At 65.6% G+C, this 230,686-nt stretch carries 203 protein-coding genes, 1 tRNA gene and 1 pseudogene (1 of these 205 cut by a window edge); 87 read left to right on the forward strand and 118 right to left on the reverse strand.

Annotated elements, in window-relative coordinates; translation table 11 throughout:
* Nucleotides 1–299 precede the first annotated feature (299 nt).
* From QX039_RS25030 to QX039_RS25055, 6 genes are all read right to left on the reverse strand, one after another.
* Complete coding sequence (locus QX039_RS25030; protein ID WP_315771075.1) at nucleotides 300–872, reverse strand: 2OG-Fe(II) oxygenase; 573 nt, start codon at nucleotides 870–872, stop codon at nucleotides 300–302.
* A 150-nt stretch (nucleotides 873–1,022) separates the two neighbouring features.
* Nucleotides 1,023–2,363 carry an RtcB family protein gene (locus QX039_RS25035; RefSeq protein ID WP_315737445.1) on the reverse strand — a complete coding sequence of 447 codons (1,341 nt, stop codon included), beginning with the start codon at nucleotides 2,361–2,363 and terminating at the stop codon, nucleotides 1,023–1,025.
* Between the two features lie 667 nt (nucleotides 2,364–3,030).
* Nucleotides 3,031–3,567: an HNH endonuclease gene (locus tag QX039_RS25040; protein WP_315737444.1), complete on the reverse strand. Its 537-nt coding sequence runs from the start codon at nucleotides 3,565–3,567 to the stop codon at nucleotides 3,031–3,033.
* Between the two features lie 39 nt (nucleotides 3,568–3,606).
* A tRNA-Asp gene (locus QX039_RS25045) sits at nucleotides 3,607–3,681 on the reverse strand.
* Nucleotides 3,682–3,724: 43 nt separating this feature from the next.
* Nucleotides 3,725–3,913: a hypothetical protein gene (locus QX039_RS25050; RefSeq protein WP_315737443.1), complete on the reverse strand. Its 189-nt coding sequence runs from the start codon at nucleotides 3,911–3,913 to the stop codon at nucleotides 3,725–3,727.
* Between the two features lie 1,198 nt (nucleotides 3,914–5,111).
* Nucleotides 5,112–6,287, reverse strand: coding sequence for a DUF2778 domain-containing protein (locus QX039_RS25055; RefSeq protein WP_315737442.1), 1,176 nt, complete (start codon nucleotides 6,285–6,287; stop codon nucleotides 5,112–5,114).
* Nucleotides 6,288–6,940: 653 nt separating this feature from the next.
* Between QX039_RS25055 and QX039_RS25060 the strand changes: the two genes are divergently transcribed.
* Nucleotides 6,941–7,741 (forward strand): FkbM family methyltransferase, encoded by an 801-nt coding sequence (locus tag QX039_RS25060; RefSeq protein WP_315737440.1) that lies wholly within the window; start codon nucleotides 6,941–6,943, stop codon nucleotides 7,739–7,741.
* An 8-nt stretch (nucleotides 7,742–7,749) separates the two neighbouring features.
* On the opposite strand, the gene QX039_RS25065 is transcribed toward QX039_RS25060, so the two are convergent.
* From QX039_RS25065 to QX039_RS25075, 3 genes are all read right to left on the reverse strand, one after another.
* A complete protein-coding gene (locus QX039_RS25065; RefSeq protein WP_315737439.1) occupies nucleotides 7,750–9,267 on the reverse strand; it encodes a glycosyltransferase family 39 protein in 1,518 nt (505 codons plus the stop codon).
* Nucleotides 9,264–10,397: a glycosyltransferase family 2 protein gene (locus tag QX039_RS25070; protein WP_315737438.1), complete on the reverse strand. Its 1,134-nt coding sequence runs from the start codon at nucleotides 10,395–10,397 to the stop codon at nucleotides 9,264–9,266. Before QX039_RS25070 ends, QX039_RS25065 begins: the two co-directional genes overlap by 4 nt.
* 264 nt (nucleotides 10,398–10,661) lie before the next feature.
* Complete coding sequence (locus QX039_RS25075) at nucleotides 10,662–10,862, reverse strand: hypothetical protein (protein ID WP_315737437.1); 201 nt, start codon at nucleotides 10,860–10,862, stop codon at nucleotides 10,662–10,664.
* Nucleotides 10,863–11,019: 157 nt separating this feature from the next.
* Between QX039_RS25075 and QX039_RS25080 the strand changes: the two genes are divergently transcribed.
* The gene (locus QX039_RS25080; RefSeq protein ID WP_315737436.1) at nucleotides 11,020–11,844 is read left to right on the forward strand and encodes a DUF72 domain-containing protein; all 825 of its coding nucleotides are present in this window, start codon (nucleotides 11,020–11,022) and stop codon (nucleotides 11,842–11,844) included.
* A 15-nt stretch (nucleotides 11,845–11,859) separates the two neighbouring features.
* A complete protein-coding gene (locus tag QX039_RS25085) occupies nucleotides 11,860–12,321 on the forward strand; it encodes a DUF488 domain-containing protein (RefSeq protein ID WP_315737435.1) in 462 nt (153 codons plus the stop codon).
* Between the two features lie 4 nt (nucleotides 12,322–12,325).
* On the opposite strand, the gene QX039_RS25090 is transcribed toward QX039_RS25085, so the two are convergent.
* From QX039_RS25090 to QX039_RS25175, 18 genes are all read right to left on the reverse strand, one after another.
* A complete protein-coding gene (locus tag QX039_RS25090; protein WP_315737434.1) occupies nucleotides 12,326–14,011 on the reverse strand; it encodes a tannase/feruloyl esterase family alpha/beta hydrolase in 1,686 nt (561 codons plus the stop codon).
* Between the two features lie 92 nt (nucleotides 14,012–14,103).
* Nucleotides 14,104–15,405 carry an adenylate/guanylate cyclase domain-containing protein gene (locus QX039_RS25095; protein WP_315737433.1) on the reverse strand — a complete coding sequence of 434 codons (1,302 nt, stop codon included), beginning with the start codon at nucleotides 15,403–15,405 and terminating at the stop codon, nucleotides 14,104–14,106.
* A gap of 39 nt (nucleotides 15,406–15,444) precedes the next feature.
* Entirely contained in the window at nucleotides 15,445–16,602 is a 1,158-nt protein-coding gene (locus tag QX039_RS25100; RefSeq protein WP_315737432.1) for an ABC transporter permease, read from the reverse strand.
* Complete coding sequence (locus QX039_RS25105) at nucleotides 16,599–17,537, reverse strand: ABC transporter ATP-binding protein (protein WP_315737431.1); 939 nt, start codon at nucleotides 17,535–17,537, stop codon at nucleotides 16,599–16,601. The genes QX039_RS25100 and QX039_RS25105 overlap by 4 nt, the downstream gene beginning before the upstream one ends.
* Nucleotides 17,534–18,325 carry an efflux RND transporter periplasmic adaptor subunit gene (locus QX039_RS25110; protein ID WP_315737430.1) on the reverse strand — a complete coding sequence of 264 codons (792 nt, stop codon included), beginning with the start codon at nucleotides 18,323–18,325 and terminating at the stop codon, nucleotides 17,534–17,536. The genes QX039_RS25105 and QX039_RS25110 overlap by 4 nt, the downstream gene beginning before the upstream one ends.
* Nucleotides 18,322–18,996, reverse strand: a complete 675-nt coding sequence (locus QX039_RS25115; RefSeq protein WP_315737429.1) for a TetR/AcrR family transcriptional regulator — start codon at nucleotides 18,994–18,996, stop codon at nucleotides 18,322–18,324. The genes QX039_RS25110 and QX039_RS25115 overlap by 4 nt, the downstream gene beginning before the upstream one ends.
* 120 nt (nucleotides 18,997–19,116) lie before the next feature.
* Entirely contained in the window at nucleotides 19,117–20,397 is a 1,281-nt protein-coding gene (locus QX039_RS25120) for an alpha-glucosidase/alpha-galactosidase (RefSeq protein ID WP_315737428.1), read from the reverse strand.
* Between the two features lie 97 nt (nucleotides 20,398–20,494).
* Complete coding sequence (gene adhP, locus QX039_RS25125) at nucleotides 20,495–21,520, reverse strand: alcohol dehydrogenase AdhP (RefSeq protein WP_315737427.1); 1,026 nt, start codon at nucleotides 21,518–21,520, stop codon at nucleotides 20,495–20,497.
* Nucleotides 21,521–21,642: 122 nt separating this feature from the next.
* Nucleotides 21,643–22,056, reverse strand: coding sequence for a DUF2000 family protein (locus QX039_RS25130; RefSeq protein WP_315737426.1), 414 nt, complete (start codon nucleotides 22,054–22,056; stop codon nucleotides 21,643–21,645).
* 102 nt (nucleotides 22,057–22,158) lie between these two features.
* Nucleotides 22,159–22,563, reverse strand: coding sequence for a DUF4189 domain-containing protein (locus QX039_RS25135; protein ID WP_315737425.1), 405 nt, complete (start codon nucleotides 22,561–22,563; stop codon nucleotides 22,159–22,161).
* Between the two features lie 183 nt (nucleotides 22,564–22,746).
* The gene (locus tag QX039_RS25140; protein WP_315737424.1) at nucleotides 22,747–24,351 is read right to left on the reverse strand and encodes a molybdopterin-binding/glycosyltransferase family 2 protein; all 1,605 of its coding nucleotides are present in this window, start codon (nucleotides 24,349–24,351) and stop codon (nucleotides 22,747–22,749) included.
* Nucleotides 24,348–25,049: an XdhC family protein gene (locus QX039_RS25145; RefSeq protein WP_315737423.1), complete on the reverse strand. Its 702-nt coding sequence runs from the start codon at nucleotides 25,047–25,049 to the stop codon at nucleotides 24,348–24,350. The genes QX039_RS25140 and QX039_RS25145 overlap by 4 nt, the downstream gene beginning before the upstream one ends.
* Nucleotides 25,050–25,051: 2 nt before the next feature.
* Complete coding sequence (locus QX039_RS25150) at nucleotides 25,052–25,375, reverse strand: XdhC family protein (protein ID WP_315737422.1); 324 nt, start codon at nucleotides 25,373–25,375, stop codon at nucleotides 25,052–25,054.
* Between the two features lie 13 nt (nucleotides 25,376–25,388).
* A complete protein-coding gene (locus QX039_RS25155) occupies nucleotides 25,389–26,594 on the reverse strand; it encodes a VWA domain-containing protein (protein ID WP_315737421.1) in 1,206 nt (401 codons plus the stop codon).
* Between the two features lie 171 nt (nucleotides 26,595–26,765).
* Complete coding sequence (locus QX039_RS25160; protein WP_315737420.1) at nucleotides 26,766–27,674, reverse strand: MoxR family ATPase; 909 nt, start codon at nucleotides 27,672–27,674, stop codon at nucleotides 26,766–26,768.
* Nucleotides 27,675–27,705: 31 nt separating this feature from the next.
* Nucleotides 27,706–28,563: a xanthine dehydrogenase family protein subunit M gene (locus tag QX039_RS25165; RefSeq protein WP_315737419.1), complete on the reverse strand. Its 858-nt coding sequence runs from the start codon at nucleotides 28,561–28,563 to the stop codon at nucleotides 27,706–27,708.
* Nucleotides 28,564–28,611: 48 nt separating this feature from the next.
* Nucleotides 28,612–29,097, reverse strand: a complete 486-nt coding sequence (locus QX039_RS25170; protein ID WP_315737418.1) for a (2Fe-2S)-binding protein — start codon at nucleotides 29,095–29,097, stop codon at nucleotides 28,612–28,614.
* A gap of 131 nt (nucleotides 29,098–29,228) precedes the next feature.
* Nucleotides 29,229–29,675, reverse strand: a complete 447-nt coding sequence (locus tag QX039_RS25175; RefSeq protein ID WP_315737417.1) for a carbon monoxide dehydrogenase subunit G — start codon at nucleotides 29,673–29,675, stop codon at nucleotides 29,229–29,231.
* Between the two features lie 231 nt (nucleotides 29,676–29,906).
* Between QX039_RS25175 and pcaD the strand changes: the two genes are divergently transcribed.
* Nucleotides 29,907–30,689 carry a 3-oxoadipate enol-lactonase gene (gene pcaD / locus QX039_RS25180; RefSeq protein ID WP_315737416.1) on the forward strand — a complete coding sequence of 261 codons (783 nt, stop codon included), beginning with the start codon at nucleotides 29,907–29,909 and terminating at the stop codon, nucleotides 30,687–30,689.
* Nucleotides 30,690–30,711: 22 nt separating this feature from the next.
* On the opposite strand, the gene QX039_RS25185 is transcribed toward pcaD, so the two are convergent.
* Entirely contained in the window at nucleotides 30,712–31,257 is a 546-nt protein-coding gene (locus tag QX039_RS25185) for a hypothetical protein (protein WP_315737415.1), read from the reverse strand.
* Nucleotides 31,258–31,777: 520 nt separating this feature from the next.
* Between QX039_RS25185 and QX039_RS25190 the strand changes: the two genes are divergently transcribed.
* The 8 genes from QX039_RS25190 to QX039_RS25225 all read left to right on the forward strand — a co-directional run bounded on the left by QX039_RS25190 (nucleotide 31,778) and on the right by QX039_RS25225 (nucleotide 41,773).
* Complete coding sequence (locus tag QX039_RS25190) at nucleotides 31,778–32,983, forward strand: HlyD family secretion protein (protein WP_315737414.1); 1,206 nt, start codon at nucleotides 31,778–31,780, stop codon at nucleotides 32,981–32,983.
* Nucleotides 32,983–34,953, forward strand: coding sequence for a glycosyltransferase (locus QX039_RS25195; RefSeq protein WP_315737413.1), 1,971 nt, complete (start codon nucleotides 32,983–32,985; stop codon nucleotides 34,951–34,953). Before QX039_RS25190 ends, QX039_RS25195 begins: the two co-directional genes overlap by 1 nt.
* A gap of 43 nt (nucleotides 34,954–34,996) precedes the next feature.
* Nucleotides 34,997–36,076 carry a hypothetical protein gene (locus QX039_RS25200; protein ID WP_315737412.1) on the forward strand — a complete coding sequence of 360 codons (1,080 nt, stop codon included), beginning with the start codon at nucleotides 34,997–34,999 and terminating at the stop codon, nucleotides 36,074–36,076.
* Between the two features lie 602 nt (nucleotides 36,077–36,678).
* The gene (locus QX039_RS25205) at nucleotides 36,679–37,596 is read left to right on the forward strand and encodes an ABC transporter permease subunit (RefSeq protein ID WP_315737411.1); all 918 of its coding nucleotides are present in this window, start codon (nucleotides 36,679–36,681) and stop codon (nucleotides 37,594–37,596) included.
* Nucleotides 37,597–37,609: 13 nt separating this feature from the next.
* A complete protein-coding gene (gene livM / locus QX039_RS25210) occupies nucleotides 37,610–38,938 on the forward strand; it encodes a high-affinity branched-chain amino acid ABC transporter permease LivM (protein WP_315737410.1) in 1,329 nt (442 codons plus the stop codon).
* Nucleotides 38,935–39,768 (forward strand): ABC transporter ATP-binding protein, encoded by an 834-nt coding sequence (locus QX039_RS25215; protein WP_315737409.1) that lies wholly within the window; start codon nucleotides 38,935–38,937, stop codon nucleotides 39,766–39,768. Before livM ends, QX039_RS25215 begins: the two co-directional genes overlap by 4 nt.
* Entirely contained in the window at nucleotides 39,765–40,496 is a 732-nt protein-coding gene (locus QX039_RS25220) for an ABC transporter ATP-binding protein (RefSeq protein ID WP_315737408.1), read from the forward strand. The genes QX039_RS25215 and QX039_RS25220 overlap by 4 nt, the downstream gene beginning before the upstream one ends.
* A gap of 158 nt (nucleotides 40,497–40,654) precedes the next feature.
* Entirely contained in the window at nucleotides 40,655–41,773 is a 1,119-nt protein-coding gene (locus QX039_RS25225) for a branched-chain amino acid ABC transporter substrate-binding protein (protein WP_315737407.1), read from the forward strand.
* Between the two features lie 138 nt (nucleotides 41,774–41,911).
* Here QX039_RS25225 and QX039_RS25230 read toward each other — a convergent pair whose 3' ends face one another.
* Nucleotides 41,912–42,313: a response regulator gene (locus QX039_RS25230; RefSeq protein ID WP_315737406.1), complete on the reverse strand. Its 402-nt coding sequence runs from the start codon at nucleotides 42,311–42,313 to the stop codon at nucleotides 41,912–41,914.
* 236 nt (nucleotides 42,314–42,549) lie between these two features.
* On the opposite strand from QX039_RS25230, the gene QX039_RS25235 reads away from it, so the two are divergent.
* On the forward strand, nucleotides 42,550–45,324 hold the full coding sequence (locus tag QX039_RS25235; protein ID WP_315737405.1) for a PAS domain S-box protein: 2,775 nt from the start codon (nucleotides 42,550–42,552) through the stop codon (nucleotides 45,322–45,324).
* 167 nt (nucleotides 45,325–45,491) lie between these two features.
* Nucleotides 45,492–46,490, forward strand: a complete 999-nt coding sequence (locus tag QX039_RS25240) for a P1 family peptidase (protein WP_315737404.1) — start codon at nucleotides 45,492–45,494, stop codon at nucleotides 46,488–46,490.
* Nucleotides 46,491–46,492: 2 nt separating this feature from the next.
* Here the strand turns inward: QX039_RS25240 and QX039_RS25245 are convergent, their stop codons facing one another.
* Nucleotides 46,493–47,260 (reverse strand): EF-hand domain-containing protein, encoded by a 768-nt coding sequence (locus QX039_RS25245; RefSeq protein WP_315737403.1) that lies wholly within the window; start codon nucleotides 47,258–47,260, stop codon nucleotides 46,493–46,495.
* A gap of 226 nt (nucleotides 47,261–47,486) precedes the next feature.
* Between QX039_RS25245 and rpe the strand changes: the two genes are divergently transcribed.
* The 3 genes from rpe to QX039_RS25260 are packed head-to-tail and all read left to right on the forward strand — an operon-like array spanning nucleotide 47,487 to nucleotide 49,563.
* The gene (gene rpe / locus QX039_RS25250) at nucleotides 47,487–48,188 is read left to right on the forward strand and encodes a ribulose-phosphate 3-epimerase (RefSeq protein ID WP_315737402.1); all 702 of its coding nucleotides are present in this window, start codon (nucleotides 47,487–47,489) and stop codon (nucleotides 48,186–48,188) included.
* A gap of 15 nt (nucleotides 48,189–48,203) precedes the next feature.
* A complete protein-coding gene (locus QX039_RS25255) occupies nucleotides 48,204–48,689 on the forward strand; it encodes an ureidoglycolate lyase (protein ID WP_315737401.1) in 486 nt (161 codons plus the stop codon).
* 43 nt (nucleotides 48,690–48,732) lie between these two features.
* Nucleotides 48,733–49,563, forward strand: a complete 831-nt coding sequence (locus QX039_RS25260; RefSeq protein ID WP_315737400.1) for a bifunctional allantoicase/(S)-ureidoglycine aminohydrolase — start codon at nucleotides 48,733–48,735, stop codon at nucleotides 49,561–49,563.
* 50 nt (nucleotides 49,564–49,613) lie between these two features.
* On the opposite strand, the gene QX039_RS25265 is transcribed toward QX039_RS25260, so the two are convergent.
* The 6 genes from QX039_RS25265 to QX039_RS25290 form a co-directional block, all read right to left on the reverse strand.
* Nucleotides 49,614–51,071: a bifunctional serine/threonine-protein kinase/universal stress protein gene (locus QX039_RS25265; protein WP_315771073.1), complete on the reverse strand. Its 1,458-nt coding sequence runs from the start codon at nucleotides 51,069–51,071 to the stop codon at nucleotides 49,614–49,616.
* A 3-nt stretch (nucleotides 51,072–51,074) separates the two neighbouring features.
* Entirely contained in the window at nucleotides 51,075–51,815 is a 741-nt protein-coding gene (locus tag QX039_RS25270) for a metallophosphoesterase family protein (RefSeq protein ID WP_315737398.1), read from the reverse strand.
* An 86-nt stretch (nucleotides 51,816–51,901) separates the two neighbouring features.
* Nucleotides 51,902–52,063 carry a hypothetical protein gene (locus tag QX039_RS25275; RefSeq protein WP_315771070.1) on the reverse strand — a complete coding sequence of 54 codons (162 nt, stop codon included), beginning with the start codon at nucleotides 52,061–52,063 and terminating at the stop codon, nucleotides 51,902–51,904.
* A 40-nt stretch (nucleotides 52,064–52,103) separates the two neighbouring features.
* Nucleotides 52,104–52,712 carry a hypothetical protein gene (locus tag QX039_RS25280; RefSeq protein WP_315771068.1) on the reverse strand — a complete coding sequence of 203 codons (609 nt, stop codon included), beginning with the start codon at nucleotides 52,710–52,712 and terminating at the stop codon, nucleotides 52,104–52,106.
* Nucleotides 52,709–53,380, reverse strand: a complete 672-nt coding sequence (locus tag QX039_RS25285; protein WP_315771066.1) for a hypothetical protein — start codon at nucleotides 53,378–53,380, stop codon at nucleotides 52,709–52,711. The genes QX039_RS25280 and QX039_RS25285 overlap by 4 nt, the downstream gene beginning before the upstream one ends.
* Nucleotides 53,377–54,156: a MotA/TolQ/ExbB proton channel family protein gene (locus QX039_RS25290; RefSeq protein WP_315737395.1), complete on the reverse strand. Its 780-nt coding sequence runs from the start codon at nucleotides 54,154–54,156 to the stop codon at nucleotides 53,377–53,379. The genes QX039_RS25285 and QX039_RS25290 overlap by 4 nt, the downstream gene beginning before the upstream one ends.
* A 194-nt stretch (nucleotides 54,157–54,350) precedes the next feature.
* On the opposite strand from QX039_RS25290, the gene QX039_RS25295 reads away from it, so the two are divergent.
* Together QX039_RS25295 and QX039_RS25300 are read left to right on the forward strand one after the other, a co-directional pair.
* Complete coding sequence (locus QX039_RS25295) at nucleotides 54,351–55,709, forward strand: histidine kinase (protein ID WP_315771065.1); 1,359 nt, start codon at nucleotides 54,351–54,353, stop codon at nucleotides 55,707–55,709.
* A 10-nt stretch (nucleotides 55,710–55,719) separates the two neighbouring features.
* A complete protein-coding gene (locus QX039_RS25300) occupies nucleotides 55,720–56,367 on the forward strand; it encodes a response regulator transcription factor (protein ID WP_315771064.1) in 648 nt (215 codons plus the stop codon).
* A gap of 212 nt (nucleotides 56,368–56,579) precedes the next feature.
* On the opposite strand, the gene QX039_RS25305 is transcribed toward QX039_RS25300, so the two are convergent.
* Both QX039_RS25305 and QX039_RS25310 read right to left on the reverse strand, forming a co-directional pair.
* Nucleotides 56,580–57,167: a TetR family transcriptional regulator gene (locus tag QX039_RS25305; protein ID WP_315737392.1), complete on the reverse strand. Its 588-nt coding sequence runs from the start codon at nucleotides 57,165–57,167 to the stop codon at nucleotides 56,580–56,582.
* Nucleotides 57,164–57,337, reverse strand: coding sequence for a hypothetical protein (locus tag QX039_RS25310; protein ID WP_315737391.1), 174 nt, complete (start codon nucleotides 57,335–57,337; stop codon nucleotides 57,164–57,166). The genes QX039_RS25305 and QX039_RS25310 overlap by 4 nt, the downstream gene beginning before the upstream one ends.
* A gap of 280 nt (nucleotides 57,338–57,617) precedes the next feature.
* Between QX039_RS25310 and purB the strand changes: the two genes are divergently transcribed.
* Entirely contained in the window at nucleotides 57,618–58,928 is a 1,311-nt protein-coding gene (gene purB / locus QX039_RS25315; protein ID WP_315771063.1) for an adenylosuccinate lyase, read from the forward strand.
* A 12-nt stretch (nucleotides 58,929–58,940) separates the two neighbouring features.
* Here purB and QX039_RS25320 read toward each other — a convergent pair whose 3' ends face one another.
* Complete coding sequence (locus QX039_RS25320; protein ID WP_315771061.1) at nucleotides 58,941–61,376, reverse strand: DUF2235 domain-containing protein; 2,436 nt, start codon at nucleotides 61,374–61,376, stop codon at nucleotides 58,941–58,943.
* 375 nt (nucleotides 61,377–61,751) lie between these two features.
* On the opposite strand from QX039_RS25320, the gene QX039_RS25325 reads away from it, so the two are divergent.
* Nucleotides 61,752–62,285 (forward strand): cytochrome b, encoded by a 534-nt coding sequence (locus QX039_RS25325; protein WP_315737388.1) that lies wholly within the window; start codon nucleotides 61,752–61,754, stop codon nucleotides 62,283–62,285.
* A gap of 258 nt (nucleotides 62,286–62,543) precedes the next feature.
* Here the strand turns inward: QX039_RS25325 and ftsH are convergent, their stop codons facing one another.
* Together ftsH and QX039_RS25335 are read right to left on the reverse strand one after the other, a co-directional pair.
* Nucleotides 62,544–64,391, reverse strand: a complete 1,848-nt coding sequence (ftsH, locus tag QX039_RS25330; protein WP_315771060.1) for an ATP-dependent zinc metalloprotease FtsH — start codon at nucleotides 64,389–64,391, stop codon at nucleotides 62,544–62,546.
* Between the two features lie 66 nt (nucleotides 64,392–64,457).
* A complete protein-coding gene (locus tag QX039_RS25335) occupies nucleotides 64,458–65,411 on the reverse strand; it encodes a lipid kinase (protein WP_315771059.1) in 954 nt (317 codons plus the stop codon).
* Between the two features lie 594 nt (nucleotides 65,412–66,005).
* Here QX039_RS25335 and QX039_RS25340 point away from each other — a divergent pair.
* The 6 genes from QX039_RS25340 (at nucleotide 66,006) to QX039_RS25365 (ending at nucleotide 72,832) form a co-directional block, all read left to right on the forward strand.
* Nucleotides 66,006–66,983, forward strand: coding sequence for a TerC family protein (locus QX039_RS25340; protein ID WP_315771058.1), 978 nt, complete (start codon nucleotides 66,006–66,008; stop codon nucleotides 66,981–66,983).
* A 28-nt stretch (nucleotides 66,984–67,011) separates the two neighbouring features.
* Nucleotides 67,012–67,965 carry an exopolysaccharide biosynthesis protein gene (locus tag QX039_RS25345; protein WP_315771056.1) on the forward strand — a complete coding sequence of 318 codons (954 nt, stop codon included), beginning with the start codon at nucleotides 67,012–67,014 and terminating at the stop codon, nucleotides 67,963–67,965.
* Between the two features lie 242 nt (nucleotides 67,966–68,207).
* Nucleotides 68,208–69,953: a CHAD domain-containing protein gene (locus tag QX039_RS25350; RefSeq protein ID WP_315771054.1), complete on the forward strand. Its 1,746-nt coding sequence runs from the start codon at nucleotides 68,208–68,210 to the stop codon at nucleotides 69,951–69,953.
* Between the two features lie 83 nt (nucleotides 69,954–70,036).
* Complete coding sequence (locus tag QX039_RS25355; RefSeq protein ID WP_315737382.1) at nucleotides 70,037–70,249, forward strand: MJ0042-type zinc finger domain-containing protein; 213 nt, start codon at nucleotides 70,037–70,039, stop codon at nucleotides 70,247–70,249.
* A gap of 193 nt (nucleotides 70,250–70,442) precedes the next feature.
* Nucleotides 70,443–71,615, forward strand: coding sequence for a M20 aminoacylase family protein (locus tag QX039_RS25360; RefSeq protein WP_315771051.1), 1,173 nt, complete (start codon nucleotides 70,443–70,445; stop codon nucleotides 71,613–71,615).
* A 299-nt stretch (nucleotides 71,616–71,914) separates the two neighbouring features.
* On the forward strand, nucleotides 71,915–72,832 hold the full coding sequence (locus tag QX039_RS25365; protein WP_315771049.1) for a DMT family transporter: 918 nt from the start codon (nucleotides 71,915–71,917) through the stop codon (nucleotides 72,830–72,832).
* Between the two features lie 147 nt (nucleotides 72,833–72,979).
* Here QX039_RS25365 and QX039_RS25370 read toward each other — a convergent pair.
* A pseudogene (locus QX039_RS25370) lies at nucleotides 72,980–73,994 on the reverse strand (NAD(P)-dependent alcohol dehydrogenase).
* A 182-nt stretch (nucleotides 73,995–74,176) separates the two neighbouring features.
* Complete coding sequence (locus QX039_RS25375) at nucleotides 74,177–75,031, reverse strand: HWE histidine kinase domain-containing protein (RefSeq protein WP_315737378.1); 855 nt, start codon at nucleotides 75,029–75,031, stop codon at nucleotides 74,177–74,179.
* A 449-nt stretch (nucleotides 75,032–75,480) separates the two neighbouring features.
* On the opposite strand from QX039_RS25375, the gene QX039_RS25380 reads away from it, so the two are divergent.
* From QX039_RS25380 to QX039_RS25395, 4 genes are all read left to right on the forward strand, one after another.
* Nucleotides 75,481–75,894 carry a hypothetical protein gene (locus QX039_RS25380; protein ID WP_315771047.1) on the forward strand — a complete coding sequence of 138 codons (414 nt, stop codon included), beginning with the start codon at nucleotides 75,481–75,483 and terminating at the stop codon, nucleotides 75,892–75,894.
* Between the two features lie 166 nt (nucleotides 75,895–76,060).
* The gene (locus QX039_RS25385) at nucleotides 76,061–76,246 is read left to right on the forward strand and encodes a hypothetical protein (RefSeq protein ID WP_315737722.1); all 186 of its coding nucleotides are present in this window, start codon (nucleotides 76,061–76,063) and stop codon (nucleotides 76,244–76,246) included.
* A gap of 159 nt (nucleotides 76,247–76,405) precedes the next feature.
* On the forward strand, nucleotides 76,406–76,930 hold the full coding sequence (locus tag QX039_RS25390; RefSeq protein ID WP_409998837.1) for a thermonuclease family protein: 525 nt from the start codon (nucleotides 76,406–76,408) through the stop codon (nucleotides 76,928–76,930).
* Between the two features lie 117 nt (nucleotides 76,931–77,047).
* Nucleotides 77,048–78,145: a D-alanine--D-alanine ligase family protein gene (locus QX039_RS25395; protein ID WP_315771045.1), complete on the forward strand. Its 1,098-nt coding sequence runs from the start codon at nucleotides 77,048–77,050 to the stop codon at nucleotides 78,143–78,145.
* A 42-nt stretch (nucleotides 78,146–78,187) separates the two neighbouring features.
* Here the strand turns inward: QX039_RS25395 and QX039_RS25400 are convergent, their stop codons facing one another.
* From QX039_RS25400 to QX039_RS25445, 10 genes are all read right to left on the reverse strand, one after another.
* Nucleotides 78,188–79,387, reverse strand: coding sequence for an efflux RND transporter periplasmic adaptor subunit (locus QX039_RS25400; RefSeq protein WP_409998845.1), 1,200 nt, complete (start codon nucleotides 79,385–79,387; stop codon nucleotides 78,188–78,190).
* 2 nt (nucleotides 79,388–79,389) lie between these two features.
* Nucleotides 79,390–81,756, reverse strand: a complete 2,367-nt coding sequence (locus QX039_RS25405) for an ABC transporter permease (RefSeq protein ID WP_315771193.1) — start codon at nucleotides 81,754–81,756, stop codon at nucleotides 79,390–79,392.
* On the reverse strand, nucleotides 81,750–82,511 hold the full coding sequence (locus QX039_RS25410; RefSeq protein WP_315737374.1) for an ABC transporter ATP-binding protein: 762 nt from the start codon (nucleotides 82,509–82,511) through the stop codon (nucleotides 81,750–81,752). The genes QX039_RS25405 and QX039_RS25410 overlap by 7 nt, the downstream gene beginning before the upstream one ends.
* A gap of 167 nt (nucleotides 82,512–82,678) precedes the next feature.
* Nucleotides 82,679–82,951 (reverse strand): hypothetical protein, encoded by a 273-nt coding sequence (locus QX039_RS25415; protein ID WP_315771041.1) that lies wholly within the window; start codon nucleotides 82,949–82,951, stop codon nucleotides 82,679–82,681.
* Between the two features lie 302 nt (nucleotides 82,952–83,253).
* Nucleotides 83,254–83,667, reverse strand: coding sequence for a GFA family protein (locus tag QX039_RS25420; RefSeq protein ID WP_315771040.1), 414 nt, complete (start codon nucleotides 83,665–83,667; stop codon nucleotides 83,254–83,256).
* 14 nt (nucleotides 83,668–83,681) lie between these two features.
* The gene (locus tag QX039_RS25425; RefSeq protein WP_315771038.1) at nucleotides 83,682–84,161 is read right to left on the reverse strand and encodes an SRPBCC domain-containing protein; all 480 of its coding nucleotides are present in this window, start codon (nucleotides 84,159–84,161) and stop codon (nucleotides 83,682–83,684) included.
* Entirely contained in the window at nucleotides 84,158–84,487 is a 330-nt protein-coding gene (locus QX039_RS25430) for a metalloregulator ArsR/SmtB family transcription factor (protein ID WP_315771036.1), read from the reverse strand. Before QX039_RS25430 ends, QX039_RS25425 begins: the two co-directional genes overlap by 4 nt.
* A gap of 141 nt (nucleotides 84,488–84,628) precedes the next feature.
* A complete protein-coding gene (locus QX039_RS25435) occupies nucleotides 84,629–84,811 on the reverse strand; it encodes a hypothetical protein (protein WP_315737369.1) in 183 nt (60 codons plus the stop codon).
* Between the two features lie 686 nt (nucleotides 84,812–85,497).
* Nucleotides 85,498–86,169 carry a transposase gene (locus tag QX039_RS25440; protein ID WP_316219531.1) on the reverse strand — a complete coding sequence of 224 codons (672 nt, stop codon included), beginning with the start codon at nucleotides 86,167–86,169 and terminating at the stop codon, nucleotides 85,498–85,500.
* Nucleotides 86,170–86,238: 69 nt separating this feature from the next.
* A complete protein-coding gene (locus QX039_RS25445) occupies nucleotides 86,239–86,652 on the reverse strand; it encodes a hypothetical protein (RefSeq protein ID WP_315737367.1) in 414 nt (137 codons plus the stop codon).
* 140 nt (nucleotides 86,653–86,792) lie between these two features.
* Between QX039_RS25445 and QX039_RS25450 the strand changes: the two genes are divergently transcribed.
* The 7 genes from QX039_RS25450 (at nucleotide 86,793) to QX039_RS25480 (ending at nucleotide 93,398) form a co-directional block, all read left to right on the forward strand.
* Nucleotides 86,793–86,969 carry a helix-turn-helix domain-containing protein gene (locus tag QX039_RS25450; RefSeq protein WP_315737366.1) on the forward strand — a complete coding sequence of 59 codons (177 nt, stop codon included), beginning with the start codon at nucleotides 86,793–86,795 and terminating at the stop codon, nucleotides 86,967–86,969.
* Nucleotides 86,970–87,964: 995 nt separating this feature from the next.
* Nucleotides 87,965–88,762 carry a glutamate racemase gene (gene murI, locus QX039_RS25455; protein WP_315737365.1) on the forward strand — a complete coding sequence of 266 codons (798 nt, stop codon included), beginning with the start codon at nucleotides 87,965–87,967 and terminating at the stop codon, nucleotides 88,760–88,762.
* A gap of 13 nt (nucleotides 88,763–88,775) precedes the next feature.
* Entirely contained in the window at nucleotides 88,776–89,549 is a 774-nt protein-coding gene (locus QX039_RS25460; protein ID WP_315737364.1) for an HpcH/HpaI aldolase family protein, read from the forward strand.
* Nucleotides 89,550–89,842: 293 nt separating this feature from the next.
* Entirely contained in the window at nucleotides 89,843–90,667 is an 825-nt protein-coding gene (locus tag QX039_RS25465) for an acyltransferase (RefSeq protein WP_315737363.1), read from the forward strand.
* A gap of 213 nt (nucleotides 90,668–90,880) precedes the next feature.
* Nucleotides 90,881–91,498 (forward strand): 30S ribosomal protein S4, encoded by a 618-nt coding sequence (rpsD, locus tag QX039_RS25470; protein ID WP_011925811.1) that lies wholly within the window; start codon nucleotides 90,881–90,883, stop codon nucleotides 91,496–91,498.
* Between the two features lie 204 nt (nucleotides 91,499–91,702).
* The gene (locus QX039_RS25475; protein WP_315774287.1) at nucleotides 91,703–92,257 is read left to right on the forward strand and encodes a hypothetical protein; all 555 of its coding nucleotides are present in this window, start codon (nucleotides 91,703–91,705) and stop codon (nucleotides 92,255–92,257) included.
* A gap of 73 nt (nucleotides 92,258–92,330) precedes the next feature.
* Nucleotides 92,331–93,398, forward strand: coding sequence for a threonine aldolase family protein (locus QX039_RS25480; RefSeq protein ID WP_315774285.1), 1,068 nt, complete (start codon nucleotides 92,331–92,333; stop codon nucleotides 93,396–93,398).
* Nucleotides 93,399–93,401: 3 nt separating this feature from the next.
* Here the strand turns inward: QX039_RS25480 and QX039_RS25485 are convergent, their stop codons facing one another.
* Both QX039_RS25485 and grxD read right to left on the reverse strand, forming a co-directional pair.
* Nucleotides 93,402–94,622: a serine hydrolase domain-containing protein gene (locus QX039_RS25485; RefSeq protein ID WP_315737719.1), complete on the reverse strand. Its 1,221-nt coding sequence runs from the start codon at nucleotides 94,620–94,622 to the stop codon at nucleotides 93,402–93,404.
* A 114-nt stretch (nucleotides 94,623–94,736) separates the two neighbouring features.
* Nucleotides 94,737–95,075: a Grx4 family monothiol glutaredoxin gene (gene grxD, locus QX039_RS25490; protein ID WP_006609190.1), complete on the reverse strand. Its 339-nt coding sequence runs from the start codon at nucleotides 95,073–95,075 to the stop codon at nucleotides 94,737–94,739.
* 306 nt (nucleotides 95,076–95,381) lie between these two features.
* On the opposite strand from grxD, the gene egtB reads away from it, so the two are divergent.
* Both egtB and egtD read left to right on the forward strand, forming a co-directional pair.
* Complete coding sequence (gene egtB / locus QX039_RS25495) at nucleotides 95,382–96,632, forward strand: ergothioneine biosynthesis protein EgtB (RefSeq protein ID WP_315774283.1); 1,251 nt, start codon at nucleotides 95,382–95,384, stop codon at nucleotides 96,630–96,632.
* A 54-nt stretch (nucleotides 96,633–96,686) separates the two neighbouring features.
* Nucleotides 96,687–97,658 carry an L-histidine N(alpha)-methyltransferase gene (egtD, locus tag QX039_RS25500; RefSeq protein WP_315737359.1) on the forward strand — a complete coding sequence of 324 codons (972 nt, stop codon included), beginning with the start codon at nucleotides 96,687–96,689 and terminating at the stop codon, nucleotides 97,656–97,658.
* Here egtD and QX039_RS25505 read toward each other — a convergent pair.
* Entirely contained in the window at nucleotides 97,634–98,836 is a 1,203-nt protein-coding gene (locus tag QX039_RS25505) for a low temperature requirement protein A (protein ID WP_315774281.1), read from the reverse strand. The two genes, egtD and QX039_RS25505, sit on opposite strands and share 25 nt — an antisense overlap.
* Before the next feature lie 38 nt (nucleotides 98,837–98,874).
* Entirely contained in the window at nucleotides 98,875–99,114 is a 240-nt protein-coding gene (locus tag QX039_RS25510; protein ID WP_315737357.1) for a BolA family transcriptional regulator, read from the reverse strand.
* A 251-nt stretch (nucleotides 99,115–99,365) separates the two neighbouring features.
* On the opposite strand from QX039_RS25510, the gene QX039_RS25515 reads away from it, so the two are divergent.
* The gene (locus tag QX039_RS25515) at nucleotides 99,366–99,731 is read left to right on the forward strand and encodes a DUF427 domain-containing protein (protein ID WP_315737356.1); all 366 of its coding nucleotides are present in this window, start codon (nucleotides 99,366–99,368) and stop codon (nucleotides 99,729–99,731) included.
* Between the two features lie 81 nt (nucleotides 99,732–99,812).
* Here the strand turns inward: QX039_RS25515 and QX039_RS25520 are convergent, their stop codons facing one another.
* Complete coding sequence (locus QX039_RS25520) at nucleotides 99,813–99,986, reverse strand: DUF1328 domain-containing protein (RefSeq protein ID WP_009031962.1); 174 nt, start codon at nucleotides 99,984–99,986, stop codon at nucleotides 99,813–99,815.
* A gap of 432 nt (nucleotides 99,987–100,418) precedes the next feature.
* On the opposite strand from QX039_RS25520, the gene QX039_RS25525 reads away from it, so the two are divergent.
* On the forward strand, nucleotides 100,419–101,615 hold the full coding sequence (locus tag QX039_RS25525) for an acyltransferase (protein ID WP_315774279.1): 1,197 nt from the start codon (nucleotides 100,419–100,421) through the stop codon (nucleotides 101,613–101,615).
* A gap of 298 nt (nucleotides 101,616–101,913) precedes the next feature.
* Here QX039_RS25525 and purL read toward each other — a convergent pair whose 3' ends face one another.
* Nucleotides 101,914–104,121, reverse strand: a complete 2,208-nt coding sequence (gene purL / locus QX039_RS25530) for a phosphoribosylformylglycinamidine synthase subunit PurL (protein ID WP_315774277.1) — start codon at nucleotides 104,119–104,121, stop codon at nucleotides 101,914–101,916.
* 196 nt (nucleotides 104,122–104,317) lie between these two features.
* On the opposite strand from purL, the gene QX039_RS25535 reads away from it, so the two are divergent.
* Nucleotides 104,318–104,800 (forward strand): PaaI family thioesterase, encoded by a 483-nt coding sequence (locus QX039_RS25535; RefSeq protein ID WP_315759029.1) that lies wholly within the window; start codon nucleotides 104,318–104,320, stop codon nucleotides 104,798–104,800.
* Nucleotides 104,801–104,898: 98 nt separating this feature from the next.
* On the opposite strand, the gene QX039_RS25540 is transcribed toward QX039_RS25535, so the two are convergent.
* The 5 genes from QX039_RS25540 to purC all read right to left on the reverse strand — a co-directional run bounded on the left by QX039_RS25540 (nucleotide 104,899) and on the right by purC (nucleotide 109,235).
* Complete coding sequence (locus QX039_RS25540) at nucleotides 104,899–105,636, reverse strand: tetratricopeptide repeat protein (protein WP_315737718.1); 738 nt, start codon at nucleotides 105,634–105,636, stop codon at nucleotides 104,899–104,901.
* A 230-nt stretch (nucleotides 105,637–105,866) separates the two neighbouring features.
* Nucleotides 105,867–107,123 carry a DUF1236 domain-containing protein gene (locus QX039_RS25545; RefSeq protein ID WP_315774323.1) on the reverse strand — a complete coding sequence of 419 codons (1,257 nt, stop codon included), beginning with the start codon at nucleotides 107,121–107,123 and terminating at the stop codon, nucleotides 105,867–105,869.
* 198 nt (nucleotides 107,124–107,321) lie between these two features.
* Nucleotides 107,322–108,023, reverse strand: coding sequence for a phosphoribosylformylglycinamidine synthase subunit PurQ (gene purQ, locus QX039_RS25550; protein WP_315737352.1), 702 nt, complete (start codon nucleotides 108,021–108,023; stop codon nucleotides 107,322–107,324).
* Nucleotides 108,024–108,211: 188 nt separating this feature from the next.
* Nucleotides 108,212–108,454, reverse strand: coding sequence for a phosphoribosylformylglycinamidine synthase subunit PurS (purS, locus tag QX039_RS25555; protein ID WP_315737351.1), 243 nt, complete (start codon nucleotides 108,452–108,454; stop codon nucleotides 108,212–108,214).
* A 13-nt stretch (nucleotides 108,455–108,467) separates the two neighbouring features.
* On the reverse strand, nucleotides 108,468–109,235 hold the full coding sequence (gene purC, locus QX039_RS25560) for a phosphoribosylaminoimidazolesuccinocarboxamide synthase (RefSeq protein WP_208866972.1): 768 nt from the start codon (nucleotides 109,233–109,235) through the stop codon (nucleotides 108,468–108,470).
* Between the two features lie 311 nt (nucleotides 109,236–109,546).
* On the opposite strand from purC, the gene QX039_RS25565 reads away from it, so the two are divergent.
* The gene (locus QX039_RS25565) at nucleotides 109,547–109,870 is read left to right on the forward strand and encodes a DUF1476 domain-containing protein (protein ID WP_315737350.1); all 324 of its coding nucleotides are present in this window, start codon (nucleotides 109,547–109,549) and stop codon (nucleotides 109,868–109,870) included.
* Nucleotides 109,871–109,944: 74 nt separating this feature from the next.
* Here the strand turns inward: QX039_RS25565 and cynS are convergent, their stop codons facing one another.
* The 7 genes from cynS to QX039_RS25600 all read right to left on the reverse strand — a co-directional run bounded on the left by cynS (nucleotide 109,945) and on the right by QX039_RS25600 (nucleotide 116,712).
* Complete coding sequence (gene cynS, locus QX039_RS25570; protein WP_315737349.1) at nucleotides 109,945–110,433, reverse strand: cyanase; 489 nt, start codon at nucleotides 110,431–110,433, stop codon at nucleotides 109,945–109,947.
* A gap of 50 nt (nucleotides 110,434–110,483) precedes the next feature.
* Nucleotides 110,484–111,386: an ABC transporter ATP-binding protein gene (locus QX039_RS25575; RefSeq protein WP_315737348.1), complete on the reverse strand. Its 903-nt coding sequence runs from the start codon at nucleotides 111,384–111,386 to the stop codon at nucleotides 110,484–110,486.
* 158 nt (nucleotides 111,387–111,544) lie between these two features.
* On the reverse strand, nucleotides 111,545–112,384 hold the full coding sequence (gene ntrB, locus QX039_RS25580; protein ID WP_315737347.1) for a nitrate ABC transporter permease: 840 nt from the start codon (nucleotides 112,382–112,384) through the stop codon (nucleotides 111,545–111,547).
* A gap of 211 nt (nucleotides 112,385–112,595) precedes the next feature.
* A complete protein-coding gene (locus QX039_RS25585) occupies nucleotides 112,596–113,981 on the reverse strand; it encodes a CmpA/NrtA family ABC transporter substrate-binding protein (protein ID WP_315737346.1) in 1,386 nt (461 codons plus the stop codon).
* Nucleotides 113,982–114,087: 106 nt separating this feature from the next.
* A complete protein-coding gene (locus QX039_RS25590; protein WP_315737345.1) occupies nucleotides 114,088–114,963 on the reverse strand; it encodes a sulfurtransferase in 876 nt (291 codons plus the stop codon).
* Between the two features lie 50 nt (nucleotides 114,964–115,013).
* On the reverse strand, nucleotides 115,014–116,135 hold the full coding sequence (locus QX039_RS25595) for an acyl-CoA dehydrogenase family protein (protein ID WP_315774269.1): 1,122 nt from the start codon (nucleotides 116,133–116,135) through the stop codon (nucleotides 115,014–115,016).
* A 34-nt stretch (nucleotides 116,136–116,169) separates the two neighbouring features.
* The gene (locus QX039_RS25600) at nucleotides 116,170–116,712 is read right to left on the reverse strand and encodes an OsmC family protein (protein WP_315737343.1); all 543 of its coding nucleotides are present in this window, start codon (nucleotides 116,710–116,712) and stop codon (nucleotides 116,170–116,172) included.
* A gap of 257 nt (nucleotides 116,713–116,969) precedes the next feature.
* Here QX039_RS25600 and QX039_RS25605 point away from each other — a divergent pair, with 257 nt between their 5' ends.
* Entirely contained in the window at nucleotides 116,970–117,650 is a 681-nt protein-coding gene (locus QX039_RS25605) for a TetR/AcrR family transcriptional regulator (RefSeq protein WP_315774267.1), read from the forward strand.
* Nucleotides 117,651–117,888: 238 nt separating this feature from the next.
* Here the strand turns inward: QX039_RS25605 and QX039_RS25610 are convergent, their stop codons facing one another.
* The 4 genes from QX039_RS25610 to QX039_RS25625 all read right to left on the reverse strand — a co-directional run bounded on the left by QX039_RS25610 (nucleotide 117,889) and on the right by QX039_RS25625 (nucleotide 121,759).
* Nucleotides 117,889–118,104, reverse strand: a complete 216-nt coding sequence (locus QX039_RS25610) for a hypothetical protein (RefSeq protein ID WP_315774266.1) — start codon at nucleotides 118,102–118,104, stop codon at nucleotides 117,889–117,891.
* Between the two features lie 39 nt (nucleotides 118,105–118,143).
* Nucleotides 118,144–119,262: a DUF2336 domain-containing protein gene (locus QX039_RS25615; protein ID WP_315737340.1), complete on the reverse strand. Its 1,119-nt coding sequence runs from the start codon at nucleotides 119,260–119,262 to the stop codon at nucleotides 118,144–118,146.
* 207 nt (nucleotides 119,263–119,469) lie between these two features.
* A complete protein-coding gene (locus QX039_RS25620) occupies nucleotides 119,470–120,252 on the reverse strand; it encodes a hypothetical protein (protein WP_316219532.1) in 783 nt (260 codons plus the stop codon).
* A gap of 307 nt (nucleotides 120,253–120,559) precedes the next feature.
* Nucleotides 120,560–121,759: a TrmJ/YjtD family RNA methyltransferase gene (locus tag QX039_RS25625; protein WP_315774264.1), complete on the reverse strand. Its 1,200-nt coding sequence runs from the start codon at nucleotides 121,757–121,759 to the stop codon at nucleotides 120,560–120,562.
* A 300-nt stretch (nucleotides 121,760–122,059) separates the two neighbouring features.
* On the opposite strand from QX039_RS25625, the gene QX039_RS25630 reads away from it, so the two are divergent.
* Together QX039_RS25630 and QX039_RS25635 are read left to right on the forward strand one after the other, a co-directional pair.
* Entirely contained in the window at nucleotides 122,060–123,274 is a 1,215-nt protein-coding gene (locus QX039_RS25630; protein WP_315774263.1) for an NADP-dependent isocitrate dehydrogenase, read from the forward strand.
* Between the two features lie 98 nt (nucleotides 123,275–123,372).
* A complete protein-coding gene (locus tag QX039_RS25635) occupies nucleotides 123,373–123,879 on the forward strand; it encodes a DUF3455 domain-containing protein (protein ID WP_315774261.1) in 507 nt (168 codons plus the stop codon).
* 6 nt (nucleotides 123,880–123,885) lie between these two features.
* Here the strand turns inward: QX039_RS25635 and QX039_RS25640 are convergent, their stop codons facing one another.
* Together QX039_RS25640 and QX039_RS25645 are read right to left on the reverse strand one after the other, a co-directional pair.
* Nucleotides 123,886–125,544 (reverse strand): copper resistance D family protein, encoded by a 1,659-nt coding sequence (locus tag QX039_RS25640; protein ID WP_315774259.1) that lies wholly within the window; start codon nucleotides 125,542–125,544, stop codon nucleotides 123,886–123,888.
* Nucleotides 125,545–125,546: 2 nt separating this feature from the next.
* Nucleotides 125,547–125,912 (reverse strand): copper resistance protein CopC, encoded by a 366-nt coding sequence (locus tag QX039_RS25645; protein ID WP_315737334.1) that lies wholly within the window; start codon nucleotides 125,910–125,912, stop codon nucleotides 125,547–125,549.
* 322 nt (nucleotides 125,913–126,234) lie between these two features.
* Between QX039_RS25645 and ilvD the strand changes: the two genes are divergently transcribed.
* From ilvD to QX039_RS25660, 3 genes are all read left to right on the forward strand, one after another.
* Nucleotides 126,235–128,076, forward strand: coding sequence for a dihydroxy-acid dehydratase (ilvD, locus tag QX039_RS25650; protein WP_315737333.1), 1,842 nt, complete (start codon nucleotides 126,235–126,237; stop codon nucleotides 128,074–128,076).
* A gap of 216 nt (nucleotides 128,077–128,292) precedes the next feature.
* The gene (locus tag QX039_RS25655) at nucleotides 128,293–129,258 is read left to right on the forward strand and encodes an amidohydrolase family protein (protein ID WP_315774258.1); all 966 of its coding nucleotides are present in this window, start codon (nucleotides 128,293–128,295) and stop codon (nucleotides 129,256–129,258) included.
* Nucleotides 129,259–129,419: 161 nt separating this feature from the next.
* On the forward strand, nucleotides 129,420–129,716 hold the full coding sequence (locus QX039_RS25660; RefSeq protein ID WP_315774273.1) for a hypothetical protein: 297 nt from the start codon (nucleotides 129,420–129,422) through the stop codon (nucleotides 129,714–129,716).
* A 192-nt stretch (nucleotides 129,717–129,908) separates the two neighbouring features.
* Here QX039_RS25660 and QX039_RS25665 read toward each other — a convergent pair whose 3' ends face one another.
* Together QX039_RS25665 and QX039_RS25670 are read right to left on the reverse strand one after the other, a co-directional pair.
* Nucleotides 129,909–131,033 (reverse strand): fatty acid desaturase, encoded by a 1,125-nt coding sequence (locus tag QX039_RS25665; protein ID WP_315737331.1) that lies wholly within the window; start codon nucleotides 131,031–131,033, stop codon nucleotides 129,909–129,911.
* Nucleotides 131,034–131,333: 300 nt separating this feature from the next.
* Nucleotides 131,334–132,413, reverse strand: coding sequence for an AI-2E family transporter (locus QX039_RS25670; protein ID WP_315772557.1), 1,080 nt, complete (start codon nucleotides 132,411–132,413; stop codon nucleotides 131,334–131,336).
* A gap of 784 nt (nucleotides 132,414–133,197) precedes the next feature.
* Here QX039_RS25670 and QX039_RS25675 point away from each other — a divergent pair.
* The 7 genes from QX039_RS25675 to QX039_RS25705 all read left to right on the forward strand — a co-directional run bounded on the left by QX039_RS25675 (nucleotide 133,198) and on the right by QX039_RS25705 (nucleotide 140,741).
* Nucleotides 133,198–134,373 carry a transporter substrate-binding domain-containing protein gene (locus QX039_RS25675; RefSeq protein ID WP_315772555.1) on the forward strand — a complete coding sequence of 392 codons (1,176 nt, stop codon included), beginning with the start codon at nucleotides 133,198–133,200 and terminating at the stop codon, nucleotides 134,371–134,373.
* Between the two features lie 14 nt (nucleotides 134,374–134,387).
* Entirely contained in the window at nucleotides 134,388–135,011 is a 624-nt protein-coding gene (locus QX039_RS25680; RefSeq protein ID WP_315737327.1) for an ANTAR domain-containing response regulator, read from the forward strand.
* A gap of 240 nt (nucleotides 135,012–135,251) precedes the next feature.
* Nucleotides 135,252–136,127: a nitrilase family protein gene (locus QX039_RS25685; RefSeq protein WP_315772553.1), complete on the forward strand. Its 876-nt coding sequence runs from the start codon at nucleotides 135,252–135,254 to the stop codon at nucleotides 136,125–136,127.
* Between the two features lie 46 nt (nucleotides 136,128–136,173).
* Complete coding sequence (locus tag QX039_RS25690; RefSeq protein ID WP_315772551.1) at nucleotides 136,174–137,334, forward strand: substrate-binding protein; 1,161 nt, start codon at nucleotides 136,174–136,176, stop codon at nucleotides 137,332–137,334.
* A gap of 62 nt (nucleotides 137,335–137,396) precedes the next feature.
* Nucleotides 137,397–138,233 (forward strand): branched-chain amino acid ABC transporter permease, encoded by an 837-nt coding sequence (locus QX039_RS25695; protein WP_315772549.1) that lies wholly within the window; start codon nucleotides 137,397–137,399, stop codon nucleotides 138,231–138,233.
* A 34-nt stretch (nucleotides 138,234–138,267) separates the two neighbouring features.
* Nucleotides 138,268–140,043, forward strand: coding sequence for a branched-chain amino acid ABC transporter ATP-binding protein/permease (locus QX039_RS25700; RefSeq protein WP_315772547.1), 1,776 nt, complete (start codon nucleotides 138,268–138,270; stop codon nucleotides 140,041–140,043).
* Nucleotides 140,040–140,741 carry an ABC transporter ATP-binding protein gene (locus QX039_RS25705; RefSeq protein WP_315772545.1) on the forward strand — a complete coding sequence of 234 codons (702 nt, stop codon included), beginning with the start codon at nucleotides 140,040–140,042 and terminating at the stop codon, nucleotides 140,739–140,741. The genes QX039_RS25700 and QX039_RS25705 overlap by 4 nt, the downstream gene beginning before the upstream one ends.
* Here the strand turns inward: QX039_RS25705 and QX039_RS25710 are convergent.
* The 7 genes from QX039_RS25710 to QX039_RS25740 form a co-directional block, all read right to left on the reverse strand.
* Nucleotides 140,738–143,860 (reverse strand): CusA/CzcA family heavy metal efflux RND transporter, encoded by a 3,123-nt coding sequence (locus QX039_RS25710; RefSeq protein WP_315737321.1) that lies wholly within the window; start codon nucleotides 143,858–143,860, stop codon nucleotides 140,738–140,740. The two genes, QX039_RS25705 and QX039_RS25710, sit on opposite strands and share 4 nt — an antisense overlap.
* A 42-nt stretch (nucleotides 143,861–143,902) precedes the next feature.
* Complete coding sequence (locus tag QX039_RS25715; RefSeq protein WP_409998885.1) at nucleotides 143,903–145,141, reverse strand: efflux RND transporter periplasmic adaptor subunit; 1,239 nt, start codon at nucleotides 145,139–145,141, stop codon at nucleotides 143,903–143,905.
* A 1,000-nt stretch (nucleotides 145,142–146,141) separates the two neighbouring features.
* Nucleotides 146,142–147,017 carry a hypothetical protein gene (locus QX039_RS25720; RefSeq protein WP_315772543.1) on the reverse strand — a complete coding sequence of 292 codons (876 nt, stop codon included), beginning with the start codon at nucleotides 147,015–147,017 and terminating at the stop codon, nucleotides 146,142–146,144.
* Between the two features lie 15 nt (nucleotides 147,018–147,032).
* The gene (locus QX039_RS25725) at nucleotides 147,033–147,527 is read right to left on the reverse strand and encodes a hypothetical protein (RefSeq protein WP_315772542.1); all 495 of its coding nucleotides are present in this window, start codon (nucleotides 147,525–147,527) and stop codon (nucleotides 147,033–147,035) included.
* A gap of 289 nt (nucleotides 147,528–147,816) precedes the next feature.
* Entirely contained in the window at nucleotides 147,817–151,395 is a 3,579-nt protein-coding gene (locus tag QX039_RS25730; RefSeq protein WP_315772541.1) for an error-prone DNA polymerase, read from the reverse strand.
* Between the two features lie 340 nt (nucleotides 151,396–151,735).
* The gene (locus QX039_RS25735) at nucleotides 151,736–153,319 is read right to left on the reverse strand and encodes a DNA polymerase Y family protein (RefSeq protein ID WP_315737316.1); all 1,584 of its coding nucleotides are present in this window, start codon (nucleotides 153,317–153,319) and stop codon (nucleotides 151,736–151,738) included.
* A complete protein-coding gene (locus tag QX039_RS25740) occupies nucleotides 153,219–154,007 on the reverse strand; it encodes a DNA repair protein (RefSeq protein WP_315737315.1) in 789 nt (262 codons plus the stop codon). The genes QX039_RS25735 and QX039_RS25740 overlap by 101 nt, the downstream gene beginning before the upstream one ends.
* Nucleotides 154,008–154,180: 173 nt before the next feature.
* Between QX039_RS25740 and QX039_RS25745 the strand changes: the two genes are divergently transcribed.
* Complete coding sequence (locus QX039_RS25745) at nucleotides 154,181–155,419, forward strand: putative DNA modification/repair radical SAM protein (protein ID WP_315772538.1); 1,239 nt, start codon at nucleotides 154,181–154,183, stop codon at nucleotides 155,417–155,419.
* A gap of 93 nt (nucleotides 155,420–155,512) precedes the next feature.
* The gene (locus QX039_RS25750) at nucleotides 155,513–156,997 is read left to right on the forward strand and encodes a UdgX family uracil-DNA binding protein (RefSeq protein ID WP_315772536.1); all 1,485 of its coding nucleotides are present in this window, start codon (nucleotides 155,513–155,515) and stop codon (nucleotides 156,995–156,997) included.
* Nucleotides 156,998–157,016: 19 nt separating this feature from the next.
* On the opposite strand, the gene QX039_RS25755 is transcribed toward QX039_RS25750, so the two are convergent.
* From QX039_RS25755 to QX039_RS25765, 3 genes are all read right to left on the reverse strand, one after another.
* The gene (locus QX039_RS25755) at nucleotides 157,017–157,757 is read right to left on the reverse strand and encodes a methyltransferase domain-containing protein (RefSeq protein WP_315737312.1); all 741 of its coding nucleotides are present in this window, start codon (nucleotides 157,755–157,757) and stop codon (nucleotides 157,017–157,019) included.
* A 41-nt stretch (nucleotides 157,758–157,798) separates the two neighbouring features.
* A complete protein-coding gene (locus tag QX039_RS25760) occupies nucleotides 157,799–159,151 on the reverse strand; it encodes a coproporphyrinogen-III oxidase family protein (RefSeq protein WP_315772535.1) in 1,353 nt (450 codons plus the stop codon).
* A 170-nt stretch (nucleotides 159,152–159,321) separates the two neighbouring features.
* Nucleotides 159,322–160,524 (reverse strand): class I SAM-dependent methyltransferase, encoded by a 1,203-nt coding sequence (locus tag QX039_RS25765; protein ID WP_315772534.1) that lies wholly within the window; start codon nucleotides 160,522–160,524, stop codon nucleotides 159,322–159,324.
* On the opposite strand from QX039_RS25765, the gene QX039_RS25770 reads away from it, so the two are divergent.
* Nucleotides 160,492–161,040, forward strand: a complete 549-nt coding sequence (locus tag QX039_RS25770) for a hypothetical protein (protein ID WP_315737309.1) — start codon at nucleotides 160,492–160,494, stop codon at nucleotides 161,038–161,040. The genes QX039_RS25765 and QX039_RS25770 overlap by 33 nt on opposite strands.
* Before the next feature lie 53 nt (nucleotides 161,041–161,093).
* On the opposite strand, the gene QX039_RS25775 is transcribed toward QX039_RS25770, so the two are convergent.
* The 3 genes from QX039_RS25775 to QX039_RS25785 all read right to left on the reverse strand — a co-directional run bounded on the left by QX039_RS25775 (nucleotide 161,094) and on the right by QX039_RS25785 (nucleotide 164,873).
* The gene (locus QX039_RS25775; RefSeq protein ID WP_315772532.1) at nucleotides 161,094–162,026 is read right to left on the reverse strand and encodes a hypothetical protein; all 933 of its coding nucleotides are present in this window, start codon (nucleotides 162,024–162,026) and stop codon (nucleotides 161,094–161,096) included.
* Entirely contained in the window at nucleotides 162,026–162,946 is a 921-nt protein-coding gene (locus tag QX039_RS25780) for a DUF692 family multinuclear iron-containing protein (protein ID WP_315772530.1), read from the reverse strand. The genes QX039_RS25775 and QX039_RS25780 overlap by 1 nt, the downstream gene beginning before the upstream one ends.
* Nucleotides 162,947–163,703: 757 nt before the next feature.
* The gene (locus QX039_RS25785; protein WP_315772529.1) at nucleotides 163,704–164,873 is read right to left on the reverse strand and encodes a M20 aminoacylase family protein; all 1,170 of its coding nucleotides are present in this window, start codon (nucleotides 164,871–164,873) and stop codon (nucleotides 163,704–163,706) included.
* Between the two features lie 174 nt (nucleotides 164,874–165,047).
* Here QX039_RS25785 and QX039_RS25790 point away from each other — a divergent pair, with 174 nt between their 5' ends.
* Nucleotides 165,048–166,667, forward strand: coding sequence for a GMC family oxidoreductase (locus tag QX039_RS25790; protein ID WP_315772528.1), 1,620 nt, complete (start codon nucleotides 165,048–165,050; stop codon nucleotides 166,665–166,667).
* A gap of 276 nt (nucleotides 166,668–166,943) precedes the next feature.
* Here the strand turns inward: QX039_RS25790 and QX039_RS25795 are convergent, their stop codons facing one another.
* Complete coding sequence (locus tag QX039_RS25795; RefSeq protein ID WP_315772527.1) at nucleotides 166,944–168,116, reverse strand: acyltransferase; 1,173 nt, start codon at nucleotides 168,114–168,116, stop codon at nucleotides 166,944–166,946.
* A 202-nt stretch (nucleotides 168,117–168,318) separates the two neighbouring features.
* On the opposite strand from QX039_RS25795, the gene QX039_RS25800 reads away from it, so the two are divergent.
* From QX039_RS25800 to QX039_RS25815, 4 genes are all read left to right on the forward strand, one after another.
* Nucleotides 168,319–169,263 carry a metallophosphoesterase family protein gene (locus tag QX039_RS25800; RefSeq protein WP_315772526.1) on the forward strand — a complete coding sequence of 315 codons (945 nt, stop codon included), beginning with the start codon at nucleotides 168,319–168,321 and terminating at the stop codon, nucleotides 169,261–169,263.
* A 14-nt stretch (nucleotides 169,264–169,277) separates the two neighbouring features.
* The gene (locus tag QX039_RS25805; protein WP_315737302.1) at nucleotides 169,278–169,595 is read left to right on the forward strand and encodes a cupredoxin family copper-binding protein; all 318 of its coding nucleotides are present in this window, start codon (nucleotides 169,278–169,280) and stop codon (nucleotides 169,593–169,595) included.
* 97 nt (nucleotides 169,596–169,692) lie between these two features.
* Nucleotides 169,693–170,247, forward strand: coding sequence for a sigma-70 family RNA polymerase sigma factor (locus QX039_RS25810; protein WP_315737716.1), 555 nt, complete (start codon nucleotides 169,693–169,695; stop codon nucleotides 170,245–170,247).
* Complete coding sequence (locus tag QX039_RS25815) at nucleotides 170,244–171,032, forward strand: anti-sigma factor (protein ID WP_315737301.1); 789 nt, start codon at nucleotides 170,244–170,246, stop codon at nucleotides 171,030–171,032. The genes QX039_RS25810 and QX039_RS25815 overlap by 4 nt, the downstream gene beginning before the upstream one ends.
* 124 nt (nucleotides 171,033–171,156) lie before the next feature.
* Here the strand turns inward: QX039_RS25815 and hpnO are convergent, their stop codons facing one another.
* Nucleotides 171,157–172,548, reverse strand: coding sequence for an aminobacteriohopanetriol synthase HpnO (hpnO, locus tag QX039_RS25820; protein ID WP_315737300.1), 1,392 nt, complete (start codon nucleotides 172,546–172,548; stop codon nucleotides 171,157–171,159).
* A 101-nt stretch (nucleotides 172,549–172,649) separates the two neighbouring features.
* On the opposite strand from hpnO, the gene QX039_RS25825 reads away from it, so the two are divergent.
* Complete coding sequence (locus tag QX039_RS25825; protein ID WP_409997722.1) at nucleotides 172,650–173,276, forward strand: DUF2147 domain-containing protein; 627 nt, start codon at nucleotides 172,650–172,652, stop codon at nucleotides 173,274–173,276.
* 62 nt (nucleotides 173,277–173,338) lie between these two features.
* Here QX039_RS25825 and QX039_RS25830 read toward each other — a convergent pair whose 3' ends face one another.
* Complete coding sequence (locus QX039_RS25830; RefSeq protein ID WP_315737298.1) at nucleotides 173,339–175,939, reverse strand: MMPL family transporter; 2,601 nt, start codon at nucleotides 175,937–175,939, stop codon at nucleotides 173,339–173,341.
* Between the two features lie 488 nt (nucleotides 175,940–176,427).
* Here QX039_RS25830 and ispH point away from each other — a divergent pair, with 488 nt between their 5' ends.
* Both ispH and hpnH read left to right on the forward strand, forming a co-directional pair.
* Nucleotides 176,428–177,354, forward strand: coding sequence for a 4-hydroxy-3-methylbut-2-enyl diphosphate reductase (ispH, locus tag QX039_RS25835; protein WP_315714888.1), 927 nt, complete (start codon nucleotides 176,428–176,430; stop codon nucleotides 177,352–177,354).
* 34 nt (nucleotides 177,355–177,388) lie between these two features.
* Nucleotides 177,389–178,537: an adenosyl-hopene transferase HpnH gene (hpnH, locus tag QX039_RS25840; RefSeq protein WP_315714889.1), complete on the forward strand. Its 1,149-nt coding sequence runs from the start codon at nucleotides 177,389–177,391 to the stop codon at nucleotides 178,535–178,537.
* Nucleotides 178,538–178,645: 108 nt separating this feature from the next.
* Here the strand turns inward: hpnH and QX039_RS25845 are convergent, their stop codons facing one another.
* The 5 genes from QX039_RS25845 to QX039_RS25865 all read right to left on the reverse strand — a co-directional run bounded on the left by QX039_RS25845 (nucleotide 178,646) and on the right by QX039_RS25865 (nucleotide 183,180).
* Nucleotides 178,646–179,410, reverse strand: coding sequence for a phosphorylase (locus tag QX039_RS25845; RefSeq protein ID WP_409998094.1), 765 nt, complete (start codon nucleotides 179,408–179,410; stop codon nucleotides 178,646–178,648).
* A 344-nt stretch (nucleotides 179,411–179,754) separates the two neighbouring features.
* Nucleotides 179,755–181,005 (reverse strand): hydroxysqualene dehydroxylase HpnE, encoded by a 1,251-nt coding sequence (hpnE, locus tag QX039_RS25850; protein ID WP_315737296.1) that lies wholly within the window; start codon nucleotides 181,003–181,005, stop codon nucleotides 179,755–179,757.
* The gene (gene hpnD, locus QX039_RS25855; protein ID WP_315737295.1) at nucleotides 181,005–181,844 is read right to left on the reverse strand and encodes a presqualene diphosphate synthase HpnD; all 840 of its coding nucleotides are present in this window, start codon (nucleotides 181,842–181,844) and stop codon (nucleotides 181,005–181,007) included. Before hpnD ends, hpnE begins: the two co-directional genes overlap by 1 nt.
* On the reverse strand, nucleotides 181,841–182,719 hold the full coding sequence (hpnC, locus tag QX039_RS25860; protein WP_315737294.1) for a squalene synthase HpnC: 879 nt from the start codon (nucleotides 182,717–182,719) through the stop codon (nucleotides 181,841–181,843). Before hpnC ends, hpnD begins: the two co-directional genes overlap by 4 nt.
* A 224-nt stretch (nucleotides 182,720–182,943) precedes the next feature.
* Nucleotides 182,944–183,180 (reverse strand): hypothetical protein, encoded by a 237-nt coding sequence (locus QX039_RS25865; protein ID WP_315714894.1) that lies wholly within the window; start codon nucleotides 183,178–183,180, stop codon nucleotides 182,944–182,946.
* A gap of 476 nt (nucleotides 183,181–183,656) precedes the next feature.
* On the opposite strand from QX039_RS25865, the gene QX039_RS25870 reads away from it, so the two are divergent.
* On the forward strand, nucleotides 183,657–184,151 hold the full coding sequence (locus tag QX039_RS25870; protein ID WP_315737293.1) for a hypothetical protein: 495 nt from the start codon (nucleotides 183,657–183,659) through the stop codon (nucleotides 184,149–184,151).
* 124 nt (nucleotides 184,152–184,275) lie between these two features.
* On the opposite strand, the gene QX039_RS25875 is transcribed toward QX039_RS25870, so the two are convergent.
* The gene (locus QX039_RS25875; RefSeq protein WP_315737292.1) at nucleotides 184,276–186,633 is read right to left on the reverse strand and encodes an efflux RND transporter permease subunit; all 2,358 of its coding nucleotides are present in this window, start codon (nucleotides 186,631–186,633) and stop codon (nucleotides 184,276–184,278) included.
* A 393-nt stretch (nucleotides 186,634–187,026) separates the two neighbouring features.
* Complete coding sequence (locus tag QX039_RS25880; protein ID WP_315772525.1) at nucleotides 187,027–188,613, reverse strand: B12-binding domain-containing radical SAM protein; 1,587 nt, start codon at nucleotides 188,611–188,613, stop codon at nucleotides 187,027–187,029.
* Nucleotides 188,614–189,196: 583 nt separating this feature from the next.
* Here QX039_RS25880 and QX039_RS25885 point away from each other — a divergent pair.
* From QX039_RS25885 to QX039_RS25920, 8 genes are all read left to right on the forward strand, one after another.
* Nucleotides 189,197–190,933, forward strand: a complete 1,737-nt coding sequence (locus QX039_RS25885; RefSeq protein ID WP_315772524.1) for a methyl-accepting chemotaxis protein — start codon at nucleotides 189,197–189,199, stop codon at nucleotides 190,931–190,933.
* A gap of 89 nt (nucleotides 190,934–191,022) precedes the next feature.
* Nucleotides 191,023–191,643 (forward strand): GTP cyclohydrolase I FolE, encoded by a 621-nt coding sequence (folE, locus tag QX039_RS25890; protein WP_315772522.1) that lies wholly within the window; start codon nucleotides 191,023–191,025, stop codon nucleotides 191,641–191,643.
* A 204-nt stretch (nucleotides 191,644–191,847) separates the two neighbouring features.
* Nucleotides 191,848–192,393 (forward strand): sigma-70 family RNA polymerase sigma factor, encoded by a 546-nt coding sequence (locus tag QX039_RS25895; RefSeq protein WP_315772520.1) that lies wholly within the window; start codon nucleotides 191,848–191,850, stop codon nucleotides 192,391–192,393.
* Entirely contained in the window at nucleotides 192,390–193,040 is a 651-nt protein-coding gene (locus QX039_RS25900) for a ChrR family anti-sigma-E factor (protein ID WP_315737288.1), read from the forward strand. The genes QX039_RS25895 and QX039_RS25900 overlap by 4 nt, the downstream gene beginning before the upstream one ends.
* Nucleotides 193,041–193,191: 151 nt before the next feature.
* Nucleotides 193,192–193,416, forward strand: coding sequence for a hypothetical protein (locus QX039_RS25905; RefSeq protein ID WP_315772518.1), 225 nt, complete (start codon nucleotides 193,192–193,194; stop codon nucleotides 193,414–193,416).
* Nucleotides 193,417–193,524: 108 nt separating this feature from the next.
* A complete protein-coding gene (gene nhaD, locus QX039_RS25910; RefSeq protein WP_315772517.1) occupies nucleotides 193,525–194,808 on the forward strand; it encodes a sodium:proton antiporter NhaD in 1,284 nt (427 codons plus the stop codon).
* A gap of 13 nt (nucleotides 194,809–194,821) precedes the next feature.
* Nucleotides 194,822–196,870, forward strand: a complete 2,049-nt coding sequence (locus QX039_RS25915; protein ID WP_315772515.1) for a PQQ-dependent sugar dehydrogenase — start codon at nucleotides 194,822–194,824, stop codon at nucleotides 196,868–196,870.
* A 217-nt stretch (nucleotides 196,871–197,087) separates the two neighbouring features.
* Nucleotides 197,088–197,981, forward strand: coding sequence for an SMP-30/gluconolactonase/LRE family protein (locus tag QX039_RS25920; RefSeq protein WP_315772513.1), 894 nt, complete (start codon nucleotides 197,088–197,090; stop codon nucleotides 197,979–197,981).
* Between the two features lie 500 nt (nucleotides 197,982–198,481).
* Here QX039_RS25920 and QX039_RS25925 read toward each other — a convergent pair whose 3' ends face one another.
* From QX039_RS25925 to QX039_RS25940, 4 genes are all read right to left on the reverse strand, one after another.
* On the reverse strand, nucleotides 198,482–198,862 hold the full coding sequence (locus QX039_RS25925; protein ID WP_315714907.1) for a hypothetical protein: 381 nt from the start codon (nucleotides 198,860–198,862) through the stop codon (nucleotides 198,482–198,484).
* A gap of 99 nt (nucleotides 198,863–198,961) precedes the next feature.
* Nucleotides 198,962–199,840 (reverse strand): transglutaminase family protein, encoded by an 879-nt coding sequence (locus tag QX039_RS25930; protein ID WP_315737284.1) that lies wholly within the window; start codon nucleotides 199,838–199,840, stop codon nucleotides 198,962–198,964.
* The gene (locus QX039_RS25935; RefSeq protein WP_315737283.1) at nucleotides 199,837–202,371 is read right to left on the reverse strand and encodes a circularly permuted type 2 ATP-grasp protein; all 2,535 of its coding nucleotides are present in this window, start codon (nucleotides 202,369–202,371) and stop codon (nucleotides 199,837–199,839) included. Before QX039_RS25935 ends, QX039_RS25930 begins: the two co-directional genes overlap by 4 nt.
* Nucleotides 202,372–202,401: 30 nt before the next feature.
* Nucleotides 202,402–205,716 (reverse strand): transglutaminase family protein, encoded by a 3,315-nt coding sequence (locus tag QX039_RS25940; RefSeq protein ID WP_315737282.1) that lies wholly within the window; start codon nucleotides 205,714–205,716, stop codon nucleotides 202,402–202,404.
* 434 nt (nucleotides 205,717–206,150) lie between these two features.
* Between QX039_RS25940 and QX039_RS25945 the strand changes: the two genes are divergently transcribed.
* Nucleotides 206,151–206,348 carry a hypothetical protein gene (locus QX039_RS25945; protein ID WP_008964013.1) on the forward strand — a complete coding sequence of 66 codons (198 nt, stop codon included), beginning with the start codon at nucleotides 206,151–206,153 and terminating at the stop codon, nucleotides 206,346–206,348.
* Between the two features lie 209 nt (nucleotides 206,349–206,557).
* On the opposite strand, the gene QX039_RS25950 is transcribed toward QX039_RS25945, so the two are convergent.
* The 4 genes from QX039_RS25950 to hpaR all read right to left on the reverse strand — a co-directional run bounded on the left by QX039_RS25950 (nucleotide 206,558) and on the right by hpaR (nucleotide 210,804).
* Nucleotides 206,558–208,081 (reverse strand): altronate dehydratase family protein, encoded by a 1,524-nt coding sequence (locus QX039_RS25950; RefSeq protein ID WP_315737281.1) that lies wholly within the window; start codon nucleotides 208,079–208,081, stop codon nucleotides 206,558–206,560.
* A 111-nt stretch (nucleotides 208,082–208,192) separates the two neighbouring features.
* Nucleotides 208,193–208,972, reverse strand: a complete 780-nt coding sequence (locus QX039_RS25955; protein ID WP_315737280.1) for an HpcH/HpaI aldolase family protein — start codon at nucleotides 208,970–208,972, stop codon at nucleotides 208,193–208,195.
* A gap of 132 nt (nucleotides 208,973–209,104) precedes the next feature.
* The gene (locus QX039_RS25960; RefSeq protein WP_315737279.1) at nucleotides 209,105–210,190 is read right to left on the reverse strand and encodes a malate/lactate/ureidoglycolate dehydrogenase; all 1,086 of its coding nucleotides are present in this window, start codon (nucleotides 210,188–210,190) and stop codon (nucleotides 209,105–209,107) included.
* A 158-nt stretch (nucleotides 210,191–210,348) separates the two neighbouring features.
* The gene (gene hpaR, locus QX039_RS25965) at nucleotides 210,349–210,804 is read right to left on the reverse strand and encodes a homoprotocatechuate degradation operon regulator HpaR (protein WP_409998890.1); all 456 of its coding nucleotides are present in this window, start codon (nucleotides 210,802–210,804) and stop codon (nucleotides 210,349–210,351) included.
* A gap of 177 nt (nucleotides 210,805–210,981) precedes the next feature.
* Between hpaR and hpaH the strand changes: the two genes are divergently transcribed.
* Genes hpaH through QX039_RS25990 form a run of 5 tightly spaced genes read left to right on the forward strand, consistent with a single transcriptional unit; the run spans nucleotide 210,982 to nucleotide 216,276 of the window.
* Nucleotides 210,982–211,788: a 2-oxo-hept-4-ene-1,7-dioate hydratase gene (hpaH, locus tag QX039_RS25970; RefSeq protein WP_315737277.1), complete on the forward strand. Its 807-nt coding sequence runs from the start codon at nucleotides 210,982–210,984 to the stop codon at nucleotides 211,786–211,788.
* Nucleotides 211,789–211,812: 24 nt separating this feature from the next.
* Nucleotides 211,813–212,211: a 5-carboxymethyl-2-hydroxymuconate Delta-isomerase gene (locus tag QX039_RS25975; protein WP_315737276.1), complete on the forward strand. Its 399-nt coding sequence runs from the start codon at nucleotides 211,813–211,815 to the stop codon at nucleotides 212,209–212,211.
* A complete protein-coding gene (hpaE, locus tag QX039_RS25980) occupies nucleotides 212,204–213,742 on the forward strand; it encodes a 5-carboxymethyl-2-hydroxymuconate semialdehyde dehydrogenase (protein WP_315772510.1) in 1,539 nt (512 codons plus the stop codon). The genes QX039_RS25975 and hpaE overlap by 8 nt, the downstream gene beginning before the upstream one ends.
* 12 nt (nucleotides 213,743–213,754) lie before the next feature.
* Nucleotides 213,755–214,627 carry a fumarylacetoacetate hydrolase family protein gene (locus QX039_RS25985; RefSeq protein WP_315737274.1) on the forward strand — a complete coding sequence of 291 codons (873 nt, stop codon included), beginning with the start codon at nucleotides 213,755–213,757 and terminating at the stop codon, nucleotides 214,625–214,627.
* Between the two features lie 23 nt (nucleotides 214,628–214,650).
* Nucleotides 214,651–216,276 carry a thiamine pyrophosphate-dependent enzyme gene (locus QX039_RS25990; RefSeq protein WP_315737273.1) on the forward strand — a complete coding sequence of 542 codons (1,626 nt, stop codon included), beginning with the start codon at nucleotides 214,651–214,653 and terminating at the stop codon, nucleotides 216,274–216,276.
* Nucleotides 216,277–216,291: 15 nt separating this feature from the next.
* Here the strand turns inward: QX039_RS25990 and QX039_RS25995 are convergent, their stop codons facing one another.
* The 5 genes from QX039_RS25995 to QX039_RS26015 form a co-directional block, all read right to left on the reverse strand.
* Nucleotides 216,292–217,527, reverse strand: a complete 1,236-nt coding sequence (locus QX039_RS25995) for an MFS transporter (RefSeq protein ID WP_315772508.1) — start codon at nucleotides 217,525–217,527, stop codon at nucleotides 216,292–216,294.
* A gap of 74 nt (nucleotides 217,528–217,601) precedes the next feature.
* Nucleotides 217,602–218,255 (reverse strand): DNA oxidative demethylase AlkB, encoded by a 654-nt coding sequence (gene alkB / locus QX039_RS26000; protein WP_315737271.1) that lies wholly within the window; start codon nucleotides 218,253–218,255, stop codon nucleotides 217,602–217,604.
* Between the two features lie 5 nt (nucleotides 218,256–218,260).
* Nucleotides 218,261–219,001: a 2OG-Fe(II) oxygenase gene (locus QX039_RS26005; protein ID WP_316219533.1), complete on the reverse strand. Its 741-nt coding sequence runs from the start codon at nucleotides 218,999–219,001 to the stop codon at nucleotides 218,261–218,263.
* 93 nt (nucleotides 219,002–219,094) lie between these two features.
* Nucleotides 219,095–220,447, reverse strand: coding sequence for an amidase (locus tag QX039_RS26010; protein ID WP_315772506.1), 1,353 nt, complete (start codon nucleotides 220,445–220,447; stop codon nucleotides 219,095–219,097).
* Nucleotides 220,448–220,453: 6 nt separating this feature from the next.
* Nucleotides 220,454–220,780 (reverse strand): hypothetical protein, encoded by a 327-nt coding sequence (locus QX039_RS26015; protein WP_315772505.1) that lies wholly within the window; start codon nucleotides 220,778–220,780, stop codon nucleotides 220,454–220,456.
* A gap of 191 nt (nucleotides 220,781–220,971) precedes the next feature.
* Between QX039_RS26015 and QX039_RS26020 the strand changes: the two genes are divergently transcribed.
* The 4 genes from QX039_RS26020 to QX039_RS26035 all read left to right on the forward strand — a co-directional run bounded on the left by QX039_RS26020 (nucleotide 220,972) and on the right by QX039_RS26035 (nucleotide 224,793).
* The gene (locus QX039_RS26020; RefSeq protein ID WP_315772503.1) at nucleotides 220,972–221,385 is read left to right on the forward strand and encodes a Zn-ribbon domain-containing OB-fold protein; all 414 of its coding nucleotides are present in this window, start codon (nucleotides 220,972–220,974) and stop codon (nucleotides 221,383–221,385) included.
* A gap of 4 nt (nucleotides 221,386–221,389) precedes the next feature.
* Nucleotides 221,390–222,529, forward strand: a complete 1,140-nt coding sequence (locus tag QX039_RS26025; RefSeq protein ID WP_315772501.1) for a thiolase C-terminal domain-containing protein — start codon at nucleotides 221,390–221,392, stop codon at nucleotides 222,527–222,529.
* Nucleotides 222,530–222,637: 108 nt separating this feature from the next.
* Nucleotides 222,638–223,552, forward strand: coding sequence for an SDR family oxidoreductase (locus tag QX039_RS26030; protein ID WP_315772499.1), 915 nt, complete (start codon nucleotides 222,638–222,640; stop codon nucleotides 223,550–223,552).
* Between the two features lie 125 nt (nucleotides 223,553–223,677).
* Entirely contained in the window at nucleotides 223,678–224,793 is a 1,116-nt protein-coding gene (locus QX039_RS26035; protein WP_315772497.1) for an SMP-30/gluconolactonase/LRE family protein, read from the forward strand.
* A 933-nt stretch (nucleotides 224,794–225,726) separates the two neighbouring features.
* Here the strand turns inward: QX039_RS26035 and ppc are convergent.
* The 3 genes from ppc to QX039_RS26050 form a co-directional block, all read right to left on the reverse strand.
* Nucleotides 225,727–228,510, reverse strand: coding sequence for a phosphoenolpyruvate carboxylase (gene ppc, locus QX039_RS26040; RefSeq protein WP_315772494.1), 2,784 nt, complete (start codon nucleotides 228,508–228,510; stop codon nucleotides 225,727–225,729).
* Nucleotides 228,511–228,648: 138 nt separating this feature from the next.
* Nucleotides 228,649–230,193 (reverse strand): acyl-CoA synthetase, encoded by a 1,545-nt coding sequence (locus QX039_RS26045; RefSeq protein ID WP_315772492.1) that lies wholly within the window; start codon nucleotides 230,191–230,193, stop codon nucleotides 228,649–228,651.
* Nucleotides 230,194–230,370: 177 nt separating this feature from the next.
* Nucleotides 230,371–230,686, reverse strand: partial view of a crotonase/enoyl-CoA hydratase family protein gene (locus tag QX039_RS26050; RefSeq protein ID WP_315772490.1) — the end only. The gene runs 494 nt beyond the window's last position; the window shows 316 of its 810 coding nt (coding positions 495–810); its start codon lies beyond the right edge, outside the window — the gene reads right to left on this strand; its stop codon occupies nucleotides 230,371–230,373.

The raw sequence follows: 230,686 nt of genomic DNA on the forward strand, positions 1-230,686 counted from the left end.
GCGGCGAAAGCCGCGCCCTTTTTGTTTCGCCGGGGCCCGAATGTCGCCGGGGCTCATGCGGGCTTCGTCGCTAAACTCCTCTCCGCCGTCATTCCGGGGCGTTCAAGCGCAAAATGGCGAAGCCATTTTGGAGCAGCGCGAATGAGCCCCGAATCCATAGCCCGAGCGGTGGTTGGTCGAAGACAGACGCCACAAGCACCTCGCACCACACGACGGCCTGTGGCTATGGATTCCGGGCTCGCGCTACGCGCCCCCCGGAGTGACGAACGGAGAGCGCGCGCCTTGTGCGACGCGCCCCCTCACCTGCTCCGCCGATACATCACGTCCGTCCGCAGCACGTATTTGCGCCCCTTCGTCACGGGATCGCCGCGATACATGATCGGGTGATGAAACAGCAGCGCCATGCCTTTCTTCGGAATGATCCGGAACGGACCATCCGGCATCAGGCCGGTGTCGTCGCAGAACGACGTCGTGCCACCTTCGAAATCATCGTTCAGATAGATCATGAAGGTGAACTGGCTGCGCTCGCCATCGTCACGCTCGAAATGGCCGTCGCGATGCCATTCGAACTTCTGTCCGACATCATAGCGATACAGCCGCAGCCGCTCGTTCAGCCCGACCGGCTGCCAGCGATGCTGGAACGACGGTGCGAGATGGCCGGCGAGCCGCTGATAGAGCCCTTGCGCGCGCTCGGTATCGTCGACGATGACGCGATCGTTGTTGCGATAGTCCTTGACGCTGCGCGGCGCGAACAACGTCGCCTCCTCGAAGCCCATCTGCTCGCCCAAGCGGATGTAGTCCTCGCACTCGGCAGTGGAGAAGAAGTTCGCAATCGTCTCGATATTGTCGGCGTGCCAGGTCAGCCCGGTCATGATCGTGTCTCCGTCATCGTTGCGCAATCGCGTAGCCCGGATGAGCAAAGGCCGGCGCCTTGCGGGCGCAGGCCGGAGCGACATCCGGGGTCTCACGAACTGCACGTGCGGACCCGCATGTCGCCTGCGCTCATGCGGGCTACGAGAGGCTCAATCCTTGAACGGATCGAACTCGCCCTCGCCCGCCATCACCACGGCGAACGGCCGCAGCGTATGCACCACCCTCACCGAGCCGGCGTGCTCGGCCAGCACCTCGGGCAGACGGCGATAGGCCATCGGGCTCTCGTCGAGATCGGCGCCGATCAGGGTGACGCCGCGGCCCTGCAGCCAGGCGTCCATCTCGTCGCGCGTGAAGCGCCGCTTGGCCTCCCTGCGCCCGAACAGCCGCCCGGCGCCGTGCACCGTGGAGTACAGCGAGGCCTTGGCCTCCTCCGACTCCACGCCCTCGATGATGACGGCGTCGTCGCCCATCGAGCCGCCGACGAAACCGCGCTGGCCTGGAAAGGCCGGCGTGGCGCCCTTGCGCACCACCCACAGGTCACGCCCGTCATGGGTCTCACGCCAGGCATAGTTGTGGTGGTTGTGCACGCTGTCGGTGACCGCACCGCCAATGATCTGGCGCACGCGCTCGGTCACCCACTCGCGTCCCGCATAGGCGTAGCGCCCGGCGAGCTGCATCGCGGCGATGTAGCGCTGCCCAACCTCCGAGTCCTCGTCGACCACGGCGGGCGGCACGTTCATGCCGTCCTTGCCGCCGGCGGCCTTGAGGTAGCGCGTCGCCGAAGTATGGCCGAGACCACGGCTGCCGAAATGCACGCCGATCCAGACGAAGCCGGCCTCGTCGCGCATCAAATCGACATAGTGGTTGCCCGACCCGACCGTGCCGAGCTGCCCGACCGCCTTCTGCCGGTACGCGTCCATGTCGGAGCAGCGCCACGCATCGGCGTCGTCGAACAGCTCATGCTCGACCCGCTCGGCGTTCTTGCGGCCGACGCCGAACGAGATCACCCTGGCGACATCCTTTATGATGGTGCCGACCTTGTCCTCGATCGCGCCGAACTGCGTGTCGAGCCGGACCGCCATGTTGCCGCAGCCGATGTCGAAGCCGACCCCGGAGATGCTGATCTGCTTCTCATAGGCGATCACGCCGCCGACCGGCTGGGCATAGCCGAGATGGCCGTCGGCGCAGATCACCCCGGCCACGGCATTGCCGACCGCCATGCAGCTCCTCATCTGCGCGATGGTCGCATCCTCGTGACGGCCAAACACCTTCAGCGGGCTGTTCTGATACTGCGCGGCCTGTGGCCGGCTCGCGACCGTGTCGCCCAGCGCCGTGGCCTCGCGCGCCAGCTGCTCCTTGCGCGCGGCGTCGCGGAACGTGCACCACAGCGGCATCGATCGCTGCCCGGGCCGCTCGACCCGTGCATCCGGATCGAGCCCGGCCTCGATCGCCAATTGCCTCGCGCGCTCCTGATAGGGATCGGCTCGCATGTGATCCTCCTCACTCGTTCATGCATGACCCTGCCGCGCCGGCGTGGCGCTGCAATGATCGGGACTTGCACGGCGTGACGCCGCGCAAGTCCGGTGGTGCAAACAGAGAGACGGATCTGATCGGAGTGTCCCGGATGGGACATCAGCCTGGCGGATCGTCTCTCTGGCGTTCAAGACAGAGGGACGATCCCGCTGCCTCGCTACGCTGCTAGTTGATTGTGACGGGACAGCGCGCTCCCCGCGGAGACTGCCGGCACGCACAGGACGCAACCACGGCGCCGCAGTTGCGGCAGCGCGCTGTCCTCTATCTGACGTGGGGTCGAAATCGGCATGGCTCTCTCGCTGGCGGATGTCCGCCGGATAAGTTGGCGCGTGCTCTTACAGGATTTTACCCGTTTGTAAAGTAAGCCGTACGTAGCTGAAATAACTTCGTGGCGTTTTAGCACCGCCGACGCACGTCATGAGTTGTCATGGTTATGGCTTCGGGCTCGCACTGCGCGCGCCCCGGAATGACGACAAGATCGTTGCAGCTCAGCATGACGAGTAGTCGTAGCCCACATGAGCGCAGCGACATGCGACTTCATACGAGTGGCACGCGAGACCCCGGATATCGCCTCCGCCGAAGCCCGTTGGGCTTCGGCGTCCGCTCATCCGTGCTACGCGGCGCTCACCGCTCGAGCTCCACATCCCAGTACAAATGATCCTGCCAGGTCACGTGCAGGAATCTCGGCGGAAACAGGCGCTGCGCAGCCATCAGCTCGTGCCGTGCCGGCTCGAACGGCGGCCGCCGCGGCTTGAGATGGCGCCGGTCCTTGCGCGCGTTGCAGGGACTGCAGGCGGCGACGATGTTGGTCCACGACGTCTCGCCGCCGTCGACGCGCGGCACGACGTGATCGAAGGTCAGCTCGCCGTGGAGATAGCGGCTACCGCAGTACTGACATTCAAAGCGATCGCGCAGGAAGACGTTGAAGCGCGTGAACGGCACGCGCATCGCCGGCCTGACATAGTCGCGCAGCGCGATCACCGACGGCAGCCGCATGGTGACGCTCGGGCTGCGCACGACGCGGTCGTACTCTGCGACCACGACGTGCGACTCGCCGACAACGGCCCTGATCGCGTCCTCCCAGAAGACCACCGACAGCGGGAAATAGCTCAGCGGCTGGAAGTCGGCGTTGAGAACCAGCGCCGGGTTTGTTGCTGACATCGTCGACCTCCTCTCTTCGCTTCATCTGCCCGGTCGTGTTGGCGCCCATGACGGGAATCGAACCCGCCTTCCCGGATCGACAATCCGGTCCCTTCACCAGACGGGAACATAGGCCATGTCATCGCGCCCGGACTGCACCGGGCATGGTCATCGTCAATCAATCGAACGCGACCGGAGCGTGCTCCGGCTGAACCCCGTTGATGTAGTCGAGATAGATCTGGCGAGCCCGTGCCTCGCTGACTCCGCGGCACGTCATGACGATGCGCACGAAGGCAACCGCCACCGGCGAGCACAGCGCTCGGGCGTGGTCGACTATCTCGGAATCTGGGCTCATCATGCGGGTCATCAGACCCTCCGCTATGTCTGCGGAGGGTGAGATCCCGCCGCCGGTTATGCTCTTGCTGGAATTTCGCGTCCCGATGTCGTCAGGGACAGCACGAGATCAAATGGACCCTGACAGGCGACGCCCATGCCCGACCCATCGCGCGACCAGTTAAGCGGTCGTTCGTTGGTGGCGGCGTTCGCGAGATGTGAGCGTAGGCTCAACACGATCGTGGTCCTCAAGAGCGCGCCGGCGAGCGGCGCGTCAATTTCGATGGGGCAGAGCTATGCGCAGAATTTTCCGAAGCCGTCAAGGCCGGAGGGGGAAGCGATGACGGCGCGCCTCCGGCGACGCGACAGATTTGCAACGACCAGACTGGTCGTCGGGCAAATCAGTTGCGCATTATCGCGAGCTCCAAGGCCGCAATCGGCCCTGCGAGAGGTCGAAAACGCGTGCGCGCGAAAATTCGTTTGTCGAGCCCGGTCAATGGGATCGCCCCGCTCACCGCCAACCCCGAACATTTTCCTGTTTCCAAAAATCAGAAACCGTGCATTCTATGCCGGTCCTGTCCTCATGAGAGGGGCGCTTCGCGATCGTCATGAACGTGGAGGGCGGGATGCGGTGGGCGCGTCGGGTTGCAGCGTGATCTGATCACGCGGACGAACGATCCGGTGCGCACGGCGAAGTCGTGATGTCCTGGCACCCCGATGCTGGTGTCAAGGTCGGAGAGACGAATGCTCCGACCGATGGTGGCCAGAAAGCCCGGCGCACCAGGGAGACCACGTATAAGCCGTAAGGCCATCGCGCGGGGAATGCCGGATGATGCGGCTGAACCTGTGGTGACTGCCGCCTGCTTTTTCTTCTGCAGGCGGGCCATGGGTGAGGCCCTCACCCGGCATTCCCCGCGCCCTCTTCCGATTTCGGAGGGCCAGTTTACGAGCAGCACTCGGGCGCCAGGCGCCGCGAGAATGCGCAGTCATGGCCGTGCTTTTTGAAGCGTGAAACGGATCTCATTCCGGCCCCGGCTCAACGCCAGGCGACGGCGTTGTTTGTCGATGCAGGACCTGTGGGGTGGGCAAAGTGGCCGACGAAGGCGGCAGCGTGCCCACCGTCAATCAGCCCTCTCCTCGGCAAAACGGTGGGCACGGCGCCAACTACAAATATTCGTGTGGCACGCGCGGAATGGGCGCCTTTGCCCACCCTACTCCGTAACGGCTGCGCCTCAGTCGATGCGCGAGAGCACGGCGAGCTTGCGGATGCCCTTGTTCTTGTAGGCATCGAGGAACGCGTAGTAGTCGCGGAACGAAACGCAGCCGTTGGAGTCGCCGTTCGGCCCGAGCATGAAGGTGTGGGCCAGGAGGCCGTTGCGACCGTGGATGGCGTCCTCGCCGCCGATCGGATTGAGCCGCAGCGCCGGCACGCCGTGGAACAGCGCCTCGCGCGGCTTCAGCTCGTAGATGTGCGGCGGCGTCACGCCGCGCATCTTGATCTTCTCCGAGCTCGGCTTGTCGAGGTTGTCGCCGAGGCCGGAATGTGCCTCGAGCTTGGTGCCGTCGGGCAGATACACCGCCTTGGCCGAGATGTCGTAGACTGCGGTGCTCAAATCATACGGCGGCCGGCCGCCGCGGGTCGGATCCTTGGCGATGCTGGCGGTGATGTTGGAATCAGCCGAGGCATAGGCCAGGAGGCCGCCATCCTGGTTCTCCGGCTTGCCCCAGAGCTTTTCCTGGATCGAATGCCGGTCGCCGGCGATCGACAGCACCGCCGCCTTGGCGCGCTCGGTCATCGCGCGCAGCGAGAAGCCACTGCTCTTCGGCGGATTGGCCTCGGCGGCCTGCGCCGGCGTCGCGGGCTGCGCGGCCGGCTTGGCATTGGCGAGCGCCAACTGCATCGGCGGCCGGGCATCCTTCTTCGGCGCCTCGGCGACCTTCGCAGTCTCGGCCGGCTTGGCTTCGACCGACTTGGCCTCGATCTGCTTGGCCTCGATCTGCTTGGGCGCGGCTTCGGCGAGCCTGGGCAGCGGCGGCGCGCCGTTCGCGGCGTTGGAGGCGACGCCCTGCGGCACGGCCGCGCCGAAGCGGTCGTTGAACATCTGCGGCGTGATGGCGGCGACCGTGGTGACGGGCGGAGATTCCGGGAATGCCGAGAAGGCCTCACCCACCGCATCGGCGGCGCTGCGCGTCGCAAGCCGCGGCGCCGGGCGCACGACGGGCTCATCCTGCTCGATGCTGCCCAGGGTCGGATAGGCATCGGCCGCGATGATCTCGGTATAGACCGTCACAGCGCAGCCCCCGATCAGGCATGCGATTGCCGCGCCACCGATCAATTTGTGAGAGAACGCGATCAGGGAAGACTTCCTGCGATTTCGTGCGGCCAACGCAGCTCGACTGTTACTCATTCACTCACGCCCGAACGAATACTCGATAACTCTCGCTCGATGCGCCACGGACAACCGCTTTGCATCTCGCAGAAGCACAGAGCTTCATTAGGGCGACTTTTAGTTAAATGCTGATTAAGTTTTGGCAGATTAAGGGCGGGTTAACCATGGACGTCTGTTTTGCCGGCAAACAGGGCAAAAACAGGGCGAAATTCCAGCCAAAAGCAATATTGCCGCCCCAGGCCGTTCCTGAGGAGCAGCATTCGACGGCCGCCGGAATCCGTAAACCATCGCAGGCCGCGTTAACGATTGAGCTCTGCCAGAGGGGCGCTATCGATGACTCACGTTTAGGCGTGCTGACGAGGGAAAGGGCGTAGTTTTCACTTGTTCAAGGCCCCTGCTCGGACATGGTCTTGCCGATCTTCTCGACGCGTCTGAAAGCATTGGTCACGTACAATCGCATGTCGCCCGGTCTCCGCGGCAATCGGATCAGGACGGTCGTGGTCCAAGGCGCAATGGCGACGGCAGCCGCAGGTGGACCGCATCCGTAACAAGCCGGGATTTTCCGCGCTGTGGACACCGGCGGCGGTATGGTAGGGAACGATTCTCGGCAACACTCCGCCGGCGAATCGTACCGCGTCCGCTCCCTGCCGAACACGACACGAGAGGACTCCATGCAGATCCCCGACCGGAAGCTGGCCTTCGTCTTGGCCGCGAGCAATCACGGGACGATGATCGTCAACCGGCTCGACTATCGCATGGTCGACGCCAACCGGGGCTACGGCGTCGGCTATCAGATCCTCGACACGGGGGCTTTCGATCCGGGCGAGGTGCAGCTCGCCGTCCGCCTGCTCGGCTTGCGCCGCCGGCACCATGGCGATGGCGCCGTCGCGATCGACTGCGGTGCCAATATCGGCGTCCACACCATCGAATGGGCGAAGGCGATGACCGGCTGGGGATCCGTGCTCTCGATCGAGGCGCAAGAACGGATCTACTACGCGCTCGCCGGCAACATCGCGATCAACAACTGCTTCAATGCGATCGCCATCCATGCCGCAGTCTCGTCGGAGCGCGGCGTGCTCAACATCCCAAGCCCGAACTACCTGACCCCATCGAGCTTCGGCAGCCTCGAGCTGCGCCAGCGTCCCAACACCGAGTTCATCGGCCAGGCCATCGACTATGCGGAAAACACCGTCGAGGTGCGCAAGCTCCCGCTGGACGATTTCAATCTGCCGCGCTGCGACCTGATCAAGCTCGACGTCGAGGGCATGGAGATCGAGGCGCTCGAAGGCGCGGCGGCGACGATCGAACGCTGCACGCCGATCATGCTGATCGAGAAGATCAAGACCGATGCGGAGCAGCTGCGGCAATGGCTGGATTGCCGCGGCTACAAGACCATCGATGCCGGCATCAACATGGTCGCAATTCATGCGCGGGACAAGGCGCTGGCGGACATCATCCCGCAGCAGCCCTGAAGCGGGCGTCAGCGCTGCAGCTCCGGCGGCGGGGTGCGGTCGAGCACCTCCCGCTTGGGCTCGCTCAGCGCATAGAAGGCATAGGTCTCGATGGTCAAAGGTCCACGCCTGCGTTCGGCCTCGCCGATCTTCTCGACGCGGCCGAATGTATTGCTGACGTAGAACCGCGATGCGATCTGGACCTCGTCCACGAGCAGCTGCGTGCCCGCCAACTGCGCCGGATCCGGCTCCGGAAAATTGACCCAGCGGATGCGCTGGATCGGCTGCAGCACGCAGGTCCCGGACGGAAGATAGAACGACAGCCAGGCGGTGGTGCCATAATCCATCGCCAGCACGCAGGAGGCGCCGGCGCGCACGCGCGCTGCCTCGATCTCGGCAGCCAGGGGGCGCCAGCCGACGCCGACGCTGCGGACGGTGGCATCGCGCCGATAACCGGACAGCAGGCCCGTGTTGGCCTGCACGATCAGCGCGACGAACATCACGACGCCGGCGGGCACGGCCCAGCGCAGGCAAAAGTCCGCCGTGCGCTGCTCGCGCGGGGACCAGGCGACAAGACGGGCCGCCGCAGCGGCAGCCACCACGAAGGCCGGATAGATCGGCGCGAACCAGTTGGCTTCGACGCGGGCATGCAGCGAATGCCACGCGAAATAGGCGACGATGACCCAGACCATGGCCTCAATCAGGACGCGGGCCGCCGCGTCCGCTGCCCTGCGCCGGGCCAACCCATAGAGGCCCATCACGCCGAGGATGAAGACCAGCGGCGTGGCGAAGGCGAACTGCGTCGGGATGATCTCGGCGATGTAGACGGGGCGGACCTCCTCGATCCTGGCGCGGCCGAGCTGCTTGATGAACGACACCCATTGGTGCTCGGCATTCCACAGGATCACCGGCGAGAACAGCGCGAATGCTACGAGGCCGCCGAGATAGGGCCAGGGCGAGGCCAGCCAATGGCGCAGCTTCGGCACGGCGACGAGCCAGATCAGGATCGCCGCGCCGAAGAACATCGCGGTGTATTTCGACAGCAGCGCCGCGCCGACGGCCGCGCCGACCGCGAGCCACCACATGCCCCTGCCCGTCTCCAGCAGCTTGGCACAGAAGAACAGCACGAAGCTCGAGGCCACCAGCAGCGGCGCGTCGGGGGTCACGATCAGCGTGCCGACCGCAGCCATCAAGGTGACGTTGAGCAGCAGCGCCGCAGTCGCCGCAACGCGCACGCTGCCGAACAGGATCTCGGCGGTGCGATAGACCGCATAGCTCATGGGCAGGCCGAGCAGGATCGAGACCAGGCGCACGCCGAGCACGCTGTCTCCGGCGATCAGCGTGCCCAGCCGGATCACGACCGCGACCATCGGCGGGTGGTCGTAGTAGCCGCCGGCGAGATGCTTCGACCACATCCAGTAATAGGCTTCGTCGAAGGTGATCGGCGTGACCGCGGCGGCGATCAGCCGGAGCACGACGAGGCCTGTGATGGTCAGCCAGACATTGCGGACCAGCCGGGCGTCGTCGGCGCCTGCCGCAGAGGTCATCGCTTGCGCCAGACGAACAATCCGGAGATCGCGTAATTCCAGACCACGCCCATCAGCGCGCCGGCCGCGCCCGCCAGCCACCAGATCGGCTCCTGGTCATAGACCGAGAAGGCGACGCCGACATTGGCGAGCAGGCCGACCGAGCAGACCAGATAGAACGCGAGCAGGCCGCGCAGAATGGCAAAGCCCTTCAGCCGCTGGTCGCGATAGGTGAGGAAGTTGTTGAGGATGAAGTTCGAGGTCATCGCGATGAAGGCACCGAGCGCCTGCGCCTCCGCGAACGGCATGTCGAACGCATTGAGACCAAGAAAGAGCGTGGCCAGATGCACGACGAGGCCGGTGCCGCCGACCATGGCGAACAGCAGGAAGCGCAACGACACCACGTCGTTGGTCATCTTGGCCAGCACGAGGCCGAGGAAGTCGAGGGCGACCATCGAGTCGAGCTTGCTCTCGCCATGCAGGCGCGAGCCGAACGTATAGGGCACCTCGACGGTGCGCAGGCCGCCTTCCGCGCTCGCAATGATGTCGAGCAGGATCTTGAAGCCCTGCATCGACAGCTTCGGCGCGATCTGTTCGAAGCGGTCGCGGCGGATCATGAAGAAGCCGCTCATGGGATCGTTGACCTCGACCTTGAGCGCGCGGCGCGCGATCTCGGTGGCGAAGGCGCTGGCCCCGGCCCGCTTGCTGTCGAAGCTCGCGGCGCTGCCGCCCGCGATGTAGCGACTGCCGACGACGAGCTCGGCGGCGCCACTCTGCAAGAGCGCCAGCATCTTCGGCAGCTGGGTCTCGTCGTGCTGCAGATCGGCGTCGATCACGGCGGCATAGGGCGCACTGGCGGCCAGGATGCCCTCGATGCAGGCACCGGACAGGCCGCGGCGGCCGATCCGGCGGATGCAGCGGACGCGTTTGTCGCTGCGCGACAATTCGCGCACCACCTGCCAGGTGCCGTCCGGAGAGTTGTCGTCGACGAATACGACCTCCCACGGCACGTCCCTGAACGCCGCCTCCAGCCGCCGGTACAGCGTGGTGACATTGTCGCGCTCGTTGAAGGTCGGGACGACCACCGAAACGATCGGAATATCAGCGGTTTGCGGCGGCGCGGGCATGGCCGGTCGGAGGACATCGTTCATGGTGCGGATGCGTATATCTGCCGCGTTCCACACTGCCAAGCGCAACGGCTGAAGGAGGGCCCAAAAAGGCCGGACTGTGGTGCCGGCTTGCATCGCTCCCAAGCGAGGGGCCCAAAATGCCAACGACCACAAACAAAGGGTGCGCGTACATCCGGCGCAACCGCTCTGCCGTGGTCGTCTCGGTGCCGGAGCCGTTACAGCTCGACGTCACCGTCCCGACCAAGATGGGGCGCCTCGGCTGGATTGCAAGGGGCCCCGGCCGGCCTAGTTCGGAACCTCACGGACCACGGGTCCGCGCACGGCCGGAGCCACCGGAACCGTCTGCACCGGGGTTGGCGGCACCTCGACCTTGGCCGGCTGCATCTGACGGGCCATCGGCCCGACGGGAACATAGTAGAAGGCTGCCGCAAGCACGGCAGCGGCGACAATCGCCCCCAGCAGGCCGCCGACCGATTCCGCTCTCATTGCCATATCTCCCCTTCCCGGCCCGTGCCCTGGATACACGAGGCTCCGGAGCACGGGAAGAGTGACGGCGCAACAGCGCCGAACTGGTCAGAACTGGCCCGGTTGACTATCGTCTCCCTACCGCAACACCCTCACCAATCAGCATCGGAATCGATCCGTGAGCAAAGCCCCTGCACGCGCCTCGCAATCCAAGAGCCACATCTACATCGGCATCGGCGGCTGGACCTTCGCGCCCTGGCGGGGCGTGTTCTATCCGGACAAGCTGCCGCAGTCGAAGGAGCTCGAATACGCCGCCTCGAAGCTGACCTCGATCGAGATCAACGGCACCTATTATGGCTCGCAGAAGCCGGAGAGCTTCCGCAAGTGGGCACGCGAGGTGCCGGACGGCTTCATCTTCTCGCTGAAGGGGCCGCGCTTCGCCACCAATCGCCGCGTGCTCGCCGAGGCCGGCGATTCCGTGAAGCGCTTCTACGACACCGGCGTGCTCGAGCTCGGCGACCGGCTCGGCCCGGTGCTGTGGCAGTTCGCGCCGACCAAAAAGTTCGACGAGGCCGATTTCGGCAAGTTCCTCGAGCTGTTGCCGCGCGAGCTCGACGGCCGCAAGCTGCGTCACGTCGTCGAGGTCCGCCATGACAGTTTCTGCGTCCCCGGCTTCGTCGCGCTGCTGCGCGAGTTTGCAACGCCGGTCGTGTTCGCCGAGCACGGCAAATATCCGGCGATCGCCGATGTCGTGGGTGACTTCGTCTACGCCCGACTGCAGAAGGGCAATGACGAGCTTGCGACCTGCTATCCGCCGAAGCAGCTCGACGCCTGGGCGAAGCGATTGCAACTGTGGGCCGGCGGCGGCGAACCGGACGACCTGCCACGGGTTGACGACAAGCCGGCGAAGAAGACGCCGCGCGACGTATTCGCCTATGTCATCCACGAGGGCAAGGTGCGCGCGCCGGCTGGCGCGATGGAGCTCATCGAGCGCGTGAGCTGAGGCAGGAGGCGCATGATGGCCAAGAGCAAGACCCTGTTCACCATCGGCTATGAGCACACGCCGGCCAAGGCCGTGCTCGATGAGTTGCAGGCCGCCGGCGTCAAGCTGCTGGTCGATGTGCGCGCGGTGGCGGCCTCGCGCCGGCCGGGCTTCTCCAAGAGCCAGCTCGCTGCCGGGCTCGACGAGCGCGGCATCGGCTATGTGCATCTGCGCGGGCTCGGCACGCCGAAGGAGGGCCGCGAGGCCGCCCGCAGCGGCCATTACGACACGCTGCACAAGATCTACAGCGCCCATCTGAAGACGCCGCAGGCGAAGGAGCAGATGGACGAGCTGACCTCGCTGGTGAAGAGCGCCGGTCCCGTCTGCCTGCTCTGCTACGAGCGCGACCACGCCCATTGCCACCGGCAATGGATCGCCGAGATCATCGAGGACCGCGATCAGGTCAAGGTGAAGAACCTGGTCGCGCCTCAGGTGTGAGTCGCTACTCCGCGGCGCAGGTGAACGACGACGCCTGCTCGATGTCGCCGCTGACATATTTGGCGAATTTCGGCCACGGGCACAGCGGCCGCGTCCGCTGCGGGCTCCATGTCGATGGGAGCTCCTTGTTGGCCGCATTGACCGAGGCCGTGATCGCCTCCGGCGTCTTGCCCTTCTCGACCCAGTCCATCAGCGCGCCCAGCGCATCGAACTTCTCCAAGGTGACGCCGCCGCCGCAATGGGTCTCGCCGGGCAGCGCAAACAGCCGCGCGAACGTATCGGCCTTGCCCTGCACATTGGCATTGAGCTTCTCGTACCAGCGGACAGTGTCGTTGATCGAGAACACCGGATCGGCCTGGCCGTGATAGATCAGCATCTTGCGCGCGCCGCCCTGGAACGCCGGCAGGGTCGGATTGTCGACCGCGGGCGGGGCCATGAAGTCCATCGCAGACTCGGTGAATGGACCTTCCTTGGCGTAGATCTTCGGTGCGTCCTTGTCGAAATCATAAGTCTGCAGCTTCTCGACCAGCTTGTCGGGCGAGCCCTCGATCTCGACTGGCGGCGTTGAGAAGATGTAGTTGAGCGAGGCGCCGCCCATGGTGGCAATGATCGGAAGGTTGTTCCACGGCGCCACCGGGCTCTCGACCTTCCAGGCGCGCCAGTTGCCGGTGCCGACCCCACCATCCACCGGCCAGTCGGAATACAGCGGCTCGCCCTTCGAATTGTGGGGACCCGCGAAGACTTTCTTCAAAGCATCGACCTTGGCGGCCGGCAGGCAGGCCTCGGCCGCACCAGCGGCGCAGCGGAGGCTGTCGAAATTGAACGCTTTCTGGCACGCCATCAGGTTCGCCGTCAGCCCATCCTTGGCGCCGTCGAGCCCGTCGCAGACCTCCGTGATCTTGGAAGCGATCAGCTTGGCATCCTCCCGCGTGATCGACTTGCGGATGTCGACATCGGCCTTGGTCAGCGCCTGCACGTCCCAGGCGTGCTGCACGGCAGCGCGCGGCAGGTTGAAGCCGGGATTGCCGACCAGGAAGCCGTCATACTGCTCGGGCATGCGCTCGGCGGCCACCATGGTGTGGCGGCCGCCATTGGAACAGCCGGCGATGTAGGAATAGTCCGGCTTCCTGCCGTAATGCGCCGAGATGATCGCCTTCGCGATCGGCGCTAGCGTGATGTCGGCCGAATAGCCGTAGTCGCGGCGCGCCTGCGGATCGAGCCCGAAAGCTGAGCCGGACGCAAGCCCGCGCGGCTTGTTGGCGGGATCGTTGCCGGAGTGGCCGCTGTCCGACGACAGCACGGCAAAGCCGCGGGCGAGCGGCGTCACACCGCCACCGACGAGACCGTCGGCCTTGTCGCCGAGCGCCGGCACCACGACGCCATCATTGCCGCCATTGACCTGGTGCAGGAAGCGGCCGTTCCACGTCTCCGGCAGCCGCATCTCGAACTGGATCGCATACGCATGGCCGTCGACGCCGGTGCGCTCATTGACCTTGCCGGACAGAATGCAATGCCGCGGCAGCCCGTCGGCGGCCTCCTGCAGCTTCGATCCCGTCAAGGTCAGCCCGGGGACCTTCAGCACCTCGGCCGTCACCTTGCTGCAGGCAACATCCTCAGCCCGCACCGCCTCCAGGCCGGCTGCGCACACGATGCCTGCTGCGGCCAAAAACGACGCCCCGGTTCGGATCATGCGTTCCCCCTGATCATGCTTTTCGTTGAGGGCAGTTAAACGCGAAGACCATCCAATGTAAATCTCAGACGTCGGGCGACGGGTCGCCTGCGTCAGTGCAATTGCCAGATCTCGAACGGCCGGTCGTAGCCGCGCACCGACACCGCGCCGTGGAAGACGGCGTCGCGCGCCCCGTCGCCGGCCGCCTGCCGCACCTCGCTCGAGATCAGGAGCTGCGAATCGAACTCCTTGTTCAGCGCCTCGAGCCGCGAGGCGAAGTTCACGGTGTCACCGATGACGGTGTACTCTTTGCGCCGCGGCGAGCCGATGCTGCCGGCGACCACCTCGCCGAGATGAAGACCGATCCCGATCCGCAGCGGCCAAGACGACATCGCGTTGACACGCTCCATCGCGGCCACCATCTCGCGCGCAGCCACGACCGCCTGCACGGCGGCATCGCGCGACTCGAACGGCGCGCCGAACAGCGCCAGGAAGCCATCGCCGAGGAACTTGTTCACGATGCCGCCATGGCGCTCGAGTATCTCGACCAGCACCGCGAACGCGCCATCGAGGCGATCGACAACCTGCTGCGGCGTCTTCGACCGCGCCGCCGCGGTGAAGCCGCGGAAATCGACAAACATCACCGCGACCTCACGGATGTCGCGCGCCTCCGCCGTCCCCTCCTTCATGAGGCGCTCGACGACCTGGGGCGAGACGTGCTGGCCGAACAGATCGGTGACCCGGTCGCGCGCCGACGCGGCCTCGATGCTCGCCGCGAACTGGCGTCGCAGCTGCACGCTGACGGCACCGGCGAGCATCCCGCACAACAGGATGATGAAGCTGCGCTCACCGTGATAGTAGATCTCCGGATTCTGGCTCGCATCCATCGAAGGCCGATCGATCAGTGCCACCGCCAACAACTCCACCGCGGCGACGAGGCCGGTGAAGCTCGACAGCCAGAAATCGAGACGAAGCGTCGAGAGAACGATGAAGATGAAATAGACCAGCGGCACGCCGAAGCCCAGCGCCTTGTCGTGGCCGATGCCCTCGATCTGCAGGATGAGGACGAACGTTGGCAGCGAGGTCTCGACCAGGGCGCTGACATAGCGCCAGATCACCGGCACGTCCCGGCCGTGGCGGATGTCCGCCTTGATCCTGAACAGGATGAGGGTCTCGAAGCTGATGAATGCGACGATGATCGCGTAGACGTAGAGGACCCCGATCCGGCTCGGCCAGATCCACTCCGAGATCCTGGGCTCGAAGATTTCGACCAGCACCGACATCACGAGAAACAGAGCCGCAGTGGCGATCAGCGCCCTCACGCGCAGCAGCTCGGTGTTCAACGTCTGACGCATCAGCGCCTGGTCGAACTCGGCCGGCGCTTCGTTCGCCTGTCCTCCTCCCACGATCTGCATCTTGCCTCAGCCGTTCCTGCTCCCAGCCGCCATTGTGCCTCAATCGAGGGTGCGGCGGAAGCGCAGGACGGCGACCGTCATGGCGAACAGCATGAGGACGAACAGGGCGATCGTATCATGCTGCAGGTTCTGGAGCGTCGAGCCCTTGAGCATGATGGCGCGGACGATGCGCAGATAATGCGTCAGCGGCAGGCACTCGCCGAGCACCTGCGCCCATTGCGGCATGCCGAGAAAGGGAAACATGAATCCGGACAACAGGATGCTCGGCAGGAAGAACATCATCGACAGCTGCATCGCCTGCAGCTGGTTCTGCGCCAGGGTCGAGAAGGTGTAGCCGATCGACAGGTTGGTGGCGATGAACAACGTCGACAGCAGCGCCAACAGCAGCAGGTTGCCCATGATCGGAACGCCGAACAGCAGGAGGCCGATGCCGATGATGATCGTCGCCTGCAGGAAGCCGACCATCACATAGGGGATGATCTTGCCGAGCATGACCTCGACCGGCTTGATCGGCATCGACAGCAGGCTCTCCATCGTGCCGCGCTCGATCTCGCGCGTCACCGAGAGCGCAGTGAAGATCAGCATGGTCATGGTCAGGATGGTGCCGACGAGGCCCGGCACGATGTTGAGCCGCGACGAGGCCGCCGGGTTGTAGCGCGCGTGGGCCCTGATCTCGAACGGCGTCGTGACGGGATTGCCGGTGTAGAGATCGTGCGCGAGCGCGGTCTGCACGATCATGCCGAGCGAGGACAGTGCCGAGGATGCTGCGACCGGATCGGTCGCGTCGGCCGCAACGAGCAAGGCCGGCCGGTCGCCGCGGCGGACCGCGCGCTCGAAGCCGCGCGGGATCTCGACGCCGAACAGGACCTTGCCGGACAGCAAGAGATCGTCGAACTCGGTGACGCTCGTGACTTCCCGGGTGAAGCGGAAATAGGCGGTGTTCTCCATCGCCTTCAGGATCGAGCGTCCGAGATCGCTGTCCTCCTGCAGCAGCACCGCCGCCGGCAGATGATGCGGCGTGGTGTTGATGGCGTAGCCGAACAGCATCAGCTGCATCACCGGGATCATCACGATCATCGCGAACGAGACCCGGTCGCGCTTGAGCTGGATGAACTCCTTGACCAGCATCGCGTAGGTGCGCCGCCAGAAGCCGAAGCGGGACTCGGGAGATGCCTGGTGGACGGCCGCGTCGCTCATTGGAAGTTGTCCCGTGAGCGGTTCATCAGGTCGATGAAGACGTCCTCGAGCGAGGGCGCGGCGGGCTGCCAATGCAGATCAGCCTTGTCGCGCCAGGACGCGATCGCGGCGTCCAGCGCGTTGCGGTCGCGGCCGGACACGTGCAGGCTGGTGCCGAACGGCGCCACCATGTCGACACCCGGCTTGCCGGTGAGATCTGCCGCGAGTTCGCGCAGATCATCGCCGCTCACCGTGTATGTGGTGAGCGCCGATTGCGCGATCACTTCGGAGACCGTGCCGTGCGCCAGCAGATGACCATAGGCGATGTAGGCGATCTCGTGGCAGCGCTCGGCCTCGTCCATGTAGTGGGTCGAGACGAGCACGGTCAGCCCTTCGCCGGCGAGCGCGTGGATCTCGTTCCAGAAATCGCGCCGCGCCTTGGGATCGACGCCGGCTGTGGGCTCGTCGAGCAGCAGCAATTGCGGGTTCGGCAGGGTGCAGGCCCCGAGCGCCAGCCGCTGCTTCCAGCCGCCCGACAACTCGCCGGCGAGCTGCCGCTCGCGGCCGGCAAGCCCGAGCCGCTGCACCATGTCGCGCGCGGCCTGGCGCGGATCGGGCATGCCGTAGAGGCGCGCGACGAATTCGAGGTTCTCCCGCACCGACAGGTCCTGATAGAGGCTGAAGCGCTGCGTCATGTAGCCGACCAGGCGCTTGATCTTGTCGGCATCGCGGCGGATGTCGAAGCCGAGGCAGGTGCCCTCGCCTCCGTCGGGTGTCAGCAGGCCGCACAGCATCCGGATGGTCGTGGTCTTGCCCGAGCCGTTCGGGCCGAGAAAGCCGTAGATCGAGCCGCGCTTCACTTGCATCGACAGATCATGCACGACCTCGCGGCCGTCGAAGGACTTGGTCAATCCCTGGACGTCGATCGCGATCTCGACGGGACCCGTTCCGTTCATTGCTTGTCCGCCACCGGGGTCTTCGGATCAGGCGTCTTGGAACGCGGATAGATGCTGACGGGTTGGCCGACGCGCAGTGCATCCGGCCGCGACGGCCGCGCCTGGATCAAATAGACGAGCTTGTTGCGCTCATCGAGGCTGTAGATCACCGGCGGTGTGTACTCCGCCGAGGTCGCGAGGAAATAGACGCGTGCCGTCAGGTCATCAGCGCAATTGTCGCAGGTGACGCGGACCTCGTCACCGATCGCGAGCTTCGGCAGATCCGGCTCCGGCACGTAGAAGCGCAGCTTCATGTTGCCCGGCGGCATGATCGACAGCACCGGCCGTTGCGCCGCGACCATCTCGCCCTCGCGGAAGTAGATCTGCTGGATGGTGCCCGCGACCGGCGCCACGCCCTTGCGCCGTGCCAGCCGCGTCTGCGAGGTCACGAGATGGGCCTCGGCGACGCGCAGCGCCGAAACGGCGGAGTCGAGCGTCGCCTGCGTCCCCGCGCCCGTCTTGCTCAGGGCCGCGGCGCGGTCATAGGTCTGCTGCGCATTGGCCAGCGTCGCCTTGGTCTGGTTGAGATCGGCCTGCTGCAGATCGTCGTCGACCGAATAGAGCGGATCGCCGACCTTGACCACGTCGCCCTCATGCACGTTCAGCTTCGTGATCCGGCCCGCTTCGTCCGGGCTGACGAAGATCATGTCGGCCTCGACCCAGCCTTGATAGCCAGGATCGCGCGTCTCCTTGCAGCCGTTGAACGTGAAGGCCGTGACCAGCACGGCAAGGCAGTGCAGCAGGCTCATGTCGGCCTCCTCGCGCCAAAGATCAGATCGAGATGGGTCTGCAGCATCGCTTCGGCGTCGAGCGGCGCATGTCGTTCGAACAGGCTCTTCCAGAGCACCGCAACCATCATCGGCGCGATCATCAGTTGCGGATGTTGCACCAGCTTGGGCTCGCGGATCTCACCGCTGACGATCCCGATCTGGATCAGGGCGCGCATGGCCGCGAGACCACGGGAAACGACCTCGCGGTAGTAGAAGTCGGCAATCGCGGGAAAACGGGGCCCCTCTGAAATGATGAGCCGCACGAGATCACCGCGCCGCGTGCCGGCGACCTCCTGCAGGAACATGCGCGCCAACGCCTCGACCATATCGCGCACCGAGCCGCCGGCCGGCGGCGGCGCGGCAAGACGGCCGACGAAGGGCACGATCGCGGTCCGGATCAATTCCTCGAACATCGATTCCTTGTCCTTGAAATGCAGATAGATCGTGCCCTTGGCCACGCCAGCCCGCTTGGCGATGTCGTCCAGCCGGGTCGCCGCGAAACCGCGGGCAATGAACTCGTCCATCGCCGCTTGCACGATCGCCGCGCGGCGCTCGGCGGAGCGATCCGCCCGGCGCGACGTGGCAGCTCCCGCGTCCGCTGTCTTGACGGCCTGAACTCTGCGCTCGGACAATTTCGAAGGTTTCGACATCGAGCAATTATGACTGACTGGTCAGTCAATGTAAAGAGGCCTCGCAGAGGCCGGTCTCGGCCCGCGTCAGGAGGTCGTACCCGACAGCGCGCGGCCCCCGTCAGACGACGCCGGCCGCGATCACGCGCAGGATCTGATGTAAGGCCGATTGATCTCCCAGAGCTCGTCCACGATCTGGCGCGCAGCGGCGGCCGAGTTGACCACGGGATCGATGAGCAGCGCCTGCAGCGCGAGATCCTTGGAGGCAGTCATGGCCGCCTGCACCGCCAGCTGCTGGACCTGAACCTGGACCGACATCAGCTTGGCGACGGCATCTGGAAGCGGGCCCAGCGACACCGGATGGATACCGACGCGATCCGCGACAACGGGCACTTCGACGGCGGCCTCGGCAGCCAGGTTGGGAATGACGTGACGGTTCAGAACGACGCCGGACTCGATGACCTGCTTCCGATCGTGCAGCACCGAGCCGATCACGGTGACCGCGCGCTCTCCGGACGGCATTCGCCACCAGTCCGGCATGCCGGCCCTGCCCGCCAGGACCTCGTCGATCTGCCGGATCAGCTTGGCCCGCTCCGCCTCGTCCCACGCGAAGTCGTACCCGCTCTCGCCCGCTTCCCAGCCATAGGCGAGATACTCGCCTACATGGCTGTCGCCGCAGCCCAGCCAGAAGCCGAAGTCGCGCAACAGCGCCCGCGTCAGCGGCGCGACCTTGGGGTCGTGGCTCCCAGCCTTTTCGCGGAGCAGTGGATAGAGATCGGCCCCGGTGTCGCGATCCCGGATCTGCATGAGACATTGGAAATGGTTGAGCCCGGCGCCCCACACCTCCACGCGCTCCTCGGCCAGTCCCAGAATGGAAGCCACCTGGCTGCGCGCGATGAAGATGCCGTGGCACAGGCCGATATGCGCGAGGCGGCTGTGAAGCCCCAGCGCGAGGATGATGCGGCTCTCGGGATTGGAGAAGTTGATGAGCAGCGCGTCCGGACAGCGCCGCTCCATCTCGCGCACGAAGTCGAATACGACCGGCAAGGTGCGGAGCGTGAAGAACAATGCGCCCGGCCCGCCATTCTCGCCCAGCGTGTGACGGATGCCGTATTTGCGCGGCACCTCGAAATCGAGCTTCCATAGGCGGTTGCGGTCGATCGCGGTGGCATGGATCACGAAGCCGGCGCCGTCGAGCGCCGCGCGCCAATCCGTGGTCGCCTCGATCTTAAGGCCGGCGCCGGAGAGGTCGTTGAGCAGCCGGGCCAATGCTTCCGACCGGGCCAGCCGGGTCGGGTCGCGGCCGACCAGCACGAGCGTAGATCCCGCGAGATCATGCGTCGAGAACAGGTCCCGGAACACGCTGAGTCCAAAGGACGCGCTGCTCGCGCCGAGGAAGACGATCTTGGTGACGGCTGCCATGAGCAATTTGTGCCAGCACCGCGCGTCCCCATGCCTGATCCAGATCAAACCGCCGCCCCAATGTTGGGCACGGCGGCGCGTCAATCGGTCTTGCTGATCAGCCGAAGTCGAGCACCACGCGACCGTCGATCTTGCCGGCCTTCATGCGGTCGAAGACGGCGTTGATCTCCGACAATGGCGCCGTGGTCACCTCGGCCGTCACCTTGCCGTCCGCGGCGAACGCGATGGCTTCGTCGAGATCACGCCGGGTGCCGACGATCGAGCCGCGCACGGTGATGCGCTTCAGCACGACATCGAAGATCGGCGTCGGGAATTCGCCCGGCGGCAAGCCGACCAGGCTGACCGTCCCCTTGCGGCGGACCATGTGCAGCGCTTGGGCAAAAGCCGACGTCGACACCGCGGTGACCAGCACGCCATGCGCGCCGCCGCCGGTGATTGCGATCACCCGCTCCACGGCATCCTTGTCGAGCGCGTTGACGGCGTGCTCGGCGCCGGCCTCCAGCGCAAGTTTCAGCTTGTCCTCGGCGATGTCGAGACCGACCGCCTTCAGCCCCATCGCCTTCGCATACTGGATTGCGACATGACCGAGGCCGCCGACGCCGGAGACCACCACCCACTCGCCCGGTCGCGTGTCGGTCTCCTTCAACCCCTTGTAGGTCGTGACGCCGGCGCAGAGGATCGGGGCGATCTTGGCGAAGTCCACATTGGCCGGCAGGCGCGCGGCGAACGCCGCGGATGCGATCACGTATTCCGCGAAGCCGCCGTTCACGCTATAGCCGGTGTTGTGCTGGTGCTCGCACAAGGTCTCCCACCCGGTCTCGCAATATTCGCAGCGCAGGCAGGCATCGTGCAGCCACGCCACGCCGACGGCATCGCCGACCTTGAAGTCGGTGACGCCGGGCCCGAGCGCGGCGACGATGCCGGCCGCCTCGTGACCGGGGATGAACGGCGGCACCGGCTTCACCGGCCAATCGCCGGAGGCGGCATGAAGGTCGGTGTGGCAGACGCCGCACGCCTTCACCCTGACCAGAAGCTCGCCCGGCCCCGGCGCAGGAATCGGAACGTCCTCGATGACCAGCGGCTTGCCAAAGGCTTTGACGACGGCGGCTTTCATGGTCTGCATCTGTCTGCTCCTCATGTCGCGGCGCAAACTAACGACGTCGGCGTATTCCGGTCTTGATCGGCATCAAGCCGCGCCGCTGCATGAAGTAACAGTTTGATGACCGCGCAATGTGCCCGTGGCTGTCAGGCGTGAAATTTGAGTCCGTCGACGACCTTGTCGACCAGCTTGCGCTCCGCGCGAAACGCCAATCCCACCAGATTGAGATCGGCGCGCGCCACCGCCTTCACGGCATCACGGTTGGCCTCGTCATGCGTGGTCTTGAACATGTCCTCGGTGTAGAGCGCCGGCTTCACGCTGCGCGACAGCGCGCGATCCAGAGCACGCGCCAACGCTGCACGATCCGGCGCGCCGTAGATCAGGATCGGCTGCCCGATCAACGCGTGATACAGGGTTGCCGAGCCGTCCTCATAAGGCGCGCCGATGCATTCGGGAAATGCAGCGGCGATGCCGCTGGAAAGAAACGCCGCGACGTTCAGCTTCTGCCAGGCTTCGAGATCGTTGCGAATGATCAGCGCGATCTTGGTGTCGAATTGCATGCCATTTCCAGAGTTCGATGTCATCGAACGCTCAGAATAGCCGAGCCGCTCTCGAGGTGAAGCATCGAAATGAAAGCGCGGACGAGAGACATCAGGCTCAGATCAGCCCTTGGCGTCGCACACCCAGGCGCGGATGACACATTCCTTGCCGCCATATTTGTAGCATTCCCGGGTCGCCTCGTTGAGCGTGGTCGAGATCGTCGGCCGAACAGCATAGCCGTGGGCGCCGCAGGGATTGGTGAGATCGACCGCGAACGCGGCGCAGGCCTTCTTCATCGTCACCGCGGTGCAGTCGCCCTTGCACTGCTTGAGCGCCGCAGCCTTGGCGAGATGCTCCGCCGGATAGTCGAACGCCTGGCCATAGGCGGCGCACCGGCCAATGGCGAACGCGCCGGCTGCATGCGCCGGGCTGATGGCGCCGTAGCTCGCGATGCGCGCAACGCCGACGAGAACGGTCAATCCAAATGCAAACAGCGCGACACGGCGCGCAGCAGTCGAAGCGATCACTTTTTCCTCCCCCGAGGCCCAATGCCGGCAAATCTAGCCGGGGGTCGTTGAAACTTGGTGAATGGGAGGTTGAGGGCGGGCGAGGTCCGTTGCCCGCATGAGCGCAGCGATATGCGGGGGCGCGGCATCCGTGGAGAGAGACTGTCCCCGCATGTCGCATACGCTCATGCGGGCTACGCTGGCTCAGCCGCGCCGGGCGGCTTCCAGCGCCTGCGGCGTGTCGATGTCGAGGAAGGCGCTGTTGCCGTCGACCGGCACCTCGGCGACGGCCTCGGTATGCTTGGCGATCAGGTGCCGCGCGCCGACGTCACCGTCCAGCGTCATCAGCTCGGCGAAGAAGCGGCGTGACCACAGCACCGGGTTGCCGCGGCGTCCCTCGGACACGGGCACGACGATCAAATTGCCGCGATCGGGCGCGAACGCGCCGATCAGACGGTCGAGCAGATCCGAGGACACCATCGGCATGTCGCCCAGGCACACGACCGCGCCATCGACGCCCTCAGGCACCGCGGCGATGCCGGCCTTCACCGAGCTGGCAAGCCCACCGGCGAAGTCGGGATTGCGGACGAAGCGAACGTTCAAGTCGGACAGCGCCTGCTCGACCAGCTCGGCCTGATGACCGGTGACGACGATGACCTCACCGGCCTTGGAGGCCAGCGCCTGCTCGGTCACGATGCGCACCAGCTTCTTGCCGTCGAGCTCGGCCAGCAGCTTGTTCGGCCCTCCCATGCGGGTCGAGCGTCCCGCAGCCAGCACGACCGCGGCGACCTTGCGTTCGCCCTCGGCCTCCGGCTTGGCGCGCGGCTGCGGCCGTGTCACGATCTCCATGAGGAGTCCGCCCACGCCCATGGCCGTGAGCTCGGCGCGGGTGACCTTGATGCCGGCGAGCAGCCGCATCAGCACCCAGTCGAAACCGTTCTCCGCCGGCGAGCGGGCGCAACCGGGGGCGCCGAGCACCGGCACACCGGCAGCGCTACCGATCAAGAGCAGATTGCCGGGATCCACCGGCATGCCGAAATGCTCGATCGCACCGCCGATGCCGGTGATCGCGGCGGGAATGACGTCGCGGCGGTCGGCGATCGCGGACGCGCCGAACACGATGACGAGCTCGGCGCCCAGCGCCAACAGCTCCTTGATCGCAGCGGCCAGCGCGGCCTGCTCGTGCGGCACGCGGCGCTCCGCGATGATGGTGGCGCCGGCCGGCGCGAGCCGCTCTGCGGTGACGCGCAGCGTCTTGTCGATGACCTTGGGTGCGAGCCCAGGCAGAAGCGTCGAGACGACGCCGACGCGCTTGATCACATAGGAGGCGATGCTGAGCGCGCCCCTGCCCGCCGCAGCGACGGCGGCATCGCGCAGACGGCCTTCGACGCCGAACGGGATCAGCTTGACGGTGCCGACCATCTCGCCTTCGACCACCGGCTTGAAGGCCGCCAAGGTCGCAAAGGTGATGGCCTCGTCGACTCCGTTGATGCGCTCGACGGCGGCGCGGTCGATCATCAGCACGCCGGGCTGCGCCGCGAACAGATTGGCGCGACCGGTGAAGGCGCGATCGACGTGAATGCCTTTGCCTGCGACGACCTTGGCGACGTCGGCCGCCGCCTCGTCCTCCGAGACATCGCCCGCCTCGAGCCGGACGACCACGATCTCCTTGACGCCCTCTCGGGCCAGCGCCTCGACCTCGGCGGGACCGATCAGCGTGCCCTTCTTCAGCACCAACGATCCCTTGCGCAGGGTGTGCACGGTCACCCCGCCGATCGCTTCAGTCGGACTGGCAGGACCGAACTTCATGCCGCCTGCTCTTTCTCCTTGGCCGGCAGCCGCAACGTGGCGGTGATCTCGGCCATGATCGAGACCGCGATCTCCGACGGCGACACCGCGCCGATGGCGAGCCCGATCGGCGCATGGATGCGGGCGATGTCGGCGTCGCTGGCGCCTTGGGCGCGCAGGCGGTCGCCGCGCTTGGCATGCGTCTTCCGTGAGCCGAGCGCGCCGATATAGAAGCAGTCGCGCGAGAACGCGTGCAGCAGCGCCGGATCGTCGATCTTCGGATCATGCGTCAGCGCGACAAAGGCCGTGTAGTGATCGACGTTGAGCGGCGGCAGGGCCACGTCGGGCCATTCGGCGATCAGCGGCACGTCGGGGAAGCGCTCGGGGCTGGCGAAGGCCGTGCGCGGATCGACGACGGTGACGTCATAGCCGAGCGACTTGGCGATCGGTGCCAGCGCCTGGCTGATATGGACGGCGCCGATGATCACGAGCTTGGCCGTCGGCGCGTAGACGTTGAGGAACAACCGCTTGCCGCCCACCTCGACCATGCCGCTCTTGCCCATCCGCAGTTGCGTTGCGAGCTCGTTGCGCAAGGGATCGGCGGCGATGTCGGCGGCCTTGACCAGACGCTGCTCGCCGGAGGCGACGTCGGTGACGAGAATGGCCGCGCGGCGCGCGGCGCGTTCGGCATTGAGTTCGGCCAGCGTGGCGAGCTGCATGATCAGCCCACCTTCTCGACGAAGACGCGGATGGTACCGCCGCACGACAAGCCGACATTCCAGGCGGTCTCGTCGGCAACGCCGAACTCCAGCATCTTGGGCTGGCCGCTGGTGATCACGTCGAGCGCCTCGGTAACGACAGCGCCCTCCACGCAGCCGCCGGACACGGACCCTAAGAACGTGCCCTCGTCGTTGATCACGAGGTTGGACCCGACCGGGCGCGGCGCCGAGCCCCAGGTCTCGACCACGGTGGCGAGCGCCACGCCGTGACCGGATTTGTGCCAATCCTCGGCGGCCTTGAGGATGTCTTCGTCGCGGTTGAGCATGACTATCTCCTTCTCAGGCGGCGGGCCGGATCGCGCTGCGCTGATGCGGCGGCAGCGGCGACGACAGCGCCGAGATCAGCGTCCCGATCGAGGTCAAGTTATGTACCGGGCGGAATTCGTCAACGTGGGGCAGCATGGTTTTGATGCCCTGCGCCTTCGCCTCGAAGCCGGAATAGCGCAGCAGCGGATTGAGCCAGATCAGCCGCCGGCAGGAGCGGTGCAACCGGTCCATCTCGAAGGCGAGCTTGCTGTCGGCCTCGCGCTCCAGCCCGTCGGAGATCAAGAGCACGATCGCGCCCTGCCCGAGCACGCGGCGCGCCCACTGCTTGTTGAAGGTCTGCAACGAGGTGGCGATCCTTGTGCCGCCGGCCCAGTCCTCGACATTCGCCGAGCAGCTCGCCAGCGCCTCGTCGGGATCGCGCTGGCGCAGCGCGCGCGTCACGTTGGTCAGCCGCGTGCCGAACAGGAATACCGAGACGCGCTTGCGCGCATCGGTGATGGCGTGCAGGAAATGCAGGAACAGGCGGGTGTACTCGCTCATCGAGCCGGAGATGTCGAGCAGCGCCACGATCGGCGCCGGCTTCTCGATCCGCCCCAGGCGATGGAAGTTGATGATCTCGCCTTCGGTGCGCAGCGCCTGACGCAGCGTCTTGCGCATGTCGATTCGACGGCCGCGCGGGTCCGCGGTGTGGCGGCGCGTTTTCAGCTCGGCCTGCGGCAGCCGCATCTTGGCGATGGCGCGTGCGACCTCGGCGATCTCCGCCGCGCTCATCTGCGCAAAGTCCTTCTTCTGCAGCACCTCGCGGTCGGACACCGCGAGCCGCAGGTCCTGCTCCTGCGCCTTCGGCTCCTCATGGGTCTGCGGCTGCGACATCGCCTCCTGGACCCGGCGCGAGGCCGGCGGCGGCTTCTTCTTGGCGTGGTCCGGCAGCGGCACCGAATCGAGCATGGACTTCCACTCCTCGGCGGGGCGGAAGAACAGGTCGAAGGCCTGAGAAAAGATCAGGGCATGCTCATGGCGCTTGACGAAGATCGATTCGAGCGTGGTGAAGACGTCCGCGCGCTTGCCGATGTCGATGACCTCGAGCGCGGTCATGGCATCGATGACAGCACCCGGACCGACCGGAAGGCCGGCGGCGCGTAGCGCCCGCGCGAAGCCCGCGATGTTGTCGGCGATGCCGCCGGTCGGCGGCGCGAGGTGATTGATGGGCGTGGGCATCGGTCTATCCCCTCGTCATTCCGGGACGTGCCTCAAACTGAGTTCATCATTCCGGGGCAACCCAAAGGGCTGAGCCCGGAATCCATACTCACGGTCGTGGTTATGGATTCCGGGCCTGCGTGCTGCGCACGCATCCCGGAATGACGACCTTCGCTGTGACGCGACCGCGGCTCAAGTCTCGCTGGTCGCGTCCTTGATCGCCTTCTGCAACGCATCACCCTGCATGCGGGCGATGTCGTCCTGATACTTCAACAGCGCGCCCAGCGTGTCGCCGACGACCTCGGCATTCAGCGAACGCGCATCGAGCTCGGTCAACGCCGTGGCCCAGTCCAAGGTCTCGGCGACCCCTGGCGACTTGTAGAAGTCCTGGTCGCGCAGCGCCTGCACGAAGCGCACGATCTGCTGCGACAGCCGCTGCGAGATGCCGGGCAGCCGGGTCTTGACGATGGCGAGCTCGCGCTCGGCGGAGGGATAATCGACCCAGTGATACAGGCAGCGCCGCTTCAGCGCGTCATGGATCTCGCGAGTCCTGTTCGAGGTGATGATGACGATCGGCGGATGCGGCGCCTTGACGGTCCCGAACTCCGGGATCGTGACCTGGAAGTCGGAGAGTATCTCCAGCAGATAGGCTTCGAACGCCTCGTCCGCGCGGTCGAGCTCGTCAATGAGAAGAACCGGCGCGCCTGCGACATCCGGCTCCAGCGCCTGCAGCAGCGGGCGCTTGATCAGATAGCGGTCGGCGAAGATGTCCGACGTCAATTGATCGCGGTCGACCTCGCCGCCCGCTTCCGCCAGCCGGATCGCGATCATCTGCGCCGCTGAATTCCATTCGTAGACGGCGGAGGCGACGTCGAGACCCTCGTAGCACTGCAGCCGGATCAGCTTGCGGCCGAGCGCGGCCGACAAGACCTTGGCGATCTCGGTCTTGCCGACGCCGGCCTCGCCCTCGAGGAACAGCGGCCGGCCCATCCGCAGCGACAGATAGGTCACCGTCGCCAGCGATCGCTCGGCCAGATAGCCGCGCGAGGACAACAATTCGAGCATCGCGTCGACCGATGCTGGCAGGGCCGGAGCACTCATGGGCGAGACCGCTTCCTTCCTCACGCGTCCGTCACGAAGCCGGAGCCTCCGGTTCGGCGGCTCCCTCCGATGCGGTTGAGGCCTTGGCGCCGGCATTGGCCGCATCCACCGCGCGGCGCGCCAGCACACCGATCAGATGGGCGCGATATTCGGCGCTGCCGTGAATGTCGCTGTTGAGGCCTTCGGCCGAGACCGGAATTCCCTCCAGCGCCTTCGGCGAGAAACGCTTCTGCAGCGCTTCCTCGAAAGCAGTGACGCGAAACACGCCATTGCCGCCGGCGCCGGTCACGGCGACGCGCACGTCCGAGGGACGACGGGCGACGAACACGCCGACCAGCGCATAGCGCGAGGCCTGGTTGCGGAACTTCACGTAAGCGGCCTTCTTCGCCAGCGGAAAGCTCACCTTGGTGATGATCTCGTCCGGCTCCAGCGCGGTCGTGAACAGCCCGAGAAAGAACTCCTCGGCCTTAAGCTTGCGCTTGTTGGTGACGATGGTGGCGCCGAGCGCGAGGCATGCTGCCGGATAGTCCGCGGTCGGATCGTTGTTGGCAATCGAACCGCCGATGGTGCCGCGATGGCGCACCGCGGGATCGCCGATCAGGCTCGCCAGATGTGCGAGCGCCGGAATGGCTTCGCCGACCGTTGCGGAGTTGGCGACGTCGGCATGACGCGCCATCGCGCCGATCACCAGGTTGCGGCCTTTCACCTCGATCGTATCGAGCCCCTCGACATGGGAGAGATCCACCAGATGCGGCGGGCTCGCGAGCCGCTGCTTCATGACCGGCACCAGCGTGTGGCCGCCGGCGACCAGCTTGGCGTCTTCGTTCTTGGTGAGGAGATTGGCGGCCTGGCGCACGGTCGCCGGCCGATGATATTTGAATTCGTACATGGGGAAATGTCCTGTGCGCAGCGGGCCGACTGGGGCGAGGTCAGACGTTTAGGCGAGGTCCGATTTGGCCATCGCCTTGGCGCCGGCGGCGATCGATTGCACGATGTTCTGATAGCCGGTGCAGCGGCAGAGATTGCCTTCCAGCTCCTCGCGAATGGTCTCTTCGCTGAGCTCATGTCCCTTGCGATGGACGAGATCGACCGCGGTCATGATCATGCCGGGCGTGCAGAAGCCGCATTGCAGGCCATGGTGTTCGCGAAACGCTTCCTGCATCGGATGCAGCGGCGCGCCGTCGGCGGCGAGCCCCTCGATCGTCCTGACCTCATGACCATCGGCCATCACGGCCAATGTCGTGCAGGACTTGACCGCCTTGCCATCGAGATGGACGATGCAGGCGCCGCATTGCGACGTGTCGCAGCCGACATGGGTGCCGGTGAGGCGCAGATTCTCGCGCAGGAACTGCACCAGCAGCGTCCGCGGGTCGACGTTCGCCGTGACGGGATTACCGTTCACAATCATGGAAATCTTGGCCATTCAGGACTCTCTATTATCCGCGCGACAGCGTTGCACTGCAGCGCAGCCCAGCAAAATCAGTCGAAAACCATCATATGGGCGCTCCCGGCGGCGGGCAACCTCGCCCCCGGCCGCGCATGGGTCGGTTGCGGTCAGCCTTGAACGGCCTTGGCGAAGTTGGCGAAGAATTCGTCGGCGAGTTTCTTTGCGGTGCCGTTGATCAGCCGCTGGCCGAGCTGCGCCAGCTTGCCGCCGATCTGTGCCTCGACATTGTAGGTCAACAGCGTGCCGCCGTCCTTGTCCGCCAGCGCAACGATCGCACCGCCCTTGGCGAATCCTGCGACGCCGCCCTCACCTTCGCCGGAGATCTTGTAGCCGTTCGGCGGATCGAGATCACTCAAGGTGACCTTGCCCTTGAAGCGCGCGGAGACCGGTCCGACCTTCATCTTGGCGACGGCACGGAAGCCACCGTCCTCGGTCTTTTCCAGTTCCTCGCAGCCGGGAATGCAGGCCTTGAGCACCTCCGGATCGTTCAGCTTGGCCCAGACCTGCTCTCGCGGAGCGGCCAGCTGGACCTCGCCCGTCATCGTCATTGCCATGTGCATCTCCCCCGATTGGCGCGGTTAGAGGCATTCAAGTAAAGCACCGAACGTCCAAAAGGAAGGGCGAGCAGCGACCGGAAGCGTTGCAGAAAAGCCGGAGCACCGCAGCATTCCGGATCTCGCCGCCGTTGAGTTTTGATTGGCAGACGGCGGTGGGGGTGGTTAGTTCGCCATCGAATCTGCACGATTCCTCCGGCGGCGCGGCCGCCTGCGACAAGGATTCCGCCCATGCCGATGATCGATGCCGACGGCTGTCTGTTGAATGTCACCGTCGAGGGCCGCGACGGCGGACCGACCCTGATGCTCTCGAACTCGCTCGGCTCGACGCTGCAGATGTGGGAGCCGCAGATGCGCGCCTTCACGCAGGTGTTCCGCGTGATCCGCTATGACCGGCGCGGTCATGGCAAGTCGCAAGTGCCGTCCGGGCCCTACTCGATCGAGCGATTCGGCCGCGATGCGCTGGCGATTCTCGATGACCTCAACATCGAGAAGATGCACTGGTGCGGCGTGTCGATGGGCGGCATGGTCGGGCAGTGGCTCGCGGCCCACGCTCCTGAACGTGTAGGCAAGCTCGTGCTCGCCAACACCACCTGCTACTACCCCGATCCGGCAATCTGGGACGCCCGCATCAAGGCGGTCGAGGACAGCGGACTCGCTGGAATCGCCGACACGGTCATCGCCGGCTGGCTGACTCAGGAGTTTCGTGATCACAATCCCGACGTTGCCGACCGGATGAAGGCAATGCTCGTGGCCACCCCGGTCGAGGGCTATCTCGCTTGCTGCAAAGCACTGCGGGCGCTGGACCTGCGCGAGGACCTGCCGGCCATCAAAAGCCCAACCCTCGTCGTGGCCGGCCGCTACGACAAGTCGACGCCAATCGCGATGGCGGAAGCGATCCGCAGCCGGATCCCCGGCGCCAGCATGACCATCGTCGATGCCGCGCACATCTCGAATGTCGAAGCGGCGGGCCAGTTCAACGATGCCGTGCTGGGCTTTCTGACCCAGCGCTGACGCACCGCGATGGATCAGGGCGTTACGCCTGCTGCGGCGCCGGCGTCGCCGTGGGCCCCATCTTCGGCGGAGCGGATGCGGAGGACGGCGAGGCTTGCGTCGACGGCTTCTCCACCAGCATGACGATGGCCGTGCCGAGCAGCATCAGGAGTTCCGTGGCATGCAGACGCAGTGCCTGGGGCTCCCCGAATTTGGCGGCCATGATCATGCTGAAGAAGGCGAGCATGCTGCCGAAAGCGAGCCCGATCGACAGCGCCTCGACATAGCCGGCCACCTTTCGCACCCGCGGAACCAGGATCAGGACCAGAAACATCGCGAAGAAGCCTGCGACCGTCAGTCGCGCCAGCGCAAGCAGCCAGGCGGCGCGGACCGTCTCGATGCCCGACAACTGCAGGTAGTCGCTGATGAACAAGGCCACCGCAATATTGGGCCGCGCGAACAGCCCCTGGATCGGCGACACCATGATCTGAAACGCGATGATGGTCCAGGCGGGCACGAAGTAGAGCGCCAGCAGCACACCGTTGACGCAACTGAGCCGCCAATTCCTGATCACGCAATCCTTGATCATGTCACGCCCACCTTTCCATCCCACAAACCGCCCGTCCGGCCGACTTCCAGACGAGCTAACGCGCGGCAAACGCGCCCGGCAATTTAAACCATTCGTTTACCTTAACAGGGTGGCGACGGGCGCGAGAGCCATCAACGGTCACCGTCCAAGAGACCCTGCCGGTGACCTCGCCGATCAGGCCTCGACTTCCCGCGTGACAACGGCCTTCCCGGCCATCAACGCCTCCTCGAACATCTGCATCGCATCCGACATTGCGCGCCCGCTTCGTCTTCAGCACCGCGATGCGGCTGCTCCGCTGAATGATCGCCGTAACCGACGCCTGCATCGGGGTCACGATCGATGCGCCGGCAGTCCGATCGCGTCGATGGCCGCTGCACCGCAATTATGTGCGCCGCGCCATCATTGCTTTTGACTAGCGTCAAAGTAGCTAGACAATGTAATACTATCTTAAGATGAGTGCTGCTGCGTTTCGCACAGCTCGATCGTGATGCGGCAAGCAGCCGCCGAGCGGGAGTACTGCATGAGACTGGCTCGGATCTTCATCGGCATCCTCCTGCTGGCCGGCGGCCTCTACATCCTGGTCGGCGAGCATTTCGCCGGAACTTCAGGCGACGCGACCGTCAATGCCCGGCTTTACGTCGTGCGCGCGCCGATCGAAGGCCGCGTGACGCTGGGGGTGAGCCATATCGGCGTCAGGGTCAACGCCGGGGAACTCATGGCCGAGATCGTCGACGACCGGTTCGACACCACGCGCCTGCTCAATCTCGAGCGCGACCGTGACGAGCAGAAGATCGCGCTCAAGCGGGTTCCGGCGCAGCGTTCGGCGCTCGAGCAAGCGCGGGCCGCCTTCGCGGCCCAGTCGGCCAACTACAAGACCGGCCGCGTCCGCCAGATCGCGGCACGCATCGCCGAGGCCAAGGCGGCGGAGGATGCCGCGGCCGCCCGGCTGAAGCTCGCGGATCTCACCTTCACGCGGGCCAACGAGCTGAAGGAACGCGGGGTCCAGACGGTCGCCGGCCTCGACCAGGCCAGCGCCTCGCTCGATATCGCCAAGCAGGATTTGGAAAGCGCGAAACAGCGCACCAACTATGTCGAGACCGAGCTCGGCTCCGCGCAATCGGGGGTCTTCATCGGCGACTCCTACAACGACGTGCCGTTCTCGATGCAGCGCATTCACGAGCTCGACCTGCGCCTCGCCGAACTTGCCGTGGACGAGCAGCAGATCCAATCCCGCCTGGTCCAATACGAGCAGCAGATCAACGCCGAACGCGTCCGGATCAACCGACTGACCTCGGCGACGCTGAGGGCCCGCGTCCCGGGCATGGCCTGGGATTTCCTCGTCGACGACGGCGAATATGCCCGTCGCGGTCAGGATCTCGCCAAGCTGGTGGACTGCAACAGTCTCGTGGTGACCGCGAGCGTTCCCGAAAGTCTCTACGCCAGCCTGTCGATCGGCGCCCCGGTGCAGTTCCGTCTGTTCGGAGACGACCGGATATTCGATGGGACGGTGACACGTCTCGGCGGCTCGGGCGCCTCGCAACTCTACGCCAATCTCGCCGTCGGCCCGACGCCGCAGCACTTGCAGCGCTTCGACGTCACCGTTGCGGTGCCAGATCTCGCCAAGCAGCCGGATCTGTCCTGCGCCATCGGGCGCACCGGCCGGGTGATCTTCACCAGCGGACCGATCGCGGCATTGCGCGGCTTCGTCGCCCGGTACGGCTACTGATGCCGACGCTGTCACCATTCCTGTCCGCGTTCGCAGTCGTTGCGATCATCGTAGGGCTGCGCGTCCTGGTGTTGCCCCTCCTGGACCCGAAGATATGGTACTGGCGGACCCTGCTCCTCAGCGGCTCGATCCTGCTGGCCTGGCGCTATGTCGCCTGGCGCTTCACCGAGACCCTTGCTCCGCCCGGCCTCACGCCGGATGGGATCCTCAGCTGGGGCTTCGCCATTCTCGAAGCGCTCACCGTTGTTTCGTCGTCCTTCGCCTTCCTGATCCTGACCAGGACCAAGGAGCGGACGACGGAGGCTGATCGCCATGCTGGCTGGTGGCTTCCGAGGCCGCCGCCTCGGGTCGACATCTTCATCACCACCTACAACGAGCAGCTCGAGGTCCTGGAGCGAACCATTGTCGGCGCCAAGGCGATCACCTATGCGGCATTGCGCGTCTTCGTCCTCGACGACGGCAGCCGGGCCTGGCTCCGGGATTACTGCACCGAGCACGGCATCGGCTATGTCGCCCGTACCGACAAGTCGCACGCCAAGGCCGGCAACATCAACAATGCCTTGCGGCTGCGCGCGGCGGATGCGGACCGGCCGGATTTCGTCGCCGTTCTCGACGCCGACTTCGTGCCTCATCTCGACTTCGTCGAGCGGACGCTCGCGTTGTTCCACGATCCGGCTGTCGGCCTCGTACAGACGCCCCAGCACTTCTTCAACCCGGACCCGATCCAGCACAATCTCGGCATCGGCGCGTCCTATCCCGACGAGCAGCGCCACTTCTTCGACAACGTCGAGCCGGCGCGCGACGCCTGGGGCATCGCAATGTGCTGCGGCACCTCCTCGATATTCCGCGTCTACGCCGTAGAGATGATCGGCGGCGTGCCGACCGAGAGCGTCACCGAGGATTTCCTGCTCACGCTGCGCCTGTCCGCGCACGGCTACCAGACCGTCTACCTGAACGAGGCGTTGTCGGAGGGATTGGCGCCGGAAGGCCTTGCGGAATACGTCACGCAGCGCGGCCGCTGGTGCCTCGGCCTCATGCAGATCGTGCGCAACGTCTACAATCCATTCGGCTCCCATGGTCTCGACTTCTTCCACCGGCTCAGCGTGCTCGACTCGCTGCTTTACTGGACGTCGACCTATCCGTTCCGCCTCGCCGCGCTGATCTGTCCACTGCTTTACTGGTGGGGCGGGGTGACCGTGGTGAACGCCTCGATCGCCGACATCATCCGGTATTACGGCCCCTATTATCTCTCGATCATGTACACGCTGAACTGGCTGTCCAAGGGACTGTTCATTCCGATCGTCAACGATGTCTCGCAGATCGTCGCCGCCTGGCCCGTGCTCCGCGCCGCCGCTCTCGGCCTGCTCTCCCCCGGTCCGCACAAATTCTCGGTGACCGCCAAGGGCGGCGATCGCGCCAAGATCATCGTCCAATGGCCGCTGATGCGGCCCTTCCTGATCCTGATGGCGCTGACGATCGGTGGCATGATCGTGTCGCTGACGTCCGATTTTGTCTTCAATACCACGGGGACCGCGGGAGACGGCGTCATCGTCGTGATGTTCTGGACGATCTACAACGTTCTGGTGCTGTCGGTGGCGATCGCCGTGTGCATCGACCGTCCACGCTACAACCGGCCGCAACGCCAGATCGTCGAGCCGATAACCCTGACGGTCGACGGCGAGCCGCAACGCGGCTGGATCGTCAATCTCGGCCCCGGCGGCGCACGCGTCAGCGGTCCGGTCGGCCTTGCGACCGGCGCCATCGGCACGCTCACTTTGCCCCTGATCGGCGATATCCCGACCAAGGTCGCGGCTCCGACGAACGACGGCTACCGGCTCATATTTACGGTGACACCGCAGCAGCGCGCCCAGATCATCGAGCGGCTGCACACCGCGAGCGGAGTGCCCGGCGCCGACAGCGGCGATCTCGGCCGCATGCTGAAAGAACTCGCGCGAGCCGTGGCCGATTGAGGAGAAGACGATGACGAGGCGACGGTGGAGCTTACAGACAGCGGTGTTCCTCGGCGGCACGACACTGATCGTCGTGACGGCGCTGGCCGTTGCCATCCTCTATTCGGCGTCGCTGCAGCGGCGCGGCGAGGAGCTCGCGATCGAGCAGCTGAGGACGCGCGGTGAGCTCAGCGCAAACCTGCTGGCGCGACAGATGTACGGCACGTGGATCGACGTGTCGCGGCTCGCCGCGATCATCGACCCCGCCGACGTCGCCGAGGCGCGCCGACAGATCCAGTTCGTGAGCCAGTTCCAGCCGCGCTATGCCTGGCTCGGCATCGCCGACCCCGGCGGCAAGGTCATCGCGAGCAAGGACCGGATGCTGGAAGGACAAAGCGTCGCCGACCTGCGCTGGTTCCGGCATGGACTCGGGGTGCCGACGGCGGTCGATGATCGCGAACCAGAGACCCTGGGCCGGATGTTGCAGGCCGCTTCGGGACCGGACCGCTTGATCGCCATGTCGGCTCCGCTGATGCACGACGGCGCCCCCGCCGGTGTCATCGGGGCCCAAATCGATTGGAAATGGGTGATCGAATCCGTCGCGGCGCTGGCGTCGCGCGACATCGATCTGGTGTTGCTGTCGCGCGAGAGCATCGTGCTGTTCGGCCCGCCGGATCTCGTCGGCAAGCAACTGACGATCGGCTCGGCGCAGGCCGCAAGCCGCGGGGCCCCGGTCGCGCTCATCGAGCGATGGCCCGACGGCAAGGACTATTTCACCGTCACGTTCCCCACCGTGAAGTACGCCGATCTGCCGAGCTTCGGCTGGTCCCTTCTGATCCGGCAGGACGCCGTTGCCGCGATGCTGCCGACCCGCCAGCTTGTGCGCTCGTTTTGGTTCAACGTTGCCGGTGGCGTGTTCTCGATCCTGGTGCTGCTCAATTTCGCCGCGAAATGGGTGGCGACGCCGATGCGCCGTCTTGCCCAGGCCGCCGAGACCATGGTGAAAGATCCGTTTTCCGGCATGGTGGCTCGGGAAACCCGGTACGATGAGGCGACGCGGCTGCGCGACGCCTTGGTCAGGCTCCAGTCGAAGCTGATGGCAAAAGTGCCTGGTTCGACGGAAGACAGCGGTAGCGGCATATGAGCGGCGCCAGCGACAAGATCAGCTCGATGCGCTCGACGTCCAAGGTCGCGGCCCTCGTCGCTCGCGCCTCCTTCGCCATCATTGGCCTCAGCGGCTAGCCCGAGCGGCGGCGAGAGAATCCGAGCTGAAAGCGAATCCTCCAGTGTCCACGCCAACGAGCGGTCCTGCAGACGCGGGTCCTGGTATTGCTGGCCGGGACGCGGGCTGCCCCTCCGTGTCCCTCATCTTGCCGGTTCGGTCTCCCGGCCGGACTTTGGTGCCCCTGGTTCTCGTCCGCCAGCCTGCTCATGGGGTTCTCGCTTCGCTACCGCGCGCAACCAGTGCGAGAGCACCTCCTTCGGCGGTAGGTGCTGCGTTCCGCGGTGGTCATTTGATGGCGATGGCCGGACCCGAGAAAGGCACGGGAACCGCGCCGTCAAAGGAGGCGGGATAAGCCCGCAATTGTGGCACTGCACGCTGTTGCGGCACCCGGTTCCTAGCTGTTAGTACTGGCCCACGCGTCGCCTTGGGCGCGGGTGCGATCTCCAGGCATACCAGCACCTGCTCTGCAAGGCCCCCGCCGCGTTGCGAACCGATATCGGCAGTCTCACTCACGGCAGTTCATGGATTATTTCGCGCAACAGCTCATCAATGGCCTCGTCCTTGGCTCGATCTACGGCCTGATCGCCATCGGCTACACCATGGTCTATGGCATCGTCGGCATGATCAATTTCGCCCATGGCGACATCTTCATGATCGGCGGCTTCATCGCGCTGATCTCGTTCCTGGTCCTGGTGTCGCTGGGCCTGACTGCGGTTCCGGTAATTCTGCTGATCGTGCTGCTGGTCTCGATGGCCATCACGGCGCTCTATGGCTGGACCGTCGAACGCATCGCCTACCGCCCGCTGCGGCACTCGTTCCGCCTGGCGCCGATGCTGTCCGCCATCGGCATGTCGTTCGTGCTCACCAACTATTCGCAGGTGTCGCAGGGCGCGCGCGTCAAGCCGGTGCCGCCGATCATCACCGGCGGCTATACCCTGCACGAGGGTGCGGGCGGCTTCGTCGTCCAGCTCTCCAACATCCAGATCGTGGTGGTCATCACCACCATCGTTCTGCTCGCGCTGTTCACCTGGCTGGTATCCCGCACCCGGCTCGGGCGCGACATGCGCGCCTGCGAGCAGGACCAGACCATGGCGGCACTGCTCGGCGTCGACGTCGACCGCACCATCTCGATGACCTTCGTGATCGGCGCGGCGCTCGCTGCCGTCGCCGGCATGATGTACCTGCTGTATTACGGTCTGGTCGATTTCTTCATGGGCTTCGTCGCCGGCATCAAGGCGTTCACGGCGGCGGTACTCGGCGGCATCGGCTCGCTGCCGGGCGCGATGCTCGGCGGCCTCGCGATCGGACTGATCGAGACGTTCTGGTCGGCCTATTTTTCCGTGGAGTACAAGGACGTCGCGGCATTCTCGATCCTCATCGTGGTGCTGATTTTCCTGCCGACCGGCCTGCTCGGCCGGCCCGAAGTCGAAAAAGTCTGAAGATGGAGTCCGCGTGAGCGCGTCCCTTCCCGCCTCGTCGAAAGGCTCCGAACCGGTCGGAGCCGCCTTCATCCTCAAGAAGGCCTTTCTCAGTGCGCTGGTCGCTCTCGGTCTGTTCTCCCTGATGGTCGGCGTCCGCACCGAAGCGGGCCAGAGCGGCCAGCTCGTATACTGGACCCGCTTTGGCGACCTCGCCAGCCTGGTTGTGGCGGTGTTCGTCGGCTCGATCGCGGTCGAGCTGCTGCGGCTGTGGCTCGGACCGCGCGGCGGCCTCGGCAGCTTCGTGCCGCCGTCCGTGCAGAGCGGCATGTCGGTAGCCGGCCGCTATCTCGCGCCGGCGCTGCTGATCTTCACCTTCCTGGTGCCGGTGATCTTCTACAATCAGCGCTATATTCTCGACCTCGGCATCCTGGTCCTCACCTACGTCATGCTGGGTTGGGGCCTCAACGTCGTGGTCGGTCTCGCCGGCCTGCTCGACCTCGGCTACGTCGCGTTCTACGCGGTCGGCGCCTATTCCTACGGCCTGCTCTCGACCACCTTCGGCCTGTCGTTCTGGATCTGCCTGCCGCTCGCCGGTATTCTCGCCGCATTCTGGGGCGTGCTGCTTGGCTTTCCGGTGCTGCGGCTACGCGGTGACTACCTCGCCATCGTCACCCTGGCCTTTGGCGAGATCATCCGCCTCGTCCTCATCAACTGGCAGGACGTGACCGGCGGTCCCAACGGCGTCTCCGGGATTCCGCGACCGACGTTGTTCGGCATTCCGCTCACACCGGGCGAAGGCGGCCTTGCATCGATGCTCGGCATCCCGTTCTCGCCGACGCATCGCATCGTGTTTCTGTTCTATCTGATCCTGGCGCTGGCACTCTTGACCAACTGGGTCACCATCCGGCTGCGCCGGCTGCCGATCGGCCGGGCCTGGGAAGCGCTGCGCGAGGACGAGGTCGCCTGCCGCGCGCTCGGCATCAACATCACCACCACCAAGCTGACCGCATTTGCGACCGGCGCGATGTTCGGCGGTTTCGCCGGCGCCTTCTTCGCCACGCGCCAGGGCTTCATCAGCCCGGAATCCTTCACCTTCCAGGAATCGGCGCTGGTACTCGCCATCGTCGTGCTCGGCGGCATGGGGTCGCAGCTCGGCGTGGCGCTGGCGGCGCTCGCCATGATCGGCGGCTTCGAGCTGTTCAGAAGCCTCGAGGGCTACCGCATGCTGGTGTTCGGTCTCGCCATGGTGCTCGTGATGATCTGGCGGCCGCGCGGCATTGTCGGCCATCGCGCGCCAACCGTATTCCTGGAAAAATCCAAGAGCATCTCTTCGGACCTCGTCAAGGAAGGCCACGGATGAGCTCCGCTCCCATTCTCGCACTTGAAAACCTCACCATGCGCTTCGGCGGCATCGTCGCCGTCAATGCGCTGTCGTTCACCGCGCAACGCACGCAGATCACGGCCCTGATCGGCCCCAACGGCGCCGGCAAGACCACCGTGTTCAACTGCATCACCGGCTTCTACAAGCCGACCTCCGGCGTCATCCGCCTGACCCATGATGACGGCGCGCAGTTCGAGATGCAGAAGCTGAAGGACTTCAACATCTCCAAGCAGGCCAAGGTGGCGCGGACGTTCCAGAACATCCGGCTGTTTCCGGGCATGACGGCGCTCGAGAACCTGATGGTCGCGCAGCACAACGCGCTGATGCGCGCGTCCGGCATGACGGTGCTCGGGCTGCTCGGCGTGCCCTCGTGGCGCGCGGCCGAGCGGAACGCGATCGATGCGGCCGTGTTCTGGCTGAAGCGCGTCGGGCTGATCGACCGCGCCGACGACGCGGCCGGCAATCTCGCCTATGGCGACCAGCGCCGGCTGGAGATCGCGCGCGCGATGTGCACCTCGCCGGCCCTGCTCTGCCTCGACGAACCGGCCGCCGGCCTCAACGCGCGCGAGAGTGCGGCCCTCAGCGAGCTGCTGCTGTCGATCCGAGCCGATCACGCCACGTCGATCCTGCTGATCGAGCACGACATGAGCGTCGTGATGGAAATCTCCGACCGGATCGTCGTGATGGACTACGGCGTCAAGATCGCGGAAGGCACGCCGCGCGAGATCAGGGATGATCCCAAGGTCATCGCGGCCTATCTCGGCACCGACGAGGAAGAGGCCGCAGCCGTGATGGAGGCCGAGGCGTGAGCGCGTCCCTCCTCGCAATCCGCAGCCTGCGTGCCTCCTACGGCAAGATCGAAGCGCTCAAGGGCGTCGATCTCGACATCAAGCCCGGCGAGATCGTCGCGCTGATCGGCGCCAACGGCGCCGGCAAGTCGACCCTGATGATGTCGATCTTCGGGCGGCCGCGCGCGAGCTCCGGCAACATCGTCTACGACGGCAACGACATCACACAGGTGCCGACGCATCAGATCGCGCAGCTGCGCATCGCGCAGTCGCCGGAGGGACGCCGCATCTTTCCGCGCATGAGCGTCGCGGAAAACCTGCAGATGGGCGCCGACGCCGGCGAGACGACCGACGCGGAGCGGGCCAGCATGCTGGAGCGGGTATTCGCGCTGTTCCCGCGCCTGAAGGAGCGCATCGACCAGCGCGGCGGCACGCTGTCCGGCGGCGAGCAGCAGATGCTGGCGATCGGGCGCGCGCTGATGAGCCGGCCGCGGCTGCTGCTGCTGGACGAGCCCTCGCTCGGCTTGGCGCCGCTGATCGCTCGCCAGATTTTCGACGCCATTCGGACACTCAACCGCCAAGACGGTCTGACCGTGCTGATCGTTGAGCAGAACGCCAATCACGCGCTGAAGCTCGCCCATCGCGGCTACGTGCTGGTCAACGGCCTGATTACGCTGTCGGGCACCGGCACCGAGCTGCTGCAGCGGCCGGAGATCCGCGCTGCCTATCTGGAGGGCGGCCGCCACTGAGGCGGAGCCCTCAAAATCCGGCCGAAATGACATTAGTCCTTCGTAGGTGTCGTCGAAAATTGCCGGTGACTTCGCCGTAAAATCAGCCACAATGCGCGCGGTCTGCGGCCCGCCGTTCGGGCCGTTCCGTGTCGACCTACCCCCCGCGAGGATTTCTCATGAAACCACTCAAACTCATCGGCTTGGCTCTGGGCGCATCGCTGGCGCTCTCGACCGCTGCTTTCGCCGAAGACATCAACATCGCCGTGGCCGGCCCCATGACCGGCAGTGAATCGGCCTTCGGCCGCCAAATGCAGAACGGCGCCGAGATGGCGGTAGCCGACCTCAATGCTGCCGGCGGCGTGCTCGGCAAAAAGCTCGCACTGCAGGTGGGTGACGATGCCTGCGATCCGAAGCAGGCGCGTTCGGTTGCCGAAAAGCTCGCCGGCTCCGGCATTCCGTTCGTCGCCGGCCATTTCTGCTCGTCGTCGTCGATCCCGGCCTCCGAGGCCTATGCCGACAGCAACGTCCTGCAGATCACGCCCGCGTCGACCAACCCGCTGTTCACCGAGCGCAAGCTGTGGAACGTGGCGCGCGTCTGCGGCCGCGACGACCAGCAGGGTCTCGTCGCCGCCAACTACATCGCGAAGAACTTCAAGGGCAAGAACATCGCGATCCTCAACGACAAGACCACCTACGGCAAGGGTCTCGCCGACGAGACCAAGAAGGCGCTCAACAAGGCCGGCGTCACCGAGAAGATGTTCGAGTCCTACAACAAGGGCGACAAGGACTTCAACGCGATCGTCTCCCGCCTGAAGCGTGACAACATCGATCTCGTCTATGTCGGCGGCTATCATCAGGAAGCCGGCCTCATCCTGCGCCAGATGCGCGACCAGGGTCTCAAGACCATCCTGATGGCGGGCGACGCGATGAACGATAAGGAGTTCGCCTCGATCACCGGCCCGGCCGCGGAAGGCACGCTGTTCACCTTCGGCCCCGAGCCGCGCAACAAGCCGACCGCGAAGGCGATCGTGGACAAGTTCAAGGCCAAGAACATCGATCCCGAGGGCTACACGCTCTACACCTACGCCGCGATCCAGGTCTGGTCGCAGGCGGTGAAGAAGGCCAACACCACTGACGCCAAGAAGGTGATGGACACCATCAAGGCCGGCGAGTGGGACACCGTTCTCGGCAAGCTCGGCTTCGACGCCAAGGGCGACATCAAGCAGATCGACTACGTCGTCTACAAGTGGGACGCCAAGGGCGGCTACGCCGAGCTCGGCGGCAAGGGCTCCTGATAGAACTCCTGATCCGCTTCGATCATCATCAGCAAAATGCAAACGCCCCGGTCCTGGACCGGGGCGTTCTGCTGAGAGCTTGGTTCGTCGTTGAAGCGCCTGCAGGACAGTCGTACGGAGAGTAAGTAACAGGCCGGCTCAGCCGGCACAGGCCGAAAGCGATGGGGCTCCCTTCGCCGCCACTGCCGCACGGGCCGTTTCGACGGCACGCATCAGTTCGGTCGGGCGGAACGGTTTCTGCAGGTAAACGACACGGGTCAGCTCGTCCGACATCGACGCGCCATCGAAGGCGGTCATGCCGGAGACTGCGACCACCGGCACGTCGGGAACCAGCGCGCGCATACTGCTGACCAGATCGAGCCCGTTGGAATCATCGAGATAGATGTCGACGATGACGGCATCGAACGCCTGGTCGCGGAACAACTGCAGTCCGGACGCAGCAGTTCCCGCTTCGACCACGTCGAACTGATTGACGCGCAGCACCATACAGATCATGGCGCGCACATCCTTCTGATCGTCGACCACCAGAATCCGTGGCATCAACTTCTCCAGAATTTTCCGTTGGACAACCTACAACCTAGAAGGAAATCGAACACAACTACCGGTATATTTATCCCATTGGGGTAAAGGTGCAGTTACTTTAACTATCGACTCATTCTACAGAACGTCGCGATCTGGTACCATACAACCTTTATTAGAAAATAGAAACTTTTCGCGCGCCAGTCACCGACTCCTTGTTTTTGCATGTTGGCTCCCGTTGCGCAGGATTCCCGGAGATGCAGAGCATCGAGGATCACCGCGAAGTCCTGCTGTCGACGTCCACCGCGACGCGCCGAGACCAGATCGCAGCACTCGCTGCGGTTGCGATCTCGACCTTGCTGTTTGCCGCCGCCGCTCCCTTTGCCAAGGTGGAGTTGCCGGCGGTGCCTGCGTTCGTCGCGAGCTACCAGTCGGCGCTGGCGCTGAACGATCTCATCACCGCGTTCCTGCTGTTCTCGCAGTTCGTGCTGCTGCGTTCGCGACCGCTGCTGTGGTTGGCCTCGGGTTACCTGTTCACCGCGCCGGCCTCGCTACTGCACACGCTGGTGTTCCCAGGCCTGTATTCTCAGACCGGCCTGCTCGATGCAGGTCCGCAGACCGCAGTCTGGATCTACATGATCTGGCACGGCGCGTTCCCCCTGTTCGTTCTGGCCTATGCGCTGCACGACCGTCGCCGTCCGACGCCCGTTGGGTCGGTTGCGCTGTCGCTCTCGGTCGCCGTGCTCGGCGTGGCGATTGCACTTGCGGCGCTCACCTGGGCGGTGATCGCCCATGATACGGCGCTGCCCGCGCTCGTCCGCGATGACGCTGCCACGCCGGCTTTGAAGGTCGTGGTCGGCGCCATCTGGTGCGTGACATCGGCTGCCCTGCTCGTCCTGGCGCTGCGCAGGCCGCACAGCATTCTCGACCTCTGGGTCATGGTGGTGCTGTGCGCCTGGCTGTTCGACCTCTCGCTCTCCTCGTTGCTCAACGCCGCCCGGTTCGACCTCGGCTACTACACGGGCCGCATCTATGGCTTGCTGGCCGCGAGCTTCGTACTCGGCGTCCTGCTCGCCGACAATGTCAGCCTGCAGGCGAGGCTCACGCGGCTGTTGCAGCAGCAGCGCCGGCAGAGCGAAAGCGAGCGGACACGCTTCATCGCGCGCGAGCGGCTGTTCAGCGCCGTCGTGGAATCCTCCAACGACGCCATCATCACGCTGACCCTGCAAGGCAAGATCACGTCCTGGAATCGCGCCGCCGAACACCTGTTCGGATACGGCGCAGACGAGGCGCTTGGCAACGACATCGGCCTGATCGTGCCCGCCGAACGGCGCAGCGAGGTCGATCGCATCCTGAGCCGGATCGGCGGCGGCGAGAAGATCGAGCATCACGAGACGATCCGCCGCCACAAGGACGGCCGCGAGATCGAAGTATCGCTCGGCGTGTCGCCGATCCTCGACGCGCATGGTTTGGTCATCGGCGCCTCGAAGGTGGCGCGCGACATCACCGAGAGCAAGCGCACCCGAACCGCCCTGACCCGTGAGACCGAGGAGCGCCGCCGCATCTTCGAGACCTCGCAGGACCTGATCCTGGTTGCCAACTCCTACGGACAATTGATGCAGGTCAGCCCGAGCGCGGTGGACGTGCTCGGCTACCGGCCGGAGGAGATGGTCGGCCGCAATGCCAGCGACTTCGTCTATCCGCCCGAGTTCGAGGCGGTCCGTAGCCAGATGCGCGCCTGCCGCCGCGGCCGCGACGTCCACAATTTCGAGGCGCAGCTGTTGCACAAGGAAGGCCGCGGCGTCGTCCTGAACTGGATGGCGAGCTGGTCGGACCCGGTGCAGCGCCACTTCTTCGTCGGCCGCGACCTCACCGAGAAGCGCGCCGCCGAGGCGCAATTCCGCCAGGCGCAGAAGATGGAGGCGGTCGGGCAGCTCACCGGCGGCGTCGCCCACGACTTCAACAACATCCTCACCGTCATCACCGGCAGCATCGGCATTCTTGCCGACGCCGTGTCCGACCGGCCGGAGCTCGCCTCCGTCGCCAAGCTGATCGACGACTCCGCCGACCGCGGCGCGCAGCTCACGCGGCAGTTGCTAGCCTTCGCCCGCAAGCAGCCGCTGCAGCCGACCGATCTCGACATCAATGCGCTGTTGAACGAGACCGCAGCCTTGCTGCGGCCGACGCTCGGCGCGCAGATCGAGATCGAGCGCATCCTCGGCGCCGATCCCTGCACCGCGCTCGCCGATCCGAACCAGCTCGCCACCGCGGTCATCAATCTCGCGCTCAATGCGCGTGATGCAATGCCGCAAGGCGGCAAGCTCATGCTGGAGACCGCGAACGTCACGCTCGACCAAGACTATGCCGACGCCCATAGCGAGGTCATCGTCGGTGACTACGTGATGATCGCCGTCAGCGACACCGGCTGTGGCATTCCGCCGGCCTATCTCGAGAAGGTGTTCGATCCGTTCTTCTCGACCAAGGGCACCGGCAAGGGCACGGGGCTCGGCCTCAGCATGGTATTCGGCTTCGTCAAGCAGTCGGGCGGCCACATCCAGATCTACAGCGAGGTCGGCCACGGCACCTCGATCAAGCTGTATCTGCCGCGCTCGGCGTCCGCTCCGGCGACCAGCGCGGGCTTGCAGGCGCCGGACGCGCGCGGCGGCAATGAGACGATCCTGATCGTGGAGGATGATCTGCTGGTACGCCAGCACGTGATCGCCCAGGTCGGCAGCCTCGGCTACACTACGCTGGCCGCCGCCAATGCCGCCGAGGCGCTCGACGTGCTGGAGCGCCATCCGGAGATCGACCTGCTGTTCACCGACGTCATCATGCCCGGCGCCATGAACGGCCGCCAGCTCGCCGACGCCGCACGGGTGCGGCGGCCGGCGCTGCGGACGTTGTTCACCTCGGGCTACACCGAGAACGCGATCGTTCACCACGGCCGACTCGACGCCGGCGTGCTGCTGCTGCCCAAGCCTTACCGCAAGCCGGAACTGGCCCGCATGATCCGCATTGCGCTGGAGGCGTGAGGCCGTAGCCCGGATGAGCGCAGCGATATCCGGGTTTCACCGAGACAGCGCGTGAGAGCCCGGATATCGCTGCGCTCATCCGGCTACGAGGACGCGCGGGTGTTGCATTGAGCCCTCGCGCCAGCCGCGCTATCCATCCAGCATCATCACCTGCCGCGAGGGCGACCGTGCAAAACCTCCTCACCGACATCGCGGGCGTACGCGTGGGCCATGCCCAGGACGCAGCGCTCGCGTCCGGCGTGACCGCGATCCTGTTCGATCAGCCGGCGGTGGCCGCGATCGACATCCGGGGCGGCGGACCCGGCGTGCGCGAGGATGCGCTGCTCGATCCTGCGAATACGGTGGAGCGGGTTGACGGCATCGCCCTGTCCGGCGGCTCGGCGTTCGGGCTGGAGGCCGCGAGCGGCGTCCAGGCCTGGCTGGCGGAACAGGGCCGCGGCTTTGCCGTGCGCGACGCGCTGATCCCGATCGTCCCCGGCGCGATCGTGTTCGACCTCTTGAACGGTGGCAACAAGGCCTGGGGCCGCTACGCGCCCTATCGCGAGCTCGGCTATGCGGCCGCAGCGGCCGCCGATACCAGCTTCGCGCTCGGCAGCGTCGGTGCCGGGCTCGGGGCCACCACGGCCAACCTGCAGGGCGGGCTCGGCTCGGCGGCGGCGACGACGACAGGTGGGATCAAGGTCGCTGCCATCGCGGTGGTCAATGCCGTCGGCAGCGTCACGGTCGGCGACGGCCCGTGGTTCTGGGCGGCGCCGTACGAGGTCGACGGCGAATTCGGCGGCCGCGGCCTGCCGGCCGCGTTCACGCCGGATATGCTGGCGATGCGCATCAAGGGCGGCCCGGCGGCGTCAGCCTCCGAGAACACGACCATCAGCCTCGTCGTGACCGACGCCGTCTTGACCAAGGCGCAGGCCAAGCGGCTCGCGATGATGGCGCAGACCGGCATGGCGCGCGCGATCTATCCGGTGCATCTGCCGCTCGACGGCGACATCGTGTTCGCGGCGGCGACTTGCGCCAAGCCGATCGAGCCGCTGGTCGAGCTGAGCGAGCTCGGCATGGTCGCGGCCAATGTGCTGGCCCGCGCGATCGCACGCGGCGTCTATCACGCGCGACCGCTGCCGTTCGCCGGCGCGATGCCGTCCTGGCAAGGCCGCTTCGGCGGCTGAGCCTAGGCGCTCACCGCGGTCGTGGAGGACGTCGAGGCCGACAGCATCTTCGACTGCCGCTGGATCAGCTTCTCGATCAGATTGTAGGACGACGTGGCGGCGTTCGAGGCGGTGGTGGCCGCCGGCGTCGTCAGCGTCACCTTGGAGCCGTCAGCATAGGTGATGGTGGTCGTCGTCGAGCCGTCGCTGTTGGTCGACGAGGAGCTCGACGCGCCCGACATTGCCTGCATCAGCGCGTCCGCCCCTGCGCCTGACGAATTGCCGGAGCTGCCAGCCTCCCCGGCTCCAGCACGATGATGATGACCACGGCGGCCGCGCGCGCCCTGCAGCGCCGATGTCAGTTCGTCCATGCTGACATTGCCGTCGCTGTTGCTGTCGAGCTTGCCGAACACCTTGTCGGCATTGGCGAGGTTGGTGCCGCCGGCGCCGAGCGCGGTCTCGAATTCGGACTTTGTGATCTTGCCGTCACCGTCGCCGTCGATCTGCGAGAACAGGTCCTGCAGCGGGCTGGTCGAGGCGTTCGCACCCGATGTGCCGGACTGGCTCTGCGCTGCGAGCAGCGCGTTCATCGTCTCCGGCGCGATCTGCCCCGAACTGATGCTGCCGGAGCTCGACCACGGGCTGAAATTGCCGGAGCTGCTCGAGCTGCCGCCGTTCAGACTGAACACGCCGCCGCCGGCATTGCCCGATTTTCCGGAACCGGACTTCGTCGACCCAAGCGACTGCAGGGCTTCCAGGGCCGATGAGGCGGCCCCCAATGCAAACCACATGGCGAAACTCCGAGGTGGCCGCAATGCGCGGCGAAACAACGTCGGATCTCTCCGTCGCAATCCCCGTGCCAGCGCCAAACCGCTGATATGTCCGGATATTTCGAGATGTTGCGGATGCCCAAACCCGGCAGTTCATGCCGCGCTCGGCAGATTTTTCCCGCTCGCGTTGCCGCAACCGCGCCCGCATGATACGGCGACAATCCCGATCGCACTGGAACAGCCGCCCATGACACAGTCCTTCACGCCGCGCCCGCTCGTCATTGCGCCGTCGATCCTGGCGTCGGATTTCTCCAAGCTCGGCGAGGAGGTGCGCGCCGTCGATGCCGCCGGCGCCGACTGGATCCATCTCGACGTCATGGACGGTCACTTCGTGCCGAACATCTCCTACGGGCCCGACGTCATCAAGGCGCTGCGCCCCCACACGACCAAGATCTTCGACGCGCATCTGATGATCACGCCGTGCGATCCCTATCTCGAAGCCTTCGCCAAGGCCGGCTGCGACCACATCACGGTGCATGCGGAGGCCGGTCCGCACTTGCATCGCTCACTGCAGGCGATCCGTGCGCTCGGCAAGAAGGCCGGCGTCTCGCTCAATCCCTCGACCCCGCTCAGCGTGATCGAATACGTGCTCGACCTCGTCGACCTCGTGCTGATCATGTCGGTCAATCCCGGCTTCGGCGGCCAGGCCTTCATTCCCTCGGCGATCGGCAAGATCCAGGATCTGCGCGCGATGACCGCGGGCCGGCCGATCGATATCGAGGTCGATGGCGGCGTCGGCCGCGACAATGCCGGCGCGCTGGCCGCGGCCGGCGCCAACGCCTTCGTCGCAGGATCTGCGGTGTTCAAGGGCGGCACGACGGAGGCCTACCGCAGCAACATCTCCGCGATCCGCAGCGCCGCCGCGTCGGCGCGCGGCGAAGCGATCTGAGGCACGCGGGGCGGGATGCACACGCTCACGCCGCGGCCGCTGACCAAGGCGGCCTTTGCTGATTTCGGCGACGTCGTCGAGACCGACGGCGGCCAACCCATCGAGATCAACCAGGGCTTCGCCCGCCGCTGCAACGGCCTCGCCGCGATCGACGTGACGTCGGGCGGCGCAGACGTGAACATCAGCCTGTTCGAGGCCAAGCCGCGGCCGCAACCGATCGAGATCAAGCTGATGGAGCGGCATCCGCTCGGCAGCCAGCTGTTCATGCCGCTGCAGGACCGGCCCTGGCTGGTGCTGGTCTGCGACGACCCGCGTGATCCCGCGAGCTACCATGCCTTCACGGCCAGCGGACGCCAGGGCGTCAATTACGCCCGCAACGTCTGGCACCATCCGCTGCTGGTGTTCGATGAGGCCTCGCGCTTCATGGTGGTCGACCGCATCAGCCCCGACAATCTCGAGGAGCTGTGGCTCGAGCAGCCGCTGTTTCTAAGCATCCCCTGAATGGTGGCGCGCGCAGGCTGATCCGTGCGCAGGAGAGACGACGATGGACAAGCCGAACTACTTCGTGCCGCAGGGCGGCCACCCGCCGCAGACCGACCTGCTCACCGGGCGCGCCGTGTTCACTGAAGCTTACGTGGTCATCCCCAAGGGCGTGATGCGCGACATCGTCACCTCGGCGCTGCCGTTCTGGGACAAGACGCGGACCTGGGTGATCGCGCGCCCCCTGTCGGGCTTCTCGGAGACGTTCTCGCAATACATCGTCGAGGTCTCGCCCGGCGGCGGCAGCGCCCAGCCCGAGCCGGATCCGGAGGCCGAGGGCGTGCTGTTCGTGGTCGGCGGCGAGATCCTGCTCACCATCGCCGGCAAAGAGCATCGCCTGGGCAATGGCGGCTACGCCTTCCTGCCGCCGTCCTGCAAATGGACGCTGCACAACGACAGCCGGGCGCCCGCGACCTTCCACTGGATCCGCAAGGCCTATGAGGCCGTCCCCGGCATCCCCGTGCCCGAGGCTTTCGTCACCAACGAGGCGACGATCGCCCCTGCCGCGATGCCGGAGACGCAGGGCCGCTGGGCCACCACGCGCTTCGTCGATCCGCTCGACGTCCGCCACGACATGCACGTCAACATCGTCACCTTCGAGCCCGGCGCCGTGATCCCGTTCCTGGAGACGCATGTGATGGAGCACGGGCTCTATGTGCTCGAGGGCAAGGCGGTCTACAAGCTCAACCGCGACTGGGTCGAGGTCGAGGCCGGCGACTTCATGTGGCTGCGCGCCTTCTGCCCGCAGGCCTGCTACGCCGGCGGCCCCGGCCGCTTCCGCTATCTGCTCTACAAGGACGCCAACCGGCACATGAAGCTGCGACCGTTCAGGTGAGAGGCGCGGTCGCGCAATCGGACCCGGACTTCGATCTCAACTCTAACGTCTCACGTCCCCGACACGACCTTCGCCGGCGCGTCGTCATCCTCCTCATCCACCTCGCGCACCACGTGGCGTGTGCGCACCACCGTGACGGTGCAGCCCGCCTCCGCGGCGACCTTCGCCGAGACGCTGCCGAGCAGTGAGCGCAGTACGGAATCGCGGCGGGCGCCGATGATGATGTGGTCGACCTGGTTGGCCTCGGCGAACTCGATGATGGCGGCGGCCGGATCGACGGCCTCCAGCACGTGCACCGTCAGCCGGCTGGCGTCGAGCTTGAGCGGCGTCGCCCAGTGCTTCAGCGCGACCATGCGGTCGATGTGCTTGTTGTTACCCTCCTCGTCCAGGGTGCGGTCGATGGTGAGGCGCCCGAGCTTCAGCACGTTGACGCAGGCGAGGCGCGCCGCGGGCAAGGTGGCGAGGATGCGCTGCGCGGTCAGGCGCAGCGCGCCGTTGAGCTCCTCGCCGCCTTCCACGGTGTCGATCGCGACCGCCACGATCGGGCTGGAGGCGATCTGCACCGCGACGTCGGATGATTTCTGTTCCGGCTGCACCAGGCCGCGGTTGAAGCGGCGGCGCCACACCGTGGTGATCGGATCGCGCGTCACCTTCGCCGAACGCGCCGTGAGCTTGACCTGGTCGGGATGGCCGAGATCGAAGGCGAGCTGCGCCGCGGTCGGATAGCGCCACACCGGCTCGATCTCCAGGCAGCGCAGCACGATCTCCTGCAGCCACGGTGGATAGTCCGGCTTCAATTGTCGCGGCGGATAGGGATCGCGCCAGAGACGCCGGCGCATGCCGCGCAGGGTCTCGCTCTCGCCGAACGGCCGCACGCCGGTGGTGAAGAAATAGAGCAGCACGCCGAGTGAAAAAATGTCGCTGCGCGGATCGCTGCGCGTCCCCATCATGCGCTCGGGCGCCATGTAGGGCGCGGTGCCGTAAGGCAGGCGGAATTCCTCCTGCAAGAGATCCGGCAGGTGCCTATGGCAGGACAGGCCGTAGTCGATCAGCACCGCCTCCCCTGACGGCCGGAACATGATGCTCGATGGCTTGATGTCGTGATGGATCACGTGCTGCCGGTGAATGTCGGCGAGCGCCGTCGCGATCTTCGCGACCAGCACCCGCGTCTCCTCGTAAGCCAGTGGCAGCTCGGGCAGCCGCTTGTACAGCGTCTCGCCCGGAATTTGCTCGATCACCACATAGGCCTGGGTGGCGAAATCGCCGGTGCCGAAACAGGCCGGCACGTGCGGTCCCGACAGTCTTGGCAGGATCATCTGCTCCATCTCGAAGCTGACGATCGCCGCGGGGTCCTCGCCCTCGGAGACGCGCGGCACCTTCATCAGGATCGGCCGGTCGATATCCGGACGGGTGACGCTCCACAACGTCGCCATGCCGCCGGAATGCACGCATTCGCCGACCGTGAAGCCGTCGATCACGACGCCCGGCTGAAGCTTTGACCTCGGCATGTTCTATCGCCCCATCGAGAGCCGCTGCGCCAGCCAGGGCGGCAGGCCGTTGTCGCGAATGCGCTGCGCCGCAGCTTCGACGTCATAGGGCACACGGCAATAGGTCAGCTCGCGGGTCTTGGTGTCGAAGGTCACGAACGACGCGGCAGGATCACCGTCGCGCGGCTGGCCGACCGAGCCGACCACGGCCAGCCATTGCCGGCCGCGCAAGAGCTGAATGGGCATGTTGGCGGTCGGGGTGAAGCTCGTCATCTTCGCGGTCGCGGACATCGAATACAGCGCGGGACGATGGATGTGGCCGCAGAACGTCACCTGCGCCTCGGTCGCGATCATGCTGCGGGCCGCGTCGGCCGACGACTGCACATAGCGCCAGCGCGGCGGGCTCGAGGCCTCCGCATGCACGAACAACCGGTCGTCGTCACCGATGCTCATCGGCAGCTCGGCGAGAAAGCGGCGCTGCTCGGCGCTGAGCCGGCCGCGCGTCCACTCCATCGCCGCCTGCGCCTCGGCATTCATGGTCTCACTCGCGACCGAGACCGCATTGTCATGATTGCCGCGCACCGCCAGCCCGCCACCGGCGACGATCTCCATGACGGTGTCGACCGACCATTCCGGATCGGCGCCATAGCCGACGATGTCGCCGAGACAGATGAGACGATCCGCGCCACGCGCACGCGCCGCCTCCAAGCAGGCCGCAAAGGCCTGCCGATTGGCATGGATGTCGGTCAAAATCGCCAGCAGCACCCGTTTCCTCCGGTTCTCAAGCTAGCGGCCGTGGTCGCACGAGACTTGAGGAACATCAAACAAGATAGGCGGAGAGATGCGGAATGTCAGCGTTGCAGGTCCCCTGCGATGCGCCGGTGCGGCTTTCTTCCCTGGGTAAAGCTGAAGCCCAGGAACTTGCGGTGGTTCGGTCTGGCGACCGCACCCTTGGCCCTGTTGACCTTGAGCTCGAGGCGCCGTGCCAGGAACGTCTCGATGCCCGCCATCATTCGCGCGCTCGCTTCACGCGGAGGATACGGCTGCAGCCGCCTACTGCTCGTCCTTCGGCGGCATGCGCGGCGGCAGCAGTGGTGTGAACGAGACGCCGTCGCCGGCGGTCTTGGCGGCCTTGAACTCGCCGGTGGAGGGATCGCCGCCGGCGGTCTCGATGATCGTCTTCGGCAGAATGTATTCGCGCGCGGCGTCGATGACCCCGCCGTCGCCGGTGCCGAAATCGGCGGCGCGGCCGCCCTGCGGATGGCCGGCCGCGATCTGGTCGGCGGCGTGCTGGGCCTTGTCGGCAAGTGTGTCGCTGTAGGGGATACGATAGGCGCGCGGCACGCCGCTCGGACGGTTGTCGTCGTCGAGCGCTTCGACCCACAGATAGACCGTGCCGGGATCGCCCTCGACGGAGTGCGGATCGACGATCCGCACCTGCAGCACCTTGAAGCTCCTCGGCAGCCGGTCGACGCTGGCCCAGCCGAGCAGGCCGCGGGCGCCGACGAAGCTGCCGACATAGAACGCGCTGGTGATGACCACGGCGACCGCCTTGGCCTGCCACGGCAGCCGGGCATAGACCAGCACCAGCAGCAGCAGCGCGCCGATCACCGCGTAGCACACGGACAGGGTGACGATGACGGTCTGCAGATTGCTCGTCATGGCCTGAGCATCCTGACGCCGGTCTTGGGATCGATATCGGCGCCGTTGCGCCAATTGCTGCGGAACGTCTCCAAGAGCGATTTCGGCCGGCGCTGCACGTCGATCACCTTGCCCTCGGCATTGAGCTTGAAGCGCAGCGCCGTCTTCTCGTCGCCGGAATGGTCGAGCACGACCTTGTCGTCGAAGATCACCTGCGCAGTCGGGTTGAGCTTCTGCACCTTCACGGTGGCCTCGACCGGCGCACCGCTGACGTTCTGGAAATGCGAGATGTTGACGGTGTATTCGCCGGCGACGATGCCTCTGACGGTGACGATCTCCTCGCGGATCGGCGACTGGATCTTCAGACCGTTGACCAGGATGAAATCGTTGGCGCCGCCGCGGTCGTCGCGGTCGAGCGTGAGGAAGCCGGCCTCGCGATGCCGATACCAGGCAATGTTGCCGACGGGATCCTGCACGAACAGGTCGAGATCATCAGGATGGTTGTCGGGCCAGTCCATCGTGATCAGGAATTCAGCCTTGCTGTCGACCTTGCCGTCCTTGGCGTCCGGCGAGATCGCGAGCACCGCGATGAAGAAGAAGAACGCGACGATCTGCAGCGCCTTGAACAGCATCACGCTGAACGGGTCGAACTGCTCCTCGCGCGGATAGAGTCCGAAATCGTCCATCATGCGACCTGCTCCGGCGCGCGATCCATCGCGCGCTCGAGCCGCGGCGTCACCCGCGTCTCCGTCAGCATGACGGCGTCCGAGAACATCCGTCCCGTCGCCGCATCCAGCATGTAGTACTGGATGCGCACCAGAATCGAGCCGACGAGCCCGGCGAGCGTCGTGTACATGGCAATCGCCATGCCGTCGCTCATCAGCCCCATCGACGATTTCATCGCCAGCTTATCGTTGACGTCGAGGCCGGCGATCGGCGCCAGCATGATGATGAAGCCGATGATGGTGCCGAGCAGGCCGAGCTTCATCAGCGTGTCGGAGGCGAAGCCACCGAAGCCGTTGGAGCCGCGCAGGCGGTCGGCCAAGGTGCGGAGTAGCAGCGTCTGGTCGAGCCGCCCTGCTCCTTGCGTTTGCGCCTTGGTGACGAGGCTGCGGATGTGGTTGGTGACGAGCCCCTTGGGGAGCAGTTGTGCATCAGGTTCGAGCGCGCGCGCCGCGTCGGGTCCGATCAGCACGGCGCGGCAGCGCCGCGCTGCATCCGCCTCGCGCGCGATCGCTCTGGTGCGCCAGAAGCAATGGCAGCACGTGGCGACGTAGAGCACGGCGATGACGCTGGAGATGTAGGTGCGGTCGGAGGCGACCATCAGGTGGAAATAGCCGTAGCGGGCGAGCACCACGGCGGCGAATATCGTGAGGCCGGTGAAGATCATCCAGAGCAGCAGCGGCCCGCGCTCGGCTGCGTCGCGCGCAGGTTCCACTCGTTCGGCACTGCTGACCACGCTCATGCATGAACTCCCGATGCGCGCCGTTTCGTTCGGCGCTTCGCAGAGGAGTTAAGCAGAGCGGCGGAACAGCGTCCAAAGACATCTGCCTCGAGGCTCTCGGGAAAATTTCCCAACCTGCCGCTTGCTGCAGTGCATTTGCTTGGCGGAGCACCATCCCATTATTACGCTGCGGCAAAAGCCGTGGAGAGGATCGCATGCGTCTCGTGCTCCAACTCATTGCGCGCCTCGCGCTGATCGTGCTGCTGTGTCTGGCCGCCGCGGCCGTATGGGTCACCGTCGACGCCTATCGCAGCGTCGATCGCGCCACCGCGGCCTCGGCCGACCGGGTCTCGCAGGCGCTGGAGGCGTTGTATTGGCGTGAGCTGCTGCTGCGCAGCAACCGGTCGCGGGAGCGGCTGCTGCCGCTGCCCGACTGGCGCACGACCGAGACCATGAAGCTGATCGCGCCCGGCATCTGCGTCCAGCTCAAGCCCGAGGCAGCGTTCGAGAAGCCGCTGTGCGGCCAGAGCAAGGGCCTCGGCGCCGCGCCGCCGCGCTGGTTCTCAGGCGCCGTGGAAGCCATCCTCGGCGATCACGCCGCGGTCGCGCAGCCGATCAGCGCGCGCGCCACGACAGCGGGAACCGTCTCGGCGATCGCCGATCCCGATTCGGCGATCCAGCTCGCCTGGCTGCGCATCCAGGACAGCTTTGGTGTGGCGCTGGCGATGGCGATCGCGATCGGCGTGCTGGCCTCGCTGGCGATCGCGCATGCGCTGGCGCCGGCGCGCAGCATCGTCCAGGCGCTGCAGCGGATGGCCGAGGGCGACCACCGCCCCGCGCTGCCGCGCTTCCGCTCGATGGAGCTCGCCATGATCGGCCGCGCCGTCGGCGAGCTCGGCGACCGGCTGGCGCAGGCCAACGAGCAGCGCGCCGCGCTGACCGAGCGCCTGCTCGACATCCGCGACGAGGAGCGGCGCGCGCTGGCGCGCGAGCTGCACGACGAGTTCGGGCAGAACCTCACGGCGATCCTCGCCTTTGCCTCGACGATCGAGAGCGCCGGCAGCGGCCGCAACGATCAGGTCGCCCAGGATGCACGGATGATTACGCAGTCCGTCAGCCATCTGATGGCGTGCCTGCGCGGCACGCTGAGCCGGCTGCGCCGTCCGCTCACCGAGGAGCTCGGCCTCGCCGCAGGCCTGATCGCGCTGACCGAGAACTATCAGCATGCCGCGCGGCCCGCGATCCGGCTCGACCTCCACGGCGACCTCGCCGACATCCAGGGCCCGGTCGCGGTCACGGCCTATCGCATGGCGCAGGAGTGCCTGACCAACGCCCTGCGCCACACCAGTGCGAGCGAGGTGTCGTTGCGGGTCGAGCGCCGTCAGGGTCCAGACAGTGCGCTCGTGATCTCGGTCGAGGACGACGGCGGCGGCGATGCGACCCTGCTGGCGCAATCGAGCGGCTTCGGCCTGACCGGAATCCGCGAGCGCATCGCCGCGGTCGGCGGCTCGCTGTCGATCGGACCGGCCGCGCGCGGGCTCAGCGTCTCCGCGACAATTCCACTGGCCGCCTGAGACAACCGGGATGCCCGAGCGCACAGGCATTTCGATCCTGCTGGTCGACGACCACCCGGTGGTCCGGCAAGGCTATCGCCGCGTGCTGGAGAGCCAGGACGGGTTTCGAGTCATCGCAGAGGCCGACAGCGCCGCGGCGGCCTATGCCGCGTTCAAGGCGCATGCGCCCGACGTGGTCGTGCTCGACATCTCAATGAAGGGCGCCAGCGGGCTGGAGGCGATCCGCAACATCCGCGCCCGCGACAATCGCGCCTGCATCCTCGTGTTCTCGATGCATGGCGAGGCGCCGCTGGTGAAGGCGGCGTTCGCCGCCGGCGCGAGCGGCTTCGTCACCAAGAGCAGCGAGCCGTCGGCGCTGGTCCGCGCCATCCGCATGGTCATCAACGGCGAGCGCGCGCTCAGCGACGACGTCGCCCACGTGCTGGCCGCTGACAGTCTTGATCCGCAGCAGACCGTGCTCGACCGGCTCGGCGAGCGTGAGATCGAAATCCTGCGCCAGTTCGCGTCGGGCCTGACCACCGAGCAGATCGCCGCCAACCTGCACCTCAGCGTCAAGACAGTGCAGAACTATCATTATCTGGTGAAGGCCAAGACGGGATTGCAGACGGATGCGCAGCTGGTGCGTCTGGCGGTGACCAGCGGGCTGACGAATCTGTAGGCTGCCGTAGGGTGGGCAAAGGCGCTGCCGTGCTGTCGCCGCATGCGAGCCAGCAATGGCGCCGTGCCCACCATCAAACTGATGAGTTCGCTGATCGACGGTGGGCGCGGCGCGCGCGATCTCGGCCCAAGCCGATGTCGTGCAACGCGCCTTTGCCCACCTACGAGCTGTGTGAACCCGCATGTCGCTGCGCTCATGCGGGCTAGGCGCGCCTAGCGCGCCTGAAGTCCACGGAGCAGCAGGGTCAGCACGGCATCGACCCGGGCCTGACAGGTGCACTCGCCCCACTCGTCGGCATGGGCGGGATGGTGAAAACTTCTCGTCGCGTCGAAGATCGCCGCGGCCGCGGTCTTGGGATCAGTGACGTGGAACGTCCCCTGCGCGACCCCCTCCGCGATCATGCCCTCGACCTGGGCGATCAGGTGCTGCTTGTGCGCCTTGACCACCGAACACGCCTCGCGCGCCAGGGTGAGATAGGTCGCGAACATCTCCGGATCTTCACAGACCCGCTTCTGCTTGGCGCCGAACAGCTCGCGCAGCCAGCGCTCCAGCTTCGCCGGCGCGGGTCCCGGCTCGGCCGCGATCTGCGCCAGCGGCGCGCTGACCCGCTCGAGCCAGCGCCTGGCAACCGCCTCGCGCAGCGACGCCTTGCTGGGGAAGTGACGATAGACGGAGCCGTGGCTGACATCGAGCGCTCTCGCGACGTCGACGACCGTCGCTTTGGCGAGCCCGTAACGGCGCAACACGTCCTCGGTGACTTCGAGGATGCGCTCGGATGTCAGAACCACGGCCTCATTCATGCGTGCACCATATCGGTGTCGGACGTATGCGCCTTGATCTGGATCGTCTCGGCCCGATCGGCGGACGACGGCGCGCGGAATTTGGCTGCCTGGGTCTCCAGGTGACGCGCGACCTGGTGATTCAGCCAGTCCTGAAATTGTGAGTGCAACAATCGCTTTTCAATCTTCATCGAAGCGGTCCTTCGCAGTTGAAACCGCTGAACCCATGGTCAGACAGTGCAAGTTGATCTTCAGCATGACAGCGGCAGAGACATACACCATCGCGCTGACAGATTTCAATATCTGTCAGCGCGATTTTTTTGAACGGTATCATAATCCACCTCGATCGCACCGGCCGAGCGGAAAGACCGCCGTTTGTGTCGATCCGGCCGCTCTGGTAAAGCGCGGCGTAAAATGCTGGCGCGGACGCCCGGTCCCGCCCACCTTCCCTCCCGCCTCGGAGCGCCGTCGATGATCCCCCGCTATACCCGTCCCGAAATGGCCTCGATCTGGGAGCCGCAGACCCGGTTCAAGATCTGGTTCGAGATCGAGGCGCATGCGGCGGACGCGCTGGCGCAGCTCGGCGTGATCCCGAAGGACGCGGCCAAGACGATCTGGGCCAAGGCCAAGGACGCCACCTTCGACGTCGCCCGCATCGACGAGATCGAGCGCGAGACCAAGCACGACGTCATCGCCTTCCTGACCCATCTCGCCGAGATCGTCGGCCCCGAGGCGCGCTTCGTGCACCAGGGCATGACGTCATCGGACGTGCTCGACACCTGCCTCAACGTCCAGCTCACCCGCGCTGCCGACCTGCTGCTCGCCGATCTCGACCGCGTGCTGGCGGCGCTGAAGACGCGCGCCTTCGAGCACAAGATGACGCCGACCATCGGCCGCTCGCACGGCATCCATGCCGAGCCGGTGACGTTCGGCCTCAAGCTCGCTTATGCCTATGCGGAATTCTCCCGCGCGCGCGAGCGCCTGGTCGCCGCTCGGAAGGAGGTCGCGACCTGCGCGATTTCCGGCGCCGTCGGCACCTTCGCCCAGATCGATCCGCGGGTGGAGGAGCACGTCGCCAGGGCGATGGGCCTGTCGCCCGAGCCGATCTCCACCCAGGTGATTCCGCGTGACCGCCACGCGATGTTCTTTGCCACCCTCGGCGTGATCGCCTCCTCGGTCGAACGCTTTGCGACCGAAGTCCGCCACCTGCAGCGCACCGAGGTGCTGGAAGCCGAGGAATTCTTCTCGGAGGGACAGAAGGGCTCCTCCGCAATGCCGCACAAGCGCAACCCGGTGCTGTCGGAAAACCTCACCGGCCTCGCCCGCATGGTGCGCGCCTATGTGACGCCGGCGATGGAGAACGTCGTGCTCTGGCACGAGCGCGACATCTCGCACTCCTCGGTCGAGCGCATGATCGGTCCCGACGCCACCGTGACGCTCGACTTCGCGCTGGTGCGCCTCGCCGGCCTGGTCGAGAAGCTGCTGGTCTATCCCGCCAACATGGAAAAGAACCTCGACCGCCTCGGCGGCCTCGTGCACTCGCAGCGCGTGCTGATCGCGCTGACCCAGAAGGGGGCGAGCCGCGAGGACTCCTACAAGCTGGTCCAGCGCAACGCGATGCCGGTATGGCGCGGCGAAGGCGACTTCCGCACCCTGCTCAAGGCGGACGCCGAGGTGAAGAAGTATCTCACCGACGCCGAGATCGACGAGCAATTCGACCTCGGCTACCACCTCAAGCACGTCGACACGATCTTCCGGCGCGTGTTCGGCAGCGCCGAGTGACGGCGCGCGCCGTTACAGCTTCTTCAGCGAGACGGCCGCATTGCCCTTGTTGTTGAAATAGAATCGATACAACAACCAAGGAAACAGGATGGAGGTGTCGTTGACGTAGACGAACACCTCCCCATCGCTGCGTGCGGTGAACTCGGCCGTCCAGCGGCTACTGCCGGGGGCTTCGGGTCGGAAGGTGGGGAGATGCTCCTCCAATCCCGTGCTGCCCACCCGCACGATGGGCGCGAACCAGTTCGACCAGATCAGCCGCTTGAACGGCAGGCCCGGTAGCTGCGTCCAGGTCCCGTAACCAAAGCCGGCCGGGGATGCAGGGATGCTGCCGTCGCTCCATCCCTCTCCGACATCGAGCGTGATCTGATACGTCTCGTCCTGCGCCACGCTAAGCGCTGTCGGATAGCAATGGTGGCGCGTCTCGAACAACGGCCGGATACTTCCATTATGCCATGCCCCGATCTCTGTCTCGTTAACCTCGGTCGGCCTCAGTGTTGCCTTGCAGAACAGACCGGCCGTGTTGGCCGCGCCGAACGCCAGCCACCAGAACAGCCAGAACATGATGCCGGTCGGGAAGATCCACGATTTCAGGACGTAGAAACCGGCGATGTACCAGCCCTGGCGTCGCAGCGAATAAACCGTCGCGCGCCAGCCGGTCACCGGCTTGTGCCGGGATGGATCGTTCCAGGCGATGCGTGCGGCGTCGCGGATCGTTCGCTGCAGTGAGGTGCCCCACGCCGTCAAGCCGAGCGCCACGGCTGCCCCGATCAGCAGGAAGCCGGGCGAATCCCGGAACGCTACGAACCAGGGATCGAGAAATCTTGGCAGGAACGCAGCCGCCGCGTTGACCAGGGGATCGCCCACCACACGCAGGGGGTCATAGAGGAAGCGCGGCCGATGGATGACGGCGTATGGGATCGCTGCGACGAACAGCAGCGCGAACATGGTGGCGAAATAGACCACGCGGCGCAGCCAGACCCAATTCCAGACATCGTCCTGCACCCGCGTCCGCGCGTGCCCGCGATCGAGCGGATGCAGCGCATCGACCGGCGTATCGGTCTCATCCGTGACGCGGTAAGCGGCGGGTACGACCACCGGTGCATAGTGATCGGGACCCGACCCAATGCGTTCGAACACGGTGCGGTGGATGGTCGGCTTCACCGGCGGCAGAGGTGGCTGCGGCAGGCTCGGATGCAGATCTTCAGCAAGAAGCCCGGTCTGGGCCTTGAACGGCGAATGAAGCAGCCACTTGATGCGACTAACATCGTACCGGAGCGATAGCTTGTAGGGCGGCGCGTCATAGATCTCGCGCAGATTGCGCGGCTTGTAGCGGTAGTAGGCAGCCAGCCCCTTGCGCGAGTCGTTCAGCGTATCGAGCGGATCGATCTCGGGATCGTAGAGCAGCCTGCGCCGCCCGTCGAGATAGACGAGACCATAGGCCTGGGCGCGGTCGAGCATCCAATCGAGCGTCACATAGGAAAGGCCATCCTGCGGATAGCCGCCGCCGATGTCGGAATGCACGCCGGTAAACCACACCTGGCTGATGCGCTCGCGGTCACGTGGCGGCAGATCGGTGCGCAGATGCGGCGGCGGCTCGGCGAGTTTCGCAGCTTCGCTGCGCGGATCGTGATCGATGCCGAACAGCCAGTCCTTCTTGTCACCGCGGCCCGGGACAGCATCGTCCCGTCCCCACACATAGCGTTCGTCCCAGATCACCGGGCGGAAGGCGTCGCGCTCCTCCTCGATCGCGAGCGCGTGGCAGGCGCGATGGATCTTGGAATTCATGAACTGGTCCGGCATCGACAGCGGCCAGATCCAATAGTCGATGGCGCGGGTCATCTCCTCGATCGGCCCGCCATAGGCGTCAACGGTGTCCCAAATGCCGACGAAATGCACGCTCTCGACCTCGACTGCTGGCGGAGCCTCGGGCGCAACGCCCTGCAGCCTGCGCAGCAGCTTGATCCCCCCATCGCGCCATTTACGGAGGTCCAGGCCGATCTTGCCGAGATATCTGAGAAGTCCGGTGTTGTAGCGGCGACGATAGCGGCGATAGGCGTCCGCAGCGAAGCGCGCGAGGTCGGCCTCATTGTTGTTGTAAGCGACGAGGCCCTGCCCCGCGATCATCGCCGCCACGATGCGGATCGTGAACGCGCCGCGGCTGAAGCCGAAGCAGTAAATGCGGTCGCCCGGCTTGTAGTTGCGACAGCAGAAGCTGTAGATCGCAATCGCATTCCGCTTCAGGCCGAAGCCGAAGATGCCGCCGAGGGCTGCGAACAGCTTGAAGGAGGACGTGCCGACGCCATCGTCATAGAAGGCGACCTGCCGGCGCGGATCGCGCAGGTCCAGCAGCTGGAACAGGCGCCAGACATTGGTCTTGAACACGGCCTTGGCGCTGTTGCCGGTCCCGTCCGACAACAGCACGATGTTCTTTGCAACAGGATTGGACACGAGGCCCCCCGACCAGAATGCCGGCAGGGAGATTGGTCCGCAATTGCAAGAAAATCAAGGCGCAATCCCTGCGCGAGCCTGCAGGACACCCGCTCAGTTCTCAGCACCGCCCGTCATCCGCAAGGCAACATCGTCGCTTGATCCGATGCAGACATCGAACGGGGGACGGCGTATCGCCCCCCGCAGGCCGGTTCGGCGCTTGAGGATCACCGGAGGCGCGACTGACAGAGCGGCACGCATGGAATCACTCAAAAATGATCAGCAGATACCTTTGTGCGGTTGTCCGACATCTCGTCGTCGACCTCTGATCCTTCGACACCGACCAGACGAGCGCCTATGCAGGTCGTCCTGCTCCCCCATCGACGAGACACCCACATGCCGGCGACCTATGATCCTCTGCTGCGACGGATCCATTGGGCAACGGCGCTGCTGTTCATTGCAGCCATGCTGATCGGACTCTATTGCGGCCTGCAGCCGGCCGGGACATCGCCGCGGCGCGAGTTGCTGGAAATCCACAAGTCGCTCGGCGTCACGCTGTTTCTGCTCGCCATTCTCCGTCTGATCGTGCGGGCTCGCACGACGGCCCCGGCAGCTCCGGCCGCCTTCGGCCCGATCGTCCGCGCGCTGTCGCAGCTCAATCATTGGACGCTCTATGCGCTGCTTCTGGTCATGCCCGTCACCGGCTACATGTTCTCGTCCGCCGGCGGCTACTCGCTGCGCTACTTCTGGACGTTCAGCTGGCCGCGCCTGTTCGCCGGCGACAAGACGATCGCGCAGGCCGGCGAGATCACGCACGACGCGCTGGCCTATGTGGTCTATCTCGTCGTCGGCCTGCATATCGCCGCCACGCTCTGGCATGAGTTCGTCAAGAAGGACGAGACATTGGCCCGGATGTGGCCGCGTCGGTGAGCGCGTAGCCCGGATGAGCGCAGCGACATCCGGGTTCATCGCAGGCAGCGTTGGAGACCCCGGATATCGCTCCGCTCATCCGGGCTACGAGGTCAACACGCTGCGCCTTCGTAGGGTGGGCAAAGCAGTCGCCGTCAGGCGGCAGCGTGCCCACCGTCGTGCGGCAGAGCAAGCGATCAGATGGTGGGCACGGCGCCTTCACGATCTCGCTCGTAGAATGAGAACGGCTGTGCCTTTGCCCACCCTACACAGCACCAACTACATCGGCTTCGCCGCCGCAACCAGATCGCCGGCGCGCTGGTCCTGCTTCAGCAGCGCGGCGAGTTCGGTCTCGTCGAGCGTCTCCTTGACCAGCAGGCGGCGGGCGGCGCGCTCCAGCACGTCGCGCTTGTCCTGCAGCAGCTTGCGGGTCCGCTCCAACGCTGATGTCACGATCGCACGCACCTCGGCGTCGATCGCATCCCCTGCGGCCTCGCCATACTCGGCGCTGTGCGAGCTGCCCGGCGGCAGGAACGACTGGTTGTCGCGCTCATAGGCGACCGAGCCCAACTGCTCCGACATGCCGTAGCGGGTCACCATCGAGCGCGCGATGTCGGTGACGCGGCGCAGATCGTCGGCGGCGCCGGTCGACAGATGGCCGTAGACCACGAGCTCCGCGGCACGGCCGCCGAGCAGCACCGCCATCTTGTTCTCCAGCTCCTCGCGCGTCATCAGGAAGCGATCTTCGGTCGGACGCTGGATGGTATAGCCGAGCGCGCCGACGCCGCGCGGAATGATCGAGACCTTGTGCACGGGATCGGTGCCCGGCAGACTCATCGCAACGATCGCATGCCCCATCTCGTGATAGGCGACGATCTCGCGCTCCTTCGGGTTGAGCAGCCGGTTGCGCTTCTCCAGGCCGGCGACGATGCGCTCGATGGCGTTGTTGAAATCGTCGAGCCTGACCTCGTCGCCGCCGCGCCGCGTTGCCAGCAAGGTCGCCTCGTTGACGAGGTTGGCGAGATCGGCGCCGGTGAAGCCCGGCGTCAGCGCGGCCACCTTCTCCGGATCGACGTCGGCGGCGAGCTTGGCCTTCTTCAGATGCACCTGCAGGATCTGGATGCGGCCCGGCTTGTCGGGCCGGTCGACCAGCACCTGGCGGTCGAAGCGGCCGGCGCGCAGCAGCGCCGGATCGAGAATCTCGGGCCGGTTGGTCGCCGCCAGCAGCACCAGACCCGTCGAGGAATCGAAGCCGTCGAGCTCGACCAGCAGCTGGTTGAGCGTCTGCTCCTTCTCGTCATGGCCGCCGGCGAACGGGCCCATGCCGCGGGCGCGGCCGAGCGCATCGAGCTCGTCGATGAAGATGATGGCGGGCGCCTTGGCGCGGGCCTGCTCGAACAGGTCGCGCACGCGCGCCGCACCGACGCCGACGAACATTTCGACGAACTCCGAGCCGGAAATCGAGAAGAACGGCACGCCGGCCTCGCCGGCCACCGCCTTGGCGAGCAGCGTCTTGCCGGTGCCGGGCGGGCCGACCAGCAGCACGCCCTTCGGCATGCGGCCGCCGAGACGGCCATAGGATTTCGGATCCTTCAGGAACGAGACGATCTCGCGCAGCTCGTCCTTGGCCTCGTCGACGCCGGCGACGTCGTCGAAGCGGACGCCGGTGTTGGATTCGACGTAGACCTTGGCCTTGCTCTTGCCGATCTGCATCAGGCCGCCGCCGAGCCCGCCGGCGCCGCCCATCATCCGGCGCGACAGCCAGTACCAGACGCCGAAGAACAGCGCGATCGGCATCACCAGCGAGAGAATGTCGCCGAGGATGTTGCTCTCGACGCGGCCGGTGAACGTCACGTTGGCCTTGCTGAGCTCCTTGGCGAACTCCTGGTCGACGCGCGTCGTCGCGAAGCGCGACTGGCCGCTGGGCAGCGGCTCCTTCAGCGTGCCTTCCAGATAGTTCTCGGAGACGCCGACCTCCTTCACCTTGCCGGCGGACAGGAGATCCTGGAATTGACTGTAGGGAATGACGGCGACCTGGCGATAGCTCGTCCACGCATTGTGGATCATCATCGCGACGAAGATCGCGACGATGGCGTACCAGAGATTGAAGCGGGTCTGCTTGGTCATGGGTCTCTCAATCGGGTGATCAGTCGAAAACGAGCGGCCGCAAGCGGCGGATCAAGCGCCATCGCGTCAGGCGCGATCCTGCCCTCCGGCCTTGGGGACGAATACGGAGACGGCGCGCGGCAGCACGCCGAAGCGCGCCGGCGTGAAGGTGACGAGCTCTCCATCGGCATTGATCGGGCGCGGACGCCGCGTGCGGATCTCGAAGGATGTGTCGCGCGTGGCCCGCACCTCCTGCCACAGCCCGTGGCGGCCCTTGCGGAAGTCATAGGCCATCGCCAACAGCTTCCAGACGCGGCCGATCTCCAGCGAATAGAGATCCAGATGGGAATCGTCGATCTCCGCGCTGTCCTGGACGGCCATGCCGCCACCGTAATAGCGGCCGTTGCCGACCGCGATCTGCAAGGTCTTGACGCGCGCCGCGCCGTCGGACGACACGATCATGGCCCGGAACGGCCGCGCATTGGTCAGCACCTTGAGCGCCGTGATCGCGTAGCCGAGCCGGCCGAACCTCCGCTTGGTCTCCTTGGTCAGTTGCCGCGCGAGCTCGGCGCTCAAGCCGAGGCTTGCGACGTTGAAGAATGGATGACCATTGACCTCGCCGAGATCGATCTGGCGGCGGTGGCCGGCGGCGATCACGTCGACCGCGGCCTCCATGTCATCAGGCAGGCCGAGCGTGCGGGCAAGGTCATTGGCGGTGCCGGCTGGAATAATGCCGAGCGGCAGGCCGGTCCTGACCAGTGCGGGCGCAGCCGCGTTCAGGCTGCCGTCCCCCCCGGCGACGACGACCGCCTCCGCATCGTCGGCATGGGCTTCGATCCACGGCGCCACCTCGCGCGGACTATGCGGCGCCGAGATCACGAGATCATAGCCGGCCGCACTCAGCCGCGACACGGCAATGCCCGCGGCCTCGCCGCCGGAGCGGCTGCCGCGGTTGATGATCATCAAGAGACGGCGCGTTGCGACGGCCGAGCGCGACGGCGGCGCCTTCGCGATCGATATCTGGTCACCCCCCGTGGTCACGATTGTCTCCCGTACACGAGATGCCCGTGCGCATCAGCGCACCGGTTCCATACAAAGTGACGAGCACGCGCTCCGGTTCCATCACGATCACGGCCGCCATCCGAGGGATTGCGGGAGGTATGAGCGGGGTCATGATTGTTGGGGTGGTGATGTGGGGGGCGAGAGCCCCAAGGGCTTGATCGCAACAAGGGCTGATAGCAACAAGCGACGCGTGTGGCCGCATCTGGTCAAACTCCTCAGGAGCGCTCCGAAGCGCGCAATACCGCCAGCGGGATCACTGCCAGCGGCATCGGTCATGAAAGAGAGTCCGACATCATAGTCGCATGGACTATCAGAGGGGCCCGGATCTCCGGCCCTCTGGAATTAGTTTGCAGCCGCACGCCCGCAAGACGGCTGCCGCGGCAGCAGACACTCTGTCGCACCTCCACGTTCATCTTGCTGAACGTAGACGCAAGGGGCTGGCTCTTGAAAACCGATCGGGACACACATACGTCCGTTCCCTACCCCTGGTCCGGGCCCCTCTGGTGAAGCTGCCGGTGCGCTCACGATGTCGGACCTGACATCAATTTCACCGGCTAGATAAGAGGACCCGTCGTGGAATTCCTGCTCATCGCGTTTGCCGGCAAGCCCGTCTGGATGTGGCTCGCCTTCCTCGCAATCGTGCTCGCCCTCCTCGTCTTCGATCTCGGCGTCCTCCATCGCAAGACGCGCGAGATCTCGGTGCGCGAGAGCCTCGTCATGAGCGCCATCTACATCGTGCTCGCCCTGGCCTTCGGCGGCTGGGTGTGGTGGCAACTCGGCGGCGAGGCCGGCACCGCCTATCTCACCGCGTTCACGATCGAGAAGGCGCTGGCGATGGACAACGTCTTCGTCATCGCCATGATCTTCAGCTACTTTTCGATCCCGCGCGCCTATCAGCACCGCGTGCTGTTCTGGGGCATCGTCGGCGTCATCGTGCTGCGCGCGATCATGATCGGCCTTGGCGCCGTGATCGTCGCCCAGGCGAGTTGGGTGCTGTATCTGTTCGCGCTGTTCCTGGTCGCGACCGGCATCAAGATGCTGGTGTTCAAGGACAAGCCGCACGACATCGGCTCCAACCCGGCACTGGCCTGGGTGCGCCGTCGCTTCGACGTCACCGACCGCCTGCACGAGGAGCGTTTCTTCGTTCGCCAGCCGGATGCAAGCGGCAGGCCGACCTGGTTCATGACGCCGCTGTTCCTGGCGCTGATCCTGATCGAGTTCGCCGACGTCGTCTTCGCCGTCGACTCCGTGCCCGCGATCTTCGCGATCTCGACCGACCCGTTCGTGGTCTACACTTCGAACATCTTCGCGATCCTCGGCCTGCGCGCGCTCTATTTCGCGCTTGCCGCGATGGTCGATCGCTTCCAGTATTTGAAGCTGGCGCTGGCGGCAGTGCTGATCTTCATCGGCTCGAAGATCTTCCTTGCCGACCTGCTCGGGCTCGAGAAGTTTCCGCCCGCCCTCTCGCTCGGCATCACCTTCGGTCTGCTCGGCGCGGGTATCGCCTATTCGCTGTGGAAGACGCGGCCTGCCGTCGAGCAGATGAAGTGACGCAGGCCAGAGGACATGAGGTTGCCGCGTGGTGATGAATGATGTCGCATCCAATGATGAGGACTCGTCGGCGCCGCGCCGTCACAACGGGCCGATCAGCCGCCGGCTGCTCGCGATCGCCCGCACGGTGCGGTCCGAGGAGCCGTCCATCGGCGAATTGTTCGACCGGCTGGAGTCGGAAGGTCTCGGCCTGACGTTGCTGCTGCTGACCTTGCCGGCGTTGATCCCATTGCCCGGCCCGTTCGGCATGGTGTTCGGCACCTTGGTGGCTCTCGTCGCACTGCAGATCCTGCTCGGCGCCGAGCGGCTATGGCTGCCCGAGCCGCTGCGCCGCCGGCCGGTGCCGCAGCGGCTGCTGCGCAAGGTGATCCGCGCCGGACTCGATTGGGCGGGCTTTGCCGAGCGCGGCCTGCGTGAGGACCGGCTGGTCTGGCTGACCGGCCGGCCGGCGCGGATGCTGCTCGCGCTGCCGCTGCTGCTGATGGCCGTCACCATCATCCTTCCGATCCCCATGGGCAACGTGATGCCGGCGTTGGCGCTGATCGCCGCCTCGATCGGCTTCATGGCCGGCGACGGGCTCGCAGTCCTGCTGTCGATCCTGATTGCGATGGCCGCGGTCGTGTGGACGGCGGTTCTGCTCTATACGGGTGCCGCGGCCGCCGATTATGCCGCAACTCTCCTGGCACGCTTTGCGGTGCATCTGCGGGCCATGCTGGAGAGCGTCGGTGTCGATCTCGGCTTTGCCGCCGGCGTGACGACCGTGTTTGCGGTCGCAACGGGCATCGCCGCGCTTGCCTTCTGGGTGCAGGCGGTGCGCCACCGGCGCAGCCGGCGCATACCCATCGATCCGACGCAGGATCCGCGCGAACGCTCCCGCGCGCTGGCGCGACGCGGCCGCGGTCTCGTGGCCGCCGCGAGCATTGCGACCACCGCAGCCGCCGTCTTCATCGCCACGCGTTTCATGCTGACCGGCTCGATCTGAGTTCCCGCTGTGGCAGCGCGGCCGGGCGACGGTGCATTGCGCGGCTACGAGGGACATATCTTCGTGAGCGCCCGCCGGCCGCAAGCGCGAGCACTTGTCATTGAAGTAGCAACAAAAAATGCGACCGATAAGCGCAGGCGCGTCGAGCATCGTCAGCCGCCTGCGAGAAATGCCACTGTCCCTTTGTGCCGGCTGCAGCTATACGAGAGATGACTGTCACTAAACGGTTACAGAATCGACACATGCCCGATTCGAACGCAACGGCATCGATCCACGGCGGTGGCCATGCGGTCGGCGTGCGGGATAGTGGTGACTCGGCGAGCAGCGATCCCGGTGGCGCCGCCGATAGCTTGACTGCACAGCACCTTGCCGATCACGCGGTCACACGGGGGGATGCCGTGGCGCCGGGCGTGGAGGTCGTGACGCCGTCCTTGCCGGATCCCGCGGCCGGCGCCGGCCATGAGATCGAGCTGAAGCTCCTCGTCGCGCCCGATCAACTCGCCGGCTTCAACAACGCACCGGTCGTTGCCGCGCATGCGCGCAACAAGGGTTCGCGCAAGCATCTGACATCGGTCTACTACGACACGCCGAAGCGCATGCTGTGGAAGAACGGCTTCACCTTGCGGGTGCGCCAGAGCGGCTCGCGCTTCGTGCAGACCGTGAAAGAGCAGCACAGCGACGACCCGCTCAAGCGCGGAGAGTGGGAGGCCAGCGTCAGCTCGCTGGCGCCCGATCCGGTGCTGGCGGCCGCGCTGCTGCCGGAGGAGCTTCGCTCCGCGCTGGCCGATGCAACGCTCGAGGCGGTGTTCACGGCCGACGTGCATCGTCACGCGCGCATGCTCGACGTGCCCGGCGCGACCATCGAGATCGCGTTCGACAGCGGTGTCATCAAGGCCGGCGAGCACTGTGAGATCGTGAGCGAGATCGAGCTGGAGCTCAAAAGCGGCAACCCCGCCGCCATCTACGAGATCGCGCAGCGCATCGCCGATCACGGACCGATCAGACCTTCGATCCGCAGCAAATCCGCGCGCGGTTTCGACCTCGCAGCGGGAGCAGCGCCGGGGGCCGAAAAGCCGCCCAAGCTGCGCCTCGATCCGGCGGTGTCTCTCGACGAGAGCTTCGCCCTCGTCCTGCGCGGCAGCCTGCGTCATCTGCTGCAGGCAATGCCTGCAGCAGATGACGGACGCGATACGGAAGGCGTGCATCAGTTGCGGGTCGCGCTGCGCCGCCTGCGCGCCGCGTTGCACCTGATGCGGCCGCTCGGGACCTCGGCGACGCTCGACGGTCTCGAGGCGGATGCCCGCTGGCTGGCACAGAGCCTCTCGGCGGCGCGCGACCTCGACGTGTTCCTGACCGATACGCTGCCCGAGATCGCCGAGGCGTGCCCCACGGTTGCAGGCTTCGACTCGCTCCGGTCGCTCGCCGAGCGGCGGCGCGAACTCGCCTATCGCACGCTGCGCATCGCGCTTGCCGAGCGCCGCTGCGCCGCTTTCGTGCTCGGCCTCGGCGAATGGATCGAGACCCGCGGCTGGCGCAACGACGTCTCCCCCGACGATCTCCGACGCCTCGCGGCGCCCGCGATCGATTTCGCCGGGCCTGTCCTGTCGGAGCGCCACCAGAAGGTGCTCAAGCGCGGCCGCCGCTTCAAGAAGCTGCCGGCCGAGCGGCGCCACCGGCTGCGTCTCGCGCTGAAGAAGCTGCGCTACAGCATCGACTTCCTGCTGCCGCTCTACGGCGCGAGCAAATCGGCGAAGAAATATGCCAGGACGCTCGCCGGTTTCCAGGAACAGCTTGGCCACTACAACGACATGGCGGTCACCGCCGGCGTGATCGAGACCCTCGGCACCACCTCTACCGACGCGGCGATCGCGGCCGCCGCGATCACCGGCTGGCAGACGCATGCCATGGCCGGCGTGGAGCAGCCGTTGCGCGAGGCGTGGCGCGCCTTCACCAAGGCGCCGACGCCGTGGCAGGCCGAGGAGGCGTGACGATTGGACGCGATGACGTCGGTTCATGGAGCGCATTGATCCGGTTCAAGGTGTCTGGTCGAGCTGTTTGGGAGCGTGATCTCATGAAGATATCCAGCGTGACGTGTCCGCATTGCCGTGCCGCCTACGAGATCGCGGAATCGACATCCGCCGTTGGCGCTGCCGGGCGGTTCGACTGCGGCGTCTGCGGCACGCCATTGGCAGCGTGGGACGAGCCGAAGCTGCGGGCCTTCCGCCTGGAGGTGCCGCCCGAGCGCAAATACCCCCGCGTGCCCGCCCCCGCCCCGCTCGCCTGACTCCCGTTCCGCAATCCGGAACGCCCGGCATCGTCCGTCGAGGTGACCGCGCATCCGCGCATGGCGCCATGGCCGGCCGCAACTTGCCTCGCTTTTTTGACCGGGTCATAGTCGGTCGTTGCGCGGTGCTGTCGGCTGGCCTGGCCGCATCACTGCAGCGTTCCGATTCACTTCAGCGAGTCATCCGGTCCTCATGCCCATCCTCAACAGCATCGCCGCGCTCTCCGACGAAATGGCCGCCTGGCGCCACGATTTCCACGAACATCCCGAGCTGCTGTACGAAGTCCATCGCACCGCCGGCATCGTCGCCGACCGCTTGCGCGAATTCGGCTGCGACGAGGTCGTGACCGGCATCGGCCGCACCGGCGTGGTCGGCGTGATCCGCGGCCGCAAGTCCGGCTCCGGCAGGACCATCGGCCTGCGCGCCGACATGGATGCGTTGCCGATCGAGGAAACGTCCGGCGTTCCCTATGCCTCGAAGACGCCGGGCCTGATGCATGCCTGCGGCCATGACGGCCACACCGCGATGCTGCTGGGCGCTGCGAAATATCTCGCCGAGACCCGCAATTTCGACGGCACCACCATCGTCATCTTCCAGCCGGCCGAGGAAGGCGGCGCCGGCGGCAAGGCGATGGTCGACGACGGCCTGATGACGCGCTGGGGCATCCAGGAGGTCTATGGCATGCACAACATGCCGGGCGTCCCCGAAGGCCATTTCGAAATCTCGCCGGGCGCGATGCTGGCCTCGGCCGATGCGATCCACATCAAGGTCACGGGCAAGGGCGGCCATGGCGGCGCCGGCCCGCACCGGGCCGTCGACAGCATCCTGATCGCCTCGCAGATCGTCAACGCACTGCAGTCGATCGTGGCCCGCAACGTCGATCCGTTGAAGTCCGCGGTGATCTCGATCTGCTCGATCCATGGCGGCACCACCTTCAACGTCATCCCCGAGACCGTCGAGATGCTCGGCACCGTCCGCACGCTCGATCCGGAGATCCGCGACCTCGTCGAGAAGCGCATCGTCGAGGTCACCGAGGCCACGGCCCGTGCCTATGGCGGCTCGGCCGAGGCGATCTACGAGCGCAAATATCCGGTGACGATGAACCACCCGGCCCAGGCCGCCTTCGCCGCCGACGTCGCCCGCGACGTCGCCGGCGCTGAACGTGTCAACGACCGCGCCATTCCGCTGATGGGCGGCGAGGACTTCGCCTTCATGCTGGAGGCCCGCCCCGGCGCGTTCGTGTTCCTCGGCATGGGCCCCGGCAACGAGTGCCACCACCCGGCCTATCGCTTCAACGACAACATCCTCAGCGCCGGCGCATCGTACTGGGTGAAGCTGGTCGAGAAGAGCATGCCGGCGAACTGATCGGAGCGACCGCGCAAGCTCGCAACGGCGTCATTGCGAGGAGCCGTAGGCGACGAAGCAATCCAGGATCTTCATCGGATCGCCAGTCTGGATTGCTTCGCTCCGCTCGCAATGACGGGTGTGGCTGACATCGCCGGCCTCACAGACTCCGTCATCGCGAGCGCCAGCGAAGCGATCCAGGGACGCAATCCACCGATTGGAATGGCTTCGGCTTCCTTCCACGAACAGTTCGCCCCGTATCGAAACATCACGCGCCGCCGCCCGGCTAGGAGAAGCCACTCTCCCGCCCGCGAGGCACCATGCAGAGCCGCTCCGATCTCACGACAGAATTCGCCCTCCTGCTCGTTCTCTCCACCTTGTGGGGCGCCTCCTACACCTTCATCAAGATCGGCGTCGAGACCATCCCGCCGCTGACCCTGATCGCGGCACGCACGCTGATCGCGGGCTTGCTGCTGGCCGCGATCATCCGCAGCCGCGGCCTCGCTTGGCCGCGTGACCGGACGATATGGCGTCGCTTCATGATCCAGGCCGGCCTCAACAGCGTCGTGCCGTTCACGCTGATCGCCTGGGCCGAGCGCACCGTCGAGGCGGGCCTTGCGACGATCCTCAACGCTACCTCGCCGATCTTCACCTTCCTGCTGACCGCGCTGGTGACGCACCACGAGCCCGTCACCCTGCGCAAGCTGGTCGGCGTCGCCGCCGGACTCGCAGGCACCTGCCTCATCGTCGGCACCGAGGCGCTGGACGGGCTCGGCCGCGAGCTATGGGCGCAGATTGCGATCGTCGCCGCCACCATCTGCTATGCCGGCGCCGCGATCATGGGAAAGAGCTTCAAGGGGCTCAACCCTATGCTGCCGGCGGCGGGATCGCTGCTGTCTGGCGCCTTGGTCCTGATCCCGCTTGCGCTGGTCGTCGACCATCCGTGGACGCTGGCACCGTCGCTGCGCTCGGTGTTGGCGCTGGCCGCGCTCGCGACCGTCTCGACCGCGGCCGCGATGGTGATCTATTTCCGCCTGGTGCAGACGCTCGGCTCGATCGGCGCCACCGCGCAATCCTATCTGCGGGTGCCGATCGGCGTTGCGATCGCCGTGGCCGGGCTCGGCGAGCACCTCGCGCCGACCGCCTGGATCGGCCTCGCCAGCATCGTCCTCGGCGTGATCGCGATGACGCTGCCCCCGCGCAAGGGCATGATGGATGGCAGAGAGACGGTCCGCTGACCGCATATCCCGGCAGGGCTCAAAACAAGCGCAACTCACGCCGTCATTGCGAGCGCAGCGAAGCAATCCAGGGCGGCGAGCAAACAAGTCTGGATTGCTTCGTCGCCTTCGGCTCCTCGCAATGACGAGAAAATTGATGCAGCGCCCTTACCCGATCGCGATCGCCACCTTTCCGACATGCGCGCCACTCGCCATGTAGTGGAACGCCTCGCGCGCCTCGCCGAACGCAAACACGCGATCGACCACCGGCTTCACCTGATGCAGCGTCAGCGCGTTCGCCAGCGCCTGGAGATCGTCGACCGAGCCGACCGTGACGCCCTGCAGCCGCTGCTGCTGCATCACCATCAGCGGCAGCCGCAGCTCAGAGGCCGGCGCGCCGGCGAGCACGCCGATGAAGGCGATGGTGCCGCCGATCCGGGTGGCGCGGATCGATTCATTCAGCGTACCGACGCCGCCGACCTCGACCACGAGATCGACGCCCTGCCCGGTGATCTCGCGCGCCTTCTTGCCCCAGTCCGGCACCTGCTTGTAGTTCAGCGTGACATCGGCGCCGAGCGCCTTCAGCCGCGCGATCTTGGCCTCGCTCGACGACGTCGCGATCACCCGCGCGCCCGCGATTTTCGCGATCAGCAGCGCAAAGATCGAGACGCCGCCGGTGCCTTGCGTCAGCACGGTGTGGCCCGGCCTGATGCCGCCGAGCTTGATCACGGCACTCCAGGCGGTGACGCCGGCGCAGGGCAAGGTCGCGGCCTCGACATCGCTGAGATGCGCGGGCGTCCTGATCAGCGCCTGCACCGGAAAGACACGATACTCGGTCAACGTGCCGTCGACGCCGCCGCCGAGCGCCCCACGCATCTTCGCTTCGCTCGGCTCGCCGCCGGTCCAGCTCTCGAAGAAGCTGCCGACGACACGATCGCCGGCCGCGAACGCCGACACGCCATCGCCGACCGCCTCGAACCACGCCTGCGCCGTCGGACAGCGGCACCAGCGGAAATTTCTGCCGTGAGCCGTAGCCGCCCCTCACGGTCAGGAGATCGCGGTAGTTGATGCTCGCTGCCGTCAGCCGCACCAGCACCTCGCCCCTGCCCGGCTGCGGCACGGGCTTGTCGACCAGCGCCAGCGCATCGATTCCGCCGGGCCCCTGCAGCTCGTAGCATTGCATCCGATGTCTCCCGCCCTGCGGCGCCGCCGCTTCATTGTTCTGCCGGGAATGGTGAAGCGTTTCGTGCCGGCGATCAAGCCGACCGTCGTTCCATGCGACGGACAAACAACGCAAACACGCGCATGCTCCGCGCTGGAGTCCGGAGATCACCGCGACCGCGCGTACCGACCGCCGACACGCCGTCACATCGCCGCTTCGAACCTGATCCGACAGACCAGACCCTCGTCGCGAAAATCCTGCTCGATGCTGCCGCCGATCGCCGCAAGGCTCGCCCGGATCATGCGCGCGCCAAATCCCTCGCTCCCAGGCGGCTCGATCGCGTGCGGACAGAGCTCGCGCCAGGCCACGGTGCCGCGGCCGCCTTCCTGCGCGATCTGGACCTCGAGCCGTCCGCCCTGACCGCGCAGCGCGCCGTATTTGACGGCGTTGGTCGCGAGTTCGTGGAACACCAGCGCGAGATTGCGCACCGCTTCCGGCCCCAACGGCATGTCCGGCCCGTCTACCGTCACGGCGCCGGAGGCGCGATACGGCTGCAGCTCGACGTCGAGCAGCATGCGCAAGGTCATCAGGCGGTGGTCCGACCAGGCGAGACTGTTGGCGCGCGCGACGGCGTCGAGCCGCAGCGCGATCGCCTCCCCTTTGGCGCGATCCTCGCCCGACAGGCTCGATCTGACGATCGCCTGAAACAACGCGAGCTGATTGTTCACGCGATGCCTCAGCTCGCCGAGCAGCAATTCGCGCGCATGCTCGCTGCGCTTCAGCTCCACGAGCGCGCCGCGACAGAGATGCCCGAGCCAGATGATCAGCGCCGCGGTGCTCAGGAATCCAACGAGGTTGATCGCCTCGGCATGATCCGGACGATCGGTGAAGCCGACGAGCACCACGGTGGCGGACAGCCAGGCGGCAAAAATGGCCGCGGGAATGCCGCCGAGCAGCGCAGCGAACACCACCGCCGGGTAGAAGGTCGCGTAGGGCAGCGTCGCGCCGGCATAATCCAACCCGATCCGGCCCGCGGTCGAAATCGCGACGGCGAGCATGGTGAGCAGAAACGTGGTCGCCGACCACCGTCTGCTCCGAACGATCCAATCTGAGAAACTCCGACCCGCGCGCACGATTGACCCCGAAGGCAAGGTCTATCGCCGGACGCCGGCTGGAACAAGCTGAAGGAACTGCCGCCGGGGCGCAAATATTTTAGGAACCTTTGCCGCGCCGTTGCGTTTGGCTACCCCTGTTGCGCCAGACGGAACGCATCATGCCGCGCGGTGGGAGAAGCCACCGCTCCGCCGCCACGAGCACGCACTCCGCGTCGCGTCTGCGCCGGCACGAATGCCGGACGTTGCACGATGAGTTCGTCGCAGGCTCGCCGACGAACTGAAAAGACGACGGTATCGGAACGCTGCACGCGAAAGAGCTTGTATCCGGCGCTTCTCGCTGCGCTAACCCTAGCGGCTTGCCGCTGAGCGCCGCAGCGTCGATCATCGCGGCCATGACGACGAAATCGCGCGAGAGACTCTACGGTGCCGGCATCCGCATCGCGCAGGAGCAGGCCGCGCGTGCGCGTAAGGAAGCGGATCGTCTGGCCTGCGACGCCTGGAATAAGCGCATGCTCGGCTACAAGGGGCCGGCGCAGCCGTCACCGCTGCTCGGCGATGCGCTCAACGCCGGCTATTTCTATCTCGAAGTGCGCTGCCTCGGCTGCGACACCAATCAGACCGTCGCGCTCGACATCATCAGGCGCGCCAAGACGACGCCAATCCATGAGCTCGAGCGCTACATGCGCTGCCAGGATTGCTCGCGGCTTCGCGGTCATCCCTACAAGCGCAGCGCGCTGGTGGCGTTGCGCGAAACCAAGATCTCAGCCGCGCATCCGGCCTCGACATGGTGGCCCGGTGAGCGATAGGCGGTCGAATACCCAGCGTCGCGTCCCCTCGGATTCGTGCAGAGGTACTCCGATCAGGCACTGACTGCACCCGCTCGAAAAATACGTGGATACTCGGAACAATCATGACGATCCGTTGTTTCGAAAACTTGCCGGCGCGGCAGGGAAGCGGAACATGTCAGAGTTGATGACTCAGCCGGACAAGCTGCGGGCCGACGCGGCGGAATGCGCCCTCATTCGTGATCTCGCCACCGACCGCGACAAGCGCGAGCTGTTCGCGCGTCTGGCCGAGCATCTGAGCATGCTCGCCGCCGAGGTCGAGCGCGCGGCCCGCGCGCAGGATGGGCGCACAGAGAAAGCGAGCCTTCGCTGAACCGCGAAGCTCTCTGGACGAACTGCGCGGATTCACGCTCCCCTGCCGTCGCTGCGCTTGCCACACAATCGCGCAACTCCACTTCGCTATAGATCGGGATGATCCGCGATCGATTCGCGCAGCGAGCGATCACGCCCCTCTCAGCGTCAGGTGCCGATCTTGCGACGTTTCCTCCCCTGCCTCGTTCTGCCGCTTCTCCTCGCTTTCCCCGCCGCAGCGGCTGAGCTCGCTGGCCGCGTCAGTATCGTGGACGGCGACACACTGGACATTCACGGCGAGCGGATTCGCCTGTGGGGCATCGACGCGCCCGAAAGCGCACAGCTCTGCCGCGGCCGCGACCGCAGGCCGTATCGCTGCGGCGCGCTGGCCGCCAACACGCTGGACGCCTTCACGCGCGGCAAGGTTCTGCGCTGCATGCCGGTCGACGGCGATCGCTACGGCCGCATCGTCGCGCGTTGCGCCGCCGGCGCGACGGATCTCGGCCAGTTCATGGTGTCGCGCGGGCTCGCGGTCGAGGAGCCGCAATATTCGCGCGGCGTTTACACCGCCGATCAGCGCGCCGCCCGCCGCGCCGGCCGCGGCATCTGGTCCGGCCGTTTCATTGAGCCGCCGCTCTATCGCGGCTGCATGCATGCCGGCGGGACGACGTCGGTGTGCTCGGACGGAGGGATCGGCTGGCGGTGAGCGCGGCCGCATGACGGCGTCGCCTTGTCCACCACACCGGCCACAACACCTCAATTGCCACGCGTCGCCCTCTGGCTGTACGGTCGCGCACCGCAAAGACCAGGCTGGATGAGGACGATGACAGAGACAAAGACGCGCGTGGCGATCCTGTTCGGCGGGCGCTCGGCGGAGCACGACGTCTCGCGGGCCTCGGCGGCCAACATCTTCCGCTCGCTCGATGCCGGCCGCTACGCCGTCACGCTGATCGGCATCACCACCGACGGGCGCTGGGTGCTCGCCGACGCTGCGAATGACGGCACAGGCGCGGCGCTGACCGTACCCGCTGACGGCCCGCAGATCGTGCTGCTGCCGGCCGGCCAGGGCCGCGCGCTGGTCATCGGCGTCGGCGCCCCGCGCGAGCTCGCCTTCGACGTCGTGTTTCCGGTGCTGCACGGTCCGAACGGCGAGGACGGCACCGTGCAGGGCGCGCTGGAGCTCGCCGATGTCGCCTATGTCGGCGGCCGCGTGATGGGATCGGCGGCGGCGATGGACAAGGACGTCGCCAAGCGCCTGCTCCGCGATGCCGGCCTGCCGATCGTGCCGTTCGTCACCATGACGGAAGCGTCCCCGGTGACCTATGAGGCGGCGGTCGACGCCGTCGGCTCATCCGAGCTGTTCGTCAAGCCGGCCAATCTCGGCTCCTCGGTTGGAATCTCCAAGGCGCGCAGTGCCGAGGAGTTCGACGCCGCCTGCCGCCTGGCGCTGCGCTTCGACCTGAAGATCCTGATCGAGCGCTGCATCAGCCCGGTGCGCGAGATCGAATGCGCGGTGCTGGAGCATCCCGACGGCAAGGTCGCCGCGTCCGAGCTCGGCGAGATCGTGCCGGCCGACAGCCACGGCTTCTATTCCTACGAGGCCAAATACACCGACGCATCGGGTGCCTCGCTGCACGTCCCGGCACAGGTCGAGCCGGGTCTCGCCGCGCGCATCCGCAAAATGGCGACCGAGGTGTTCGGCGTGCTCTGCTGCGAGAGTCTCGCGCGCGTCGATTTCTTCGTCCGCGGCGAGGAGGTCTACGTCAACGAGGTGAACACCCTGCCGGGCTTCACCAACATCAGCATGTACCCGAAGATGTGGGAGGCCACCGGCCTGCCCCAGCCGGCGCTGATGGACAGTCTGATCGCGCATGCGCTGGCGCGTCATGCGCGGCTCAGGGAGTTGGCGTCGCAGCGCTGACGACGATCGCCGGCCGCTCCTCGGGCCCGACGGCGCCGCAAGTCAGCGCGGCGCGACCTTGACGCCGTCGGCCACCCGGTCGCTAGGATAGATGATCACGACATCGCCGCTGGCGACGCCGTCGGCCACGGCGGCGAACCGGCCTGAGCGCCGGATGAGCCGGACGGTGCGCAATTCGGCGCGCCCATCCTTCAGCGCGAACACCGACCAGTCGTCACCGCGCTTGAACAGCGCGCCGGTCGGAACGATGGTCGCATCCTCCTGCGTGAAGACGACGATCTGCGCATCGAGCTGATAGGCATCGCCGAGCCGCTGCCATTGCTCGGCCGGCGAGACGATGTCGATCAGCACGTTGACCCTCTGCTCCTCGATTCCGAGCGTCGATATCTTGGTGAACGCCGCCGGCTCGACCCGGCGAACCCGCCCAGAGAGTCGGCCGGCGCCGCCCCAGCGATCGATCGTGACATCAGCGCCGGGACGGATCTCGACCGCATCGGTGCTGAGCACGTCGACGACCACTTCGAGATCGTGGGGATCGCCGAGGTCGAGCAATGCCGCACCCGGCTGCACCGTCGTTTCGCTTTCCTGGGTCACCTTCAGCACCAGCCCGCCGACCGGCGCGGTCACGCTCCAACTATCCGCCGGCGCATCGGCATCGGTCTTGCTCCCGTAGCGCACCAGCATCGCTCTGAGCTGGCTCAGCTCGTGCTCGGCGGCATGGTCGACATATTCGGCTGCGCGCAGGTCACGCTCGGCGATCCGCATCGCGAGCTCGGCACGCTCCCGCGCCTGCGCGGTCGCCGCTCCGCTGGCGGCCAGGGCCGTGGTACGCGCCAGATCGGCGCTTGCCTGCGCGCTCTGCGCCTGCGCTCGGGCCACGACCGCCTTGGCCCGCTCGACGTTGGCCTCTGCCGCGCCGAGCAGCTCCTCGGTCTCGCGGCGGGCGCGCGGATCGAGCAGCGGCGCTGGCCCCGGCGTGATGGTGGCAACCACGTCGTCCGCCTTGACCTGGTCGCCGGCCTTGAAGCGGATGCGCCCCAGCCTGCCGGCGAGCGGCGCGGCCACGACGTAGCGCTGGCGCACCCGCGTCTTGCCGTCGTCATCGACGGAGGCAACGAACCGCCCCTTGGTCACCACGGCCGTCTCCACCGGAACTGCGCCCGGCATCGCCATCCAGGCGATGACGGCGGCGGCCGCCAGGAACGCTGACACGATGCCGAGGCGGCGCAACACGGGACGCATGCTCATTCCCTGGTCTTGAGGGCCGCGACCAGATCGAGCCGATCGACCCTCCTGCGGACGATGATGGCGCTGATCGCAGCGCTGGCCAAGACCACCGCGGTGGCGATCAGGTAGGTCTGCAGCGCGATCACGCCCGGAATCTGGAAGCTTTCGCTGGAATGCAGCTGCGCGATCAGCGCAATGACGCCGCGCGACAGCAACAGGCCGAGCGGAATCCCGACCGCGATGTCCAGCGCAAACTCGCCGAACAGGATGCCCGCGACCTCGCTGCGGGTGAAGCCGAGCACCCGCAGGCTGGCGAGCTCCCAGGCCCGCTCCTGCAGGCTGATGCGTGCGCTGTTGTAGACCACGCCCACGGTGATGATCGCGGCGAAGCCGGTCAGGATGCCGGCGACGACGAACACGAGGCCCGCGATCTTCTCCATGAACGATGCGATGACATAGGCCTTCATGGTCACCGATTCGATCGCCGGCATGGTCTTGAAGCTCGCACCGAGCGCAGCCAGCGCCGCCGGCTCGACATGGAGGCTCGCCGCCGAGACCGCCGCGCCTTCGCCGGTGAAGCGATTGAGCGTGTCGATATCCATGTAGGACGCCATGCCGACCGCCTCGTCGACGATGGCGCTGACCGGAATGTCGCGCCGCCGGCGACGGCCTTCCATCGCCTCCACCGTGACGATCTGCCCTGCGTTCAGCGCCAGGCGCTCCGCAAGGCGTCGGGTCAGCGTGATGCCATCAGGCGCCGCCACGATCGGACGGCGCGCGGAATCGTGCGGCCGGCGCAGTTCGTCCGTCGCGGCCAGCCCGATCACCGAGGTCAGGTAGCTCTGATGCCCGGCGCGCAGGCGCACCGGAACGATGCGCTGACCTTCGACCGCGAGCACGCCGGGCTGGCGCGCCAGATCGCGCAGGACCGCACGGTCGACCGGGTGGACAAAGGTGATCATGGCGTTGCCGCGCTCGACCAGGTTGAACTGCAGCTCGATCATGTCGCCGATCGCATCGCGCCAGAAGATCCCGAGCACCATCATCGGCACCGCGAAGGCGATGCCGATGATGGTGAACAGCGAGCGGAACGGCCGCCCCGCGACGTTGCGCAGCATCATCATCCGCCGCGCGCCGAACGCCCTGCCCGGCACGATGCGCTCGATCCAGGAGCGGCGGAACGCCAGCGGCATCGCGGGCCGCATGGCTTCCGCCGGCGCAAGGCCGACGACCTCCTGAAGCGCCGTGATGACCCCGAACGCGCCGGCCGCGACGCTGATCGCGACGCCGGCGACCGCCGCCCATGGCGCCAGCCGGAATGGCAGCTCGGGCAGACGGAAGAACCCTTGATAGCTCGTGATCATGGCACGGCCAAAGCCGAAGCCGCCGGCGATGCCGAGCGCCGATCCGATCAGCACGATGACCAGCATCAGCTTGAGATAGTGCAAGGTGAGCAGCAGCGTCGGAAAGCCGAGCGCCTTCAGCGCTGCGATCTGCTCGCGCTGCGCGGCGACCAGCCGCCCGAGCGCGCCGTTGAGCAGGAACGTGGCGACGCCGAAGAAGATGATGGGAATGGTGATCGACATCACCTTCTGCTGGTTCAGCTCGTCCTCGAGAAAGCGGTTCGACGGCTGGTCCCGCCGCGCGATCGCGCCGATCGACCCATAGGGCTCGAGCAGCCGGTCGAGCTCCTCGATGACGGGCTTGGGATCGACGCCGGGAGCGAGCGCGATCACGGCGTCGTTGAATGCGCCCTTCATGTCGAAGGCAGCCTCGGCCGCGCTCCGGTCGACCCACAGAATGGCATAGAGGCGATCGTCGGGAATCGGCAATCCAGGCTTCACCGCGTAGACATATTCCGGCGACAGGGCGATGCCGGAGATCCGGAAGCCCTGCACCCGGCCATTGAGCAGCACGCGGATCTCGCCGCCCGGCCTGACGCCGTTGGCGTCGGCAAACGCCTCGTTGACCGCGGCGCTGCGCGCGGCGCCCGGCTCGGGCGCGGTGCCGCGGCGCAGATGCAACCGCGCCAGGGGCTCGTCGCCGGCATGGGTCAGCGACACCAGGCGGGCCGAGACCGGTTGCGAGACGGCAGGCCAATCGACGATGACCTCGCGCACGATGCGCAGCTCGACCGCGACCACGCCAGGAATGGAATTGAGCCGCGGCACCAGCGCGAGCGGCGCCCGCTTCAGCGTGACGAAGATCTGCGGAAACCGGCCGTCGGCATAGAACTGCTCGCAGCCGCCGCGCAGGGACAAATAGGTCGAGACCGAGCCGACGAACACGGCGACACCAGCCGCCACCAGCAGCGCGATCGTGACCACCTGTCCGCGCATCGCGCCGATGTCGCGCCACAGCTTGCGGTCCAGCAGGCTCACCAGCGCACCTCATCGGCCGAGAGGCGCCGCGCATTGCGCGTCTCGCCGACGATGCGCCCGCCGCCGAGCCGCAGCACGCGATCGGCCATGCCGGCGATCGCCGCATTGTGCGTGATGATGATCGTGGTCGTCCCGAGCTGCGCGTTGGCGCGGGCGATCGCGGCGAGCACGACCTTCCCCGTCTCATAATCCAGCGCGCCGGTCGGCTCGTCGCACAACAGCACGTCGGGCGCCTTGACCATGGCGCGGGCCACCGCGACGCGCTGCTGCTCGCCGCCGGACAGCTGCGAGGGAAAGTGGTCGATCCGCCGCTCGAGGCCGACGAGCTTGAGCACCTCGAGCGGATCGAGCGGCTTGTCGGCGATCTCGGTGACCAGCGCGACGTTCTCGAGGACCGTGAGGCTCGGGATCAGGTTGTAGAACTGAAACACGAAGCCGACATGCTCGCGCCGGTAGCGCGTCAGCTCGGCATCGCCGGCGCCGACCAGTTGATGATCGCGCCACTGCGCCTCGCCCGAGGTCGGGCTGTCCAGCCCGCCGAGAATGTTGAGCAAGGTCGACTTGCCCGATCCCGACGGCCCGAGCAGCACCACGAGCTCGCCTTCGTAGATGTCGAGGTCGACGTCGCGCAGCGCGTGCACCTCGACCTCGCCCATCCGATAGGTCTTCGAGAGCTTGCGGGCGCGGAACACCGGGGTGGCGCCGGACCGATCAGGAGGCGCGGCGGGGCCCCCGTCGTTGGTGACGGCCGAACTCATCGGGCTGCGGCTCCTGCACCAAAGGCCCGCATCGAACGTGCGAGACGTCTCACGCCTGAATCTTCCACATCGGATGACATCCCACCGACCATCGGTCGGTAGCCATCGTCATCCGTTGATGCATGTCAAGCGGGCACATCATCACGTGGCCAACGCGCTGATGTCCACTAAACCGCGGTCGCGATCACATACGCCAGCACGGCTGCGCCGAGGCAGCGCCGCCAGGGATTGACGCCGCGCAGGAGTTCGTCGAACGCCCAGACGAAGAGACCGGCTTTGACAAGACAATCCAGATTGGCGCCTGCCTGACCCGGCGGATGCCAAACCCAGCTCAGAAGGCTGGCCGCCAGCACGATCCACAGCGCCGGGTTGGGCATCTGGGCGATCGTGATCTCGCCGGTCGCGCGATTTCGGAAGAACCAATTCAGAAATCGCGACATCGGACCGCCAGTGGGGGATGATCTTGCGATCCTAGAGCTCAACTGCAGCCGAGTACAACCCGGTGGCACGGCTCAGGTTCTGGTGAATCGACGGCCGATTTTCTAGATCGGCGGCGGGTGCTGGGTCGAGATCTCACGATCTCCACGGCTGTCATGCTCCGCGAAAGCGGAGCATCCAGTACTCCGCAGCAGAAGATATTGGACCGAGACGTCACCGCGCACTGGATCGTCGGCCTTCGCGGACGAAGACACGGGCGGTCTACAATGTCGATCGTCAACCCTCCTACGCCCAACGACCGAACTCACCTGGGCGGCATCTTCTCGAATTTCGGCAGCGCCGGATCGAGGTGATCCCAGGCCTGTCCCGCCGCAGTCCACGACACCAGTTGCGGCTTGTAGCGGCTGGGATCGTCGAGGCTCGCCGGCGGAACGATGAACACATCGGGCATCGCGGGAAATGTCAGGTGAACGTGCGAGCCGCAGGTCGGGCAGAACGCGCGCCGCTTGACGGTGCCGCCGTCGCCGACGCTCTGCCAATGCGAGACCTCGCCGTCGACCTTCACCTCCGCCGCGACGAAGGTCAAATGCGATTGATGCCCGGTGCCGCTGTCGCGCTGACATTGCCGGCACTGGCAGTCCAGCATCACGGCCGGCTCGCCCGTGATCTCATAGCGTACCGCGCCACAGGCGCAGCCGCCGGCATAGGATTTCGTCATGTCGCTCTCCTCGTTCAATGCGGCCGCTGCGATGACGCCTGCTCGGCGGCGACCTGGTCGAGCTTCTCGACCACCTTCTTCCAACCTTCGCCCATCTTGCGATACGCCGTCTCGTTGGCCGGCAGCACGAAGCCGGAATGGACGAGGCGAAGGCGCGTGCCGGTGTCCGCCTTGGAAAGACTGAAGGTGACGACCGTCTCCAGCGTCGCGCCGTAGCCGACATTGCTGTCGTGGCCGCCCTTCCACGCGTAGGACAGCCGCTCGTTCGGTACGACCTCCAGCACCTCGCAATGAATGGTGCCATCCCATTCGCCCGCCGGTGTGGTCTGAAAGGTGAACCGAGTGCCGACGACGGCCTCAAATCCCTTCGGCGCCATCAGCCAGCGACCGATCAGTTCGCCGCTGGTCAGGGCTCTCCAGATGACCTCGGGCGCATGAGGGAAGGTGTCCTCGACCACAATGGCCTGCGTGTCCGCATTCACGGCTTGGTTCATGGATCGATGTCCTTCAGCAGGTTTTTCAGCTTGGCGAAACGGTCGCGCCAGAACACGCCGTAATGGCTCATCCAGTCGGCCAGCGGCTCCAGGCCGCGCGGCTCGGCGCGATAAAACACATTGCGCCCCTCGGGGCGCTCGCAGACCAGGCCGGCCTGTTTCAGGGCTTTCAGATGCTGCGAGATGGCGCCCTGCGTGACGGTACTGCCGCGGGTCAACTCGACGACGGTGATCTCGTCGGCCTCGACGATGCGCTCGAACACCGCGCGCCGCGTGGGGTCGGCCAGCGCGCGCATGACGGCCGTAACGGTTTCAGCTTCGGTCATGCAGAAACAATAGCAAGTACTAATTCATTAGTCAATACTAATGTTATCGGTTACGTTGATCCCGACGTAGCTGCCCGCCCCCGCGTTCTGAACAGCGATTCCGGTCTTCAGTGCTGTCACCGAAATTGGGTTTGTGAAGTCTCAGAGGAGGCCGAAAGTGATCGCGATTAAGAAAAACACGAACAGCCCGATGCCGACCAGCTTGAAGATGTAAGCAGCCTCGACATCGCGCCCAAACCACTCGAAGTCTGTCCCCCATAGGACGGTTGCGACGAACCCCAGAACGAGGGTCGTGATCAGTAGCATCACGTAGACGGTGTCCATTGATTGATCATAAAGGCGTTTGTCATTTGAACGTAGGCATTATAGCCCGCGGTAATGCCGTGAGGCACATCTAGAGCGCCCCTCAAATCGCGAACAAAATTTTCGGCCCAGTCTTCCGCAAAGGTTCCCATCGTCAATTTCCTTTGATCGTTCTTTGACCAGCTACTACTGCCGCAGCCATTTCGTGGCCACCGCATAGGACGCAGCCGTCATTATGATCACGAACAGAAGGGCTCCGAAGATAGCGAAGTAGTACATTCCGGGACGAGCCGATCGGTTAAATATAGCGCCATTCATCGACCACGTTCCGGATCGAACGGCGCTTATAATTAAGCGTCCAAAATACCAGTCCGTCCAACAAGTCATTCCGAATATGAAGATAGTCAAAGCTACATCAACCATACGCGTGCCCTTTGTTAGCTTGGCGGACCATCTGACACAAACGGATATCGATCATCCACTTTGGAACGTGCGTTTGAGAAACTGTTGCATGATCATAGCTGGTTATCGGTCCAATATCGTAATGATCGCAAGGGTTCTAGCTGATTGCAGCCCACGAAATCACCTCTCCCTCAAGCTCTCATGCCGATACCGCAACAGTGGTGACATCAGATACTCGAGTTACGGTGACAGAGTTACGGTGACAGTGCACAAAACTGCGCAAGCCTCGTTTCAGCGTCCCCCGCTCAATCCTCCTCTGCCGGCTTCGGCCCACGTTTGGCCGGCTTGAGCACGCGCCCGGTCATTTTCTCGATGCGGGTGAGGAAGCGGTCACCGCCGATCGGCCGGCCAATGTTCTCGGCGGCGCGAAGGCGGGCGAACAGAGCCTCCTCGTCCTCCGGCGCGCGGGTCAGGAGTCCGGCGATGTCCGGGAACATCGCCTTCACGGGCTCGCGCGCGGTCAGGCCGTCGTCGCGCCCGCGCAGATGCGCGCGCGTGCTCGACCAGGCCCAGTCCTGGGCGCGAGCCACCAGCCGCGCCCGCACCGGATTGAGACTGACATAGCGCAGCGCCGCCGCCAGATGCGCCTCGTCCATCGCCACCGCGCCGAACCGCCCCTGCCAGAAATGCCCGCTGCGCTTGCGGCGCGCCTGGATGACGCCGGCATAGATGCGATGCACCCGCGACAGCGCCCGGCGCAGGCCGTCGGCATCCGACGGCACCAGGATCAGATGCACGTGGTTCGGCATCAGGCACCACGCCCACACCGCGACGTCAGCCGCCCGGCAATGGGTCGCGAGCAGATCGCGGTACAGCGCGTAGTCGTCGTCGCCGAAGAATGTTCGCGCCCGGCCATTGCCGCGCTGGGTGACGTGGTGCGGCAGACCAGGGACGACGACACGGGCAAGGCGAGCCATGCGCCACCTTGCACGCTCGGACGGCGCATGTCAAATTAAGTGTACTGTCACCGTAACTTGTCACTGAAATTATCGCGTCTCACTTGAGGGGTGCAGTCCAGCACTGTCACCGTAATTCACCAGTCTCACCCGCTTCGCCTCATCGTTGTGAGTCAAGGCGACACACCAGCTTATCTCGTCATCGAAGATGCAGACGTCAAAATCTTGCCAAGGCTCCCGAGCTTTCAGAAACTGAAGCACAGCCGGCGCGGTGGTACGAATCATGGTTTCGTAATTCTCCACATAGACGATCACAGCTTGAACTCCAGAGAACCAACTTTCTTGAAGTTCATCAGCACGCTCCGTTGACTCAATTCTGCAAGCGATCGGAATTGCATCCGAGCGGTCCGAAACGAAATAGCCCTCAGGACGCGCTAGAAGACGCGCACGTATTTGCTTCGCTTCCGTGTCGGGCACTAAAGGCCCCAGATTACTGAAGTCCATGCTAGAAGCCCCCGTTGACAGAATCGAAGTAGATATGCCCTTCGGCACCGGCTCCCTTGGTTATTACGGTGACAGTGCTGGACTGCACCCCTCAAGTGAGACACGATAATCTCAAGTGACAGGCATTCCGAGGATGACCTGTGGCAGCAAGAGGAAAGAACCGTCAATTTCCGACGGCCTACAAACTGAAGGCGATCAAGCGTGTCGAGCGAGGCGAAGGCGTTCTGCCGGTTGCGCGCGAGCTTGGGATATCGCGCAAGATCCTGCATGACTGGATCAAGGCTTGGAAGGCGCAGGGGCCCGACGGATTTCGGTGAGGCCCTTGCAACGCGCCAATGATCCGCGCCAGCGCGCGGCGTCCGGCACGGGCCCAGCCGAGCCCGCGCCGCGACGACCCAGATCATCAACCTCCCGATCATCCAGCCAGGGAACCATGCTCCGCCCGGGGACAGCAAGACGGGATTGCCGGCAGCAAAAATCAGGTTTGCCAAATCGTTACAAGGGGATCACGGTTTCGGCCGGCGGCCTCGAAGATTTTTCTTCTGTTTTTCGGAATCATATGCTATCCTTCGCGCCGTCCCGCCTCACTTGAGGGGCGTTTCGCGATCGTCACGAGCGTTGGGTGCGGGATGCGGTGGGCGTGTCGGGTTGCAGCGTGAGCGATCATGCCGACGAACGATCCGATGCGCACGGCGAAATCGTGTGGTCCTGGCATCCCGGTGCTGATGCCAAGTCCGGTGCGCAAGTTCGACGAGCGCGCGGGCGACGGGGGCAATAAAGCCGATCCCCGGGGAGATCACGTATAAGCCGTAACGCCATCGCGCGGGGAAGGCCGGATGATCCGGCCCGTACCTGTGGTTCCTGCCGCCTGCATTTTTTTCGCAGGCGGGCCATGGGTGCGACCGGCACCCGGCCTTTCCCGCGCCCTCATTCTCGAGAGGGTGATCAGACGAGCAACACTCGGACGCGAAGGCGGGCGCGAGGATGAGATGCTGTGCCTACAAACTCCACTGTCGTCCCGGGCAAGCTGCGGCAACGCGTCAGCGTTGGCGCGGCGCCGACCCGGGACCCATACTCCGCAGCGGTTGTGTGACGCACGCTGGAGCGTCCAGCTCGCACGCCCAACCCCGCCGGTGGTTATGGATCCCGGCGTTCGCCGGGATGACACTGAGATTTTGACAGCCACCGTGGCCCCAATGCGCAGCTTTGAACCTTCGCCACCGCCGCCGGAACACACCCAGACGCCTCATTCCTGCCAAACCCCGCAGAAAAACCGACTGAATCACCCCTCCCATTCCGGTAGACTCGCCACGTGACCCACCGCCCGACGATTCTCGTCTTCGACTCAGGCCTCGGCGGCCTGTCCGTGCTGCGCGAGGTGGTGCGCGCCCGGCCGGACGCGCATTACGTCTATGTCGCCGATGACGCCTTCTTCCCCTACGGCCATCACAGCGAGCAGGCCCTGATCGCCCGCGTGGTGCCGCTGATGGGCGAACTGATCGCCGCGCACCGGCCCGACCTGATCGTGATCGCCTGCAACACCGCCTCGGTGCAGACGCTGGCGCCGCTGCGGGCCGCCTATGCCGTGCCTTTCGTCGGCACCGTGCCGGCAATCAAGCCGGCCTGCGCGCAGTCGCAGACCAGGCGCGTCTCGGTGCTCGGCACCAAGGCCACGGTGGCGCGCGAATACACCCACGCGCTGATCCGCGACTTCGCGCAAGGCTGCACCGTCACATTGGTCGGCTCGCCGGATCTCGCGTCGCTGGCAGAGGCCGCGCTCAGCGGCGCCCAGGTCAGCGATGCGGCCATCGCCGCCGAGATCGCGCCCTGCTTCACCGGCGAGGCCGCCGATCCGGCAGGCCGGACCGACACGGTCGTGCTGGCCTGCACGCATTATCCGCTGCTGCTCGACCGGCTCGAACGCCTCGCGCCCTGGCCGGTCTCCTGGATTGATCCGGCGCCGGCCATCGCGCGCCGCGTCGTGGAGCTGCTGGGCCCAGCATCCGGCCATGCCGACGACGGCGACTCCGCGATGATCTTCACCTCGAACAAGCCACATCAGCTCGGCCGCGCGCTCACGCCCTATTTCGGCGGCCGCGTCCCGGCCTGACGGAGACCGTCCGATGTCCACAGCGCCCCGACCGCTCAACCGCCTCAAGCAGGCCTGGCGCGACAAGCAGCCGACGTTCGGCGCCATCGCCACCATCCCGAGCATCCAGACCGTGCGCATCATGGCGCAGCAGCTCGACTGGATCATCGTCGATCTCGAGCATGGCCCGATCGATCTCTCCACCGCGCATGCGATGATCACCGCCACAGCAGGCACGCCCTGCGTGCCGCTGGTGCGCATTGCCGCCAACGAGCCGCATCTGGCGAAAGCGCCGATGGACCTCGGCGCGCTCGGCATCAACTTCCCGATGATCTCGAGCCGCACTGAGGCCGAGAAGGCAGTGCGCAGCGTGCGCTATCCGCCCCGCGGCGACCGTCTGTGGGGTCCGTTCCACGCCCCCTTTCGCTGGAACGTGTCGATGGCCGAGTACATGGCGACCGCCGACGACGACATGATCTGCATGGTGACGATCGAGCATGTCGAGGCGGTCGAGCGGATCGACGAGATCATGGCAGCGCCCGGCATCGACATCGCGGTCATCGGCCCCGGCGACCTGGCGACCTCGATCAACAAGCGCGGTCAGCTCGATGATCCCGAAGTCAAATCCCTGATCGCGCGCGCCGAGGCCGGCATCCTCAGATCGGGCGTGCCGATCGGCGGCGCCGCGCGCTCGGCCGATCAGGCCAATGCGATGATCGCGCGCGGCTACCTGGCGCTGGCGCTCGGCTTCGACTGGTCCTTGTTCCAGCGCGGCATTGCCGCGAGCTTCGAGGGGATCAAGCGCTAGAGTCGGCGGCCGGCTTGGGCCGGTCCTTCACGTTCCAAACAAAGAACAAGAGTTGGGGGGAACACCATGATGAAAAAGACGATTCTCGGCCTGTCGCCGGCCCTGCCCGGGCTCGGGGTGGTCGACAAGACCAAGCCGCTCGCCTCGCCGGCGCCCTGACGCCCAAACGAGGCGTTTGCTGCACGGCGCCCCGGTGCTAACAGAGGCCCGCCACCGGCCCAGGCCGGGAGCCACCAAGCAACGGCCACGCGAGACGGCCAAGACAGAAACCAGCGGGAGCGATCGATCTCACGATGCGCGGAACAACCAAGCCGATCTCGCTGCACCGCCGTCTGATCATCGATCTGATGCATGCCTCGCGTGACGTGCCGTTCGTGTCGCTGGCGCGTACGATCCATATCGGCCCGCTGCTCGAGGCCCGCGCCGCGGCCGTCCGTCCGCCCGGTTTCGCCGCGATCTTCGTCAAGGCGTTCGCCCTGGTCGCCCGCGACGAGCCGGTGCTGCGCACGCTCTACGTCAAATGGCCCTGGCCCTGCTTCTACGAGCTGCCGCGCAGCGTCGCCACCGTCACCATCGCCCGGGTCGAACATGGTGAGGATTGCGTGCTGCCGCAGCGCATCTCCGGGCCGGAGACCATGACCCTGGCCGAGATCGATGCCGTGATCCGGCAGGGCAAGGAGGCGCCGGTCGAGGACGTCGCCATGTTCCGCAAGATCATGCGGGCGACCCGGCTGCCGTTGCCGCTGCGCCGGTTCGCCTGGTGGGTCGGGCTCGGCTTCGGCCGGCAGCGGGCCAACTGGTTCGGCAATTTCTCCGTGACCAGCGTCGCCGCCTGCGGTGGCGGCCAGCTGCTGGCCCTGAGCCCGGGACCGTTCATCGTCAATTACGACGTCATCCAGCCCGACCATACCCTGGCCATCCTGATCCGCTGGGACCACCGGGTCACCGACGGCGCCATGATGGCCAGGACCGCAATCCGGCTCGAGCAGGTGCTGAACGGGGAGATCGCGGCCGAGCTGAAGGCCGGACCCCCGTGCGGCCGTGGGCCGGCGGAGGCCGTACCCGGATTCCCGGCTGCGCGGCAGAAAATTACCGTTGCGGGAGAGCCGCAGCGGTGATTCGCCGGCAAAAGCGCCGGTTGCGGTTTGACAAGTCGGCAGGTTCTCCCGTAGAACCCGCCTGCTCGCGGGCCGGTTTCGGCCCGCGTTGCGTTTCGCGACCCGTGGCCTTCATCCCTTCATGCTTTGGGGATGGGCCTGTCGGTGGACCGGGCTTCCGGACACACAGGAGGGCGCGTTTCCTCAAACCCTAACTTGATCGAAGAGGACGCGATGACTAAGCGCAGTGAGGCGAAGTACAAGATCGATCGCCGCATGGGCCAGAACATCTGGGGCCGCCCGAAGAGCCCCGTCAACCGCCGCGAATACGGCCCCGGCCAGCACGGCCAGCGCCGCAAGGGCAAGCTCTCGGACTTCGGCGTGCAGCTGCGCGCCAAGCAGAAGCTGAAGGGCTATTACGCCAACATCTCCGAGCGCCAGTTCCACGGCATCTATGTCGAGGCCGGCCGTCTCAAGGGCGACACCGGTGAGAACCTGATCGGCATCCTGGAGCGCCGTCTCGACACCGTCGTTTTCCGCGCCAAGTTCGTCTCGACCATGTTCGCCGCGCGCCAGTTCATCAACCACGGCCACATCAAGGTGAACGGCCGCAAGGTCAACATCGCGAGCTACCAGGTCAAGCCGGGCGACGTGATCGAGGTCAAGGAAGCCTCCAAGCAGCTCGCCGTGGTGCTGGAAGCGACCCAGCTCGCCGAGCGTGACGTGCCCGACTACATCGAGGCCGATCACTCCAAGATGACCGCGAAGTTCATCCGCATCCCCGCGCTGTCGGACGTGCCGTTCGCGGTGCAGATGGAGCCGCATCTGATCGTCGAGTTCTACTCGCGCTGATCTTGACCGGACCGCGGTCCGATCCCATCTGATAATCCGAAGGCCCTGGCACGCGCCGGGGCCTTTCCTTTTTGGGCTTCTTTTCGGATGGGACGAACCGATTCCCGAATGCCACACCTGCCACGAAATCGCCCCAAGCTGGGCTGACAGCGAATCCGTCCCGTGATTCACTGTCTGCAGTTGTAAAGTAGCGGGGCGTTCGCCATGGAGTTCAACAGGCGCAATATCATCTTCGGTGCGTTGCCGACCGATGCGGTCGGTGCTCCGCCTCTGCCGCCGTTGCGGGCGCCGCCCCTCAGCGCTTCACCGTTACGCGCACGGTCCTCGGGGATCCGTTACCGATTCAATGACGGCCTCTACCCTTCGACGGTCTTCGACATTCTCGAACGCTCCTGCTGGCACGTCCAGTCCGATGCGACAGCCCATGTGATCCGCCATCTCGGCACCGGGCTCACCTTTGCCGACGCGCAGCTTCGCCACGATCCCTACGCGCTCGAGCTCCTCCACTGTTTCGATGATTCGCGCGAGCTCGCCGACGAATGGCACACCATGCTGGTCGGCTGGGCCGCGGTGAACATGGGCTGGAACATCCGGCGGCAGCGGCCGGGCGCCGCGCTGCTTCTTTCACCGTCACGGCAGAGCCCGCTCGACTCCTGGGTGTTCGATTGCACCGAGGCGCCGCCGCTGGTGGCCGAGCCGATCGAGACCCGGCCGTTGCGACGGCCGGACATCTGGCTCAACCCGCCGCGCGCGGCGTAATCGAGGAGGCGTTTTGCGGGGGCGATGCGAGTTGGGTAAGGTCGGGTCGTGATGAGCCGAACGAGGACTGCCGATGTATTACACCCCGCCCCCGCGCGATCCCAAGGCGCCGCCCGTGCGCGTCAACCTGTTGTCGGACACGCAGACCCGCCCGACAGCCGCGATGCGCGAGGCCATCGCGCGCGCCGAGGTCGGCGACGAGCAGATCGGCGACGATCCGACCGTGCATGAATTGTGCGGCCGCGTCGCCGCGCTGCTCGGCAAGGAGGCCGCGGTGCTGATGCCGTCGGGCACGATGTGCAACGTCGCGGCGACGCTGGTGCATTGCCGGCCGGGCGACGAGATCCTCGCGCATGAGACCGCGCACATCATCTCGCGCGAGGGCGGCGCCCATGCCGCGCTCGGCGGTTTCCAGGTGACGCAGTTGAAGGGGCCCGACGGCCAGTTCACGCCGGAGACATTCCGCGCCGCGCTGCATCCGCGCTCGCGCTACCAGCCGCCGCAGACCGTCGTCAGCGTCGAGCAGACCGCCAATATCGGCGGCGGCACGATCTGGAAGAAGGCCGCGCTCGACGAGATCGTGCAGATCGCGAAGGCCCAGGGCATGGCGACGCACATGGACGGCGCCCGGCTGCTCAATGCCACCGTCGCCACCGGCATTCCGGCGGCGCAGATGACCGCGGGCTGGGATTCGGCCTGGATCGATTTCTCCAAGGGGCTGGGCGCGCCGATCGGCGGCGTGCTCGCCGGCAGCGCCGCCTTCATCGACGAGGTGTGGCGCTGGAAGCAGCGGCTCGGCGGGTCGATGCGCCAGGCCGGAATCGTCGCGGCAGCCTGCATCTACGCGCTCGATCACCATGTCGACCGGCTCGCCGAGGACCACGCCAATGCACGGGCGCTGGCGCGCGGGCTGTCGCAGATCCAGGGCGTCGAGGTCCAGGAGCCAGAGACCAATCTCGTGTTCTTCAAGCCCGACGGCGCCGGTGTGCCCGGCGACAAGATGGTGGCCGAGCTGCGCAAGCGCGGCGTGCTGCTCGCGATGATGGACGGCCGCATCCGCGCCTGCACCCATCTCGACGTGACCGCAGCCATGATCGAGGAGACCATCGGCCATGTCCGGGAGATCTTGCGCGGAGCATGAGGATCATGGTGCGAGCGCCGCATAGACCAGCCGCCGCACATCGCTCGCGATGCGGCCGCGCTGCGAGGGCGCCTGCATCATGACGATGACGAACAGGTCGTCGGCGGGATCGATGAAGAAGAACGTCCCGCCGACGCCGTCCCAGCCATATTCGCCTGATGGCACCGGAGGCTTCTCCGTGATGCGCACGGAGAAACCCAAGCCGAAGCCGCTGTCGGCGCCGGGAAAATAGAGGTCGTCACGACGAATTCCCGCCCCAACGACATGATCCCGCGTCATGACCGCGACGGTCTCAGGCTTGAGATAATAGCGGCCGTCAAGCTCACCGCCGTTCAGCAGCATCTGAGCGAACCGCGCGTAGTCGGAGATGGTGCTGATCATCCCCGCCCCGCCCGACTCCCAGCGTCTGGGCCGAATGGGATCGTCGATGCCGGCGATCGGACGATCGAACCAGTCGCGCGGCGACGGTTCGGCGACGCGGCTACGCTGGCTCGGGTCGGCGAGGAAGAACGCCGTCTCGCGCATGCCGAGCGGCCCGAGCAGCCGCTCCTGCTCGAACTCATAGAGCGAGCGGCCGGAGACGATTTCGATCACACGCCCGAGCACGTCGGTCGAGTGGCCGTAGTCCCACACCGTGCCAGGCTGCTCGGCCAGCGGCAGCCTGGCGAGGCGCTCGACGAAGGTGGCGTTGTCGATGTCGCCGTCAAACAGAGGCGCCTTCGCATAGAGCCGGCGCACGGCCGTCTCGCCATAAAAGCCGTAGGTGATGCCGGAGGTATGGCGCAGCAGATCGCGGATGGTGATCGGGCGCGCCACCGGAGCAGCGCCGACCCTCACGTCAGCGAAGGCGGGAATGTAGCTCGCCAGCGCATCATCGAGCTTCAGCCTGCCGTCATCGACCAGCATCATCGCCGCCACCGACGTGACCGGCTTCGACATCGAGTAGATGCGGAAGATCGCATCCTCCGTCATCGGCGCGCGCGTCGCGGGATCGCGAACACCGAAACTCTGCAGCAGGACAGGGCTGTCGTGCTGCTGAATCAGCACGACCGCGCCCGGAATGTTGCCGGCGGAGACTTCGTCGCGGAAATAGGTCGGGACCGCCTCGAGGCGCCGCCGGTCGAGATCGCGCGGCGACTGTGCGCCTGCGCGGGCCAGGCACGGCAGCATGGGCGCCGCGAAGAGTGCGCCGAGCAACGCGCGTCGCGAGACGAGGCCGTCCATGACGCCAGCCCCGCCCGTCAGTCTTGCTCTCGACATCGCACGCTGCCGCGCCGTGCCATCAACGCGGCGCCGACAATCCCGTCAGCGCTGCGTTGGGGGATGTCCGCGGATAGCTCAGGCCGAGGCCGCCGTGCCGACCGGGATGCCCTTGTCGGTGAACAGCTGCTGCAGTTCGCCGCTCTGGAACATCTCGCGGACGATATCGCAGCCGCCGACGAACTCGCCCTTCACATAGAGCTGCGGAATCGTCGGCCAGTTCGAGAACGTCTTGATGCCGTTGCGCAGCTCGGCAGATTCGAGAACGTTGAGGCCCTTATAGCCGACGCCGACGTGGTCGAGGATCTGCACGACCTGGCCGGAAAATCCGCACTGCGGAAACTGCGGCGTCCCCTTCATGAACAGGACGACGTCGTTCGACTTCACTTCGTTGTCAATGAATTGCTCAATGCTCATCTTCGCTTCCTCTAGGGCGCCTCAAGGAACGCCTGGGGCTCGGTGCCGCGCGGGTCGCCGCCGGACAGATTTCGTCCAGAGCCGACCGTCACTGTCTTATATGTAGCGCAAACCGTTGTTCAGCCAAAGTAAAATGCCGAGGATCATTCCGCAACACAGTCACCCGGCCGGACCATAGGCTGATGGCAGCAATATTATAGCCGCCACGAGGGTTTCATCCCGTAACCAAGCCCCTATCTAGGACGAACCGCCCAAAAGGAACTTGTTCCGTCGAACATCGTTTTCTCCCGGCAAACGGAGACCCTCGTGACCAGTTCAGCGTCCGCCACGGCCCCGCATCAGATCACCGCTGCGCAAACCCCTGGGCCGGGTCGCCTGGCCGGCAGTCTGATCGAGGCGTATCTCGCGGTCCGGAACGAGACCGAAGCCCGGGCGGCCCCGCTGACCCCGGAAGACCAGGTCATGCAATCGATGCCGGACGCCAGTCCGGCCAAATGGCATCGCGCCCATACCACTTGGTTCTTCGAGCAATTTGTGCTCGGCGCGCACTGCCGAGGATATGCCCCTTTTCACCCCGATTATGCCTTCCTGTTCAACTCCTATTACGTCAGTGCGGGCCCGCGCCACACGCGGGGCGAGCGGGGCCTGATCACCCGCCCGGGGGTGGCCGAGATCACGGCGTACCGCCGGCATGTCGACGCGGCCATGGTCGACTTCCTGGACCAAGCCGATGCCGCGACCTTGGCAGCCGTGGCGCCGCTCGTGGAGGTCGGCCTCAATCACGAGCAGCAGCACCAGGAGCTGATGCTGACCGACATCCTGCATGCGTTCGCGCAGAATCCGACGGCGCCGGCCTACGATCCATCGTGGACATTTCCGTCCCCAACGGACCGGGGCAAGGATTGGGTCCACCTCCCCGAAGGCATCCACACCGTCGGGCACGCCGGCGATGGTTACCATTTCGACAATGAGGGGCCGGCGCATCGGGCGCTCGTCGGGCCGGTCGGGATCGCGCGCAATCTCGTCACCAATGCCGAGTGGCTCGCCTTCATGGATGACGGCGGCTACCGGACCGCCACGCTCTGGCTCATGGACGGCTTCGCTGCCGCCAGCCGCGAGGGCTGGCAGGCTCCCGGTCATTGGTACAAGGTCGAGGGCGAGTGGCGCATCATGACGCTGGGCGGATTGACGACCGTCGATCCCGACGCAGCCGTCTGCCACGTCAGCTACTACGAGGCTGATGCGTTCGCGCGCTGGCGCGGCAAGCACCTACCGACCGAGATGGAGTGGGAGGTCGCCGTGCGTGGCAACCAGCTCAACGATGCCTTCGGCGCCGTGTGGCAATGGACCCGCAGCGCCTACAGCCCCTATCCCGGCTATCGTGCCATCGAAGGCGCGCTCGGCGAGTACAACGGCAAATTCATGGTCAATCAGCTGGTGCTGCGCGGCTCATCGCTCGCGACGCCGGCAGGCCACAGCCGCGTCACCTATCGCAACTTCTTCTATCCGCATCATCGCTGGCAATTCACCGGGCTCCGGCTCGCCGACTACGCCTGATCAACCCACATTCGCTTCCCGACAGTCGCGCCCGTGCGCGTCCAGGAGAGTATCATGAACGTGCACGTCAACACGTTGTCCAACGCTCACCTTCCCGACGCCGAGACGTCGGCATTCGCGCGCGATGCCGTCGCAGGCCTCGCGCAGCAGCCCAAGCAGCTGTCGCCGAAGTATTTCTATGACGCGGCGGGATCGGATCTGTTCGAGCAGATCACGCGGCTGCCGGAGTACTATCCGACCCGCACCGAGCTCGGCATTCTCAGGGATCGCGGCGCCGAGATCGCTGCGATCATTCCCGATGAGGCGGCCTTGGTCGAGTTCGGCGCCGGCGCCACCACCAAGGTGCGGCTGCTGCTGGAAAGCTGCCGCTTCGCGGCCTACGTGCCGGTCGATATCTCCGGCGAGTTCCTGACCGCACAGGCCGACAGCCTGCGCCGCGACTTCCCGCAGCTCGCCGTGCACCCGGTCGTCGCCGACTTCACCACGGCGTTCAAACTACCTGACGCCATCGAAGGCAAGCCGAAGGTCGGCTTCTTTCCGGGATCGACGATCGGCAATTTCGAGCCGCACGAGGCCTGCCGCTTCCTGCGCTCGGCGCGCGAGATCTTAGGGACCGGCGCGCTGATGATCGTCGGTGTTGACCTGGAGAAGGACGAGCGCGTCCTGCATGCCGCCTACAACGACGCGGCCGGCGTGACCGCGCGCTTCAATCTCAATCTGCTGTTGCGGATGAACCGCGAGCTCGGCGGCAATTTCGACCTGTCCGCCTTCGTCCACCGGGCGATCTACAATCGCGAGCAGCACCGCATCGAGATGCATCTGGTGGCGCGGAAGCCGCAGACTGTACGGCTGCTCGGCACCACCCTCTCGTTCCGCGCCGGTGAGAGCATCCACACCGAGAACAGCTACAAATACAGCATCGAGCGCTTCGGCGCGCTGGCCCGTGGTTCTGGCTGGAAAGTCCGGACCGTGTGGACGGATGCCGAGAAGATGTTCTCGGTTCAGGCGCTCGTCGCCGAGGCGTGAGGCTCTGGCTTCGATCGCAGCGACAGCGTCTCCCACAAGGCGACGATCGCCAGCAACGCGCTCGTCAGGGCCGAGAGCACGAGAGGCGACAGTTCGGTCGCGAACCAGCCGAGCCCGATCAGCGCCAGCAGTCCAGCGCCGTGCGACAACTGCAGGAAACCGCGGATGTTGAACTTGAAGAGGATGGTCCCGAGCAGAAACACGAACGGACCGCCGATCGTTGTCGCCGCCGTATTCAGGTCGGCATGCCCGAGCGGGTGCTTCAGGACGATCTCGTCCGACACGGCCGACACGATGATGCCGGCGACGATCGGCATGTGCAAGTAGGTGTAAGCCGAGCGCGCCATCAGCCCGGATTGCGCCGACTGCGAAATCACCTCCGATCCCGCCTCGGCGCCGCGGTTGAAATACACCGCCCACATCGCCACCGTGCCGATGAAGGCGCTGGCGAAGGCGGCAATGTTGGCTCCGGTCCAGTCGAGCTCGGCAAAGGTCGCGCCGGTGACGACGATGGATTCGCCGAGCGCGATGATGATGAACAGCGCACAGCGCTCCGCCATGTGGCCGCCTTCGACCATCCAGTCCTCCACGGTGGATGCACCCAGCCCGGGGACCCAGAAGCGGACGGCCGGCGAAACATATTCCAGGGTGAGCGCCGCCCCCCACAGCCCCATCCGCGCCGGGCCCTCGGCAAGGCCGCCGAGCAGCCAGAGCACGGCGGAGGCACTGAGCCAGGAGAGGATGCGGGCGGCGTTGCGGCGGACGGCAGATCGCTGCGGCGGCGTCGCGGTCAACCAGAACGCGGTCCGGCCGACCTGCATGGCGGCGTAGGCCATGGCGAACCACAGGCCGCGGTCGTCGAACGCCCGCGGGATCGACATCGACAGCACGAGGCCCGCCAGCATCAGCGCGAACAAGAGACCTCGGACCAGCGCCTTCTCGGGATCGAGCCAGTTGGTGACCCAGGCGGTGTAGACCCACACCCACCAGACCGCGAGAAACAGGACGGCTGTCTGGGCGGCGCCGAGCGGCGAGAAATGGCCGATCAGATAGTGCGAGATTTGCGTCACCGCGTAGACGAAGACGAGATCGAAGAACAGCTCGACGAACGTGACCCGGCTGTGCCGGTTCGGCTCGATGACGCGAAACAGCGCACCACGCGGATCGTCCACCGCCATCTCCCCCGGATGCGTGCTGCGCGATCTGCAATGAACGGTCAGCGCTGCTCAGGCACGCCGGTCTGCAGCGCCAGAGCGTGCAGCACGTCACCCATCTGGCCGCGCAGCGATTGATAGACGAGCTGATGCTGCTGCACGCGGGATTTGCCGCGGAACGATTCCGAGATCACCGTCGCGGCGTAATGGTCGCCGTCGCCGGCGAGATCGCGAATCGTCACCTGGGCGTCAGGGATGGCAGACTTGATCATCTGCTCGATATCGTGGGCATCCATGGGCATCCCGGTGCATCTCCTTATGTCGGGCAGGCGCCGCATCCCGTGGACGATGTAGCCCGCAGGGCCCGCGGCTTGGCTGCACTCCCATCAGTGGCCCGCCGAGCACGGCGAATCAAGGCGTTCTCGCGGGACCGTGATGGTGAAATCTAGCGCGAACCGCTTTCGAGGTCACGCGCGGAACCACTATATACCGGGATCAAACGAGATACGTCGGACCGGGTGACGCACCCAAAAGGCTGAATCGTGAGGGCGACATGAAGCTTCCAGGACCGGATCACCCGATCACCATCACCCCCAATCCGAAACGTGTGCGGGTGATCGCCGACGGCGCCGTGATTGCCGACACCACCCGCGCGTTGACGCTGAAGGAAGCGAGCTACCCCGCGGTTCAATACGTGCCGCGGGCCGACGTCGACATGGCGGCCCTGCAGAAGACCGATCGTGTCACCCATTGTCCGTACAAGGGGGATGCGAGCTATTTCAGCGTCGTCGCCAACGGCAAGACATTGGACAATGCGATCTGGAGCTACGAGGCGCCCTTCCCGGCGATGACCGAGATCTCGGGTCACCTGGCGTTCTATCCGGACAAGGTGCGGATCGAGGAGATCGCAGTTGATTGAACTGCGGTGACAGCCCGCCGCGCGGCCGGCGCGAGGCCATACCGGCGCGGCGGTCGTTTCGGTCACTGACCTGATGGCGTGCTACACTCTGAAAATCGTAAGCCCCAGAATCAGGAGCACGAGGAAGATCACCAGGAAGATGTAGAACAGGATCCGCGCAATGTCGGCGGAAGCTGCCGAAATGCCGGTGAAGCCGAGAATACCGGCCACCACCGAGATCACGAAGAACAGCAACGCCCATTTGAGAAGTGTCACGGTATGGTCCTCCGGTTCTGCGCCGTGCCGGCGCGGCGCCTCACTAACGATGCCGCGGGGAACCGGTTCCTTCGGCCATCGATCCCGTCGCCGAGAAGTGCGCAACCCACGGCAGTCCCGCCCGTAACTTCGTAGGTCGTCGGTTCGTAAGGATATCGGGAGCGGAAATCGGCAGAGGGTGTGAGAAACCGGCTTGCGGACCGCGGCACTTGCTGATTTGCAGCACCAACGACAACATCTGGTGGTCCGGCGCCGTCATTCGCTCGCTTGCGGGCGTCTCCAGCGAATGACGGTGCCAGACAGTCACACGATCTCATTGAATCATTCCGGCTCGCGCAGCCTTGGACGGCGTTTGCGTGACGCCCCGCGGCGAAGGGGATGCGAACGTCACATCCGCTGCACGGGCCGGGCAGCAGCGACGCTGGGGGGCATATGGTCATATCGGTTACACAATCGGCGGCGGCCGCAAAGGTCGAGCTTCAGGCCCGCCCGCGCGCCCGGGCGCGCAACGCCGCGCTCGATCACGCCCGGACATTCCTGACGCTGGTGGTGCTGCTCCACCACGCCGTGATTCCCTATACCTATTTCGGGCACACCGATCCGACGTCCTTCCTCGGCTTCGATGCCATCGTGCTGGCCACCGACAGCTTCTTCATGGCCATGTTCTTCTTCCTGTCGGGCCTGTTCGTGTGGTCGGGCCTTGCTCACAAGTCGACGCTGCAATTCCTGCGCGACCGGCTGTTGCGTCTTGGCCTGCCCTTCGCCATCGCGGCCCTGACCGTCATTCCGTTTGCCTATTACGCGATCGAGCTGCGCGCCAATCCAGAAGCCAGCTTCGCTGCCTTCTGGTGGAAGACCGTCACGGTCGGTCCATGGCCGAGCGGGCCGATCTGGTTCATCTGGGTGCTGCTGGCGTTCGACACATCGGCGGCCCTGCTGTACCGCGTCTCGCCGCGCCTGCTGGATCCGATCAACCGGCTGTCGCAGCGCGCCTTCGAGAATCCGGGCAACTTCTTCTTCGTCTTCCTGCTGATCACTGGCGTGCTCTACATCCCGTCCCGGCTCTATTTCGGCCCGACCTTCTGGTTCGAGGCCGGACCGCTCTCGGTGCAGGCCAGCCGCGTCTTGCTCTACGCTGCCTATTTCTACGTCGGGGCTGGTATCGGCTCGGCCAATTTCGAACGCGGCCTGCTGGCCGCAGAAGGGCAGATGTCGCAGCGCGGACTCGGGGCCTGGATCGTGGTCACGCTCGTGCCCTATGCGCTGCTCTGGGTGCTGATCACGATCAAGCGCCAGGTGCTGGGCAATCCGCCCGTGTTGCCGCAGTGGTACGAGGCGGCCTACGGCTTCTTGTTCGTCATCTTCAGCGCCGCGATCCTGTTCGCGATCCTGTCCTACTTCCTCAACAACCGCCGCTCGGAATTCTCCGTGCTCGATCGCATGCAGGCCGATGCCTATGGCATGTTCCTGGTGCACTATCCGATCGTGCTGTGGATCCAGTACTGGCTGTTCGACCTCAATCTGCCGGCCATTGCCAAGGCCCCGATCGCCTTCGTCGCCACCGTGCTCCTGAGCTGGGGTGCGACGTGGGTGCTGCGGCAGATTCCGGGCGCGAAGAACGTGTTGTAAGGACGATCCTGTCTCCTCCGTCATTGCGAGCAGCGAAGCGACGAAGCAATCCAGACTGCATCCGCCGATGGAATCCTGGATTGCTTCGCTCGCAATGACGCCGGGCAAGGCTGCGGCGCTCACGGCAAACTCCCCTGTCGTCCCTGCGAAAGCAGGGACCCATAACCACAGGGCGTCGTTGTTGAAAGAGCTCAACGACCAGCGTGCGTGACAACCGCGGCCGCGGAGTCTGGGTCCCGGATCGGCGCCGCGACGGCGCCTTGCGCCGTCGTGGCTTGTCCGGGACGACAAGGGTGAGTTAGGCGGCCCCGCCCATGTAGCCGGGCAGCCAGCTCTCGAAGCGGGTCTTGAGCGCAGTGACGTCGACCGACGCCTCGCCAGCGATGGCAAGCGCTGTGCCGCCGGTGGTGCCGATGCGCGTGCACGACACGCCGGCGCCGCGCATCTTGGCGAGCACGCGGCCAGCCTCGGTCTCCGGCACCGTCACGAGATAGCGCGCCTGGTCCTCGCCGAACCAATAGGCATGCGGCACGATCGACGCAGGCGCGGCCAGCAGCCGCGCGCCGATCCCGGAGGCCATCGCCATCTCGGCGAGCCCCACCAGCAGGCCGCCGTCGGAGAGATCGTGTACGGCCGTCGCCGTGCCCGCATGGATCATGCCGCGGACGACATCGCCGATGCGCTTCTCGGCGGCGAGATCGACCGGCGGCGGGGCGCCCTCCTCGCGGCCGCAGATGTCGCGCAGGTAGACCGACTGGCCGAGCCAGCCATGGGTCTCGCCGATCAACAGGATCGCCTCGCCCTCGGCCTTGAACGCGATGCTCGCCGATTTGGTGAAATCATCGAGCAGGCCGACGCCTCCGATCGACGGCGTGGGCAGGATCGCGCGGCCATTGGTCTCGTTGTAGAGCGAGACGTTTCCGGAGACGACGGGGAAGTCGAGCGCGCGGCAGGCTTCCGAAATGCCTTTCAGACAGCCGACGAACTGCCCCATGATCTCGGGCCGCTCCGGGTTGCCGAAATTGAGATTGTCGGTGATGGCGAGCGGCCGGCCGCCGACCGCGGTGATGTTGCGCCAGGCCTCCGCGACGGCCTGCTTGCCACCCTCGAACGGGTCGGCCTCGCAATAGCGCGGCGTGACGTCGACGGTGAGCGCAAGCCCCTTCGGGCCATCCTGCACGCGCACCACTGCGGCATCGCCGCCGGGGCGCTGCACGGTGTTGCCGAGGATCACATGGTCGTACTGCTCCCAGATCCAGCGCTTGGAGCACAGATCGGGCGTTGCGACGAGCTTCTCCAGCGCCGGGATGATGTCCAGGGGCGCCTTGACCTCGCGGGCATGGATCACCGGCAGCGCCGATGAGGCCACATGCGGACGGTCGTACAGCGGCGCCTCGTCACCGAGCTCCTTGATCGGCAGGTCGGCCATGACGTCGCCGCCATGCTTCACCACGAACCGCTTGCTCGGCGTGGTGTAGCCGACCACCGCGAAATCGAGCCCCCATTTGCGGAAGATCGCTTCCGCCTCCTTCTCCTTCTCCGGCTTCAGCACCATGAGCATGCGCTCCTGGCTTTCGGAGAGCATCATCTCGTAGGCGCTCATGCCGATCTCACGGGTCGGCACGGCATCGAGATCGAGATCGACGCCGAGGTCGCCCTTGGCGCCCATCTCGACCGCCGAGCAGGTCAGGCCGGCCGCACCCATGTCCTGGATCGCAATCACGCAGTCCGCGGCCATGATCTCCAGGCACGCCTCCAGCAGCAGCTTCTCGGCGAAGGGGTCGCCGACCTGCACCGTCGGGCGCTTCTCCTCCGAGGAATCGTCGAACTCGGCCGAGGCCATCGAGGCGCCATGAATGCCGTCGCGGCCGGTCTTGGAGCCGAGATAGACGATCGGCATGTTCACGCCGGAGGCCGCCGCATAGAAGATCTTGTCGGCGTCGGCGAGGCCGACCGCCATGGCGTTGACCAGGATGTTGCCGTCATAGCGGGTGTGGAAGCGGGTCTGGCCGCCGACCGTCGGAACGCCAAACGAGTTGCCATAGCCGCCGATACCGGCCACCACCCCGGACACCAGATGCCGGGTCTTGGGATGCTCCGGCGCGCCGAACGACAGCGCGTTCAGGCAGGCGATCGGGCGCGCGCCCATCGTGAACACGTCGCGCAGGATGCCGCCGACGCCGGTGGTCGCACCCTGGTACGGCTCGATGTAGCTCGGGTGGTTGTGGCTCTCCATCTTGAACACGACCGCCTGGCCGTCGCCGATGTCGATCACGCCGGCATTCTCGCCGGGGCCTTGGATCACCCAGGGCGCCTTGGTCGGCAGTCCCCGCAGATGGATGCGCGACGACTTGTACGAGCAGTGCTCGTTCCACATCGCCGAGAAGATGCCGAGCTCGGTGAAGGTCGGCACCCGCCCGATCAGCTTCAGGATGCGCTCATATTCATCGGGCTTCAGCCCGTGGGCGGCGACGAGCTCGGGGGTGATCTGCGGTTCATTGCGCATGGAGAAATGCCTTTGCCCGTGGGCCGCTGGTCCCTTGAAGCCTGCTTCATAGAAAGATCGCCAGGGCGGGAAAAGGCCTTTTACGGCCCTATTCCGCCCTGTCCAGAGCTTTGGCCCGGACCGCCAGAAGGGATATTTGCAGATTGGCGACCAATCGGATTTAAGACGGTAAATCAACAGTTAAAGGCCCTGACACGTGCACGACCTGTCCCGTTCCGCCTTCGAGAACCGTCCTGGCATCCACATCGCGACCGACGGCGAGTTCGCCGGCTGGCGGACCTGGATGCGCGACAGCTACGAATCCCACACCGGGCCATTCTGGCACCGGATGGAGGACGATGGCTCGATCCGCTGCGCCTTCCGGGTCGAGAAGAAGCACCTCAACGGCGGCGGCAACGTCCATGGCGGCTGCCTGATGACCTTCGCCGACTACTGCCTGTTCGCCTTCGCCGCGCCGATCATGCAGGGCCCGGGTGTCACGGTGTCGTTCTCGTCCGAGTTCCTCGATGCCGCGCGTGAGGGCGAACTGATCGAGGCTACCGGCGAGGTCACCCGCGCCGGCGCCTCGCTGATCTTCCTGCGCGGCATGCTGCATTCCGGCCCGAGGCCGCTGTTCTCGTTCTCTGGGACCATCAAGCGGGTCAAGCGGCGGACGCCGGAGGCGGCGAACTCGCCGTAGCGGATGATGTCGTAGCCCGGATGAGCGCAGCGATATCCGGGGTCTCACGCGCGCTGTCCGTGAACCCGGATATCGCTGCACTCACCCGGGCTTCCGGCTCACCCCGCGAGCTGCTTCTCGGCGAGGGCGATCCACTCGGCCTGCGCCTTGCGCACATGTCGTGGCGCGCGCTTCATCTGGATCAGCAGCTCGGTGAACACGACCTTGGCCTCATCGATCCGGCCGACCAGCTTGAGCAGCGTGCCGTAGCGGACCTTCGCCTCGCTGCCCGGCGCATAGTCCAGCAGCGCCTGGTACTCCTCGATAGCCTCGTCGGTGCGGCCGGCTTCCTGCAAAGCCCGCGCATAGAGCAGATGCGCCTCGGCCGAATTGTAGTCCGGCCAGGCCTTCTGCAGCTCGTCGAGCGTCGCCAGCGCATCCGCGGGGCGGCGGCGCGCGAACTGCGCCTTGGCCTTGCCGAGCGCGAACAGCGGCTCGTGGCCCATCGGCAGGCTCAGGATGTGATCGTAATGCTGCTCCGCCTCGTCATAGCGTCCGACGGCGACGCATTCCTCGGCCAGCGCCGCGCGGTTGGCGATCGTGTCCGTGATCGCGACACGATCGGACAACTCGCGGTAGTACTTCTCCGGGTCGAGCTTGTTGGCGACGCGCTTGCGCGCCTTCTGGACGTCGTGGCTGCCCAGCCATTCCGGCACCAGCTCGACCACGATGTAGGCGAGCGCGCCGATCAAGGGGACCAGCAAAATGATGAACGCCCAGGGCTGCATCCGCCCGGTACGCGAGGCGTGGTAGATCAGCGAGATCTGAAGAAGTATAATGACGAGTGCAACCGGCACGATGGTCCCCACGGCCAATCCCTACACGCCGACGTTGATAGCGTGGCCGAGCGCGGCCGACAATCCCGCATCCGCCGGCTCAATTGACGATGCCGGTTGGACGCATCGGGACAACGGCCGGTTCAAACAGCAGAGCGTTCAATCGCCGTACGGAAGGCGATCCTGTCGCGCAAAAAGGGCGGAAGCGCGTCGCGCTCCCGCCCTCGAGCCGCCGTCGTATCGCCGCGCCGTTATTGCTGCTGGTCGATGACCTGCACCACCTTCTGATCCCGCGGGTCGACCAGCACGACCTGCTCGCCGATCGCCAGATACTGGTAGTTGGCGAGTTCCGGATTGCTGCGCGCGAGCTCATCGGGCACGCGGCGCAGGCTCAGGCAGCTCGGTCCGGACGAGGTCGATGGCGATGTCGTCGAGCCCACCGTGCCCGTCTCGGTGGCGGCGCGGCGCAGGATCTGGCGCTGATCGTCCGACAGCACGATGCGGGTCGAGCTTACGCCGTAGCCACCGCGGTCATAGCCGAGATCGGCGCGCATGCCGTTTTGCGGGATCACGTCGACGATCTCGCGGCTGCGCGGATCGATGATGGCGATCTCGTCATGCACAACCGTATACTCGTAGCCGCGATATTGCGGAACGATGGTGACGATGTCCGACGGCAGCGGACGCGGCCGCACGCGCTCCGGCAGGCGCTCGCCGACATTGATGCGGATGTCGATATCGGCGCGGGCACGGTCGAAGTCGTGATCACGCTTGAGCTGGTCGACCACGCGGGTCTTCTGCTGCTCGTTGACCGAAACCTGCGTGCTCGAGCGGGTGCTGTTGGTCTGGGTCTGGTTGCTGGCCTGCCCGGTCGCATCCGGCTTGCCCGCGGTGGCGCCGGCCGGACCGGTCTGCTGGTTCTGCTGCGCGGTCGTGCTCTTGCTGTCCGTTGCGCCCGGCTGATTGGCCTGCCTGCTGCGGTCGGTCTGCTTGTCGGCCGCCTGGTCCGACGTGCCGGCCTTGCGCTCGTCCTGGCTCTGTCGGCTCTTGTCGATGCCGCTGCGATCGGCCTCGCGGTCGGACTTGCGGTCGGTTGCACCCGACTTGCTCTCGGCCGCGCGATCCTCGCCCTTGCGCGGTTCGTCGGCGCGTCCCTGCTGTTGCTTCGACTCGGCCTTGCCCTTGCTGTCAGACTGCTTGCTGTCAGCCTGGGACCTGGTCTCGGCGCTGTCCTTGGCATCGTGGTCGCGCTGCGCCGAGGCCGGCCCGCGCTCAGCCTTGCTGTCAGCGCCCTGCTTGGTCTCATGCGCCGAGCGCTCCGAGGCTCGCTCCTGCGCCTGCTCGCGCCCGGTCGAGGACGAAGGTTCGCTGCGGCGCAGATCCTGCGCGCTCTGCTTCGCATCGGACCCGGCGCGTTCCGCCGCGGCAGCGCCGCCGCCCTTCGACTCCGCGCCCGGACGGGCCGCCTCGCGCGGCGAGGCCGCCGCCGGGCCACCCTCGTGCTTCATTTCCGATTGCGCTGACGCGGCATTCGCACCCGCGCCGATCGCGAGAATGATGGCGGCAGTTCCCAGCCAATGTTTCGTCGTCATATAAGAACCTCCTTGGTTCATGCCCCATGGAATCGGGCGGACAACGCAAACAGCCGCCCGGTGTTGCCGGGCGGCGCGAGAAAAAAGCTACGGAACGATTTCGATGAACGGCCTTCAGGCCGCGCGATCGAGATGGGCGACGAGACCGGCAAACAGGCCACGACCGTCGGTGCAGCCCATGATGTCCTCGACGTGATTCTCGGGATGCGGCATCATGCCGAGCACATTCCCGTTCTCGTTGACGATGCCGGCGATGGAATGCGCAGCACCGTTGATGTTGCTGATGTCGCCGACCTCGCCATCGGCCGAGCAGTAGCGATAGAGCACGCGACCATCGCCATTGAGGCGCTTCAGGGTCTCCTCGTCGGCCGCATAGTTGCCCTCGCCATGGGCGACCGGCACGCGGATCACCTGGCCGGCATTGTAGCCGCGCGTGAACGGCGAGTCGGAGCGCTCGACCCGCAGATGCACGTCCTTGCAGATGAACTTGAGCTTGTCGTTGCGCATCAGCACGCCCGGCAGCAGGCCGGATTCGCACAGGATCTGGAAGCCGTTGCAGACGCCGAGCACAAGACCGCCTTTGGCGGCGTGGTCGCGCACCGCGTCCATGACAGGTGCCCTGGCCGCGATCGCGCCACAGCGCAGATAGTCGCCATAGGAGAAGCCGCCGGGGACGACGACGAGATCGGTGCCCTTCGGCAGCGCCGTCTCGGCGTGCCATACCATCGCCGGCTCATGGCCGGAGATCATGCGCAGCGCGCGCGCCATGTCGCGCTCGCGGTTGATGCCGGGGAAGACGAGAACGGCGGATTTCATGATCTTACGTGCTTGCTCGAGGATCGCTCCCTCGCGGCCACGCGAGAGTGTTTGAGTCTGACGAGAGCTCCAAATTCAACGCTCGCACACCGGCAAGGAGCTCATCGACCGAATGTTCGACAAGGACCAGATCACGCGAGATCTCCAGCAGTCGCTCGTAGATCTCGCGCTCGGTCACGGCCATTGCCCTATCCCAGCAGCTCCACCCGGTAATTCTCGATCACCGTGTTGGCGAGCAGCTTGTCGGCGGCCGCCCTCAGGGCGGCCTCCGCCTTGGCCTTGTCGGCGCCTTCGAGCTCGATGTCGAACACCTTGCCCTGGCGCACGCTCGCGACGCCGTCGACGCCGAGCGATTTGAGGGCGCCCTCGATCGCCTTGCCCTGCGGATCGAGGATGCCGGATTTCAGCGTCACCGTGACACGCGCTTTCACGTCTTGTTCCCTTTTAGCTCTTGACGAGAACCGGACCGGAGCCCACCGGACGCTCGTTCTCCATCAGGATGCCGAGCCGCTTGGCGACCTCGGTATAGGCCTCCAGAAGGCCGCCAAGATCGCGGCGGAAGCGGTCCTTGTCGAGCTTCTCGTTCGACTTGATGTCCCACAGCCGGCAGGAATCGGGGGAAATCTCGTCGGCGACGATGATCCGCATCATCTCGTTCTCGAACAGCCGGCCGCACTCCATCTTGAAGTCGACGAGGCGGATGCCGATGCCGAGGAAGAGCCCGGTCAGGAAGTCGTTGACGCGGATGGCGAGCGCCATGATGTCGTCGATCTCCTGGGGGGTCGCCCAGCCGAACGCGGTGATGTGCTCCTCCGACACCATGGGGTCGTTGAGCTGGTCGTTCTTGTAATAGAATTCGATGATCGAACGCGGCAGCTGGGTGCCTTCCTCGATGCCGAGGCGCTGCGACAGCGAGCCCGCCGCCACATTTCGAACGACGACCTCGAGCGGCACGATCTCGACCTCGCGAATCAACTGCTCGCGCATGTTGAGCCGGCGGATGAAGTGAGTCGGTACCCCGATGTCGTTGAGGTGCTGAAACAGGTACTCCGAGATGCGGTTGTTGAGGACGCCCTTGCCTTCGATCACCTGATGCTTCTTGGCATTGAAGGCGGTGGCGTCGTCCTTGAAGTGCTGGATCAGGGTGCCCGGCTCGGGGCCTTCGTACAGGACCTTGGCCTTGCCTTCATAAATGCGACGCCGACGGCTCATTGGGATGTACCGTGTTTTGTTGAAATCCATGAAATGGTGGGCTCCGGATGACTTTGGACAGGACCACGACGGAGCTGCCGCGAGGGCCCGGATGTTAAGGAAACAGAACGAGAACCGGGCCTGTGGGAAACCTATCTCATTGGTGTCCCGAGCACAATCGATCCGGGCCTCGGGAGCGGAGTTTTACCGCCCTTCCCTGCGGCCTCGTACCCGTTGTATTGGCAAGATGTTCCAATTATTTAGGCGTGCGGCCACCGCCCCGCAACCGCCTGCGCGGTTAACCCTCTTCGGCAACACTGGAAGTTCCGACCATGACCACGTTCGACAAGCGCGAGGACGCCTTCGAGAAGCAATTCGCCCATGACGAGGAATTGAAGTTCAAGGCAGAAGCCCGCCGCAACAAGCTGCTCGGCCTGTGGGCAGCCGAAAAGCTCGGCAAGTCCGGCGCTGACGCCGACGCCTACGCAAAGGAGGTCGTCGCGGCCGATTTCGAGGAAGCGGGCGATGCCGACGTGCTGCGCAAGGTGCTGGGCGACCTCGCCGCCAAGGGCGCGGCCGTCACCGAGGCGGACGTGCGCGCGAAGATGAGCGAGCTGCTGTCGACCGCCGTCGCCCAGGTCAAGGCGGGACAGTAAGAGGCGAATAGCGAATAGGGAGTGGCGAATAGGGATCTCCTGCCCCTATTCGCTACTCGCAATTCGCTACTCGCTTACTCCTCTTTGAATCCATATTCCGGCACGTTGCCGCTGGCGCCGTAATATTTGTACGGCAGGAACTTGCCCGACATCGTGATCTTGACGCGGTCGCCCTTGGCATTGGGCAGGCGCTCCATCACCATGTCGAAATCGATCGCCGACATGATGCCGTCGCCGAATTCCTCCTGGATCAGCTCCTTCCAGGCCGGGCCGTTGATCATCACGAGCTCGTAGAAGCGATAGATCAGCGGATCGGTCGGCGGCATCTGCACGCCCTCGCCGCGCATCGGCGTCTCGTTCAGCATCGCGATCTCGGACTTCGACAGGCCGAACAGCTCGCCCGCATTGGCGGCCTGCGGCTTGGTCAGCTTCATCTGGCCGAGGACGGCGCCGACGATCAGCACCTCGGAATAGCCGCCGATCGTCTCGCAGATGTACTTCCAGCTCCATCCCTTCTCGCGCTTGATGTCGAGCAGCTTCTCGGTGAGGTCGGATCGCTTCATGCTTGGTCTCCCTTGAGAGTCTTCGTTGATGGGTTTCTTCCGGCGGGGCGTCAGCGGGCGATCGCCTGCGGCGCGTCGTTCTCGACCGGGTTGGACGCGACGATCGTCGGCTCGCTGCGCCCGATCTTCACCACCGGCACCTTGCGCGGGTCGTAATCGGGCGTCTCGGCGGTGAAGGTCTTGCTGCGGCTGACCAGGAAGTCGATGATGTGGTTGCGCAGCGCGTAGTACAGCGGATGGCGGTGCAGGTCGCCGCGCAGCCGGTCCTTCGGCAGCGGGTTCTCGACGATCTCCGCCAGCACCGCGCCCGGCCCGTTGGTCATCAGCACGATCTTGTCGGCGAGATAGATCGCCTCATCGACATCGTGGGTGATCATGAACACGGTCTGGCCGGTCTCGACGCAGATGCGCCGCACCTCGTCCTGCAGCGTGCCGCGCGTCAGCGCATCGAGCGCTGAGAACGGCTCGTCCATCAGCATGATCTTCGGCGTGATCGACAGCGCGCGGGCAATGCCGACGCGCTGCTTCATGCCGCCGGACAGCTCCGACGGCCGCTTGTGCTCCGAGCCGGCGAGGCCGACGAGCTCGATATATTTCAGCGCATGCGCCTTGACCTTGGCGCGGTCCCATTTGCGCCACTTCGACGAGACTGCATAGGCGACATTGCCGAGCACCGTCCGCCATGGCAGCAGCGCGTGGCTCTGGAAGATGACGGCGCGGTCGAGGCTCGGCCCCTCGATCGCCTGGCCGTCGACGATGACGGCGCCCTCGCTCGGCACGTCGAGGCCGGCAAGAACATTCAGCACCGTGGTCTTGCCGCAGCCGGAATGGCCGATCACGCAGACGAACTCGCCGCGCGCCATCGCGAGCCAGAGATTCTCGAAGATCGTCGTGCTGCGCGCCCCATCATAGCGCTTGGCGATCCCTTCGATGGAGATGAATTTGTCGGTCATAGGAAGGTCTTTCCGTTCCCTCCCCCCTTGTGGGGGAGGGTCAGGGAGGGGGGTCCCCCACGAAGACTCGCGCGTGGGGCACCCCCACCCCTAACCCCTCCCCGCAAGGGGGAGGGGAACGGAGTTGCGCACCTTGCAGCAGTTCGCCTGATCATGCCCTACTCCGGAAACGTCACGAGCCGCGACACGCGGGCCAGGATCTGATCCAGCACCATACCGACGAGACCGATCAGCAGGATCGCGATGATCACGTTGGTGATCGACAGGTTGTTCCATTCGTTCCAGACGAAGTAGCCGATGCCGGTGCCGCCGACGAGCATCTCGGCGGCGACGATCACGAGCCAGGCGATGCCGATCGAGATCCGCATGCCCGTCAGGATGGTCGGCGCCGCCGCTGGCAGGATGACGGTGAAGGCGCGGCGGAAATTCCCGACCTCGAGGGTGCGGGCGACGTTGATCCACTCCTTGCGCACGCTCGCGACGCCGAAGGCGGTGTTGATCAGCATCGGCCAAACCGAGCAGATGAAGATCACGAAGATCGCCGACAGGCTGGAATCCTTGATGGTGTAGAGCGCGAGCGGCATCCAGGCGAGCGGCGAGATCGGCTTGAGGATCTGGATGAACGGATCGAGCGCCTTGCTCATCAAGGGCGACATGCCGATCAGGAAGCCGAGCGGGATCGCGACCGCGACCGCGATCAGGTAGCCGAGCATGACCCGCCCGAGCGAGAAGGCGAGCTGGATGCCGAGCCCCTTGTCGTTCGGACCGTTGTCGTAGAACGGCCGCCGCAGATGCTCCCACAGCTTGGCGCCGACATCGAGCGGCCCGGGCATCGCCGACTTGCCTTGCGTCGCTGTCATGCCCATCAGCTTGGCGTATTCGGGGCTCATGTTGGCAGCCGTGCCCGTGCTGCGGGTGGCGATATGCCAGGCGCCGAGGAAGACGGCGAGCAGAAAGATCGAGACGACGGCGGCGCGCAGGCGGAGTGAGGCGGTCATGACGTCGCTCCACCCACGCTGTCGTCCCTGCGAACGCAGGGACCCATAACCACCGTCGGCAGTTGGTGGAAACGATTGTCGCTACCGCCCCTGCCCCAAGACAGGTCACGGCGTATGGGTCCCCGCGTTCGCGGGGACGATACCGGTGGTGTGGTTGGCGGCGTGTTCATCACCATGGGTGGGGTCGGCAGCGTCGCCCTCGTCGCCCCCATCACGACGCCTTCTTGATCTTGAAGCTGGCGACGTAGTCGTCCGGCTTGGTCGGGTCGAACGGCTTGCCCATCACCGAGAACGATTTGTAGGAGTCCTTTGGCGGCGAGAGCCCCATCTCGGTCATGACCTTACGGGTGTCGGTGGCGAGATAGATCTGCTCGGCGACCGCCTTGTAGTCGACATCGCCCTTGATCTGGCCCCAGCGCTTCATCTGGGTCAGCATCCACACCGCGAAGGACTGCCACGGGAACGGATCGAAATCGACGCGCTTCGGATCGGTCTTCACCCCGCCGAGGCCGTCGGCATAGGTGCCGGTCAGCACCTGCTCCAGCACCGTCACCGGCGCATTGATGTAGTTGGCCGGCGCGATCGCCTCGGCGATCTGCTTGCGGTTCTCGGCCTTCGACGCATAGGCGGTGGCATCGACGATGGCGCGGGTCAGCGCGGCGAAGCTGTTCGGCGCGGCCGTGATGAACTCGCGGCTCGCCGCGAAGCTGCAGCAGGGGTGACCGTCCCAGATCTCCTTCGAGAGAATATGCAGGAAGCCGACGCCGTCAAAGATCGCACGCTGGCAGATGTTGTCCGGCGCGAGGAAGCCGTCGATGTTGTCGGCGCGCAGGTTCGCGACCATCTCCGGCGGCGGCACCGAGCGCAGTTGCACGTCGGTGTCGGGATCGAGGCCGTGCTCGGCGAGATAATAGCGCAAGAGATAATTGTGCATCGAATAGTCGAACGGAATGGCGAACTTCATGCCCTTCCAGTCCTTCGGGTCGCGCTTGTCCTTGTGCTTCATCGCAAGCACGATGCCCTGCCCGTTGATGTTCTCGATCGCGGGCACGGTAAACGGGATCGGCTGCGCGCCGAGTCCGAGCGAGATCGCGATCGGCATCGGTGCCAGCATATGCGAGGCGTCGTATTCCTTGTTGATGGTCTTGTCACGGATGACGGCCCAGCCCGCCGTCTTCACGACCTCGACGTTCAGGCCGGCCTTGGAATAAAAGCCGAGCGGCGCGGCCATGATGATCGGCGTCGCGCAGGTGATCGGGATGAAGCCGACCTTGAGATCCTTCTTCTCGGGCGCGCCCGCTTCGGCAAAGGCTTCGGTCGCCGTCTTCAGCGGAAAGAATTGTGAGACCGCGGCGAGCGCGGTGGCGGCGCCCACCGACTTCAGGAACGCGCGACGGGTGGCTGCTTCCGGAAACACCGCACGCAGCACGGCTGACGCGACCACGTTCTCGTAACGCTTCTCGGTGGAGTCCGCCACGGGCTCACAGCGCAGCGTCCGCACGGCGTGCTCGTGTTCGGCCGGACTGCGATGCTGGCCGCAGATACAACCGGCATTCACGCTGGCCTCGGCATCGAACGGATCATCGAAAATCGACATGTGCTGCGCCCCTTTGTCACACCTGCGCTGACTGCGCCTTCGAACTGCTCATCCGGCCGCATTTTTCAGCGGCCGGACGTGCCCTTGCGAATTTTCTATGCAGCTTTTATGCCGCCTTGCTGGTCATCGCCGGCATCGGCAGACCTTCCTCGATCGGCAGCGACGGGTCGCGCGACCACTCGTTCCACGAGCCGAAATACATCCGCACATCCTTCACGCCGGCGTTCTTCAGAGCGAGGAAGGTGTTCGACGCACGCGCGCCCTTGAAGCAGTAGAGATAGACCGGCGTGTCGACCGTGATGCCGACAGTGGCGCATTCGGCGAGGATCTCGTCCTTCGACTTGAAGCGCGGACCTTCGGCGGTCGGCTTCATCATGCGGTACCATTCGAGCCAGACGGCGCCGGGGATGCGGCCCTTGCGCGGGCAGAAATCCTTGCCGTAGGGCGAGGAGGAATCGCCGATCCACTCGTCGACATCGCGGACATCGAGAATGGCGATGGCGGGATTGCCGACCGCCGCGAGCATGGCCTTGGCGTCGATCAGGATGCTGCCCGCCTCCGGCACGATGCTGAACGAGGCCTTGGTCGGCGACGGCGCATCGGTGGTCACGGCCATGCCTGCGGCAACCCAGGCATCGTAGCCGCCATGCAGCACCTTGATCTTGGGATAGCCCAGCATCGTCAGCAGGAAGTAGCCGCGGCAGGACTGGCCGAAGCCGGAGTTCATCGACTGCTCGTAGACGACGGCGGTCTCGGCACCCGACAGGCCGGCGGCGCCGAACGCGTCGGCGAATTTCGTCTTCAGCTCCTCGATGCCTTCCGGCGTCGACGTCGCGAGATAGGTGAAGATCTCATGGACGTTGACCGCGCCGGGAAGATGTCCCGCGCCATAGGCATCCGGATTGCGGGTGTCGATGACGACACACGGTTCTTTCTTGATGAAATCAGCGAGTTCGCCGGCAGTAATCAGAACGTCCGTCATGGCAGGCCTCTCCTGGTCTAAACTTTGTTGGTTTGCCGTTCTCGCCGGCGTCAGCCGTCGGCGAGCATCTTGCGGAGCTGCTTGGTCGCGGGGGTGACGATCGCGACGAAATAGGCCTCGCGCAGGCGACGTTCGGCGCGATTGCCCTTGATGTAGCCGCGCGCTCCGCAATGGAGCATCGCGGCGTGAGCCGCAGCCACGCTGGCCTCCCCGGCCCGGAGGCGCAGCGCGACGACCTTGCGCCAGGTGGTCTCGTCCGTGTTGAACGGATCGCTGGCGAGGATCATGGTCTCCCGTGCGAGCTCATCGGCGAGCGCGCTGAAGTCGACCGGCTGCTGCGGCAGATAGCGGTTGACGTGGCCGAGCGGCGCCTCGACCTCCTGCATGATCTTGATGCAGTCCCTGATCAGGCCGAGCGCCATGCCGGCCTGCAGAAGAATGAAGCCGGCGCGGATCTTCTTCACGAAGGGGCCAGCGGGATCTGCCAGAATCAGTTCGTCCGGCACGAACAGGTCGCGGAGCTGGATGCCGTAGGTGCCGGTGCCGTCCATTGCGAGAAACTGCTGGCACGGCTGCAGCGTCACCGCCGGGTCCGAACAGTCGACGATGAACATCACGATCTCGCCGGGCGCATCCTCGCGCTCGAAGATCGTGCCGAACATGTGGTCCGGCCCGAGGTTCGAGACCCAGGGCAGCACGCCGCGCACGACGTAGCCGCCCTCCACCTTCCGGCCCTTCAGCTTGAGCTTCTCGATGCCGAAGAAGCTCTTCATCGGGTTGGAAAGGCCGGTGCCGCCGAGCAGCCTGCCGCTCGCGGCATCGTCGAGCAGACGCTTCTTGAGCGCCTTGTTGTCCGAATTGGCGATGTACCAGACCAGCGTGTTCTGGCACCACGCCATGAAGGCGGAAGCGCCGCAGACCTCGCCGATCGCCGAGATCGAGTCGATGGTGCAGTTGAGATCGGCCTTGCCGCTCTCAGGCACGTGGCTGCTCCACGCACCGACCTCGCCGAAGCGGCGGAGAACGTCAGCCGGATACACCGTTCCGGCGTCGATTCCGCTGGCCAGCGGCGCAAGCTCGTTGCGCGCGATCGCCGCGACCTGCTCCACGGTCGACGGCACGGGCATCACGCCCGCACTGTCGATCGCCAGATGCTGTCCGAGTGAACCCATGACGTCCTCCGCTCCACATGGCCTCGAGCCAGGCTCAGACGCCGACCTCGAGATTGACGGGACGCGTGAAGGTGTTGGCGACGGGCGACCACTTCTTCACGTGGTCGACCAGGGCCTGGACCTCCTCCTTGGAAATGCCTTCGCACTCCATGTCGACCTTGACGCGCACGTCGGTGAAGCCGACCGGCTTCTCGCTGACGTCGCCGGTGCCCCAGACGGCGGTGATGTTGAGGTCGCCCTCGAGCTCCAGCTCGAGCTTGTTGACGGTCCAGCCGCGATGCACGGCATTGGCGTGCAAACCCACCGCAAGGCAGGAGCCGAGCGCGGCCAGCGAGGCCTCCGACGGATTCGGCGCGGTATCGTCGCCGAGCAGACCGGGCGGCTCGTCGACGATATAGGGCGCGAGGTTGCGGATGTAGTTGGCGTGGCGGAACTTGCCTTCCGCCACGGTCTTGCACTTCAGGGTCTTGATGACCTTGGGGTTGGCCTTGCCGTTGACGATGAGCTGTTCGAGCCCGTTCTTGTCGATGGGTGCGAGGCAGCCCGTCAGCGCCGTCTTCTGAACCACAGCGGTCATCTCATTTCTCTCCCTGGGATGAGGATACCGAACGGTCTGTATCCTGCACGAAGCGTGCCAGAGAGGCCGAAAATCAAAAGCCGGAATGATCCTCGCGGCTTACGCGATCAGGGCGGCGAGCAGCGCCCCGCCACGACCCAGCCGCTGCCCAAGTGCGATGCAGAATGCCGCCTTCAGCGATCAAATTGAGCGCAACGCTGCCTCGACCGCATCAGCAGCCTTGCTGACTCACGCGCACAGCGATTAAGCTCGTACACATGGGCAAGTCAGCTGCGGGCAAACAAACCGGCAAGAAGCAGGCGATCGCAAGGACGATCGCGGCCAGCGACGACGAATCCGCGCGCGGCCGTCTGCTCGGCGCCGCCACGCGGCTGTTCTGCAAGAACGGCATCAATGCCACCGGCATCGATGCGATCATCAGTGAGGCGGGCACCGCGAAGACCACGCTCTACAAGCTGTTCGGATCAAAGACCGCGCTCGTCACCGCCGTGCTCGAAAGCGAAGGCAAGCAGTGGCGTGAATGGTTCATCGCGGAAATGGAGAGCGGCGGCGGTGACGCCGAGACCAAGCTGGCACGCATCTTTCCGGCGCTGAAGAGCTGGTTCGGCGAGGAGCGCTTCTACGGCTGCCCCTTCATCAATGCAGTCGGCGAGCACGACAAGGACCAGAAGCAGTTTCGCACCATTGCGATGCGCCACAAGAAAGTGGTGCTGGCGCATATCGAGAAGCTCGCCCGTGAGATGGGCGCTGCCGAGCCGGAGAGCTTCTCGCATCAGCTCGCACTGCTGATCGACGGCGCGATCGTGGCGGCGATGGTGTCACGCAATCCCGAGGTCGCGGACACGGCCGGGCTGGCCGCGAAGGCGCTGATCGAGCCGGCGAGGCACAAGACGGGAAAGCGCCTCGGCAAGCCGGACACGCAGCTCGCCGCTGTGTGAAGCGGCCTGCTCGCCCTGAGTCCCACCCACCGTCATTCCGGGGCAAGGCCGCAGGCCTTGAACCTGGAATCTCGATCTTGTCTTGCGCCCATTCCTCACAATCTCGAGATTCCGGATTCAATCGCCAACGCGCAAGCGCGTTGGCGATTGAATCCGGAATGACGGCGGAATGGACGGGGAGGACGGAGCTGTCAACTCGTGACGCCGCGGAGCGCCCCGTGCAAAGCCATCAATCGAACTAGCGGAAGTAGTCTGTCACAAGCTTCACGTCGGCCTGATCCGCGACTGCGCCGTTCAGGCTCGAATCGATCACGCGGCGGCAGGCGGCGACCGCAGCCTCGTCGCCGAGCTCGTTGGCCGCTTCGAGCACATGCCAGGCCACATCGACTGCCGCGCCGTCCGCAGGCGCCTCGCGATGGCCGAGCCGTTGCTCTCCGCGAAGAGGAAATCCCATGCCGCTCATCCGCGATCACCTCCGTCCGTCGCTGCAGGTTCAATACGCCGCGGCTCGCGGCGCGGACGCCTTGCCGCCTTTGCCTGGATTCTTGCGGGACTGATAGAATTCGAGCACGCTGCGCGACGTCTGCGACTGGAGCTTGGCATAGTCGCGCTCCAGCTCCTGCAGCTCGCCGGCCGTGATGCGATGTTCGCGGGCGCCGAGGAAGGCGAGCGCCATCATCGTATCCCAGGTAAAGCCAAGCGCCTTGGCGAGCATCAGCAGCATCTCACGGTTACGGTCGAACAAGGCGCGCTCGACGACGTCGACCGGCAGTCCCGACAGCAGCGCGAGGCCGATCGTCACCTCCTCGACCTTGTGTGCCGTCGCATAGCTGGCAATGGTGCTCTCGTGCAGATTGCCGAGGCGATGCTGGATCGTCACGGTGCGCTTGGCGACGAAGTAGTTGCGCGAGCCGGGGCCGAACTTCGACTGCAGGTCGCCGGCGATGTTGGCGACCGAGCTACTGATCTCGCCAAGCAGCTCCGGCCGCTCCCCGGCCAGCCGCTTGCCGACATCGTCCGAGGCCTTGGCGATCAGTTGCTGGAACAGGTGGCGCGGGATGTCGAGCCGCCGGCCGAGATGCTCGGCGAGGATCGAGTCGTTCTCTGCTCGCTGGACCATGTGCAGGAAACCGGCACCGGAGAACTGGGCGCCCTGATTGCGCGCCACCGCCGTGGCGACGTCACGGTTGCCGCGCGTGGCCAGCACGTCGGTCACCGCCGGGCTCAGCGTTCGGCGTTCGGCGATCGCGAGCAGATGGTCCTGGCTCTTGGTGCTGGCGTTCTCGACCAGCGTGGCGTCATCGAGCCGCTCGGACTCGCGCAGCACTGGACCGGCGACCCAGATCTCATCGTCGAAGGCCAGCTTGCGGATGACGCTGGCCGGCGAATATTCGATCCTGGCGAGGCGATCCGCAAGCTTGGCGCGCGCTTCGATCTCGATCTCGTCGGCGAGCCGGCCGATCACCTCGCCGAAGGTGGCGATCTCCTCCTCGCAGTAGCGCCCCGCGATCAGCAGGTCGGTCGCATGCCACAGCGCGCGCTCGCGGCTGTCCGCGGTCCCCCGCGCAATCGCATCCTCGAGGTCCCGCAACACCGATCTGGTTTCGTTCATGATGAAAGGCCGCACAGTTGCAACGATGAAAGGGCAATGCGCAGATCATAGCGTTCGAACCCGAGCGTTCCGTAACCCGCGCCGTGCGGATTTGACCGGGCATTTTCACTCAAATGCGCGCGCGCGCGTTAAGCATGCGGCCGGGGATCCGGTCGCGGCGCGATCGCCGCGCCGATCCGTTCTTCCCGCGCGAGCGACGCAGGAGGCCTACGGCATGACGCGGAGCGCGCGCGCCTCGGACTCCGCGACCGAGCGTTCGCGCGATGTCCACGGGCACTCGGCGAGAGCGCGGTCGATCAATTGCATGGCATCACGCTCACGACTCTGTTCGAGCATCAGCTCGCCGGCGAAGAAGCTCGCCTCGCAACGCCGTGCCCTGCGCGTGGCGGGAGCACCACGGTCGGCCGCCGCAAGCACAGCCTCTGTCGTCTCCTGCCCGAGGAAGAGACGGACGATCGGGGCCGGCCATTTGCCCATGTCGAGCCGCTTCGCGTGGTCGGCGAGCTCGCTCGGCAGGCCGGCGCGGCGGCGGGCCAGATCCAGCCACAGGGCCGCATCGGCATTGTGGGGATCGATCTCGCTGAGCCATCTGAAATCGTCGTGCGACTGCTCCAGGAGACCCGCCTGGAAGCTTGCGATCCCCAGCGCGCGATAGGCTTGCGCCCGGTAGCCGTTGCGCCCGAACGCCCGCCCGAAGCCCGACCCCGGCTGCGGCTCGCTCTCGCGCAGATCAGGAGCGGCGCGATCGAATGCGGCAAGAAGACCGGCCGAGGACTGCTCGATGACGATCTTGTAGTCGTCGATCGCATGCTCGACATCTCCCTTGCGGAAATAGGCTCCGGCGCGCGCGAAACGGGCCTCGATCACCTGCGGCGTCGCCGGCTTGCCGTGCTCGATCACGACAGTGCAGCCGGCGATGCGCTCATCGGCGCCGAGATCGGCCGCGGTCGTGCACCGCTTCGCGCCGGCTGCGTGGGCGCTTGCCGACAAGCCGAAGATCGAACCGATGATCAACGCACAACACAGAAACGAGCGCCATCGTCGCGTAGTCATGAATGCCCCCTTGGTCTTGCTCTTTGTGCTGCGATCTAACCAAAACCGATCGGGCAAACCACAATCTGGAATTGCGATCGCAAATCATCCTTCAGCCGGTGTAAACGGGATCGCAGACTCGGCCTGCCCTGGATGTTTGGATCAACTGCTACGGCGGAGTGAGCCACGCGACGGCGCAATCGGCGATTGCGCTCACGCGGGGAGCTGGCAGGCGGCGCCGTGCAGCCGGCAATGCGACCGTCAGCTACTTCGCTTCGGCGATGAGCGCCTGCAGCCGCACCAGCTCGGCCTCGAGATTCCCTTCGACATCCGCCGCCTTCACTTCGGTGACGCGGTAGTCGCGGCTTTCCAGCCACGCCCGTCGCGCGCTGCGGTCGGCGACGACGCCCTCGCTCTCGCCGGGGCCCACCAGCTCAATGGCGAGGCGGTGGATGAAAGAGACGAAGTCGGGGATGTGGCGGCCGACCGGGGTCTGGCGCTTGAACTGGCCGGCGAAGCGGCGGTCGCGCGACAGCGCGTGCCACAGCGCGCGCTCGGCGTCGGTCGGGTTGCGGCGGAGCAGCCGCGCCAGCCCGCGCAGCGAGCCGCGCGAATCCGGCAGGTTCGCCACCGTGCCCTGCTCGGCGATCAGGGCGCGCAGACGCGTCGCCTGCTCGCTGTCGAGCACGCCGCCCTTGGCCGGCCCCTTGCGCCCCTCGGCGATCGCCATGACCACGCCATGCAGGGTGTGGATGTCCTGCCGCGACGGCTCCATGCGGAAGAAGATGTTGCGCAGGTTGACCAGCATGGTCTCGCGCTTCTCGGCCGGCCGCAGGAATTCGACCCGGTCGAGCTCGCGCACCAGGTTCTCGAAGAACGCTTCCATCTGATCCTGGGAGGCGCGCTCGGAGCGCTCCGGCATCGCGAAGGGCAGCGCGCCAGATGTCACCAGCTTGAACCATTCATAGCCCATCAGCAGCACCGCCTGGGCGAGGTTCAGCGAGGCAAAGCCTGGATTGACCGGATAGGTGACGATGCGGTTGGCGCGGGCGACCTCCTCGTTGGTCAGGCCCGCGCGCTCGCGGCCGAACAGGATGCCGGCCCGGCCGCCAGCGGCGATCTGGCCCTGCATCTCGCGGGCGGCCGCCTCCGGTCCCATCACCGGCTTGGCCTGGTCGTGGGCGCGGGCGGTGGTCGCGAAGACGAGGTCGAGGTCGGCGATCGCCTCCGGCAGGGTGTCGAACAGCCGGACATGATCGATGATGTGGTCGGCCCCGGCGGCCGCCCGCTGGGCGGCGATGTTCGGCCAGCCGTCGCGCGGATTGACCAGGCGCAGCTCGGACAGCGCGAAATTGCCCATGGCGCGCGCCGCCATGCCGATGTTCTCGCCGAGCTGCGGCTCGACCAGGATCACCACCGGGCCTGCAATCTCCAATCCCACCTTGGTCTTGTCGGTGCCCGACACGCTCAATCCTCGCCCTCTGAATCCGGTTGAAGCGCCCGCGGCGCGCCCTGCCCGCTCCGTTGACCTGACCGGAGAGAATTCTCAAGCAAAATAATCGGCTTAGCCAAGAATTTTAGGGTTTGCTCGAACCTGCAGACCGGCCGGCAGCCGCCGTTGCCCACCGCATGAGCGGGCTGCGAAAATCAGCACCGGGCGCATACCGGGTGCGCTTCCGCCCGCGGTGCAGCAGTGCTATGACGCGCTTGATTTCACAAGCGCTTTCCACTCCTGGCGCGCTGTTCCCAAGAGGCCCCATCGATCATGGCAAAAATCAAGGTGACCAACCCGGTCGTCGAGCTCGACGGCGACGAGATGACCCGGATCATCTGGCAGTACATCAAGGACAAGCTGATCAACCCCTTCCTTGATATCGACCTGATGTATTTCGACCTGGGGATGGAGAACCGCGACAAGACCAACGATCAGATCACGATCGATGCCGCCAACGCCATCAAGAAGGTCGGCGTCGGCGTCAAATGCGCCACCATCACCCCGGACGAGGCGCGCGTGAAGGAGTTCGGCCTCAAGGAGATGTGGAAGTCGCCGAACGGCACCATCCGCAACATCCTCGGCGGCGTCGTGTTCCGCGAGCCGATCATCTGCAAGAACGTGCCGCGCCTCGTTCCCGGCTGGACCAAGCCGATCATCATCGGCCGCCACGCCTATGGCGACCAGTACCGCGCCACCGACTTCAAGTTCCCCGGCAAGGGCGTGCTGACGATGAAGTTCGTCGGCGACGACGGCACCGTGATCGAGAAGGAGGTCTTCAGGGCGCCCGGCGCCGGCGTCGCGATGGAGATGTATAATCTCGACGAGTCGATCTACGACTTCGCCCGCGCCTCGCTCAACATGGGCCTCGCCAAGAACTATTCGGTCTACCTGTCGACCAAGAACACGATCCTGAAGGTCTATGACGGCCGCTTCAAGGACATCTTCCAGGAGGTGTACGACAAGGAGTTCAAGGACAAGTTCGAGGCCAAGAAGATCACCTATGAGCACCGCCTGATCGACGACATGGTCGCCGCGGCGCTGAAGTGGTCGGGCGGCTATGTCTGGGCCTGCAAGAACTATGACGGCGACGTGCAGTCCGACACCGTGGCCCAGGGTTACGGCTCGCTCGGCCTGATGACCTCGGTGCTGATGACCCCGGATGGCCAGACCGTCGAGGCCGAGGCCGCCCACGGCACGGTGACCCGCCATTTCCGCGAGCACCAGAAGGGCAAGGAGACCTCGACCAACTCGATCGCCTCGATCTTCGCCTGGACCCGCGGCCTGTCGCACCGCGCCAAGCTCGACAACAATGCCGAACTGGCGAAGTTCGCCGCCACCCTGGAGAAGGTCTGCGTCGACACCGTCGAGTCCGGCTACATGACCAAGGACCTCGCGCTCCTGGTCGGCGCCGACCAGCGCTGGCTGTCGACCACCGGCTTCCTCGACAAGATCGCGGAAAACCTCACCAAGGCGATGGCGGCGTAAGTTTCCCCACTTTCGCCTTCTGGTTTCGTCACCTATCAACGGGCCGCGCCACCAGCGTGGCCCGTTTCCGTTTTCCCCTGCCGTCGAGGAACCTGATCATGCGCTTGACCTCATCGCTCGCCCTGCTGTTGCTCGGGGCCCAGATCGGCTCCTCCCACGCCGCGGAGACCACGATTCCCGATGCGCTGGTCGCGGCCGGCGAAAAGGCCGTGCTGACGCTGCATGCCGAGGGCGCGCAGGTCTACGACTGCAAGACCGACAAGGACGGCAAGCTCGCCTGGACCTTCCGCGAGCCGATCGCCACCCTGTTGGCGGACGGCAAGACCGTCGGCCGGCACTACGCCGGCCCGAGCTGGGAGCATCAGGACGGCTCGATCGTCGGCGGCCGCGTGCAGGGCACCGCCATCGGCGCCACCGACAACGACATTCCCTGGCTGAAGCTCGCCGTCATTTCTCACCGCGGCGCTCAGGGCGTGCTCTCCGACGTCACCACGGTGCAGCGGATCAACACCGCCGGCGGCAAGCTGGAAGGCACCTGCGACACCGCCGGGCAATTCCGCAGCGTCGCCTATTCCGCGGATTACGTGTTCCTGCGGAAGGAGTGAGGCTCGTTACGCCTCGCGATAATCCAGCAGGATCAGCCCGACCAGCACGAAGGCCACCGGCCAGACCCAGGCGGCGGCACGGCTGACGCGGCCGTCCAGGCGCAGCTCGAGCCAGCGCGCCCAGCCGGCGGTGATGCCGCACAGCGCCAGCGGCGTGTGGCTCATCTCGATCAGGAGCTGATCCTTGATGTTGGCGATGGCGTGCGAATGCGTCAGCAGCAGCGCGCCGCCGGCGGCGACCGTCAGCGGGAAAACCAGCGCCGCCCGGCCCGCCGCCTGCCCGCGCAGCCGCACCCGCCATTCGAACAGGCCGAACAGGATGATCAGCACCACGAACAGCCGGTGCTGCGCCACTTCGGGATCGCGCAACGAGGCCCAGAAGCCGATCGGGCCGAGCGGCCAGGCCATCTCGTCGGCGCGCAGGAACAGGAATGCCGCCATCCCCAGGAACAGCAACGGCCAGTGCCGCGCCCAGCGGCCCCAGGCGAAGCGCTCGATCAGCGCGAGCACGCCGATCAGCACGACGAAGATGCCCGCCCAATGGTGGTTGTATTCCGACCAGGCGATGTCGGCGGCGCTGCGCGGCAGGATCACGCCCTCGCCCGGCACATAGGCTTGCGGCGCGGTCACGCGCTGCGCGTCGGCGGCATCGATCCTGGCCTGCAGCTGCGAGATCGTGAGCTGGTCGACCGAGGGGCTCGTCAGCCGCGGCCATTGCGGCGCGGCGCGCGCGACGATCTCCTGCCAGCTCAGCCGGTCCTGGCTGAGATCGATGCCCGGCGGCAGCGAGGTCAGCGAGCCCGCGGTGAGCAGCACCGTCAGCCCGATGCCGAGCTCGACCTCGACGAAGCGCTTCATCCGCAGCAGAGGCGCCGCGCGATCGCGACGGCGCAGCCGCTCCACGGCGAAGAAGTTGGCCGCCCCGAGCGCGAGCAGCATCAGCAGCATCGCGACCTTGGCCGAGGTCATCACGCCGTAAGCGGTGCCGTAGATCGCCGCGAACGCGCCGAGATAGGCGATCGCCATCACAATGCCGCCGATCACGATGGCTGCCACCGAGACCATCGACATCAGCGAGTAGCGCCGCCCGATCAGGCGCTGATCGTCATCCGCCTTGCAGCCGTTCAGCGCCATCAGGAAATACGGCAGGCAGCCGATCCAGACGCCGGCGCCGAGCATGTGCAGGAAGTCGGCGGCGAGCAGCGGCCAGCGTACCTCGAGCCGGCTCGCCGCGTGCGTCAGGTTGAGCTGCAGCAGCAGCGCTGAGACGACCAGCACGGTCAGCGCCAGGACGCGCCAGGCGGCCCAACTGCCGGTCCGGGCGAGCACGGCGATGCCGAGCGCGCAGGCGGCAACGGCCATGCCGGAGCGGGCGAAATCCGCGCTCGCCGCCGCGCCGAGCGACAGGTCGAGCGTCCCGATCAGCGCCGCCATGTTGACCGCGAGCGAGGTCAGCACGACCGCGAACCAGCCGAATGCGCTTCGGCGCAGGAAACGCTGGCCGCGCTTGCCGACCACGATCGCGTCAGCGGACAGCCTTTGCTGTAGCGGGCGCAGCAGCAACAGCAGAAATGCCAAGCCGCCGATGGTGAAGGACTGTGCCAGCAGGGTCAGGCCGCGCAGCACCACCGAGAGATAGCCGAAGATGTCGAGCAACAGCGACACGGCTAGCGCACGTTGAAAGGAATGTCGCCACGGGTGATGTGGCCATCGACGCTGAGCACCTGCCATTGCAGATGCCAGGCGCCGGGGCTGAGCGCCTTGGCCTCGGCGTCGATCTCGTCGGCCGGCGCGTCGGCTGCCGGAGTAAGCGCCTGCTCGGCTCCGTCGGGCGCGCGCAGCTTCAGCCGCGAGCGGGCGTGATCGATGCGGCTGTTGAAGCGCAGCCGGATCAGTGTCGGCTGCGTCTCGATGGTCCCGCCCGCCGCGGGCTGCGACGAGACGATGATGGCATGGGCCGAGGCGGCGCCGGGAACGCCCAGAAGCAGCGCGGCAAGGGTCGGCAGGTGGCGGAAGCGGATGACGGACGGCATGGGACGCGCGGGCGGCGGAGGCTGCGGCAGGGACGTTCGGGGACAAGACCGGGACGAACAAAACTCGACCGTTCTAATCTAAGCGACCTTCCTGTTCCCGACGTAGCCACAAACGCGTGACCGGGGCCGGCCGGAACCTGCGGGAGCGGCACGAGGCCCCGGCCCTGCCCGGAGGGCATCCCGGAACAGCGAAATTTAGGGTCGAATCATCAAGCACTTCGCTGTATGCCTCGCCGCATCATTGCCGTCCGTCGGTTGTCGGGATCCTTTCCGCCCGCGGACCAACATTGCCTGATCCCGAGGAACGCCTGAGGAAACCGTCATGCCCGCCTATCGCTCCCGCACATCAACCCATGGCCGCAACATGGCCGGCGCCCGCGGCCTGTGGCGCGCCACCGGCATGACCAACGAGGATTTCGGCAAGCCGATCATCGCGGTCGTCAACTCCTTCACCCAGTTCGTGCCCGGCCATGTGCATCTGAAGGATCTCGGCCAGCTGGTGGCGCGGGAGATCGAGAAGGCCGGCGGCGTCGCCAAGGAGTTCGACACCATCGCGGTCGACGACGGCATCGCGATGGGCCATGACGGCATGCTCTACAGCCTGCCCTCGCGCGAGCTGATCGCCGACAGCGTCGAATACATGGTCAACGCGCATTGCGCCGACGCCATGGTGTGCATCTCCAACTGCGACAAGATCACCCCTGGCATGCTGATGGCCGCGATGCGGCTCAACATCCCGGCCGTGTTCGTCTCGGGCGGCCCGATGGAGGCCGGCAAGGTCAACATCGCGGGCAAGCTGCGCAAGGTCGATCTGATCGACGCCATGGTGACCGCCGCCGACGACAAGGTGTCGGACGCGGATGTCGAGGTGATGGAGCGCTCGGCCTGCCCCACCTGCGGCTCCTGCTCGGGAATGTTCACCGCCAATTCGATGAACTGCCTGACCGAGGCGCTCGGCCTGTCCCTGCCCGGCAACGGCTCGGTGCTGGCGACCCATGCCGACCGCAAGGGCCTGTTCGTCGAGGCCGGCCATCTCGTCGTCGACCTCGCCCGCCGCTATTACGAGCAGGACGACGCGTCCGTGCTCCCGCGCAACATCGCCAACTTCAAGGCGTTCGAGAACGCGATGAGCCTGGACATCGCGATGGGCGGCTCGACCAACACCGTGCTGCATCTGCTCGCGGCCGCGCATGAGGGGGAAATCCCCTTCACCATGACGGATATCGATCGCCTCTCGCGCAAGGTCCCTTGCCTGTGCAAGGTCGCGCCCGCTGTGGCCGACGTGCACATGGAGGACGTGCATCGCGCCGGCGGCGTGATGGGCATCCTCGGCGAGCTCGCCCGCGCCGGCCTGCTGCACACGGAATTGCCGAGCGTGCATTCGACTTCGCTGGCGGCTGCGCTGGAGCGTTGGGACATCCGCCGGACCGCGAGCGAGAGCGTGAAGAACTTCTATCAAGCCGCGCCCGGCGGCGTGCCGACGCAGGTCGCCTTCAGCCAGGACCGCCGCTACGAGGAGCTCGATCTCGACCGCGAGAAAGGCTGCATCCGCGACATCGAGCACGCCTATTCCAAGGACGGCGGCTTGGCCGTGCTGACCGGCAACATCGCGCGCGACGGCTGCATCGTGAAGACCGCGGGCGTCGATGCCTCGATCCTGAAGTTCTCCGGCCCTGCGCGCGTGATGGAGAGCCAGGACGCCGCGGTCGAAGCCATCTTGACCAACAAGATCAAGGCCGGCGACGTCGTCGTCATCATCTATGAGGGCCCGCGCGGCGGCCCGGGCATGCAGGAGATGCTGTATCCGACCAGCTATCTGAAGTCGAAGGGCCTCGGCAAAGCTTGTGCGCTGATCACCGACGGCCGCTTCTCCGGCGGCACCTCGGGGCTCTCGATCGGCCACGTCTCGCCGGAAGCTGCCGAGGGCGGCCTGATCGGCCTCGTCCAGGACGGCGACCGCATCGAGATCGACATCCCCAACCGCACCATCCATCTCGCAGTGTCGGATGAGGAGCTCGCCAACCGGCGCGCAGCGATGGCGGCGAAGGGCGATCAAGCCTGGAAGCCGAAGACGCGCGCCCGCAAGGTCTCGACCGCGCTGAAAGCCTATGCGGCGTTCGCGTCGAGCGCCGCCAAGGGCGCGGTGCGCATCGTCAAGGAGTAAGACCGATCTGTTCGGTCGGCAGCACCGGTCCTTTCCGACCGGTTGCTGCGGCCGGCGGCCGCGGCCTCACCATAGACTTCCTCGTTTCGCTCTCGTCCTGCGAACAGCCATGCCGCACTTCGTTCTTGCCCACTGACGACAGCGGGTTCAGGCTCCCTTCATCGACAATGAGCGCGTCAGCCACAATGCACGCGCCAGGCCCTGGGAAGGATCGCCATGCTGAACCGCCGCAGCCTGCTGCTCGCCTCACTTGCCGCCGGAGTGACGATGACCACGACAGCCGCGCGCGCCAAGCCGGCGCAACCTTCGACCCCGGTCGATTTCGACGTGCCGCCACAGGCCTGCGACTGCCACACCCACATCCACGGCGACCCCGAAAAATTTCCGTTTGCGGCGAGCCGGGTCTACACGCCGGAGCCGGCCCTGCCCGACGAGATGGCGGCGCTGCACAAGGCTCTACATATCCAGCGCGTGGTGATCGTGACGCCGAGCGTCTACGGCACCGACAACTCTGCGACGCTGTACGGCATGAAGGCGCGCGGCAATGACGCGCGCGGCGTCGCGGTCATCGACGACAAGACCACCGAGGCGCAATTGGATGCCATGCATGCCGAGGGCTTCCGCGGCATCCGCCTCAATCTCGCGACCGGTGGCATCAACGACCCCAATGTCGGCCGCGCCCGCTTCCATGTCGCGGTCGAGCGGATGAAGGCGCGCGGCTGGCACGTCCAGCTCTACACCAACACGGCGATGATCGCGGCCATCAAGGACCTCGTGATGCAATCGCCCGTGACGGCCGTGTTCGATCATTTCGGCGGCGCGCAGGCTGATCTCGGCCTCGGGCAGCCGGGCTTTGCCGATCTGGTCGAGCTCGTCCGCAGCGGCAAGGCCTATGTAAAGATCTCCGGCGCCTATCGCGCCTCGACCCGCGGCCCCGACTACGCGGACGTGATCCCGTTCGCGAAGGCCCTGATCGAAGCCAACCCCGATCGCATCGTCTGGGGCACCGACTGGCCCCACCCGGATTCGTCGCCGCATCCCGAATTGAAGGTCACGGATATCAGGCCGTTCTATCCGATCGACGACGGCCGCCTGATGAACCAGCTGCCGGTCTGGGCCCCCGATGCCGCGATCCGCAAGAAGATCCTGGTCGACAATCCGGCGCGGCTGTATGGGTTCTGAAAATCCGTAGGGCGGGTTAGCGCAGCGTAACCCGCCGCACGATGCTACGCCGCCCATTGGCGGATTACGCTCCGCTAATCCGCCCTACATACTTTGATTGCGAGCGCAGCGGCGCAGCGAAGCAATTCAGAGCTACACCACACCGAGAACCATAGGTGCTCATGATTTGGAATGTGATTGATCGGCGCAGTCGTCCCTACCGTTGGAAATTCGTGACAGCCATCGTCGAGGCCGTCGAGCACGACAACAGCTGCGCCGACGCCGACCAAGCCGACGAGGCTCCGGTGTCCCTGGTCGTAGATTACGACAAGAGAGAAGGCCTATCTGTTTGCGAGGCCATTCAATGGGCCAACGCACAGCGATGTCCCGTCACGCTCTACATCTATGATGCTGATGGAGAGACGACGGACAACCATTTTCATGCCTGCGGCGCACGCTTCGACGTCAACGACAAGTAAATCAGTCCGCAGGGCGGGCGAGCGCAGCGGCGCAGCGAAGCAATCGTAGGGTGGGCAAAGGCGCGCTCCACCGCGATCTCGGCTTGCACCGCAGTATCGCGCGCCGTGCCCACCGCCGTCACGCACCGGCGCCGTTGGTGGGCACGCGCCGCCTGACGGCGTCGCTTTGCCCACCCTACGATTCCCGGGGCTTTAGCGCCTCGCCATCCTGGCTTCGCGGAACGACACCAGCCGGCGCTGCGACTCGTCCCACAGCACCAGCCGGACGCAGCGCAGGCTCTCCGGCAGCGTGATGCGGCCGATCTCGCGCAGCTCGGGATGATCGCGCAGCACGACCGGCAGCCGGTAATAGGGAATCCGGCTCGAGAGATGGTGGACGTGGTGGATGCCGATATTGGCGGTCAGCCAGTGCAGCCATCCCGGCAGGTCGTAGTGTGAGCTGCCGTAGAGCGCGGCCTGCTGCATCGTCCAGCGCTCGTCCCGCTCCCAGACAGTGTGCTCGAACTGATGCTGGACATAGAACAGCCACACGCCGGCCATGGCGGCGAGCAGCATGATCGGGAGATGCACGACCAGGAACGCCTGGATGCCGATGAGCCACATCAGCCCGGCAACCACCAGGGCAATGCCGAAATTGGTGGCCATCGTGCTGATCCAGGGCGACCAGCCGGCCCGCATGAGACCGAACGGCAGACGGTGCTGCAGGAAGAACAAATACGCAGGCCCTGCCACGAACATGACCAGCGGGTGGCGGTACAGCCGGTAGCGCAGCCGCGCCCAGGCCGACCGCGCCTGATATTCCCGCACGGTCAACGTATCGATGTCGCCGATTCCGCGCCGATCGAGGTTGCCGCTGGTGGCGTGGTGGATCGCATGGGTGCGCCGCCACCAGTCGTAGGGCGTCAGGGTCAGCACACCGAGGACACGGCCGACCCAGTCGTTCGCCTGACGCCCGGCGAAGAAGGTGCCATGGCCGCAATCGTGCTGGATCATGAACAGACGCACCAGGAAACCGCCGGCGGGGATCGCGATGAGCAACGAAGCCCAGGCATGGCCGAGCGAGAACGCGAACCAGGCGGCCGTCCACAGGGCCACCAGCGGCACGGCGGTGATCACCAGCTCGGTCACGCTGCGCAGGCGGTTTGGCGTGCGGTAGCTGCTGAGAATCTGCATCCAGTAGCGGGCATCGGCCGCGGCGCGGCCCTCGTTATCGCCGGCGCGCAGCGTGGCGCGGTCCTTGGGCGGCACAATCGCCATCGCGACTGGCTGATCGAACTGCAATGTCGTCTCCACCTTGTGTTCTTGGCGATCGCGCATGGCGAGACCGCGGCCAAATGGACCCCTGCGGACCGCCGAACAGGCTGCAGGAGTTCGAAATCACGAGCTATCGTCGGTTTAACCGCCGTCGAAGCCAAATGGTTCATCGTGCGCCTGACAACGAACCGCTCTGGAAGAGAAAGTCTGGGACGTGGACGCCCGTCAGGAGACGGGTAAAGAGCGCATGCGGCGGATCAATGAACTTAACCCGTCGAACGCCTCATGGCTAGGAGAGGACGGGTTACGATCCGTTAATCCGCCCGATGAAATGCGCGCTCCACATTGTGCACCGCGTTCCCCTCATCCCGTCCCGCGCGTGGCATCCGGCGCCAAGGCCCTCTCACAGCGCGAGGTCGAGAAGATGTCCCAGATCGCGATGAACATTGCCGCGATCACCGGCCCGATGACGAACCCATTGAGGCCGAATGCCTCGATCCCGCCCAATGTCGAAATCAGCACCACATAGTCGGGCATCTTGGTGTCCTGTCCGACCAGGATCGGACGCAGGACATTGTCGACGAGACCGATGACGAGGGCGCCATAGGCGATCAGGACCACACCCTGCCAGATCGATCCGATGGCAAGGAGATAGAGCGCGACCGGAAACCAGACGAGGCCCGCTCCCACTGCCGGAAGCAAGGACAGGAAGGCCATCACGACTGCCCACAGCAGGGGCGCGTTGATGCCGAGGAACCAGAACATCAGGCCGCCCAGCGCGCCTTGCGCCAGAGCGACGAGCAGACTGCCCTTCACCGTCGCGCGGATGACCACGGTGAACTTCCGCAGCAGCGCATCGCGTTGCTCCGGGCGCAGCGGAATGGCGCTCTTGATGCGCTCCGATAGCGTCTCTTCGTCACGCAGCAGGAAGAACAGCAGATAGACCATGATGAACAGATTGACGAAGACTTCGAACGTACCCTGTCCGATCACGAGCGCCTGGCTCGCAATGACCTCGCTGCCCTTCAGCAGGACGGCCGACAGCTTGCCCTTCATTCCGGCGAGGCTGCCGAGTCCGAAGCGATTGAGCAGATCGACCACCCATGTCGGAAGCGCGGCCAGCATCTTCTGGAAGTACTGTCCAATGTCGAGCTGACCGGACTGCATCTGTTTGTAGACTCCGGAGGCCTCCTGCGCCAGCGACGCCCCGATCAGCGACAGCGGAAGGATGACGATCACGACGAACATCAACACCACGACGGCCGCCGCCAGGCCGTGTCGGCCGTGCATCGACCGCGCCAACCAGCGGTGCAGCGGAACGAAGACGATGACGCCGATGACGCCCCACAGAACCGCGCCGTAGAACGGCAGCAGGATCCACCCGAACATCAGCGATATCGCGACGAGCAAGAGAAGCAGGGCTCGGTCTTCGAGGCTACGCATCTGGCTTTCCTAGCGGACGGGACCATGACTTGGACCCGTTCCTTCATCCACAGCGGACGGTTTGCCGCTTGGTCGCGAGATGGTCAACGTTCGAATTCGACTTTGGCCCCTGCCACGACGCGACATTGCCGGCGAAAACATGCTCCAGAACGCCGAATTTGTCTGCCGTTCCAGCAACAACGCCGATTTCAAGAGCCTGCTCGAAAAATAAAGCGCTTCTGAAAATCAGCAAATCAGGCGTATAAGATCCGCGTTCCGGTCCGGATGAGGGGCGTACGCGTCGTCACGAGACGTTGGACCGGCAATGCGGTGGACGCGAGGGCATCGGCGCGCATCATGTGTGCGGACGAACGATGGCCTTGCGGACGTGAAATCGCGTGGTCCTGGCCTCCCGGTGCTGAGGCTGGAGGTTGCGGAGTCCTGATGAGCTCTGCGATCGACGGGGTCAATCAAGCCGGTCCCCGGGGAGATCGCGTATAAGCGTTAAAACCTCCGCGCAGGGAATGCCGGGATGTCTCGGCTGACCTGTGGTGACTGCCGCCTGCTTTTTTTCTGCAGGCGGGCCATGGGTGCGGCCAGCGCCCGGCATTCCCTGCGCCCTCATCGGTTCACGAGGGCCCGCCTGCCGCATGATCCGGACGCCCTGGCGTCGCGGCGATGCTGCGGCTTGCCTGATCGGGATCCCCGCCTGCGGCCCCGCCCCCGGTTGCCAACCGCACGGCGAGCCGCAATAGTCCGCGCTTCCGAGCCGGCCCGACCGGCCCGTTGACCTGGAGGCATGATGATGACGACGAGACCGGCCGCAAAATCATCCGACAAGGATGTCTGGCGCGTCGGCGTGCTGTTCTCGCGCAGCGGCCTGATGGAGGTCACGGAGTCCGAGCACTTCTTCGGCACCGCGCTGGCGATCCAGGAGATCAACCGGGACGGCGGCGTGCTCGGCCGCGAGATCGAGGTCATCGCCTATGATCCAGGCTCGCAGCCGGAAACGTTCCGCAAGCTCGCCGACCGCCTGCTCACCGAGGACGGCGCTTCCGTGATCTTCGGCTGCTCGACCTCGGCCGAGCGCAAGGCGGTGCTGCCGGCGATCGAGCGTCGCAACGGCCTGCTCTGGTACCCCTCGCTCTACGAGGGTTTTGAATATTCCCCGAACGTGATCTACACCGGGCCGGCACCGAACCAGAACGCGTTCCAGCTTGCCGAATACATCGTGCGCAAGCACGGCCCGCGCGTCTATATGATCGGCTCGGACTACATCTACCCGCGCGAATCCAATCGCATCATGCGCGACCTCGTCGAGTCCTATGCCGGCCGCGTCGTCGGCGAGCAATATGTGACGATGGAGGCGACCGACACCGAACTCGCACGCGGGCTCGACTCCATCAGGAACGCCGCGCCCGACGTGGTGTTCTCGACCATCGTCGGCCGTACCGCGCAGCGCTTCTACCGGATGTATGCACAGGCGGGCTTCGATCCGAAGCGGCTGCCCATCGCCAGTCTCACAATGGCTGAAGGCGAGGTCCGCGCCATCGGCGCCGAATACTGCGCGGGTCACCTCACCGCGGCGAGCTATTTCGGTACGCTCGCGCGCGACAGCAACGACCGCTTCAAGGCGGCGTTCGCCGCCGCCTTCGGCCCCGACAAGCCGGTCAGCATGTGGAGCGCCTCGGCCTATGCGCAGATCAAGCTGTTCGCGCTGGCGCTGGCGCAGGCGGGCAGCCTCGACACCCAGAAGCTGGTGGAAGCTGCGCTCGGCCTCAGCCTCGATGCGCCGGAAGGACCGATCCGGATCGATCCCGACAACAACCATGTCTGGGTGACGCCGCGGATCGGGCGCGTCCGCGCCGACGGCCAGTTCGATATCGTCTGGGAGAGCAAGAGCCCGATCAAGCCCGATCCCTATCTTTCGGTGTCGCCGATCGGCGGCCGCTGGCTGAGCGAAGAGGCGCTGTCGGCATGAGGCCGGATGACCGCATGAAGCCCGGCGTGCGCCGCCTCATCGAGGAGCTGCGCGGCGCCCGCGTGCTGGTGATCCATCCACGCGACGCCGAGGGGGACGCGCTGATCGACCAGCTCAAGCGCATCGGTTGCAACGTGCGCGGCGTATGGCCGCCGCCGGCCGCGATCCCGCACGACATCGACACGGTGTTCCAGCTGATCGAGACCTCGGAGGAGATGATCTTTCCGGAAGGCACCAGCGATCATCCCCTCACCTTCATCGCCATCGTCGACTACGAGAACCCGACCATCCTGAAGCGACTGCTCGACAGTAACGCGCATGGCGTCGTCAACAAGCCGATCCGCTCGTTCGGCATCCTGTCGTCGCTGGTGCTGGCGCGCTCGCTGCGCGGCTATACGCGGCGGCTCGAGGGCAAGGTGCAGAAGCTGGAGGAGACCTTGAAGGCGCGGCGCGACGTCGACAAGGCGGTCAAGATCCTGATGGGGCTGAAGCAGGTCGGCGAGGTCGAGGCTTACGAGCTGATCCGCGCGCAGGCGACGCAGAAGCGCGTCGCCATGGCCGACATCGCAATCTCCATCATCAATGCACAGGAGACGCTCGGAGGACTGGGGGTGCTGGATGCGCCGGCCTCGCGCTGAGCGGGTGTTTCCGCGCTCATGCGTTGGGCAGCCGCGGCCCGAAATTTTTGCAGCCGATGGCGTTGACTTCGTATCAAGCATGGGAATTACTTGAGGCCATCGCGGACATCGGATGTCCGCCAATGGCCGGTCGGCCATTTCACATCAGGCTATGCAGCCCTCGCATTGCGCCGCAAGGCGCAGTCGGGGGCTTTTTGTTTGGCGCGCGCGGACCTCGCGAACGCAACGGAGACTCGTGCCTTGACGACGGATGACGACAGCAAAGTGCGGATCGCCTGCATCCAGATGCAGCCGATGGTCGGCGAGTTGGCAACCAACCTCGCCCACAGCCTCGATCTGATCCAACAGGCGGTAACGCGAGGCGCCAAGCTCGTGGTGCTGCCCGAGCTCGCCTCCTCCGGCTACGTGTTCAAGTCGCGCGAGGAGGCCTTCGCGGCCTCCGAGACCATCCCGGGCGGCCCCGCGGTGACCGCCTGGAGCGAGATCGCGGCGAAGCACGGCCTGCACCTCGTCGCCGGCATCTGCGAGCGCGACGGCGACCGGCTCTACAACAGCGCCGTGCTGATCGGGCCGAAGGGTTACATCGGCACGTTCCGCAAGGTGCATCTGTGGAACGAGGAGAACCTCTATTTCGAGCCCGGCAATCTCGGCTTCCCGGTCTACCACACCGAGATCGGCCGCATCGGCATGGCGATCTGCTACGACGGCTGGTTCCCGGAGAGCTACCGCCTCAACGCGCTGCAGGGCGCCGATATCGTCTGCGTGCCGACCAACTGGGTTCCGATCCCCGGCCAGGCGCCGGGCCGCGAGGCCATGGCCAACATTCTGGCGATGGCGGCGGCGCATTCCAACTCGATCTTCATCGCCTGCGCTGACCGCGTCGGTGTCGAGCGCGGCCAGCCGTTCGAGGGCCAGAGCCTGATCGTCAGCTACACCGGCTGGCCCGTCGCCGGCCCCGCGAGCCGCGATAAGGAGGAGATCGTGATTGCCGACGTCGCGCTCGGCGAGGCCCGCCGCGCCCGCAACTGGAACGCCTTCAACCAGGTCCTGCGCGACCGCCGCTCCGACGTCTATGACGAGATGCTCGGCAGCGAGGTCAAACGGGGTTGGTACTGACTGCTCCACGACCATTTTCAATTCGACCATTCACGGAGGACAATCGATGACGTCGCGTTTGATCACCACCTCGCTGGCGCTCGCCCTTGCGGCAACAGCCCTCTCGCCTGCTCTGGCTGCCGATCCGATCAAGATCGGCGTCCCCGTCGGCCTATCCGGCGCCAACTCCGTCGTCGCTCCCTCGGTCGTGCAGTCGGCCGAGCTCGCAGTTGAGGAGATCAACGCCAAGGGCGGCGTGCTCGGCCGCAAGCTCGCGCTCGAGGTCGCCGATGACGCCTCGGGCGCCGCCGGCGCGCAGAAGGCATTCGACGCCCTGATCTTCCAGAAGAAGGTCAACGTGCTGATCTCGATGGAGACCAGCGCGGCCCGCAATGCCGGCCTGCCGATCGTCGCCCGCGGCAAGACGCCCTACATCTACACCTCGTTCTACGAGGGCAAGTCCTGCAGCCCCTATCTGTATGTCAACGCCTGGGTGCCGGACCAGCAGGTGCCGCCGATCGTCGACTACTTCAACAAGGAGAAGAAGGCGAAGAACTATTTCCTGATCGGCTCCGACTACGCCTTCGGCCGCGGCATGCTCGGCTTCACCAAGAGCTACATCGAGAAGACCGGCGGCAAGGTGGTCGGCGAGGAATATCTGCCGATGGATGGCTCCGACTGGACGTCGATCATCTCCAAGCTCAAGGCATCGGGTGCGGACGCGCTGATCACCTCGACCGCGGGCGGCGCACCGAACGTGACCCTGACGAAGCAGTTGCGCGCCGCCGGCGTGAACCTGCCTTACGGCAACCTCGCCGTCGACGAGGGCACCGCCAAGGGCATGGGCGCTGATGCCGCCGGCATCTTCCTCTCCGCCTCCTACGTGACCGGCATCGACACGCCCGCCAACAAGACGTTCCTGGCGGCGATGGCCAAGAAGTTCGGTGCCGAGCTCAAGACGCCGAACGATCTCTCGGTCCCGGAATATGAGGCGGTCTACGCCTACAAGGCGGCGGTCGAGAAGGCCGGCAGCACCGACCAGGACAAGGTCCTGAAGGCGTTGGCCGAGGTCTCGGTCGACGGCCCGCGCGGCACGATCAAGATGGACAAGCAGCGCCATGCGCCGCTGACGATGTATCTCGGCCAGGTCCAGGCCGACGGCAGCGTGAAGGTGATCCAGAGCTTCCAGAACGTCGATCCCGGCGCGCAGTGCCCGGGCAAGTCCTGATCGCGTATGCTTCCGCGGGGCGGACGCGCGTCCGCCTCGCAACCTCTCGACTGGAAATGTCCATGCTGACCGTCGCCCTTGATGCCGTCACGACGGCCGCCATGCTCTTCATCATTGCCGCCGGCCTGCTGATCGTGTTCGGCGTCATGAAGATCATCAATTTCGCCCATGCCGCCTTTCTCACCGTCGGCGCCTATGCCGCGCTGGTCGGCACGCAGTTGAACCTGCCCTGGTTCCTGATCCTGCCGCTTGCCTTTGCTGCCGGCGCCGTCTGCGGCGGGGTCACCGAGGTCGTGATCGTGCGGCGTCTCTACAAGCGCCCGCTCGATGCGATCCTCGCCACCTGGGGACTCGGAATCGTTCTCGGACAGCTCATTACGTTGATGTTCGGCCGCGAGGTCCAGTTCGTGCAGGCGCCAATCTCAGGCACGATCCATCTGTTCGGGGCGGACTATTCGGCCTACCGGCTGGTGATGATCGTCGCGGCCATCATTGTCGGCCTGCTGTTCACCGCCCTGCTCAACGGGACGCGGCTCGGCCTGTCGACCAAGGCCGTGATCATGAACGAAATGCTGGCGCAGGGCCTCGGCGTCGATTCCTCGCGCGTCAGGCTCATCACCTTCGCGCTCGGCAGCGGGCTCGCTGCGCTTTCGGGCGCGCTGATCACGCCGCTGTCGAGCGTCGATCCGAACATGGGGGTGCCCTGGCTGATCGGCGCGTTCATGCTGGTCATGGTGTCCGGCGGCTCGCTGCTGGCACTGGCCGGCTCCTGTGCCGTGCTCGGCACGCTGCAGGTGCTGGTCTCGACCTTTGTCAATCCGATCCTCGGCGGCCTTACCATTGCGATCTGCGCCGCCATCGTGCTGCGGATCCGGCCGGAGGGTTTTGCCCGTGCCTGATGCGCGTCCCCTCGCCTCGCCCGAGACGCCCGCAATGAGCGGTGCGATGCCGCGCATGATCGTCCCGGTGGTGCTCGTGGCCATCGCGGCCGGCGTGATCGTCATCGCGCCGCTGCTGCTCGATACCTACCTCGTGAACATCCTGGTGCGTGCCTGCTTCGTCGCCATCGCCGCCATTACCGTCGACATCATGTGGGGCTATTGCGGCACGCTGACCTTCGGCCAGTCCGCGTTCTTCGGCATCGGCGCCTATGCGCTCGCAATCATGTTCACCGAATATGGCTTCGGCACCTGGCAGGTGTGTGCAGCGATCGCCGCCGCGGTGACGATCGCTGCAGCTGTCGCAGCTTTCACTGGCTGGCTGTCGTTCTATCCCGGCTCGACACCGCTCTACGCCTCGGTGATCTCTCTGGTGGTGCCGATCGTGCTGGTGCAGATCCTCTATTCCGGCGGCACCTTCACCGGCTCGTCCAGCGGCCTCGTCGGCTTCGAGAGCTTCGATCTGGAGATCGAGACCTGGCTGCGCCTCGCCGGCCTCGGGCTGCTTGCCTCGGCCGTGCTGGCGCTCATCCTGATGCGCAGCGACACCGGGCGCCTGCTTGCAGCGCTGCGCGACAACGACGCGCGCTGCACCTATCTCGGCATCGACACCTCGCGGCTGCGCATCATCGTACTCGTGCTGTCCGCGATCGTCTCCGCGCTGGCCGGCTTCTTCTATGCCGGATTCGGCGGCGTCGCCGCGCCCGAGAACGCGAGCTTCGCCTTCGGAACCAACCTCGTGATCATGGTCGCGCTCGGCGGCCGCGGCACCGTGATCGGTCCGGTGATCGGCGCGCTTTGCATCGAGGTGGCGAGCGCCTACCTTGCCAATAGCCTCCCCTATGTGTGGGAGCTGATCGTCGGGCTTGCGCTGATCATCGTGATCCTTGTCTTCCCCGACGGCCTGCTCGGCGCTGTGATGCGCCTGTTCAAGCGCGGTGGTTCGGGACGGAGCACTGCGACGACGCTGCGCCCGGCCACCGCCGCCACGGCCGTCAGCCATCCGGACGCCGTTGCTATCGAAGTTCGTGCACTCGGCAAGCATTATGGCAGTCTCGCAGTGCTGGACGGCGTGCAGTTCACGGCATATCGCGGCGAATTGCTGAGCCTCGTCGGTCCCAACGGGGCCGGCAAGACCACCTTGATCCGTTGCCTCTCCGACGGCCGCGAGCGCTCGACCGGCGACGTCGCGATCGCCGGCCGTGACATTGCGCGACTGCCGCCGGATCGCGTCGTCCGTTTTGGTCTCGGGCGCAAGTTCCAGACGGCTTCGGTGTTCGAGACGCTGACCGTGGCCGAGTGCCTGCGCGTCGCGCGGACACATGCTGATCCTCCCGCACTGACGTCGCGCGCGGTGACGCTGGCGCTGCCGCCTGCAGCCATGTCGGTCGTCGAACGCTCCGGGCTCAGCGAGCGGCTCGATGAGGAAGCGCGCAATCTGAGCCACGGGCTCAAGCAGGCACTCGAGCTCGCGATGGTGCTGTCGCTCGAGCCCGACGTGCTGCTGCTGGATGAGCCAACCGCCGGACTGACGCGCGCGGAACGGCAGAGCTTCGCCGACATCCTCACCGCCCTCGCCCGTCGCGACCGGCTCTGCATCCTCCTGGTCGAGCACGATCTCGATTTCGTCCGCGAGATCTCCTCGCGCATCATCGTGCTGCACCAGGGGCGCCTCGCGCTCGACGGCTCGGTCGACGAGGTCGTGAACAGCGATCTGGTGCGCGAAATATATACCGGCCAGCACGCGCCGCATGCGGAGGCCACGGCATGAGCGCGACGCTGGAAGTCACCGAGCTGGCGAGCGGCTATGGCTCGTCGGAGGTCATCAGCAATGTCGGCTTTGCACTGGCAAAGGCCGAGACGCTTGCCATCGTCGGCAAGAACGGCATGGGCAAGACCTCGCTGCTCAAGGCCATCGTCGGCTTCCTGCCGGCCTGGCGCGGCCGAGTGAAACTTGCAGGCAAGGACGTGACGCGGGTGGCGCCGCATCTGAAGCGGAAGATGGGGCTGGTCTATGTTCCCCAGGAACATGCGCTGTTCCAGGACCTGTCGGTGCGCGACAATCTCAGACTTGGGGTGCTCACGGACGATGACATGACCGCGCGTTTCGAGCAGGTCGGCGGCTGGTTTCCGGTGCTGACCAAGCGGCTGAGCCAGCGGGCCGGCACGCTGTCCGGCGGCGAGCAGAAGATGCTGATCGTTGCCCGCGCGCTGGTGGCGAAGCCCGACGTGCTGCTGCTCGACGAGGTCACGGAAGGTCTGCAGCCGTCCGTCGTCGACCGGCTGTCCGAGGTGCTGGTGCGGGTCCGGCGCGAGATCGGCACCTCCATGATCGTGGTCGAGCAGCATCTGCCGTTCGCGCTCTCGATCAGCGACAGATACCTCGTGTTCAAGCGCGGCGAGATCGTCGATGCCGCCGCGGTCGATCGTGACTCCGCCGCGCGCATCGACGAGCACATGCGCATCTAGCGGACCCGTCGCCGCGAGAACAGCGAGATCAGCACCGGCAGCGTAATCAGGATGACCACCGGCGCCAGCATCATGCCGGTGACCACGACGATCGCGAGCGGCTTCTGCACCTGCGAGCCGATGCCGGTCGACACCGCGGCCGGCATCAGGCCGATGCCGGCGACGACGCAGGTCATCAGCACCGGACGCAGCTGCAATTCGCCGGTGCGGATGACCGCCTCGATGCGGTCGACGCCCTCGTCGATCAGCTGGTTGAACTGGGAGAGGATGATGATGCCGTCCATCACGGCGATGCCGAACAGCGCGATGAAGCCGATCGCCGCCGACACGCTGAACGGAATGCCCGACAACACGAGGCCGACGACGCCGCCGAAGATCGCCATCGGGATCACGCTCATCGCCAGCAGCGTGTCGACCATCGAGCCGAAATTGAACCACAAGAGCACGCCAATCAGAGCGAGGCTGATCGGCACCACGATCGACAACCGTTTGATTGCGTCCTGCAGATTGCCGAACTCGCCGACCCACTCGACGCGTGAGCCCGGCGGCAACTGCACCTGCTCGGCGACCTTCTGCTGCGCCTCCTGGATCGCACTGCCGAGATCGCGCTCGCGCACCGAGAACTTGATCGGCAGATAGCGCTCCTGCTGCTCGCGATAGATATAGGCCGCGCCCGAGACCAGCTTGATGGTCGCGACCTCGCTCAGCGGAATCTGGGTGATGCCGTTCGGCCCCTGCGCGCCGATGCGCAAATTCTCGATCGCCTCCGCACTCTTGCGATATTCCGGCGCCAGACGGACGATGATCGGGAAATGCCGGTCGCTGCCCGGCTCGTAGAGATCTCCCGCAGTGTCACCGCCGATCGCGACCTTGATGGTGGCGTTGATGTCGCCGGGCGCCAGCCCATAGCGTGCAGCCTTGGCGCGGTCGATGTCGATCTGGACCGTCGGCTGTCCGAGCGAGGTGAACACCGCAAGGTCGGTGACGCCCTGCACGGTGGACAGGACCTGCTTGATCTTGTTGGCGGTGTCCGTCAGCGCCTGCAGATCATTGCCGTAGAGCTTGATCGAGTTCTCGCCCTTCACGCCGGAGACGGCTTCCGAGACGTTGTCCTGCAGATATTGCGAGAAGTTGAACTCGACACCGGGAAAGCGGTCGTCGAGCTGCTTCAGCAGCTCCGCAGTGAGCTGGTCCTTGTCCTTGGTGCCGGGCCAGTCCTTGACCGGCTTCAGCGGCGCGAAGAACTCGGCATTGAAGAAGCCCGCGGCATCGGTGCCGTCGTCGGGACGGCCGTGCTGCGAGACCACCGCATCGACCTCGGGCCGCGCGCGGATGATCTTGCGCATCTCGTTGACGTAGGCGTTACCTTCCTGCAGCGAGATCGTCGGCGGCAGGGTCGCACGGATCCAGAGATTGCCCTCCTCCAGCTTGGGCAGGAATTCCAGGCCCAGCAGTCGGCCAACCACCACCGTCAGCAATACGAGGCCGATCGCGCCGGTCATCACCAGGTTGCGATTGCCGACAGCCCAGCGCAGCACCGGCGAATAGATCGCGTGCAGCAGTCGCATCAGGCGCGTCTCGGTCTCCTCGACATGCGCCGGAAGGATGATCGCACTGAGCGCGGGCGTGACCGTGAAGGTCGCGAGCAGACCGCCGGCGAGCGCATAGGCGTAGGTGCGCGCCATCGGCCCGAAGATGTTGCCCTCGACGCCGCTGAGCGTGAACAGCGGCAGAAACGCGGCGATGATGATGGCTGCGGCAAAGAAGATCGAGCGCGACACGTCCGCCGCGGCTGACAGGATCGCGTGGCTCTTCATGCCCATCATCGTTTCCGGTGAGATGTGGCTCTCCTCGGCTGCCGATAGCGGCGTGGTCTGCGTCAGCCGGCGGAAGATCGCCTCGACCATGATCACGGTGGCATCGACGATCAGGCCGAAATCGATTGCACCGACCGACAGCAGGTTGGCGGACTCGCCGCGCAGCACCAGGATGATGACGGCAAAGAACAGCGCGAACGGAATGGTGGCGCCGACGATCAGCGCGCTGCGCAGATTGCCCAGGAAAATCCACTGCAGCAGCACGATCAGGCCGATGCCGACCACCATGTTGTGCAGCACGGTGTGGGTCGTGGTGTCGATCAGGTCCTTGCGGTCGTAGATGCGCTCGATACGCACGCCCGGCGGCAGGATCGTCGAATTGTTGATCTGATCGACCAGTTGCTCGACGCGGGCGATCGTCGGCGAGCTCTGCTCGCCGCGCCGCATCAGCACGATGCCCTGGACGATGTCGTCATTGTTGTTCAGGCCGGCGATGCCGAGCCGCGGCTTCTCCGCCACCGTGACGTTGGCGACGTCCTTCACCAGCACCGGGTTGCCGCCGCTCTGCGACACCATGGTGTTGGCGAGGTCGTCCATCGAGCGGATCAGGCCGACACCGCGCACGACCGCCGACTGCGTGCCGATCTCGACCGTGTTGCCGCCGACGTTGATGTTGGAGTTGCCGACCGCCTGCAAGAGCTGCGGCAGGGTCAGGCCGTTCGCGACGAGCTTGTTGAAGTCGACCTGGATCTCATAGGTCTTGGTCTTGCCGCCCCAGCCGGTGACGTCGATGACGCCAGGCACCGCGCGGAAGCGGCGCTGTAGCACCCAGTCCTGCAAGGTCTTGAGGTCGAGCACGCTGTAGCCCGGCGGACCGCGCAAGCGATAGCGATAGATTTCGCCGACCGCGCTGAGCGGTGAGATCTGCGGCGTGACGTTGCCCGGCAGCGGCGACAGTTGCGACAGGCGATTCAGCACCTGCTGCAAGGCTTCATCGTAGGTGTAGTCGAACGAGAACTGCAGCTTGACGTCGGACAGGCCATACAGCGAGATCGTGCGGATGTTGCGCAGGTTCTTGATGCCCGCGACCTGGGTCTCGATCGGGATCGTGATGTAGCGCTCGATCTCCTCGGCCGAGAGGCCTGGGCTCTGCGTCACGATGTCGACCATCGGCGGGGTCGGATCTGGATAGGCCTCGATGTTGAGCTGGCGGAATGCGATCAGACCTCCGATCAGGACGGCGACGAACATTCCGACCATCAGGAAGCGCCGCTGAACGGCGATGGCGACGAGACGGTCCATTCAGATCGGCACTTTCAGGAAGACAGGCAGGAGAAGCGCATGTCAGCTGCCCGAGGCTGCGCGATCGATGAACAGGCTGCCCTTGGTGACGATCTGCTCGCCGGCGCTCAGATTGCTTTCGACCGCGACCTGATCGCCATTGATCAAACCGGTCTTGATCTTGCGCAGCTCGATCGACTTGTCGGGGCGGGCGACCCAGACGCGGACTTGGTTGCCTTCGTAGATCAGCGCCTGCCGCGGCACCGCGACCGCGGGCTGTTCGCCTGGCGAATAGATCGTCACGTTGGCGAACATCTCCGGCTTCAGCAGGCCATCCTTGTTGTCGATGGTGGCGCGGACCAGGAGCCGCCGTGTCGCCGGGTCGATCGATGCGGCGACGTAGTTGATGCTGGCCTTGAGCGGCCGGCCGGGCAGCGCCAGCACGTTGACGAGAATCTCCTCGCCGACGTTCACCAGCGCCGCATCGCTCTCGCGGACGAAGGCCGTCAGCCAGACGGTGGAGAGATCACCGATCACGAATACCGGGTCGCTCGCACCGGAATTGACATATTGTCCAGGGCCGACCTTGCGCTGCACGACCGTGCCGGCGATCGGCGAGTAGATGGTGATCTCGCGATCGATCACGCCCTTGCTCTGGAAATCGGTGATCGCGGCCTCGGTGAAGCCGAGGATGCGCAGCTTGTTGCGCGCGGCCTCCAGCGCCGTTTGTGACGACCGCATGTCATTCTGAGCCTGAACGGAGGTCGCCTCCGCCTGCTGGAAATCCTTCAGCGGGATCGCCCGGCCTTCGAACAGGTCCTTGGCGCGCTTGTACTGGATGTCGGCGAGGTCGAGGGCAGACTTCGCCTTGTTCATCGCGGTGATGGCGGCGATGAAATCGTTCTGCGCCTGCACGGTGTCGGCGGCCTCGATCACGAACAGCGGCTGGCCCTGGCGCACGGTTTCGCCGGGACGGGCGAGCAGCTTGGTGACACGGCCGGCATAGGGCGAGAAAACCGGTGTCGAACGATCCTCGTCGACGGCAACCTTGCCCTCGGTAATATGCTCGGCACGAAATATCTTCTCGCACACCGGCTCGATCGTCAGCGTCGACCATTCCGCCGCCGATGGCGTGAAGCTGGTGCCGTTGCGTTTGGACTGGCTGGAGAGCTCGATATTGTCCTTCGCAGCCGTTCCCGACCGGAACTGCATGTAGCCATAGCCGCCCGCGCCGGCCATCGCCAGGGCAGCAAGGCCGATCAGCAGCCGCTTGGTGCTGAGCATCTGCGGAGATGGGTTCATGTCAGACGCCATGGCTGGTCAGATCGGCTCGCTTTATCGGTCGACGATTCCGGCTCTGGCGGTCTCATCGTTGCGCTAATAGTGCGGAACTGGAGCTTTAAACAACCTAAAAATCGCCCAACCCGCCTCTGTTTTGCTTTAAAAATTTGAAAGTTGAACGACAGCCGTTCAGCCTGCATTCAGCTGGTTCCGGGCAATCGCGGTTTCACCGCGACGCACCATGGACGCATCGAGCGCGCGGCGGATCGCCGTGACGGTGTTGCTAGTCTGTAGGCCAACCTCCGCGGGTACGCACCTACTCCAGCCTGACGCCCATGCTCCGGATTTGCGTTCCAGCTCGGACGGGCTCGCAACGTCGCGCGTGTCCGCAAAAATCGAGTCATGGTTTTCAAGGCCCTGCGATGGGTGACGGTCCATCGTGCGATCATCCGTTGCAGCTTCGATCCGTTGACTGTGACACGCACATGAATACGTCGTCTCGCGGCGCGGATGCGCCCGAGTCTTGCCGATCGTTTCACCCTCTCGTGAAGAGGGCGCAGGGAAGGCCAGGCGCCGGCTGACGCCTGCGAGAAAAAATGCAGGCGGCAGGTACCACAGGTGCAGCCGAGAACGCCCGGCCTTCCCTGCGCGATGGTTTTCACGTTTACTGCGTACTCTCCCCGGTGTCCGGCTTTTAGCCACCGTCGCCGGCGGGATCATCACCCGCGGACTTGGCGCCAGCATCGGGGCGCCAGGACCATACGCCTTCACGTCCGCAAGCCTGCCGTTCGTCCGCGCAAGGCCTCGCCCCACGCTGCGGCATCTCACAGCCATCGCTCCCCGCCCCGCGTGTCGTGACGATCGCGCGCAACGCCCCTTCTTCGATGGAGCGGGATGGCCGCAATGAAACACATTTTCTGAAAAAAAGAAAGAAAAATCTTTGATGGTCGCGCAACGAGGCCACCACCATCTCGAACATGGACCCCAACATGTTCGACAGGTGCAGCTCATGCGGCTGGCCTCAAGGCCGCGTGCTCAAAGGTGAGATTCGTCCCTGGTTGAGCAGAAGACGAACTGGCGGGCAGGATGGCTTTGGCACCGTCACGACCTCTTGGATGCCTGACCGCCACTCATCAAGAACGATCACGTGCAATTTGCCCTCCACACATGCCGAAGCTCCCAGGGCCTTGATCAGCTGCGGGAGGTCTTCCGGGTGGACGTTCGCGTCCAGCTCGACCGGTACCGGCATTGCACGCAATACATCCTTGGGCGGATTGGCAGCCCAAGCAAACACGACGACAGCGACCGCAATCAGTGGCGTCATCACGTAGGTCATCCGCACCAGTTTGTCGAACAGGAGCCGCCTGAGCTCGGAGTTGGCGGTCAGGCTGATCAAGCGTCGGGATTCTTTCAGCGCACGCCAATCGATTGGAGAGAGTGCGGAACCGTCGCGGTTGCGGGGCGCGCGCAAATATTCGCACAATTCCTCCAGGCTGTTTACCGACAGACCTTTCAGAAAAGGTCTGGCCCTGAGTTCGATCCTCTCCTTCCAGCTGCTCGGTATGCCCCTGCTGTCGGCGAAGTCCTGCAGCGTGAGACTCGGCGGCGCGATGACCTTGATGGCAAAACCGAACAGGACCCCAAGCCCGATGAAGCCGACCGCGATGGCGGAAACGGCAATCACCAGCCGTACCCCGAAACCGAAAGCCCCCAAGGAAGAGAGCGACGTTCCGACCACGACACCAGCTGCCGCGACGGCGATCCCGCTCACGATCCACTTCGCTGTTTCCCGCAATGAGACGCCCGCTGCATCGACCTGCTTTTCCTGGGCGTCCGCGAGTTCGGCGATGGCCTCGAAACCGATCGGATCCTCCTGCGCTGGCGGCCGACTCGTCATGTGCAGCCCTCAGGTTCAGACGATGTGGATATGGGCGTCGACACCGTGACCGCGGAGAGCGGTCTCGGCATCAGCTTTCAGTGCTACGTCCTTGTGATCCTTGGCTCCAACCGTAAGCACGAAGTATGGGGCTGCTTCGCCGAAGCTCTTCATAGTCCGGGACAGCTCGGCAATCTTCGGGACGTGGGCGTGCAGCGTCCCGATGTTATCGAAACTCTTGAAGACTCTCGTCTGAATATCCGGCGACAGGATCTGTTGGAGCATTTCGTCGGTCAGGCGACGCGGGATATAGGATGGCGCAGCAAGTGCGTCGGAGCTCATTGCACCCGAGAATACGAAGGGGGCAATACCGATGCCGGAAGCGGCTGCGACAACGCAGCGATTCGCAAGATCGAGCTTGTATGTCCCACCCTTCGGGACCGTGAACTGATCGTGTTCATCTAATTTGTACCGCTCGTGGGCGGCTGGGTCAGGTACCGGCGACGCGGATCGTTTGGGGGTCTCGGTCATGGTGGGTTGCCTTCTTGCCGGAATGTTCTGGAACGAACTCTCCAACAACTTAAAGTTTTGTTTATTGATTTGGATCAACCGACGAACTGAGATGAGCGCGCGCAGCGCGCCTCGCGAAGAACCGTGGAGCTCTCCGGGAAATTGATAGGCTTGAAGTCGGATGAGACCGTTGTTGCGAATCGCAATGCTTCAGCCGGTTCGACGGACCAATCCAACGATGCTGTCCTCGGAACAGGGCAGCAGCACCGGTGTCACGTGGCCATGGCGGCTGTATTGCATAGCAATGACCTCAATGAAAATCCCGCGAGCGCGGCAGGATGCGGACGTTGCGGGGGTGGCTGACGCGCTGGGAGGGAGTGTCGAGGTGATCGCGGCGGTCGTCGTTGAGCGGCTCGGCCGGCATCGGGCCGTGCGGCACGGCACCGAGACGATCGTTCGACAACAAGGCGAGATCGGCGCTGCGGTCGACCAGGCGCTCGGCGACGAGATGCACCACCTTCTCGGGGCTGCTCTGGATGCGGCCTTCGACCAGCACGAGGCGCGCGCCCATCACCTCCTTGCGGAAGGTCTCCATCACCTTCGGCCACACCACGATGTTGGCGATGCCGGTCTCGTCCTCCAGGGTCATGAACACGACGCCCTTGGCGCTGCCCGGCCGCTGCCGCACCAGCACCACGCCGGCGCAACGGACGCGACGGCGGTCGTTGGCGTGGTTGACGTCGCGGCAGGCCAGCACGCCTTCCGTAACGAAGCGCTGGCGCAGGAACTCCATCGGGTGGCCCTTCAACGACAGGCGGATGGTCTGATAGTCCGCGACCACGTGCTCCGGCAGCGGCATCTCGGGCAGCGGCTTGGCGCCCTCGTCCGGCTGCTCGCGGGCGATCGCGGCCTCGAACAGCGGCAGCGGCACATCGTCGGGCAGCCGGCGCACGGCCCAGAGCGCGGCACGACGGTCGAGCCCCAGCGAGCGGAACGCATCGGCATCGGCCAGCAGCAGCAGCGCGCGCTTGGGCAGAGCGGTGTCGCGGGCGAAGTCTTCCAGCGAGGTAAAGGGCCCACGGGCGCGCGCCTTGATGATGCGGTCGGCCCAGTCGTCGTCGCCTGTCTGGTCATTGAAGAGAGAAGCGCCGGGCATGCCGCCTCCGTCATTCCGGGGCGATGCGACATAGCAAAGCAGCGAAGCTGTTTTGCTCTGAGCACCGAACCCGGAATCTCGAGGTTCCGGGTTCGCACCATCCGGTCGCGCTTCGCGCGGCCTCCCTGGCGCGCCCCGGAACGACGGAGAAATGACATCACGAGGGAATGATACCGACGACCAAGCCTCCGCCTCGCTCCGCATCGCCTCCGACAATCGCTTGATCCGCTCCTCGTCGCGGTCGATCCAGCGGAAACCGTCGATCTGGCGGAAGCCGAGGCGGACGGCGCAGTATTTGCTACCCATTTCCTCCAGCGTGTTGTCGGCGAAGCTGTGGGACACGTCGATGTTCCGGATCTCGACGCCGTTCTTGCGGGCGTCGCCGACGATCTGCGCCGGCGCGTAGAAGCCCATCGGCTGCGAGTTGAGCAATGCGCAGCAGAACGCGTCGGGATGGAAGCATTTCAGCCAGGACGAGACATAGACGAGCTGGGCGAAGCTCGCGGCATGGCTTTCCGGAAAGCCGTAGGAGCCAAAACCCTTGATCTGGTCGAAGCAGTTCTTGGCAAAGGCCGGATCGTAGCCGCGCGCGATCATGTTGCCGACCATCTTCTCCTCATAGGAGCCGATGGTGCCGACGTTGCGGAACGTCGCCATCGCGCGGCGCAGGCCGTTGGCTTCCTCCGACGAGAACTTTGCGGCCTCGATCGCGATCCGCATCGCCTGCTCCTGGAACAGCGGCACGCCGAGCGTCTTGTGCAGCACCTTGTAAAGCTCGTCTTTCGGGCCGTTTGCCGGCGATGGATAGCTGACCTTTTCGAGACCGTTCCGGCGCCGCAGATACGGATGGACCATGTCGCCCTGGATTGGTCCGGGCCGGACGATCGCGACCTCGATGACGAGGTCGTAGAAGGTGCGCGGCTTCAGCCGCGGCAGCATGTTCATCTGCGCCCGGCTCTCGACCTGGAACACGCCGAGCGACTCGCCCCGCTGCAGCATTTGGTAGACTTCGTTGTCGTCCTCCGACCGGATATCGGAAAGCACGTATCGCTGGCCCTTGTGATCGGCGATCAGGTCGAAGCATTTGCGGATGCAGGTCAGCATGCCCAGCGCCAGCACGTCGACCTTCATCATGGACAACGCGTCGACGTCGTCCTTGTCCCATTCGATGAAGGTGCGGTCGTCCATCGCGGCATTGCCGATCGGCACGTAGCTGTCGAGCCGGTCCTGGGTCAGCACGTAGCCGCCGACATGCTGTGACAGGTGCCGCGGAAAGGTGATCAGCTCCGATGCCAGCTCCACGGCGCGGCGGATCATCGGATTGGTTGGATCGAGCCCGGCCTGGCGCACCTGCATGTCGGAGAGGCCGTCGCCCCAGCTGCCCCACACGGTGTCGGCGAGCACCGACGTGACGTCCTCGGTCAGGCCCAGCGCCTTGCCGACGTCGCGGATGGCGCTGCGCGGGCGATAATGGATGACGGTGGCGATGATCGCCGCGCGGTGCCGGCCGTAGCGGCGATAGACATATTGCATCACCTCCTCGCGCCGCGAATGCTCGAAATCGACGTCGATGTCGGGCGGCTCCAGCCGCTCCTTGGAGATGAAGCGCTCGAACAGCAGATCGATCTTGGTCGGATCGACCGAGGTGATGCCGAGCACGTAGCACACGGCCGAGTTCGCCGCTGAGCCGCGGCCCTGACACAGGATGCCCTGGCTGCGGGCGTAGCGGACGATGTCGTGAACCGTGAGGAAATAATGCGCGTAGTTGAGCTCGGCGATCAGCGCCAGCTCCTTGTCGAGGACTGCGCGCAGGCGGTCGTCGAGATCATCACCGAAATAGGTTTTGGCGCCGGCCCAAGTCAGGTCCTGCAGATGCCCCTGCGCGGTCTTGCCCGGCGGCACCGGCTCGTCGGGGTACTGGTATTTGAGCTGGTCGAGCGAGAAGACGATGCGGTCGGTGAAGCGGATGGTCTCGGCAATCGCACCGGGATGATCGCGGAACAGCCGCGCCATCTCGTGTCCCGGCTTGAGGTGGCGCTCGGCATTGACTTGGAGCCTTCGGCCGATGGCCTCGATCGAGGCTTTCTCGCGGATGCAGGTCAGCACGTCCTGCAGCATCCGCTGCTGGGGATGATGATACAGCACGTCATTGGTGGCGATCAGCGGCACCTTGACCGATGCGGCGAGACGCGCCAGCCGCGCCAGCCGGCGGCGGTCGTCGCCACGATAGAGCAGGCTGCCGGCGAGCCACACGCCTTCGGCGCGGCTGTCCTTCAGCCGCGTCAGGACTTCGCTGATGACAGCCTCGTCGAAGCGATGCGGCGGCATCAGCACCAGGAGCTGCCCCTCGATGAAATCAAACAGATCCTCGAAGGTCAGGCGGCAGTCGCCCTTGGCGACCTTGTCGAGATCGCTGCCGCGCTTGCCGCGGGTGAGCAGCTGGCACAGCCGGCCGTAAGCCGCACGGTCGCGCGGATAGACGAGGATATCCGGCGTGCCGCAGGTGAAGACGAGACGTGCACCGTACAGGAGCTTCGGCTTGTCCTTCAGCCGGTCATTGCCGAGCTCGCTATAGGCGCGCACGATGCCGGCCAACGTGTTGTGATCGGCGATGCCGATGGCTTCGAGGCCGTACGCGGCGGCCTGGTGCACGTAGTCCTGCGGATGCGAGCCACCCTGCAGGAAGGAGAAATTGGTGGTGATGCCGATCTCGGCATAGGGGACGGGGATCATGGCGCGACCGCGCAGGCTGTTTCCGTGACAGCGCGTTGCCCGCCTCCTGCAGGTGATTTGCCCCAACGCACCGGCTTGCACAGCTGCCCACCCTCCCCTGGAGGGGGAGGGTCGACGCGCGCAGAGCGCGCGGCGGGGTGGGGTGAGCCCAGCAATCGGTTGTCATTGCGCCAGCTCTTCTCAGCTGCCGGTAAGTTGGCCTCGAGGACAACGGGCAGCGCAAACGCTGATGGTCTGTCACCCCACCCCGGTTCGCATGCGCGCATGCGAGCCGACCCTCCCCCTCCAGGGGAGGGTGAGCAGCGGGGTCGGCGCGGGATGTGTGCCATCTCCCCCACCCTCATGCGAACAGACCGTGCATGTACCAGGCGGGCTGTACGGGCAGGCCCTCCTGCTGATCGAGCTCGCGGTCATACAACCCGTCGCGGTAGAGCCAGAAGCGCAGGCCGTGCTCGTCCTCGACGCGGAAATAGTCGCGCGTCAGCCCCTGCCCGTCCGGCCGCCACCATTCCATGGCGATGCGCTCCGGGCCTTCGGCGCGCACCACCGCATGCGCGGCACGGCGCCAGACGAAGCGCGCGGGCGGGCCGTCCGGCACGCCCGCGATCACCTGGATCACTTCGGGGCGCGCGAACAGCCGCAGAGGCCGCAGCGGCGGCTCGCCCTCGCTGCGCTCCGGCCAATCGGCCGCCGTGGCGGCCGCAAGATTCTGCTGCGCCTGTAAGGGCAACGCCGCACGTTCCGGGATGTGGGTGTCGACCGGCAGATGCACGACCACACGCTTGCCGCCGATGCGCGCGGCGATGCGGTCGATCAGCGCCGACAGCTCGTCATTGTCGTGGACATGGGCGTCGAGATCGCGCTGCTGCTGCACCACGATCTCGCTGCGGCTCGCCGACAGCCGGATCATGTCGAAGCCGAAGCCGGGATCGAGCGGATCATTCAGGGCGTCGAGCCGCTCGCGGAACAGACGGTCGATGATTGCGGCCTCGGTGACCGGCTGGCCGGTGTCGACCGCGATGACGCGCACCAGGCCGTCGGTGCGGAAGAAGCAGGCCTCGAGCCGCCGCGCGCCCTTGCCCTGCTGTGCCATCGCCGCCACCAGCATCGCGGCGAGACTGGAAAGACTGGCCGCGATCACCGTGTCGGTCGCGACCGGCTCGGCGAAGCGCTTGTCGACGATGTAGTCCGGCGGGACTTTGCGCGGGCTGATCGGCGCATCGGCCTCGCCCAGCGCCTGGGCCAGCACGCGGGTGAAGGCGACACCGAACCGCGCCGTGATCTCGTTGCGGCCGCGCGACGCGACGTCGCCGATCGTCTTCAAGCCGGCGCGGCGCAGGCCGAGCGTGATCGCTTCGCTGCCGCCAAGGGCTGCCACCAGCAGCGGCGCCACCGCGGCCGCCTCCTCGCCGTCAGGCACGATGCGGCCATGCACCTGCCGGTTCAGCGTGCGCGCACACACGGCGTTGGAGGCGATCGCTGCCGACACGGTGAGACCGTGCGCGGTCAGCGCATCGCAGAGCGACCGCATCAGTTTGGCTTCGCCGCCGAACAGATGCACGCAGCCGGTGATGTCGAGCGAAAGCCCATGCGGCGGATCCAGCGCGACCAGCGGCGTGAAGCGGTCGCACCAGTCGGCGATGCCTTCGAGCATCTTGGCGTCAGCCGCGAGGTCGGCCTCGTGGACGACGAGGTCGGGACAGACCGCGCGGGCGTTCGCCAGCGGCTGGCCGAGGCTGACGCCATGGCACGCCGCCGCCTCGTCCAGCGCATGGATCAAGAGCGCATTGGCGTCCTTGATGACGACGACCTGCGGCAGGTCGTCACGCCGATCGGCGGAGCAGTTTCGCTTGATCCGATCGATGGGCAGGCGCGGCAGCCACAGGCTGAGGATCCGCCGCCGGTTCGCTGAAACGGCACGCATCGGGGCTCCACTCCATGATCCATCGTCCGGTCTGGCCGTGACGGTTGCGAATGAGCTCGGCGTCGAGACGCGGCGCGCCCCAGGCCATCCAGGGCGCCGAGGGCAGCGACCGCGCGGTGCGGACGATCCAGCGCGTCTCGGCGGTCGAAGGTTCGGGTGTGGCTGCAATGCGCAACACGAGCGCGGTCACGCCGGACTCCTGCGCGGCCAGGGTCAGCTTGCGGCTGGCGACGAGATCGAGCTTTTGCGTCTCGCCCCACACCTCCAGCATCACCCCGCCCAGCGCATCGCAGGCGAGCGCGTCGGCCGCGGTGCGCAAGCCGTGATCGAGATCGGGCGCCCGCACGATCACGATGCGGCGCGGGTCGAGGCCAAGCTCGGCGAGCCCGCTCATCGACAGCGCGCCCATCTCGCGCTCGGCGAAATCCTGCCGGATCCAGATCAGCGGGCGGCGCGCCGCGACGCGCGCGGCGAGCCCGCACAGGAAGCCGGTCGCGGCCGTCGCCTGACGGCCGGTCTCGGCGAACACCTCATGCAGCGCGCCGGTGGCCAGCCCGCCCTGCAGCACGGCGTCGGCCTCGTCATGGCCGAGCGCGACCCGGCGCAGGTCATGTGCGCCATCTCCCGCCTCGAGACGGGCAATGCGGCCGCGCAGACGCGCGAGCGTATCCATGCGTGCGCCGGTCATCCGTCGCCGCTCCTCTTCCATCCATCGTGCGGGCGCTGCCGTTGTTGCAGTTGAACCCACGACGGCCCTCTTTGTTCATGATACGTTCTAATATAAAGCTAACGCCTTCGAGAGAGTCAATCGGGATTGCCCCGGATGTGATTCAGCGAATGGAATCAAAAGGATTCAAAGGTATGGAGCTGCTCCGCAAGCTGGAGATCCTGGCCGATGCCGCCAAGTACGACGCCTCCTGCGCCTCCAGCGGTACCGAGATGCGGGATTCCCGCGACGGCAAGGGTCTCGGCTCGACCGCGCCGGGCATGGGCATCTGCCATTCCTATGCGCCGGACGGCCGCTGCATCTCGCTGCTCAAGGTTCTGCTGACAAACGCCTGCAACTACGACTGCCTGTATTGCGTCAACCGCGCCTCCTCCAACGTGCCGCGCGCGCGCTTCACGGTCGACGAGGTGGTGAAGCTCACCATCGATTTCTATCGCCGCAACTACATCGAGGGTCTGTTCCTGTCGTCCGGCATCATCCGCAGCCCGGACTACACCATGGAGCAGGTCGTCTCGGTCGCGCGCAAATTGCGCGAGGAGCATCGCTTCCGCGGCTACATTCATCTGAAGACGATTCCGGAGGCTGACGAGGCGCTGATCGCCGAGGCCGGCCGCTATGCCGACCGGCTCAGCATCAACATCGAGACGCCGCTGGAGGCGAGCCTCACCAGGCTGGCGCCGGAGAAGGACCAGCGCGCCATCCGCCGCACCATGGGCCGTCTCCGGCTCAAGCTCGACGAGACGGTGGAAGCCAAGAAGACGGTGCGGAAGGCGCGGCCGCCGCGCTTTGCCCCTGCAGGCCAGAGTACGCAGATGATCGTCGGCGCCGACGACGCCAATGACCGCGTCATCCTGTCGACCTCGGCCAATCTCTACGGCGCCTACAAGCTCAAGCGCGTCTATTACTCCGCCTTCAGCCCGATCCCCGATGCCAGCCGCGCGCTGCCGCTGCAGGCACCGCCGCTGGTGCGCGAGCACCGGCTGTACCAGGCCGACTGGCTGATGCGGTTCTACGGCTTCGATGCCGACGAGATCGTCGAGGAGAACGAAGGCATGCTGCCGCTCGACATCGACCCCAAGCTCGCCTGGGCGCTGCGCCACCGCGACCGCTTCCCGCTCGACATCAACACAGCAAGCCGCGAGGAGCTGTTGCGCGTGCCCGGCTTCGGCACCCGCACGGTGGAGCGCATCCTCGCGACCCGCCGCACCACCACGATCCGCTTTGCGGATCTGGCCCAGCTCAACGTCATCAGGAACAAGGCGCTGCCGTTCATCGTTCTCTCCGACCACCGGCCACAGCCGTCCCTGCTCGACGGCGCCAGCCTCAGAGCCCGGCTGCAGCCGAAACCGCAGCAGCTGGGATTTGGATTCTAACGGAAGCCGTCATCGCGAGCGCAGCGAAGCGATCCAGGGCCGCACGAGAAATCTGGATTGCGTCGCTTCGCTCGCAATGACGTGAGGAGAGAAATGCACGTCGTAACCCTCGACAACGACACTGATTTCGACGGCTGGCGCCGGGCAGCGCGGGCGCTGGCGATGAACGACGTCAAGCCGGCCGAGGTGAGCTGGCGCGTCAAGGGCGCGGCGGCCGATCTGTTCGACGATGAAGCCGAGACGACGCTGCCGGAGGTGCCGGAGGGCGCGTTCTCAGTGCCGGCGAGCTTCATGGAGCTCGCGGAGAGCGCGATCCTGCACAGTGACCCCAACCGCTTCACCCTGCTCTATCGGCTGCTGTGGCGTCTCAGGACCAATCACGACCTGATGGAGATCGCGACCGATCCCGATGTCGCGCAGGCCAACGCGCTGGCGCGAGCGGTGCGCCGCGACGTCCACAAGATGCACGCCTTCGTCCGCTTCCGCGAGGTCGGCCGCGAGCGCGAGACGCGCTACGTCGCCTGGTTCGAGCCGGAGCACCACATCGTCGAACGCGCCGCGCCGTTCTTCGCCCGCCGCTTCGCCGACATGCCGTGGTCGATCCTGACGCCCGAACTCTGTGCGCATTGGGACGGCAGCCGCGTCAGCTTCACGCCCGGTGTGAGCAAGGCTGACGCGCCGTCGGAGGACCGGCTCGAAGAGCTGTGGCTGCGCTATTACGCCAGCATTTTCAATCCGGCACGGCTGAAAGTGAAGGCGATGGAAAAGGAGATGCCGAGGAAATATTGGCAGAACCTGCCCGAGGCGAAGCTGATCCAGCCGCTGATCGCGGCCGCCTCCCGGCGCACCACGGAGATGATCGCCGAGCCCGGCACCTCACCGCACAAGCCGCAGAAACGCGTCGAGGAGAGCGAGATGACCCGCAAGCCAACCACACACGCGCATGCTGCTGAGACCTCACGTGATGTCGAGTCCACCGATCTCGAGACCTTGCGTGAAGAAGCCGCCGGCTGCCGCGCCTGCCCGCTGTGGAAGGACGCCACGCAAACCGTGTTCGGCGAAGGCCCCGCGCATGCGCCGCTGATGCTGGTCGGCGAGCAGCCCGGCGACAAGGAGGACCTCGCCGGCCATCCCTTCGTCGGTCCCGCCGGCCAGATGCTCGACCGCGCGCTGGCCGAGGCCGGCATCGACCGCAGCAAGGTCTACGTCACCAATGCGGTGAAGCACTTCAAGTTCGTGCCCCGCGGCAAGATCCGGCTGCACCAGAAGCCGAACACGCCGGAGATCAACGCCTGCCGGCAATGGTACGAGCGCGAGCTCGCCACCGTGCGTCCGGCCCTGGTCGTGGCGCTGGGCGCCACCGCGGCGCAGTCCGTGCTCGGCAAGATCACGCCGGTCAACAAGAGCCGCGGCCATGTCGTCGACCTGCCCGACGGCCCCAAGGCGATGGTGACGGTGCACCCGTCCTACCTGCTGCGGCTGCCGGATGCCGACGCCAAGGCGCGGGAGTATGAGCGCTTCGTCGAAGACCTGAAGATCGCCGCCGCCGCGATCAAGCGCGCCGCGCACGCGGCATGAGGCTGACCGCAACCGGCCCTTACTTGATCGCCAGGAAGCCCTCGAAGCAGACATGCTTGTAGATCGTCATCGTGTCCACGAACCCGGCCCGCCGCAGCATGTCGAGATTGCCCTGGGTCGAGAACGGTTCCAGCACGCCCTTGAGGCTGCTGGCCTTGCCCAGCACCTCGTCCGGCGAGTAGCCGTTGTCGAGCTTGTAGTCGATATAGACCGACGTCATGATGTCCTGGAACCGCGCGTCCGGCGCCCTGACCTTCTCGAAGAACAGGAACGCGCCTCCCCAATTGAGCGACCGATAGATCGCATCGATCAGGGTCTGGCGATAGCGCGGCGGCACGAACTGCACGGTGTAGTACGACACGATGAAGTCGCTCGCCTCGTAGCCGACCTCGCAGGCATCGGCCGCCAGGTATTCCACGTTCGCCACATCCCTGCTGTGCGCCCGCGCGTAATCGATCATGGCCCGCTCGGTATCGATGCCGATCCAGCGCGTGCCGTGCGGATGGCGCTTGGCGAGTTGCCGCAGCAACGTCCCCGTCGACGTTCCGATTTCATAGGCGACGGAATCCCGCTTCACGAAGAAATCGCTGATCTGCTCGACCAGCTTGTGGCCGGCTTCGTAGTTCGGAACCGACCTCGCGACGTGGAGATCGAAGTGCTGAGGCGTGTCGCCGCCGAAGCTCCAGCCGGCACGCGCGGCGCGGATGCCGTCACCGGTCGCGTTGTCCCGCTCGAGGGTTGCTTGCCCGGACACAACCATGACGTTTCCTCCCTGGTCGACGACGTGTTGAAACTCCCGATCTAACCGTATTGAAGCGCGCGCTCCGTCACTTTCGGCGACAACGCGTCCTTGACGGCCGGACTGAAGAACAGCGACAGCATCTCATCCTCGAACAGCCGGCCGAGCTCCGAAAGCCGCAGCCCCGCATGGCCGTCGCCGTCGCGATACGCTTCCAGGGCGCCGACGCTGCTCAGCCTGGCAACGAGCTTGTCATAATGGGCGGACAGCTCCCGGTTGTCGGCGCGCATGGCGCGGCGATCGGCATCCTCGACCCGGCCGGTCCGGAGCCCTGTGGCATAGGACGTCGCCAGCAATTCCTGCCGGTCGACGGCGCGCCCCGCCGTGATCGGACTGTTGCCAGCCAGGACGGTTTCGACATAGGCGTGCACGTCGGGAACATTGCGGAAGACGTAGCCGCTCTTCGCGGCCCCGGCACTGACATGCGAATACGCGCCCGCACCGATCCCGAGAAGATCCCGTGATGGCGAGGTCCGGATCGTCTTGAACGGGTCGGCATAGCGGCGCGCGCGCACGAAGCGGTTGCCGTCGGTCAGGTCATATCCGAGCGCCGCCATCTCCTGCCAGATCAGCATGCGTCCGAACAAGGTCGCGAACTCGCTCTCGAAGCTCGCCTGCTTCAGGTCGGATTTGAGCCAGTGTCCCTGGGGGCGATCGGCAAACCGAGCGTGATACCAGGTGAGGTGCGGAGGCTGGATCTCGGCGACCATCGCCAAATTGTTCCAGGTCTCGGATGGCGACCCCTTGTACAACCCTTGGATCAGGTCGAGATTCCAGTTCTCGAAGATGTCGGCGACGATCGAGCACGCGAGAAGTGGAACGTCCCGCTTGTAGCCGCGCGCGGCATATTTGAGCACGGTATCGTCGAACGATTGCACGCCGAAACTGAGGCGCGTGACGCCCTGCTGCTTCAGAGAGCGCAGCTTCTGCTCTCCCTCGGGCGCGGTGATCGTGAGCGGGCTGCCCTCGATGCAGATCTCGGCGCCGGGCCGCACGTCGAACGTATCGCGGATCGTCGCGATCAGATCCGTCAATGCGTCCTCATCGAGAACGAGCGGTGTGCCGCCCCCGATATAGATCGACGACACCACCGTTCCGGATCGGCGCAGCTGCGGCTCCCAGGCCGCCAGCTCGCGCTTGAGCGCATCGAGGTAGCGAACGACCTTGTCGTCGTCCGTGGCGGACTTGCTGTTCCGTCCGGCGTAGTGCTCGACCGTATAGTGACAGAACGTGCAGCGCGTCTCGCAGAACGCGATGTGCACGTAGAGGCTGATCTCGCGGCTCCAGTCGATCCCCCGCTCCAGGCAGGACGGATCGAGCGGCGTCAGCGAGTTGATCGGCGGATAGATGGCCACCGAATGCGAGCCGCCCAGGACCGTCCGGCTGATCCCCACGCCGGCTGCGTGGAGCGCGGGAAGGACGAGCGGAATTCCAAGCCGATGCAACGACGCGCGGGCTCGTTCGAAGGCGGTTTCTTGCGATCGCATATGAGCACCTCGAGCAATCACCTCAATGAAAACGAACGTCAATTTCGTTGCGCAATGATCGTCAGGTAAACGTCGGCACGCGTATCCGGATTCTCGTCCTGTCTGTACGTCACGTCGAAGGGATTGATCAGCCGCGGCATGTATTGCTTGCGCCACAGCGTGGCGTTCTCGCCCACCAGCGACGGCACGATCTGCCCCCATATGCGCTCGGTCACGATCGTCAGCTCCGGCTGCGCGAAGGCTTCGCGCATCCAGGCATAGATCCTGGCGTACTGCACCCAGGGCTGCGCCAGGGCCGACAGCTGCAGCTGGACCAGCCGATGCGTCGCCGCGATGCGGCCGCCGGGACGAACGACCCTGGCCATTTCCCTGACCATGATCGGTCCCATCCCGAGCTCCCAGATGCCGCCGGTCCACTCGTTGACGGCGGCGTCGGCGGTGGCGTCGGGCAGCGGAATGCGCTGCGCCAGGCCGGGACGAAATTGCAGATTGGTGATGTCCCGTTCGCATGCGAAGCGACGAGCCCGATCACTCAGACAGCGGAACATCTCGATGGAGATGACCAGTCCGTCCCTGCCGACGGCGGGCGAAAGCCGCCTCGCAACGCGACCGAGGCCGCCGCACACGTCGACCACGATGCTGCCGGGCTGGAGCTTCAGCAGCTCCGGATGATTGGGCAGCAGGTCATCCCCGGCGCGGACCAGCTTGTCTTCGACTTCGGGCGTCTGGCTCCAGCTATTGTCGTTCTCGCAAGACTTGAGCAGAGGCAAGCGCCAGCGCAGATATGACCGCCGAAAACGATCGGCGAGTTCGAGACCAGGACCGGATGGCAGACTCGTCGCCGTGTTTCCAAGCAGCACCTCATCGCTCGGCAGGTTCTCGATCAGAACATCTCCGAACTCGTTCTCGATGATGCTCAGCGCGTCGAAGACGCGGGCAAAGTCGTCGTCGCCGGCATCGCCATCCGGCCATAGCGTCCGCACGTCCAGAACGAGCCGGAGGCCGGAGATGAACCTGGATGCTGCCCAGCCGAGCATCCGGCTTCGCGCCGCCTCGTCGCAGATCGATTGATCCGGCGCCATCAGCACATGCACGGGAATGCAGGCCCGGACGATCTCGTCGAGCCCTGCGATCGGACGATCGGGGACGGGCCAGGCCACGTCCTCGACAGTCACTGACGCGCCGAGATGCAGCAGCGATTGGCGCAATTGGTGATCGGCGACCAGATCGCGCGTCTGCACCACCGTCTGGTGCATCCGCAATGCACCGCCCTGCCGCAACCTTGCCAGTCGATCGAAGCATTTGCGATGGTCCGACAACCTCGAGCAACGCAGCAGAACTTCCGGGGGAAGCGGCTCAGCGCTCAGGCGCTCGGTCAGCTGCTCGATCGATTCCAGAGTATCCAGATCGACGACAATGGACCGGCGCAGCATCGGCTCTCGCATCTGCCATGCCTTGCGCCGAAGAAGCGCGAGCTGTTGCGCCGATGGCGTTTCAGCCGAGGTGACATGCATGAAGCCCTGGCCGTGCAGGGACGCCAGCATCTTGTCGATCATCCCTTGATCGTCATATTGCGCCCGCAGCGCGGCGAGCCTGATCGGCCGCGGCATCAGCGTCGTCACGAAATCGAGCAGACCATCGCCGGGCGGCACGACCATCCCCGCATCGAAATGGCCGTGGCTCAACAAATGATGGCCCGAAACCGTAGCGTCCACCACCTCGACGGCCGGATCCAGCATGACGAAGGTATCGTCTGACAGCCGGCCGGGAAGGCTGTCGGGAGCAGAACGCAAGGGCTTTTCAAGCGGTCTCATGGGACTGGCGCCCATTCAATGCGCGACTGAACTGAACGGTCGGTGCAGCCCTCCATCGTCAGGATGTTTCCCGATGCTAGCCCGTCCGCCCCGCTCGTCAGGACGCCCAATTCCATCAGCGATCCGACCACGGCCTGCACGTCGTCACGCGAGAGATCGCGCATTTCCAGAGCCAACTCGTCAACGGTCCGCGGCGTGCCGAGCAGGTCGAACGCCCGGGCCCCCCGCTCCGACAGTTCTGCATATTCATGCGCTAGCTCGGGCCCCGGGAAATACACCAGCCAATGGCGCGACGAGGCCTCGAGATCGTCGGACGGATCGAACTCGAATGGGTCCTCGATCCAGGGCGTGAGATCGCAGGATGACGAAACCACGACCGCAGCCGGATTGCGACGGACGCGAGCCGCCTCACCCTCGCTGCGCGCCGCCACGCCCGCGTGGCGGGCCGCGTCGACGGGCCACGCCGGCGGCGCCGACCGGCCGAGCCTGCGCGCCAAGGCGATCGTCGCGTCATCAATCGCCATGACATCCTGATGGGCGCGGGACGCAAATTCCGGAAGCCTGGTCAGATAGGCGACGAAGCCGGCCGCACAGCGCCAGAAATTCGGTCCGTCGTCCGGATAGCCGGTCGATCTGACGAAATCCTCGGCCACAATATCGACGTCGCGACCGCTCATGTTCAGAAGGCGGCGTGTCAGCGGCACCAGATCGAGCGCCCCCAACGCATTCCTGACGAGTCCGCGCCGGTACATGCCGATATTGGCGTTCGTGGCCGCCGGCGTGCCCGCGTAGTCGGTGACGATCGCTCTCTCCTCCACGGAGAGGCCATCCGGATGTGCGGTTCGGGCGTCGGATCGGGTGATCCATGTGACGAGACCATCGTCTCTCAACACGCGACGCCAAGTGCTCCATACCAGCTCGGCATTCATCACGCGGCCTCGCTGCGGGTGGTACGGCGGCTCGCCGGTCCATAGGCGCGATCCCAGGCATTCCGCGCCCGCTCCAGGTCGGAGAGGATCAAGTCAGTGGTGCGGTCCGTATCGACCCGCTCCCCCGCGCAATAGAGGGATTGCGTCTCGTATTCGAGGATGACGGCCCCGGGGCGCGCCCGCGCCAGAACGTCATCGAGAAGGTCCCACACCTCTTCGGTGACCTGCGTGTCGTGAAGATCGTGATATTGGCCACCGATCCAACGCCCGCCTGCGAGGTGGATGGAGATGATGCGCTCGGACGGGATCGTCGCCAGGAAGCGTTGAATGGAGTAGCCGCGTGAGCCGTGGTTCTGCGCATTCGCATACAGATTGTGAAGATCGAGATGCAGATAGGTCCCCGATAGTTCCAGGATTGCCGCGAGGAACTCTTCCTCGGGCATCTCGCTGCCGGGACAGGTCCGATAATAGGCTGCGTTTTCGTGCGCGAGCGGGACGCCATAGAGCGCCTGCAGCGTGCGCGCCCGCTCGGCGAGCCGCACGACCTCCGCGCGAGAAAACTGCAGCGGACTGCTCCACACATCCGCCCAGGACGCATCGCTGTAGAAGCAGTGATTGGCAACCCAGGCCACGCCGAACTTCCTGGCCAGCGGCACGTGTCGGCGCACCGCGGCTGTCGCCGTCAGATCCTCGAAGCCGAAATCTCCGCCATAGTTCGAATGTCCGAGCAGCGGAAACTTGCCTGAGACATCACGGACGAGTTCGATGGCACGGGGAGACAACACCCCCGGGCCATCGAGGGGGCTCATGATCGAGTCGAACAGGATTTCGAGCGCATCAAGCGGCTGGTCGAGGAAGGGAAACCAGCCGATCAGTTCCGGGTTGAATTGGAGTCCCACTCCAAGACGCGGAAAGCTCATAGGTCTCATCTCCGACCAGCCCGACCACGCCGGCTCAGCCAGCGCGCCGGATTTCTTGCAGGAGATCTGCTTCAGGAGGCAGCACACTTTGCGGCTGTGGCCGCACAGCGCGCCGCAGTTGCTGCGCATCGCGCAGCGGTGGCCGCACACCGTGCCGACGCCGCCTTAGCCTGGGCATGCGCTGCCGTCGCAGCGCACTTGGCCGAGTTTGCCGCGCATTGCGCCGCAGTTGCCGCACACTTGGCCGCGGCCGCAGCCGCTTCCTTCACGGAGAGCTTCTTGACGTCCATGGGGGTCCTCCATCTGTGGAATCGAACTGGTGAACAAGGAAATTTCAGACAGGCAATGAACGCCCGATCACGAGCAGTGAGCAGAAACGCGAATGACTATAACTTACTCGCTTTCGTTGTAAATACCTTAGGTTGTGTCTTTGAAAGCACTTGCCTGTTACGACAGTGACGCTGGCGGAAATTTATTTCAGCTCCGCAGACGGGCGCGCGTCGTCAGCTGCGCATCGCGTGACGCGCGCCGATACAGATCATCGTTGCAGCGATGCCTGTCGTTGGGACGTGAGGAGAATTCGTAACAAACAAGCCGCACGATCGATGCAGGCGGATCGAATCAATACGCGCTGCGCCTGTCAGCGCCAGAGGCGGCAAAATAGCAAACAGGCGCCCCATCCATAAGACAGGGGCGCCGACTCCGGTCGGCGCCCCTGTCTGGCGGATCAGTTCATCTGAGATGGCTGGGCCGCGGCTCACGCCGCCAGCGTGTTCTCCACCACCTTGATGAAGAACGAGGTGCCGTAGACGATCGCCTCGTCGTTGAAGTTGTAGGCGGGATGATGCAGGCCGGCGCTGTCGCCGTTGCCGACGAAGATGAAGGCGCCGGGACGAGCTTCGAGCATATAGGCGAAGTCCTCGCCGCCCATCATCGGCGGCATCTCGTGGACGTTGGCGTCGCCTGCGACCTCCTTGGCGGCGCGGATCGCGATCTCGGTCTGCTCGGCGTGATTGATCACCACGGGATAGCCGCGCGCATAGTTCAGGTCGATCTTGGCGCCGGTCATCTGGGCGACGCCGGTCACGACCTCGCGCACACGCTTCTCCATCAGCTCGCGCACCTTCGGCGTCAGCGTCCGCACGGTGCCGCGCAGCACCGCGCTCTGCGGAATCACGTTGCGGGCGTTGCCGGCGTGGAACTCGCAGATCGACAGCACCGCGGCCTCCAGCGGATCGACGCTGCGCGACACGATCTGCTGCAGCGCCGTGACGAGCTGGGCGCCGACCAGCAGCGAGTCGATGCAATTGTGCGGCTTGGCGGCGTGACCGCCATGGCCCTCGATCGTGATGTCGAGCGCGTCGGTCGACGCCATCAGCGGTCCCTGGCGAATGGCGAACGCGCCGACCGGCAGGCCGGGGCCGTTGTGCATGCCGTACACCTGATCGATCTTGAAGCGGTCGATCAGCCCGTCCTTGATCATCGCGTCCGCACCGCCACCGCCCTCCTCGGCCGGCTGGAAGATCACGGCGACCTCGCCCGCGAAATTGCGGGTCTCGGCGAGATAGCGTGCCGCGCCGAGCAGCATCGCGGTGTGGCCGTCATGGCCGCAGGCATGCATCATGCCCGGGGTCTTCGAGGCATAGGGCAGCCCGGTCGCCTCCTCGATCGGCAGCGCGTCCATGTCGGCGCGCAGTCCGAGCACCTTCACCTCGCCATGGCCGGGCTTGCGGCCCCTGATGACACCGACCACGCCGGTCTTGCCGAGGCCCGTCACGACCTCGTCACAACCGAACTCGCGCAGCCGCTCGGCGACGAAGGCCGCCGTCCGGTGCACGTCGTAGAGCAGCTCCGGATGCGAATGGATATCCCGCCTCCAGGCCTGGATATCGGGCTGCAGATCGGCGACGCGGTTGACGATGGGCATGGGAAATCTCGTAACTCCTGTGGGACTTTGCGCCTGTTTAGCATGCAAAAGCCGCACCGCCCAAGATAAGGGCTGCGCCCGTCTCATGGCTCGGTCAACCAGCCATGAACGTGGCGCTTGTCCGGGCCCGTCCGAGCTGACTAAAAGCCTGGCAATGATGGGAAGGGAATGCCGATGCCGAGACAGCTCGAGGGGGATTTCGACTATATCGTGGTGGGCGCCGGCACTGCCGGCTGCATCCTCGCCAACCGGCTGTCGGCCGATCCGAACAGCCGCGTCCTGATTCTCGAGGCCGGCGGCAACGACAATTGGATCTGGTTCCATATTCCGGTCGGCTACCTCTTCGCGATCGGCAATCCACGCTCCGACTGGATGTTTCGCACCGAGGCCGAGCCGGGCCTGAACGGCCGCTCGCTGGCCTACCCCCGCGGCAAGGTGATCGGCGGCTGCTCGGCGATCAATGCCATGATCTCGATGCGCGGCCAGGCCGCGGACTACGACCATTGGCGCCAGCTCGGCCTCTCCGGCTGGTCCTATTCCGACGTGCTGCCGGTGTTCAAACGGCTGGAGGATCATTTTCTCGGCGAGAGCGAGCATCACGGCACCGGCGGCGGCTGGCGCATCGAGGCGCCCCGGCTGTCCTGGGCGGTGCTGGACGCGGTCGGCGACGCCGCCGAGCAGATGGGCATCCGCCGCATCCCCGACTTTAATACCGGCGACAATGAAGGCATCAGCTATTTCCACGTCAACCAGAAGCGCGGCCGGCGCTGGTCCTCCGCGCGGGGCTTCCTCAAGCCGGCGCTGAAGCGGCCTAACCTGCGGCTCGAAACCAACGTCCTCGTCGACCGCCTGATCGTCGAGAACGGCCGTGCCACAGGCGTGCGCTTCCAGCAGAATGGTGAGACCATCGAGGCGCGCACCAAGGGCGAGGTGATCCTCAGCGCCGGCTCGATCGGCTCGGTGCAGGTGCTGCAGCGCTCCGGCATCGGCCCGGCCGAGTGGCTCGGCGAGCTCGGCATCGACGTCGTCCTCGACAAGCCAGGCGTGGGGCGCAATCTGCAGGACCACCTGCAACAGCGCGCGATCTACAAGGTCACGGGCGTGAAGACGCTGAACGAGACCTATTACTCGCTGGTCCGCCGCGGCCTGATGGGGCTCGACTATGCGTTCCGGCGCCGCGGGCCGCTGACCATGGCGCCGTCGCAGCTCGGCATCTTCACGCGCTCGGACCCGAGGCGCGACCGCGCCAACATCCAGTTTCACGTGCAGCCGCTGTCGCTCGACAAGTTCGGCGATCCCCTGCATCGTTTTCCCGCGATCACCGTCAGCGCCTGCAACCTCCGCCCGACCTCGCGCGGCACGGTGCGCATCCGCTCCGCCAGGATCGACGAAGCGCCGTCGATCGCGCCGAACTATCTGGCGACTGAGGACGACCGCCAGGTCGCTGCCGATGCCATCCGCGTCACGCGCCGGCTGATGAAGCAGAATGCGCTTGCGGCCTACAGGCCGCAGGAATATCTGCCCGGCCCGTCGGTCGGCGATGACGACGCCGCGCTGGCCAAGGCCGCCGGCGACATCGGCACCACGATCTTCCACCCCGTCGGCACCGCCAGGATGGGCACCGCAGACGATCCGATGGCGGTCGTCGACGAGCGGCTGCGCTTCCGCGGCATCGAACGGCTGCGCGTCGCCGATGCCTCGATCATGCCGACGATCACCTCGGGCAATACCAACACGCCGACGGCGATGATCGCGGAGAAAGCGGCGATGATGATTCTGGAGGACGGGCGCTAGGCGCTCACGTCCGACTCCTCATTCCCGTCATTGCGAGCGCAGCGACGCAGCGAAGCAATCCAGGGTCCCGACCCCACTCTGGATTGCTTCTTCGCCTTGGGCTCCTCGCAATGATGCGGGAATCGTAGGGTGGGCAAAGCGGCGCCGAAGGCGGCGCGTGCCCACCGTCGTGCGGCAGACTCTGCGGCACGGCGGCGGGCACGACGCCACCAATATCTCGGATGTGAGAGAGCACGGCATCGCCTTTGCCCACCCTACGCGTCGCCGCATGCTGACCTAGATGATCCGCGCCACCAGCGGAACCCGGCGCAACAGTGCTGCTGCGAGCCAGCTCACCGACAGCGTGCCGACGAGCACGATCGCGAACTTCACGGCGGCCGGCCACGCCGGGTCGTAGACCAGATATTGCAGCCACAGCAGCGGCAGGAAGTGCAGCAGGTAGATGCCGTAGGCGGAGGGCTGGACGCGATCCATCAGCGCCAGCGGCGCCTTTGCCCAGCGCTGAAAGAAGGTCGGCACGGCGAACGCCATCGCGGCACAGAAGCTCGCGACCGCCATGCCATAGGCCGCGCGCCACCACAGCGGCGGTGAATCGAAATCGGCGATCCAGTTGTGATGCGCGTAGGCCAGCAACAGGATCGCGCCGTAGCAGCCGTAGGAAAGACCGAACCAGATCCACCAGCGCTGGACCAGTGCGCCATCGGCTGCGAACGGCCCCGCCCGCAGCCCGGCGGCACCGATCGCGACGCCGGCGACGAAGAAGGTCGGGTAGAGCAGCCCCCGGCTCGCCTGCAGCGGCAGCGGAAAATGTCCGGGCATGAACCAGAATCCGTCACCGAAGCCGAGATGCGGCGGCAGATAGACCAGGTTGGCGATCACGAGGAAGATCAGGAAGCCAGTGAGCGGATAGTGCAGCAACGTCCCGGCCCAGCGCCCGAGTGCGCCGACCGCCTGCGGTGCCAGGACGCAGACGAGCGCAGCCAGCATATCAAACCCCAGCAGTACGCCGAGAAACCAGGCCGAGCCGGACGGCCACGGCCCCTCGCTGATCATCCGCCACCACACCGCGCTGAGCTGATCCTCGGCCACATCGTAACGGTAGTAGGCGATCGGCATGATCACGAAGATCGAAACGATATAGGGCACGCCGAGCCGCAGCGCGCGGCGCCCGACATAGTCCGACGCTCCTCTGCCCGCCAGACTCGCCGGCACGAACAGGCCGGAGATGAAGAACATGCACGACATGAAGTAGCTGTCGTTGAACAGCGCGACCAGATCGAAGCCGAGCCAGTGCATGCGGTCGCCGCCCTGGCCGAAATCGGTGTAGTTGATGGCGGAGTGATAGAGCACGACCGAGAGCGTGATGAAGGTCCTGGCGCGGTCGAGCGCCACGATCCGATCGCGCGACGTCTCGGTTCGTTGCAGGGTCGGGGTCACGCGCTCATGCATCGACGTCGCATCCGGTCCATCAGCCGCTCATATATTTCGCGCGGCCCTGCGCCACATCCTGCGTGAACAGGTGAGCCGTCGGCCATTGCCGGCATGATCACGAACACGTCATCGCTTTTGGATCGCGAGAAGCCGGGAATAAACCCGGGCCACCACCGCTCTTCTCACCCGCAAGCTCGATGACGGGCAACGGGAGATGACGATGAGCCTTGGTGATCATGACGAGAACGGCGTCAGCCGCCGCAAGGTGCTGGAGTGCATGACATGGGCGGGCACGGGCGTGCTCTGGACCTTGTCGGGCGGCGTGCCACGTTCGCTCGGCCTGGTCGACGCGGCGCGGGCGGCCGAGCAGCCCGCCTCCGGCCTGACCTTCCTGCAGATCAGCGACAGCCATGTCGGCTTCGACAAGCCGGCCAATCCCAACGCGATCGGGACGTTGGAAGAGGCCGTGAACCGGATCAAGGCGATGCCGGTGAAGCCGGCCTTCATGATCCATACCGGCGACATCTCGCATCTATCGAAGGCAGCCGAGTTCGACGATGCCGACCGCATCATCTCGCAATCCCGGCTCGACGTGCACTACGTGCCGGGCGAGCACGACTTCCTCGACGAGGACGTCAAGCTCTACAAGGAGCGCTACGGCAAGGGCAGCCGCGGCGCCGGCTGGTATTCGTTCGACGCCAATGGCGTGCACTTCATCGGCCTCGTCAACGTGGTCGATCTCAAGGCCGGCGGGCTCGGCAATCTCGGCGCCGAGCAGCTTGCCTGGCTGGAGCAGGATCTCAAGGGCCGCTCCAGATCCACGCCGATCGTGGTGTTCGCGCACATCCCGCTGTGGACGGTGTATCCGCAATGGGGCTGGGGCACCGAGGATGGCGGCCGCGCGCTCGACACCCTGAAGGGGTTCGGCTCGGTGACGGTGCTGAACGGCCATATCCACCAGGTGATGCAGAAGGTCGAAGGCAACGTCACCTTCCACACCGCGCGCTCGACCGCGTTCCCGCAACCGGCGCCGGGCACGGCGCCCTCGCCCGGCCCGATGAAGGTCGAGGACGCAAGGCTGCGCAGCCTGCTCGGCATCGCCAGCATCGATTTCAAGGTCGGTGACGAGCGCCTCGCCATCATCGATACGCCGCTTGCGGGCTGAGGGACGAAAACGCGATGATCCAGCCTGTTCTTCGCGGTGTCGGCTTGGCCGCCGTACTGCTTGTTTGCGCCACGCCGGCGCGCGCCGAGACCATCAAGGTCACGATCGACAATTTCACCTTCACCCCGGCTGCGCTGACGGTGAAGATCGGCGACACGGTGACCTGGACCAACCATGACGACATCCCGCACACGGTGGTGTCGGCCGGGAAATACAGGTCGAAGACGCTCGATACCGACGACAGCTTCTCCTTCACCTTCGCAGCCGCCGGCGACTACAAATATTTCTGCTCGCTGCATCCGCACATGACGGGACTGGTCAAGGTTGAGTAGCATCGCGAACCAGGGCATGAGCATCGTCACATGGACCGGTCGGCGGCGCAGCGCCGGCCGCGCCGTGCGACCGCGAACCGAGCCGGAGACCACGCCGGTGACAACAGCCAATGACGATCCCGAGAGGGCGCGACGCTTCCGCGAGGCGGCGCTGCCCTATCTCGACGACGTCTACACCCTGGCGCGCTATCTCCTGCGCAACCCTGCCGACGCCGAGGACGCCGTGCAGGAATGCTACCTGCGTGCGCTGAAGCATTTCGACACTTACCGTGGCCCGGCGATGAAGCCGTGGCTGTTCGCGATCCTGCGCAACGTCTGCCACGCCGAATTCGCGCGCCGCGCCGGCGCGCCGGCCAAGGCGCTCGACGACGCGCCGGAAGCGGCCGAGCAGCCCCCGCTGTGGCAGGAGAGCGCCGAGACGCCGGAAGGCGCCGTATTGCGGGAACGTGATGCCTCGGCGATCCGCCGGCTGATCGACACGCTGGCCGAGCCGTTTCGCGAGACCTTCGTCATGCGCGAGGTCAACGATCTGTCCTATCGCGAGATCGCGGCGGCGGCCGGCGTGCCGGTCGGCACCGTGATGTCGCGCCTCGCCCGCGCCCGCGCGATGCTGCGCGCCGCCTGGCTCGCGCGGGAGGAGCCACAACGATGACCTGCGATGAAGCCGAGATCCTGATCCACGCGCTGGCCGATGGCGAGCTCGACGCCGGCCACGCGCGCGAGGTCGAAGCCCATGTTGCGAGCTGCCCTCGCTGCGCCGCGGAGCTTGCTGCAATCCGGCAGATGAAGCAGATGCTCGCCGGCACCGACCTCAGCTACAAGGCGTCCCCTGCCTTGCGCCAGCGGATCGAAGCCACCCTGCCGCCGGCCGATGCGGCCTCCATCACCCCGCTCGCTGCAGTGCCGAGCCGACGTACGCTGCTGCGAGGCTTCGCCCTGGGCTCGGCGGTGTCGGCGCTGGCCGCCACCGGCCTCGTCGCCATCGTGCTGCGCAATGACGACCAGCAGCGGATCGAGGCCGAGATCGTCTCGGCGCATCTGCGCTCGTTGCAGGCCGGCCACCTCACCGACGTCGTCTCGACCGATCAGCACACCGTCAAGCCCTGGTTCAACGGCAGGCTCGACGTCGCGCCGCCGGTGATCGACCTCACCGCACAGGGCTTCACCTTGATCGGCGGACGGCTCGACTATGTCGATGCACGCGCGATCGGCGCGGTGGTCTATCGCCGCCGCCAGCACGTCATCAACCTGTTCGTGGCGCAGACCGCGTCTACCGAGCGCCGCGCCGCACGGATGGACACCGTCCAGGGCTTCAACATTCGCTCTTGGCGCGACCGCGGCCTGAGCTATTGGGCGGTAAGCGATATCGGCGCCGACGAACTCAACGAGTTCGGCGAGCGGTTCGAGCGCGCGATGGGTGCGAACAAGGAGGGATGACGCGCTCTCGCGCTTCAGTCATTGCGAGCGAAGCGTGCCTACGGTCTGTCCGGATCCGGTCTGTCCGGAGACGAGCTGAAACGGTGGGCACGGCGCTACGCGCCTTTGCCCAACCGACGCGACCTCAGGCCGATTTGCGGATCGCGTTGTCGACCAGGGTCTTGCCGAGCGACCAGATCGCGCCGGGGACCTTGTGGCTCTGCGCGATGACGTCGTCGAAGGCGCGCTCGATCCAGGCGCAGTCCTCTTCGGTGATGGTCAGCGGCGGCAGCAGCTTGATCGTGTGCAGGCCATGGCCGGCGACCTGGGTCAGGATCTTGTGATCCTTGAACAGCGGCACCGTGATGAGCTGGCAGAACAGGCCCTTGTTGGCGCTCTCCAGCATGGTCCAGGAGGCCTTGAGGCGCAGCGATTTCGGCGGACCGAACTCGACGCCGATCATCAGTCCCTTGCCGCGCACTTCCTTGAGCAGCTCGTAGCCCGGCACCATCCGCGTCAGCGCCAGCCGCAGCTCGGCGCCGCGCTTGGCGGCGGCCTCGACCAGCTTCTCGGCCTTCATCACCTCGAGCGTGGCAATGCCGGCGGCCATCGCGAGGTCGTTCTTGGCGAAGGTCGAGCCGTGCACCACGGCGCGGTCCATGCGGTTGAAGATCTTGTCGAATATCTGCTTGCGCGTCAGCAGCGCGCCGACCGGGACATGGCCGCCGGACAGCGCCTTCGACAGCAGCACCATGTCGGGCTCGACGTTCCAATGTTCCACCGCCAGGAACCGGCCGGTGCGTCCCATGCCGGTCTGGATCTCGTCGGCGATGAAGATGGTGCCGTATTTCTTGCAGAGCGCGGCGGCGCCGGGCAGGAACTCGTCGGAGGGCATGTTGACGCCCTTGCCCTGGATCGGCTCGACGATGAAGGCTGCGATCTCGCGCGACGACAGCGCCTGCTCGAGCGCGGCAAGATCGTTGAAGGGGATGGCCGTGCAGCCCGGCAGCAGCGGCTCGAAGCCGTTGCGGAAGTTCGAATCATCGGTCAGCGACAGCGCGCCGTAGGTGAGGCCGTGATAGGAGTGCCCGCAATAGACGATACCAGGCCGGCCGGTCGCGCCACGCGCGAATTTGATCGCGGCTTCCACGGTCTCGGCGCCGGAATTGGCAAAGAACACCTTGTCCAGATACGGGACATATTCCAGCAGCCGCTCGGCAAGAACACCCGCCAGGGTCGAGACGTCGAGCTGAACGAGATTCGGCAGATCGCTGTCGAGGACGCTTTTCAGCGCGGCGCGCAGCGTCGGATGATTGCGGCCGATTGCAAAGACGCCAAAACCGCTGAGCAGGTCAAGATAACGGGCCCCATCACGATCGTAGAGATATTGTCCTTGTCCCTTCTGGAACCCAACATCATATCCAATCGTCTTGAGAACGCGGACAAGCTGCTCGTTCAGATGCCGAGAATGCATCGTGCTGCGCTGCGCTTGGCGCTCCACAAACATCTCGGAAACGTCTAGATTGGGTTTTAGCATCGGCTACATACTTCGGTTGATGGACGTGACGTCAACTGAAAACGCGCAATGCGGCGTTTTGCCCTCATTCGCACCATCAAAGCAAGCACGGGTTTCTGCCAATGTTGCATCGCCTTAGATATCTCATGTCGACGACACTAGCATACTCTGCAGTCGTGTTCGCAGCAGGAATTTCTTCCGCGCTCGCGGCCGACCCCACCGGCGACTGGCGGGTCGCCGACGGCGTCGCGAACATCCGAGTCGCACAATGCAATGGCAGCATGTGGGGCGTCGTGGCCTGGGAGAAGACCCCGGGCGGACGCGACAGCAACAACCCCGATCCGGCCCGCCAGAGCCGTCCGACGCTCGGCATGCCGATCCTGATCGACATGAAGAAGAAGCCCGGCGCAGACGCGTGGGAAGGCCAAGTCTACAACGCCAAGGATGGGCAGCTCTACAGCTCGACCATCACGCCGATCGATCCCGATCACCTGGAGATCAAGGGCTGCGTGCTCGGCTTCCTGTGCGGCGGCGAGACCTGGACGCGGGTCGCTCCGCCGATCCCATCGAGCCCCGTGAACAGCATGGCTAAAGGTACACAGAAACCAATCGCGCCAGCCCCTGCCCCGGCGGCCAAAACGACGACCGGCGTCGGCAGTGGCGCAACCGCATTGGCCAAGCCGGGACAAAAGCCCGCGGACCAGGTCGGCGATATCTGCCTGCTGCCCGATATCGCGCGCGCCCGTTAATTGGCGTCCGTCACCCGAACAAAAAAGCGGCCGAGAGATCGGCCGCTTTTTCTATTCCGGGATCACGAGCCCTCTTGCTCCTTGATCTCGCGAGGCTTGCCCATCAGCGCCGGCTGGAACAGCAGCACGGCCGCGAGCGTGGTGACCAGCGACAGCGCCAGCAGCTTGCCCATGCTGGACGTTCCGGGATGGCTCGACAGCCACAGGCTGCCGAACGCGGTCGCCGTCGTCAGCGCGCTGAAGAAGATCGCCCGGGTCAGGCTAGTCTGCAGCAGGTTGGTGCGGCCGCCGCGCCACGCCACCACGTAGTAGATCTTGAACGCGACGCCAATGCCAAGCAGGAGCGGCAGGGCGACGATGTTGGCGAAGTTCAGCGGCAGCTTGATCAGCACGCAGATCTCCAACGTCACGGCGCCTGCGACCAGCAGCGGCACGATCGTCATCAGCACGTCGGTGAAGCGCTTCAAGGTCACCCACAACAGGAGGCTGATCACGACCAGCGAGTAGATGCCGGCGTGGATGAATGCCTTCACGATCGTGTCACCTGACTTCAGGATCGACACCGGCCCGCCGATCGCATTGGGCTCGGCCGCCAGCACCGCGTTGGCAAATCGCCTGAGATTGTCGTTGTCATTCGGATCCCCCTTCGGCTGCGCCTCGACCCGAATCAATCCGTCCTTGCTCTTCCACTGCGACACCAGCTCCGGTGGCAGGTTCGCGAGGCTGACGGGCTGCGCCTGCAGGGTGGCGCTGAGCTGCGCCAGCGTGATCTTCCACGGCTCGACGAACACCGCCTGCGCCTTGTTGCGCACCGCTTCGCTGGCGCCCGCGAGCCTGGCAAGCGCGTCGGCGAGCCGCCGCGACGCGACCGCGCCCAGCCCACTGCTCTCGCCCGCGGTGCGCCGGAGATTGTCGACGGTCGAGTTCAGGGCGTCGACATTCTCCTTGTCGCTCGGCGCCGCATCGATCTGGTCCGGATTGAGTGCAGGCCCCAGCACCTTCGCGCCCTGCGCGATCAGCTTCAGCTTGGCCGGCTGGTCCTCGGGCACGAAGCTGTCGAGCGACATCACGCGCGCCACCTCGGGCAGCTTCTCGAGCTTGGCCTCGATCGCCTTGGCCTCGGTCTCGGAGCGCGTCAGCACGTCGATCGCGTTGGCGCCCGTGTTCGGATCCTTTCGCAGGTCGAGATAGGTCGCGATCGACTCGGCGCGCGGATTGCGCAGGTTCATCGGGTTGAAGTCGAACTTCATGTAGTAGAGCAGCGGCAGGCCGGCGACGACCAGGCCGAGGGTGCCGACGATGATCGGCACGCGGTGCTTCTCGAGGAAATGATCGACCGGCGCCAGGAAGGCGTAGCCGACCGGCTCCTTCTCGCCGGGCGGATTGAGAATCCTTAGCAAGGCCGGCAGCACCGTGATCGACGACAGGAACGCGATGATCATGCCCGCGCCGGCGATGGCACCGAGCTCGGAGATGCCCTTGTAGTCGGTCGGCAGGAAGCACAGGAAACCGGCAGCCGTCGCCATCGCCGCAAGCGACAGCGGCACGGCGGAGCGACGCGCAGCTTCCGCCAGCGCCTCAGGCAGATTGTCGTTCTTGAAGCGCTCGGAACGGTAGCGCACGCTGAACTGGATGCCGAAATCGACGCCCAGGCCGATGAACAGCACGGCGAACGCGACCGACAACAGATTCAAGGAGCCGACCATCATCAGGCCAACGGCCGTGGTGAGGGCGAGGCCGATGAACAGGTTGATGAACACGGCCGAGATGATCTTGGCCGAATGCAGCGCCAGCCACAGGATGATCAGCACGACGACCACGGTGCCGATGCCGTTGACGACGGCGCCCTCCTGCACGGTGGCGTATTCCTCGTTGGCGATCGGCACCGGCCCGGTCAGCCGCACGCGCGCATGAAAACGGTTCGGGAAATCGAGCTCGACCGCGGCCTGCCGGATCGCATCGGTGGCGGCCTTGCCCGGCTCGAGCGCCTGGTAGTCGAGGATCGGCTTGAATTGGATGAAGGCGCGCTTGTCACTGTCTTCGAGCGGCTTGTCGGAGATCAACTGGCGCCAGGAGAAGGTCGCATCGCCCTTGTCGAGCACGGTCTCGACGGTCTGGGAGATGTAGTCGAACGGCCGCGCGACGTTGTCGAGCTTGACTTGCCCGCGCTTGACGCCGGCAAGGCCGGTCTCCAGCGCACCGGTCAGGCCGCGGATCGAGGGGTCCCCGGCCATGATCTCGACCAGCGGCGCCGCCGCCGCGAACTGGTCCGTGAGCTGCTTGACCTCCTCGGTCGGCAGGAACAGCAGGCCGTTCCTGGCGAAGAACTCGCCGCCGCCGAGCAGCTCGACCGATGAGAAGTTCGCGGTGTCGCCCTTGAGCTTCTTGGCGAGCGCATCGGCCGCCACACCTGTCATCTCGGGCGTCGCCGCTTCGACCACCGCCAGGATCATCCGATCGCGATCGAACGCCTGCTCGTACTGCTGGTCGCGCTTGCGCCAGTCGAGCTCGGGCGAAATCAGCTTGTTGATGTCGGTATTGATGGAGAAATGACGCGCCGTATAGAAGCCCGCGCCTACGGAGAGCAGCAGGGCCGCAATCAATGTCGGCCAGGCAAACCGGGTGCAGGCCTTGACGATCGAGACGACAAACGTGGTCAGCACTTCGTGACTTTCTAATGTTTAGAGAGCTGGGCGGAAACGTCCGCTTCATGGCGGAGTTCCCCGATCAGGGCGAGCCCCGGACGCACACATCCTGAGCGGCGCCCCGACCCGGCCTGGCCCAACCTTTGAAGACGAGGATGGTCCCTCGACGGCGGATCAGGTCGAACGATGCACGGAACCGTCGGGGCGGCTGATATAGCGGCTGTTCTCGGCGGTAAAGTGACGAACGAGTGAGAGCATAACCAACTCAATTAATTGATCTAATTTATAATTACTAAATTACCTGCGGCCTGTCGCGGGCTGTGTGCGACGGGTCACATGCGAGCGACTTGCAGACTGGCTTTCCTCTTCGCTCGATTTTTGACACAAAGCCCTGCGCTTCCATCGGTGTGGCGGGCAATTGGGGCATTCGCTGGTGCGAATATTGCAGCCCCGTCGCACGCACGGAGGTGCCGGGTCGAAAGTGAGGCAACGTGGCTGGACGTCCCATGCAGGTGTATCTCGCGCAGCCGCGCGGTTTTTGTGCTGGAGTCGTGCGTGCGATCGAGATCGTCGAGCGCGCGCTGGAGAAGTATGGCCCGCCGGTCTATGTGCGTCATGAGATCGTCCACAACAAGCACGTGGTGGAGAGCCTGAAGGCCAAGGGCGCCATCTTCGTCGAGGACCTCTCCGAGGTGCCGCCGCGCGCCGTCACCGTGTTCAGCGCCCACGGCGTTGCCCGGACGGTCGAGGAGGAAGCGGCCGCCCGCGGGCTGCCGGTGCTCAATGCCACCTGCCCGCTGGTGACCAAGGTCCACAACCAGGGCAAGCGCTACATGTCCAAGGGCCGTACCCTGGTACTGATCGGCCATGCCGGTCATCCGGAGGTCGAGGGAACCATGGGTCAGGTTCCCGGCCCGGTCCACCTCGTGCAGAACGTGGCCGATGTGGCCACCCTGCCCCTGCCGGTCGATACCCCGCTGGCCTATATTACCCAGACCACGCTCAGCGTGGACGACACCAGGGACATCATTTTAGCCCTTCAAGCCCGCTTTACAGACCTTCAAGGTCCCGATATCCGGGATATCTGCTATGCGACACAGAACCGGCAATCTGCGGTAAGGGACTTAAGCAAGCTGGTGGACGTCATCCTGGTGGTGGGCGCCGCCAACAGCTCCAACTCGAACAGACTGCGCGAGATCGGCACCGAGGCCGGGGTCGCAAGCTATCTGATCGCTGATGGCAGCGAGCTCGATCCGGTTTGGCTGAAGGACGCCAAGGCCGTCGGCATCACCGCCGGCGCCTCGGCCCCCGAAGTCCTCGTCGACGACGTCATCGAAGCCCTGCGGCGCATCGGACCGGTTGAGGTCGCGGTGGTCCCGGGGCGGGAAGAAAACATCGAATTCCGCCTGCCGGCCGAGCTGGTCGCGGGCTGATCGGTCCTCGTTTGGTCCAGAAAGAAGAGACGTAATGGCAATCCCCTTCCATAAGGAACTGCGTATCGGGGCCTATCTGATGAAGCAGAAGCTTCTCGGCCGGAAACGCTATCCGCTCGTGCTGATGCTGGAGCCGCTGTTTCGCTGCAACCTGGCGTGCGCCGGCTGCGGCAAGATCGACTATCCCGACGCGATCCTCAACCGCCGCATGAGCGCGCAGGAGTGCTGGGACGCGGCCGACGAATGCGGTGCGCCGATGGTGGCGATCCCCGGCGGCGAGCCGCTGATCCACAAGGAGATCGGCGAGATCGTGCGCGGCCTGGTCGCCCGCAAGAAGTTCGTCTCGCTCTGCACCAACGCGCTGCTGCTGGAGAAGAAGCTCGATCTGTTCGAGCCCTCCCCCTACCTCTTCTTCTCGGTGCATCTCGACGGCCTGCGCGAGCATCACGATAAGGCGGTCTCGCAGAAGGGCGTGTTCGACCGCGCCGTCTCCGCGATCAAGGCCGCCAAGGCGCGCGGCTTCACCGTCAACGTCAACGCCACGGTGTTCGACGGCCATCCCGCCGAGGAGATCGCCAAGTTCCTGGACTTCACGACCGAGCTCGGCGTCGGCGTGACCATGTCGCCCGGCTATGCCTATGAGCGCGCGCCGGACCAGGAGCACTTCCTCAACCGCACCAAGACCAAGCAGCTGTTCCGCGACGTCTTCAAGCTCGGCAAGGGCAAGAAGTGGAATTTCATGCATTCCGGTCTGTTCCTCGACTTCCTGGCCGGCAACCAGGAGTTCGAGTGCACCCCCTGGGGCATGCCTGCGCGCAACATCTTCGGCTGGCAGAAGCCCTGCTATCTGCTCGGCGAAGGCTACACCAAGACCTTCAAGGAGCTGATGGAGACCACCGACTGGGACTCCTACGGCACCGGCAAGTACGAGAAGTGCGCCGACTGCATGGCGCATTGCGGCTACGAGGCGACCGCCGCCAATGCGGCGCTGACCAACCCGATCAAGGCGATGTTCGTGTCGCTGCGCGGCATCAAGACCGAGGGTCCGATGGCGCCGGAGATCGATCTCTCCAAGCAGCGCCCGGCGCAGTACGTGTTCTCGTCGGAGGTGCAAAAGCGCCTCTCCGAGATCCGTCACGACGAGGCGATCGAGGCGCAGCAGAAGGCCTCGACGGCCGCCTGATCTTCACGGCTCTGATCAATCAAAAGGCCGCCGAGTGATCGGCGGCCTTTTTCATTGAACTGATCTCTGGATCGGGATGGACGCTACGCTCCGTGATGAGCAAACGGCTCACGCCTCGGCAGCGGCCAGCGTTTCGGTCTCGAGGAAATGCTCAGCTGCCAGCATGCCGCTCAGCAGCAGGTCGCGGGCGCCGCGCAGCGAGCGCAGGGCGCGATTGAACTCGATGCCCGTCGACACCAGGCCGCGCAGCACGGCCGGATTGCGGGCGACGCCGCGCAGGATCATCGGCAGGTCGATGTCGCCGTTCGGCTTGATGGCGTCCTTGGCGAGCGACGGGAGGGTGCGATGGGCGGGATCGGAGATCACCCGCAGCGCCGCGAACGGCAGCCCATACTCGGCGGCATAGGCGGCGGCGATGTGGCTCTCCATGTCGACCGCGGCCGCCCCGGTCTTCATGCGCAGCGCCGCCTTTCGGGCCTGGGCCACGACAACCTCCTCGGCCCCGGCGAGCACGCCGCGCACGACGCGGCGCTTCTTCAGGGCGGCGCGGGCGATGTGCTCCTCACGCAGCGACAGTCCGGACAACCAGCGCGCGTCGCCCGCGGTCACCTCGGTGGCGACGACGATGTCGCCGGCCTTGAGGCTGGGATCGAGGCCACCGGCCACGCCAAAGCTGACGACGCCGCGGATCGAGGTCGGATCGAACACGGTGAGCAGCGAGCGCAACTGCCTGGGGTCGCTCGAGCTGCAGATCACCATCATGCCGGGCCCGGCAGCAATCCGGGCCTCCTGCACCAAGCCCGTCACGACCAAGACCGGCCGCGGATCAATCGGGCGATCCGCGGACGTATCGTCCCCCATCCCCAACTTCACAATCCGACCCCTGACACCTTCTCGGACGTCGCGTGATCCGACGTCTCCGTCTCTTGTTCCAAAGCCTCAGCCACGGCGGCGCCAGAGCGGAAAGGCCTTAACAAACCGAGGATTACGCAGAAAAAATCCGCGAGGAAACCCCGTTTGCGCCGCACTGCACCCGTACCCGATGCGTTTTTTGCCTGGTGTTGCCATTTGGCCCCGCCGATCCCTGTTCCGCCCTGGAACAAATTGCGCCGGCGCCACCAAGCGTGGAACTTTAAGCAAGAACTACGCCACGAAAATGTGAGACTCGCGGCGCGGGCGGCATGACGGCGCGGCCAGATTCGGCTGCCCTGCGCCGGTCAGCCGTGCCCGAGCAGGAGATTCGCAGCGCGGTCGCCGGAGCGGACGGAGCCCTCGATGGTTGCCGGCAGGCCGGTATCGGTCCAGTCCCCGGCCAGAGCGAGATTGCCGAACGCCGTCTTCGCTCCGGGTCGGAGCGCGTTCTGCTCCGGCGTCGCCTCGAAGGTGGCGCGACGCTCGCGCACGATCTGCCACGGCGGCAGCTCCGCCTTGATCCCGGCGGCCTTGCAGACGTCGGCCCAGATCGCGGCGGCGAGCTCCTCGCGCTGAATGTCGACCAGCCGATCGCCATTGCTGATGGTGACCGAGAGCCGCTGCGGGAAGGCGAACAGCCATTCGACCAGGCCGCCGACCACCCCGAGCAGAGCTGGTGCATCGCGCGGCGGCGTGATGCGGAAATGGGCATTGACGATGGCGCGATATTTCGTCGGCCCCGTGAGCCCCGGCAGCAGGGCCATCGCCGGCCGCGGCGGCACGGCGAGCACCACGACGTCGGACGGACCGAGCGCGACGGTTTCATCGCCGCCGAACCTGAGCCCGGTGACGCGACCACCCGCATCGTCGAGGCCACGCAGCTCGCGGCCGATCCGGACGCTGCCGCCCTTGCCTTCCAGGAATTTCACGGCCGGATCGATCAGCACGCCCGACAGGCCATCGCGCGCGATCAGCGGCCGGCAGGCCTGGCCGCCGGCGAGCAAGGTCTCGCGGACGATGGCGCCGGCAAGCCCCGCCGAGCCTTCCGGCGGATCGCAGTTCAGTGCCGCGAGCAGCAGCGGCTGCACCAGGCGGTCGTACAGCGTGCCCTTGCAGGGAATCGTGCTGCCGATCGTCTTGGACGTACCGGCCCAGATCAGCGGCGACAGCGCGAGGTAGTCGCCGAGCTTGGTATCCGGCACGCGGCGACCCTCGTCGAACACCCACAGCGGCAGGCGGCCGTTGCCGAGATCGAGCAGCCAGCGCTGGCCGCTCCGGATGTCGACGAAGGCGAACTGCGCCTTCTCCGGCCCGACCAGCCCCGCTTCCGAGCCGATCGCGCGGGCATAGGACAGCACGTGATGATTGGCCGACAGCAGCAAATGGTTGCCGTTGTCGATCACCAGGTCGGTCGCGGCGTCGTAATAGGACCGGCAGCGGCCGCCGAGCTGCTGCGTGGCCTCGTGGACGTGCACGATGTAGCCCGCATTGGCGAGCCGCACGCCGGCGGAAAGGCCGGACACGCCGGCGCCGATGATGTGAGCGGTCTTTTGCATCAGATGATTGCGTAACGGAGGATGATGCCGATCTTCGTGAGCTTGCTCACGCGGACGGGCTCGCGCGGCAGCGCGAAGCCACGTTCGAGCAGGAGGTCGAACACGGCGCGGTAGTATTTCGACATGATGCGCGGCGCACGCACGGCACGCCGGCGGTTGCGCCGCATGATCTCGTCGGCCTTCTCGAAATGCGTCTTCGCCCTGACGGCAACCGAGTTGCAGACCTTGGGCAGCGCTCGCTCCTGCGTCACCTTGGCCGGATCATCGCCGGTGATTCCGGCGAACAGCAACGCCTCGCGCGGCAGATAGAGCCGGCCGATGGCCGCGTCCTCGTCGATGTCGCGCAGGATGTTGGTGAGCTGCAGCGCGCGGCCGAGATGGTGGGCCAGCAGGATGCCGTCCTCCTCGGGCATGCCGAAGATGCGCACCGAGAGGCGGCCGACCGCGCTCGCGACCCGGTCGCAATAAAGGTCCAGCGTGGCGAGATCGGGCGCGCGGATCTCCTGCGGCACGTCCATCTCCATGCCGTCGATGATGGCGAGGAAATCCTCCCGCTTCAGGCCGAACGTCTTCACCGCGGCGACGTAGTCGTGCAGCCGCGGCGGCGGGTTACCCTGGTAGAGCGCGTCGATGTCGTCGCGCCATTTCTGCAGCGCCGCCAGCCGCTCGGGCCGCGGCCCGTCGGAATCGGCGATGTCGTCGACCTCGCGGCAGAAGCTGTAAACCTGGAACATCGCATCGCGCTGGGCGCGCGGCAGGATGCGCATGGCGGCATAGAACGAGCTGCCGGACGCCGCCGTGCCGTGATCGATATTGTCTGCGGTCGCCTCGAGGGTCATGCGCCGGCTGCCGATTTGGTGGCGGGATGACGCCCGGCCACGCGGCGGCCGATCTCGCCCATCACCGACGTGAAGGTGAGACCAAGCATGCCGACGGGCGACAGGTGCACGCGCTCACTCAGTGGATCGCGCACCTTCAGCAGCGCCACGATACGGTCAGCGAAAGCCTGGATCACGGCGATCTCCAGTCCGAAACGGAAATCCTTGACGCCGCTGTTGAGGTCCCTGCCCTCATCGAGCAGCGCCGCGTTACGCACCGCGAGCTTCTGCAGGCAGGCCAGCAGTTGCGGCGGCGATCTGGACTCGCCGAGCATCTCGACGGTGGCGCCGGCTTCCGCCAGCGCATCGCGCGGCAGGTACACGCGGTTGAGCGCCTTGTAGTCCTTGCCGCAGTCCTGCAGGTGGTTGTTGATCTGCAGCCCGGCGCAGATCGCGTCCGAGGCCGGCCAGGTCGCGGTGGACTCGCCGTGCACATCGAGCATGAAGCGGCCGACCGGCATCGCCGAGTAGCGGCAGTAGTGGATGACCTCGTCCCAGTTCTCGTAACGCAGCTTGGTCACGTCCATCCGGAAGGCAACCAGCAGATCGAGCGCATGCCGGGGCGGCATGCCGCGTTCGGCGAGCGCCCGGCGCAGGCTGACGGCGACATCCTGGGTCTCGCCGGTCCCGGTCAGCTCGGCTTCGAGCAGATCGAGCAGCCGCAGCTTCTCCTCGCCCGGCAGGCTCGGATGATCGGCGATGTCGTCGGCGGTTCGCACGAAATTGTAGAAGGCGAGGATCAGCGCCCGGTGCTCTGGACGGATGATCCAGGAGGCCACCGGAAAGTTCTCGTCCCGGTGTGTCTTGCCGGATCGCAAATCGCTCGCGGTGGTCATGGACGAAACAGCTATCAGGTTGAAAGGGCGCTACCGAAAACAATGCCCGCCGCTTCGCTCATGCGAACGGATTGCTCGCCCCCATATAGGCGAAGATCCAGCCAAAACCAATGCAATCGATGTCGGGCAGCCCATAGGATCGAACCGCCGCCCCTTCCCTGAGGGGCGGGCCGGCGGTCGTTAACCAAAAGAGTTCGGAAACAACCGTTCCGAACGGCAACCGCTTACTGGTTGTGGGTCTTCAGCACCTGATCGCAGGCCGGGCTGATCTTGGGGCGGTTCTCCTTCAGGCACGCAAGGATCGTGAAGTCACCCTGATCGATGACGGCACGGCAGAACTTCTGAACGTCACGCGTGCAGGCCGCCTGCTCTTCGGGCGTGCCGCCGCGGCCTTGCGCGAACGCGCCGGTGGAAACGGACACCGACGACAGCAGGGAAAGTGCCAGGAAAATCTTACGCATCGTGTTCCTTCATTTTGACAGCAGAGGAGACCTCCCGGATCGCCGATGCTGCCCGGGAAACACCTGTTTGGTTTGGCAAGGACCGCAAGCCCCCCAGCGCCGGAGGTACGCTGCCAAATGCGGCCAAATTTGCGCCCTATGATCCCGAGCGGATCAAGCTCGGAGATCACAGCTTTGGCACAAACAAGGCGTTGATACTAGGGCGTTATTCTCGGAACACGTTTTTCGCATTTGGCTGTTGCAAGCATGCCGCGCGGACCGTTAGATGCAGCGCCGTCGAGGCGGCTTGCGTGCAGCCGTCTTGCGAGGACGACCATTCGGCGCCGACCCGTCGCACGGTGTCGGCGGGCATCATGGCATCCGGTCGCAGCGCCCGACCGGCCGTCATTTGAACCTAACCTTCGGCGAGAACACCAAGTGTTCGAAGCGGCGGCGTACGCCGACACAGCGGTGTCATTTTGGATGGGAAACTCGATATGAAACTGTTCGGCTCACCTTTCTCTGGGCGCGTCGTCAAGGCCGCCGGTCTCGGAGCGGCATTGTTCGTGGCGGCGACCGCGGTTCAGGCTCAGTCGGGCCCGTTCGCCGGCTTCGACGGGTCGTGGTCGGGCAACGGTACGGTCGCGCTGTCCGACGGCACCACCGAGCGCATCCGCTGCAAGGCCAGCTACAAGGTGGCCGGCGCCAATCTGAAGCAGAGTCTGCAATGCGCCAGCGACAGCTACAAGTTCCTCCTGACCAGTGACGTCACCAGCCAGGGCGATCGCATCTCCGGCAACTGGAGCGAATCCAGCCGCAACGTGAACGGCGAGCTGCAGGGCACCGCCGGCAACGGCCAGATCGACGTGTTCGTGCAGGCCGCCGGCTTTGCCGCCAGCATCACCCTGAGGACCAGCGGCAACAAGCAGGTCGTGCAGATCTCCTCCAAGGGCGAGATCCGCGGCGTCAACATCACGATGTCGAAGACCTGAACGGTCGCGACATCGTCAGCAACGGAATGCGCGAACGGCCCTGACGACGTCAGGGCCGTTTTGTTTTTTCGCCCGCGTCGTACGCGGGCGATGACAGTGTTGGATTGGGCTTAGATCACGCCCCTCACACCGGCTTGCGCTTCAGCTTCTGCGACAGGTTGATCAGGAACATCGCGGTCGGGCGGAGGATGAAGAGGTCGGCGAACAGCGCCGCCACCATCGAGAACGCGCTGAGCCAGCCGAACAGCCGCAGCGACGGCAGATCCGAGAACACGGTGACGACGAGGCCGCAGGCCAGCACCACCGTGGTGAGGATCAGCGCCGGTCCGACCAGCACGGTGGCACGCTCCACCGCGACCGCGGCGCTGACGCCGGGCGCACTCTCCATCCGCAGCCGGTTCAGGAAGTGGATGGTGGCCGACAGGCCGAGGCCGAAGGAGACCGTGAGCGCCACCACGCTGGCAAATTGCAGCCCCTCCCCCATCGCCCACAACAACGTCCCGGACATCACCACCGGGAAGATGCCGGGCAGGATGCAGGCGAGCATCACCACCCAGGAGCGGAAGGCGAGCCCGATGAACATCGCCACCAGCGCGAACTCGATGGTGAGCCCGTGATTGAGCTTCTGGATCATGCTGGCGGAGTTGCGCGCGGCGATGGCGGCTAGGCCGGTGACCGCGATCTCAAAGCCGGGGTGCTTCTTCCTGACCGTGTCGAGCTCATGATCAAGCTTGTCGACCACCGGCAGCAGCTGGCTGGAATCCAGATCGGGAACGCGGCCGGCGACCACCACCGCATCCTGCTCCTTGTCGATGAAGCGGCGCACCAGATGCTCGGGGATCAGATTGACGTATTCCTGCAGCGTCGTCGTATCGGACGAGCCGGCCTTCTCGGCCAGCCAGCGCCTGAGCGTCTCGACCGACCAGACGTTGCCGACACCGGCAGTCTTCTCGACGGTGGCATGGACGTCGGCGATGGTCTGCAACGTCTCCGGCGCATAGAGCGAGGCGCCCTTGGGAAACTGGACCAGCACATTGACCGGATTGGCGCCGGTGAGCTTGGCATCGAGCCGGTTGCTCGCCGCCACTGCCTGGCGCTTGTCCGGCACCTGGTCGGCGAGCCGGTAGCGCGGCTCCAGGCTCGCATAGACCACCGCGAGCGAGCCGACGAACACCACCGCGATCAGGCTGAACAGGCCGGGACGACCGACCATGCGCACCGCGATCCAGTAGCAGAAATTGCGCAGCGCCTGCACGCCGGCATCGGCCCCCTGGAATTTGACCGCGAACGTCTTCTCGTTGCGCACCAGCAGCACGCCGAACACCGGCACCAGCGACAGCACCGCGACCAGCGCGATGATGGTGGCGGCAAGCCCCGCCTCGCCGAACTTGCGGATCAGGTCGCTGTCGGAGAACTGCAGGGCGATGAAGGAAATGCCGGCGGTGGCGTGGGTCAGCACGCAAGCCGGGCCGACGACCAGCACGGCGTTCTTGAACGCCGTCACCTTGTCCTGCCCTGCGATCAGGCGGTCGCGGGCGGCGAAGGTGAGCTGCATCGAATCGGAGAAGCTGATGACCATGATGAGCGGCGTCATCACGTTCAGGAACATGTTGAGATTGAAATTGGCCCAGCCGAGCGCGCCGAGCGCGAGCATGATCGCGATCAGCGGCGGAAACGCCGCCGCGATCATGAAGGAGACCTTGCGGAAGAAGATGATGGCGATGATGCAGCCGGCGAGAATGCCGAGAATGTTGTAGGTCAGCCCGTCACGTTCCACCGCGTTGCGGATCTCGAGCTGCATGACCGGCACGCCGGAAAGCTGGACATTCAGGCCGGTGTCGGCGAGGTTCTCCGCCATCAGCTTCCGGATGTCGCCCACCACCTTCCCGAGATCGTTCGAGGCCACCACCTTGGGCTCGAGCGACAGCACGATCAGGGCGAGCGTGCCGTCCTCCGACAACAGCTTGCCGCGGATGATCTCGTTGGACTTCACCGTTTCGATGAACTTGTCGTAGGCCTCGCCCTCCGGCAGATCCGACGGAAACAGCGCTGCCGGCAGCTTGCCGGGCGCCGGCGCCTGACGGGCCGAGAACAGCGACACCAGGCCACGGGTGCCCTCGACCAGTTGCAGGTCGGTCACGAAGTCACGCAGCTTCTCGAGGTTCTGGCGGGCCAGCAAGGTCTTGCCCTCGACCACGACGAGGACGTCGAATTCCTCGGCCGGGAACTTCTTCGTCACCTCCTCGTACTGGTGGAATTCCTTGCTGTCGGAGCGAAACAGCTGGCTGAGCGAATCGTCGATCTGGATCCGCTTGATGCCGAACACCGCCGCCACGATCAGGACGAGCAGGACGACGCAGGAGAAGATCGGCGCCTTGACCGCGAGGAGGCCGAGCCGCTCGATGCCGAAAGCGATGCTGTCGGCCGGCCGGTGCTCGACCTTCTCGACATGGACTTCGTTGTCGTGCCTGACTTCCAGCATGCGGTGTCCAGTGGTTGGGGGCGGCCTAATTCGGAAGGCCTGAGCGCATAGGGCAGAAATAAGGCCGCTCAGCGAAGCAGAGATGACCGCATTGTGGCCCGCAGCCGAAGCTAATCCTTGAAAACACGTGACAATTCGTCGAGGCCGGGTCTAGCAGGGTTCACTCCCCGGCCGCAACCATGCCCGGCCACACAAGACGGCGAGCCGGCATGGCTTCCGATCACGCCACGATTCTGCCGTGCTTGAAAAGAGCGTGGACGACCCGGACGGACGCGGGGCTCAAAAACCTGAACGACTCAAGGACCGGTATCCGACCGAGCCGTCCCTTGCCCGGGGCAGGCCGCGGCCGGTGCTGGCGAGCGCCACTCGCCGCCCCTGTCCCAGAGAGGACCATCACCCTGCGGGAAGGGCGGCCTCGCGCAGCCGGATCGAGTAGTTCGACGCGTTCTGATTCCCGCGCGAGGCGGCGCGCGCAAACATGATGAGGTGATGCGCGATCAGCGCCACGGCGATGAAATTCTCGATCTCGCCACGCTTGAGCTGGCTCCAGGCAAAGCGCCAGAACGGCCGCTTGTAGTCGCCGAGCACGCCCACCTTCCAGAAGATCTTGCCCATCATGACCAGGCCGCGCCTGATGTTCGGCCAGCTCTTCATCTCGTCGCTGACCGGCACCTTGATGCGTTTGGCGTAGGTGGTGTCGCATTGGTGCTTGTAGCGCGCGAGCAGCCGCTCCGGCTCATAGGCCACCTCCATGCAGCGCCGCCACGCCGTGACCACCTCGTCATAGGGCATCAGGAATTTCACGTTGGAGTCGCGGCCGTCATCGTGGACCAGCCTGCCCTCGCGCTCGAGGCGATCCCACAGCGGCGTCTTCGGCAGCGCCTGCAGCAGATTGATCGTGAGCAGCGGGATCCGGCTCTCCGCGACGAACTGCAGCAGCGCGTCCGCGGTCTGCGGCGTATCGGTGTCCAGCCCCATGATGATACCGGAGACGACCTCCATGCCATAGCCGTTGATGGTCCTGATCCCCTCCAGGATCGGCACCATCATGTTGTGGTCCTTGTGCATCGCCGTCAGCGCATCCGGGTCGGGCGTCTCGATGCCGCAGAAGATGGTGATGAAATAGGCCTCACGCATCTTCTCCAGGATCTCGGGCCGCTTGGCGATGTTGAGCGTGGCCTCGCAGGCGAGCCGCATCACATAGCCGGTGCGCTTCTGCCATTCGATCAGATGCGGCAGCAGGTCCATCGCCGCCTTGCGGTTGCCGATGAAATTGTCGTCGACGAAATAGACCGAGCCGGTGACGCCGCATTCCCTAAGCTTGTCGAGCTCGGCGATGATCTGCTGCGGCGACTTGATGCGCGGGTTGCGTCCATAGAGGCCGGGGATGTCGCAGAACTCGCACTGATAGGGGCAGCCGCTGGAATACTGGATACTGCCGAGAAAGTACTTCTTCACCTCGGCGAGCTCATAGGCCGGCACCGGGAAATCGGTCATCGCCACCCGCTCGTCGGTCCGCAGCACGACCTGCTGCGCAGGCCGCGACGGATCCCGCGCCAGCCGCGCGATCAGCTCGTCGGTGGCATCGCCGAGCTCGCCGACATGCAGATAGTCGAAGCTCGGATAGTAGTCCGGACAGGCGCTGACGGAAGGGCCGCCCAGCGCGACCGGCAGGTCGAACGCATGCGCCCTCTGGCAGATGTCGTTCATCTGCTGACGCTGGATGTGCATTCCGCTGACGAACACCGCTTCGGCCCAGGAGAAATCCTCGTCCCGCGCCGGGCGGATGTTCTCATCGATGAAGCGCACCTGCCAGGAACTTGGAAGATAGGCCGCGATCAGCAGCAGCCCCTGCGGCGGCATGAAGGCCTGGACGCCGTCGGTGAGCGGATAGGCATGCTCGAAGGTTCCGAACGACGAGGTGTAGCGCGGAAACACACAGAGAATGCGACGTACCGTTTCGATGCCCTCGAATCTCATCGACTGCCCCTCGCGACAACCCGCTAACTGGTTACCTTACGGCCGAAGATAAGGCTTCGCCACCCCTTCCGGAAAAGTTGAGTGCGATCGAGCCTTCCGCTCCCGTCGCAGGGCGCAACGTCCCCTCCGCATGCCGGATGCTCGCGCCGTCTGGCCTGATCAGACGCGACCCGACGAGGCGACCTGATCCGATGCATCGCAATGCGGATGGCGGAATGCGAAAGGCGATCTAAAGTTCCAATCAGATGGATCATTGATCGATCGAACGCAACGACTGTTCCCGGCCGGTCTCCGATCGGCGAACCAATGGGGGAGCGCGTGCGCGGCCGGCCACCGGTTGCAATGCATTTGCAGGGGAACGAGGGGCCTCGAAATGGCGCATGCCCTCCGTAGTCAACCGGATGCCCCGGCGCCCGCCCCTGCTGCGGAGCACCAACTAATCGATTGAAACGCCAAGCGAAGTACGCGGGGGTTGCATAATACTGACGGTGTCAACTTAACGCTTTCTCCATGAAGGTTTTGCATAACTATTAACAATCAAGCGCCTCCTGCGTCGTAGCAAAAACTCGCGGTATCTCACCTCATGACCTCACGCCCGACGTCAACGAATACGGCCACGCGCCAATCCATCGCAGTCAAGCTCTATGCAATCTTCGCGTTGTTTGCGCTATTGACCGCCGCAATCACCTGGCTGTCCGACTACAACTCGCGGCGAGCCACGGAGCTCATCAAGGCCATCGAGACGGCCAATCTCGCCGCTCACAACGTTCAGCTGGTCAACGGCCTCGTCTATGCCGTCGTCATGGAGTCGCGCGGCGTCTATATGTCGACCGACCCCGCCGTCGTAAAACAATACGGCAACGGCTTGCTCAAGTTCAATGCTGACATCCTGAAGGTCGTCGACAAGTGGCAGGCGATCGTACAGGCCGACGACGCCCAGCAATTCGCAACATTCAAGAAGCGGATCGAGCAATTCGTCGAATTCCGCGCCGAACTGGTCCGCCGCGCCAATGAAATCAGCCCGGCCGCGGGACGCGAGTGGGGCGACAACGACGCCAATCGCTCCGTGCGCAAGGCGCTCAACACGGATCTCGAGGCGCTGTCCAAAGTCTATGTCGAGCGCGCAGGAAAGATCGCCGAGGAAACGGCGCTGAACAACAAGCTCTCGCTCGTGCTGACCGGCCTTGGCGGCTTGATGTTGGTTCTGGTCGCAGCCGGCGTGGTGATCATCGCTCGCTCGATCGCTCGGCCGCTGTCTCAGATCACCGATACGATCCGCCGGGTCGCCACCGGCGCCGAGAACGTCGAAGTGCCGTATGCCGGGCGCGCCGACGAGGTCGGCGAGCTCGCTCGCGCCATCGGCGTGTTCCAGCAGGCGATGGCCCATAACCGCGACCTCAATGTCCAGGTCTCGCAGGACTCCGAAATCCGCGAAGCCCGCGCCCGCCACATCGAGACCGCGGTCGACGAATTTCGCACCGCGATCGGCAGCGTGATGCGGACCGTCACCGAGAACGCCGCCGCGATGCGCCAAACCGCCGAGATGATCACGCGGCTGACGGCCGATGCCAACGAGCGCGCGGTCACCGCCGCCGGCGCGACGTCGCAGGCGTCGACCAACGTCTCCGCCGTCGCGAGCGCCGCCGAGGAATTGTCGACGTCCGTCGAGGAGATCGGCCGGCAGATCCGGCAGTCGGCCGGCGCCGTCGAGCAGACCGGCCAACGCACCGAGAAGTCGGTCACGGAGATCGAGGGCCTTGCCGCCGCCACCCAGCGCATCGACGGCGTGCTGACCCTGATCCAGACCATCGCCGAGCAAACCAATCTCCTCGCTCTGAATGCGACCATCGAGGCCGCCCGCGCCGGCGAGGCCGGCCGTGGTTTTGCCGTGGTCGCTCACGAGGTCAAGGCGCTGGCCGGGCAGACGGCCAAGGCGACCGAGGAGATCAGCCAGAACGTCGGCCTGATCCAGGCCTCGACCAAGACCGCGGTCGACGCGGTCCGCGAGATCGGCCAGGCGGTCCGCGGCATCAACGAGATCACCTCGAACATCTCCAATGCGATCCAGCAGCAGGACCAGGCGACGCGGGAGATCTCGGCCAACGCGCAGTCGACCGCCCAGGGCAACCAGACGCTGGTCATGAACATCGGCTCGCTCCGCGACGCCATCAGTGAGACCTCGACGGCCGCGGCCTCCGTCCTGTCGGCGTCCGGCGACCTCAACGCCACCGCGCAGACGCTCGCCAACGAGGTCGAGAAGTTCTTCCAGAACCTGCGCTCGGGTCCCTCCGCGGAGATGCGGCTGCGCAAGGCGAGCTGACGGCGGCGAGCCATCGGTCGCGGAAATCGCCCCGCAAGACGTGATCCGTTCCGATACTGGAACCGTTTCTTGGTTTTTGGAGAGCTCTCGTGCGCCAGACAGCCAAGAAACTTCCGTTCGCCTGCGACCCGGTTGCGGTCACCCAGGATGACGTCGAGGACGCCATCCGCACCATCCTGACCTGGATCGGCGAGGACCCGTCGCGCGAGGGTCTCTCCGAGACCCCGACCCGGGTCGCGCGGGCCTACAAGAGCTATTTTGCCGGCTATGAGCAGAACCCCGAGGAGTATCTGCGCAAGACGTTCGAGGAGACCGCCGGCTACGACGAGATGGTGCTGTTGCGGAACATCCCGTTCCAGAGCCATTGCGAGCACCACATGGCGCCCATCATCGGCCGCGCCTGGGTCGGCTACGTGCCGCGCAACCGCGTGGTCGGGATTTCCAAGCTCGCCCGGGTCGTCGAGGCCTATGCCAACCGCCTGCAGATCCAGGAGCGCATGACGGCCGAGATCGCCAACATCATCGACGAGGTGCTGCAGCCGCAGGGCGTGGCGGTCGTGATCAAGGCAGCCCATCACTGCATCAGCTCGCGCGGCGTGAAGAAGCACGGCGTCGATCTCACCACCAGCCGCATGCTCGGCTGCTTCCGCACCGACCCGATGAGCCGCCAGGAGTTCCTGGCGATGGTCAATTCCGAGCTGAAGAATTGAGGGTCCGGAAAATCCTCGGCCCGCTGTGATCCAGCCGTCCATGATCCACGTTATCCGGGATCAAGCATGCGTGCCGGGGACCATGACCACGCGATGAGAGCGGCTGGATTAGCGCAATGGAACGTGGCATCGTCCCGGCAGAAATTTGCACGGGCGTTCGGTGCCCGTACCAGGGTGAATGTGAGCAGAGGGCCGAAGGCGACTGTGGACTGGGCTGAATTGATCGGACGCGTCGCCGCGCGCGGCGACCGCGAGGCGTTCAAGGCCCTGTTCGCGCATTTTGCGCCCCGCATCAAAGGCTTCCTCATCAAGACCGGCTGCAACGCCGACGACGCTGAGGAAATCGCCCAATCCACCATGGTGGCGGTGTGGACGAAGGCGGGGCAATTCGATCCGTCGACGGCCGGCGCGGCCGCCTGGATCTTCACGATCGCGCGCAACCAGCGGATCGACGCCGCGCGCAAGGCCGCCCGCGACAGCCGGCTGAGCAGAGAAGTGGGGCGCGACGAGGAAGCCGATCCGACGCCCGCAGCCGACCAGATCGTCTCGCGTGTCGAAGATGCCACACGGGTGGCGGCCGCGATCGAAAGATTATCGGTGGAGCAATCCACCGTGATCCGCCTGTCGTTCGTTGAAGAACGACCACATTCGGAAATCGCGGCGGTGCTCGGCCTGCCGCTGGGTACGGTAAAGTCACGAATCAGATTGGCGATGAATCGCCTGAGAGACCTGTTGGACGACGCGACATGACGATCAGCCACCACCCGCCGGAAGACCTGCTGGCCGACTTCGCCACTGGTGCGCTCGACGAGGCCGAGCGGCTGGTCGTCGGTGTCCATGTCGCCGATTGCGGCCGATGCCAGCGCTTCGTGCGCGCCATCGAGCAGCTCGCCGGCGCCTCGCTGGACGCGGCCGAGCCGGTCGCGACGGGCGCGGATGCTTTCGATGCCGTGATGGCCCGCATCGATCGACGCCCGCAGGCGGCGCCGCAGGTGAGCGAGGTCGCCGAGCACGATCCCGAGCTCGCGGACCTGCCCGAGATGGTCAAGCGCTGCAAGATCGGCAAGCGCCGGCGCGTCGCGCCCGGCATCAGCATGCGCCCGATCCTGCTGCCGGGCACCGGCAAATCGCGCGCCTTTCTGCTGCGCTCGGAGCCCGGGGCGCGGATGCTGGAGCATACGCATTCCGGCAACGAGCTGACCTGCGTGCTGAAGGGCAGCTTCAGCCATCTCGGCGGCTATTACGGACCAGGCGACTTCGACTATGGCGACGACGAGGTCGACCATCGTCCGGTGGTCGGTGACGAGGGCCCCTGCCTCTGCCTCGTCGCGATGACCGGCGACCTGCGCATGCACGGCCTGCTCGGCCGCCTCATCAGCCCGTTCGTCCGGCTCTGAATTCCTCCGCCGTCCTTGTGAGCGCAGCGAAGCAATCCATGGCGACGCGAAGGACCTGGATTGCTTCGTCGCTTCGCTCCTCGAAATGACGACCGCAAGCATTCGGGTGATCCACATCTGACTCTGACCCGTTTCCGCTCAGAGAGAGCGCATGGAGGAGAAGGATGCGATCAGCAAGCGCGGATCAGCGGATCAGAAGGATTACGTTGCGCATCTCGGCAGACTTCTGGCCCGTGCCGGACGCAACGATGAGCAAGCCTTTGCCGAGCTCCATGCTGCAACGATCTTGAAGATGCGGAAGACCGTGCGCCGCAGCGCGGCCGAGATCCGCGCCATCCGCAGCCACGCCGACGCGATCGCGTCGGCCGTGGTGTAGGACCCGACGCGGTTTCGGTCCCCTGCTTGCTGGCGGACCGCCGATCGGTCATATCTGGGGCGGTTCCACGCTGCCCATGCCGAGATTCATGACCGGAAATCCCCCGCGATGACCGCTGCCATCGTCGCCGTCTTCACGCTCGCCTATGCCGTGGTGGCGCTGGAGCACCCGTTCCGGATCAACAAGGCGGCCACCGCCCTGGTCGGCGCCGGCCTGATGTGGACCGTTTACGCCGTCATGGACGGGACGGCTCCGGCGGTCGCGACCGAGCTCAACGAGTCCGTGGCCTCGACCGCCCAGATCATCTTCTTCCTGATCGGCGCGATGACGATCGTCGAGGTCATCGACGCCCATAACGGCTTCGAGGTCGTGACCTCGCTGATCGGCACCCGCAACCAGGTCACCCTGGTCTGGCTGGTCGGCTTCGTCACCTTCTTTCTCAGCGCCATGCTCGACAACCTCACCACCGCGATCGTGATGGTGTCGCTGATGAAGAAGCTGTCCGGCCGCGACGAGGACCGCCTGGTCTTCGCATCGATCATCGTCATCGCCGCCAATGCCGGCGGCGCCTGGTCGGCGATCGGCGACGTCACCACCACCATGCTGTGGATCGGCGGCCAGATCACGCCGCTCGCGATCATGAAGTCGGTTTTCATCCCCTCGCTCCTGAACCTGCTGGTCCCGCTCGCCGTCGTCAGCGTCACCCTGCGCGGCAAGCAGCTGGTGCCGCCGGCGAGCGCCGGCCTCGCCTCGATCAGCCCGATCCTGCCGTTCGAGCGCAATTTGATGTTCTTCATGGGCCTTGGCATCCTGGTCGCCGTGCCGGTGTTCAAGGCGGTGACCCACCTGCCGCCGTTCATGGGCATCCTGTTCGGCCTTGGCCTCTTGTGGATGGTCGGCGAGATCGTCCATCGCGAGAAGGCTTCAGAACAGAAGCAGCGCCTGACGCTCGTGCATGCGCTGACCCGCATCGACATGCCCTCGATCGTGTTCTTCATCGGCATCCTGCTGGCAGTCGCCGCGCTCGAGCACACCCACATCCTGCAGACGCTGGCGCAATGGCTCGATCGCACCGTCGGCCGGCTCGACCTGATCGTGATCGTGCTCGGCCTCGCCAGCGCGGTCATCGACAACGTGCCGCTGGTCGCGGCATCCATGGGCATGTACAGCCTGAGCCAGTTTCCGCCGGACAGTTTCCTGTGGGAGTTCGTCGCCTACTGCGCCGGCACCGGCGGCTCGATCCTGATCATCGGCTCGGCGGCCGGCGTCGCCGCGATGGGGCTCGAGAACATCCACTTCTTCTGGTACGTCCGCCGCATCAGCGGCATCGCCCTGCTCGGCTATTTTGCCGGCGCTGCCGCCTACATCATCCAATACAATCTGCTTCACTGAGCGGGACCGACGCATGGGATGGTCGTGGCACAGTCTTGCAGCCGTCGCGACCGCCATGCTCATCGGCATCGGAGCTGGCCGCGCCGACGACGCGACGGTCCGCAGCGGCTACGCGCTCGGCCCGGCCAGTTGCGGCGACGGCGCCCTCGCCTTTCCGCGCCTCCAGATCGACATGAAGCCCGGCTTCTGCGCCGGCCTCGTAGCCGGCCGCGACGACGGCCTGAGATTTCCGCGCGGCATCGTGCAGATCTCCGGCCATCGGCTGTTCGTGATCGCGGACATGGGCGGCTGGGGCCATGACGACGGCCGGCTGCTGATCCTCGATCCCGCGGCGCCGGCCGGCCAGCGCCTCCGCGAGGCGATCACGCGGCTGTCCTATCCGTTCGGGCTTGCGGCCGGCCCCGGCGGCCGGATCTACGCCTCCACCGACACATCGATCTTCCGCTTCGATCCGCTCGCGGCCGATCCGAAAGCAACGATCGAGACCATCATCCGCGACCTGCCGGGACGCCGCCTCACGCTGCCCGACGGCACCCGCCTATCGGAAAGTGCGCATCCGCTGAAGGCATTCGCCTTCGACCGCATCGGACGGCTGTTCGTCAACATCGGCTCGCCCAGCGACAACTGCCTGTCACCGTCTCCGATCACGCAGCCCTGCGCCGCGGGCGAAGGCACTTCGGCACTCGCCGCGATCTGGCTGTTCACGCCACCGGCCGGCGGCGTCTTTGCGGCGCTGAAATCCGGCGATCCGTCGCCGCCGCACGAGGTCTACGCGCGCGGCCTGCGCAACTCGATGGCGCTGGCATTGCATCCGCGTTTTCCCGATCCCGGCACCGCCTTCCTGCAGGGCGAGAACGCGCGCGATCTGCAGGACGTGTTCGCACCCAACGAGGAGATCAATGCGATCGAGCAAGGACGCCATTACGGCTGGCCCTATTGCTACGACCTGACGACGCCGAGCCCGGAATTCAAGCGCGTGCTGCAGTCCGGCGCGCTCAAGAACCTCTGCAACACCACCACGCTCTACAAGCAGCCCTGGTCGCTGCTGCCGCCGCATGGCGCGCCGCTCGGCATGCTCTACTACACGGGCGATCGCTTCGACGAGCTGAAAGGCAGGCTGCTGGTCGGCCTGCACGGCTACCGGCCGACCGGCAGCCGGCTGCTCGCCTATGAGGTCGACGAGCGTGGCTTCCCGAAAGTGAGCCCGGCGCCGGTGCGCTATCATGTGAGCTGCGCCGCCGAGCCGACCCGCGCTTTCCAGACCGCAGCCGGTCCCGCGCCGGCCGCGGCGTTCGACGAGATCATCACCGGCTGGCATCGCGTCAACGGCATCCGGTCGCAAGGCGCGCCGGTCGGCATGACCGTGGCCGACGACGGCGCGATCTGGCTGGTGGAGGACAAGAACCAGACCGTGATCCGGATCGACCGCACGGACGAGGCTGCACCCGAGCCGTTGCCTTGCGACACGAGAAGCGATCAACTGATCGACCGGCTGGCCGCCTTGGTGATGGACGGCTCTGCCAGCCGCGCGCGGTTGGCGATGGTGCGCAAGAACCTCGTCGAGAAACATTGTCGCGGCTGCCATTCGGATTTCGGCCTCAAGGCCGGGCAATCCGATCGAGACAAGGACCTCGCGGTGCTGCGCTTCATGCTGACCCAGGACGGCTGGATCTATCCCGGCGATCCCGAAGCCGGCCGGCTGCGTCAGCGATTGCGCGGGTTGGGTGCCGAGCGGCAGATGCCGCCCGGGGCCGACCTGATCAAGACGGAACCAGGCTATGCGAAACTGCTTGATGTGGCCGACGACCTCGTCGCGCGCCTGGTTCCAGGCACGCGGATGCGGGTCAAAGCGGGTGGCCCGCCGCACCGCAAGTTCTTCGCCGCGGACGGCCGCGAATGCGGCGACATTCCGTTCGGCAAGATCGTCGTGGTGACCGAGAGGTCTGCCGTCAATAAGCCCGGCTTCAGCCGTTTCTTCCGGCCAGCCGACACCTATCTCAACGGCACCTGCACGGACGACGATGGCTATTACATCCAACAGCAGTTTCTGGTGCCGCTCTGACGGACGCGACGAGATCATCCCTGGGATGAGCAAAGCGACTGCCACAGGCGCAGTGTGCTCCCCTCCCCCTTGCGGGGAGGGGTCGGGGGTGGGGGTAGTCGCGAGCACCGCTGCCCGCGATGGTGGGCACGGCGTGCCGCACACGGTGTTGGCTCGGAAGCAGCGTCGCATCGCGCCCTTGCCCACCCTACGCATCCCGCGTTTGGCGGAACTCGCAATGCTCGTCCTTGCGACCGTCCCTGCTCTGGCCGCCCCAAAACTGTTCGAGAGCACGCAGCTCACACCGTCAGGCGAATACACCTTCGGCATCGAAGGCCCCGCCGTCGACCGCGACGGCAATCTGTTCGTGGTCAATATCAGCAAACCCGGCACGATCGGCAGGCTGGCGCCGGAAGCGACGGCCTCGGAGAAATTCACCGAGCTGCCCGACGGCAGCATCGGCAATGCGATCCGCATCGACGCTGCCGGCGTCATGTTCGTCGCCGACTACAAGAAGCACAACATCTTCGCCATCGCGCCCGGCACCACCGAGCCCCGCCTCGTCTTCCATGCCGACGACATGAGCCAGCCCAACGACGTCACGCTGTCACGCGACGGCACCATCTATGCGAGCGATCCCAACTGGAAGGCGCGCAGCGGCCGCGTCTGGCGCATTGCGAAGGGCGCTGATGGCGTGATGCAGGGCGCGGCGATGATCGCGCCACGCGCCATGGGCACCGCCAACGGCATCGATCTCAGCCCCGACGGCCGCACGCTCTATGTCGGCGAATCCAACAGCGGCGAGATCTGGTCCTATGCGATCGACGGCGACGCGCTGACACGGCCGAAGCTGATCAAGACCTTCGAGCCGAACACGATCGACGGACTGCGCACCGACGCCAGCGGCCGGCTGCTGGTCGCGCGCATCCTCAAGGGCAGCATCGCCATGCTGGCGCCGGATGGGCGCATGATCAGGGAGATCGCGCTGAAAGCCAAGGAGCCGACCAACCTCGCCTTCGGCGGCACCGACGGCAAGACCGTGTATGTGACCCAGCGCCAGGGCGGCTTCATCGAGTCGTTTCGGACTGATGTCGAGGGACGAGAGCATTGTTTGCAGATGCGGAAGTGCTGAGCTTCTCTGCTGGTGCCGGATTCAGCATACCGCTCGCTGTCTGAACGACAACTAATCGATCGCGCATATCCGCCATGCCCGAATTGCCCGTCGTGCCAGTTTGTCGCACGCATGTCGCGAGAACGCTGCCTCATACTCCGTGTCATGCCCGCGCAGGCGGGCATCCAGTACGCCGCGGCGTCTCGATTCATCACCCCTGCTGGGGAATACTGGATCGTCTGCTTTCGCGGACAATGATAGCGGAAAGTATCCCGCCGCAGCGCGAATGGTGGAGAGACCGTGCAACAAACTCGCCGTCGTCCCAGGCAAGCCCGGGACTCATACTCCGCAGCAGGAGTGACGTGCGAGATGCTGCTAACAGCGTGCCGCCCATCACTCAGTTGGGGTTATGGATCCCGGCGTTCGCCGGGACGACAGTGATTGTGAGGCCGGCACCTTTCATCTCACCCGCAAACCAAGGCCCCCGCGTGCGCGAGGGCCTTGGTAGCAATGGCGATCGCTTATCGCCCGTACACGACCGGCGCGCGGCGCACGATCAGCGGCGGCGGCAGGTCGCGCTCCCAGACGCGGCCGTCGTCGAACTGAATGCGCATGCCGTCGGGCGAATACACCGCGCTTTCGTCGCGCGCATCGATCCACAGCCGGCTATTGGGAGCATTCCAGTCCGGCCAAGCCTGGAGGGACTCGCCGGTCTCGGTGGTCAGGTTCACGGCATCGCCGTTCTGCGTCACGAAGGCCGGCGCGCCGATCATGCCGTCGCGGCACATCTGGATGCAGCGGTAGGTGCCGGTGAGGTTCGCACTCGGCTGGGCCGAGGCGCTGCCGGCGACGCAGGCGCCGACGAGGCCAATGACGATTGCAACGCGTTTCATGTCGATCACTCCATCGCTCGAAAAGGTCAGCCAGCCCCCATTCGGGCCCCTCGGGCGGATCAAGTGCGATGCGGGAAAAATGTTCCGGCCGTTCCCGGTGAGGGAACCCTACTCGACCATCACCACATCGACGGCGACGCCGAGCTTCTGCTTGCGCGAACCGACGATGATGCCATCGACCGGCGAGACGTCGGAGAAGTCGCGGCCCATGCCGAGGATGATGTGATCATTGCCGACCAGGAGATCATTGGTCGGATCGAAGCCGATCCAGCCCAGCTCCTCGCCACCCCACAGCGACACCCAGGCATGGGTGGCGTCGGCGCCCTGCAGCGGCGGCTGGCCCTCGGGCGGGATGGTGCGCAGATAGCCGCTGACATAGGCCGCGGGCAGACCGAGACCGCGCAGGCCGGCGATCATGATATGAGCAAAATCCTGGCAGACGCCGTGGCGATTGTCGAACACCTCGCGCAACGGGGTCGAGATCACGGTCGCCTTCGGATCGTATCTGAACTCCTTGCGGATGCGCCGCATGAGGTCGGCCGCGCCGGCAACGATGCCGGTGCCGGCGCGAAAGCTTGCCGCGGCATAGTCCGTCACCGGCTCCAGCACCGGCACCAGCGCGCTGGCGAAGACGTAGCCGATCGGCGACGACGGGCCGAGGCTCGTCGCCTCGAAGGCGGCATCGCGCACGTCCTCCCAGGCCGCGCTCGGCGCATCGCGCTCCGGCGGTGTGCGCGACAGCTTTACCCGCGAGCGCGAGTCGATGCGCAGATGGCGGTGCTGAGTGTCGATCACGATGCTCTCGGTCAGCGTGCCGAAGAAATCACGCCGCGCCGTCCGCTCCGAGGGACGCGGGCGAATGTCGACGCTGTGCGAGATCAACTCCTGGCCGTCGCCGCTGAGCGGCTCCAGGCGCAGCGAGCAGCGCGCAAAGCTGACGGCGCTCTCATACTCATAGGTCGTGACATGCCGGATGTCGTAGATCACGCGAGGCCCGTCAGCTTTTCCGGCCGCGTCGCGTTCGGACCGTGCGGGAAATAGTGCTGGCCAATCGCCTCCGCCAGATTGAGCAGGTCCTGCTCCAGTGCAAACAGCGTGCGGCCGTCGAGATGGGCCGCCTCCGCTGCGGTCAGCCGCGCGCCCAGCGAGATCGCGAGGCGTTGCGGCCGCTCGATCAGCCCGTTCTCCTTCAGGACCGGCAGGCTCGCAATGTGCTCGTTCAGCAGCTCGACCTGGAACGCGACCGAGCGCGGGTTATAGAGATCGAGCACGACGAGATCGCGGATCGGCGCCAGCGCCGGGCCGATCAGATAGCGCGAGCGATAGGTGATCTGACAATCGACCAGGGTGAGCAGGACGTCGAGATCCTCGGGCGTCGCCTCGTCATAGCCGAACTGCCGCGCGAACCGCGCGGTGTTGATGGCGCGCTCGGCGCGGCGACCCATGTCGAGGAAGCGCCAGCCGGCGGCGCGGTTCATGTTCTCCTGGGCAAGGCCGGCGAAGCTCGCGAGCCGGTCGAGCGTGAGCTCGGCGATGCTGACGACGGCGTCCTCATCCTCGGCCTCCTGCGCCAGCCGATTCGGCATCTCGGTGATGACCTGCCAGGCGTCGGGCGAGAGGCGCTCGCGCAGCGAGGTCGCGGTGCGCTGCGCCGATTTGAGCAGCGACAGCGCCGAGCCGAACTGCGCCTCGGCCTGCAGGGCTTCGGCAGCCACCTGGAATCCCTTGCTGCGCGAGGTCTGCTCAACAGCGCCCCACGCCAGCAACAGCCGCTGGATGCGCTCGGAGGTGTTGAGCTGCGCCGGCGATCCCTTGCCGGGATCACGATGCTGGGCTGCGAGCGCCCGGATCAGCCGCACGGTGGCCTCGGCGCGCTCCAGATAGCGTCCGAGCCAGAACAGATTGTCGGCGGCGCGGCTCGGCAGCACGCCGGCGATGCGGCGTATCCGCACGTTGTCGGAGCCCGGCAGCAAGGTGCGCGCCGCCACCGCCTTGTCGGCGACTACCCAGACGTCGGCGGCGCGCGCACCGTCGCCCATCGACACGGCGCGCGCATCGAGCTTGTCGGCGATGCGGCAGAAGCCGCCGGGCATCACGGTCCAGCCGTCGGGCGTGGCGGCCGCGAACACCCGCAGCACGAACGGCCGCGGCGCGATCCGGCCGTCCTGCCACACCGGCGTGGTCGACAGCCGCACTACCTCCTGGCCGACATAATCGATGCCGCGCAGGCTGATGGCAGCGCGCAGCCGCTCGCGCTCGGCGGCCGACAGCTCACCAGCGAGCACCGGACCGCTGCTGGCAAAGCCCGGCACGGCGCGGCCATAGGCGCCTTCGATCGCGAACTCCTCGAGCCGCGACAGCACCTCGTCGCGTGCGGACTTCTGGCCGCACCACCAGGTCGCGATGTGCGGGATCTTGAGATCCTCACCGAGCACGCGCCGCGCAAGGCTCGGCAGGAAGCCAAGCAGCGCGCGCGCCTCCAGCACGCCGGAGCCCGGCATGTTGGCGATCACCACACCGCCCTTGCGCACGACGTCCATCAGGCCGGCGACGCCGAGTCGCGAGGCCGCGTCGAGCTCGAGCGGATCGAGCGAGTTGGAATCGAGCCGCCGCAGCAGCACGTCGACGCGCTTCAGGCCGGCGACGGTGCGGATGTGCACGCGGTCGCCGCTGACGGCGAGATCGTCGCCCTCGACCAGCAGGAAGCCGAGATAGCGCGCCAGCGTCGCGTGCTCGAAATAGGTCTCGCTGAACATGCCCGGCGTGAGCACGCCGATGCGCGGCTCGTCACGATCGGCGCTGGCGCGCAGCGCATCGCGGAACGCTTCGAAGAACGGCGCGAGACGCTCGACGTTCATGGACTTGTAGATCGAGGAGAAGGCGCGCGACAGCACCAGCCGATTTTCCAGCGCATAGCCCATGCCGGACGGCGCCTGGGTGCGGTCGTTGAGCACCCACCAGCCGCCGTCGGGCCCACGGCCGATATCGGCGGCGTAGATGCTGAGGAAGCGGCCGCCGGGCGGTTTGACGCCGCAGACCGGGCGCAGATATTCGCTGGACCCGGCGACGGCGGCTGCCGGCAGCGCGCCGCTCGCCACCAGCCGTCCCTCGCCATAGATGTCCTGCAGCACCCGCTCGAACAGCTCGGCGCGCTGGACGATGCCCTGGGACAATTGCGCCCATTCGGACTCGTCGATCAGCAGCGGCAGATGGCTCAGCGGCCACAACCGCTCGGCGTTATCGCCCGGCGAGCGATAGGTGACGCCGGCTTCGCGCAGATGGCGATCGGCGGAGGCGAAGCGGCGCTCGATGTCGCTCGGCGCGAGTGCGGCGAAGGTCTCGGCAAAGCGGGTCCAGACCGGCCGCGGACGGCCGTCGGCCCCGATGAACTCATCGGGGATGCCGGGGAGCCGGGCATAGTCGCGCGCCCAATGCTCGGCGCGGCGCAGCGGAGAACGTGCCGCCGGCCGACCGGCGGCGGGGCTCGCTCCCTGGTCCTGGCCGCTCGAGCCGTCCATACCCTGGTCCTCCGCACAAACTCCGTTTCATCAATGCAGGAGCGGCCTGCGCAAGTCGAGGGTCATCGGGAATTCATTTGTGCGTTCTTCCGGCGGCAGCGCGATTCGTCCGGGAGTGTGGCCGTGATCCTGGAAGCGGGCGAGCCGCCGCGCCTCCGCCTCGTAGGAGTTGATCGGCTTGGTGTCGTAGTTGCGGCCGCCGGGATGGACGACGTGATAGACGCAGCCGCCGAGCGAACGGCCATTCCAGGTGTCGATCAGGTCGAAGGTCAGCGGCGCATGCACCGGAATCGTCGGGTGCAGACCGGAGGCCGGCTGCCACGCCTTGAAACGAACCGCCGCCACCGCCTCCGCCGAACGCCCCGTCAAGGTCATCGGCATTCTCCTACCATTGCAGGTCACGAGGTGGCGGCCTTCGATGAAACCTTCGGCTTTCACTTGAAGTCGTTCGACCGAGGAATCGACATAGCGCACCGTGCCACCGGCCGCGCCTTCCTCGCCCAGCACATGCCAGGGCTCCAGCGCCTGCCGCAGCTCCAAGGTCACGCCGCCATGCTGCACGCGGCCGAAGGTCGGAAAACGGAACTCGAGCTGCGCCTGGTACCATTCCGGCGAGAAATCGTAGCCGGACGACCTCAGCTCATCCAGGACATCAAGAAAGTCGTCCCATATGAAGTGAGGCAGCATGAAGCGGTCGTGCAGCGCCGTGCCCCAGCGCACGAACTTGCCGTCCTGCGGCTCGCGCCACAATTTGGCGATCAGCGCACGGATGAGAAGCTGCTGCGCCAGCGACATGCGCGGATCGGGCGGCATTTCCAGCGCACGGAACTCCACGAGTCCGAGGCGGCCCGTCGGTCCCTCCGGCGAGTAGAGCTTGTCGATGCAGATCTCCGAGCGATGAGTATTGCCGGTGATGTCGACCAGCAGATGCCTGAACAGCCGGTCGACCAGCCACAGCGGCACGCTCTGCCCGATCCGTGGCACATTGGCGAGCGCGATCTCCAGCTCATAGAGACTGTCGTGGCGCGCCTCGTCGATGCGCGGAGCCTGGCTGGTCGGCCCGATGAACATGCCGGAGAACAAATAAGACAGCGACGGATGCCGTTGCCAATACAGGACGAGGCTCTTCAGCAGATCGGGGCGGCGCAGGAACGGCGAATCCGGCGGCGAGCTGCCACCGACCACGACGTGATTGCCGCCGCCGGTGCCGGTGTGGCGGCCGTCGATCAGGAAGCGATTGGCGCCGAGCCGCACCTTTGCAGCATCCTCATAAAGTCCGAAGGTGATGTCGACCGATTGCCGCCAGCTCGCGGCCGGCTGGATGTTGACCTCAATGACGCCCGGATCGGGCGTCACCTTGATCACCTCGATGCGCGGATCGAACGGCGGTGCATAGCCCTCCACGTGAACCTTGATCTGCATCACCTCCGCCGTCGCTTCGACCGTTGCGACCAGCTCCAGGTAGTCCTCGATGGTTTCGACCGGCGGCATGAACACGCAGAGAATGCCATCGCGGATCTCGACCGACATCGCCGTGCGGACGCCGAGCCCGCCCCAGTACTGATACTGAACGTCCTGCTGCGGCTTCGGCGCGCGGTCGAGCTTCGGCAGCGGCGGCACCTGTGGCACGATCACCGGCCGCCCCTGCGTGAACATCGGCAGCGGCCCGCGCTCCTCCATCGGGTCCTGCTCGTGGATATACGGGAAATCTTCCGGCGGAATGTAGGCCAGCGAGCCGATCGGCAACCGCAGGCCGAGCGGCGAGTCGCCGGGAATCAGGAACAGGCGCTTGCGCCGCAGGCCCCAGCGCTCGCTGCGCCAGCGCCTGGGCTGTGCATTCCAGCGCTGGATCGGCAGCACGAAGCCGCGCGGGATGTGCAGGCCTTCGTCGAACACCCGCGCCATGCGCGCGCGCTCTTCGGGATCGGCGAGCTTGGAGTCGAGTGCGTCGACGTTCTCGGGCAGGGCGGCTTCCTTCTGCAGCCAATGCACGGGATCCTCGAACGCGGGCAGCACGTAGTCGGATTCGAGCCCGAGCGTCTCGGCGGCCGTGTCGAGGAAACGCTCCGCATCCTGGATCGTCGCCTTGCGCGGACCATCGACGCTGGCGATCAGGTCCGGATTGCGCCAGATCGGCTCACCATCCTTGCGCCAATACAGTCCGAACGCCCAGCGCGGCAGGCTTTCGCCGGGATACCACTTGCCCTGGCCGTAATGCAGCAGGCCACCGGGCGCGAAGCGCGCGCGCAGACGCCGGATCAGGCTGTCGGCGAGCCCGCGCTTGGCCGGGCCGACGGCAGCCGTATTCCACTCAGCCGATTCCATGTCGTCGATCGACACGAAGGTCGGCTCGCCGCCCATCGTGAGCCGCACGTCGTTCGCGGCGAGATCGGCATCGACGGCTTCGCCGAGGCGGTCGAGCCGGTCCCACGCCTCATCCGAAAATGGCCGGGTGATCCGCGGCGCTTCGCGGATGCGCCTCACATTCATCTCGAAGTTGAAGTTGACCTCGGCAACTCCGGCGCTGCCGCTGATCGGCGCGGCCGAGTGATAGTGGGGAGTCGCAGCAACGGGGATGTGTCCCTCGCCCGCCAGCATGCCCGAGGTGACGTCGAAGCCTATCCATCCAGCACCGGGCAGATAGACCTCGGCCCAGGCATGCAGATCGGTGAAATCATTCTCGACCTCGACCGGCCCCTCGACCGGATCAATGTCGGGACGAAGCTGAATCAAATAGCCGGAGACGAAGCGGGCGGCGAGGCCGAGATGCCGCAGCGTCTGGATCAGCAGCCACGCCGAGTCGCGGCAGGAGCCGGCGGCCGACGACAGCGTCTCCTCCGGCGTTTGAACACCGGGCTCCATCCGGATGATATAACGAATCTTTTTCTGCAACTGCGCATTGAGTTCGACGAGATAGTTGACGGTGTTGTCCGCATCGCGGGGAATCGACTTCAAGTATTCCGCGAACAACGGCCCCGGCTCGATCGTCTCGAGATAGGGCGCGAGTTCCACCTTGAGACCCTCCGGATAGGCAAAGGGAAAACTGTCCGCATAAGGCTCGACGAAGAAGTCGAACGGATTGATCACGGTCATCTGCGCCGTGAAGTCGACCTCGATTTTGAGTTCGTTCACCTTCTCAGGGAAAACGTAGCGGGCCAGCCAATTGCCTTGCGGATCCTGTTGCCAGTTCACGAAATGGTTGGGCGGCGTGACCTTGAGCGAATAGCTCAGCACGGGGGTCCTGGTATGTGGTGCAGGACGCAGGCGGATGGTCTGCGGGCCCAGTTCGACCGGACGATCGTATTTGTAATGGGTGACGTGATGTAATGCGACGTAGATTGACACGAGGTTTCGGCGCTCCAGCAACTTTTTTAAGCAGAACATTGCTGTGCTTAGGGATCAAGCACTAACAAAGGGCAGAGCTGCCTATTGAACTATCCTAAGCCCGAAAGGCGGCATTTGGGTCCGCGTAGGTCGAGTTAAGCCTCCCCTGTCAGGTGCTTCAGCTGCACGCACCGGTCGCTTTTCCGGCCGCTGCGCGCCCCAATCCGGCCCGTCACGAAGAACGAGAGAAGAACAAACAACCTCTCCAGCCGCACGCGGAGAGTTGTCCACAGGAAGGCGCGCAGGCGCTCACGGAAGATTGACCAGTCCCTCAAAGCAGGGATTAACCCCGAATGATGAACTAACAAGAACTAATAGCGTTGCATTTGCCGCAATCGCTTGATAGCTCGACTACACATGCTATTTAGGACCACCATTGCCAAAAGGAGAATCAAGTGGCGAAGACAGCTAAGAAGGCAGCTACCAAGAAGTTGGCGCGGAAACCCTATACGCCCGCCGACATCAAGCTGCTGAAGCAGCACTCGAAGTCCAAGACCCCGGTTGCCAAGATCGCCAAGGCCATGAAGCGGACCGAAGGCTCGCTCCGTCAGAAGGCCCTGGCGCTCGGCATCGGCCTGGGCCACCAGCGGTAAATTGCTCTGCGCCGCTGCCACGCGAGCGTCGGCAGGGCCAGCCCATGACGGACTGCCCGCGACGGCCAGCACATGGCGGCGCGCTCACCTGTCATCTGATCTCAGTTGCGATCCAGTCTCAGCTATAGGCGATCTCAGCTGCGATCAGATGCCGGGACATCTCAGACGGCAGCCCCGATATGGGGCAGCCGAATAGCTGAGTGATCCTGCTACATCGTCGCGCCGAGCACCCAGGGTGCGAACTCGGCCCCGCCGAAATCGAAGCTCTCGCTCTTGGTCGGCTGCCCCGAGGCGGTCTTCAGCATCAATTCGAAGATGCGCTGGCCGCACTCCTGCACCGTCTCCTCGCCGTCGAGGATGGTGCCGCAATTGACGTCCATGTCGTCTTCCATCCGCCTGTACATCGGCGTGTTGGTCGCGAGCTTGATGGACGGCGCCGGCTTGCAGCCGAACACGCTGCCGCGTCCGGTCGTGAAGCAGACGAGATTGGCTCCTCCGGCCACCTGCCCCGTCGCCGCGACGGGATCGTAGCCAGGCGTGTCCATGAACACGAAGCCCTTCTTGGTGACGGCCTCGGCATAATGCAGCACATCGACCAGATTGGTGCTGCCGGCCTTGGCCATCGCGCCGAGCGACTTCTCGAGAATCGTCGTCAGGCCACCCGCCTTGTTGCCCGGGCTGGGATTGGCGTTCATCTCCGCGCCCTCGCGCGCCGTATACTCCTCCCACCAGCGCATCAGGGAGACGAGCTTCTCGCCGACGTCGCGGCTGACTGCGCGGCGCGTCAACAGATGCTCGGCGCCATAGGTCTCGGGCGTCTCCGACAGGATCACCGTGCCACCATGTCGCACCAGCAGATCGCTTGCTGCACCGAGCGCCGGATTGGCCGAGATGCCGGAATAGCCGTCGGAGCCGCCACACTGCAGCGCGACCGTCAGCTCGCTGGCCGGAACCGTCTCGCGCTTGACCCTGTTGGCGTCGGCGAGCGCTTCCTTGACGAAAGCAATGCCGGCCTCGACGGTCTTGCGGGTGCCACCGACCTCCTGGATGTCCATGGCACGCAGACGGCCGGCGAGCTTCTGCTCCTCCATCAGTCCGCCGATCTGATTGGCCTCGCAACCGAGACCGAGCACGATCACCGCAGAGAAGTTCGCGTGACGCGCGTAGCCGCCGAGGGTTCGCCGCAGCAGCTTCAGCGGCTCGTCGAGCGTCATGCCGCAGCCGGTCTTGTGCGTCAGCGCCACGACGCCATCGACGTTCGGGTAGTCGGCGAGCGGATCATCACCGGTGAAGGGATTCCGCTTGAAGACGTCGGCGACCAGGCCCGCGACATGCGCGCTGCAGTTCACCGACGTCAGAATGCCGATGTAGTTGCGGGTCGCGACCCGGCCATCGGGCCGGCGAATGCCCTCGAACGTCGCCGGAAGATCGAAATTCGGCGTCGGCTTCACGTCGACGCCATAGGCATAATCCTTGGCGAAATCGCCCATGCCGCAGTTCTGTGTATGAACGTGCTGCCCCGGCGCGATCGGCGCGGTAGCGAAGCCGATGATCTGGCCGTAGCGGCGGATGGGCTCGCCCTGCGCGATCGGACGCACCGCGACCTTATGCCCCGCCGGAATGCGGTCCACCGTGGCCACGCCATCGGCAACCGCGAGGCCGGGCGGCAGACTCGCACGCGCGATCAGGACGCTGTCCTCGGGATGAAGACGGATGACGGGGGCGGGAGCCATGGCAGTCTCTCTTCGTTTGTATCGGTAGGTCGCAAACCGGCATGCGAATAGCGAGTTGCGAATAGCGAATGAATGAATCCCCTATTCGCTACTCCCTATTCGCAATTCGCCTCAGGCCTTGCCGCCGGAGTCCTTGCGGGTCTGCGCGACTTGCTGGCGGGCATAGACCTGCATCAGGCCGACCTCGTTGGACAAGGTCACGAGCTTAAAGCCCATGTTGATGGCGCGGACCGCGCCCTCGGCGCCGCTGCAATGAATACCGGGATTGAGCCCGCGCTTGCCGCATTCCTTCACGATCTTCTCATAGATCTTGAGGATCTCCGGCTCGTCGCGATCGAGCTTCGGCACGAGACCATAGGAGAAGCCGAGATCGGAGGGACCGATATAGACGCCGTCGATGCCTTCGACATCGAGAATGGCTTCCATGTTCTCGACCGCGGTCCTGGTCTCCATCATCGGCAGCAGCACGATCTCATCATTGGCCGTCTTCTGATACTCGCCAGCGCTGCCATACATGCCGGAGCGGATCGGGCCGTTCGAGCGGACGCCCTTCGGGGGATATTTGGAATAGGAAACGAGGTCGCGCGCTTCCTGCGCTGTGTTGACCATCGGGCAGATGACGCCATAGGCACCGCCATCGAGCACCTTGCCGATGATGCCGGGCTCATTCCACGGCACGCGCACCATCGGCGTGACCGGATGGCCATGCATCGCCTGAAAGCACTGCACCATCGACAGATAGTCCTGCACCCCGTGCTGCATGTCCACGGTGACGCTGTCGAAGCCGCACTGAGCCACGACCTCCGCGGAAAAGCCCGAGGGGATCGCGAGCCAGGCATTCACCACCGTCTTGCCTTCGGCCCAGAGCTGCTTGACCTTATTGTTCGCCACGACTGCGTTTCCTTCCCTTGTTGTTCAACCGATCTGTCTCATTAGAATTCGTTTTCGCCCATGGCTCAACGCAATGCAATCCCGCTCAATTTGAGCATGGATGCTTCGCGCCACCCGCAAATCACACTGATATCACGATGTCGCCCGCTGAATGCTCGCTTCGCTGACACCCACTTCGCGTGCCGTGTTCACTATTGCCGCCCAGGTGTCATCGGGCAAGGGCACGCCATTGGCCGTACGCTCGGCCCGCATCTTGCGCTCGGGATCGCCCGGCACCAGCACCTGATCGACGCCGGAGACCGGCTTGGTCGCCCGGATGAAATCCGTGTAGCGGGTGATCTCACCATCGAAGAAGCTCGCCGGATCGACCACCTTCGGGTCGATGTAGATCGCGAGCATGCCGTTGGCAAAGCGCCGGTTTGCCGACGTCGCCCCGGTGCCGGTCAAGGCGCCGCCAAGCAGCTCGCAGATGAAGGCGAGACCGGAGCCCTTGTGCTCGCCGAAGGCGCGGATCGCTCCCGTCCCCTTGGTGTGGTCACGCGTCCCCTCGGCCTCATAGGGTCCATAGAGCACCGCCGGATCCTCGCTGAGCGTACCATCGGCATCGATCAAGGCGCCCTTGGGCAGCTTCTTGCCGCCGCGGCTCGCCACCAGGACCTTGCCCTCAGCCACGATCGAGGTCGCGAAATCGAGCACGATGGGATCCTGTCCCTGGCGTGGGATGCCGACACAATATGGCGCGGTCGAGAACCGCTTCTCGACTCCGCAATAGGGAGCCACCAGCAGCGAGCCTGCGGCCGTGACGAAATGAATGGAGACGAGTCCCTCAGCGGCGGCCATCTCCGCCCAGTCGCCGACCCGGCCGAGATGGCCGGAATTGCGCAGCGCCAACGCAGCCAAGCCGCTCTTCTTGCAACGCTCGATGCCGATCTTCACGGCCTGTGGTGTCACGGTCTGGCCGTAGCCGAACTTGCCGTCGACGACCACCAGCGACGGGGTGTCGACCACGACCTCTGCGGTCTGGTTGGGCACGATCGAACCCATCTTCTGCCAACGGATATAGACGGGCACGCGGATCACACCGTGGCTGTCATGCCCGGTCAGGTTGGCCGTCGTCAGATAGGTCGCGATCCGGCGGGCCTCCTCCGGCGAGGAATTGGCGTGCTCGAAGACGTCGGCAACGAAATCGATGAGATGCGCAACCTTGATAGTGACCATGACAACTCGCGGGTTCGATCAGCATGCGAAAACAGAGTTAGCATGGTTTGCCATGCCTGCGACGCACGCCCTCTCCGCTCGACTGCATCGCTTCTTATCAAAACGCCGAACGGCCTGCCAAGCATGAGACCGCGCCATTGCGCTTGGTCCGCGGCATATCAGCCATCGCCGTCGTCGGAGGCGTCGAGATCGCCGCCGACGCTCTGCTCCAGCTCGCCCAGCATCTTGTGCAATGCGGCAAGCTTGCGGGCCCCATACCGGCTGGCAATCGATGCATAGATCGCCTCTGAGCTCGGCGCGACCTGCGCGATCAGCTTCATGCCCTTGGCGGAAATCGACAACACGCCCCTGCGCATGTCGCGGCTATCGACTTCGCGCTGAATCAAGCCGCGCGCCTCGAGATCGCGCAGGATGCGAGAGAGGCTGGGCCCGAGCAGGAACGCGACCCGCGCCAGCTCCGTCACCTCGATCACATCGACCGCCGCCAGCGCGCGCAAGATGCGCCATTGCTGCTCGGTCAGGCCGTGCTGTCGCAGATTGGGGCGAAACTGCCGCATCACGGCCTCACGCGCCCGCAACAAGGCCATCGGCAGCGACTGCGAGAAGTCGCGCATTGGCACCTTGCGCGCTTCCTTCGCAGCCTGCCTGGCGACCTTGGCCCTGGTCTCGCTCACATCAATCTCCCGTGGGCCATCCTGAATATTTGCACTGCAGCAAACGCCGTTTCGGTTTGCCGGCTGAAACTTAACATGTTAATCATCTGCCGCCATCTCTTTTCTGAGCGATAGACCATGCCTCTTGCGAGCGACCAGATTCATAGCTGCGCCTTACGCCTGGATCAGGCCGAAAAGAGCCGCCGCCAGATCAGGCAGTTGTCGCAGGAGTTTCCCGATATCACCATCGCAGAGGCCTATGCCATCCAGGAGGCCTGGATCGGCATCAAGGTGGCCGGGGGGCGCATCATCAGGGGTCATAAGATCGGGTTGACATCGAAGGCGATGCAGAGCGCGCTGAACATCGATGAGCCGGATTCGGGCGTGCTGCTCGACGACATGTTCTTTGCCGATGGCGGGCTGGTGCCGTCCGACCGCTTCATCGCGACGCGTATCGAGGCGGAGCTTGCCTTCGTCATGAAGCATCGTCTTTCGGGACCGGACTGCACTCTGTTCGACGTGCTCAACGCGACCGATTTCGTGGTGCCGGCATTGGAGATTCTCGACACCCGGATCGAGCGGGTTGATCAGGAAACGAAGGCGACGCGCAAGATCTTCGACACGATCGCCGACAACGCCGCAAATGCCGGCATCGTGCTCGGCGGCCGGCCGCTGCGGCCGCTCGATGCCGACCTGCGCTGGATCGGCGCACTCTGTTATAAGAACGGTCAACTGGAAGAGACCGGCTTGGCCGCCGGCGTGCTGAACAACCCGGCAACGGCCGTTGCGTGGCTCGCCAACAAGATCGCGGCAAATGGATTCGCGCTGGAGCCGGGACAGGTGGTCCTTGCCGGCTCGTTCATCCGGCCGATCGAGGCGCGCAAGGGCGACACGATCCAGGCCGACTACGGCCCGTATGGGACGGTGAGCTGTTACTTCGCCTGACGCCTGCCCCGGAGCGACCGCACCATGCCGCATTTCAGCATCGAATACTCCGCCAATCTCGACGGCTTTGTCATGATGGGCAACCTTTGCGAAGTGGTCCGCAAGGCCGCCAGCGAGACCGGGATCTTTCCGATCGGCGGCATCCGCGTGCGCGCGATCCGCTGCGAGCACTACGCGATCGCCGACGGCAAGCCCGATTCCGCCTTCCTCGCGATGCTGCTGCGGCTCGGCGAAGGCCGCGACCTCGCGGCACGGCAGAAGGCCGGCGAGCACGTCTTCAAGGCACTTTCAGATTACCTCGACCCAGTCTTCGCCAGTAGCAAGTTCGCGCTGTCCTTCGACATGCAGATCAACGATGCCGCGACCAGTTGGAAGCGCAACAACATCCACGACGCCCTGAAAGCGGAGGCATCCCATGGATAAGGCCAGTCCCAAAGCCGACATCTACAAGGCCAATCTCGACCGTGCCGCTCCCCTGCTCGCGAAGCTGAAGGACGAGGGCATCGGTCACTTCATCGACGGCAAGGTGGTGCCGGCGATCTCAGGCGCGACGTTCGAGACGAAGTCTCCGATCGACGGTGCCGTGCTCGCCAAGGTCGCGCGCGGCAATGCCGAGGACATCGATCGCGCGGCGACGTCGGCCGCCCTCGCCTTCAAGTCGTGGCGCGACATGGCGCCGGCGATGCGGCGCAAGCTGCTGCATCGCGTGGCCGACGCGATCGAGGATCATGCCGACGACATCGCCGTGCTCGAATGCATCGACACCGGTCAGGCCTATCGCTTCATGGCCAAGGCCGCGATCCGCGCCGCCGAGAATTTCCGCTTCTTCGCCGACAAATGCACCGAGGCCCGCGACGGCCTGAGCACGCCGAGCGACGAGCATTGGAACATCTCGACGCGGGTGCCGATCGGGCCTGTCGGCGTGATCACGCCGTGGAACACGCCGTTCATGCTGTCGACCTGGAAGATCGCCCCGGCGCTCGCGGCGGGCTGCACGGTCGTGCACAAGCCGGCGGAATGGTCGCCGATCACGGCGCAGTGGCTGGCCAAGCTCGCCAAGGACGCCGGCATTCCCGACGGCGTCCTCAACACCGTTCATGGCTTCGGGGAGGAGGCCGGCAGGGCGCTGACCGAGCATCCCACGATCAAGGCAATCGGCTTCGTCGGCGAGAGCTCGACGGGATCTGCGATCATGGCGCAGGGCGCACCGACCCTGAAGCGGGTGCATTTCGAGCTCGGCGGCAAGAACCCGGTGATCGTGTTCGACGATGCCGATCTCGACCGCGCGCTCGATGCCGTCGTGTTCATGATCTACTCGCTCAACGGTGAGCGCTGCACCTCATCCAGCCGCCTGCTGGTGCAGCAGAGTATCGCCGAGACCTTTACGGCCAAGCTTGCGGCGCGCGTGCGTGCGCTGAAAGTGGGTCATCCGCTCGATCCCGCCACCGAGCTCGGGCCGCTGATCCACGAGCGGCATCTCGCCAAGGTCTGCTCCTATGTCGACGTTGCACGCGAGGACGGTGCGATCATCGCCGTCGGCGGCAAGCGGTTCGACGGCCCGGGTGGCGGGCATTACGTCGAGCCGACGCTGGTGACCGGCGCGCGCCAGACCATGCGCGTGGCGCAGGAAGAAGTGTTCGGGCCGTTCCTCACCGTGATCCCGTTCCGCGACGAGGCTGACGCGATCGCGATCGCCAATGACGTGCAATACGGCCTTACCGGCTATGTCTGGACCGGCGACATGGGCCGCGCGCTGCGCGTCGCCGACGCGCTGGAAGCCGGCATGATCTGGCTGAACTCGGAGAATGTCCGCCACCTGCCAACCCCGTTCGGCGGCATGAAGGCATCGGGCATCGGCCGCGACGGCGGCGACTATTCGTTCGACTTCTACATGGAGACCAAGCACGTCTCGCTCGCGCGCGGCACCCACAAGATCCAGCGGCTCGGCGTGTAAGGAGACAAGCCCATGACCTCCCCTCGCCTCGCCACCTATGTCGCCGATGGCTCGGTCCGCTACGGACTTGCGACCGACAAGGGCCTCATCGATCTCTCCGCGCGGTTCGCCAAGGATTATCCGACCTTGCGCGAGGTGATCGCCGCGGGAGCCCTGCCCCGGCTGATCGATGCCGCAGCCGGGCTGTCGCCCGATCATGGCCTCGATGCCATCAGCTGGCAGCCGCCGGTCCCCGCGCCCGAGAAGATCATCTGCATCGGCGTCAACTATCCCGATCGCAACGCCGAGTACAAGGACGGCCAGGACGCGCCGAAATATCCGTCGATGTTCATGCGCACGCCGCGCTCCTTCGTCGGCCATGACACGCCGCTGGTGCGCCCGCGCGCCTCGCCGCAGCTCGACTATGAGGGCGAGCTGGTCCTCGTAATCGGCAAGGCCGGACGGCACATTCCGGAGAGCGAGGCGCTGGATCACATCGCCGCGCTCACGCTGTGCAACGAGGGCACGATCCGCGACTGGGTGCGGCATGCGAAATTCAACGTCACGCAAGGCAAGAACTTCGATTCGACGGGCAGCCTCGGCCCCTGGATCGTGCCCTACACGGATGAGCGCCAGATCGCCGACATCAGGCTGACCACGCACGTCAATGGCGAATTGCGCCAGGACGACCGCACGTCGCGGCTGATCTTCGGCTTCCGCTACCTCATCAACTACATCTCGACCTTCACCACGCTTGTCCCCGGTGACGTGATCGTGACGGGCACGCCCACCGGCGCCGGTGCACGGTTCGATCCGCCGCGCTATCTGAAGCCCGGCGACGTCATCGAGATCGAAGCCGAGGGCGTCGGCACCTTGCGCAACGGCGTCGTCGACGAAGCCCTGTAGAAGTTCAGAAACGGAATGTCAGCATGACCACCATGACCGGCGGCGAAGCCATCGTCAGCGGGCTCGTCGCCCACGGCGTCGACACCGTGTTCGGCCTGCCCGGCGCGCAGGTCTACGGCCTGTTCGACGCCTTCCACCAGGCGCAGCTCAAGGTCGTCGGCGCCCGCCACGAGCAGGCCTGCGGCTACATGGCGTTCGGCTATGCGCGCGCCAGCGGCAAGCCCGGCGTGTTCAGCGTCGTACCGGGTCCCGGCGTGCTGAATGCTGGTGCTGCGCTGCTCACCGCCTTCGGCTGCAATGAGCCGGTGCTGTGCCTCACGGGCCAGGTGCCGACCGACTATCTCGGCCGTGGCCGCGGCCATCTGCACGAGATGCCAGACCAGCTCGCGACCTTGCGCACCTTCGTCAAATGGGCCGAGCGCATCGAATATCCCGACAGCGCGCCGACGCTCGTGTCGCGCGCCTTTCAAGAGATGATGTCCGGGCGGCGCGGCCCCGCGGCGCTGGAAATGCCCTGGGACGTGTTCACGCAGAAGGCTGAGACGGCCGCCGCAAAGCCGCTGGCTCCGTTCGCGCCGCCGCAGCCCGATCCCGACCGCATCGCCAAGGCCGCCGCGCTGATCACGGCTGCGAAGACGCCGATGATCTTCGTCGGTGCCGGCGCGATCGAGGCGCGCGAGGAAATCCGTGAGCTCGCCGAGATGATCGACGCGCCGGTGGTCGCCTTCCGCTCCGGGCGCGGCATCGTCTCCAATGCGCACGAGCTCGGGCTCACCATGGCCGCGGCCTACAAGTTGTGGCCGACCACGGATCTGATGATCGGCATCGGCACCCGCATGGAGCTGCCGACTACGTTCCGCTGGCCGTTCAAGCCGGATGGCCTGAAGTCGATCCGCATCGACATCGATCCCGCCGAGATGCGGCGCCTGATCGTCGATGCCGGCATCGTCGCCGACGCCAAGGCGGGCACGGCCGCGCTCGCGGCCGCCGTCAGCAAAGCGGGCTATCGCAAGACAACAGGCCGTCGCGCGTCCATCCGCGACGCCAGCGCTGCGACCTTGCAGGAGATCCAGCAGGTGCAACCGCAGATGGCCTATCTGAACGTGCTGCGCGAGGTGCTGCCGAAAGACGCCATCGTCACCGACGAGCTGTCACAAGTCGGCTTCGCCTCCTGGTACGGCTTTCCGGTCTACGAGCCGCGCACCTTCATCACCTCGGGCTATCAGGGCACGCTCGGCGCCGGCTTTCCGACCGCGCTCGGCGCCAAGGTCGCGCATCCCGACAGGCCTGTCGTCGCGATCACCGGCGACGGCGGTTTCATGTTCGCCGTGCAGGAATTGGCGACCGCCGTGCAATACAACATCGGCGTCGTCACCCTGGTGTTCAACAACAATGCCTATGGCAATGTCCGGCGCGACCAGCGCGAGCGCTTCGACGGCCGCGTCGTCGCCTCCGACCTCGTCAATCCGGATTTCGTCAGGCTCGCCGAATCCTTCGGCGTCGCCGCCAGCAAGGTCACCTCACCCGACCAGTTCAAGTCGGCGCTGGAGACCGCGCTCGCCCATGGCGGGCCGTATCTGATCGATATCGAGGTGCCTCGCGACAGCGAGGTCTCGCCCTGGGCTTTCATCCATCCGCCGAAGCCCTGAGGGCACTGATCGAGCTTACGGCGGGGACGCGCGGCGTCCCTGCAATCCGGCCGCGGCCATCGCCAGCAGGCCGGCCCCGGCCATGAGCCAGCACGCGACCGGCGCCCACTGCACCAGCGGCGCATAGTCGGGCAGCTTCTGCAGGCCGCCGGCAACGGCGGCGATGCGCGCGAACGTCGCCAGCGCGAGCGCCGAGAACACGAGGCCGGTCACCTTGCCTTCGGCGCCGGTCGATCCGATCGCAAGCGCCGCCGAGATCGCGCTCATCATCATGCAGCCCCAGGCCGCACCGGCGATGAACTGCGCCACGATCAGCACGTTCAGCGCGCCCGCGAGCTCGGCAATGACGATGGCGAGTGCGCCCAGCAGGCCCGCGATGCCCATCACGATCAGCCCGCCGCGATGCTTCACCACGACGCTGGCCGGAAACAGCACGAGGTTGAAGCCGATCCAGAATACCGGCATCAGCCAGGGCAGGTCCTCCGGCTTGGCAAAGCGCAGATAGAACGCCGAGCTGTTGATGCTGAAATGCAGCTGGTAGCCGAGCGCGAGGATCACCATGGCGCCAATGAACAGTAGCGGCAATCCCCGCAGCGGCTTGGGCTCGGGCTTGGATTCGGGCTTGGCCGGCGCTTGCGCGGCCGGACCGGCATCCTGCGGGATGCGCGCGAGACCGAGCGCGGTCAGCAGCAGCACCGCCGATGAGATGACGAACGGCAATCGCGGATCGTAGTCGCGCAGGATCACGCCGAGATATGGCGACACGGCGCCGGCCACGCCATAGCCGAGCATGACCAGCGCTGCCAGGAACGGAATGGCCGGCCGGGCCGCATGGCGCCCGAGCAGGGTCAAGGGCGGCGCGCGCAACACCGAGGAGGTCAGCGCCCAGATCGCGATCAGTCCGATGAAGACCGCTGGACCCGCCGACGCCGCCACGAAAGGCAGCGCGACAAAGGCGGCGCAGGATACCGCAGCCAGCAGGCCGACGAAGAGACCGAACCGCGCGGCGACGCGCCCGATGCGATCGGCCGCGATCCCCATGGCCGTATCCGAGAGCGTGAAGATCGCCTGGTCCAGCATCAGGATCATAACGACGGCCGAGGGCGCGATGCCGGCCTGGGCCGCGAGCTTCGGCAGATAGATCACATAGGTCGTCCACAGCAGCGTGAACACCAGCTGCAGCAGCGCAAGGTGAAGTCCTATTCGCGTCGCCGCCGGCGCTCGCTCCTCCGCAAGTTCGACAGTGCTCATGGCCCCTCTCCCGGGGGCAGCATAGAGCCAAGGATGCCCGTTGCAAAACGAGGAAGGTCACAGACCGGCCAGGACTACCGCGCTCGGCGGAAGGTCAGGTTGATGCGCCGGCGGCCGAGCCGAGCATGCTCACCGTCGGCGAGCGGCGCAACGCCGTGAAATGCGAGCCGCGCCGGCCCGCCCCAGACGACGACGTCGCCGTGGACCAGCCGATAGCGTTGCGTCCTGTCGGTGCGTTTGAGCCCGCCGAACAGAAAGGTCGCGGGCAGCCCGAGCGACACCGAGACGATCGGCGCGCCGATGTCACGCTCATCGCGGTCCTGATGCAGCGACATCCTGGCGCCCGGCTCATAGCGGTTGATCAGGCAGGCATCGGGCGCAAAGCCTGCGAAGCCGGCCTCGCTTGCGGCTTGCTCGGCAAGTTGATGAAACAGCGGAGGCATCGCCGGCCATGGCTGGCCGCTGTCCGGATCAACAGCATCATAGCGGTAGCCGCTGCGATCCGTGACCCAGCCACACGCGCCGCAACTCGTCATCGCGACCGACATCTGATGGCCGCCCGGGGTCACCATGCGGCGGAACGGCGCCTGCGCCGCGATCGTCTCGATCGCGGTGATCAGCTCTGCCTCCTGCGGCCGCGCGAAGCCGCGCAGCAGCACCGCGCCGGGCGCGAGCTGCTCGCGGGCCGGTCCTGCCGCCGCGAGTCCATCGAACAGATCCGCCGTCATGCGCCTCACTTCGCATCGTGAAAGATCACGCCCAGCGTATGGCGCCGGCCGGCGCGCAGCCGGCTGACACCATGGCGCATGTTGACTCGGTAGCTGTCGCGCGTGCCCTGCACCGGACGATTGTGGACCGCGAACACCACGGCATCGCCTTGCCTGAGAGGCACGACCTCGGCCCGCGACTGCATGCGCGGCCGCTGCTCGGTCAGCACGAACTCGCCGCCCTCGAAATCACGCCCCGGCTCGGACAACAGGATCGCGACCTGCAGCGGAAACACGTGCTCGCCATAGAGGTCCTGGTGCAGGCAATTGTAGTCGCCCTCGACATATTGCAGCAGCAGCGGCGTCGGCCTGGTCTGGCCGGCCTGGTGGCAGCGCGCGAGAAAATCGTCGTGCTCGGCGGGATATCGCACATCGATCCCCATCGTCGCGTTCCATCGATTGGCGATCGCGACCAGATGCGCATAGAGCTGCGGCCGCAGCCGAGCGATCGGATCCGGCAGCGGATAGCTGAAATATCTGTACTCGCCGCGCCCGAAGCCATGCCGCGCCATCACCACGCGGCTGCGAAAGCGACTGTCGTCCGGATAGAGCGCCGCCAACGCGCGGCAGTCGTCGGGCGAGAGCAACTGCGTCAACACGGCGCAGCCGCGCGCATCGAGGTCGCGTTCCACCATCGCCCAGTCGACCGCGTTGGGGCGCGGCGTGGGTTCGGGCGACGATGGAGTCATCTTGCGTGCCTTGATCATGCAAGCAATGTGGCCATCAGGCTGGTCCAGCGCCACCCGTTTTCCGGGGTAGAGCAAACTCGATCAGAGACAACGCTGCTCCCCGCGGCCGCCTCAGCCCCGCACCACGCCCTCGACCCCCGCCGCGATCTCCAGCAGCTTGCGGTCATTGCCGCCGGATTGCGCCAGCATCAGGCCGACGGGGACCTCGCCATGGCGGTGCGCCGGCAGCGAGATCGCGCAGCCGTCGATCATGTTGATGAAGGTGCAGTTGCGCAAAGCGCGGATGTTCTCGCGGGCGAAGGCTGCGTCGTCGGCGAGATCGGCGATTTTTGGCGGCGTGTTGGCGGTGGTCGGCATGACAAGCGCGTCGTAGGGCGCGATGCGCGCAGCGGTGCGCTTCACCAGCGAGCGGCGGGCGTTGAGCATCTCGATGTAGTCCGGCACCGTGATCGCCTCGCCGCGCAGGATGCGGACGGAGACGCGCGGATCATAGACGTCGCCCTTGGCGGTCAGCAGGAAGCGGTGCCAGGCGTAGCTCTCGGCCGCGGCAAAGCCGCCCTTCGCGCCGATGACGCCGACGTCGAGGAATTCAGGGAATTCGATGCGCTCGATCAGCGCGCCCTGCTTCGCCAGCGTCTCCAGCGCCCGCTCGAAGGTCTCGGCGACCTCGGCATCGAGCTCGTCGAGCACGATCGTCGTGGGCACCGCGAGCCGCAGGCCCTTCACCGGCCGCGCAGCCAGCGGCCGGATCGGCTCATCGGCCAGCACCGAGTCGAGGATCGCGCAGCAGGCGACGGTGTTGGCGAGCGGACCGAAGCTGTCGAGCGTGGTCGACAGCGGCACGCCGCCGTCGAGCGGCACGCGGGCCTGCGTCGGCTTGAAGCCTGTGATGCCGTTGAAGGCGGCGGGGATGCGGCAGGAGCCGCCGGTGTCGGTGCCCAGCGCGCCATAGGCCATGCGGTCGGCGATCGAGACGGCGGCACCCGACGACGAGCCGCCCGGCACGTGGCCGACCTCGCGCTTCCACGCGCTCTTCGGCGTGCCGTAATGCGGGTTGATGCCGATGCCGGAATAAGCGAACTCGGTCATGTTGGTGCGGCCGATCACGACGAAGCCGGCCCGGCGCAGCCGCGCCACGGCGGGCGCATCGGCCTCGGCCGGCGCGGAGTCGTCGAGCGCGCGCGAGCCGGCGCGGGTCACCTGGCCCTTGATGTCGAACAGGTCCTTGATCGAGACCGGAATGCCGGCGAAGGGCGACGGCGCGGCATTGGCCTTGCGCAGCGCGTCCATGCCGTCGGCGGCCGCCAGCGCGGCGTCCTTGTCGACATGGATGAAGGCGCGCTCCCCCTCACCCGCGGGATCGGCAATGCGGGCGAGACACTCCTCCACCAGCTTGCGCGCGGTGGTGCGGCCGGCGGCGAGATCGTCGGCCAGCGCGGCCAGGGTCGGATTTGAAGCGGTCATGGCGTCCTATCGCGTGTGATCAGCGGCATCGGCCGCGATATCCATATCGAGCAGCGCGGAACTCAGCGACTTGCCGTGCGCATCCAGCGCCAGCGAGCGGGTCACCCCGCCGCCGAGCGCCCGGCTCATCACGAAATTCAGCGCCGCAATGTTGGGCAGCTCATAGCGGACCACCTCGCCCCGGACAATGCCGGCAAAGTGGGCCCTGACCCGCTCGGCCGTCACCTGTGCGCGCAGCAATGGATAATCCTTGGCGTCGTAGGCGATGACGGAGATGTTCGAGGTATCACCTTTGTCGCCGGTCCTGGAATGGGCGATGTCGCGCAGCTTCATCTCGTCTCCGATCATGCGGCCGCATCAAAGACCAATTTTCACCGGACGGCAATTGCTGCCCGGGACACCTCTGCGCTTGCCGGAGAGCGGCATGCGCGGCGTGATGGACCGTTGACGCGTCTGCTTCAAATGGCGCATCACATCCGGCAAATGAGCAGGCGACGGAGCCCGCCACAGGGAGGATCCATCGGATGGCCGAGCCAGCGCGCGCACGTCCCAAGCCGACACCCGAGACCCAGCATTTCTGGGACGGCACCAGAGCCGCTGAATTGCGACTGCAGCGCTGCGACGCCTGCGCCCACGTCTACTTCCCGCCGCGCCCGTTCTGTCCGGCCTGCGCCAGCCGCAAGGTCAGCGTCTTCAAGGCCACGGGCAAAGGCACGCTCTACAGCTACGTCATCAACCATCGTCCCCCTGCGCCCGGCTTCACGCCGCCCTACGCCATTGCCGTCGTGGCGCTCGAAGAGGGCCCGCGCATGATGAGCAACATCACGGGCTGCCCGCAGACACCGGAGGCATTGGAGCTCGACATGGCCCTCGAAGTCACATTCGAGAAAATGGACGAGCAGATCACCCTGCCCCTGTTCCGTCCGGCGAAGGGCTGAGCCGATGCGCAGAAACCAGGTTGCCGTGGTCGGCGCCGCCGAGACCACCGAGCTCGGAATCATCCCGACGATGTCGCAGATCCAGCTGCATGCGGACGCGGCGCTGAATGCCATCGCCGATGCCGGGCTCAAGCTGTCGGACGTCGACGGCTTCGCCACCGCGGTCGAGACGCCGCAGCAGATCTGCCATTATCTCGGCATCACACCAACCTGGGTCGACGGCACCTCGGTCGGCGGCTGCTCCTTCATGCTGCATGTCCGCCACGCAGCCGCGGCGATCGAGGCCGGCCTGTGCAAGACCGTGCTGATCACCCATGCCGAGAGCGGCAAGTCGATGATCGGCAAGCTGCCGCGCTCGATTCCGCCTGACAGCCTGCAGGGCCAGTTCGAGGCGCCGTTCGGCATCTCAGGGCCGCCCAGCATGTTCCCGATCCCCGTGCTGCGCTACATGAAGACCTACGGCATCACCCATGAGCAGCTCGCGATGGTGGCGGTGGTGCAGCGCGAATGGGCGGCAAGGAACCCGCGCGCGATGATGAAGGACCCGATCACGGTCGAGGACGTGCTGAACTCGCGCATGATCGCCTATCCGTTCCGGCTGCTGCAATGCTGTCTCGTCACCGATGGCGGCGGCGCGCTGATCCTGACCTCGGCCGATCGCGCCAAGGATTTTCCGCAGAGGCCAGTCTATGTTCTCGGCACCGGCGAAAGCGTGGAGACGCCGATGGTCAGCCAGATGGAGACGTTCAATTCATCGCGTGCCTTCAAGGTCGCGGGCCCCCTCGCCTTCAAGGAGGCCGGCATCGGCCATGCCGACGTCGACCATCTCATGATCTACGACGCGTTCGCGCATCTGCCGCTGTTCGGTCTCGGTGATCTCGGCTTCATGCCGCATGAGGAGACCGGGCCGTTCATCGCCGCCGGACACACACGTCCCGGCGGCAAGCTGCCGCTCAATACCAATGGCGGCGGCCTGTCCTACATGCATTCTGGCATGTACGGCATGTATGCGCTGCAGGAGAGCGTGCGCCAGATGCGCGGCATCGCCCCGGCGCAGGTGCCGGGAGCCAAGATCTCGGTGTGTCACGGCGTCGGCGGCATGTTCGCCGCGTCAGGGACGATTATTTTTACGAACGAAAGATAACCACCGTCATTCCGGGGCGCGCGAAAGCGCGAACCCGGAATCTCGAGATTCCGGGTCTGGTGCTGCACACCAGCCCGGAATGACGGGGCAAAACAAGGAGACCTCCCCATGACCAAATCGCTCCAGGACAAAGTCATCATCGTCACCGGCGCCGGCCGCGGCATCGGCCGCGAGATCGCGCTGCTGTGCGCCGCCGAAGGTGCCAAGGTCGTCGTCAACGATCCCGGCGTCGCCTCCGACGGCTCGGGCACCAGCGCGGCGCCGGCGGAGGAAGTGGTCGAGGAAATCAAGAAGCGCGGCGGCACGGCGGTGGCGAATTTCGAGAGCGTGTCCGAAGCGATCCCGGCCAACAAGATCGTGAAGGCAGCGACCGACCACTTCGGCAAGCTCGACGGCGTGGTCAACAATGCCGGCATCCTGCGCGACATGATCTTCCACAAGATGAGCATCGAGGCATTCGAAGCCGTCATCAAGGTCCACCTGATGGGTTCGTTCTATGTCGCTCACTCCGCCGCGCGGCTGTTCCGCGAGCAGGAGAGCGGCTCCTTCGTCCATTTCACCTCGACCTCAGGCCTGATCGGCAATTATGGCCAGGCCAACTACGCCGCGGCAAAGCTCGGCATCGTCGGCCTGTCGAAGTCGATCGCGCTCGACATGGGCCGCTTCAACGTGCGCTCCAATTGCGTCTCGCCGTTTGCCTGGAGCCGCATGATCGGCACCATCCCGGCGGAGACCGAGGCCGAGAAGGAGCGCGTCGAACGCATGAAGCGGATGGGGCCCGAGAAGATCGCGCCCGTCGTCGCCTATCTGCTCAGCGATGCCTCGAAAGACGTCACCGGCCAGATCTTCGCCGTTCGCATGAACGAGATCTTCCTGATGAGCCAGTCGCGCCCGCTGCGCTCGGTGCACCGCGGCGAAGGCTGGACGCCGCAGACCATTGCGGAGCATGGCATGCCGGCGCTGAAGCCGTCGTTCTACAAGCTCGATCGTTCCGCCGACGTGTTCGGCTGGGATCCGATCTGAGATTTGCAGCGCGCAAAATCTGCTTGCAGCGCACACCATCTCAAGTTGTTTTTTGTCCAAACGACCCGCGCGTTGCCATGATTTCGTCGTATGGTCGCCTCCCAACAAAAGTCGGGAGGACATAGATGACGAATGCACGACACGACCTCACGCAGGATTCGCCGGCCGGAACTGATGGCTTCGACCGGCGCATGCTCCTCAAGGGCGTCGCCGGCTTTGCCGCGGCGGCAGCGGCAGTCTCGCCGGCCGGTGCCCGCGATTTCGGACCGGGCGCGCAGCCGCAACGCTATCCGGATCCCGACATCGTCGTGATCGACGAGAAGCGCTTCAAGGCCAAGGTTGGCAACACCACGATCAAGCGTCTGTTCACCGGCTGCCTGTGGGCGGAAGGTCCGGCCTGGAACGCGCAGGCGCAGTATCTGGTCTGGAGCGACATCCCGAACAACCGACAACTGCGCTATCTCGACGACGACGGCCACATCTCCCAGCAGTTCCGCAAGCCATCGAACGAGTCGAACGGCAATACCTTCGATTATGAAGGACGGCAGATCACGGCCGAGCGGACCCGCCTCGTCCGCTTCGAGCACAACGGCTCGGTCACCGTTCTCGCGGAGAAGGCGAACGACAAGCCCCTCAATGGCCCGAACGACATGGTCGTCAATCCCAGCGACAAGTCGATCTGGTTCACCGATCCCGGCTACGGCTCGATCAACCTGTATGAAGGGCAGAACGCCCGCAACGGCTCCAACCAGCCGTTCCAGAAGGAAGCCGTCTACCGCGTCGATGCGCAGTCCGGCGCGATCACCAAGGTCGCGGACGAGCCGTTCAAGCCGAACGGCATCGCCTTCAGCCACGACTACAAGAAGCTCTACGTCTGCGACACCGGCATCACGCACTATCCGAACGCCAAGAACGTGATCTGGCAGTACGACATCAATGGCGACAAGCTGGCGAACCCGAAGGCGTTCATCGACATGACGCTCGACGGCAAGTCGGGCTTCGCGGACGGGCTGCGGGTCGACATCGACGGCAACATCTGGGTCGGCGCCGGCTGGGTCGGCGAAGGCTATGACGGCGTCCACATCTTCGCGCCGGACGGCGTCCGCATCGGCCAGATCAAGCTGCCGGAGATCTGCGCCAATGTCTGCTTCGGCGGCAAGAAGCGCAATCGCCTGTTCATGACCGCGAGCCAATCGCTCTATGCGGTCTATGTGGAGACGCAGGGCGCGCATATCTGTTAGGCCGGAAAACCGCCCTTGCTACGAGGCGTCCCTGCGAAAGCGGGGATGCCTCGTCAACGATGGGGCCACACTCACACTGCCGTCCCGGACAGGCGCGCGGTACGCGCGCGCAGATCCGGGACCCATAACCCCAGGGAGAGGTGCGAGGCACGATGGTCGATCCTCCTCGCCCAGCCACATCTGCCTGCGGCTCCGGGTCCGAATCAAGACCGGGCCCCGACGAACGGACGCACCTCGCCTTCTGAAACGAATAAAGAACTTGCTATTTTTCGGAAATCGTGTTCTTCTCTCGCCATCCCGCCTCATGCAAGGGGCGTAGCGCGCGATCGTCACGACACGCGAGGCGGGGATGCGATGGCCGCGGTTGAGCCGCAGCGTGTCCCTGGATGCGCGGACGAACGGCTTTGCCGCGGACGTGAAATCGCGTGGTCCTGGCGCCCCGAAGCAGGCGTCAAGTCCGTGGTGATGCCCAGCGCATCGCGCGGGCGACGGTGTCTACGAGCCGGCACACCGGGGAGATCGCGTATAAGCGTGAAGACATCGCGCGGGGAATGCCGGATGTTTGGCTGAACCTGTGGTGACTGCCGCCTGCTTTCTTTTCTGCAGGCGGGCCATGGGTGAGGCCTTCACCCGGCATTCCCCGCGCCCTTGCACTCTCGTGAGGGACATGTTCGCTGCATGCACTCGGGCGCGAAACGCCGCGAGGACGAGATCGTATGTCATTTGCTGCTTGAGCCGCAAATCAGTCGCACCACCGCTGTCGTCCCGGGCAAGCCACGATGCGCGCAGTGCGTCGTGGCGCCGACCCGGGACCCATACGCCGCGGCGGCCGTGATAGGCGAAGGTCGACAACGCATTCGCCCCAAACTACTCCCTGGGGTTATGGGTCCCGGCGTTCGCCGGGACGACAGAGAGTCTGTGGTTACAGCCGAGCTATCCCGTATTTCTCAACCCCGCCGAGATGCCGTTGATCGTCAGCTGAATCCCGCGCAGCACCTGCTCGTCCGGGTTCTGCGCGCGGTGCTCCTTGAGAAGCTCGACCTGCACGTGGTTGAGTGGATCGAGATACGGAAAGCGGTTGCGCACCGAGCGCTCCAGCAGCGGATTGCCCTGCAGCAAGCGCTCCTGTCCCATGATATCGAGCAACGTCTCGATCACCAGATTCCATTCGCGCCGGATGCGGCCAAAAATCTTTTCGCGCAGGGCCTCGTCCGGGACCAGCTCGGCATAGCGCGAGGCGATGGCGATCGAGCTCTTGGCGAGCACCATGTCCATGTTCGACAGCAGCATGCGGAAGAACGGCCATTCCTGATAAAGCTCGCGCAGGAATGGCATGCCCTGCTCCGGATTTTCCGCGATCCAGGTCTCGACCGCGCTGCCGAAGCCGTACCAGCCCGGCAGCATCAGCCGGCACTGCGCCCAGGAGAACACCCAGGGGATCGCACGCAGGTCCTCGATCGCGCGGGTTTTCTTGCGCGAGGCCGGGCGGCTGCCGATGTTGAGGGTGGCGATCTCGTTGATGACCGTCGAGGCCCAGAAATATTCGACGAAGCCGTCGGTTTCGTAGACGAGGCCCCGATAGGCCTTGAAGGCGAGCTCCGAGAGCCGGTCCATCGCAGTGAGATATTCGCGCTTCGGCGCCGGCTGCCGCGGATGCAGCAGGCTGGCCTCGAGCGTCGCGGCGGCGAGAATTTCCAGATTGTTACGTCCGACCTCGGCGTTGGAATATTTGCTGGAGATGATCTCGCCCTGCTCGGTGATCCGGATCTGGCCGTTCACAGCGCCGCCGGGCTGGGCGATGATGGCGTCATAGCTCGGACCGCCGCCGCGGCCGACCGATCCGCCGCGGCCATGGAACAGCCTGAGCCGAATGCCATGGCGTTCGAAGATGTCGACCAGGCCGATCTCGGCCTTGTAGAGCTCCCAGCCCGAGGTGACGAAGCCGCCGTCCTTGTTGCTGTCGGAATAGCCGAGCATGACCTCCTGCACGGCGCCGCGGCTGTCGACCAGGCGGCGGTAGTCGTGCAGCGCCAGCATGCGGTCCATGATGGCGCTGGAGGCCTGCAGGTCCTCGATGGTCTCGAACAGCGGCACGATATTGACGGCGCAGCGGCCCGATGGATCGATCAGGCCGACCTCCTTGAGCAGCAGCGCCACCTCGAGCATGTCGGACATGCCCTTGCACATCGAGATGATGCACTGGGGGATCACGTCGGCGCCGAAGGTCGCGTGCGCCTCGGCAGCGGCGCGGAACAGCGCGAGCTCGCCGACGGTCTCATCGCTGTACTTGACGAATTGCGACACCAGCGGCCTGGCGTTGCGCAGCTCGCTGACAAGCAGGCCGACCCGCGCATCCTCGCTCAGCGCCATATAGGACATGCCGGGCATCGCGGTGTCGATCAGCTCGGCGACGGTTCGCTCGTGCACCGCCGAGTTCTGGCGGATGTCGAGCCGGGCCAGATGGAAGCCGAAGCAATCCACGGCACGCCGCAGCAGCCGCAGCCGCCCGCGGGCGATCACCTCGGCATTGTTGGCGACCAGCGAGTGATGCAGCACGTCGAGATCATCCTGCATCTGCTTGACGCTGTCGTAAGGCGCCACGGCCGCCACGGGAAGGCGGCTGATCTGGATACCGAGCTTCTTCGCCGTCGCCGCCAAGCGCGCATAGATGCCGGACACCGCCAGGCGATATGGCTCGCCGTGACGATGCGGCGACGTGTCCGGCGAGCGCTCGGCCAGCGCACGCAGCTCCTCGGAGACATCGGCGAGATGCGCGGCGATGGACAGCTCGCTGCCGAGCAGGTGCAGTTCCTCGAGATAGTAGTGCAGCGCCAGGCTGGATTGCAGCTTGAGCGTTCCGCGCATCACTTCGGCGGTGACGAACGGATTGCCGTCGCGATCGCCGCCGATCCAGCTCCCCATGCGCAGGAACGAGGCGAGATCGCCCGCCACCTCCGCTCCGTCATTGAGCCGATCCTCGAGCGAGCACAGCAGACGCGGCACCTCACGCAGAAACGTGTAGTCGTAGAACGACAGCCCGTTGGTGACCTCGTCGAGCACCGTCAGCTTGGTCCGGCGCAGCAGGTTGGTCTGCCACAAGGTCAGCACGGCGCGGCGCAGCGCCTCGTCATTGGCCTCGCGCTCATCCGGCGTCAGCTGCATCCGCTCGCGGCGGTCGAGCAGCATCGCGATCTCCATCTCGCGATCCATCGTGCTCTTGCGCCGCACCTCGGTCGGGTGCGCGGTCAGGACCGGGCTGACCAGCGCCGTCGAGAAGAACTTGCGCAGATCGGAAGCCTCGAACCCGGCGGATTTGGCGTGAGCGAGCGTCGCCGCCAGCATGCCGGCCCCGCCATTGGAGTCGCTCTTGGCACGCATGCGTCGGATGTTGTTCTGGTCCTCGGCAATGTTGGCGAGGTGCGAGAAATAGCTGAAGGCGCGGACGATGCGGACCGTCTCAGCCGTCGTCATGCCGTCGAGGATCTGCTCCAGCTCGCGCCGCGCTTGGCGGTCTTCGTCGCGGTGGAAGCGCACCGAGGTCTGGCGGATGCGCTCGACGAGGTCGAACAATTCGGCGCCTTCCTGGTCGCGGACCGTATCGCCGAGGATGCGGCCGAGCAGCCGGATATCGTCCCGGAGCCGCGCATCCTCCTCCATGGCCTGCGCCTCGGCAGCGCGGTTGGGACGGATTTCCTCTGTCATGGCTTGCGGCGACATGGATGCGCTCTCCAGCAGCTGCCCATTTACGGGTCAGTCTGCCGTATCTATACCGCAGCGCAAGATCAAGAAAGAGGCGTCGCCTGCCCTATTCAATGCTCACGTGACGTCTTCTCATCGCTGAGAGCCGCCAATCGATCAGATCTTTCGCCCTGCCTGCGCCCAATAGGGGTCGCGCAGCCGCCGCTTGAAGATCTTGCCGGAATCCTCACGAGGCAATTTGTCCTGGATTTCGATGTGCTTGGGCACCTTGTAGTCGGCCAGCGAAGCCCTGAGCCGGTGTCTGATCTCGCCGGTGTCCAGCACGACGCCGGGCTGCGGCTCGACCACGGCCATCAGGGCTTCCCCGAACTCGGCATCGGGAATGCCAAATACCGCGCAATCGTGCACGCCGGGCACGGCATGCAATACGGCTTCGATCTCGGCCGGATAAATGTTGACGCCGCCGGAGATCACCATGTCGCGCTTGCGGTCGCACAGGAAGACGTAGCCCTCGGCATCGATGTAGCCGACATCGCCCGAGGTGATGAAGCCGTCGCGGTCGATCTCGGCAAGCTTCTCCGGCTTGTTGTGATAGGTAAAATCCGGATTGCCCGCGATGCGCGAATAGATCTCGCCAACCTCGCCCTGCGGCAGGATGCGGCCGTCCTCGCCGAGGAAACGAAGCTCGGCGCCCGGCGAGACCTTGCCGACGGTGCCTGGCTTCCTCAGCGCGTCCTCGGAGGTTGCGAAGGTGACGGCGCCGGATTCGGTCGAGCCGTAGAACTCGTAGATGACCGGCCCCCACCAGTCGATCATCGCGCGCTTGACGTCGGCCGGGCACGGCGCGGCAGCGTGAATGACATGGCGCAGCGACGATACGTCGTAGCGGCGGCGAACCTCCTCCGGCAGCTTCATCAGCCGGATGAACATGGTCGGCACCATGAAGATCGTATCAATCCGCTCTGTCTGGATGATGCCGAGAAATTCTTCCGGCTCGAAGCGCGGCATCAGCACCAGCGCGCCGCCGAGACGTCCGGCACGCAGGCCGAACGCATTCGGGGCAGAATGATACAGCGGCCCCGGCAAGAGCGCGCGCGAGCCCGGCTTCAAGCCGTAGATCAACGCTCGCATGCGCTCGGCCGACGCGGCCTGCTCCACCGTCGGCGCATTGCGGCGGACGCCCTTGGGATGACCGGTCGTGCCCGAGGTGTAGATCATGTTCTGCGGCTGTGGCACCTGCGGCCCTTCGTAAGGGCTCTGCTGGGCAAGCCAGCCCTCGAACTCGATTGCGAACTCCGGTGTCGCGAGCAGATCCGCGCCGATCTTGTAGTTGGACAGAATCTCCGGCGGTGTGGGCACGCTGAGCGCCGTGACATCGGCCGGTATCGCCCCGGCGAGCTGATGCAGCAGATCGGCGTGACCGATCAGCACCTTGGTCGCGGAGTCCTTGAGGATGTAGTCGATCTCCTCCGGCTTGAAGTGCCAGTTCACCGGCACGCCATAGGCGCCCAGCCGCATCGCGCCATAGGCCGCCTCGATGAAGGCGATGTCGTTGCGCATCAGCATGCAGACGCAATCGCCCTGGCCCACGCCGAGCTGCGCGAGGCCGCTGGCGATCCGCGCGGCGCGGTCGGCGATTTCGGCGTGGCTGCGCCGGCGCTCGCCGGAGATGATGCCGCAGAACAGGGAGGACGTTTCCATTTTCTCTGCTATCCGATCTGGCGTCGGTTTGAGTTTCGGCCGTCACTCCGGGGCGATGCGCCGCGACAAAACGGCGGAGCCGTCTTGCGCGGAGCATCGAACTCAGGTGCGCAGTTGCGCACCGGAGAATCTCGAGATTCCGGGCCTGCTCCTTCGGAGCATCCCGGAATGACGGACTCAGTCCGCAAACTTCGGCGCGCGCTTCTCGATGTTGGCGCGCACCGATTCGAGCTGGTTCGGACTGCCGATCAGCTTCTGCTGCTCGACCGATTCGGCGAGCAGCACCGGCCCCGGATCGACCGAGAGATTGTTCAGCATCCGCTTGGCGGCGCGGATCGCATCCGGATTCTTGCCGGCAATCTCCCGTGCGGTCTCCAGCGCAGCCGCGCGCGGATCGGCGCAGATGCGGGTGACGAGGCCGTAGGACTGGCCTTCCTCCGGCGAGAACACCCGGCCCGTGTAGGTCAACTCGCGCAGGATGTCGTCGCGCATC

The organism is Bradyrhizobium sp. SZCCHNR1043, from assembly GCF_032489675.1.
GTDB lineage: Bacteria > Pseudomonadota > Alphaproteobacteria > Rhizobiales > Xanthobacteraceae > Bradyrhizobium.

Bases quoted from the DNA above. Each gene is read 5' to 3' on its own strand.
- QX039_RS25030 (WP_315771075.1), bottom strand. From the start codon at position 872: ATGACCGGGCTGACCTGGCACGCCGACAATATCGAGACGATTGCGAAC.
- QX039_RS25035 (WP_315737445.1), bottom strand. From the start codon at position 2,363: ATGCGAGCCGATCCCTATCAGGAGCGCGCGAGGCAATTGGCGATCGAG.
- QX039_RS25040 (WP_315737444.1), bottom strand. From the start codon at position 3,567: ATGTCAGCAACAAACCCGGCGCTGGTTCTCAACGCCGACTTCCAGCCG.
- QX039_RS25050 (WP_315737443.1), bottom strand. From the start codon at position 3,913: ATGACCCGCATGATGAGCCCAGATTCCGAGATAGTCGACCACGCCCGA.
- QX039_RS25055 (WP_315737442.1), bottom strand. From the start codon at position 6,287: ATGAGTAACAGTCGAGCTGCGTTGGCCGCACGAAATCGCAGGAAGTCT.
- QX039_RS25060 (WP_315737440.1), top strand. From the start codon at position 6,941: ATGCAGATCCCCGACCGGAAGCTGGCCTTCGTCTTGGCCGCGAGCAAT.
- QX039_RS25065 (WP_315737439.1), bottom strand. From the start codon at position 9,267: ATGACCTCTGCGGCAGGCGCCGACGACGCCCGGCTGGTCCGCAATGTC.
- QX039_RS25070 (WP_315737438.1), bottom strand. From the start codon at position 10,397: ATGAACGATGTCCTCCGACCGGCCATGCCCGCGCCGCCGCAAACCGCT.
- QX039_RS25075 (WP_315737437.1), bottom strand. From the start codon at position 10,862: ATGAGAGCGGAATCGGTCGGCGGCCTGCTGGGGGCGATTGTCGCCGCT.
- QX039_RS25085 (WP_315737435.1), top strand. From the start codon at position 11,860: ATGGCCAAGAGCAAGACCCTGTTCACCATCGGCTATGAGCACACGCCG.
- QX039_RS25090 (WP_315737434.1), bottom strand. From the start codon at position 14,011: ATGATCCGAACCGGGGCGTCGTTTTTGGCCGCAGCAGGCATCGTGTGC.
- QX039_RS25095 (WP_315737433.1), bottom strand. From the start codon at position 15,405: ATGCAGATCGTGGGAGGAGGACAGGCGAACGAAGCGCCGGCCGAGTTC.
- QX039_RS25100 (WP_315737432.1), bottom strand. From the start codon at position 16,602: ATGAGCGACGCGGCCGTCCACCAGGCATCTCCCGAGTCCCGCTTCGGC.
- QX039_RS25105 (WP_315737431.1), bottom strand. From the start codon at position 17,537: ATGAACGGAACGGGTCCCGTCGAGATCGCGATCGACGTCCAGGGATTG.
- QX039_RS25110 (WP_315737430.1), bottom strand. From the start codon at position 18,325: ATGAGCCTGCTGCACTGCCTTGCCGTGCTGGTCACGGCCTTCACGTTC.
- QX039_RS25115 (WP_315737429.1), bottom strand. From the start codon at position 18,996: ATGTCGAAACCTTCGAAATTGTCCGAGCGCAGAGTTCAGGCCGTCAAG.
- QX039_RS25120 (WP_315737428.1), bottom strand. From the start codon at position 20,397: ATGGCAGCCGTCACCAAGATCGTCTTCCTCGGCGCGAGCAGCGCGTCC.
- adhP (WP_315737427.1), bottom strand. From the start codon at position 21,520: ATGCAGACCATGAAAGCCGCCGTCGTCAAAGCCTTTGGCAAGCCGCTG.
- QX039_RS25130 (WP_315737426.1), bottom strand. From the start codon at position 22,056: ATGCAATTCGACACCAAGATCGCGCTGATCATTCGCAACGATCTCGAA.
- QX039_RS25140 (WP_315737424.1), bottom strand. From the start codon at position 24,351: ATGAAGTTCGGTCCTGCCAGTCCGACTGAAGCGATCGGCGGGGTGACC.
- QX039_RS25145 (WP_315737423.1), bottom strand. From the start codon at position 25,049: ATGCAGCTCGCCACGCTGGCCGAACTCAATGCCGAACGCGCCGCGCGC.
- QX039_RS25150 (WP_315737422.1), bottom strand. From the start codon at position 25,375: ATGCTCAACCGCGACGAAGACATCCTCAAGGCCGCCGAGGATTGGCAC.
- QX039_RS25155 (WP_315737421.1), bottom strand. From the start codon at position 26,594: ATGCCCACGCCCATCAATCACCTCGCGCCGCCGACCGGCGGCATCGCC.
- QX039_RS25160 (WP_315737420.1), bottom strand. From the start codon at position 27,674: ATGAGTGCTCCGGCCCTGCCAGCATCGGTCGACGCGATGCTCGAATTG.
- QX039_RS25165 (WP_315737419.1), bottom strand. From the start codon at position 28,563: ATGTACGAATTCAAATATCATCGGCCGGCGACCGTGCGCCAGGCCGCC.
- QX039_RS25170 (WP_315737418.1), bottom strand. From the start codon at position 29,097: ATGGCCAAGATTTCCATGATTGTGAACGGTAATCCCGTCACGGCGAAC.
- QX039_RS25175 (WP_315737417.1), bottom strand. From the start codon at position 29,675: ATGGCAATGACGATGACGGGCGAGGTCCAGCTGGCCGCTCCGCGAGAG.
- pcaD (WP_315737416.1), top strand. From the start codon at position 29,907: ATGCCGATGATCGATGCCGACGGCTGTCTGTTGAATGTCACCGTCGAG.
- QX039_RS25185 (WP_315737415.1), bottom strand. From the start codon at position 31,257: ATGATCAAGGATTGCGTGATCAGGAATTGGCGGCTCAGTTGCGTCAAC.
- QX039_RS25190 (WP_315737414.1), top strand. From the start codon at position 31,778: ATGAGACTGGCTCGGATCTTCATCGGCATCCTCCTGCTGGCCGGCGGC.
- QX039_RS25195 (WP_315737413.1), top strand. From the start codon at position 32,983: ATGCCGACGCTGTCACCATTCCTGTCCGCGTTCGCAGTCGTTGCGATC.
- QX039_RS25205 (WP_315737411.1), top strand. From the start codon at position 36,679: ATGGATTATTTCGCGCAACAGCTCATCAATGGCCTCGTCCTTGGCTCG.
- QX039_RS25215 (WP_315737409.1), top strand. From the start codon at position 38,935: ATGAGCTCCGCTCCCATTCTCGCACTTGAAAACCTCACCATGCGCTTC.
- QX039_RS25225 (WP_315737407.1), top strand. From the start codon at position 40,655: ATGAAACCACTCAAACTCATCGGCTTGGCTCTGGGCGCATCGCTGGCG.
- QX039_RS25230 (WP_315737406.1), bottom strand. From the start codon at position 42,313: ATGCCACGGATTCTGGTGGTCGACGATCAGAAGGATGTGCGCGCCATG.
- QX039_RS25235 (WP_315737405.1), top strand. From the start codon at position 42,550: ATGCAGAGCATCGAGGATCACCGCGAAGTCCTGCTGTCGACGTCCACC.
- QX039_RS25245 (WP_315737403.1), bottom strand. From the start codon at position 47,260: ATGTGGTTTGCATTGGGGGCCGCCTCATCGGCCCTGGAAGCCCTGCAG.
- rpe (WP_315737402.1), top strand. From the start codon at position 47,487: ATGACACAGTCCTTCACGCCGCGCCCGCTCGTCATTGCGCCGTCGATC.
- QX039_RS25255 (WP_315737401.1), top strand. From the start codon at position 48,204: ATGCACACGCTCACGCCGCGGCCGCTGACCAAGGCGGCCTTTGCTGAT.
- QX039_RS25260 (WP_315737400.1), top strand. From the start codon at position 48,733: ATGGACAAGCCGAACTACTTCGTGCCGCAGGGCGGCCACCCGCCGCAG.
- QX039_RS25265 (WP_315771073.1), bottom strand. From the start codon at position 51,071: ATGCCGAGGTCAAAGCTTCAGCCGGGCGTCGTGATCGACGGCTTCACG.
- QX039_RS25275 (WP_315771070.1), bottom strand. From the start codon at position 52,063: ATGATGGCGGGCATCGAGACGTTCCTGGCACGGCGCCTCGAGCTCAAG.
- QX039_RS25280 (WP_315771068.1), bottom strand. From the start codon at position 52,712: ATGACGAGCAATCTGCAGACCGTCATCGTCACCCTGTCCGTGTGCTAC.
- QX039_RS25285 (WP_315771066.1), bottom strand. From the start codon at position 53,380: ATGATGGACGATTTCGGACTCTATCCGCGCGAGGAGCAGTTCGACCCG.
- QX039_RS25290 (WP_315737395.1), bottom strand. From the start codon at position 54,156: ATGAGCGTGGTCAGCAGTGCCGAACGAGTGGAACCTGCGCGCGACGCA.
- QX039_RS25295 (WP_315771065.1), top strand. From the start codon at position 54,351: ATGCGTCTCGTGCTCCAACTCATTGCGCGCCTCGCGCTGATCGTGCTG.
- QX039_RS25300 (WP_315771064.1), top strand. From the start codon at position 55,720: ATGCCCGAGCGCACAGGCATTTCGATCCTGCTGGTCGACGACCACCCG.
- QX039_RS25305 (WP_315737392.1), bottom strand. From the start codon at position 57,167: ATGAATGAGGCCGTGGTTCTGACATCCGAGCGCATCCTCGAAGTCACC.
- QX039_RS25310 (WP_315737391.1), bottom strand. From the start codon at position 57,337: ATGAAGATTGAAAAGCGATTGTTGCACTCACAATTTCAGGACTGGCTG.
- purB (WP_315771063.1), top strand. From the start codon at position 57,618: ATGATCCCCCGCTATACCCGTCCCGAAATGGCCTCGATCTGGGAGCCG.
- QX039_RS25325 (WP_315737388.1), top strand. From the start codon at position 61,752: ATGCCGGCGACCTATGATCCTCTGCTGCGACGGATCCATTGGGCAACG.
- ftsH (WP_315771060.1), bottom strand. From the start codon at position 64,391: ATGACCAAGCAGACCCGCTTCAATCTCTGGTACGCCATCGTCGCGATC.
- QX039_RS25350 (WP_315771054.1), top strand. From the start codon at position 68,208: ATGCCCGATTCGAACGCAACGGCATCGATCCACGGCGGTGGCCATGCG.
- QX039_RS25355 (WP_315737382.1), top strand. From the start codon at position 70,037: ATGAAGATATCCAGCGTGACGTGTCCGCATTGCCGTGCCGCCTACGAG.
- QX039_RS25360 (WP_315771051.1), top strand. From the start codon at position 70,443: ATGCCCATCCTCAACAGCATCGCCGCGCTCTCCGACGAAATGGCCGCC.
- QX039_RS25365 (WP_315771049.1), top strand. From the start codon at position 71,915: ATGCAGAGCCGCTCCGATCTCACGACAGAATTCGCCCTCCTGCTCGTT.
- QX039_RS25375 (WP_315737378.1), bottom strand. From the start codon at position 75,031: ATGCTCGCCGTCGCGATTTCGACCGCGGGCCGGATCGGGTTGGATTAT.
- QX039_RS25380 (WP_315771047.1), top strand. From the start codon at position 75,481: ATGACGACGAAATCGCGCGAGAGACTCTACGGTGCCGGCATCCGCATC.
- QX039_RS25385 (WP_315737722.1), top strand. From the start codon at position 76,061: ATGACTCAGCCGGACAAGCTGCGGGCCGACGCGGCGGAATGCGCCCTC.
- QX039_RS25395 (WP_315771045.1), top strand. From the start codon at position 77,048: ATGACAGAGACAAAGACGCGCGTGGCGATCCTGTTCGGCGGGCGCTCG.
- QX039_RS25400 (WP_409998845.1), bottom strand. From the start codon at position 79,387: ATGCGTCCCGTGTTGCGCCGCCTCGGCATCGTGTCAGCGTTCCTGGCG.
- QX039_RS25410 (WP_315737374.1), bottom strand. From the start codon at position 82,511: ATGAGTTCGGCCGTCACCAACGACGGGGGCCCCGCCGCGCCTCCTGAT.
- QX039_RS25415 (WP_315771041.1), bottom strand. From the start codon at position 82,951: ATGTCGCGATTTCTGAATTGGTTCTTCCGAAATCGCGCGACCGGCGAG.
- QX039_RS25420 (WP_315771040.1), bottom strand. From the start codon at position 83,667: ATGACGAAATCCTATGCCGGCGGCTGCGCCTGTGGCGCGGTACGCTAT.
- QX039_RS25425 (WP_315771038.1), bottom strand. From the start codon at position 84,161: ATGAACCAAGCCGTGAATGCGGACACGCAGGCCATTGTGGTCGAGGAC.
- QX039_RS25430 (WP_315771036.1), bottom strand. From the start codon at position 84,487: ATGACCGAAGCTGAAACCGTTACGGCCGTCATGCGCGCGCTGGCCGAC.
- QX039_RS25435 (WP_315737369.1), bottom strand. From the start codon at position 84,811: ATGGACACCGTCTACGTGATGCTACTGATCACGACCCTCGTTCTGGGG.
- QX039_RS25440 (WP_316219531.1), bottom strand. From the start codon at position 86,169: ATGGCTCGCCTTGCCCGTGTCGTCGTCCCTGGTCTGCCGCACCACGTC.
- QX039_RS25445 (WP_315737367.1), bottom strand. From the start codon at position 86,652: ATGGACTTCAGTAATCTGGGGCCTTTAGTGCCCGACACGGAAGCGAAG.
- QX039_RS25460 (WP_315737364.1), top strand. From the start codon at position 88,776: ATGTCCACAGCGCCCCGACCGCTCAACCGCCTCAAGCAGGCCTGGCGC.
- QX039_RS25465 (WP_315737363.1), top strand. From the start codon at position 89,843: ATGCGCGGAACAACCAAGCCGATCTCGCTGCACCGCCGTCTGATCATC.
- rpsD (WP_011925811.1), top strand. From the start codon at position 90,881: ATGACTAAGCGCAGTGAGGCGAAGTACAAGATCGATCGCCGCATGGGC.
- QX039_RS25475 (WP_315774287.1), top strand. From the start codon at position 91,703: ATGGAGTTCAACAGGCGCAATATCATCTTCGGTGCGTTGCCGACCGAT.
- QX039_RS25480 (WP_315774285.1), top strand. From the start codon at position 92,331: ATGTATTACACCCCGCCCCCGCGCGATCCCAAGGCGCCGCCCGTGCGC.
- QX039_RS25485 (WP_315737719.1), bottom strand. From the start codon at position 94,622: ATGGACGGCCTCGTCTCGCGACGCGCGTTGCTCGGCGCACTCTTCGCG.
- grxD (WP_006609190.1), bottom strand. From the start codon at position 95,075: ATGAGCATTGAGCAATTCATTGACAACGAAGTGAAGTCGAACGACGTC.
- egtD (WP_315737359.1), top strand. From the start codon at position 96,687: ATGAACGTGCACGTCAACACGTTGTCCAACGCTCACCTTCCCGACGCC.
- QX039_RS25505 (WP_315774281.1), bottom strand. From the start codon at position 98,836: ATGGCGGTGGACGATCCGCGTGGTGCGCTGTTTCGCGTCATCGAGCCG.
- QX039_RS25510 (WP_315737357.1), bottom strand. From the start codon at position 99,114: ATGCCCATGGATGCCCACGATATCGAGCAGATGATCAAGTCTGCCATC.
- QX039_RS25515 (WP_315737356.1), top strand. From the start codon at position 99,366: ATGAAGCTTCCAGGACCGGATCACCCGATCACCATCACCCCCAATCCG.
- QX039_RS25525 (WP_315774279.1), top strand. From the start codon at position 100,419: ATGGTCATATCGGTTACACAATCGGCGGCGGCCGCAAAGGTCGAGCTT.
- purL (WP_315774277.1), bottom strand. From the start codon at position 104,121: ATGCGCAATGAACCGCAGATCACCCCCGAGCTCGTCGCCGCCCACGGG.
- QX039_RS25545 (WP_315774323.1), bottom strand. From the start codon at position 107,123: ATGAAGCACGAGGGTGGCCCGGCGGCGGCCTCGCCGCGCGAGGCGGCC.
- purQ (WP_315737352.1), bottom strand. From the start codon at position 108,023: ATGAAATCCGCCGTTCTCGTCTTCCCCGGCATCAACCGCGAGCGCGAC.
- purC (WP_208866972.1), bottom strand. From the start codon at position 109,235: ATGAGCCGTCGGCGTCGCATTTATGAAGGCAAGGCCAAGGTCCTGTAC.
- QX039_RS25565 (WP_315737350.1), top strand. From the start codon at position 109,547: ATGACCACGTTCGACAAGCGCGAGGACGCCTTCGAGAAGCAATTCGCC.
- cynS (WP_315737349.1), bottom strand. From the start codon at position 110,433: ATGAAGCGATCCGACCTCACCGAGAAGCTGCTCGACATCAAGCGCGAG.
- QX039_RS25575 (WP_315737348.1), bottom strand. From the start codon at position 111,386: ATGACCGACAAATTCATCTCCATCGAAGGGATCGCCAAGCGCTATGAT.
- ntrB (WP_315737347.1), bottom strand. From the start codon at position 112,384: ATGACCGCCTCACTCCGCCTGCGCGCCGCCGTCGTCTCGATCTTTCTG.
- QX039_RS25585 (WP_315737346.1), bottom strand. From the start codon at position 113,981: ATGTCGATTTTCGATGATCCGTTCGATGCCGAGGCCAGCGTGAATGCC.
- QX039_RS25590 (WP_315737345.1), bottom strand. From the start codon at position 114,963: ATGACGGACGTTCTGATTACTGCCGGCGAACTCGCTGATTTCATCAAG.
- QX039_RS25595 (WP_315774269.1), bottom strand. From the start codon at position 116,135: ATGGGTTCACTCGGACAGCATCTGGCGATCGACAGTGCGGGCGTGATG.
- QX039_RS25600 (WP_315737343.1), bottom strand. From the start codon at position 116,712: ATGACCGCTGTGGTTCAGAAGACGGCGCTGACGGGCTGCCTCGCACCC.
- QX039_RS25605 (WP_315774267.1), top strand. From the start codon at position 116,970: ATGGGCAAGTCAGCTGCGGGCAAACAAACCGGCAAGAAGCAGGCGATC.
- QX039_RS25610 (WP_315774266.1), bottom strand. From the start codon at position 118,104: ATGGGATTTCCTCTTCGCGGAGAGCAACGGCTCGGCCATCGCGAGGCG.
- QX039_RS25615 (WP_315737340.1), bottom strand. From the start codon at position 119,262: ATGAACGAAACCAGATCGGTGTTGCGGGACCTCGAGGATGCGATTGCG.
- QX039_RS25630 (WP_315774263.1), top strand. From the start codon at position 122,060: ATGGCAAAAATCAAGGTGACCAACCCGGTCGTCGAGCTCGACGGCGAC.
- QX039_RS25635 (WP_315774261.1), top strand. From the start codon at position 123,373: ATGCGCTTGACCTCATCGCTCGCCCTGCTGTTGCTCGGGGCCCAGATC.
- QX039_RS25645 (WP_315737334.1), bottom strand. From the start codon at position 125,912: ATGCCGTCCGTCATCCGCTTCCGCCACCTGCCGACCCTTGCCGCGCTG.
- ilvD (WP_315737333.1), top strand. From the start codon at position 126,235: ATGCCCGCCTATCGCTCCCGCACATCAACCCATGGCCGCAACATGGCC.
- QX039_RS25655 (WP_315774258.1), top strand. From the start codon at position 128,293: ATGCTGAACCGCCGCAGCCTGCTGCTCGCCTCACTTGCCGCCGGAGTG.
- QX039_RS25660 (WP_315774273.1), top strand. From the start codon at position 129,420: ATGATTTGGAATGTGATTGATCGGCGCAGTCGTCCCTACCGTTGGAAA.
- QX039_RS25665 (WP_315737331.1), bottom strand. From the start codon at position 131,033: ATGCGCGATCGCCAAGAACACAAGGTGGAGACGACATTGCAGTTCGAT.
- QX039_RS25670 (WP_315772557.1), bottom strand. From the start codon at position 132,413: ATGCGTAGCCTCGAAGACCGAGCCCTGCTTCTCTTGCTCGTCGCGATA.
- QX039_RS25675 (WP_315772555.1), top strand. From the start codon at position 133,198: ATGACGACGAGACCGGCCGCAAAATCATCCGACAAGGATGTCTGGCGC.
- QX039_RS25680 (WP_315737327.1), top strand. From the start codon at position 134,388: ATGAAGCCCGGCGTGCGCCGCCTCATCGAGGAGCTGCGCGGCGCCCGC.
- QX039_RS25690 (WP_315772551.1), top strand. From the start codon at position 136,174: ATGACGTCGCGTTTGATCACCACCTCGCTGGCGCTCGCCCTTGCGGCA.
- QX039_RS25695 (WP_315772549.1), top strand. From the start codon at position 137,397: ATGCTGACCGTCGCCCTTGATGCCGTCACGACGGCCGCCATGCTCTTC.
- QX039_RS25700 (WP_315772547.1), top strand. From the start codon at position 138,268: ATGAGCGGTGCGATGCCGCGCATGATCGTCCCGGTGGTGCTCGTGGCC.
- QX039_RS25705 (WP_315772545.1), top strand. From the start codon at position 140,040: ATGAGCGCGACGCTGGAAGTCACCGAGCTGGCGAGCGGCTATGGCTCG.
- QX039_RS25710 (WP_315737321.1), bottom strand. From the start codon at position 143,860: ATGGACCGTCTCGTCGCCATCGCCGTTCAGCGGCGCTTCCTGATGGTC.
- QX039_RS25715 (WP_409998885.1), bottom strand. From the start codon at position 145,141: ATGAACCCATCTCCGCAGATGCTCAGCACCAAGCGGCTGCTGATCGGC.
- QX039_RS25720 (WP_315772543.1), bottom strand. From the start codon at position 147,017: ATGACGAGTCGGCCGCCAGCGCAGGAGGATCCGATCGGTTTCGAGGCC.
- QX039_RS25725 (WP_315772542.1), bottom strand. From the start codon at position 147,527: ATGACCGAGACCCCCAAACGATCCGCGTCGCCGGTACCTGACCCAGCC.
- QX039_RS25730 (WP_315772541.1), bottom strand. From the start codon at position 151,395: ATGATCCCCGTCCCCTATGCCGAGATCGGCATCACCACCAATTTCTCC.
- QX039_RS25735 (WP_315737316.1), bottom strand. From the start codon at position 153,319: ATGCGTGCCGTTTCAGCGAACCGGCGGCGGATCCTCAGCCTGTGGCTG.
- QX039_RS25740 (WP_315737315.1), bottom strand. From the start codon at position 154,007: ATGACCGGCGCACGCATGGATACGCTCGCGCGTCTGCGCGGCCGCATT.
- QX039_RS25745 (WP_315772538.1), top strand. From the start codon at position 154,181: ATGGAGCTGCTCCGCAAGCTGGAGATCCTGGCCGATGCCGCCAAGTAC.
- QX039_RS25750 (WP_315772536.1), top strand. From the start codon at position 155,513: ATGCACGTCGTAACCCTCGACAACGACACTGATTTCGACGGCTGGCGC.
- QX039_RS25755 (WP_315737312.1), bottom strand. From the start codon at position 157,757: ATGGTTGTGTCCGGGCAAGCAACCCTCGAGCGGGACAACGCGACCGGT.
- QX039_RS25775 (WP_315772532.1), bottom strand. From the start codon at position 162,026: ATGAATGCCGAGCTGGTATGGAGCACTTGGCGTCGCGTGTTGAGAGAC.
- QX039_RS25780 (WP_315772530.1), bottom strand. From the start codon at position 162,946: ATGAGCTTTCCGCGTCTTGGAGTGGGACTCCAATTCAACCCGGAACTG.
- QX039_RS25785 (WP_315772529.1), bottom strand. From the start codon at position 164,873: ATGCCCATCGTCAACCGCGTCGCCGATCTGCAGCCCGATATCCAGGCC.
- QX039_RS25790 (WP_315772528.1), top strand. From the start codon at position 165,048: ATGCCGAGACAGCTCGAGGGGGATTTCGACTATATCGTGGTGGGCGCC.
- QX039_RS25795 (WP_315772527.1), bottom strand. From the start codon at position 168,116: ATGCATGAGCGCGTGACCCCGACCCTGCAACGAACCGAGACGTCGCGC.
- QX039_RS25800 (WP_315772526.1), top strand. From the start codon at position 168,319: ATGAGCCTTGGTGATCATGACGAGAACGGCGTCAGCCGCCGCAAGGTG.
- QX039_RS25805 (WP_315737302.1), top strand. From the start codon at position 169,278: ATGATCCAGCCTGTTCTTCGCGGTGTCGGCTTGGCCGCCGTACTGCTT.
- QX039_RS25815 (WP_315737301.1), top strand. From the start codon at position 170,244: ATGACCTGCGATGAAGCCGAGATCCTGATCCACGCGCTGGCCGATGGC.
- hpnO (WP_315737300.1), bottom strand. From the start codon at position 172,548: ATGCTAAAACCCAATCTAGACGTTTCCGAGATGTTTGTGGAGCGCCAA.
- QX039_RS25825 (WP_409997722.1), top strand. From the start codon at position 172,650: ATGTTGCATCGCCTTAGATATCTCATGTCGACGACACTAGCATACTCT.
- ispH (WP_315714888.1), top strand. From the start codon at position 176,428: ATGCAGGTGTATCTCGCGCAGCCGCGCGGTTTTTGTGCTGGAGTCGTG.
- hpnH (WP_315714889.1), top strand. From the start codon at position 177,389: ATGGCAATCCCCTTCCATAAGGAACTGCGTATCGGGGCCTATCTGATG.
- hpnE (WP_315737296.1), bottom strand. From the start codon at position 181,005: ATGCAAAAGACCGCTCACATCATCGGCGCCGGCGTGTCCGGCCTTTCC.
- hpnD (WP_315737295.1), bottom strand. From the start codon at position 181,844: ATGACCCTCGAGGCGACCGCAGACAATATCGATCACGGCACGGCGGCG.
- hpnC (WP_315737294.1), bottom strand. From the start codon at position 182,719: ATGACCACCGCGAGCGATTTGCGATCCGGCAAGACACACCGGGACGAG.
- QX039_RS25865 (WP_315714894.1), bottom strand. From the start codon at position 183,180: ATGCGTAAGATTTTCCTGGCACTTTCCCTGCTGTCGTCGGTGTCCGTT.
- QX039_RS25870 (WP_315737293.1), top strand. From the start codon at position 183,657: ATGAAACTGTTCGGCTCACCTTTCTCTGGGCGCGTCGTCAAGGCCGCC.
- QX039_RS25875 (WP_315737292.1), bottom strand. From the start codon at position 186,633: ATGCTGGAAGTCAGGCACGACAACGAAGTCCATGTCGAGAAGGTCGAG.
- QX039_RS25880 (WP_315772525.1), bottom strand. From the start codon at position 188,613: ATGAGATTCGAGGGCATCGAAACGGTACGTCGCATTCTCTGTGTGTTT.
- QX039_RS25885 (WP_315772524.1), top strand. From the start codon at position 189,197: ATGACCTCACGCCCGACGTCAACGAATACGGCCACGCGCCAATCCATC.
- QX039_RS25900 (WP_315737288.1), top strand. From the start codon at position 192,390: ATGACGATCAGCCACCACCCGCCGGAAGACCTGCTGGCCGACTTCGCC.
- QX039_RS25905 (WP_315772518.1), top strand. From the start codon at position 193,192: ATGGAGGAGAAGGATGCGATCAGCAAGCGCGGATCAGCGGATCAGAAG.
- nhaD (WP_315772517.1), top strand. From the start codon at position 193,525: ATGACCGCTGCCATCGTCGCCGTCTTCACGCTCGCCTATGCCGTGGTG.
- QX039_RS25915 (WP_315772515.1), top strand. From the start codon at position 194,822: ATGGGATGGTCGTGGCACAGTCTTGCAGCCGTCGCGACCGCCATGCTC.
- QX039_RS25920 (WP_315772513.1), top strand. From the start codon at position 197,088: ATGCTCGTCCTTGCGACCGTCCCTGCTCTGGCCGCCCCAAAACTGTTC.
- QX039_RS25935 (WP_315737283.1), bottom strand. From the start codon at position 202,371: ATGGACGGCTCGAGCGGCCAGGACCAGGGAGCGAGCCCCGCCGCCGGT.
- QX039_RS25950 (WP_315737281.1), bottom strand. From the start codon at position 208,081: ATGGCTCCCGCCCCCGTCATCCGTCTTCATCCCGAGGACAGCGTCCTG.
- QX039_RS25960 (WP_315737279.1), bottom strand. From the start codon at position 210,190: ATGGTCACTATCAAGGTTGCGCATCTCATCGATTTCGTTGCCGACGTC.
- hpaR (WP_409998890.1), bottom strand. From the start codon at position 210,804: ATGCGCGACTTCTCGCAGTCGCTGCCGATGGCCTTGTTGCGGGCGCGT.
- hpaH (WP_315737277.1), top strand. From the start codon at position 210,982: ATGCCTCTTGCGAGCGACCAGATTCATAGCTGCGCCTTACGCCTGGAT.
- QX039_RS25975 (WP_315737276.1), top strand. From the start codon at position 211,813: ATGCCGCATTTCAGCATCGAATACTCCGCCAATCTCGACGGCTTTGTC.
- hpaE (WP_315772510.1), top strand. From the start codon at position 212,204: ATGGATAAGGCCAGTCCCAAAGCCGACATCTACAAGGCCAATCTCGAC.
- QX039_RS25985 (WP_315737274.1), top strand. From the start codon at position 213,755: ATGACCTCCCCTCGCCTCGCCACCTATGTCGCCGATGGCTCGGTCCGC.
- QX039_RS25990 (WP_315737273.1), top strand. From the start codon at position 214,651: ATGACCACCATGACCGGCGGCGAAGCCATCGTCAGCGGGCTCGTCGCC.
- QX039_RS25995 (WP_315772508.1), bottom strand. From the start codon at position 217,527: ATGAGCACTGTCGAACTTGCGGAGGAGCGAGCGCCGGCGGCGACGCGA.
- alkB (WP_315737271.1), bottom strand. From the start codon at position 218,255: ATGACGGCGGATCTGTTCGATGGACTCGCGGCGGCAGGACCGGCCCGC.
- QX039_RS26005 (WP_316219533.1), bottom strand. From the start codon at position 219,001: ATGATCAAGGCACGCAAGATGACTCCATCGTCGCCCGAACCCACGCCG.
- QX039_RS26010 (WP_315772506.1), bottom strand. From the start codon at position 220,447: ATGACCGCTTCAAATCCGACCCTGGCCGCGCTGGCCGACGATCTCGCC.
- QX039_RS26015 (WP_315772505.1), bottom strand. From the start codon at position 220,780: ATGAAGCTGCGCGACATCGCCCATTCCAGGACCGGCGACAAAGGTGAT.
- QX039_RS26020 (WP_315772503.1), top strand. From the start codon at position 220,972: ATGGCCGAGCCAGCGCGCGCACGTCCCAAGCCGACACCCGAGACCCAG.
- QX039_RS26025 (WP_315772501.1), top strand. From the start codon at position 221,390: ATGCGCAGAAACCAGGTTGCCGTGGTCGGCGCCGCCGAGACCACCGAG.
- QX039_RS26030 (WP_315772499.1), top strand. From the start codon at position 222,638: ATGACCAAATCGCTCCAGGACAAAGTCATCATCGTCACCGGCGCCGGC.
- QX039_RS26035 (WP_315772497.1), top strand. From the start codon at position 223,678: ATGACGAATGCACGACACGACCTCACGCAGGATTCGCCGGCCGGAACT.
- ppc (WP_315772494.1), bottom strand. From the start codon at position 228,510: ATGTCGCCGCAAGCCATGACAGAGGAAATCCGTCCCAACCGCGCTGCC.
- QX039_RS26045 (WP_315772492.1), bottom strand. From the start codon at position 230,193: ATGGAAACGTCCTCCCTGTTCTGCGGCATCATCTCCGGCGAGCGCCGG.